209 protein-coding genes (2 of these 209 only partly in view) are annotated in these 229,000 nt (G+C 66.7%); 96 read left to right on the forward strand and 113 right to left on the reverse strand.

Annotated elements, in window-relative coordinates:
• The 7 genes from KW835_RS00265 to apbC all read right to left on the reverse strand — a co-directional run.
• Positions 1-337, reverse strand: the 5' portion of a protein-coding gene (locus KW835_RS00265; RefSeq protein ID WP_218380293.1) for a DUF3305 domain-containing protein. 212 nt of this gene lie to the left of the window's left edge; 337 of the gene's 549 nt are visible here — the first part of the coding sequence; it begins with the start codon at positions 335-337; its stop codon lies off the left edge, out of view.
• 51 nt (positions 338-388) lie between these two features.
• Positions 389-1,321 carry a formate dehydrogenase accessory sulfurtransferase FdhD gene (gene fdhD / locus KW835_RS00270; protein WP_218380294.1) on the reverse strand — a complete coding sequence of 311 codons (933 nt, stop codon included), beginning with the start codon at positions 1,319-1,321 and terminating at the stop codon, positions 389-391.
• Positions 1,318-1,614 (reverse strand): hypothetical protein, encoded by a 297-nt coding sequence (locus KW835_RS00275; RefSeq protein WP_255593158.1) that lies wholly within the window; start codon positions 1,612-1,614, stop codon positions 1,318-1,320. Before KW835_RS00275 ends, fdhD begins: the two co-directional genes overlap by 4 nt.
• Before the next feature lie 16 nt (positions 1,615-1,630).
• Positions 1,631-3,967, reverse strand: coding sequence for an FdhF/YdeP family oxidoreductase (locus tag KW835_RS00280; protein ID WP_218380295.1), 2,337 nt, complete (start codon positions 3,965-3,967; stop codon positions 1,631-1,633).
• A 142-nt stretch (positions 3,968-4,109) separates the two neighbouring features.
• Positions 4,110-5,786, reverse strand: coding sequence for an OFA family MFS transporter (locus KW835_RS00285; RefSeq protein ID WP_218380296.1), 1,677 nt, complete (start codon positions 5,784-5,786; stop codon positions 4,110-4,112).
• A gap of 307 nt (positions 5,787-6,093) precedes the next feature.
• Positions 6,094-7,044 (reverse strand): LysR family transcriptional regulator, encoded by a 951-nt coding sequence (locus KW835_RS00290; protein ID WP_218380297.1) that lies wholly within the window; start codon positions 7,042-7,044, stop codon positions 6,094-6,096.
• A gap of 167 nt (positions 7,045-7,211) precedes the next feature.
• Complete coding sequence (gene apbC, locus KW835_RS00295; RefSeq protein ID WP_218380298.1) at positions 7,212-8,303, reverse strand: iron-sulfur cluster carrier protein ApbC; 1,092 nt, start codon at positions 8,301-8,303, stop codon at positions 7,212-7,214.
• 135 nt (positions 8,304-8,438) lie between these two features.
• Between apbC and KW835_RS00300 the strand changes: the two genes are divergently transcribed.
• Both KW835_RS00300 and KW835_RS00305 read left to right on the forward strand, forming a co-directional pair.
• Positions 8,439-9,005, forward strand: a complete 567-nt coding sequence (locus tag KW835_RS00300; RefSeq protein ID WP_218381008.1) for a restriction endonuclease — start codon at positions 8,439-8,441, stop codon at positions 9,003-9,005.
• Positions 9,006-9,133: 128 nt separating this feature from the next.
• On the forward strand, positions 9,134-10,411 hold the full coding sequence (locus tag KW835_RS00305) for a patatin-like phospholipase family protein (RefSeq protein WP_255593159.1): 1,278 nt from the start codon (positions 9,134-9,136) through the stop codon (positions 10,409-10,411).
• A 140-nt stretch (positions 10,412-10,551) separates the two neighbouring features.
• Here KW835_RS00305 and KW835_RS00310 read toward each other — a convergent pair whose 3' ends face one another.
• Entirely contained in the window at positions 10,552-11,721 is a 1,170-nt protein-coding gene (locus KW835_RS00310) for an SMP-30/gluconolactonase/LRE family protein (RefSeq protein WP_255593160.1), read from the reverse strand.
• A 127-nt stretch (positions 11,722-11,848) separates the two neighbouring features.
• Between KW835_RS00310 and metG the strand changes: the two genes are divergently transcribed.
• Entirely contained in the window at positions 11,849-13,942 is a 2,094-nt protein-coding gene (gene metG / locus KW835_RS00315) for a methionine--tRNA ligase (RefSeq protein ID WP_218380299.1), read from the forward strand.
• Positions 13,943-14,015: 73 nt separating this feature from the next.
• Here the strand turns inward: metG and KW835_RS00320 are convergent, their stop codons facing one another.
• The 3 genes from KW835_RS00320 to KW835_RS00330 form a co-directional block, all read right to left on the reverse strand.
• Complete coding sequence (locus KW835_RS00320; protein ID WP_218380300.1) at positions 14,016-16,340, reverse strand: FG-GAP repeat protein; 2,325 nt, start codon at positions 16,338-16,340, stop codon at positions 14,016-14,018.
• 206 nt (positions 16,341-16,546) lie between these two features.
• Positions 16,547-17,212, reverse strand: a complete 666-nt coding sequence (locus KW835_RS00325; protein WP_218380301.1) for a YitT family protein — start codon at positions 17,210-17,212, stop codon at positions 16,547-16,549.
• 109 nt (positions 17,213-17,321) lie between these two features.
• Entirely contained in the window at positions 17,322-17,834 is a 513-nt protein-coding gene (locus KW835_RS00330; protein WP_218380302.1) for an outer membrane protein assembly factor BamE, read from the reverse strand.
• Between the two features lie 93 nt (positions 17,835-17,927).
• Between KW835_RS00330 and KW835_RS00335 the strand changes: the two genes are divergently transcribed.
• From KW835_RS00335 to KW835_RS00380, 10 genes are all read left to right on the forward strand, one after another.
• Entirely contained in the window at positions 17,928-18,134 is a 207-nt protein-coding gene (locus KW835_RS00335) for a DUF3460 family protein (RefSeq protein ID WP_218380303.1), read from the forward strand.
• A gap of 86 nt (positions 18,135-18,220) precedes the next feature.
• Positions 18,221-19,063 carry a ScpA family protein gene (locus KW835_RS00340; RefSeq protein WP_218380304.1) on the forward strand — a complete coding sequence of 281 codons (843 nt, stop codon included), beginning with the start codon at positions 18,221-18,223 and terminating at the stop codon, positions 19,061-19,063.
• A 71-nt stretch (positions 19,064-19,134) separates the two neighbouring features.
• Complete coding sequence (gene nadB, locus KW835_RS00345; protein WP_218380305.1) at positions 19,135-20,745, forward strand: L-aspartate oxidase; 1,611 nt, start codon at positions 19,135-19,137, stop codon at positions 20,743-20,745.
• Positions 20,742-21,377, forward strand: a complete 636-nt coding sequence (gene queE, locus KW835_RS00350; protein ID WP_218380306.1) for a 7-carboxy-7-deazaguanine synthase — start codon at positions 20,742-20,744, stop codon at positions 21,375-21,377. Before nadB ends, queE begins: the two co-directional genes overlap by 4 nt.
• A gap of 34 nt (positions 21,378-21,411) precedes the next feature.
• The gene (locus KW835_RS00355; protein WP_218380307.1) at positions 21,412-21,786 is read left to right on the forward strand and encodes a 6-carboxytetrahydropterin synthase; all 375 of its coding nucleotides are present in this window, start codon (positions 21,412-21,414) and stop codon (positions 21,784-21,786) included.
• Positions 21,787-21,837: 51 nt separating this feature from the next.
• A complete protein-coding gene (gene panD / locus KW835_RS00360; protein WP_218380308.1) occupies positions 21,838-22,218 on the forward strand; it encodes an aspartate 1-decarboxylase in 381 nt (126 codons plus the stop codon).
• A gap of 120 nt (positions 22,219-22,338) precedes the next feature.
• Positions 22,339-23,682 carry an adenosylmethionine--8-amino-7-oxononanoate transaminase gene (gene bioA / locus KW835_RS00365; RefSeq protein WP_218380309.1) on the forward strand — a complete coding sequence of 448 codons (1,344 nt, stop codon included), beginning with the start codon at positions 22,339-22,341 and terminating at the stop codon, positions 23,680-23,682.
• A complete protein-coding gene (gene bioD / locus KW835_RS00370) occupies positions 23,679-24,350 on the forward strand; it encodes a dethiobiotin synthase (protein WP_218380310.1) in 672 nt (223 codons plus the stop codon). Before bioA ends, bioD begins: the two co-directional genes overlap by 4 nt.
• Positions 24,341-25,582 (forward strand): 8-amino-7-oxononanoate synthase, encoded by a 1,242-nt coding sequence (gene bioF / locus KW835_RS00375; protein ID WP_218380311.1) that lies wholly within the window; start codon positions 24,341-24,343, stop codon positions 25,580-25,582. Before bioD ends, bioF begins: the two co-directional genes overlap by 10 nt.
• 74 nt (positions 25,583-25,656) lie before the next feature.
• Positions 25,657-26,016, forward strand: coding sequence for a 5-carboxymethyl-2-hydroxymuconate Delta-isomerase (locus KW835_RS00380; protein ID WP_218380312.1), 360 nt, complete (start codon positions 25,657-25,659; stop codon positions 26,014-26,016).
• 46 nt (positions 26,017-26,062) lie between these two features.
• Here the strand turns inward: KW835_RS00380 and KW835_RS00385 are convergent, their stop codons facing one another.
• From KW835_RS00385 to nadC, 3 genes are all read right to left on the reverse strand, one after another.
• The gene (locus tag KW835_RS00385; protein ID WP_218380313.1) at positions 26,063-27,946 is read right to left on the reverse strand and encodes a chorismate-binding protein; all 1,884 of its coding nucleotides are present in this window, start codon (positions 27,944-27,946) and stop codon (positions 26,063-26,065) included.
• 63 nt (positions 27,947-28,009) lie between these two features.
• Positions 28,010-29,140: a quinolinate synthase NadA gene (gene nadA / locus KW835_RS00390; RefSeq protein WP_218380314.1), complete on the reverse strand. Its 1,131-nt coding sequence runs from the start codon at positions 29,138-29,140 to the stop codon at positions 28,010-28,012.
• Positions 29,137-29,985: a carboxylating nicotinate-nucleotide diphosphorylase gene (nadC, locus tag KW835_RS00395; protein ID WP_218380315.1), complete on the reverse strand. Its 849-nt coding sequence runs from the start codon at positions 29,983-29,985 to the stop codon at positions 29,137-29,139. Before nadC ends, nadA begins: the two co-directional genes overlap by 4 nt.
• Before the next feature lie 255 nt (positions 29,986-30,240).
• Between nadC and panB the strand changes: the two genes are divergently transcribed.
• Both panB and panC read left to right on the forward strand, forming a co-directional pair.
• Complete coding sequence (gene panB, locus KW835_RS00400; protein WP_218380316.1) at positions 30,241-31,122, forward strand: 3-methyl-2-oxobutanoate hydroxymethyltransferase; 882 nt, start codon at positions 30,241-30,243, stop codon at positions 31,120-31,122.
• A gap of 48 nt (positions 31,123-31,170) precedes the next feature.
• Positions 31,171-32,025: a pantoate--beta-alanine ligase gene (gene panC / locus KW835_RS00405; protein ID WP_218380317.1), complete on the forward strand. Its 855-nt coding sequence runs from the start codon at positions 31,171-31,173 to the stop codon at positions 32,023-32,025.
• Between the two features lie 59 nt (positions 32,026-32,084).
• Here the strand turns inward: panC and KW835_RS00410 are convergent, their stop codons facing one another.
• The 6 genes from KW835_RS00410 to KW835_RS00435 all read right to left on the reverse strand — a co-directional run bounded on the left by KW835_RS00410 (position 32,085) and on the right by KW835_RS00435 (position 37,033).
• Complete coding sequence (locus tag KW835_RS00410; protein WP_218380318.1) at positions 32,085-32,837, reverse strand: alpha/beta fold hydrolase; 753 nt, start codon at positions 32,835-32,837, stop codon at positions 32,085-32,087.
• Positions 32,838-32,916: 79 nt separating this feature from the next.
• Complete coding sequence (locus tag KW835_RS00415) at positions 32,917-34,050, reverse strand: putative zinc-binding metallopeptidase (protein ID WP_218380319.1); 1,134 nt, start codon at positions 34,048-34,050, stop codon at positions 32,917-32,919.
• A gap of 173 nt (positions 34,051-34,223) precedes the next feature.
• Positions 34,224-34,541, reverse strand: coding sequence for a BON domain-containing protein (locus tag KW835_RS00420; protein ID WP_218380320.1), 318 nt, complete (start codon positions 34,539-34,541; stop codon positions 34,224-34,226).
• A gap of 190 nt (positions 34,542-34,731) precedes the next feature.
• Positions 34,732-35,124 (reverse strand): DUF883 family protein, encoded by a 393-nt coding sequence (locus KW835_RS00425; protein WP_218380321.1) that lies wholly within the window; start codon positions 35,122-35,124, stop codon positions 34,732-34,734.
• A gap of 56 nt (positions 35,125-35,180) precedes the next feature.
• Positions 35,181-35,345 carry a DUF1328 domain-containing protein gene (locus tag KW835_RS00430; RefSeq protein WP_082485988.1) on the reverse strand — a complete coding sequence of 55 codons (165 nt, stop codon included), beginning with the start codon at positions 35,343-35,345 and terminating at the stop codon, positions 35,181-35,183.
• A 248-nt stretch (positions 35,346-35,593) separates the two neighbouring features.
• A complete protein-coding gene (locus KW835_RS00435) occupies positions 35,594-37,033 on the reverse strand; it encodes a CHASE3 domain-containing protein (protein ID WP_255593161.1) in 1,440 nt (479 codons plus the stop codon).
• A 125-nt stretch (positions 37,034-37,158) separates the two neighbouring features.
• Here KW835_RS00435 and KW835_RS00440 point away from each other — a divergent pair, with 125 nt between their 5' ends.
• On the forward strand, positions 37,159-37,791 hold the full coding sequence (locus KW835_RS00440; RefSeq protein WP_100409415.1) for a response regulator transcription factor: 633 nt from the start codon (positions 37,159-37,161) through the stop codon (positions 37,789-37,791).
• A 110-nt stretch (positions 37,792-37,901) separates the two neighbouring features.
• Here the strand turns inward: KW835_RS00440 and KW835_RS00445 are convergent, their stop codons facing one another.
• The 4 genes from KW835_RS00445 to gpmA form a co-directional block, all read right to left on the reverse strand.
• Positions 37,902-38,339 carry a response regulator gene (locus tag KW835_RS00445; RefSeq protein ID WP_218380322.1) on the reverse strand — a complete coding sequence of 146 codons (438 nt, stop codon included), beginning with the start codon at positions 38,337-38,339 and terminating at the stop codon, positions 37,902-37,904.
• A 114-nt stretch (positions 38,340-38,453) separates the two neighbouring features.
• Positions 38,454-39,203: a molybdopterin-synthase adenylyltransferase MoeB gene (locus KW835_RS00450; RefSeq protein WP_218380323.1), complete on the reverse strand. Its 750-nt coding sequence runs from the start codon at positions 39,201-39,203 to the stop codon at positions 38,454-38,456.
• A gap of 91 nt (positions 39,204-39,294) precedes the next feature.
• Positions 39,295-40,731: a S41 family peptidase gene (locus tag KW835_RS00455; protein ID WP_218380324.1), complete on the reverse strand. Its 1,437-nt coding sequence runs from the start codon at positions 40,729-40,731 to the stop codon at positions 39,295-39,297.
• Positions 40,732-40,854: 123 nt separating this feature from the next.
• Complete coding sequence (gene gpmA / locus KW835_RS00460) at positions 40,855-41,598, reverse strand: 2,3-diphosphoglycerate-dependent phosphoglycerate mutase (RefSeq protein ID WP_218380325.1); 744 nt, start codon at positions 41,596-41,598, stop codon at positions 40,855-40,857.
• A gap of 64 nt (positions 41,599-41,662) precedes the next feature.
• Here gpmA and KW835_RS00465 point away from each other — a divergent pair, with 64 nt between their 5' ends.
• From KW835_RS00465 to KW835_RS00530, 14 genes are all read left to right on the forward strand, one after another.
• Complete coding sequence (locus KW835_RS00465; RefSeq protein WP_218380326.1) at positions 41,663-42,070, forward strand: rhodanese-like domain-containing protein; 408 nt, start codon at positions 41,663-41,665, stop codon at positions 42,068-42,070.
• A gap of 78 nt (positions 42,071-42,148) precedes the next feature.
• A complete protein-coding gene (grxC, locus tag KW835_RS00470; RefSeq protein WP_218380327.1) occupies positions 42,149-42,412 on the forward strand; it encodes a glutaredoxin 3 in 264 nt (87 codons plus the stop codon).
• A 110-nt stretch (positions 42,413-42,522) separates the two neighbouring features.
• Positions 42,523-42,981: a protein-export chaperone SecB gene (gene secB, locus KW835_RS00475; protein ID WP_218380328.1), complete on the forward strand. Its 459-nt coding sequence runs from the start codon at positions 42,523-42,525 to the stop codon at positions 42,979-42,981.
• Between the two features lie 217 nt (positions 42,982-43,198).
• Complete coding sequence (locus tag KW835_RS00480; protein WP_218380329.1) at positions 43,199-44,212, forward strand: NAD(P)H-dependent glycerol-3-phosphate dehydrogenase; 1,014 nt, start codon at positions 43,199-43,201, stop codon at positions 44,210-44,212.
• Positions 44,213-44,366: 154 nt separating this feature from the next.
• Complete coding sequence (locus KW835_RS00485) at positions 44,367-44,900, forward strand: GspH/FimT family pseudopilin (protein WP_218380330.1); 534 nt, start codon at positions 44,367-44,369, stop codon at positions 44,898-44,900.
• Positions 44,901-44,917: 17 nt separating this feature from the next.
• Positions 44,918-45,493, forward strand: coding sequence for a GspH/FimT family pseudopilin (locus tag KW835_RS00490; RefSeq protein ID WP_218380331.1), 576 nt, complete (start codon positions 44,918-44,920; stop codon positions 45,491-45,493).
• Between the two features lie 23 nt (positions 45,494-45,516).
• Entirely contained in the window at positions 45,517-46,158 is a 642-nt protein-coding gene (gene pilV / locus KW835_RS00495) for a type IV pilus modification protein PilV (protein WP_218381011.1), read from the forward strand.
• 2 nt (positions 46,159-46,160) lie between these two features.
• On the forward strand, positions 46,161-47,078 hold the full coding sequence (locus KW835_RS00500; protein WP_255593163.1) for a PilW family protein: 918 nt from the start codon (positions 46,161-46,163) through the stop codon (positions 47,076-47,078).
• A 13-nt stretch (positions 47,079-47,091) separates the two neighbouring features.
• Positions 47,092-47,859: a PilX N-terminal domain-containing pilus assembly protein gene (locus tag KW835_RS00505; protein ID WP_218380332.1), complete on the forward strand. Its 768-nt coding sequence runs from the start codon at positions 47,092-47,094 to the stop codon at positions 47,857-47,859.
• A gap of 100 nt (positions 47,860-47,959) precedes the next feature.
• Positions 47,960-51,622, forward strand: coding sequence for a pilus assembly protein (locus tag KW835_RS00510; protein ID WP_218380333.1), 3,663 nt, complete (start codon positions 47,960-47,962; stop codon positions 51,620-51,622).
• An 11-nt stretch (positions 51,623-51,633) separates the two neighbouring features.
• Entirely contained in the window at positions 51,634-52,056 is a 423-nt protein-coding gene (locus KW835_RS00515) for a type IV pilin protein (protein WP_218380334.1), read from the forward strand.
• 54 nt (positions 52,057-52,110) lie between these two features.
• Positions 52,111-53,199 carry a bifunctional diaminohydroxyphosphoribosylaminopyrimidine deaminase/5-amino-6-(5-phosphoribosylamino)uracil reductase RibD gene (gene ribD, locus KW835_RS00520; protein WP_370633561.1) on the forward strand — a complete coding sequence of 363 codons (1,089 nt, stop codon included), beginning with the start codon at positions 52,111-52,113 and terminating at the stop codon, positions 53,197-53,199.
• Between the two features lie 299 nt (positions 53,200-53,498).
• The gene (locus tag KW835_RS00525; protein ID WP_218380336.1) at positions 53,499-54,701 is read left to right on the forward strand and encodes an ammonium transporter; all 1,203 of its coding nucleotides are present in this window, start codon (positions 53,499-53,501) and stop codon (positions 54,699-54,701) included.
• A 94-nt stretch (positions 54,702-54,795) separates the two neighbouring features.
• Entirely contained in the window at positions 54,796-56,706 is a 1,911-nt protein-coding gene (locus tag KW835_RS00530) for a phospholipase D family protein (RefSeq protein WP_218380337.1), read from the forward strand.
• Between the two features lie 84 nt (positions 56,707-56,790).
• Here KW835_RS00530 and KW835_RS00535 read toward each other — a convergent pair whose 3' ends face one another.
• Positions 56,791-57,747: a tRNA-dihydrouridine synthase gene (locus KW835_RS00535; protein ID WP_218380338.1), complete on the reverse strand. Its 957-nt coding sequence runs from the start codon at positions 57,745-57,747 to the stop codon at positions 56,791-56,793.
• Positions 57,748-58,030: 283 nt separating this feature from the next.
• Here KW835_RS00535 and KW835_RS00540 point away from each other — a divergent pair, with 283 nt between their 5' ends.
• Positions 58,031-58,606, forward strand: a complete 576-nt coding sequence (locus tag KW835_RS00540; protein ID WP_218380339.1) for a hypothetical protein — start codon at positions 58,031-58,033, stop codon at positions 58,604-58,606.
• Between the two features lie 83 nt (positions 58,607-58,689).
• On the opposite strand, the gene KW835_RS00545 is transcribed toward KW835_RS00540, so the two are convergent.
• The 3 genes from KW835_RS00545 to KW835_RS00555 all read right to left on the reverse strand — a co-directional run bounded on the left by KW835_RS00545 (position 58,690) and on the right by KW835_RS00555 (position 61,217).
• Positions 58,690-59,865: a class I SAM-dependent methyltransferase gene (locus KW835_RS00545; protein ID WP_218380340.1), complete on the reverse strand. Its 1,176-nt coding sequence runs from the start codon at positions 59,863-59,865 to the stop codon at positions 58,690-58,692.
• 81 nt (positions 59,866-59,946) lie between these two features.
• Positions 59,947-60,471 carry a GNAT family N-acetyltransferase gene (locus KW835_RS00550; protein WP_218380341.1) on the reverse strand — a complete coding sequence of 175 codons (525 nt, stop codon included), beginning with the start codon at positions 60,469-60,471 and terminating at the stop codon, positions 59,947-59,949.
• Between the two features lie 146 nt (positions 60,472-60,617).
• Positions 60,618-61,217, reverse strand: coding sequence for a hypothetical protein (locus KW835_RS00555; protein ID WP_218380342.1), 600 nt, complete (start codon positions 61,215-61,217; stop codon positions 60,618-60,620).
• 242 nt (positions 61,218-61,459) lie between these two features.
• Here KW835_RS00555 and KW835_RS00560 point away from each other — a divergent pair, with 242 nt between their 5' ends.
• The gene (locus KW835_RS00560) at positions 61,460-62,092 is read left to right on the forward strand and encodes a response regulator transcription factor (protein WP_218380343.1); all 633 of its coding nucleotides are present in this window, start codon (positions 61,460-61,462) and stop codon (positions 62,090-62,092) included.
• Positions 62,079-63,998 (forward strand): hybrid sensor histidine kinase/response regulator, encoded by a 1,920-nt coding sequence (locus KW835_RS00565; RefSeq protein ID WP_218380344.1) that lies wholly within the window; start codon positions 62,079-62,081, stop codon positions 63,996-63,998. Before KW835_RS00560 ends, KW835_RS00565 begins: the two co-directional genes overlap by 14 nt.
• On the opposite strand, the gene KW835_RS00570 is transcribed toward KW835_RS00565, so the two are convergent.
• The 5 genes from KW835_RS00570 to KW835_RS00590 form a co-directional block, all read right to left on the reverse strand.
• Positions 63,970-65,409 (reverse strand): coniferyl aldehyde dehydrogenase, encoded by a 1,440-nt coding sequence (locus KW835_RS00570; RefSeq protein ID WP_218380345.1) that lies wholly within the window; start codon positions 65,407-65,409, stop codon positions 63,970-63,972. The genes KW835_RS00565 and KW835_RS00570 overlap by 29 nt on opposite strands.
• A 204-nt stretch (positions 65,410-65,613) precedes the next feature.
• Positions 65,614-65,970, reverse strand: coding sequence for a hypothetical protein (locus KW835_RS00575; RefSeq protein ID WP_218380346.1), 357 nt, complete (start codon positions 65,968-65,970; stop codon positions 65,614-65,616).
• 82 nt (positions 65,971-66,052) lie between these two features.
• Entirely contained in the window at positions 66,053-68,659 is a 2,607-nt protein-coding gene (clpB, locus tag KW835_RS00580) for an ATP-dependent chaperone ClpB (protein ID WP_218380347.1), read from the reverse strand.
• A gap of 184 nt (positions 68,660-68,843) precedes the next feature.
• On the reverse strand, positions 68,844-69,320 hold the full coding sequence (locus KW835_RS00585; RefSeq protein WP_218380348.1) for a molybdenum cofactor biosynthesis protein MoaE: 477 nt from the start codon (positions 69,318-69,320) through the stop codon (positions 68,844-68,846).
• On the reverse strand, positions 69,317-69,547 hold the full coding sequence (locus KW835_RS00590; RefSeq protein WP_218380349.1) for a hypothetical protein: 231 nt from the start codon (positions 69,545-69,547) through the stop codon (positions 69,317-69,319). The genes KW835_RS00585 and KW835_RS00590 overlap by 4 nt, the downstream gene beginning before the upstream one ends.
• Before the next feature lie 244 nt (positions 69,548-69,791).
• Between KW835_RS00590 and KW835_RS00595 the strand changes: the two genes are divergently transcribed.
• The 3 genes from KW835_RS00595 to dapA all read left to right on the forward strand — a co-directional run bounded on the left by KW835_RS00595 (position 69,792) and on the right by dapA (position 71,620).
• Complete coding sequence (locus KW835_RS00595) at positions 69,792-70,046, forward strand: hypothetical protein (protein WP_218381013.1); 255 nt, start codon at positions 69,792-69,794, stop codon at positions 70,044-70,046.
• A gap of 11 nt (positions 70,047-70,057) precedes the next feature.
• Positions 70,058-70,423: a hypothetical protein gene (locus tag KW835_RS00600; protein WP_218380350.1), complete on the forward strand. Its 366-nt coding sequence runs from the start codon at positions 70,058-70,060 to the stop codon at positions 70,421-70,423.
• A gap of 312 nt (positions 70,424-70,735) precedes the next feature.
• Positions 70,736-71,620, forward strand: a complete 885-nt coding sequence (gene dapA / locus KW835_RS00605) for a 4-hydroxy-tetrahydrodipicolinate synthase (protein ID WP_218380351.1) — start codon at positions 70,736-70,738, stop codon at positions 71,618-71,620.
• Between the two features lie 24 nt (positions 71,621-71,644).
• Here the strand turns inward: dapA and KW835_RS00610 are convergent, their stop codons facing one another.
• The 8 genes from KW835_RS00610 to KW835_RS00645 form a co-directional block, all read right to left on the reverse strand.
• Positions 71,645-71,899 carry a MoaD/ThiS family protein gene (locus KW835_RS00610; RefSeq protein ID WP_218380352.1) on the reverse strand — a complete coding sequence of 85 codons (255 nt, stop codon included), beginning with the start codon at positions 71,897-71,899 and terminating at the stop codon, positions 71,645-71,647.
• An 82-nt stretch (positions 71,900-71,981) separates the two neighbouring features.
• On the reverse strand, positions 71,982-73,226 hold the full coding sequence (gene glp, locus KW835_RS00615) for a gephyrin-like molybdotransferase Glp (RefSeq protein WP_218380353.1): 1,245 nt from the start codon (positions 73,224-73,226) through the stop codon (positions 71,982-71,984).
• Entirely contained in the window at positions 73,223-73,777 is a 555-nt protein-coding gene (mobB, locus tag KW835_RS00620; protein WP_218380354.1) for a molybdopterin-guanine dinucleotide biosynthesis protein B, read from the reverse strand. Before mobB ends, glp begins: the two co-directional genes overlap by 4 nt.
• Before the next feature lie 106 nt (positions 73,778-73,883).
• Positions 73,884-75,317, reverse strand: a complete 1,434-nt coding sequence (thrC, locus tag KW835_RS00625; protein WP_218380355.1) for a threonine synthase — start codon at positions 75,315-75,317, stop codon at positions 73,884-73,886.
• Between the two features lie 19 nt (positions 75,318-75,336).
• Positions 75,337-75,651: a response regulator gene (locus KW835_RS00630; protein ID WP_218380356.1), complete on the reverse strand. Its 315-nt coding sequence runs from the start codon at positions 75,649-75,651 to the stop codon at positions 75,337-75,339.
• Positions 75,652-75,681: 30 nt separating this feature from the next.
• Entirely contained in the window at positions 75,682-77,016 is a 1,335-nt protein-coding gene (locus KW835_RS00635) for a homoserine dehydrogenase (RefSeq protein WP_218380357.1), read from the reverse strand.
• Between the two features lie 78 nt (positions 77,017-77,094).
• Positions 77,095-78,126, reverse strand: coding sequence for a DUF1176 domain-containing protein (locus tag KW835_RS00640; protein WP_218380358.1), 1,032 nt, complete (start codon positions 78,124-78,126; stop codon positions 77,095-77,097).
• Between the two features lie 33 nt (positions 78,127-78,159).
• Positions 78,160-79,401, reverse strand: coding sequence for a pyridoxal phosphate-dependent aminotransferase (locus KW835_RS00645; RefSeq protein WP_218380359.1), 1,242 nt, complete (start codon positions 79,399-79,401; stop codon positions 78,160-78,162).
• Between the two features lie 160 nt (positions 79,402-79,561).
• Here KW835_RS00645 and KW835_RS00650 point away from each other — a divergent pair, with 160 nt between their 5' ends.
• The 3 genes from KW835_RS00650 (at position 79,562) to KW835_RS00660 (ending at position 82,624) form a co-directional block, all read left to right on the forward strand.
• Positions 79,562-79,933, forward strand: coding sequence for an Mth938-like domain-containing protein (locus tag KW835_RS00650; RefSeq protein WP_218380360.1), 372 nt, complete (start codon positions 79,562-79,564; stop codon positions 79,931-79,933).
• A gap of 230 nt (positions 79,934-80,163) precedes the next feature.
• Positions 80,164-80,649 carry a peroxiredoxin gene (locus tag KW835_RS00655; protein ID WP_218380361.1) on the forward strand — a complete coding sequence of 162 codons (486 nt, stop codon included), beginning with the start codon at positions 80,164-80,166 and terminating at the stop codon, positions 80,647-80,649.
• Between the two features lie 199 nt (positions 80,650-80,848).
• On the forward strand, positions 80,849-82,624 hold the full coding sequence (locus tag KW835_RS00660) for a PhoH family protein (protein WP_218380362.1): 1,776 nt from the start codon (positions 80,849-80,851) through the stop codon (positions 82,622-82,624).
• A gap of 214 nt (positions 82,625-82,838) precedes the next feature.
• On the opposite strand, the gene dnaB is transcribed toward KW835_RS00660, so the two are convergent.
• The 5 genes from dnaB to rpsF all read right to left on the reverse strand — a co-directional run bounded on the left by dnaB (position 82,839) and on the right by rpsF (position 85,940).
• Positions 82,839-84,263 (reverse strand): replicative DNA helicase, encoded by a 1,425-nt coding sequence (dnaB, locus tag KW835_RS00665; protein WP_218380363.1) that lies wholly within the window; start codon positions 84,261-84,263, stop codon positions 82,839-82,841.
• A 200-nt stretch (positions 84,264-84,463) separates the two neighbouring features.
• The gene (gene rplI, locus KW835_RS00670) at positions 84,464-84,916 is read right to left on the reverse strand and encodes a 50S ribosomal protein L9 (RefSeq protein ID WP_015013247.1); all 453 of its coding nucleotides are present in this window, start codon (positions 84,914-84,916) and stop codon (positions 84,464-84,466) included.
• A 12-nt stretch (positions 84,917-84,928) separates the two neighbouring features.
• Positions 84,929-85,210, reverse strand: coding sequence for a 30S ribosomal protein S18 (gene rpsR / locus KW835_RS00675; RefSeq protein ID WP_044397946.1), 282 nt, complete (start codon positions 85,208-85,210; stop codon positions 84,929-84,931).
• Positions 85,211-85,227: 17 nt separating this feature from the next.
• A complete protein-coding gene (priB, locus tag KW835_RS00680) occupies positions 85,228-85,518 on the reverse strand; it encodes a primosomal replication protein N (protein ID WP_218380364.1) in 291 nt (96 codons plus the stop codon).
• Between the two features lie 14 nt (positions 85,519-85,532).
• Complete coding sequence (gene rpsF / locus KW835_RS00685; protein ID WP_218380365.1) at positions 85,533-85,940, reverse strand: 30S ribosomal protein S6; 408 nt, start codon at positions 85,938-85,940, stop codon at positions 85,533-85,535.
• Positions 85,941-86,245: 305 nt separating this feature from the next.
• On the opposite strand from rpsF, the gene grpE reads away from it, so the two are divergent.
• From grpE to dnaJ, 3 genes are all read left to right on the forward strand, one after another.
• The gene (gene grpE / locus KW835_RS00690) at positions 86,246-86,794 is read left to right on the forward strand and encodes a nucleotide exchange factor GrpE (protein ID WP_218380366.1); all 549 of its coding nucleotides are present in this window, start codon (positions 86,246-86,248) and stop codon (positions 86,792-86,794) included.
• A gap of 83 nt (positions 86,795-86,877) precedes the next feature.
• Positions 86,878-88,827, forward strand: coding sequence for a molecular chaperone DnaK (gene dnaK, locus KW835_RS00695; RefSeq protein WP_218380367.1), 1,950 nt, complete (start codon positions 86,878-86,880; stop codon positions 88,825-88,827).
• Positions 88,828-88,917: 90 nt separating this feature from the next.
• Complete coding sequence (gene dnaJ / locus KW835_RS00700) at positions 88,918-90,063, forward strand: molecular chaperone DnaJ (protein ID WP_218380368.1); 1,146 nt, start codon at positions 88,918-88,920, stop codon at positions 90,061-90,063.
• Between the two features lie 37 nt (positions 90,064-90,100).
• On the opposite strand, the gene KW835_RS00705 is transcribed toward dnaJ, so the two are convergent.
• Complete coding sequence (locus tag KW835_RS00705) at positions 90,101-91,009, reverse strand: lytic transglycosylase domain-containing protein (protein ID WP_255593166.1); 909 nt, start codon at positions 91,007-91,009, stop codon at positions 90,101-90,103.
• 279 nt (positions 91,010-91,288) lie between these two features.
• Between KW835_RS00705 and KW835_RS00710 the strand changes: the two genes are divergently transcribed.
• The 13 genes from KW835_RS00710 (at position 91,289) to accD (ending at position 106,316) form a co-directional block, all read left to right on the forward strand.
• Positions 91,289-92,653, forward strand: a complete 1,365-nt coding sequence (locus KW835_RS00710) for an MBL fold metallo-hydrolase (RefSeq protein WP_218380370.1) — start codon at positions 91,289-91,291, stop codon at positions 92,651-92,653.
• A gap of 139 nt (positions 92,654-92,792) precedes the next feature.
• On the forward strand, positions 92,793-93,770 hold the full coding sequence (locus tag KW835_RS00715) for a LysR family transcriptional regulator (protein ID WP_218380371.1): 978 nt from the start codon (positions 92,793-92,795) through the stop codon (positions 93,768-93,770).
• A gap of 17 nt (positions 93,771-93,787) precedes the next feature.
• Positions 93,788-95,209, forward strand: coding sequence for a 3-isopropylmalate dehydratase large subunit (gene leuC / locus KW835_RS00720; protein WP_218380372.1), 1,422 nt, complete (start codon positions 93,788-93,790; stop codon positions 95,207-95,209).
• 11 nt (positions 95,210-95,220) lie between these two features.
• Positions 95,221-95,352, forward strand: a complete 132-nt coding sequence (locus KW835_RS00725) for an entericidin A/B family lipoprotein (RefSeq protein WP_063461163.1) — start codon at positions 95,221-95,223, stop codon at positions 95,350-95,352.
• Positions 95,353-95,364: 12 nt separating this feature from the next.
• Positions 95,365-96,015 (forward strand): 3-isopropylmalate dehydratase small subunit, encoded by a 651-nt coding sequence (leuD, locus tag KW835_RS00730; protein ID WP_218380373.1) that lies wholly within the window; start codon positions 95,365-95,367, stop codon positions 96,013-96,015.
• A 77-nt stretch (positions 96,016-96,092) separates the two neighbouring features.
• Entirely contained in the window at positions 96,093-97,169 is a 1,077-nt protein-coding gene (gene leuB / locus KW835_RS00735; protein ID WP_218380374.1) for a 3-isopropylmalate dehydrogenase, read from the forward strand.
• A gap of 354 nt (positions 97,170-97,523) precedes the next feature.
• Positions 97,524-98,654 carry an aspartate-semialdehyde dehydrogenase gene (gene asd / locus KW835_RS00740; RefSeq protein ID WP_218380375.1) on the forward strand — a complete coding sequence of 377 codons (1,131 nt, stop codon included), beginning with the start codon at positions 97,524-97,526 and terminating at the stop codon, positions 98,652-98,654.
• 289 nt (positions 98,655-98,943) lie between these two features.
• Positions 98,944-101,583, forward strand: a complete 2,640-nt coding sequence (locus KW835_RS00745; RefSeq protein ID WP_255593167.1) for a FimV/HubP family polar landmark protein — start codon at positions 98,944-98,946, stop codon at positions 101,581-101,583.
• 49 nt (positions 101,584-101,632) lie between these two features.
• Complete coding sequence (gene truA, locus KW835_RS00750; protein ID WP_218380377.1) at positions 101,633-102,454, forward strand: tRNA pseudouridine(38-40) synthase TruA; 822 nt, start codon at positions 101,633-101,635, stop codon at positions 102,452-102,454.
• Positions 102,451-103,239 (forward strand): phosphoribosylanthranilate isomerase, encoded by a 789-nt coding sequence (locus KW835_RS00755; RefSeq protein ID WP_255593168.1) that lies wholly within the window; start codon positions 102,451-102,453, stop codon positions 103,237-103,239. The genes truA and KW835_RS00755 overlap by 4 nt, the downstream gene beginning before the upstream one ends.
• Complete coding sequence (gene trpB / locus KW835_RS00760) at positions 103,217-104,494, forward strand: tryptophan synthase subunit beta (protein WP_218380378.1); 1,278 nt, start codon at positions 103,217-103,219, stop codon at positions 104,492-104,494. The genes KW835_RS00755 and trpB overlap by 23 nt, the downstream gene beginning before the upstream one ends.
• Positions 104,491-105,324 carry a tryptophan synthase subunit alpha gene (gene trpA, locus KW835_RS00765; protein WP_218380379.1) on the forward strand — a complete coding sequence of 278 codons (834 nt, stop codon included), beginning with the start codon at positions 104,491-104,493 and terminating at the stop codon, positions 105,322-105,324. Before trpB ends, trpA begins: the two co-directional genes overlap by 4 nt.
• A 119-nt stretch (positions 105,325-105,443) precedes the next feature.
• Positions 105,444-106,316: an acetyl-CoA carboxylase, carboxyltransferase subunit beta gene (accD, locus tag KW835_RS00770; protein ID WP_218380380.1), complete on the forward strand. Its 873-nt coding sequence runs from the start codon at positions 105,444-105,446 to the stop codon at positions 106,314-106,316.
• 146 nt (positions 106,317-106,462) lie between these two features.
• Here accD and KW835_RS00775 read toward each other — a convergent pair whose 3' ends face one another.
• A complete protein-coding gene (locus KW835_RS00775; protein ID WP_218380381.1) occupies positions 106,463-107,020 on the reverse strand; it encodes a YggT family protein in 558 nt (185 codons plus the stop codon).
• A 352-nt stretch (positions 107,021-107,372) separates the two neighbouring features.
• Between KW835_RS00775 and KW835_RS00780 the strand changes: the two genes are divergently transcribed.
• The 13 genes from KW835_RS00780 to KW835_RS00840 all read left to right on the forward strand — a co-directional run bounded on the left by KW835_RS00780 (position 107,373) and on the right by KW835_RS00840 (position 121,277).
• Positions 107,373-108,014: an LON peptidase substrate-binding domain-containing protein gene (locus tag KW835_RS00780; RefSeq protein ID WP_218380382.1), complete on the forward strand. Its 642-nt coding sequence runs from the start codon at positions 107,373-107,375 to the stop codon at positions 108,012-108,014.
• Between the two features lie 55 nt (positions 108,015-108,069).
• Entirely contained in the window at positions 108,070-109,992 is a 1,923-nt protein-coding gene (locus KW835_RS00785; protein WP_218380383.1) for a nucleoside-diphosphate sugar epimerase/dehydratase, read from the forward strand.
• A complete protein-coding gene (locus tag KW835_RS00790; RefSeq protein WP_218380384.1) occupies positions 109,989-111,221 on the forward strand; it encodes a lipopolysaccharide biosynthesis protein in 1,233 nt (410 codons plus the stop codon). Before KW835_RS00785 ends, KW835_RS00790 begins: the two co-directional genes overlap by 4 nt.
• Positions 111,205-111,786 (forward strand): acyltransferase, encoded by a 582-nt coding sequence (locus KW835_RS00795; RefSeq protein ID WP_218380385.1) that lies wholly within the window; start codon positions 111,205-111,207, stop codon positions 111,784-111,786. Before KW835_RS00790 ends, KW835_RS00795 begins: the two co-directional genes overlap by 17 nt.
• Entirely contained in the window at positions 111,783-112,850 is a 1,068-nt protein-coding gene (locus KW835_RS00800) for a glycosyltransferase (RefSeq protein ID WP_218380386.1), read from the forward strand. Before KW835_RS00795 ends, KW835_RS00800 begins: the two co-directional genes overlap by 4 nt.
• A 2-nt stretch (positions 112,851-112,852) precedes the next feature.
• Positions 112,853-113,884 carry a glycosyltransferase family 2 protein gene (locus tag KW835_RS00805; protein ID WP_218380387.1) on the forward strand — a complete coding sequence of 344 codons (1,032 nt, stop codon included), beginning with the start codon at positions 112,853-112,855 and terminating at the stop codon, positions 113,882-113,884.
• Entirely contained in the window at positions 113,881-114,576 is a 696-nt protein-coding gene (locus KW835_RS00810; RefSeq protein WP_218380388.1) for a bifunctional 2-polyprenyl-6-hydroxyphenol methylase/3-demethylubiquinol 3-O-methyltransferase UbiG, read from the forward strand. The genes KW835_RS00805 and KW835_RS00810 overlap by 4 nt, the downstream gene beginning before the upstream one ends.
• 70 nt (positions 114,577-114,646) lie before the next feature.
• Positions 114,647-115,975 carry a UDP-glucose/GDP-mannose dehydrogenase family protein gene (locus tag KW835_RS00815; RefSeq protein WP_218380389.1) on the forward strand — a complete coding sequence of 443 codons (1,329 nt, stop codon included), beginning with the start codon at positions 114,647-114,649 and terminating at the stop codon, positions 115,973-115,975.
• Positions 115,976-116,017: 42 nt separating this feature from the next.
• Positions 116,018-117,172, forward strand: coding sequence for a DegT/DnrJ/EryC1/StrS aminotransferase family protein (locus tag KW835_RS00820; RefSeq protein ID WP_218380390.1), 1,155 nt, complete (start codon positions 116,018-116,020; stop codon positions 117,170-117,172).
• Positions 117,172-117,804, forward strand: a complete 633-nt coding sequence (locus KW835_RS00825) for a sugar transferase (RefSeq protein ID WP_218380391.1) — start codon at positions 117,172-117,174, stop codon at positions 117,802-117,804. The genes KW835_RS00820 and KW835_RS00825 overlap by 1 nt, the downstream gene beginning before the upstream one ends.
• A gap of 83 nt (positions 117,805-117,887) precedes the next feature.
• Positions 117,888-119,423, forward strand: coding sequence for a lysine--tRNA ligase (lysS, locus tag KW835_RS00830; RefSeq protein WP_218380392.1), 1,536 nt, complete (start codon positions 117,888-117,890; stop codon positions 119,421-119,423).
• Positions 119,424-119,493: 70 nt separating this feature from the next.
• A complete protein-coding gene (locus KW835_RS00835) occupies positions 119,494-120,522 on the forward strand; it encodes a diguanylate cyclase domain-containing protein (RefSeq protein ID WP_218380393.1) in 1,029 nt (342 codons plus the stop codon).
• A 62-nt stretch (positions 120,523-120,584) separates the two neighbouring features.
• Entirely contained in the window at positions 120,585-121,277 is a 693-nt protein-coding gene (locus KW835_RS00840) for a mechanosensitive ion channel family protein (RefSeq protein ID WP_218381015.1), read from the forward strand.
• Here KW835_RS00840 and KW835_RS00845 read toward each other — a convergent pair.
• Positions 121,268-122,176 carry a LysR family transcriptional regulator gene (locus tag KW835_RS00845; protein WP_218380394.1) on the reverse strand — a complete coding sequence of 303 codons (909 nt, stop codon included), beginning with the start codon at positions 122,174-122,176 and terminating at the stop codon, positions 121,268-121,270. The two genes, KW835_RS00840 and KW835_RS00845, sit on opposite strands and share 10 nt — an antisense overlap.
• A gap of 112 nt (positions 122,177-122,288) precedes the next feature.
• Between KW835_RS00845 and KW835_RS00850 the strand changes: the two genes are divergently transcribed.
• A complete protein-coding gene (locus KW835_RS00850; protein WP_218380395.1) occupies positions 122,289-123,491 on the forward strand; it encodes a four-carbon acid sugar kinase family protein in 1,203 nt (400 codons plus the stop codon).
• Entirely contained in the window at positions 123,488-125,311 is a 1,824-nt protein-coding gene (gene pdxA, locus KW835_RS00855) for a 4-hydroxythreonine-4-phosphate dehydrogenase PdxA (protein WP_255593170.1), read from the forward strand. The genes KW835_RS00850 and pdxA overlap by 4 nt, the downstream gene beginning before the upstream one ends.
• A 76-nt stretch (positions 125,312-125,387) precedes the next feature.
• Here pdxA and nagZ read toward each other — a convergent pair whose 3' ends face one another.
• The 21 genes from nagZ to KW835_RS00960 all read right to left on the reverse strand — a co-directional run bounded on the left by nagZ (position 125,388) and on the right by KW835_RS00960 (position 145,087).
• Entirely contained in the window at positions 125,388-126,446 is a 1,059-nt protein-coding gene (gene nagZ, locus KW835_RS00860; RefSeq protein WP_218380396.1) for a beta-N-acetylhexosaminidase, read from the reverse strand.
• A gap of 55 nt (positions 126,447-126,501) precedes the next feature.
• Positions 126,502-126,918 (reverse strand): holo-ACP synthase, encoded by a 417-nt coding sequence (acpS, locus tag KW835_RS00865; protein ID WP_218380397.1) that lies wholly within the window; start codon positions 126,916-126,918, stop codon positions 126,502-126,504.
• Between the two features lie 70 nt (positions 126,919-126,988).
• Complete coding sequence (locus KW835_RS00870) at positions 126,989-127,768, reverse strand: pyridoxine 5'-phosphate synthase (protein ID WP_218380398.1); 780 nt, start codon at positions 127,766-127,768, stop codon at positions 126,989-126,991.
• Complete coding sequence (gene recO / locus KW835_RS00875) at positions 127,765-128,532, reverse strand: DNA repair protein RecO (RefSeq protein ID WP_218380399.1); 768 nt, start codon at positions 128,530-128,532, stop codon at positions 127,765-127,767. Before recO ends, KW835_RS00870 begins: the two co-directional genes overlap by 4 nt.
• Before the next feature lie 10 nt (positions 128,533-128,542).
• Entirely contained in the window at positions 128,543-129,553 is a 1,011-nt protein-coding gene (gene era / locus KW835_RS00880) for a GTPase Era (protein WP_218380400.1), read from the reverse strand.
• Positions 129,550-130,233 carry a ribonuclease III gene (gene rnc / locus KW835_RS00885; RefSeq protein WP_218380401.1) on the reverse strand — a complete coding sequence of 228 codons (684 nt, stop codon included), beginning with the start codon at positions 130,231-130,233 and terminating at the stop codon, positions 129,550-129,552. Before rnc ends, era begins: the two co-directional genes overlap by 4 nt.
• Positions 130,233-130,598 (reverse strand): DUF4845 domain-containing protein, encoded by a 366-nt coding sequence (locus KW835_RS00890; protein WP_218380402.1) that lies wholly within the window; start codon positions 130,596-130,598, stop codon positions 130,233-130,235. Before KW835_RS00890 ends, rnc begins: the two co-directional genes overlap by 1 nt.
• A gap of 39 nt (positions 130,599-130,637) precedes the next feature.
• Positions 130,638-131,615 (reverse strand): signal peptidase I, encoded by a 978-nt coding sequence (gene lepB / locus KW835_RS00895; RefSeq protein ID WP_218380403.1) that lies wholly within the window; start codon positions 131,613-131,615, stop codon positions 130,638-130,640.
• Positions 131,615-133,423, reverse strand: a complete 1,809-nt coding sequence (gene lepA, locus KW835_RS00900; protein WP_218380404.1) for a translation elongation factor 4 — start codon at positions 133,421-133,423, stop codon at positions 131,615-131,617. The genes lepB and lepA overlap by 1 nt, the downstream gene beginning before the upstream one ends.
• A 512-nt stretch (positions 133,424-133,935) precedes the next feature.
• Positions 133,936-135,408, reverse strand: coding sequence for a Do family serine endopeptidase (locus tag KW835_RS00905; RefSeq protein ID WP_218380405.1), 1,473 nt, complete (start codon positions 135,406-135,408; stop codon positions 133,936-133,938).
• A 151-nt stretch (positions 135,409-135,559) separates the two neighbouring features.
• Positions 135,560-136,636 (reverse strand): MucB/RseB C-terminal domain-containing protein, encoded by a 1,077-nt coding sequence (locus KW835_RS00910; protein ID WP_255593171.1) that lies wholly within the window; start codon positions 136,634-136,636, stop codon positions 135,560-135,562.
• A 33-nt stretch (positions 136,637-136,669) separates the two neighbouring features.
• On the reverse strand, positions 136,670-137,335 hold the full coding sequence (locus KW835_RS00915) for a sigma-E factor negative regulatory protein (protein ID WP_218380406.1): 666 nt from the start codon (positions 137,333-137,335) through the stop codon (positions 136,670-136,672).
• A 9-nt stretch (positions 137,336-137,344) separates the two neighbouring features.
• The gene (gene rpoE, locus KW835_RS00920) at positions 137,345-137,971 is read right to left on the reverse strand and encodes an RNA polymerase sigma factor RpoE (RefSeq protein ID WP_218380407.1); all 627 of its coding nucleotides are present in this window, start codon (positions 137,969-137,971) and stop codon (positions 137,345-137,347) included.
• A 703-nt stretch (positions 137,972-138,674) separates the two neighbouring features.
• On the reverse strand, positions 138,675-139,919 hold the full coding sequence (fabF, locus tag KW835_RS00925) for a beta-ketoacyl-ACP synthase II (protein ID WP_218380408.1): 1,245 nt from the start codon (positions 139,917-139,919) through the stop codon (positions 138,675-138,677).
• Positions 139,920-139,969: 50 nt separating this feature from the next.
• On the reverse strand, positions 139,970-140,209 hold the full coding sequence (acpP, locus tag KW835_RS00930) for an acyl carrier protein (protein WP_003058049.1): 240 nt from the start codon (positions 140,207-140,209) through the stop codon (positions 139,970-139,972).
• Positions 140,210-140,311: 102 nt separating this feature from the next.
• The gene (gene fabG / locus KW835_RS00935) at positions 140,312-141,058 is read right to left on the reverse strand and encodes a 3-oxoacyl-ACP reductase FabG (RefSeq protein ID WP_218380409.1); all 747 of its coding nucleotides are present in this window, start codon (positions 141,056-141,058) and stop codon (positions 140,312-140,314) included.
• The gene (gene fabD / locus KW835_RS00940) at positions 141,055-142,005 is read right to left on the reverse strand and encodes an ACP S-malonyltransferase (RefSeq protein WP_218380410.1); all 951 of its coding nucleotides are present in this window, start codon (positions 142,003-142,005) and stop codon (positions 141,055-141,057) included. Before fabD ends, fabG begins: the two co-directional genes overlap by 4 nt.
• Before the next feature lie 61 nt (positions 142,006-142,066).
• Entirely contained in the window at positions 142,067-143,044 is a 978-nt protein-coding gene (locus KW835_RS00945; RefSeq protein WP_218380411.1) for a beta-ketoacyl-ACP synthase III, read from the reverse strand.
• Positions 143,044-144,099 carry a phosphate acyltransferase PlsX gene (gene plsX, locus KW835_RS00950; RefSeq protein WP_218380412.1) on the reverse strand — a complete coding sequence of 352 codons (1,056 nt, stop codon included), beginning with the start codon at positions 144,097-144,099 and terminating at the stop codon, positions 143,044-143,046. The genes KW835_RS00945 and plsX overlap by 1 nt, the downstream gene beginning before the upstream one ends.
• A 108-nt stretch (positions 144,100-144,207) precedes the next feature.
• The gene (gene rpmF / locus KW835_RS00955; RefSeq protein WP_005794249.1) at positions 144,208-144,390 is read right to left on the reverse strand and encodes a 50S ribosomal protein L32; all 183 of its coding nucleotides are present in this window, start codon (positions 144,388-144,390) and stop codon (positions 144,208-144,210) included.
• Positions 144,391-144,535: 145 nt separating this feature from the next.
• Positions 144,536-145,087 carry a DUF177 domain-containing protein gene (locus tag KW835_RS00960; RefSeq protein WP_218380413.1) on the reverse strand — a complete coding sequence of 184 codons (552 nt, stop codon included), beginning with the start codon at positions 145,085-145,087 and terminating at the stop codon, positions 144,536-144,538.
• Positions 145,088-145,112: 25 nt separating this feature from the next.
• Here KW835_RS00960 and KW835_RS00965 point away from each other — a divergent pair, with 25 nt between their 5' ends.
• The 3 genes from KW835_RS00965 to KW835_RS00975 are packed head-to-tail and all read left to right on the forward strand — an operon-like array spanning position 145,113 to position 147,714.
• Positions 145,113-145,712: a Maf family nucleotide pyrophosphatase gene (locus KW835_RS00965; protein ID WP_218380414.1), complete on the forward strand. Its 600-nt coding sequence runs from the start codon at positions 145,113-145,115 to the stop codon at positions 145,710-145,712.
• Positions 145,709-146,509 carry an SAM-dependent methyltransferase gene (locus tag KW835_RS00970; RefSeq protein WP_218380415.1) on the forward strand — a complete coding sequence of 267 codons (801 nt, stop codon included), beginning with the start codon at positions 145,709-145,711 and terminating at the stop codon, positions 146,507-146,509. Before KW835_RS00965 ends, KW835_RS00970 begins: the two co-directional genes overlap by 4 nt.
• Positions 146,510-146,532: 23 nt before the next feature.
• Entirely contained in the window at positions 146,533-147,714 is a 1,182-nt protein-coding gene (locus KW835_RS00975; protein ID WP_255593172.1) for a toxin-antitoxin system YwqK family antitoxin, read from the forward strand.
• Positions 147,715-147,875: 161 nt separating this feature from the next.
• Here KW835_RS00975 and KW835_RS00980 read toward each other — a convergent pair whose 3' ends face one another.
• The 4 genes from KW835_RS00980 to KW835_RS00995 all read right to left on the reverse strand — a co-directional run bounded on the left by KW835_RS00980 (position 147,876) and on the right by KW835_RS00995 (position 151,088).
• Positions 147,876-148,925: a S49 family peptidase gene (locus KW835_RS00980; protein WP_218380416.1), complete on the reverse strand. Its 1,050-nt coding sequence runs from the start codon at positions 148,923-148,925 to the stop codon at positions 147,876-147,878.
• A gap of 68 nt (positions 148,926-148,993) precedes the next feature.
• Complete coding sequence (locus KW835_RS00985; protein WP_218380417.1) at positions 148,994-149,365, reverse strand: Rieske 2Fe-2S domain-containing protein; 372 nt, start codon at positions 149,363-149,365, stop codon at positions 148,994-148,996.
• A gap of 5 nt (positions 149,366-149,370) precedes the next feature.
• A complete protein-coding gene (locus tag KW835_RS00990; protein ID WP_218380418.1) occupies positions 149,371-150,045 on the reverse strand; it encodes an HAD family hydrolase in 675 nt (224 codons plus the stop codon).
• Between the two features lie 29 nt (positions 150,046-150,074).
• Positions 150,075-151,088, reverse strand: coding sequence for an RluA family pseudouridine synthase (locus KW835_RS00995; protein WP_218380419.1), 1,014 nt, complete (start codon positions 151,086-151,088; stop codon positions 150,075-150,077).
• A 589-nt stretch (positions 151,089-151,677) separates the two neighbouring features.
• On the opposite strand from KW835_RS00995, the gene KW835_RS01000 reads away from it, so the two are divergent.
• From KW835_RS01000 to queF, 4 genes are all read left to right on the forward strand, one after another.
• Positions 151,678-154,824 carry an Rne/Rng family ribonuclease gene (locus KW835_RS01000; RefSeq protein ID WP_218380420.1) on the forward strand — a complete coding sequence of 1,049 codons (3,147 nt, stop codon included), beginning with the start codon at positions 151,678-151,680 and terminating at the stop codon, positions 154,822-154,824.
• Between the two features lie 235 nt (positions 154,825-155,059).
• Entirely contained in the window at positions 155,060-155,830 is a 771-nt protein-coding gene (yaaA, locus tag KW835_RS01005) for a peroxide stress protein YaaA (protein WP_218380421.1), read from the forward strand.
• 75 nt (positions 155,831-155,905) lie between these two features.
• The gene (locus KW835_RS01010; protein WP_339385479.1) at positions 155,906-156,760 is read left to right on the forward strand and encodes a 2OG-Fe(II) oxygenase; all 855 of its coding nucleotides are present in this window, start codon (positions 155,906-155,908) and stop codon (positions 156,758-156,760) included.
• Positions 156,761-156,838: 78 nt separating this feature from the next.
• On the forward strand, positions 156,839-157,684 hold the full coding sequence (queF, locus tag KW835_RS01015) for an NADPH-dependent 7-cyano-7-deazaguanine reductase QueF (protein WP_218380423.1): 846 nt from the start codon (positions 156,839-156,841) through the stop codon (positions 157,682-157,684).
• An 84-nt stretch (positions 157,685-157,768) separates the two neighbouring features.
• Here queF and KW835_RS01020 read toward each other — a convergent pair whose 3' ends face one another.
• The 7 genes from KW835_RS01020 to KW835_RS01050 all read right to left on the reverse strand — a co-directional run bounded on the left by KW835_RS01020 (position 157,769) and on the right by KW835_RS01050 (position 166,371).
• Entirely contained in the window at positions 157,769-158,029 is a 261-nt protein-coding gene (locus KW835_RS01020; RefSeq protein WP_218380424.1) for a hypothetical protein, read from the reverse strand.
• Positions 158,030-158,198: 169 nt separating this feature from the next.
• Positions 158,199-159,434: a DNA polymerase IV gene (locus tag KW835_RS01025; RefSeq protein WP_218381019.1), complete on the reverse strand. Its 1,236-nt coding sequence runs from the start codon at positions 159,432-159,434 to the stop codon at positions 158,199-158,201.
• A 225-nt stretch (positions 159,435-159,659) separates the two neighbouring features.
• Positions 159,660-161,345 carry a thiamine pyrophosphate-binding protein gene (locus tag KW835_RS01030; protein ID WP_218380425.1) on the reverse strand — a complete coding sequence of 562 codons (1,686 nt, stop codon included), beginning with the start codon at positions 161,343-161,345 and terminating at the stop codon, positions 159,660-159,662.
• A 28-nt stretch (positions 161,346-161,373) separates the two neighbouring features.
• The gene (locus KW835_RS01035) at positions 161,374-162,615 is read right to left on the reverse strand and encodes a pyridoxal phosphate-dependent aminotransferase (protein WP_218380426.1); all 1,242 of its coding nucleotides are present in this window, start codon (positions 162,613-162,615) and stop codon (positions 161,374-161,376) included.
• Positions 162,612-163,529: an amino acid ABC transporter substrate-binding protein gene (locus KW835_RS01040; protein WP_218380427.1), complete on the reverse strand. Its 918-nt coding sequence runs from the start codon at positions 163,527-163,529 to the stop codon at positions 162,612-162,614. The genes KW835_RS01035 and KW835_RS01040 overlap by 4 nt, the downstream gene beginning before the upstream one ends.
• A gap of 77 nt (positions 163,530-163,606) precedes the next feature.
• Positions 163,607-164,800: an FAD-binding oxidoreductase gene (locus KW835_RS01045; protein WP_218381020.1), complete on the reverse strand. Its 1,194-nt coding sequence runs from the start codon at positions 164,798-164,800 to the stop codon at positions 163,607-163,609.
• Positions 164,801-164,823: 23 nt separating this feature from the next.
• Complete coding sequence (locus KW835_RS01050) at positions 164,824-166,371, reverse strand: aldehyde dehydrogenase family protein (RefSeq protein WP_370633571.1); 1,548 nt, start codon at positions 166,369-166,371, stop codon at positions 164,824-164,826.
• Between the two features lie 269 nt (positions 166,372-166,640).
• Here KW835_RS01050 and KW835_RS01055 point away from each other — a divergent pair, with 269 nt between their 5' ends.
• Positions 166,641-167,546, forward strand: coding sequence for a LysR family transcriptional regulator (locus KW835_RS01055; RefSeq protein ID WP_218380429.1), 906 nt, complete (start codon positions 166,641-166,643; stop codon positions 167,544-167,546).
• A 24-nt stretch (positions 167,547-167,570) separates the two neighbouring features.
• Here the strand turns inward: KW835_RS01055 and KW835_RS01060 are convergent, their stop codons facing one another.
• On the reverse strand, positions 167,571-168,179 hold the full coding sequence (locus KW835_RS01060) for an ATP-dependent Clp protease proteolytic subunit (protein WP_218380430.1): 609 nt from the start codon (positions 168,177-168,179) through the stop codon (positions 167,571-167,573).
• A 93-nt stretch (positions 168,180-168,272) separates the two neighbouring features.
• On the opposite strand from KW835_RS01060, the gene KW835_RS01065 reads away from it, so the two are divergent.
• Positions 168,273-169,106, forward strand: a complete 834-nt coding sequence (locus KW835_RS01065; RefSeq protein ID WP_218380431.1) for a sigma-70 family RNA polymerase sigma factor — start codon at positions 168,273-168,275, stop codon at positions 169,104-169,106.
• 26 nt (positions 169,107-169,132) lie between these two features.
• Here the strand turns inward: KW835_RS01065 and KW835_RS01070 are convergent, their stop codons facing one another.
• Positions 169,133-169,540 carry a hypothetical protein gene (locus tag KW835_RS01070; RefSeq protein WP_218380432.1) on the reverse strand — a complete coding sequence of 136 codons (408 nt, stop codon included), beginning with the start codon at positions 169,538-169,540 and terminating at the stop codon, positions 169,133-169,135.
• A gap of 111 nt (positions 169,541-169,651) precedes the next feature.
• Between KW835_RS01070 and KW835_RS01075 the strand changes: the two genes are divergently transcribed.
• Positions 169,652-170,545 carry a LysR family transcriptional regulator gene (locus KW835_RS01075; RefSeq protein WP_218380433.1) on the forward strand — a complete coding sequence of 298 codons (894 nt, stop codon included), beginning with the start codon at positions 169,652-169,654 and terminating at the stop codon, positions 170,543-170,545.
• An 84-nt stretch (positions 170,546-170,629) separates the two neighbouring features.
• Here the strand turns inward: KW835_RS01075 and KW835_RS01080 are convergent, their stop codons facing one another.
• Positions 170,630-172,129 (reverse strand): sensor domain-containing diguanylate cyclase, encoded by a 1,500-nt coding sequence (locus KW835_RS01080; protein ID WP_218380434.1) that lies wholly within the window; start codon positions 172,127-172,129, stop codon positions 170,630-170,632.
• Positions 172,130-172,324: 195 nt separating this feature from the next.
• Entirely contained in the window at positions 172,325-173,197 is an 873-nt protein-coding gene (locus KW835_RS01085) for an IclR family transcriptional regulator (protein ID WP_218380435.1), read from the reverse strand.
• A 293-nt stretch (positions 173,198-173,490) separates the two neighbouring features.
• On the opposite strand from KW835_RS01085, the gene KW835_RS01090 reads away from it, so the two are divergent.
• The 8 genes from KW835_RS01090 to KW835_RS01125 all read left to right on the forward strand — a co-directional run bounded on the left by KW835_RS01090 (position 173,491) and on the right by KW835_RS01125 (position 181,443).
• Positions 173,491-174,570, forward strand: coding sequence for an ABC transporter ATP-binding protein (locus KW835_RS01090; RefSeq protein ID WP_218380436.1), 1,080 nt, complete (start codon positions 173,491-173,493; stop codon positions 174,568-174,570).
• Positions 174,567-175,463, forward strand: a complete 897-nt coding sequence (locus KW835_RS01095; RefSeq protein ID WP_218380437.1) for an ABC transporter permease — start codon at positions 174,567-174,569, stop codon at positions 175,461-175,463. Before KW835_RS01090 ends, KW835_RS01095 begins: the two co-directional genes overlap by 4 nt.
• 5 nt (positions 175,464-175,468) lie before the next feature.
• Entirely contained in the window at positions 175,469-176,263 is a 795-nt protein-coding gene (locus KW835_RS01100; RefSeq protein ID WP_218380438.1) for an ABC transporter permease, read from the forward strand.
• 15 nt (positions 176,264-176,278) lie between these two features.
• The gene (locus KW835_RS01105) at positions 176,279-176,605 is read left to right on the forward strand and encodes a (2Fe-2S)-binding protein (protein WP_218380439.1); all 327 of its coding nucleotides are present in this window, start codon (positions 176,279-176,281) and stop codon (positions 176,603-176,605) included.
• The gene (locus KW835_RS01110; protein WP_218380440.1) at positions 176,602-178,008 is read left to right on the forward strand and encodes an NAD(P)/FAD-dependent oxidoreductase; all 1,407 of its coding nucleotides are present in this window, start codon (positions 176,602-176,604) and stop codon (positions 178,006-178,008) included. The genes KW835_RS01105 and KW835_RS01110 overlap by 4 nt, the downstream gene beginning before the upstream one ends.
• Positions 178,005-179,150, forward strand: a complete 1,146-nt coding sequence (locus tag KW835_RS01115) for an FAD-binding oxidoreductase (RefSeq protein ID WP_218380441.1) — start codon at positions 178,005-178,007, stop codon at positions 179,148-179,150. The genes KW835_RS01110 and KW835_RS01115 overlap by 4 nt, the downstream gene beginning before the upstream one ends.
• Before the next feature lie 49 nt (positions 179,151-179,199).
• Positions 179,200-180,279, forward strand: a complete 1,080-nt coding sequence (locus KW835_RS01120; RefSeq protein ID WP_370633562.1) for an ABC transporter substrate-binding protein — start codon at positions 179,200-179,202, stop codon at positions 180,277-180,279.
• A 174-nt stretch (positions 180,280-180,453) separates the two neighbouring features.
• On the forward strand, positions 180,454-181,443 hold the full coding sequence (locus KW835_RS01125) for a c-type cytochrome (RefSeq protein ID WP_218380442.1): 990 nt from the start codon (positions 180,454-180,456) through the stop codon (positions 181,441-181,443).
• A 115-nt stretch (positions 181,444-181,558) separates the two neighbouring features.
• Here the strand turns inward: KW835_RS01125 and KW835_RS01130 are convergent, their stop codons facing one another.
• The 5 genes from KW835_RS01130 to KW835_RS01150 all read right to left on the reverse strand — a co-directional run bounded on the left by KW835_RS01130 (position 181,559) and on the right by KW835_RS01150 (position 185,276).
• Complete coding sequence (locus KW835_RS01130; RefSeq protein WP_255593173.1) at positions 181,559-182,329, reverse strand: plastocyanin; 771 nt, start codon at positions 182,327-182,329, stop codon at positions 181,559-181,561.
• A 6-nt stretch (positions 182,330-182,335) separates the two neighbouring features.
• Complete coding sequence (locus KW835_RS01135; RefSeq protein WP_370633572.1) at positions 182,336-182,812, reverse strand: group 1 truncated hemoglobin; 477 nt, start codon at positions 182,810-182,812, stop codon at positions 182,336-182,338.
• A 31-nt stretch (positions 182,813-182,843) separates the two neighbouring features.
• On the reverse strand, positions 182,844-183,776 hold the full coding sequence (locus KW835_RS01140) for a DUF3034 family protein (protein ID WP_218380444.1): 933 nt from the start codon (positions 183,774-183,776) through the stop codon (positions 182,844-182,846).
• A gap of 116 nt (positions 183,777-183,892) precedes the next feature.
• Entirely contained in the window at positions 183,893-184,684 is a 792-nt protein-coding gene (locus KW835_RS01145) for an anti-sigma factor domain-containing protein (protein WP_218380445.1), read from the reverse strand.
• Positions 184,685-184,700: 16 nt separating this feature from the next.
• A complete protein-coding gene (locus tag KW835_RS01150) occupies positions 184,701-185,276 on the reverse strand; it encodes a sigma-70 family RNA polymerase sigma factor (RefSeq protein WP_218380446.1) in 576 nt (191 codons plus the stop codon).
• A gap of 164 nt (positions 185,277-185,440) precedes the next feature.
• Here KW835_RS01150 and KW835_RS01155 point away from each other — a divergent pair, with 164 nt between their 5' ends.
• Positions 185,441-185,851, forward strand: coding sequence for a cytochrome c family protein (locus tag KW835_RS01155; RefSeq protein ID WP_218380447.1), 411 nt, complete (start codon positions 185,441-185,443; stop codon positions 185,849-185,851).
• Between the two features lie 4 nt (positions 185,852-185,855).
• On the opposite strand, the gene KW835_RS01160 is transcribed toward KW835_RS01155, so the two are convergent.
• The 6 genes from KW835_RS01160 to KW835_RS01185 all read right to left on the reverse strand — a co-directional run bounded on the left by KW835_RS01160 (position 185,856) and on the right by KW835_RS01185 (position 192,046).
• A complete protein-coding gene (locus KW835_RS01160; protein ID WP_218380448.1) occupies positions 185,856-186,812 on the reverse strand; it encodes a DMT family transporter in 957 nt (318 codons plus the stop codon).
• Positions 186,813-186,905: 93 nt separating this feature from the next.
• On the reverse strand, positions 186,906-187,898 hold the full coding sequence (locus KW835_RS01165) for a tripartite tricarboxylate transporter substrate binding protein (protein ID WP_255593174.1): 993 nt from the start codon (positions 187,896-187,898) through the stop codon (positions 186,906-186,908).
• A gap of 77 nt (positions 187,899-187,975) precedes the next feature.
• On the reverse strand, positions 187,976-188,833 hold the full coding sequence (locus tag KW835_RS01170) for an SDR family NAD(P)-dependent oxidoreductase (protein ID WP_255593175.1): 858 nt from the start codon (positions 188,831-188,833) through the stop codon (positions 187,976-187,978).
• A 38-nt stretch (positions 188,834-188,871) separates the two neighbouring features.
• Positions 188,872-189,696 (reverse strand): hypothetical protein, encoded by an 825-nt coding sequence (locus tag KW835_RS01175; protein WP_218380449.1) that lies wholly within the window; start codon positions 189,694-189,696, stop codon positions 188,872-188,874.
• Positions 189,693-190,505, reverse strand: coding sequence for a citryl-CoA lyase (locus KW835_RS01180; RefSeq protein WP_218380450.1), 813 nt, complete (start codon positions 190,503-190,505; stop codon positions 189,693-189,695). The genes KW835_RS01175 and KW835_RS01180 overlap by 4 nt, the downstream gene beginning before the upstream one ends.
• The gene (locus KW835_RS01185) at positions 190,502-192,046 is read right to left on the reverse strand and encodes a class I adenylate-forming enzyme family protein (RefSeq protein ID WP_218380451.1); all 1,545 of its coding nucleotides are present in this window, start codon (positions 192,044-192,046) and stop codon (positions 190,502-190,504) included. The genes KW835_RS01180 and KW835_RS01185 overlap by 4 nt, the downstream gene beginning before the upstream one ends.
• A gap of 139 nt (positions 192,047-192,185) precedes the next feature.
• Between KW835_RS01185 and KW835_RS01190 the strand changes: the two genes are divergently transcribed.
• Complete coding sequence (locus tag KW835_RS01190; RefSeq protein ID WP_218380452.1) at positions 192,186-192,929, forward strand: IclR family transcriptional regulator; 744 nt, start codon at positions 192,186-192,188, stop codon at positions 192,927-192,929.
• Positions 192,930-193,102: 173 nt separating this feature from the next.
• Here the strand turns inward: KW835_RS01190 and KW835_RS01195 are convergent, their stop codons facing one another.
• The 7 genes from KW835_RS01195 to KW835_RS01225 form a co-directional block, all read right to left on the reverse strand.
• Complete coding sequence (locus KW835_RS01195) at positions 193,103-193,678, reverse strand: OmpH family outer membrane protein (RefSeq protein ID WP_218380453.1); 576 nt, start codon at positions 193,676-193,678, stop codon at positions 193,103-193,105.
• Positions 193,679-193,907: 229 nt separating this feature from the next.
• Positions 193,908-195,095: an alpha-hydroxy acid oxidase gene (locus KW835_RS01200; RefSeq protein ID WP_339385480.1), complete on the reverse strand. Its 1,188-nt coding sequence runs from the start codon at positions 195,093-195,095 to the stop codon at positions 193,908-193,910.
• 290 nt (positions 195,096-195,385) lie between these two features.
• Complete coding sequence (locus KW835_RS01205; protein ID WP_218380454.1) at positions 195,386-197,668, reverse strand: diguanylate cyclase domain-containing protein; 2,283 nt, start codon at positions 197,666-197,668, stop codon at positions 195,386-195,388.
• 105 nt (positions 197,669-197,773) lie between these two features.
• Positions 197,774-200,101: a penicillin-binding protein 1C gene (gene pbpC, locus KW835_RS01210; RefSeq protein WP_218380455.1), complete on the reverse strand. Its 2,328-nt coding sequence runs from the start codon at positions 200,099-200,101 to the stop codon at positions 197,774-197,776.
• Positions 200,088-200,510, reverse strand: a complete 423-nt coding sequence (locus tag KW835_RS01215) for a DUF4375 domain-containing protein (protein ID WP_218380456.1) — start codon at positions 200,508-200,510, stop codon at positions 200,088-200,090. Before KW835_RS01215 ends, pbpC begins: the two co-directional genes overlap by 14 nt.
• Entirely contained in the window at positions 200,510-200,959 is a 450-nt protein-coding gene (locus KW835_RS01220; protein ID WP_218380457.1) for an SRPBCC domain-containing protein, read from the reverse strand. The genes KW835_RS01215 and KW835_RS01220 overlap by 1 nt, the downstream gene beginning before the upstream one ends.
• Before the next feature lie 76 nt (positions 200,960-201,035).
• Positions 201,036-207,035 carry an MG2 domain-containing protein gene (locus KW835_RS01225; protein ID WP_218381026.1) on the reverse strand — a complete coding sequence of 2,000 codons (6,000 nt, stop codon included), beginning with the start codon at positions 207,033-207,035 and terminating at the stop codon, positions 201,036-201,038.
• A 224-nt stretch (positions 207,036-207,259) separates the two neighbouring features.
• Between KW835_RS01225 and KW835_RS01230 the strand changes: the two genes are divergently transcribed.
• Positions 207,260-209,386, forward strand: coding sequence for a catalase (locus KW835_RS01230; RefSeq protein WP_218380458.1), 2,127 nt, complete (start codon positions 207,260-207,262; stop codon positions 209,384-209,386).
• 12 nt (positions 209,387-209,398) lie between these two features.
• On the opposite strand, the gene KW835_RS01235 is transcribed toward KW835_RS01230, so the two are convergent.
• From KW835_RS01235 to argH, 3 genes are all read right to left on the reverse strand, one after another.
• Positions 209,399-210,880 carry a diguanylate cyclase domain-containing protein gene (locus KW835_RS01235; RefSeq protein WP_218380459.1) on the reverse strand — a complete coding sequence of 494 codons (1,482 nt, stop codon included), beginning with the start codon at positions 210,878-210,880 and terminating at the stop codon, positions 209,399-209,401.
• 83 nt (positions 210,881-210,963) lie between these two features.
• A complete protein-coding gene (locus KW835_RS01240) occupies positions 210,964-211,956 on the reverse strand; it encodes a Bug family tripartite tricarboxylate transporter substrate binding protein (protein ID WP_218380460.1) in 993 nt (330 codons plus the stop codon).
• 49 nt (positions 211,957-212,005) lie between these two features.
• Entirely contained in the window at positions 212,006-213,478 is a 1,473-nt protein-coding gene (gene argH / locus KW835_RS01245) for an argininosuccinate lyase (protein WP_218380461.1), read from the reverse strand.
• Between the two features lie 51 nt (positions 213,479-213,529).
• On the opposite strand from argH, the gene KW835_RS01250 reads away from it, so the two are divergent.
• Together KW835_RS01250 and KW835_RS01255 are read left to right on the forward strand one after the other, a co-directional pair.
• Positions 213,530-214,798, forward strand: coding sequence for a sensor histidine kinase (locus tag KW835_RS01250; RefSeq protein ID WP_218380462.1), 1,269 nt, complete (start codon positions 213,530-213,532; stop codon positions 214,796-214,798).
• On the forward strand, positions 214,795-215,556 hold the full coding sequence (locus tag KW835_RS01255; RefSeq protein WP_218380463.1) for a LytTR family DNA-binding domain-containing protein: 762 nt from the start codon (positions 214,795-214,797) through the stop codon (positions 215,554-215,556). The genes KW835_RS01250 and KW835_RS01255 overlap by 4 nt, the downstream gene beginning before the upstream one ends.
• A gap of 320 nt (positions 215,557-215,876) precedes the next feature.
• Here the strand turns inward: KW835_RS01255 and KW835_RS01260 are convergent, their stop codons facing one another.
• Positions 215,877-216,728, reverse strand: a complete 852-nt coding sequence (locus KW835_RS01260; RefSeq protein WP_218380464.1) for a ZIP family metal transporter — start codon at positions 216,726-216,728, stop codon at positions 215,877-215,879.
• A gap of 181 nt (positions 216,729-216,909) precedes the next feature.
• Positions 216,910-217,806, reverse strand: a complete 897-nt coding sequence (locus tag KW835_RS01265; protein ID WP_218380465.1) for a dienelactone hydrolase family protein — start codon at positions 217,804-217,806, stop codon at positions 216,910-216,912.
• Positions 217,807-218,086: 280 nt separating this feature from the next.
• Between KW835_RS01265 and KW835_RS01270 the strand changes: the two genes are divergently transcribed.
• The gene (locus KW835_RS01270) at positions 218,087-220,117 is read left to right on the forward strand and encodes a GGDEF domain-containing protein (protein WP_218380466.1); all 2,031 of its coding nucleotides are present in this window, start codon (positions 218,087-218,089) and stop codon (positions 220,115-220,117) included.
• A 21-nt stretch (positions 220,118-220,138) separates the two neighbouring features.
• Here the strand turns inward: KW835_RS01270 and KW835_RS01275 are convergent, their stop codons facing one another.
• Both KW835_RS01275 and KW835_RS01280 read right to left on the reverse strand, forming a co-directional pair.
• Positions 220,139-220,942 (reverse strand): aspartate/glutamate racemase family protein, encoded by an 804-nt coding sequence (locus KW835_RS01275; protein ID WP_218380467.1) that lies wholly within the window; start codon positions 220,940-220,942, stop codon positions 220,139-220,141.
• 23 nt (positions 220,943-220,965) lie between these two features.
• Entirely contained in the window at positions 220,966-221,859 is an 894-nt protein-coding gene (locus tag KW835_RS01280; RefSeq protein ID WP_218380468.1) for a transporter substrate-binding domain-containing protein, read from the reverse strand.
• A 420-nt stretch (positions 221,860-222,279) separates the two neighbouring features.
• Between KW835_RS01280 and KW835_RS01285 the strand changes: the two genes are divergently transcribed.
• The gene (locus KW835_RS01285; protein ID WP_218380469.1) at positions 222,280-223,494 is read left to right on the forward strand and encodes a D-amino acid dehydrogenase; all 1,215 of its coding nucleotides are present in this window, start codon (positions 222,280-222,282) and stop codon (positions 223,492-223,494) included.
• A 42-nt stretch (positions 223,495-223,536) separates the two neighbouring features.
• On the opposite strand, the gene KW835_RS01290 is transcribed toward KW835_RS01285, so the two are convergent.
• The 3 genes from KW835_RS01290 to KW835_RS01300 all read right to left on the reverse strand — a co-directional run bounded on the left by KW835_RS01290 (position 223,537) and on the right by KW835_RS01300 (position 227,753).
• The gene (locus KW835_RS01290) at positions 223,537-224,463 is read right to left on the reverse strand and encodes a LysR substrate-binding domain-containing protein (RefSeq protein ID WP_218380470.1); all 927 of its coding nucleotides are present in this window, start codon (positions 224,461-224,463) and stop codon (positions 223,537-223,539) included.
• A gap of 139 nt (positions 224,464-224,602) precedes the next feature.
• Positions 224,603-226,711 carry a diguanylate cyclase domain-containing protein gene (locus tag KW835_RS01295; RefSeq protein WP_218380471.1) on the reverse strand — a complete coding sequence of 703 codons (2,109 nt, stop codon included), beginning with the start codon at positions 226,709-226,711 and terminating at the stop codon, positions 224,603-224,605.
• Between the two features lie 418 nt (positions 226,712-227,129).
• Positions 227,130-227,753, reverse strand: a complete 624-nt coding sequence (locus tag KW835_RS01300; RefSeq protein WP_218380472.1) for a Crp/Fnr family transcriptional regulator — start codon at positions 227,751-227,753, stop codon at positions 227,130-227,132.
• 228 nt (positions 227,754-227,981) lie between these two features.
• Between KW835_RS01300 and KW835_RS01305 the strand changes: the two genes are divergently transcribed.
• Positions 227,982-229,000: the 5' portion of a phosphodiesterase gene (locus tag KW835_RS01305; RefSeq protein WP_255593180.1), read on the forward strand. It continues 856 nt past the right edge of the window; 1,019 of the gene's 1,875 nt are visible here — the first part of the coding sequence; it begins with the start codon at positions 227,982-227,984; the stop codon falls past the right edge of the window.

Consider the following 229,000-nt stretch of genomic DNA (forward strand, 5'->3'; position numbering starts at 1 on the left):
CGGCATCGTGGTAGCTCAGGCTCACCGACACCGGGCGTGCGAGCCGGCCTTCCTCGGTGCCGCTTTCGTCCATGCGCCACAGCACGAACCAGCACGGCGCCGGGCTGGAAAGGTTCAGGTGGTAGCCCTCGCCGTCATCCTTGAAAAGTTCAACGGCAAAGCCTGGGAACAGCCAGCGGGTCTCGTCCGCATCTTCGCGCAGAAGGCGCGGCACATCGCCAAAGGCCGCTTCGCCGGGCACCACGTCGTCCAGCGTCCAGCGCCAGGGTTGCCAACGGTTGTCCAGGCGCTCACGGCGCATGATGACGGCGACTTCGAGGGTGGGGCGCAAAGACATGTCCCGACTGTACTGCCCGCCCGCGCGAACGGCGAGCAATGCCCCTGCGTTTCAGCCCCCGGGGGGTACCTGCGCGCCCTGCGCTCCCGGTGCATACAGCACCGCGCGCGGCGCGCGGCACAGCCCCCACAGGCGCAGCCCGGCCAGCTCGGCCACCTGCACGCCGGTTGCGGTGGGGGCCGAAATGGTGGCCAGCGCCGCCAGCCCCACGCGCGCGCACTTGCGCACCAGTTCGTGGCTGCCCCGGCTGCTGAGTACCACGAAGCCCGGCTCCGCCAGCCGCCCGCTGCGCGCCAGCCAGCCGATGAGCTTGTCCAGCGCGTTGTGCCGACCCACGTCTTCGCAGACACGGGCCAGTTGCCCGTCCAGCGTCGCCCAGCCTGCCGCGTGCAGCGAGCCCGAATGCGCGTTGTGCGGCTGCTGTGCCTTCAATCCGGCAAAGGCCGTGAGCACCGTGTGCAGGTCCACGCGCTCCACCCAGTCGCGGGCGGGCAGCCGCGCGGGCTCCAGGTCCAGGGCGGCAAAGCTTTCCACGCCGCACACGCCGCAGCCCGTGCGCCCCGCCATGCTGCGGCGCCGCTGCTTGAGGCGCTCGAAGCTGCGCGCAGAAATTTCCATGTGCACCTCGACCCCCGGCACGCCCGCCGGCAGGTGCGCGGCGCTCTGGTCCGCCAGGCTCAGCGTGGTGCTGCGGCAGTCGTGTGCGTGGTCGAGGATGCCCTCGCTGAGCGCAAATCCCAGCGCGAAGTCGTCAAGCTGCTCGGGCGTGGCCATCATGACCGCGTGCGATACGCCGTTGAACACCAGCGCCACCGGGATCTCCTCGGCCAGCGTGTCCAGGCGCAGCGCGCCTTCGCCGGGCGCACCCGCCTCGCCATAGACGCGCACCGGCCGCGTGGCCAGGGCATGCAGGCCTTCGGCCAGGACCTCCACGTCAATGTCGTCCGCTCGCACCGGCAGCACCGGAAAAATCTGCGCGCTCATGGCGCGTCCCCCGCCGCCGCAAGCTCGCGGGCCACGACCCGTCCCTCGACGGTGAGGAAGGCCACCCAGCGTTCGCCGACCCGCTCCACGCGCACCCAGCCGGGGCCGCGCTGCCCGCCCACGGGGGCATCGCTCATGAGGCTCAACTCGCGCAACAGCACGCTCGCGCCCTGGCCCAGGCGCTTTCCCAGGCGGGGCAGCGACATGCCCGCCGATGCGTCGGCACCGCTGCGCGAATCCTCATCCAGCGCGCGCAGGATGGTGCCTGCCAGGGTGTCGTATGCGGCCGTCATGTCACGGGCTTCTCACTCACGGCGCAACAACTTGCGCCCCGGCCTCGGCCAGCGCCGCGGTCCCGCCGTCGGGCACATGCGGCACCAGCAGCACGGGGATGGATTTGGACGTGGGCGTACCCGCCGTGTCCGCCACGGCGGACAGCGGCACCAGGGGGTTGGTCTCGGGGTAGTAGGCCGCGAGGTTGCCGCGCGGGATGTCGTAGGCCACCAGCTTGAAGCGGTCGGCCCGGCGCTCCTGGCCGTCGCTCCACACGGTCTGGATGTCGACCCAGTCGCCATCCTTCATGCCCAGGGCGCGGATGTCCTTGTCGTTGATGAACACCACGCGGCGCTGGCCGTAGACGCCGCGGTAGCGGTCGTCCATGCCGTAGATGGTGGTGTTGTACTGGTCGTGCGACCGCGTGGTCAGCAGGGTGAAGACCACCGCGTCCTTGTAGCGTTCGCGCGCGATGTGCGTGGGCGTATCGCGCGGCACGGCATGGGCATGGAAGCTGGCCTTGCCCGATGCCGTGGCCCACACGCGCTCGCTGGCCGTGTTGCGCAGGCGGAACCCGCCGGGCACGGCCACGCGCTGGTTGAAGTCCTTGAAGTCGGGGAACACCTTCTCGATCTGGTCGCGGATGCGTGCGTAGTCTTCCACCAGCCACAGCCAGGGCACGTTGCTGCGCGCGCCCAGTGTGGCAGCGGCCAGCCGCGCGACGATGGCGGGCTCGGACAGCAGGTGCTCGGACGCGGGCGGGTTGATGCCCACCGAGATGTGCACCATGCTCATGGAGTCTTCCACAGTCACGCCCTGCGGGCCCGTGGCCTGCATGTCGATCTCGGTGCGGCCCAGGCAGGGCAGGATCAGCGCCTCCTTGCCATGCACGATGTGGCTGCGGTTGAGCTTGGTGGTCACGTGCACCGTGAGGTCGCAGCGCTGCAGGGCCTTCCAGGTCTCGTAGGTGTCCGGCGTGGCGGATGCGAAGTTGCCGCCCAGGGCAAAGAACACCTTGCCCTTGCCGTCCAGCATCTGGCGGATGGCCTCCACCGTGTCCACGCCGTTCTGGCGCGGCGGCTCGAAGCCGAACACGTCGCGCAACTTGTCCAGCAGGGCGGCGGGGGGCTTTTCCCAGATGCCCATGGTGCGGTCGCCCTGCACGTTGCTGTGGCCGCGCACCGGGCACGGGCCCGCGCCCTCGCGGCCGATGTTGCCGCGCATCATGAGCAGGCTGACGATGGCCTGGATGGTGGCCACCGCGTACTTGTGCTGCGTGATGCCCATGCCCCAGCAGGCGATCACGCTCCTGGCGCCGATGTAGATGTCGGCCGCGGAGCGCATCTGCGCCTCGGTCAGGCCCGACTCCTGCTCCAGCAACGCCCAGGATTCGGCGCGCAGATCGTCCGCCAGGGCCTCGAAGCCCGTGGTGTGCTCGGCGATGAAGGCGTGGTCCAGCACGCCGCCGCGCGCGTCCTCCTGCTCCAGCACATGCTTCATCATGCCCTTGACGGCCGGCAGGTCGCCGCCCACGCGCAGCTGGAAGTAGTGGGTGCTGATGGGCGTGGAGCCCATCGTCGCCATCTCCAGCTTGTCCTGCGGGTCGGCAAAGCGCTCCAGCCCGCGCTCGCGCAGGGGGTTGAAACTCACGATGCGCGCGCCGCGCTTGTGCGCCTCGCGCAGCTCGCCGAGCATGCGCGGGTGGTTGGTGCCAGGGTTCTGGCCGAAGATGAAAATCGCGTCGGCGCACTCGAAGTCGTGCAGGGTCACCGTGCCCTTGCCCACGCCGATCTGCGGGCGCATGCCGCTGCCGCTGGGCTCGTGGCACATGTTCGAGCAGTCGGGAAAGTTGTTGGTGCCGAACTGGCGCACGAACAGCTGGTACAGGAAGGCCGCTTCGTTGCTGGCCCGGCCCGAGGTATAGAAGATGGCCTGGTTGGGGTCGGGCAGCGCGTTCAGGTGGCGCGCGATCAGCGCGAAGGCATCGTCCCAGGAGATCGGACGGTACTGGTCGCTGGGCGCGTGGTAGGCCATGGGCTGCGTGAGCCGGCCCTGGTCTTCGAGCCAGAAATCGCTCTGCTCAGCCAGCTCGGCCACGGTGTACTGGGCGAACAGGCCGGGCCCGGCGCGGCGGGCGGTGGCCTCGGCCGCGACGGCCTTGACGCCGTTCTCGCAGAACTCGAAGGTGGACGCATGGTTGCGGTCGGGCCAGGCGCAGCCCGGGCAGTCGAAGCCGTCGGGCTGGTTGGCCGAGAGCAGCGTCTTGGCGCCCTTCAACGGAATGTCCTGGCGCAGCAGCGCGTTCTTGACGCTGTTGAGCGCGCCCCAGCCGCCGGCGGGGCCTTTGTAGAACTCGATTTTTTCTTGCTTCATCATGGTCTCCTGGACGGTGCGCCACGGTTTGGACTGTGCCACGCCCGCGGCGTTCCCGGCCCCTGCCCCGCAAGGGGCGCGCACAGGGCGGCTGCGGCCCCGTGCATCAGCGAAGGCGCCATACCGGCGGCCTGCGCCTTCTTCACTGGAAGAACTTGGCGGCGCTCACCAGCGTCTTGTAGATGCCCCAGGCGAGCGGCACACCCACTGCCAGCCAGGCGAAGGCCACCAGCGCCGGGCTGGTCGTGCCACCGCTGCCCGGGCCGCCGCCCACTTCGGCCGCCACGCTCTTCTCGTGGGCCAGCTTCTTCTCGTGCGCCAGTTCCTCGTCGCTCATGAACCACTTGTCAGCCAGCGGACGCACCATCAGGTTGGCAATCAGGCCGATGACCAACATGCCCACCAGGATGTACATGGTCTGGTTGTACACCTGTTCGCGCGGCAGGCCCAGGCCCAGTTGGTACTCGCGCATGTAGTTGACCACCACGGGGCCGAGGATGCCGGCCGTGGCCCAGGCGGTCAGCAGGCGGCCGTGGATGGCGCCCACGAACTGCGTGCCGAACAGGTCGGCCAGGTAGGCCGGCACCGTGGCGAAGCCGCCGCCGTACATCGACAGGATCACGCAGAAGGCACCCACGAACAGGAGCTTGCTGCCCGCGCCCGCAGAGCTGGGGATGCTGGCGTACATCAGGCCGCCGAGCACGAAGAAGATCACATAGGTCATCTTGCGGCCGAACTTGTCGGACAGGCTGGCCCAGAAGAAGCGGCCGCCGATGTTGAACAGCGACAGCAGCGCAGTGAAGCCGCCCGCCACCGCCGCAATGGCGGCGAGCTGGGCCTTGTCGAGTTCGCCGAACTTCTGCTGCACACCGATCAGGCCGCCGCCGAAGACTTCCTGCAGCATGGGCGAGGCCATGCCGATCACGCCGATGCCGGCGCTCACGTTCATGCACAGCACGACCCAGATGAGCCAGAACTGAGGAATGCCCCAGACGCGCTTCACGTGCACGTGGCGCTGGGTGATCATGGCGTTGGCCGAGGGGGGCGGTGGGGTCCAGCCGGCGGGCTTCCAGCCCGTGGGCGGCACGCGGTAGCCCAAGGCACCGGCCATCATGAACACGAAGTACACCAGCGCCATGACCACGAAGGTCTGCATCACGCCCACGTCGGTGGGGCTGGAGAAGTGCTTCATCAGGTCCACGGCCAGGGGCGAGCCGATCATTGCGCCCCCGCCAAAGCCCATGATGGCCATGCCGGTGGCCATGCCGCGCCGGTCGGGGAACCACTTGATCAGGGTGGACACGGGGGAGATGTAGCCAAGCCCCAGCCCGATGCCCCCGATCACGCCCGAGCCCAGGATCATGAGCCAGAACTGGTGCAGGTGGATGCCCAGCGCCGACAGCAGCATGCCGCCGCACCAGCACACGGCCGAGACCACGCCGGCCTTGCGCGGGCCGGCACGTTCCAGCCATCCGCCCCAGATCGCGGCAGAGCAGCCCAGGAAGACGAAGAACAGGGTGTACATCCACCCCAGCGTGGCCACGCGCCAGTCGCAGCCCGATGCGAACAGCTCGGCGAAGAAGCTCATGTCCTTGGCACAGGCCGCGCCCGTGCCGGCCGTGGAGAGGGCCTTGGACAGCGGCAGCCAGAACACCGAGAAGCCATAGGCCATGCCGATGCACAGGTGGATCGCAAGCGCTGCCGGCGGCACCAGCCACCGGTTGAAGCCGGGCGCGGCGATGATGCGTTCCTTGTCCAGGAAGCCGGGAGACGCGTGGGCCCCGGGCAAGGCGGCCGTGCCCGCTGTGGATGCGTTCATAGGTTCTCTCTCCTGTGATGTCGTGCAGGCGCTGCAGGGCGTGCACCAGTTTTTCTTGACGCAAGTCAATTGCGCGGGGCGGAGTGTCCGGACAGGAGCGCCCTAGCGTCAAATTGAATCGACACATGCTGCGATTCAACAATTGAATGACGCGAATGGAAATTGATTGCAGATGGCTTGCAATCAGCCAAAGTCAGTCACGCTAAAGCCGACGAAACTGGCGCGGTGCCAAGCCAGTGCACCCGTGGAACTGGCTTTGCCAGGCCACGGGGTGCGTCCCCCCTTGGGGGAAGGCGCCGAAGGCGACTCAGGGGGAGTCCCTCAGCTCGCCGCAGTGCTGGGCCACATGGTCCCGCCAGGCGGGCTGGTCCAGCAGTTCGAGCGCGGCTTCGAGCGCCCGGGACACGCGGGGCCCGCGCTGGGTCATGAAGCCGATGGGCGTGCGCACATCGGGCGCCACCAGGGGCAGGGCCTCCAGACCGCGTTCACTGCGCGCGGCGGCCACCATGGCGCCCGGCAGCACGCTGCACACCTCGCCCGACAGCACGGACAGCACCAGGGTCAGCACCGAGTTGGTCTCGATGGCGGGCGGCACGGGTTCGCCCGCCTCGCGGAACGCCTCGTCGATGATGAAGCGGTTGTGCATGTCGGGGGTGAGCAGGCACAGCGGCAGCCGCGCCGCGTCCTTCCAGCGCATGGGCGCGCCGATGCGCAGGCGGTCCGGGCCGGGCGTGCGGGCACGGCGCAGCAGGTAGTAGTGTTCGTTGCACTGCGGCCACGAGCGCAGGTTCACGCGCTTGGCCTGCATGCGCTCGCTGTAGCCCACGGCCAGGTCCAGCGACAGGTCTTCGAGCCGCTGTTCGAGCTCCTGCGAACTCATCGACAGCACCACGGGCAGGATGCCCGGGTGCCGCGCCTGCAGCATGGCCGCAAAGCGCGAGAGGATGGGCACCGCCGTGGGCGTGGACGCCATGCGCAGGCGGCCCTGCGGCGCGGCCTCCGTGCTGCGCAGCTCCTGGCGCAGCACCTCGTTGTCGCGCAGCATGCGCTGCGCCGTGGCCAGCACGGCCTCGCCCTCGTGGGTCAGGCCCGAATAACTGCGCGCGCGCTGCACGATGACGACCCCGAACTCCTCCTCCAGCGCGCGCAGCGCGTTCGACAGCGCCGGCTGCGTGATGTGGCAGGCCTGCGCCGCCCGGCCGAAGTGCCGGTGCTCGTGCAGGGCAACCAGGTAGCGCAGGGAGGCGAGCAGGTTCATGCGGTCATGCTCCGCCTTTGCACAAAGCGCGGCGGCAGACCACGCGCCGGGCAAGTTGTGCAAGCACCGCTTGCACCAAGGTCCTGCTCATGGATCATTCCGCCCTTTTTGGCCTCCAGCGCTTCACCGGCAAGCGCCAGCAGCTACCATATTAATAGCAAAATCCGTCAGGTGTTCTTGCTGACCGAGATCGTCGGGAACTTGTTCGAGAAGTCCTTGGCTTGCTGGGCGATCTTCACCGCCACGTCGCGGGCCACCTTCTTGTAGATCTGGGCCACGTCTCCGTCGGGGTCGGCCACCACCGTGGGCTTGCCGCTGTCTGCCTGCAGGCGGATGCTCATGTCCAGCGGCAGCGCGCCCAGGTAATCCATGCCGTACTCGGCCGCCATCTTCTTGCCGCCGTCGGCGCCGAAGATGTGCTCCACATGGCCGCAGTGGCTGCACACGTGGGCGGCCATGTTCTCGACGATGCCCAGGATGGGCACGCCCACCTTCTCGAACATCTTGATGCCCTTCTTGGCGTCGAGCAGGGCGATGTCCTGCGGCGTGGTGACGATCACCGCACCCGTCATGGGCACGCGCTGCGACAGCGTGAGCTGGATGTCGCCGGTGCCGGGCGGCATGTCGATGATGAGGTAGTCGAGGTCTTTCCAGTTGGTCTGGCGCAGCAGCTGCTCCAGTGCCTGCGTGGCCATGGGGCCGCGCCAGATCATGGCGTCGTCCTGGTCCACCAGGAAGCCGATGGACATGACCTGCACGCCGTAGTTCTCCAGCGGCTCCATGGTCTTGCCGTCCTCGCTTTCGGGGCGGCGGTTGATGCCCAGCATCATGGGCTGGCTGGGGCCGTAGATGTCGGCATCGAGCACGCCCACGCTCGCGCCCTCGGCGGCCAGCGCCAGGGCCAGGTTGGCGGCCGTGGTGCTCTTGCCCACGCCGCCCTTGCCCGAAGCCACCGCGATGATGTTCTTGACCTGGGGCAGGAGCTGCACGCCGCGCTGCACGGCATGGGCGATGACCTTGGTGGTGATGTTGACCGAGACGTTGTCGACACCGGCCACGCCCTTGGCGGCGGCCACCAGGCTGCGGCGCAGCTCCGGCACCAGGCTCTTGGCGGGGTAGCCCAGCTCCACGTCGAAAGCGACGTCGCCACCGGTGATCTGCACGTTGCGCACGGCGCGGGTGCTGACGAAGTCCTTGCCCGTGTGGGGGTCCAGAACGCTGGAAAGAGCGGCCATGAGGCCCTGTTCGGTGACTGCCATTCAATTAACTCCTGTGGGCGGGTAGTCTATTCCGAAGGGGCCGGCCCCTGCGGCTGAAGGACAATGCGCGCCTGCCGCGCCCCGGCGCACCGAACCCACCGAGAAGAGAGAGAAGGTTTCCCCGTGAAATTCAAGATGGCCGAAAAGTCCCTGTTTGCCATGCTGCTGCGCTCGCCCTGGTGGGTCAGCTTCCTGGTGGTCGGCCTCATCGTGCTGGCAGCCGGCGCCCTGCTGCCCAAGGAATACTTCGTTGTCGGCGCGCTGGCCGGCTTCCCCATCTTCGTGGTGGGCTGCATCGCTGCCTGGAAGCAGTTGCGCGCGCCCAACCCGGCCCGGGTCGCCGAAATGCTCGACGCCGTGGCCACCATGCCGTGGCGCACCTTTGCCGACACCCTGGCGGCCGCCTGGACGCGCGAGGGCTACGCGGTGGAGCGCCTGCCCGGCAATGGCGCCGCCGACCTCAGCCTGGCCCAGGGCGGGCGGACCACCCTGGTCTGCGCCCGCCGCTGGAAGGCCGCCACCCACGGCGTGGAGCCGCTGCGCGAGCTGCACACCGCCATGCAGGCCTGGGAGTCGCAAGGCGGCGTCTACGTGGCCACGCATGGGCAACTGAGCGACAACGCCCGCATCTTCGCGCGCGACCATGGCATCGTGGTGCTGCAGGGCGACGCCGTGGCGGTGCTGCTGCTCAAGCAGCGCTGACCCCCGCGCGCACGCCGCCTCTGCCCGCGTGTGGTGCCGTGGCCCCAGGCGCCCTCCATGCGGGTTTACCCAGATGAAGCGGCTGATCGGGCACCCCACACTTGGCGCACCACCCTGCCCCATTGACGATGCCGCCGACCCATCCCCCTACAGCGCCCGAAAGCCCCTCACCCGCCTCCCACCCGCCCGTGCGCCCCACCGGCCTGCTGCTGACCGGCGGCGGCGCCCGCGCTGCCTACCAGGTGGGTGTGCTCGAAGCCATCGCGGACCTGCGCAACGCCTGCGGCGCGGGCGACGAGCCCAACCCCTTTCCCATCATCACCGGCACTTCGGCCGGCGCCATCAACGCCGCCGCACTGGCCTGCGGGGCTGACCATTTCGACCGGGCCGTGCGCCGCATCGCCCGGGTGTGGCGCCAGTTCCACGCGGGCCAGGTGTACGGCGCAGATTCGCTGTCGGTGATGCGCAGCGGGGCGCGCTGGCTCACGCTGCTGTCCATGGGCTGGGCGCTGGCGCGCTGGCGGCGCATGCGGCCGCGCTCGCTGCTGGACAACTCGCCGCTGGAAAAACTGCTGGTCAAGATGGTGCCGCTGGTGCGCCTGCCCCGGCTCATCCGCAAGGGCCACCTCACGGCGCTGGCGGTGACGGCATCGAGCTACAGCTCGGGCGAGCACGTGACCTTCTTCGAGTCCAACGCGCCAGTGCAACCGTGGGTGCGCTCGCAGCGCAAGGCGGCGCGCGACCGCATCACGCACGAGCACCTGCTCGCGTCCTCGGCCATCCCGTTCATCTTTCCGGCCAAGGGAATCACCATCGACGACCACACCGAGTACTTCGGCGACGGCTCCATGCGGCAGTCGGCACCGATCGCGCCGGCCATCCACCTGGGGGCCGAGCGCATCCTGGTGATCGGCGCGGGCCGCATGCACGAGCCCAAGGGCGATACCGCCGCCAACCCCACGGCCAACTACCCCTCGCTCGCGCAGATCGCGGGGCATGCGCTGTCCAACATCTTCCTCGATGCGCTGGCCGTGGACGTGGAGCGCGTGCAGCGCGTCAACCAGACGCTGTCGCTCATCCCCGAGGAAGTGCGCACGAAAAGCGCCTTGCGCCCCATCGAGCTGCTGGTCATCGCGCCGTCGCAGCGGCTCGATGCCGTGGCCGCGCGCCACGTGGGCGACCTGCCCGGCCCGGTGCGCACCATGCTGGCAGCCCTGGGTGTCACATCCAACATGGCCGACGTGCGCGGCGCGGCGCTGGCCAGCTACCTGCTCTTCGAAGCCAGCTACACACAGGAGCTGATGGCACTGGGCCGGGCCGACACGCTGGCCATGCGCGCCGAGGTGTGCCGGTTCTTCGGCTGGACGGACACCGGCGCCGAAGTGCAGACAAAGCACCATGCCTGACACCCCACTGCCTTCAAGAAAAGACAAGACCGTTCACGCCGGGCTTGTCGAAGCGCCGCGCGAGGCTTCGATTGGCTCAGCCCGAACGGTTGGGGGTGTTGGATGATCGAACGAGAGCCCGCACGAGGCGCGGTCGCACGCTACTTCTGCTGCAGCACGTCCTTGGGCAGCCAGCCCAGCCCGTGTGCGTGCAGGCTTTGCACATACAGCCGGTCGGCCGTCTCGGTGATGGCCGTGGTCTCGGGGTAGGCGCCCGACGGGTCCTGCAGGTCGGCCACGACCTTGCCGTCGTCGTTGAACGCGATCACGTGGCCGTAGGGCTGGGGAATGGGCCAGAGCGCGCGCGGCAGGCGCAGGGTCAGGCTGCGCAGCCAGGGCTTGCCGGCCATGTTGTCGATGGCGGCGCCGCGCGGCTTGGCAAAGCCCAGCCAGATGCGGCCGTCCATGCCGCGCATCAGGTTGTCGGGGTAGCCGGGCAGGTTGTCCAGCAGCACGCGGGCCTGGGCTGCCGGCTGGCTGCCGACGGGGGCCTTGACCTTGACGTCGGCCTCGCTGATGTCCAGCTCGTTCGCGTCCACCGCGATCTTCCACACCCGGTACTTGCCGGTCTCGTTCACGAACAGGCTTTTTTCGTCCTGGCTCAGCGCCACGCCGTTGGCAAAGCTGATGCCCCGGGCCACCACGCGCGTGCTGCGGGTGGCGGGGTCGTATTCGAGCACGCGGCCGGTGCTGGCCTGCTCCAGGATGTCGAGCACGCTGGCCTCGAAGGTGCCGCCCCATTCCTTGGGCGCGAAGCGGGTGGAGGCGTCGCTCAGGTACATCTTTCCGGTTTTGGCCACCACCACGCCGTCGGCGTAGCGGATGGGGTCATTGCCGACCTTGTCGGCCAGCACGGTGACCTTGCCGTCGGGCGCGATCGACAACAGCCCCTTGACCGCGTCGGCCGCAATCAGGTTTCCCGCTGCGTCGAAGTCAAAACCCAGCACCCGCCCGCCGGTGTTGGCAAACACCTCCTGGCCCGATCCGTCGGGGTTCATGCGCAGGATGTTGCCGCTCAGTACCGTGGTGTAGAGCTTGCCGTCCTTGCCCAGCGCGATGTGCTCGGGGCCGACTTCGCCCTTGAGGTCGATCATCCGCAGCCCCGCCAGGCGCTGGTTGGGCGCGTGGACGCCCTGGTAGCCCGGCGCGGCCGGGGCCGTCCACGCCACCGGCCGGATGGGCACGGGCCACCATGCCAGATAGGCCGCCGCTGCCAGCGCCACGGCGCCCACGCTCCACCCCAGACGCTTCAACAGCTTTCCCTTTGCCATGGCCTGCCCTTGTCGTTGTGAGTGCCCGGCATTGTGGGCCCTGGCGACCGGGAACTGGCGGCAGGCGCCGCAGCACGCACCGGGCAGCGCCTAAAATCACGGGTTCCGCCCGAGAAAGCCGCTTTTCATGACGTCATCCGCCCGCAAGATCTTCGCCACCACCGCCCTGCCGTATGCCAACGGCAACTTCCACATCGGCCACATCATGGAATACATCCAGGCCGACACCTGGGTGCGTGCGCAGCGGATGCAGGGCAACGCGGTCAACTTCGTGGGTGCGGACGACGCCCACGGCGCCCCTATCATGATCGCGGCCGAAAAAGCCGGCAAGACGCCCCAGCAGTTCGTGGCCGACATCGCCGCCGGCCGCAAGCAGTACCTCGATGGCTTTCACATCGCCTTCGACAACTGGAGCAACACCGACAGCCCCGCCAACCACGCGCTATCGAAGCAGATCTACCTGGACCTCAAGAAGGCCGGGTTCATCGAGACCCGCACCATCGAGCAGTTCTTCGACCCGGAGAAGAACATGTTCCTGCCCGACCGCTTCATCAAGGGCGAATGCCCACGCTGCCACGCCAAGGACCAGTACGGCGACAACTGCGAGGTGTGCAGCTCCGTCTACGCGCCCACCGACCTGATCAACCCGTTCTCGGCCCTGTCGGGCGCCAAGCCCGTGCTCAAGACGTCGGAGCACTTCTTCTTCAAGCTGTCCGACCCGCGCGCCGTGGAGTTCCTGACCACCTGGACGCAGGACGGCGTGCACGTGCAGCCCGAGGTGGCCGCCAAGATCAAGGAATGGTTCGGCGTGCGCACCAACCCCGACGGCACGACCAGCGAGGGCCTGGACGACTGGGACATCTCGCGCGACGCGCCCTACTTCGGCATCGAGATCCCCGACGCGCCGGGCAAGTACTTCTACGTGTGGCTGGACGCCCCGGTGGGCTACCTGGCGTCGCTGAAAGAACTGCTGGAGCGGCGCGGCGAGGACTTCGACGCCTACGTGGCCGACCCGGCCGTCGAGCAGTACCACTTCATCGGTAAGGACATCATCACCTTCCACACACTGTTCTGGCCCGCCATGCTGAAGTTCAGCGGCCGCAAGACGCCGACCAAGATCTGCGTGCACGGTTTCATGACCGTGAACAACGGCGAGAAGATGAGCAAGAGCCGCGGCACGGGCCTGGACCCGCTCAAGTACCTGGCGCTCAAGATGAACCCCGAGTGGCTGCGCTACTACCTGGGCGCCAAGCTCAACGGCCGCAATGAAGACATCGACTTCAACCCCGATGACTTCATGGCCCGCGTGAACTCGGACCTCATCGGCAAGTACGTGAACATCGCCTCGCGCGCGGCGGGCTTCATCGCCAAGCGCTTTGGCGGCCAGCTGGGCGCGATCAGCGAAGACGGCCAGGCCCTGCTGGCCCAGCTGCGCGATGCGCAGCACGGCATGGTGGCCGCCTACGAAGCCCGCGACACGGCCCGCGCCGCGCGCGAGATCATGCAGCTGTGCGACCGCGTGAACAGCTATGTGGACGCCAACAAGCCCTGGGAGCTGGCCAAGAAGGACGGCATGGACGCGCGCCTGCAGGACGTGTGCACCACCTGCATCGAAGCCTTCCGCCTGCTGACCGTCTACTTGAAGCCCATGCTGCCGGCCGTGGCCGCCCAGGTGGAAGCCTTCCTGAACGTGCAGCCGCTGCAGTTTGCCGACGCCGCGCAACTGCTGGGCGCGGGCCACGGCATCGGCCAGTACCAGCACCTGATGCAGCGCGTGGCGCCCGAGCAATTGGAAGCGCTTTTTGAGGCGCCAACGCCCGCTGCGCCTGCGCAAGCTGCTACTGAAACCGTAGCACCCCCCGGCGGCGAGGAACTGGCGCCCACCATCGGCATCGACGACTTCACCAAGATCGACCTGCGCATCGCGCTGATCGTGAACTGCGAGCCCGTGGAGGGATCGACCAAGCTGCTGCGCCTGACGCTGGATGTGGGTGAAGGAAAGACCCGCAACGTGTTCAGCGGCATCGCCAGCGCCTACCAGCCCGCCGACCTGATCGGCAAGCACACCGTGATGGTGGCCAACCTGGCACCGCGCAAGATGAAGTTCGGCGTCTCGGAAGGCATGGTGCTGGCCGCCAGCCACGGCGACGAGAAGGCGAACCCCGGCATCTACGTGCTCAACCCCTGGCCTGGCGCCACGCCGGGCATGCGGGTTCGGTAAACGAGGCAAGGCTGATCACACGCGCTGCAGGGGGGCCTGGCGCCCGCCCGCAGCGCCTCCCGGCCAGCCCCATTCAATACAGGTACACCGCGCCCGCGTTGCTGCGGCTCTCGTCGTTCTGGCTGCCGCCGACGCCGGTGGAGCCACCGTCTTCGGTAGAGGCGCCCACCGCCAGCGTGTTGCCGTCCGCAGAGATGGCCACCCTGCCGCCGAAACGGTCGCCGGCGCCGGTGTTGGGGGCCTTGAGGTAGGCCTGCTGCACCCACGTGCCCCCGCTGCGGCGGAACACGAGCACGGCGCCCGCGTCGGCAGCGGTGGCGTCCGCCTGGTTGCCCAGGAAGCCCCGCGCATTGCTGTCATCCCGGTACGAGGGCACGACCAGCGTGTTGCCGTCGCTGGACATGGCCAGGTTGTTGCCGAAGCGATGGGGTGAGCGGGTGTTGGAGGCCTTCAGGTAGGCCTGGGGCTGCCAGGAGCCCCCGGCGCGGATGAACACGAACACCGCCCCCGAATTGGTCGCCAGCGTGTTCCTGGCGGGCGGCACCACGAAGACCCCGGTGTGGTTGCCGCTGTCCCCGTCCATGCCCACGGCTAGCGTGTTGCCGTCGCCCGACAGCTGCACCGCCACGCCGAAGCGGTCCTGCGCCATCGGCTGGGGAGCCTTCAGGTACGCCTGCTGCGACCAGGCCCCCCCGCTGCGCTGGAACACATAGGCGGCACCGGCGTCGGCCAGCGTGTCGTCCGCGGGGTCGCTGCCCGAGGCACTGCGCTCAAAGAACGCGCCGACCGCCAGGGTGTCGCCGGCCCTGGAAAGGCTGAGGTAGATCCCGAAGAAGTCGCCCAGCCCGGCGTTGGAGGCCTTGAGGTAGCCCTGCTGCGCCCAACGGGTGCCGGAGCGGACAAAGACATAGGCCGCCCCCGACCCCGAATACGCTGGGTTGCCTTTGGCGCCAGTCAAGTCGCCATCCTCGTAGTAGGCGGCCACGGCCAGGGTATTGCCATCGCTGGAGAGCGCGACGGAAGACCCGAACAGATCGTCGGCGTCCCCATTGTTCGCCTTGACGAAGGCCTGCAGCGACCAGGCGGCGCCTGCGCGGGAATACACGTAGACAGCGCCCGAGTTGCTGGCCAGGTTGTTGGTGGCTGGCATCGTGGAGAACGTGCCCCTGTGGTCGCCACTTTCGCCGTCCGCGCCGATGGCCAGCGTGTTGCCGTCGGCCGACAGGGCCAGGGCGTTGCCGAAGTAGTCGTTGGCATCTCCGTTGGGCGCCGCGATGCGTGCCTGCTGAGCCCAGAGGGCGCCGGTCTTCCTGAACACGTACACGGCCCCGGTGTTGCCCCCTTCGCCATACGCTCCCACGGCCAGCGTCAGGCCGTCGCCGGAGACAGCCAGGCGGTTTCCGAACCGGGCTTCGGCCGTGGTGGCCGACGCCTTGAAGTAGCCGATGGCCTGCACCATGTCCGCCGCCACGAAAGGCGAAGGAGCGCTGCAGCCGCCCGCATTGCAGGCCCGCACCACGTAGGTGGCGTTCAGCCGCTGGTGCAGCAGCACCGGCACGGCATAGGTGAGGCCCGGGGAAGCCGCTGACCCGATGGCGGCGGACGCCAGCGGGCCCGTTCCATCGGGGTCCTCGTACACCGTGTAGCTGGTAGCGCCCGGTGCGGGGGTCCAGGAGAAGAGCAGCGACTTCGGCCCGTAGGCAATGCTCAGGCCGCCGGGCGCGGCCGGAGGGGCCGGGGGCGGAGCCGGCGGCTCGGAGACAGTTCGGCACAGCACCTGCACCTGGGTCACTGGCGCCACCGCCACCCCGGTGCCAGCCTCCACCGTGCACAACTGCTCGGCGGGCTGTTCGCGCACGGTCACGGCATACGCGCTGCCATGGGCCAGCGGCGCCGAAAAGCGGAACCCTCCATTCACTCGCACCTGCAGATCCGCCGCGCCGTTGAGCCGCAGGGTCACCACGCCGATCAGGCCGGAGACCGTTCCGCCAATGGCGTGGCTGGCGGTGCCGCAGGCCACGAGGACATTGGTGACCGGCCCTGCCACCACACCCGAGCCGTTCTCTACCACGCAGGTCTGCCCCTGCGGCTGCGTGCGCACAACGATCTGGTACGCCTCGCCATGCGCCAAGGTCAGCGCATAGCTGCCGCTGGCCGTCACTGTGAGCGCAGCGCCCGCACCGTTGGCCAGCACGAGCGTGCCGGCAAGCCCCGTCACGGTGCCGCCGACCGGGTGCTGCGCCCCGGAGGGTGGGGGTGGAGGCGCGGCAGGGCCTTCGTCCCCACCACCGCCCCCGCAGGCCGCCAGCGCGCCCGCTGCCATGGCCAGCAAGAAGGTGGCCGCCCTGGCAAGGCGGGCCCGCAGCGCCCCGCTGCGGGCAGAAAGAGTTCGGTACATCGGTGGTTCTCCAGGCACGGGGACGGGGCGCGCTGTCCCCACGCCCGGCGCGCAGGCCGGGCCGGCTTCGCTGGGCTGGGAGAGAGTGCACGCGGGGTATCGGGCACTCTAGGGTGGGAGGGTGGAGAACACATCCCTGCTGAAGCAGGGTTGACAGGCCATCGTGCGCCGGCACCAGCCGCCCTGCGCGGCGCCATGGCTGTCGTTCAATGCCCCACGTACCGCCCCGGCCGGTGGCTGATCCACAGGAAGCCGCTCATCACCAGCACGGCCAGCACCGAGTACGCCACGCGCTCGGGCGGCACCACGAAGAGCGCCAGCAGCACCACCGTGCCATCGATCATCATCTGCACCTTGCCGGCGCGCATGCCGTAGCGGCTTTGCAGGTACAGCGACACCACGGTGGCGCCGCCCAGGCTGGAGCGATGGCGCGCCAGGAACAGGCAGCCCGTGCCCAGCAGCAGCCCGCCCAGCAGCGATGCGAACAGCGGGTTCAGGTAGTCAACGTGCATCACGTGCGGGAACAGCTCGGTCAGCAGTGACAGCAGGCCCACGCAGACAAAGGTCTTGATGGTGAACTCGCGGCCCATGCGCGTCCACGCGAACCAGTAGAACGGCAGGTTGACCGCGAAGAACAGCTTGCCGAACGAAATGCCGGTGACGTAGTGCAGCAAGAAGGCCGCCCCCGCCGTGCCGCCCACCAGCAAACCCGCCTGGTTGAACAGCATGAGCGCCATGGCCACGAACAGCGTGCCGGCGAACAGCGCCTGGGCGTCTTCGAAGGCGCCATGGCGCAGGGATGGCAGGGGCTGCGGGGCGCTGTGCGCAGCGTCGGTGGGCGCTGCAGCGGATTCAGGGGAAACGTCGTTCATGACAACAAGGGCTCAGGGTCAGAGTGGCTGGGGTGGCGGCCGTGGTGCGGCCGCAGCCCGGGCCTGCATCATCCATGCCAGCCGTGCCGCGCAGGCGCAGCCGCCAGGGTCATTTGCCGCCCTTGAACTCGGGCGCATCCAGGTCGGCGCCGGTCTGCGTGCGCAGCACCACGTGGTCCGGCCCGTGGACCACGGTGAACACCTTGGCCTGGTTGGAGCCCTCCAGGTAGCGCCAGTCGACGTGGGTTTCCTTCTTGAGCTCGTAGGGCGTGACCTTGGCGGGTTTGCCCAGCAGGCGGCGCACTGCGTCCATGCGCTGGCCGGGCTGCACCCGCGCGAAGTTTTCGGGCGTGAGCACCTGGCGCAGCGCCGACATGCGGCCGTCGGCACCGATGGTGATCATGTAGTTGACCTGGCCCGCAGGCTGGCGGTTGTACTCGAAGGTGCGGGCGCCGCCGGGCTCGTCCCACACGTTCTCGGGGGCGCCGAAGCGGTCGCGCACGTCGGCTTCGGTCGAAACGCCCTCCTTGAGTTCGCTGATGCGCTGAGGGTCGCACGCCGCGAGCGCCAGCAGGGAAAAAACAGCGGCTGCCACGGTGGCAGCGCGATATATCAGAGGCATAGGTCGGTCCCGGTAAAATCCTGGGCCTTGCGATGCACCGCCGCGTGCCCAAGGCACCGTGCACGCACGCCCAAGAAAGAGGTTAACAGTCCCATGTCCATTTTCCGCCGCCCCGACTACCAGTCCGACGCCACCCAGTTCATCAACCAGCTCAAGACCAGCCAGCCCGCGCTGGACGCGCAGCAGCAGGCCGGCCGCGCCCTGCTGTGGGACAAGCAGGTGGACCGCAAGATCTGGGGCGAGTACCGCGAAGGCCAGGTCGCCCAGAAGCCCTACGTGTACCAGACCAACGCGGACTGACCGGCTTTGGTGCTACCTTCAGGCACAAAAATGGCCTCCAGCGCTTGGCAGGCAAGCGCCAGTAGCTATATTTTCAATAGCAATTCATGACTTCATCGCGCGACGCCGATGCGGCCGGTGACGCGGGCGGTATGCCCGACGTGATCGATCAGGTCGCCCTGGCGCGCCTGTACGGCGAGCCGCTGTTCGCGCTGCCCACCGACCTGTACATCCCCCCCGATGCGCTGGAGGTCTTCCTCGAGGCCTTCGAAGGCCCGCTGGACTTGCTGCTCTACCTGATCAGAAAGCAGAACTTCAACATCCTCGACATCCCCATGGTGGGGGTGACCAAGCAGTACCTGGCGTACGTGGACGAGATCCGCAGCCGCAACCTGGAACTGGCGGCCGAGTACCTGCTGATGGCCGCGATGCTCATCGAGATCAAGTCGCGCATGCTGCTGCCGCCCAAGAAGCAGGAAGGCGGCGAAGAAGCCGAAGATCCACGTGCCGAGCTGGTGCGCCGCCTGCTCGAATACGAGCAGATGAAGATGGCGGCCGCCCGGCTGGGCCAATTGCCGCAGTACGGCCGCGACTTCCTGAAGGCGCAGGTCTACATCGAACAAAGCCTGCAGCCGCGCTTTCCGGACGTGCACGTGGTGGAGCTGCAGGACGCCTGGCGCGACATTCTGAAGCGCGCCAAGCTCGTGCAGCACCACAAGATCACGCGCGAGGAGCTGTCGGTGCGCGAGTACATGAGCATGGTGCTCAAGACCCTGCAGGGCCGCCGCTTCGTCGAGTTCGAGGAACTCTTCGAGCCCGAGAACGGCAGCACCGTGCTGGTCGTGACCTTCATCGCGCTGCTGGAGCTGGCCAAGGAGACGCTGATCGAGATCACGCAGGCCGAAGCGTTCGCACCCATCTACGTGCGCCTCGCGTACACCCCGGCGTAGCGCAGGCCCCACCACCACCGCCTGGCCGGTGGCCGTGGCATTCCCTCTTTACCCCCCCCCATCGCAACGCCATGGCATCCCACGACTTCGACGTCCTCATCGTAGGCAGCGGCCTGGCCGGCCTTTCGGCCGCGCTGCACCTGGCGCCCACGCACCGCGTCGCGGTGATCACCAAGCGCGCGCTGCAGGATGGATCCAGTGGCTGGGCCCAGGGCGGCATTGCCGCCGTGCTGGCCGATGACGACAGCTTTGCCGCGCACATCGAAGACACGCTGGTCGCGGGCGCCGGCCTGTGCGACCTGGCCACCACGCGCTTCGTGGTGGAGAACGCCCCCGCATCGATCGCCTGGCTGCGCGAGCTGGGCGTGCCCTTCACGCTCGAAGGCGACCAGCTGCACCTGACCCGCGAAGGCGGCCACAGCGCCCGGCGCATCGCCCACGTGACCGACGCCACCGGCGCGGCCGTGCAGCGCACGCTGATGGACGTGGTGCGCGCCACGCCGGGCATCACGGTGTTCGAGCACCACACGCTGGTGGACCTGATCACTCCGGCCAAGCTGGGCCTGCCCGGCCACCGGTGCCTGGGCCTGTATGCGCTGGACGATGCCACGGACGAGGTCGTGACCTTCCGCGCGCCCCAGACCATCCTGGCCACGGGCGGCGCAGGCAAGGTGTACCTGTACACCACCAACCCGGACACCGCCACCGGCGACGGCATTGCCGCCGCGTGGCGCGCGGGCTGCCGCGTGGCCAACATGGAGTTCATCCAGTTCCACCCCACGGGGCTGTACCACCCGCACGAGAAGTCCTTCCTCATCAGCGAGGCCGTGCGTGGCGAGGGCGGGCAGCTCAAGCTGCCCGACGGCACCCGGTTCATGCCGGACCATGACCCGCGCGCCGAGCTGGCTCCGCGCGACGTGGTCGCCCGCGCCATCGACTTCGAGATGAAGAAGCACGGCCTGGACTGCGTGCACCTCGACATCTCGCACCAGAGCCCGGCCTTCCTGCAGGAGCACTTTCCCAACATCCTCGCGCATTGCGCGTCGCTGGGCATCGACATCACCAAGGAGCCCATCCCTGTGGTGCCGACCGCGCACTTCACCTGCGGCGGCGTGCTGACCGACCTGGCAGGCCGCACCGACCTGCCGGGCCTCTTTGCCGTGGGCGAGGTGGCCTGCACCGGCCTGCATGGCGCCAACCGGCTGGCCAGCAACTCGCTGCTCGAATGCATGGTGTTCGCGCGCGCAGCGGCACAGGCCATTGCCGCCGCGCCCGCAGTCGAGCTGCCCGCCCTGCCCGCCTGGGACGACAGCCGCGTGACCGATGCCGACGAGTGCGTGGTCATCTCGCACAACTGGGACGAGCTGCGCCGCTTCATGTGGGACTACGTGGGCATCGTGCGCACCAACAAGCGCCTGGAGCGCGCGGCGCACCGCATCGCCACGCTGCAGGCCGAGATCCACGAGTTCTACGCGCACTTTCATGTCACGCGCGACCTGCTGGAGCTGCGCAACCTGGTGCAGGTGGCCGACCTCATCGTGCAGAGCGCGCAGATGCGCCGTGAAAGCCGGGGCCTGCACTTCAGCCGCGACTACCCCGAACTGGCCGCCCCGGCCGCGCCCACCATCCTGGTCCCCCCCGTGGCCAGGCGCACCGCTGGCAAGCCCAGCCTGCAACCATGACCTACAGCGTCAAGGAAATCTTCTACACCCTGCAGGGCGAAGGCGGCCAGGCCGGCACGCCCGCCGTGTTCTGCCGCTTCGCGGGCTGCAACCTCTGGACCGGCCGCGAGCAGGACCGCGCGCAGGCCGTCTGCCAGTTCTGCGACACCGACTTCGTGGGCACCGACGGCACGCTGGGCGGCAAGTTCGATACCGCCGAGCGGCTGGCCGAGACCATCGCCGCGCAGTGGCCTGCGGGCGCGGGCCACCGCCTGGTGGTGCTGACCGGCGGTGAGCCCCTGCTGCAGGTGGACGCCGCCCTCATCGACGCGCTGCATGCGCAGCAGTTCCGCATTGCCGTGGAGAGCAACGGCACGGTGAAGGCGCCCCATGGCATCGACTGGCTGTGCATCAGCCCCAAAGCGGGCGCGCCGTTCGTGCAGCGCAGCGGGCAAGAGCTCAAGCTCGTGTGGCCCCAACCCGGGTTCGACCTGCAGGCCCTGGAGCGTGACACCCAGTTCAGCCACCGCTTTCTACAGCCCATGGATGGCCTGCTGCAGCGCCAGAACACTGCCGCCTGCATCGACGCCTGCATGGCCAACCCTGCATGGCGCCTGAGCCTGCAGACCCACAAGCTCACCGGCATCCGCTGAGCGCGTTCTCGTCCGTTCTGATGTGGTTCACCTGATGTTGTTCACGATCTCCCAGCGCTTTTTCTTCGACGCCGCCCACACCCTGCGCCGCGAGATCGAGGCCGAAGGCAGCCGCCGCGTGCACGGCCATACCTACCACGCCGAGGTCTCGCTCAGCGGCCCGCGCGACCCCGCCACCGGCATGGTGCAGGACCTGGGCCTGCTGCGCCAGGGCCTGGCCGTGGTGCGCGAGCAGCTGGACCACCACATGCTCGACGACGTGCCCGGTCTGGGCACGCCCACGCTGGAGAACCTGTGCCTCTTCATCGCCCACGCACTACCTGCCGACCTGCGCGCCAACGTGAGCCGCGTGCGCGTGTGGCGCGATGCGCTGGGCGACAGCTGCACGCTGGACTTGCCCGCAGCCTGACGCGGGCAGCCCCGCACCGCCAAGATTTTCAGACTCCCCACCAGGAAGCCCATGTTCCGCACCCTGCTCAAATCCAAGATCCACCGCGTGGCCGTGACCCAGTGCGAGCTGCACTACGAAGGCTCCTGCGCCATCGACGAAGACCTGCTGGAGGCGGCCAACATCGCCGAGAACGAGCAGGTGCACATCTGGAACATCAACAACGGCGAGCGCTTCGTCACCTACGCCATCAAGGGCCAGCGCGGCAGCGGGATGATCTCGGTCAACGGCTCTGCCGCGCGCCGCGCATCCGTGGGCGACCTCATCATCGTCGCGGCCTTCGCGCAGGTGCACGAGGACCAGGTGGCCACGCACCAGCCGCAGCTGGTGTTCGTGGACGAGAACAACCGCCAGACGGAATTGCGACACGCGGTGCCCACCCAGGCGCTGTGATTTCACTTTGTCTGCAAACTTACCCGACCCCATTCACGCTGAGCCTGTCCAAGCGCCGCGCGAGGCTTCGACAAGCTCAGCCCGAACGGCTGTGAATGCAATGAACCGGCGCAAAACCGCATGAGTGCGACCCCACAACCTCCACCCGACACCCTGGCCGCCCGCAGCCTGGCCAGCGTCTGGCACCCCTGCACGCAGATGAAGCGGCACGAAGCCCAGCCGCCCGTAGCCATCGCCCGCGCGCAGGGCCCCTGGCTGCATGGCGCCGACGGCAAGCGCTACCTGGACGGCATCAGCTCGTGGTGGGTCAACCTGTTCGGCCACAGCCACCCGCACATCCAGGCGGCGCTCGTGGACCAGCTCGGCCGGCTCGATCACGTGATGCTCGCGGGCTTCACGCATGCCCCGGTGGTGGAGCTGTCGGAGCGCCTGGCTGCGCTCACCGGCCTGGGCCACGCGTTCTACGGCAGCGACGGCGCAGCCGCCACCGAGATCGCCCTGAAGATGAGTGCGCACTATTGGCGCAATACAGGCCGCCCTGCCAAGAGCCGCTTCGTGGGCCTGGCCGGCGGCTACCACGGCGAGACCGTGGGGGCGCTGGCCGTGACGGACATCGCGATCTTCCGCGAGGCCTATGCACCGCTGGTGCGCCTGGCCGCCACCGTGCCCAGCCCCGATGCGCGCGGCGCCGCGCCGGGCGAGACCGCCGACGACGTGGCGCGCCGCGCCGCCGCAGCGCTGGAGCAATGGCTGCAGGAGCACCACGCCACCACCGCCGCCCTCATCGTCGAGCCCCTGGTGCAATGCGCTGCCGGCATGGCAATGCACAGCCCCGAATACCTGCGCCTGGCGCGCGCCCTGTGCAGCCGCTACGAGGTGCACCTGGTGGTGGACGAGATCGCCGTGGGCTTTGGCCGCACGGGCACGATGTTCGCGCACCAGCAGGCGGGCATCCGGCCGGATTTCATCTGCCTGTCCAAGGGCCTCACGGGCGGCACGCTGCCCCTGTCGGCCGTGCTCACCACCGATGCGGTGTATGCCGCGTTCTACGACGACGACGTGGCGCGGGGCTTCCTGCATTCGCACTCGTACACCGGCAACCCGCTGGCCTGCCGTGCGGCGCTGGCCACGCTCGAACTGTTCGAGCAGCTCGACGCCCTGAAGGCCAACGCCGCGCTGGCGCAGCGCATCGACGCAGCCTGCGCACCCATCACCCACCACCCGCGCGTGCGCCATGCGAGGCACCTGGGGATGATCTGGGCCTGGGACGTGGACACCACACTGCCGGACTTCGCCCGCCGCTACCACCAGCACGCCATGGCGCGCGGCCTGGTGCTGCGCCCCATCGGAACAACGCTGTATGCCATGCCGCCCTATGTGCTCGACGACGAGGCCGTGCACTGCCTGGCCAGCGGCGCCCTGGCCGCGCTCGACGCCACCCTGAAAGAGGAAACGCACCGATGATTGGATGTTTCGTGACCGGCACCGATACGGGTGTCGGCAAGACACTGGTATCTGCCGGCCTGCTGCACGCGCTGGCACCGCACCACCGCCACGTGGTGGGCATGAAGCCCGTGGCCGCAGGGCTGGTGCCCTGGGGCGAGGACTGGGCCAGCGAGGACGCGATCGCACTGCGCTCGGCCTCCACCCTGGCCGTGGCGCCCGAGCTGGACAACCCCGTGCTGCTGCCAGACCCGCTGTCACCCCACATCGCGGCGGCGCGGGCCGGCGTGCAGATCGACATCGACGCCATCGTGCGCAGCTACCAGGCGCTGGCGGCGCAGGCGGACGCCGTGGTGGTGGAAGGTGCGGGCGGCTTCCTGGTGCCGCTCACCGACACGCTGACCGGCGCCGACCTGGCGCAGGCCCTGGCGCTGCCCGTGGTGCTGGTGGTCGGCCTGCGCCTGGGCTGCCTGAACCACGCGCTGCTCACGGCCGAGGCCATCCGCGCGCGCGGCCTCACGCTGGCCGGATGGGTGGCCAACCGCATGGACCCCGGGATGGAAGCCGCCGGCGACAACATCGCCTTCCTGCGCACCCGCCTCGGTGCCCCCATGCTGGCCGAGGTGCCCTACCAGGACCTGCCCGAGGCGCGCAACATGCAGCTGGAGCTGCCGCCCGCATGGCTGTGAGCCCGCCCCCCACCACCCCTGACGCAGCCGCAGCGCCCTCCTGGCTGGACGAGATTCCCGCACGCCTGGCCGACATCGAGCGCGCCCACCTGCTGCGCCGCCGCCGCGTGGTGCAGCCCGCCGGCGGCGCACGCCTGCTGGTGGACGGCCAGCCCATGCTGGCGTTCTGCAGCAACGACTACCTGGGCCTGGCCGGCCACCCCGCGCTGTCGCACGCCGCCTGCGAGGCCACGCACACCTTCGGCGTGGGCTCCGGCGGCTCGCCGCTGGTCAGCGGCCACAGCGCGGCCAACGCCGCGCTGGAGAGCGAGCTGGCCGCCTTCGTGCAGTTGCCCCGGGCGCTGTACTTCTACGCGGGCTATGCCACCAACGCGGGCATCATCCCTGCGCTGGTGGGCGACGGCGACGCGGTGTTCTCGGACGCGCTGAACCACGCCTGCCTGATCGACGGCGCCCGCCTGTCGCGCGCCACCATCCACCGCTATCCGCACGCCGACCTGGCGGCGCTGGAAACCGCACTCGCGGCCAGCCCCGCCCGCCGCAAGCTCGTGATCAGCGATGCGGTGTTCAGCATGGACGGCGACCTGATCGACATCCCGGCGCTGCTGGCGCTGTGCGAGCGCTACGACGCCTTGCTGCTGCTGGATGATGCGCACGGCTTCGGCGTGCTGGGGAACGAGGGGCGGGGAAGCTTGGCGCAGGCGGGGCTGACGGGCGCGAATGCCTCGCGCCGCGTGCTGTACATGGCCACGCTGGGCAAGGCTGCCGGCGTGGCCGGCGCGTTCGTCGCCGGAGACGCGGCGCTCATCGAGTGGCTGCTGCAAAAGACGCGTACCTACATCTTCGCCACGGCCGCCCCGGCGCTGCTGGCCAGCGCGCTGCGTGAAAGCCTGGTGCTGATCGCGGCGGCCGATGCGCGCCGCTCGCAGTTGCAGGCCCGCATCGCACAGCTGCGCCATGGCCTGGCCGCGCTGCCACCCGCGCTGGGCTGGCAGCTGCTGCCGTCGCACACGCCCGTGCAGGCGCTGGTGGTGGGCAGCAACGAGGCCGCGCTGGCGGCCATGGAGAGCCTGCGCGCGCAGGGACTGTGGGTGCCGGCCATCCGCCCGCCCACCGTGCCAGCAGGCACGGCGCGGCTGCGCATTGCCCTGTCGGCCGCGCACACCGAGGCCGACGTGGACGAGCTGCTGGCCGCATTGCACCGGCATGCGGCGCAGGCGCTGGGCCTTTAAACTGCCGCTGTGTGCGCACCCCGCGCCCCGTGTGCCCGCCGATGCGGCACGCGCACCTGAACGGATCTTTCGCCATGCCCCATCTCGTCGTCGAATACACCAGCAACCTGCCCCATTTTCCGGAAGCCGAAGCGCTCAGGACGCTCAACGCCGAGTTGTGCGCCCACCCCGAGATCCAGGACGAGGCGGACCTGAAGACGCGCTTCGTGGTCGCCGACAGCTTCGAGATCGGTACCGCTCCTGCCAACCGCGCCTTTGTGCACGCCCAGCTGCGTCTGCTGTCGGGCCGCTCGCCTGAAGCCAAGAAGGAGCTGTCCGGCCGCGTGGCGGCGGTACTGCGCGAGCTCACGCCGCGCCCTTCCGGCGTGCTGGTGCAGTTGAGCGTGGAGGTCGTGGACATGGACCGCGGCTCCTACGCCAAGGAAAGGCTCTGAGCACACTGGGCGACCAGCCAAGCCCAGGCGGCGCGCACGCCGAGCCTTATCGAACGGGCGGTCTTTGCGCCCATGGCTGCCGCGCCAGCTGATCGGGCACAGGCTCCAGGCCCGCCTCCAGCCAGCCGCGCAGGCTGTTGATGAAAGCCCAGCCCTGCACCCGCGGCAGGTCGGACAGGCGCACCACGGCCTCGGTCACCCGGCCTTCACGCAGGGCCACAGCCCGGCCCACGCCGGGCAGCAGGCCGCAGGACAGCGGCGGGGTTACCCAGCGCCCGTCGATCAGCATGGCGATGTTGCCGAAGGTTCCCTCGGTGATCTCGCCCGCCTCGTTCCACAGCACGGTGTCGAACACGCCCGGCGCCGCGGGCGCGAAGGCTGTGTAGTGCGCGCGGCGTGTGGTCTTGTGGCGCACGAACTCGCCGTGCGCCGCCTCGAAGGCCTGCGTGGCCAGCTGCAGCCGCACGGGTGCCTGCGTGGGCTGCAGGGCAAAGGCTTCGGCCCGCGCGCTGCCGTCGGCGGCCAGCAGCAGGCGCACGCGCCAGGCGCCGTCCAGATGCTGCAAGGCAGCGATCTGCAGTTCTTGCCGCACGGCATGTGCGTTCCACGGATAGCCGAAATGCACCGCCGCCTGACCCATGCGTGCCAGATGCAGGTCGGCATGGCGGAACTTGCCGTCCTGCAGGGCCAGTGTCTCCAGGATCTCGAAAGGCATGCTCGCGCGCTCCACGAATGCGCGCTTGTGGCGCCACTCCAGCCATTCTGCGGCAGCTTCGGCGCCAGAGGTGATGCCGCTTCCGATGCCGCAGGCGGCCTTGCACTCCGGCTCCTGGCCGCCGCACCCGCTGAGCACCACGGTGCGGATGGGCACGTTGAAGGTGGCCGCGACGTGGTAGCGGCCACCATTGGCGCCTGAGCCCGCCGCCCGCCCTGCGGGCCGCACGACACCCACCGCCCCGCAGTACACGCCGCGCGGCCCGTCTTCGAGCTGGTGGATCATCTGCATGGCACGTACCTTGGGTGCGCCAGTGACGGAACCGCAGGGAAAGAGCGCGGCGAACACATCGGTGAGCGTGGTGCCGGGCCGCGTACGGGCCACCACGTCGGACGTCATCTGCCAGACGGTCGGCAGGGCCTGGGTCGCGAACAGCGCGGGCACCCGCACGCTGTGCGGCAGCGCGATGCGCGACAGGTCGTTGCGCAGCAGGTCCACGATCATGACGTTCTCGGCGCGCTCCTTGGGGGCCGTGCGCAAGTGCTCCGCGTGGGCCGCGTCCTGCTCGGGCGTGGCGCCGCGCGGGGCCGTGCCCTTCATGGGGCGGGCCAGGATGCTGCCGCCTTCGGACGCATCCTGCCAGTCGAAGAAAAGTTCGGGCGAGACCGACAGCACCTGTTCCGCACCCGCATCGATGTGGGCCGCATAGCCACCGGGCTGCGCCCTGAGCAGGGCGGCGAACAGACCTGCGGGGCTGCCCTGCAGCCTTCCGGCGAGCTGCGCCGTGTGGTTGACCTGGTAAAGCTCGCCCGCAGCGATGGCCTGCTGGATGCAGTGCATCGCCGCATCGAACTCGGTGCGATCCGGGCTTGACGTCCACGCCACTTCGGCAGATGGCTGCCCGGGGCTGGCCGGTGGGTCATCGGGCCAGGGCGAGGGGGCGTCGTGCACGGAAAACCAGGCCAGCGGCCCGTCTGCCGGATGGGTCTGCAGGGCGGTGTCGAACGCTGCCGCCGCCTCGTAACGCACGTAGCCCACGCACCAGCGCCCTGCGGCCGCCGCGGCGTGCACGGCGTCCAGCACCCCCCGCACGTCCGTCACGGCATGGGCGGCCAGCACTTCGCGCGGCGCAGCGAACACACGGCGCAAACGTGGCTCAGCCGCGTTCTGCGGCTGAGTGAAATCGATGCGCGAAATGGGGTTGAGAACAGGCATCAACGCTTCACACGAGAAGTCTTTTTCCGATCACCGATAAGGCAGCCTGCCACAGGCGCCTGCTCAGGCCGCGCCCAGGTGGGGCACCAGTGCCGCCGTGGATTGGCCCCTCTTGAGCGCAGCGGTGAAAGCCAGCATCCGGTCGATGGGCTGGCGCGCGCGCGGGATCAGGGCCGGGTCCACGTGGATCGCGTTGGCGCCGGTTTCCAACACCCGCGCCACATCGGCCAGGCCGTTCATCGCCATCCAGGGGCAGTGCGCGCAGCTTTTGCAGGTGGCGCTGTTGCCGGCCGTGGGGGCTTCGTAGAACGTCTTGCCGGGGTTGAGCGTGCGCAGCTTGTGCATCATGCCGTTGTCGGTGGCGACGATGAACTCCGTGGCGTCCAGCTCACGCGCGGCCTTGAGGATGGCGCTGGTGGAGCCCACGGCGTCGGCCAGGGCCACGACGTCGGCGGGGCTTTCGGGGTGCACCAGCACCTTGGCGTTGGGGTGCTCTTTCTTGAGGGCTTCGAGCTCGAAGGCCTTGAATTCGTCGTGCACGATGCAGGCACCGTTCCAGAACACCATGTCGGCACCGGTCTGGCGCTGGATGTAGGCGCCCAGGTGGCGGTCGGGCGCCCACAGGATTTTCTGGCCCGCGGCTTTCAGTGCACCCACGATGTCGAGTGCACAGCTTGATGTCACCAGCCAGTCCGCGCGCGCCTTCACCGCGGCGCTGGTGTTGGCGTAGACCACCACGGTGCGGTCGGGATGCTGGTCGCAAAACGCGCTGAACTCTTCGATGGGGCAGCCCAGGTCCAGCGAGCAGGTGGCATCCACGTCGGGCATGAGCACGGTTTTTTCCGGGCTCAAGATCTTGGCCGTTTCGCCCATGAAGCGCACGCCGCTCACCACCAGGGTCTGCGCCGCATGGTCGCGGCCAAAGCGGGCCATCTCCAGCGAATCACTCACCAGGCCGCCGGTCTCCTCGGCCAGGTCCTGCAGGTCGGGGTGCACGTAGAAGTGCGAGACCATGACGGCATTCTTTTGCTTGAGCAGGCCGCGGATCCTGTCTTTCAGCGCCGCACGCTCGGCCTGGGTGGGCTCGGGCGGCACGCGCGCCCAGGCGTGTTTGGTGGAGCAGACGGCGCCCGATGCTGCCTCGTCGGGCTGCTCATATTCGACGTCGATGCGTTTCAGGGTTGCGGTGCTCATGCCAGCTCCTGCAGACGCATCGAAAAGTCGGTGGCCTTCACGTCCTTGGTGAGCGTGCCGATGGAGATGCGGTCCACCCCGGTCTCGGCCAGTTCGCGCAGGCCTTCGAGCGTCACTCCGCCCGAGATTTCCAGAATCGCGCGGCCTGCATTGATGCGCACCGCCTCGCGCAGCTGCCCCAGGGGCATGTTGTCCAGCAGCACCATCCTGGCGCCCGCATTCAGCGCCTCGGTCAGTTGCTCCAGGGTTTCGACTTCTATCTCGATGAAGGTTGCCTGCGCGGCCACGGCCTGCGCGGCGCGCAGCACCGCCGTCACGCCCCCCGCGGCAGCAATGTGGTTTTCCTTGATCAACACTGCGTCGTGCAGGCCGATGCGGTGGTTGGTGCCACCGCCCACGCACACGGCGTACTTCTGCGCCAGGCGCAAGCCGGGGATGGTCTTGCGCGTGTCCACGATCTGCGCGCGCGTGCCGGCCACCACATCGACGTAATGCCGCGTCTTGGTTGCCACCGCCGAGAGCAGCTGCAAAAAGTTGAGCGCCGTTCGTTCGGCGCTGAGCAGCGCGCGGGCCTGGCCTTCGATCTCCAGCACGACCTGGTCGGCCACGCAACGCTGGCCTTCCTGCACACGCCAGGTGAGCTGCGCGCCCGAGTCCAGGGCCCGCAGCGCAGCCTCGGCCCACGGGGCACCGCAGATCACTGCAGACTCGCGTGCAAGGATGCGTGCCCGGGCGCGGCGGGAGGGGTCGATCAGGCCGGCGGTGAGGTCGCCTGTGCCCACGTCTTCGGCCAGGGCACGGGCCACATCGGCCGCGGCCAGGGCCTTCACATCGGTGTCTCTCATGGTCATGAATTACGCAAAACAGGGGGTCGAACAAGCAGCTCGCTAAGGGCACGGACGGTTGCAGCATCTCGGTTTGCGCAAGTCCTCATGGTGCTTTGAGCGGGGCGCAACACTGCTGCCATGGCCCGCGAGCATACCGGGAACGCAAAGGCCACTGTGGCAGCGCAGGCCGGTTCCGCCCGCGCAGTCAAACGATAAGTACACCCAGTATTGGTCGCATAGACTCGCGGCAATTTTTTGGCACCTCCGAGCGACATGACCGCCACCAGCCCTGTTCCCGCCACGCCCTACGGCACGCTGCCGCCTGCATCGCCCCTGCCTCAGCGCAAGCCCGTGAGCCTGCCGCGCCTGGCGCAGATGCGCGAGGCGGGCGAGAAGATCACCATGCTCACCGCCTACGACGCCACCTTTGCAGCCGTGGCCGATGCAGCAGGGGTGGAGTGCATCCTGGTCGGCGATTCGCTGGGCATGGTGTGCCAGGGTTTGCCCAGCACGGTGGGCGTGCTGCTCGACACCATGGCCTACCACACCGCCAGCGTGGCGCGTGGCCTGCACCGCGTGCAGGGCACCGCTTGGCTGGTGGCCGACCTGCCGTATGGCACGTATTCCGAAAGCCGCGAACAGGCGCTGCGCAGCGCCTGTGTGCTGATGCAGGCGGGAGCGCACATGGTCAAGCTCGAAGGTGGGGACTGGACCGCGTCCACGGTGGAATTCCTGGTGCGGCGCGGCGTGCCGGTCTGCGCTCACCTGGGCCTCACGCCGCAGACGGTGCACGCACTGGGTGGCTACCGCGTGCAGGGCAAGACCGACGACGCCGCCCGCGCGCTGCGCAAAGATGCGCATGCTCTGCAGGACGCGGGCGCCGCCATGTTGGTGCTGGAGATGGTGCCCGCAGCGTTGGCCGCCGACCTGACCGCCGAGCTGCCGCACTGCCACACCATCGGCATCGGCGCGGGCAGCGGCACAGCCGGCCAAGTGCTCGTTTTGCACGACATGCTGGGCATGAACCTCGGAAAGATGCCGAAGTTCGTGCACAACTTCATGCAGGACGCAGGCAGCGTGCGCGGCGCTATGCAGGCGTATGTGCAGGCCGTGAAGCAAGGGCGCTTTCCCGACAACGCGACCCACGCCTGGTGAGCGCCACCCCGAGCCCGTGTCGAATTTCTTCTGGACTCTTCCTACCCCATGCTGATTGCCCGCTCCGTTGCCGACCTGCGCCAGGCCCTGGCTCCCTACCGCCGCCCCGCCTTCGTGCCCACCATGGGCAACCTGCACGACGGGCACATCGCCCTGGTGCGCCAGGCCAGGCCCCTGGGCGATGTGACGGTAACCAGCATCTTCGTGAACCGCCTGCAGTTCCTTCCGCACGAGGATTTCGACAGCTACCCTCGCACTTGGGAGTCCGACTGCGCACAGCTGCAGGGCGCGGGCTGCGACGTGCTGTTCGCCCCACGCGAGGCAGACCTGTACCCCGAGCCCCAGACGTTCAAGGTGCACCCCGACCCGCGGCTCGCAGACATGCTCGAAGGCCACTTCCGCCCCGGTTTCTTCGTGGGCGTGAGCACGGTGGTGATGAAGCTGTTCGCCTGCGTGCTGGGCGCCACGGGTGGCACGGCCGTGTTCGGCAAGAAGGACTACCAGCAACTGATGGTGATCCGCCACATGGTGCAGCAGTTCGCTCTGCCGATCGAGATCGTGGCGGGCGAAACCCACCGCGCCGCCGATGGACTGGCCCTGAGCTCCCGCAACTGTTACCTGGGGCTGCAAGAGCGCCAGGAAGCGGTGGCGCTGTCGCAAGCGCTGCAGCAACTGGCGCAGCGCTGGCGCCACGACCCGGCACCGGGCGCGGAGCAGGCCGCCGCGTGGGAAAAGCAGGCACTGGACGCGCTGCGCTCGCGCGGCTGGCAGCCCGACTACCTCACGGTGCGCCGCCGTGCCGATCTGACGGCACCCAGCCCGCAGGACATGCCCGGCGCCTTGGTCGCACTGGGGGCAGCACGCCTGGGCGCCACGCGGCTCATCGACAACCTGGAGTTTTGATGCTCCTTAATTTGTAGCATTTACCGCCCGCCAGATAATCGGTAGCGGCCATTTTTGGCTCATTCCAACGGGACCCATCCACCGCGCGCCAGCCACTGCAGCAGCGCTCGGTTCACGGCGTCGGGCCGCTCCATCGTCAGCATGTGGCCGCATTCGGCCAGCACCTGTAGCTCGGCGCCAGGGATCAGCGCAGCAATCTCGGCAGAGCACTCCGGCGGGGTGAGCTGGTCGGAGTCGCCGCACACCACCAAGGTGGGACAAGCAATGCGGGGCAGGTGCAGCCGGGCATCGGGGCGATGGATGACGGCGCGGTTTTGGCGCACCAGCTGCTCGGCGCCCGCGCCCAGGACGAAGTCAAGGTAGGCCCGCACCAGGTTCGGCTGGGACGCACTTGAGGGATGGAAGGCAAACCCCACGTTGGGCTCGATCACCTCGCGCAGCTTGCCCTGCGCGAACAGCTCCATCGCCGCCTCGCGCAATGCGCGCATCTCGGTGGTTTCCGGGCGGGCTGTGGTGCCCAGCAGTGCCAGCCCCACGACACGCTCCGGCGCCTGGCGCGCCGCTTCCATGGCCACCATGCCGCCCATCGAGGCTCCACACAGCAGCAAAGGGCCCGAATGAGCCGCCAGCACCGCAGTTGCCATGTCCTCGATGCGCAACGATGCGGACTGGGAAAGGACCATGGCCACCACCGGGCGCAGGCCTGAAGGCACCACGGCGAACTGGGCCTGCCACATGATGGCATCGGCGGCCAAGCCGGGAATGAAGATGAGTTGAGGGAGCGCGGGCGCGTCGGATGAAGTTGTCGTCATGCCCCCAAGTGTCGCAAGGATCGCGCCGGGCTGCTGGCCGGCCGGTGCAAGTTCGCCCGCAGGAGCGGGGCGATTGATTTCAAAGAGCCGTAGGCACGCCCGTGTCGTTCACGCCCGTGTCGGGTCTGCCGTCGGACTGGGTCTGCGCCTGCACCAGATCGTGCACGAACCGCAGTTTGCGCATGGCGCCCGCCGACAGGGCAAACGGATAGGCATCGTGCTGGCCCAGGCTGCGGCTCAGGCTGTTGAGCATGAGCGTGAGGGGCACCCACTGCCGAACCATCTCCTGGAACCCGGGGCGCGGCATCGCAAACGGGTCTGTGACTTGGTGGCGCACGCTGCCCCGTGGATCAGGCACCGTGACGCCCGCCTGGTAGCTGGCGGCGGTCTCCAACAGGTCGATCATGTGCAGGTAGTGTGCCCAGGTTTCGGCCCAGTCCTCCCAGGGGTGGGAAGCCGCGTAGGCGCTGACGTGGCGCGTCGCCCAGTCGCCCAACTCGCCTTGCTTGGCGTAGTGGGCATCCAGGGCGGCGGAGTAATCCTGGCGCTCATCGCCGAACAGGCTGCGAAAGGATTCCAGCAACCCTCCATCGCGCACCAGCTGGTCCCAGTAGAAATGGCCCGACTCGTGCCGCAGGTGTCCAATCAACGTGCGATACGGCTCACCCAGCGCAATGCGGCGGCGCGCTCGCTCATCGTCGTCGGCCTCTGCAATGTTGAGCGTGATGATGCCGCCAAGATGTCCGGTGAGAATGGGTGGCCCACCTGGCATGTCTGCGAGGAACTCAAATAGAGGCCCCGGCCGGCCCGGCACGGGCTCCAGACCGAGCCGCGCAAGGGTGTAGAACAGCTGGCGCTTGGCGCCCTCGATCTGCTTCCAGCGCCGCATGTTGGCGTAGGCTGAGAGGTCGGGCAGAAACCTCGTTTGCCGGCAGGATGCGCACAGGTCGGCAAAGTCGTTGGAAGGAATGGCAAAGTTGCAGGCTTGGTACTCGGTATGGTTGCGGCACATGCGGTACAGGCGCCCGGTGTGTGCCTCGCTGCCCTCGTGGCTCCTGCGCCTCCACAGCGCCTCACCGTCCTGCGGTGCGGGCGTCAGCGCAGCCAACGTCATCTGGTCGGGCAGGAACGCCAGCGCGCTCCCGCAGTTCAGGCACTGCACGCTATCGAAAAAAACCAGGTGACCGCAATGGTCGCAATTGAATACGCGCATGGTGGTGAGCTTATACCCTCGTGCGCTCTTGGACACATGGTCTGCGTGCCAAAGAGAAAACAAAGCCTGTCAATGACAAAAAAGCAGGCTCCAGGTCACCCTGGAGCCTGCCCGGTTCTCGTCCCGGCGGGTGGTGGCCAAGCTGGCCCTCACCCTCGGGTCAAGCGTTCCGCTCAGGGACGGACAACGATGCTGTTGCGCACTTCGCGAACATGCTTGGTGTTGCGGGCAATCGCTTCAGCCTGATTCTTCTCGGCTTGCGACTTGGCAAAACCCGACAGCTGCACCGTACCGTTGAGCGTTTCCACGCTGATGGAGGTGGCAGACACGCTCTTGTCTTCAGCCATCTTGGCCTTCACGGCCGTGGTGATACCCGCATCATCGACGTAGGAACCCACGGTCTGCTGCTGGCGAGCCACCGAGCAGCCAGTGGCCGTGACGATGGTGATACCAGCAACTGCTGCGAAAGCGAGGGCACGTGCGTATTTCATGATGTTGTCCTTCTCGAAAAATGGTTGGAATCGCGGGTGCTGGGGTTATTGCAGCCTGCCGGTCTGTTGCACCCTCCGCGACCGGCGGACTGTGGGGGATCGATGAAGCTTTTGTTATGAGCCCTTCGCATGCCTGGATGGCGGGCGGCGGGGTCGGTCAGGATATGGAGGTCAAGCCGGCGAGGCCAGGTCAGTAGGCAGGGCGGCGGCGCGATGCCCACATCACCAGGGTAGCCAGCAGAGCTCCAGATGCAGCCGCTATCACCAGCGACTTGGCGGGCTCGTCGGCGACATAGCGCGTGGTGGCCTCGGCAGCGTGCTGCACCTGGCGGCGGGCACGGGCACTGGTTTCAGCGCAGTAGTCGATGCCACGGCTGGCCAGTGCCTGAGCACGGGCGGCCAGGTCGTCGATCACCGGGTCGGTCTGGTCGCGAAGAGTGCGCACACCTTCCTCGGCCTTTTCAAGCGACCTGTTGGCCGCCTTGCGGGTGGACTGCACGGCGTCTTGCGCACTTTGCAGCACGTCGTCGGCCAAGTGGCGGGCGTTGTCGGCGACTTTGTCGGTAGCGGTCTGGATGCTCATTGTTCAAACTCCTGATTGGTGTGAAAGCGGGCGGGCGGATGGGTCAGCGAAGGGGCTCAACCCTTTCTGAGCAGCCCCAGGACAAAAGTCACGACAGCCATGATCACGAACACGAAGAACAGGATCTTGGCGATGCCCACAGCGCCAGCAGCGATGCCGCCAAAGCCGAACAGTGCCGCGATCAGAGCGATCACCAGAAAAACAACTGCGTAGTGCAACATTTCCTTCTCCTTGTAAGGGGGCCGGTGGTCCGGCCGGTCGGGTGGCACGAGGACTTCAGCGCCTGGGGTCCACTGTATGCAATGCGCATGGCATGGAATGCCGGCCCCTGACGCACCCCCATGTCGGCGGCGCCGTGCGGACGGTGTAGGACGACGCCCTGTGGGCGCCTACCGGGAAGCCGCTCCGCAGAGAAGTGGCAGCAGGTGCAGGGACAGCACCTGGGCAGCCAATGCTGCGGGGCCCGCGATCAGAAGGTGGAGGAAGAGACCGGCAGGCTGGACTGCCCGGTGTCAGCCAGCGCGGGCTGCGGGTCCTGGGCCTCCTCGCGCTTGAGGGGCAAAACCGCCGATACCAGCGTGCCATTGCCAGGGCGCGAGGTGATCGAGAGACGGCCGCCTGCCGACTCGACCCGATGGCGCATTCCAGACAAGCCGTGCGAAGTCGGCCGCACGCTGGCGGGATCGAATCCCTGCCCGTTGTCGCGGACCTGCACCGATACATGAGTGGGATAGGCATGCACGGACACCAGCACCCTGTCTGCCTTGGCGTACTTGCCGATATTGGTGAGTGCTTCCTGCACCATGCGGTACACGGTGAGCTGCGAGGCGTCGGGCAGTTGCACCGGCTCCAGGCTGGTCTCCACCTCGATGCCCGCGCGCTCGGCATATTCGCTGGTGAGTATCTCGATCGCAGCCGTCAAGCCAAGATTGGAAAGCGATGATGGCCGCAGGTCCTCGATGATGCGGCGCTTGAGAGCGATGCCGCTGTTGAGCGTCTCTGTCAAATGCTTGAGGCGCTCGGCCACATCGGGCGCGGTAGCGTCGACCTTGGACTTCAGCCGCGCCACATCAAGCTTCGCTGCGGTCAGCAATGCCCCCAGTTCATCATGCAGTTCGCGCGCGAGATGGGCGCGTTCATCCTCGCGCACCTGCTGCAGGTGGTTGGCCAGTTCGGACAGCGTGGCCGTGCGGTCCCTCACAAGACTTTCGAGCCTGTCGCGTTCGTGCTCCAGCAAGGCCTGCTCACGCTGGCTCACTTGCTGCACGGCCTGCGTCTGGCGCAGGTACATGTAGAACGCCAGCAGGCCGATGGCCGTCACAGTGGCAATACCGATGCGCGACAGCATCAACGACTGCTCGACCTGCTGCTGGCCCTGCTGCACATAGCGATCGCTGCGAGCGATGAGCTCCTGCGAATGCTTGCGGATGGCCTCCATGTGTTCCTTGCCCACGTCGGTGTGCAGGATGAACTTCCAGGCGTCCTCGTTGCCCTGACGGCGCAACCGCAGGCTCAGCTCCATCTCGGCCAGCTTGCGCGATATCTGCCGCGACAGCAGCGCAAACTCGTGCATGTCGTCGGGGGCGTCCATGAACTGATTGCGCAGACCGTCCAGGTTCGTCTGCACCGTGGCGACTGCCTTGTCGTAGGGCTCCAGATAGGCCTCATTGCCCGTGAGGAGATACCCCCGCTGCCCCGTCTCCGCATCCAGCATGCTTTGCAGCAGCGAGTTGACTGCCTTGCGCGTGTCTTGCCCGTGCGCCATCTGCGCCACGGCGTCCTGCGAGCGCATATGGCCCGTCTCGTTGATACCCACCAACACCATCGCTGCCAACAGGGCCATCGGCAGGCTGATCGCCATCCTTCGGACCTTGGGCAACCATCGGCGGGTGTTTTCTTTGAGGCTCATACGCGTTATTCTGGATAATGTCCGGTACCCCGGGCGTCATGCTGCCACCGCGCAGCATGAGGCTGGAGAACCTGTGCAACCAACAAGCATCGGGAGCGGCACCCCGCCCTGTGAAAGAAAGATCGATGATCAAGATTGGTATTGTGGATGACCACGCGATTGTTCGCTCCGGCCTGCGACAGTTTCTGTCGGAGCATGTGGACCTGCGGGTCGAGGGCGAGGCGGCCAATGGCCGCGAAGCCATCGACCTCGTGCGCAACAAGGAAATCGACGTCCTGCTGATGGACCTGTCCATGCCCGGACAAAGCGGCCTGGATGCGCTGGCCATGCTGCGCGCCAAGGCCCCCGACATGGGCATCCTGATTCTGAGCGGCTACCCCGAAGAGCACTACGCGATCAACCTGATCCGCCAAGGCGCCAGCGGCTACCTGAACAAGGAATGCGAGCCTTCGGAGATCGTGGAAGCCATCCGCACCATCGCACTGGGCCGACGCTATCTCACGCCCGCAGTGGCCGAGCTGCTGGCGCAGCAACTCAACCGCAAGGACGATGCCCCCCCGCACGAACAGCTGTCGGAGCGTGAGTTCCAAGTGTTCCTGAAGCTGGCCAAGGGCGAGACGGCAGGCGACATCGCCAAGGCGCTGTCGCTGAGCGTCAAGACCGTGAGCACCTACCGCACGCGATTGATGGAAAAGATGAGCCTGTCGTCCAACAGCGATCTGACGTATTACGCGCTCAAGAACCGCCTGATCGACTGACATGTGAAACCTCCCTCAGTCCGGGCACACCGGACGGGGGCGGCCATGACGCCATGCACGCGGGTAAAAAGCGAACCTCCCGCAACCCCCGGGAAGGCCGCAAGGCGTCACTAGGTTTGCCCAGGCGCCGCCATGGGCTGGCCTGACTCCAGAGCTGCGGGCGCATTGCTGGAAGGCGCGTTGCTGTGCTGGACACAATAATCCACCAGCGCATCGATTTCATTGGATTTGTCGAACACTGCATCCACGCCGAGTTGCGCACAGCGCATGCGCACGTCGGGGGTCGCGTAGTTGCTGAGCACCACCATCTTCTGACCCGGCCTGCGCGAGCGGCATGCAGCCAGAACGCCCAGGCCACTGCCTTGGCGCAGAAAGAGATCGACGATGGCCAAGTCCCACTGGTGCGCGTTGGCTGCCAGCCAGTTTTTACCCTCATCCTCTGTCTCTGCCACGCCTACGGCTTCCACTGAAGCCAGCTCTTCGAGAGTTCCGATAAGGTTCTCACGGATGGTCGCGTTGTCTTCAACGATATAGGTGCGCAGTTTCACAGGAGTATCCAGTTTCACGAGCAGCGCCGGGCTGGCGCTGGTCGAGCCTCAAATTTAGATGCTCATGGCCTGAGATTCTGCCAGCGACCGGACGCGTGAGTTGTAGGAGCGTTCCTACCGCACAACACACACCGCGCAGTCGGGCGAACGCCGTACATGCATCGCGCTCCACTCCATCGATCGGCCATCGAGCATCATGAGGCGACCGGCCAGTGACACGCCGACACCGGCCACCAGCTTCAGCGCTTCGGCGGCCTGCATGGCACCCACAATACCCACCAGCGGCGCGAACACCCCCATCGTGGAACATCGCACTTCCTCGAAATCGGCCTGCGGCGGAAAGATGCAGGCATAGCACGGACAGGCCGCATCCCGTGGATCGAGCACCGTGATCTGCGCATCGAAGCGGATCGCCGCACCCGCCACCAGTGGTACACCGTGGCGCATGCATGCGCCATTTACCGCGTGCCGTGTGGCGTAGTTGTCGCAGCAGTCGAGCACCACCGTCGCGTCACGCACCAGCGCGTCGAGGGCCGGGCCATCGACCCGCGCCTGCAACGCCGTGACCTGCACCTCGGGGTTGATGGCCGCGATGGCTTCGGCCGCCGAGGACACCTTGGGTCGCCCTACCCGTGCGGTGGTGTGCGCGATCTGCCGCTGCAGGTTGGTGAGATCGACCACATCGTCGTCCACCAGCGTGATACGCCCTACCCCCGCCGAGGCCAGGTACAGCGCCGCCGGAGAGCCCAGCCCGCCCGCACCGATGATGACGGCATGCGCCGCCAGCACGCGCTCCTGCCCTTCGATGCCGATTTCATCGAGCAGGATATGGCGGGAGTACCGCAGAAGCTGGTCATCTGTCATGGAGCGATCTCGGACGGAAACACGAAGGCACAAAGCAAAAAGCCGGATTCCGCTGGAATCCGGCTTTGGAAGACAGCGCGGAAGCGAAAGCTCAATTCTCTTTCTTTTCTTCCTTGCGTTCGGTCAGCGTCTTGCTGACCAGCACAGCGCGGCCCTTGAGCTGGTTGAGCGCCTGCACAAGCTGGAAGTCCTTGTCCGAGCCGAACTCGGGAATCTTGCGATCGGCCGCCGGCTTCTTGGCCTCCTCTTCCAGGCGCTTGCGGGCGTCCTCGCGGGCCTTCTCACGCGCCTCGTCCTTCTTCTCCTCGCCCTGGCCGCTGTTCAGGTGCTTGTCCAGGTCGGCCTCGCGCATGCGCAGGGCGGCAAAGATGTTGCCCTCTTCCGACTCGTCGATCATCACGTCGGGCACGATGCCCTTGGCCTGGATCGACTTGCCGCTGGGGGTGTAGTAGCGCGCCGTGGTGAGCTTGATGCCGGTATCCGGCCCCAGGGGGCGCACAGTCTGCACCGAGCCCTTGCCGAAGGTCTGGCTGCCCATCACGGTGGCGCGCTTGTGGTCTTGCAACGCACCGGCCACGATTTCGCTGGCAGATGCCGAGCCTTCGTTCACCAGCACCACCAGCGGAACCGACTTGATGGCTGCGGGCAGGCGCCGCAGCGGGTCGCCACCGCCGCGACGCTGGTAGTAGTCCGGCGACGCCTTGTAGGTGGCCTTGCTGTCGGCCAATTGGCCGTTGGTGGAAACGACGGTGACATTCTCGGGCAGGAAGGCCGCGGAGATCGCAACGGCTGCGTCCAGCAGGCCGCCCGGGTCGTTGCGCAGGTCAAGCACCAGGCCCTTGAGGTTGGGCTCCTGCTTGTAGACCTCTTCCACCTTGCGCACGAAGTCATCGACCGTGCGCTCCTGAAACTGCGACAGGCGGATCCAGGCATAACCTGGCTCCACGACCTTGCCCTTGACGGACTGGGTCTTGATCTCTTCCCGCGTGATGTTCACGGGGAACGAACGGTTCTCGTCCTTGCGAAAAATTGTGAGCGTGACCTTGGTGTTGGGCTCGCCCCGCATGCGCTTGACGGCATCGTTGAGCGACAGCCCCTTGACCGCGGTTTCGTCGATCTTGGTGATGAGGTCGTTGGTCTTGAGTCCCGCACGGAAGGCGGGCGAGCCTTCGATGGGAGACACCACCTTGATCAGCCCGTCTTCCTGGGTGATCTCGATGCCCACCCCCACGAAGCGGCCCGAAGTGCCTTCGCGGAATTCCTTGAAGGACTTCTTGTCGAAGTACTGGGAGTGCGGGTCAAGGCTCGACACCATGCCGGAGATGGCATCGGTGATGAGTTTCTTGTCGTCCACCGGCTCGACGTAGTCGGTCTTCACGAGGCCGAACACCGCAGACAGCTGCTGAATTTCTTCCAACGGCAGCGGCGTCATGGCGCCTCGCGCCACCGTCTGCAGCGATACGGTGGTGAGCGCACCGGCCACCACACCTACCGACACCCATCCCGCAATTTTGAGTTTCTGGCCCATACAGTACCTTTTACCGCTTCGAAATCAATATACACCTTGGAAGGGCCGAACCCGCCGCAGTTCCGCACGGGCTCTAGTTTTGGCAGGGATATCTGGTAGGTTTTCCCTGTCTTTACGCGACTTTTACGCTTTGCCTTGCGACGCGACGGCGGCGGCAGCCTTGGCCGCGGCCTCGGCGTCACCCAGATAGTAGTGACGGATGGGCTTGAGCTCCGCGTCCAGCTCGTATACCAGTGGAATTCCGTTGGGAATGTTCAGGCCGACGATCTCGGAGTCGGAAATGCCGTCGAGATACTTCACCAGAGCGCGGATCGAATTGCCGTGTGCAGCCACCACCACGCGCTTGCCCGAGCGGATGGCGGGCGCCATGGCGTCGTTCCAGAAGGGCAGCACGCGCTCCACGGTGTCCTTCAGGCACTCCGTCAGGGGCACATTGCCCTCAGCCAGGCCGGCGTAGCGGCGGTCGCTGCGTTCGCTGCGGGTGTCGGTGGCCTCCAGGGCTGGCGGGGGGGTGTCGTAGCTGCGGCGCCAGACCAGCACCTGGGCATCTCCGTACTGCTTGGCCATGTCGGCCTTGTTCAGGCCCTGCAGCGCGCCGTAGTGGCGCTCGTTCAGGCGCCAGTCCTTCACCACGGGCAACCAGGTGCAGTTCATCTCGTCGAGCGTGTACCACAGGGTGTGAATGGCACGCTTTAGCACGCTGGTGAAGGCCAGGTCGAACTCGTAGCCCTCGGCCTTGAGCAGCTTGCCGGCGGACATGGCCTGGGACACGCCGGTGGGCGTGAGGTCCACATCGGTCCAACCGGTAAAGCGGTTTTCAAGGTTCCAGGTGGATTCGCCGTGGCGGATCAGGACGAGTTTGTACATGGCTTCCCTAAGGTCAAAACTGAGCATTCTAAAATTACGCTGTTCGCCAACCCAAGGAATCTTCGTGAAATTCATTATCGACAACTGGTATCTGATCTTTGTTGCACTGGCTTCGGGCGGCATGCTGCTGTGGCCGGTCCTCAAGAGCGCCAGTGGCGGCTCTCTCACCCCGGCCGGGGCCGTGCAACTCATCAATCGCGAAAAAGCCGTCGTCATCGACGTGTGCGAAACCGAGGAATTCGCCGCCGGCCACGTGAACGGCGCCAAGAACGTGCCCCTCGGCCAACTTGAGGAGCGTCTTCCGACGGTCGTGAAGAACAAGGCATTGCCCCTGGTGCTGGTGTGCGCCAGCGGCGCGCGCGCCAACCGTGCGGTGGCCGTCGCCAAGAAATTGGGCTACGAGAACGCCCAGGCCCTGGCCGGCGGCCTCAAGGCCTGGCGTGAAGCGAGCCTCCCGGTAGAAAAAGCCTGATCTGCCCCCAGGTATTCAGCGCGCGCTAGGCTAACCCCTGGCTTGTCGCCGCCTCCGGCAAAAAAAGAAAGGATCGCCATGCAACCCGTGAAGATGTACACCACCGCCGTCTGCCCCTACTGCATCCGGGCCAAACAGATCCTCAAGTCCAAGGGCGTGGAGCAGATCGAGGAGATCCGCATCGACACCGACCCTGCCGCGCGTACGCACATGATGGAGATCACCGGGCGCCGCACCGTGCCCCAGATTTTCATCGGCGCCACCCATGTGGGCGGCCATGATGATCTGGTGGCCCTCGACGGCCGGGGTGAACTCATGCCACTGCTGGGCGCTGCGGCCTGACCCCCTACCGGGCGGCTGCATAATGCTGCCCCATGTGCCCGCTGCGGGAGCTTTCCCCGGCGGGTTTTGTTTTGTTGACATTTCCGATAGAGCAAAGAGACCTCATCACCATGGCCGACCAAGAAAACCCCGTCTTCCAGATCCAGCGCGTTTACCTCAAGGACCTGTCGCTGGAGCAACCTAACTCCCCCGGCATCCTGCTCGAACAGGAGCAGCCCAGCGTGGACATTCAGCTCGGCGTGGAAGCCACTCCCGTGGCCGAAGGCATCTATGAAGTCGCGGTGACAGCCACCGTTCAGACCAAGATCAAGGACAAGACCGTGTTCCTGGTCGAGGCCAAGCAGGCCGGCATCTTCGAAGTCCGCAACATCCCCGAAGACCAGATGGGCCCCATCATGGGCATCGCCTGTCCTCAGATCGTCTACCCCTACCTGCGCGGCAACGTGGCCGACGTGATCAACCGCGCCGGCTTTCCGCCCGTGCACCTCGCCGAGATCAACTTCCAGGCCATGTATGAGCAGCAGCAGGCCCAGGCCGCTGGCCAGGCCTCCCCCATCATCACGCAATAAGACGTACACCCCCTGAGGCGCTTCGCGCCTTCGCCCTCTCTCGTTGCGCGGCGCGCTCGGGAGGGGGACGCAGCCAGCGGCCTGGCAGAGCCAGTTCCGCGGCTACCTCGCCGGGGTTGCGCCGGTTGCGCGGGCCATGGGCGAAACACAGCGCCTTGGAGCATTGAATCAACGATCTTTTGGGGCTTCAGCGCTTATCTGAAAAGCGCGAACAGCTATGAAAATCATAGTATTGGGCGCAGGTGCCTGGGGTTCGGCCGTCGCCATGAGCGCGGCGCTGCACCCTGCCCGGCATGCCGTCACCCTATGGGCCCGCGATGCGACCCAGGCGCAACAAATGCGCGACCAGGGGCAGAACGCGCGCTACCTGCCCGGCATTGCCTTCCCTCCACCTCTCACACTGGCCGACGGCGACTTCGCTGCGCTGCTGCCCGGCGCCGATCTGATCATCGTGGCCACTCCCATGGCGGCGCTGCGCGGCATGCTGCAGGCGCTCGTCGGTTGCACCGCCCCCGTGGCCTGGCTGTGCAAGGGCTTCGAAGCCGTCGCTTCTGACGCCGATCCGCAGGCTTTTGGGCTGCTGGCACATGAAATACAAGCGCAGATAGCTCCTCATTTGATAGCAGGCGTACTCAGCGGCCCCAGCTTTGCTCAGGAAGTGGCGCTGGGCCACCCCACAGCGCTGGTGGCGGCAAGCAGCCATGCCGCCGTTCGCGATGCCCTGGTGGCAGCCTTTCACAGCCAAAGCGTGCGCGTATACGCCAACGAAGACATCGTGGGTGTGGAGGTGGGTGGTGCGGTGAAGAACGTGCTGGCCATCGCCACGGGCCTGTGCGACGGGCTGGCGCTGGGCCTGAACGCCCGGGCCGCCCTCATCACCCGGGGCCTGGCCGAAATGACACGGCTGGGTTTGGCACTGGGCGCGCGGCCCGACACCTTCATGGGCCTGTCCGGCTTGGGGGACCTGGTGCTGACGGCCACGGGCGACCTGTCGCGCAACCGCCGGGTGGGCATGCTGATGGCGCAGGGGCACAGCCTGAGCCAGGCGGTGCAATCCCTGGGCCACGTCGCCGAAGGTGTCTACAGTGCCCGCACGGTCGTGCAGCGAGCGCAGGCGCTGGGAGTGGACATGCCGATTGCCCAGGCAGCCGTGGCACTGCTAGATGGGCGCGTGCTGCCTGCGCAGGCTGTAGCGCAACTCATGGGACGCGAACCCCGGGGCGAGACGTAGCGCTCTTGCGGCGCACGGGCGGCAGAGAGCCCAGGATGCCTGCGGCATGCATCGAGCGTGGCTGGGGTGGTTGCCAGACACCGCTCATCACGAATCGAAAACCACTTGTCTGACAATGGGACGGCGCACGCATGCGGCCTTCTAGTATCCGGGCATGCAAGCATCGCGCACCTCTGCTGGATACCGGCTCCCACCAGCCCAACACGGATTCACCATCATCGAGTTGATGGTCGTGGTGGCCATTTTGGCGATACTCACGGCCCTGGCAGCGCCCAGTTTCACACGCCTTGCCGAGCGCTGGAGGGTGCGCAGCGCTGCTGAAGATCTCACATCCGCTCTTTACTACGCCCGCTCCGAGGCCATCAAGCGCGGTGGAGGTGTGGCCATCGATGCAGCTTCAGGGTGGGAGCAAGGCTGGAAGGTCACGTACACCCAAGGAGCCACCACGACCGATTTGCAGGTCAGCCCAACGACCCCCAAAGTCAGCGTGACTCAAAGCGGCGGTGTGAACAAGCTCTACATCGACCGCTGGGGCCTGCTTTCGGAAACCAGCGGTGGCGTGCCGAGCGCCATCAACATCCTGCTGTACCCGGTCGGCAAGACCGTTACCGACGATGGTGCCATCCGTCTGTGCGTCTCGGCCGGCGGCCGCATCTCTCAAACCCGGCAAGGCGCCGCCTGCTCTTAAGCCCCAGGGCCAACGCCATGCGCATTCGCCGAACCCTGCCAGCAAGCAACCGGTATTCCGTGGCCGGCTTCTCTGCCATCGAGCTGATGATGGTGGTGTCTATCCTTTCGATACTGACCGCCATTGCAGTGCCCAGTTTCACCGTGCTGACCGAGACCTGGCGCGTGCGGGAGACCGCAGACCAGCTCCAATCCACCCTGTACTACGCGCGGTCCGAAGCCATCCGGCGGGGCGGGCATGTAGTCATTCAAAAAACGCCCAACATGACCAATGGATGCTCAACGGCACCCAATGCCCGTGATTGGGACTGCGGCTGGATTGTCTGCCACGACGCCAATGGCAATGGCACATGCAACGCCAACGAGGCGGTGCTGCAGCGGGTTGGATCTGCAGGCAAGGTTCACGTCAATCGCACGGGCGGGGGCACGAGCATCACACTGAATCGATGGGGCTTGGTGAGCGGCACCTACCTCGGTTTTACCCTCGTTCCTCTCGAAAAGACGGTTTCCCATGTCGGCGCACGCGGCGTCTGCATGAGCTCTGGTGGACGCATCCGCGTCATTTCCCAAGAAGCCATTCCATGCGTTGGCTGACCTCCATGATTCCCATGACTTCTATGACTCCCAAACGGCACCAATCCCCATCCCAGCGTGGTATCGCGCTGATCGAATCGCTGATTGCCATCGTCATCACAGCCCTGGGCATTCTGGGCATTCTCGGCGTGCAGATGCGCACCCTGAGCGACACCTCGACCACCGTGCGGCGCGCGCAGGCCATTCGGCTGATCGAAGACCTGGGCGAGCGCATGAAGGTAAACCCCAACGCACTGGCCAGCATCAACTCCTACGTCACCACCTTCAGCAGCGAGCCCACGGTTCCCGCTGCCGGATGCGCCTCCGGCTGCAACCAGGCTGCGATGGTGACGTACGACCTGGCGGTCTGGAAGAAGTCCGTGAAGGACACCCTTCCCTTGGGCCGGGCTGCCATCTTTATCCCCCCAGCTGGTGCCAGCACCCAGTTGGGCGTGATGCTCGCATGGCGCGAAAACGAGCGCGACTCCAGCGCGGGCTTCAAGGATGAGATCGACGCCACCAAGGTGCGCGCTGCCGACAGTTCCCTGAGCGCCGGCGGCGGTACCGACAAGACCAGCAATGCATGCCCCGATGGCTACATCTGCCATCTGCAGTACATCCCCGTGGCAGGCCGCTGCCCTACTGACAGCAATTTCCCAGGCCAGTTTTTCTGCGCAGGAACCTGAACATGACGCCCCTCTTTCCCGCAGCGCATGAAGTCATGGCCAAGCGCAGCCAGCCAACACGCCGACCCACGGCCCAAAAGGGTATGACCCTTGTGGAGCTGATGGTGGGCATCACCATCGGACTGCTGGTGGTGGCCATTGCGACCACGGCGCTCATGGTGTCGCGCGGAGTCTCCGGCACGGTCACCGACGCCAGCGGCATCCAGCAGCAGGCCTCCTACGCGATTCGCGTCATCGGTGCACAGATGCGCCAGGCGGGCTCGCTGTTCCTCAACCCGAACCCGACAGGTATCGCAACCCCTGCAACTGCGTCTTACCTACAAAGGGTAGCGTTTGAAACCGACTCCAGAGACCCCACCAATGTGGGCCTGCCGTTCAACCCAGCCCTCAACACGATCAACTCGACCTCGACCTCGATCACATCGGGGTATCGCCGCTACAAGGACAAGATTCATGGAAGCGTCGACGAGCAGTCGCTGATGCGAAACTGCCTGGGCGGGCCTATCGACACCAGCACCGACCAGATCGTTCAAAGCGCCTTCACGTTCGATGCACTCAAGAGCGAACTCCAATGCAGTGGCAACAATGCGCCTGCCCAGCCCATCATCAAGAATGTCGCCGAGTTCCAGTTGCGCTACCTGGTTCAAGACAACGCCATCAAGGGCGCTCCAGTCATTCGCAACACGACCACCGTTCCGACCAACTGGAGCCAGGTGCAGGCGGTCGAAGTCTGCATGGTGCTGTACGGCAGCGAACGCATCGACATGCCAGTCGGCAGCACCTACATCGGCTGCTCGGACGCCGCAGTCGACATGTCCACCCTGCCGGGTGATCGTGCGCGCCGCATGCACATGCGATTCAAGAACGTTTTCCAGATGCGCAGCCAGGGACTTGTTGGCTCCGCGATTCCGGCCATTTGAGAGTAATTACCCCATGCACCGCTTGCCATCGCCCCTGTCGCGTCGACAAAGGTACCCCACACAACGTGGAGTGGCGCTGTTCGTCGTCATCGTGTTCGTCATGCTGTCCATGCTGCTGGCGCTGTGGGCGTCGCGCACGTCCCTTTTCAATGAAATGGTGGTGGGCAACGACGCGGACTACCAACGCGCTTTCGAGGCAGCCCAAACAATGCTGCAAGACGCTGAACAGGACATTCGACTGAGCAATGAGTCCCCGGAAAGCAGCGCACTCTGCACTGCAGGGGGCGATGTCTGCCGCTCTACCACCATCGATCAGTTCCCACTGGCAGGTGAAGGCGACACGGTCGTCAACAAACTCTTGGACGCGCTTAGTGCTGTGCCTGCTGGTTGCCGTAGCGCCCTTTGCATTAAACGTGAGGGGTCACTCGATTTTTGGAATAACACCGATGTAGCCAAAGGCCCTTCGTTGGCACAAATGCTAAATGTCGGAGCGCGCTATGGTCAGTACACGGGTGCCAAAGCAGGAGATAAGACCAATCCTGCCAATCCCATCTTGGCAGATCGTTCTGCAAATAAGGGGGCTTGGTATTGGATAGAGGTGCTCCCTTATGACAAAAGTGCCGAAACGAGTAGCCTCATAGTGGGGGGTGCAACCAATTTGCTTCCATTAAAAATCAACCCATATGTTGTTTATCGCATTACCGCCCTAGCTTACGGTCGCAAATCAGGCACGATGGTAACTATGCAGCAGACTTACGCGCCAGTACCCCAACCAGATTAAGAATCAAAAACACCACAGGCCACATGCCTGCGGAGATCGCAGTTGCACATTTCGGCTGCAAATTAATGCAGCAATATTATATCGACGATAGGAGCACATCATGCCCTGCACCCCTCCACGTTTCCGTAAATCGCTTTTGGCCATGGCTGCCAGCGCGGCGCTGGCGCCCTATGGCGCTTGGGCACTTGATTTGGCCCAGGAGCCCCCCCTGCCCAAGGTCAAGCCATCCTTTGTGGCACCCAATGTGATTATCTCTGTCGATGATTCCGGGAGTATGGGCTTCCGGCTTGACTCGGAAAGTCAGAATGGTGCGACCAATAACACGGCGCCCAACGCCGATGGCACCTGGCCCATGACCAGCCGCCGGATGAATGTCTTGAGGTATTCGCTCAAAAAGGTTTTCAATGACAAAACCTTGATTCCAGACAACAAGATCCGGCTGGCATGGCAGGCCATGCACAACAATAGCAACAGCTTGAACAACTATTCAGATTCCGGATATTGGTATGGATCGGGAGCCAACCCAGGCAAGGGCAAGACGCCTGGTGCAGACAACGTAGGGTCCACGAATACGTCTCGCACGAACTTCATGCGGTCACTTACCGCCACGCACCGCAATAATTTTCTTGCCTTCACCGATTACCTTCTTCCGAGCAACGGAACCCCGTCGCACGAGATGTTCAAGCAGTCGGACGAATACCTGCGCAATGCCGCCTTGGACAAGAACAGCCCCTGGGCTGCAGTGCCGGGCACTACCGACAAGCCGTTTCTCGGATGCCGCCGCAATTACCACATCATGATGACCGATGGTCGCTGGAACGGCACGGACTTTGCCGTCCCGGACCTGAACTATCGCGACAACGCAACCAACCTGCCCCTGCCGGACGGCACCGTCTATGGCGGCACCACTGCTGGCCTGCAGCAGTCGGCCCTGTATCGTGACGAAAGCCTGAACACGGACGGAAACAGGCCCATTGCCGACTGGGCGTTCTACAGCTGGGCAAAGCCGCTCAAGACGACGGGCCTCACGAACGACAAGGTTCCATTGACGCAGGAATACAAGGACGCACCAGCCACCGAATCCTTCACCAGTGGCGGCAAAACCGTCGTCTTGCAGAAGTACTGGAATCCCAAGTACAACCCGGCCACCTGGTCGCACATGGTGACCTACACGATCGGCTTCAGTGCTCTTGCGACTTCGTGGAAGCAGAATTTCACGGACGCCAAATACAATATTACGGCGCCCACCGATCGCGTGCCCTTCGGGTATGACGGAAGTTTCCCCGCTCTGGTGACTGGCGGCAAAACCTGGCCACAAATGGACAACGAGGACAGGCGCTCCCTCGACCTGTGGCATTCAGCCTTGAATGGCCGCGGACGCTTCTACGCAGTCGCCAAGGGTGAAGACCTTGAAAATGCTTTCCGCGAAATCATCGGAAAAATCAATGAAGACAGCTCCACGTTGCCTGATACCGTGGCCGTAGGCTCCGCAGGCGGTGGATTCAACACGACGCGCTCGAACGCCGGCAACTATGCGTCGGCCTACAACGGCAAGGAAAGCTGGCGCGGGTGGGTCAGTGCCTCCGCCGCGCGCGAGCCCGTCAAGAAGCCTTGCCTTGAAGATGCGACCAAGGAATGCACCTACTATCCCGACCCGACCAAGGAGTGGGAGGGCAAGACCACGGCAGACAGGCTCGATGAACTTGCCAATTTGTCGGATCGGCTGATCCTCAGCTGGAGCGATGAATGGTCCAGCACCAAATTCAAGGGTGGCGTGTCCTTCAAGTGGGCCACGGGGCAAACCAATCTGAGCACGGCGCAGAAAGCCCTGCTTGGCAAGGAAACTTCGGACACGACAGCCACCGTGTACACCAAGGGCGAGAATGTCCTGAACTACATTCGTGGCCAGCGCACACTGGAAGGCGACAAGGACACCCCCGGCGGCTACACGGCAGCGTTGCCCTTCCGCGAGCGCTTCAGCCGCCAGGGCGACATCATCAACTCGGACATCTGGTTCACCGGCGCTCCCGCCAGCGACTACTCCCTGGCCGGCTACAGCGCATTCATCAAGGCGCAGAAAGACCGGACCCCCATGCTTTATGTGGGGGGCAACGACGGGATGCTGCACGGTTTCTCCGCCCTCGACGGCAAAGAGAAAATCGCCTACGTCCCGCGTGGCTTGATCGGGGACCTCAAGAAGCTGGCCGACCCCAACTACAACCACCAGTACTACGTGGATGGCTCGCCCATGACGGGCGACATTCAGTCGGGCTCGACCTGGTCCACCGTGCTGGTAGGCACCCTGGGCGCGGGCGGCAAGGGGTACTTCGCGCTGGACGTCACGGACCCATCCACGTTCGCAGAGAGCAAGAGCCAGCAACTGGCATTGCTTGACCGCACACGCGGCAACAGCGAAGGTGCTCCGGACTGCAACCGTACGGGCATCTCCACCGCGGAGAAGGCTGCCTGCCTGGTCATCGTCGACGAGGACAAGGACATCGGCAACATCACCGTTCAACCCGTGCGGGACAGTTCCAACCAGCTTCGCAGCACGCAGGTGGCACGGCTGAACAACGACCGCTGGGCGGCGGTCCTGGGCAATGGCTACAACAGCGAGAACCAGCGCCCCGTGCTGCTGGTGCAGTACCTTGACGGCGCCAGGGAACTCAAGCGCATTCAAGCCAGCGACGACGCCAAAGGCACCGGAAACGCCAACGACAACGGCTTGTCGGCACCGACGCTTGTGGATTTGAACGGCGACGGGCGTGCCGACATCGTTTACGCCGGCGACAACCTCGGCAACCTGTGGAAGTTTGATCTCACGAGCGCCGACGCCACACAGTGGAAGTCTGCCTTTGGCATCGACTCACCGCTGTTCACGGCACGTGGAGCCAGCGTGAAAAATGGCGCTCGCAATCAGCCCCAGCCCATCACGGCCCCGCCCATCGTGCGCGCCAACGACAGAGCCATGAAGGTCGCAAGCGCAAGCCAGCCTGTGGGCGGTTTGATGGTGGCGTTCGGTACGGGAAGAAACCTGTCCAAGGATGACCGCGACGTGACCAAGGCCCAGTACAAGTACGTGCAGACCCTGTACTCGGTCCTGGACAACGCCCGCTACCGCGTCAGGGATACCAGCAAGCCCAAGGACGAACAACGGCTGGAAATTCACCCGGGCGCAGGCGCATTGCCGGGCGTTCCTGCGGTTCCCACACCCAAGGCTGTCGGGGTCATGGGGGGCAGCGCCAAGCTCGCAAAGCAGGAGATCGTGAAGATCGGCGCGACGAGCAATGAAAAGGCCAACGCCGTCGACGAGCTCAAGGCCGACACATGGAAGGACTTTGATGGCTGGTACCTCGACCTTCCTGAAGAAGGCGAGCGCCTGCTCAAGCCCATGCAGTTCTGGGACGGCAGCAACATCCTGGCGGTCTACACCGAGGAACCCTCGGGCACGTCCACGGACAACACGACCACCGTTGAAGAAAGCTGCACGCCCACGACCGTTGCGACGATTCCGGGCGTTCAATACCGCACGCTGATCAACATCATGGACGGCAAGAATCCCACGGTTCAGTTGGTGGCGGGGTCCGTGGCCACAGGCACGACGCGCGTCGAGGTCCCTCCTGGCCCGCCGCTGCTGGTAACCTCTGGCAAGAAGATTCTTGACTACACCGGAGTGAACCCCAAGAAGGTCGGCGACAAGCCACGCGAAGACAATCGCATGCCTGAACAGTCGTTGCGCCCCAGCTGGCGCCAAGTGCAATAAAGGAAGTTTTCATGAATCAGCGCCTGCCAAAAACCCAGGGGGGTTTCACCCTGATCGAGCTCATGATCGTGGTGGCCATCATCGGCATCCTGGCTGCCATCGCGTACCCCAGCTATGCCGAGTATGTGCGCCGCGGGCACCGGGCGGAGGCCCGGGGAGCCTTGCTGCAGGGCGCCCAATGGATGGAGAGAGCGGCGACTGCGACGGGCACCTATCCGCTGACAGCGGCCTTCCCAACCAGCCTGAAAACCGTGCCCAACGACCGCTACGACATCTCCGCAGTGTCGGACGGCGCCACGTTCACCATCACCGCCACTCCCAAGCTCGGCCAGACAGGCGACAAGTGCGGCAACTACACGCTGACCAACACCGGAATGCGAGGCGCCAAGGGGGCGACTACAGGGACGCTCGTGACCGAATGCTGGGGCAGATAGCGAACGCCATCCCTTACCATCGCAGGCGCCATGTCTTCCACTGCGCCTGCCCCCATGAACCAAGCGCTTGAGCTCGCCGCTCAAGCGCTTTTTCTTTCCAATCCCAACCCCCGGGTTGGGTGCGTCATCGTTGCGCCTGACGGCCAGATCATTGGCCAAGGCTTCACGCAGCAGGCCGGTGGTCCGCACGCGGAGGTCATGGCCTTGCGCGACGCCGCCAGCGCGCACCGCGACACGCGGGGCGCGACCGCCTATGTCACCCTGGAGCCCTGCTCTCACCAGGGGCGTACAGGCCCTTGCTGCGATGCCCTCATCCAGGCGGGCATCACCAAAGTCGTGGCGTCCTTGCAGGACCCGAACCCTCTGGTCGGGGGACGAGGTTTTGACCGCCTGCGTGCAGCTGGAATCGATGTGGTGGTGGGCCCAGGCGAGCAAGCCTCGCGGGAGCTCAACATCGGCTTTTTCAGCCGCATGGTGCGGGGCACGCCCTGGGTGCGCCTCAAGACCGCGGCATCGCTGGACGGAACCACCGCACTGGAGAACGGGGCCAGCCAGTGGATCACGTCTGCGCAAGCCCGCGCCGACGGACACGCATGGCGCGCGCGCGCTTGCGCTGTGCTGACAGGCATCGGCACAGTCCTGGACGACAACCCGCGGCTTGATGTGCGCGATGTGGCTTCACCCCGACAACCGCACGTCGTGGTAGTGGACAGCAGGCTTCAGACCCCCCCGGATGCCAGCGTACTTACCACCACCGGTCGCACTTGCTACATCTACGCAGCCGTTCAGGACAAGCCCAGGCAGGCCGCTCTTGAATCCCGAGGCGCACAGGTCATCCATCTCCCCAACGCCCAAGGCAAGGTGGACTTGGCAGCCATGCTGAAGGACTTGGGACACAAGGGGATCAACGAATTGCATGTTGAAGCCGGCCACAAGCTCAACGGATCGCTGGTACGTGAAGGCTTGGTCGACGAGTTGCTGGTGTATCTGGCGCCCCGCTGGCTGGGTGAAGGGGCGCGCATGGCCGACTTTGGTCCTCTGGAGGCGCTCGCAGAAGGCATAGCGCTCCAGTTCACTTCGGTGGACAGGTTCGGGCCCGACCTGCGTATCGTTGCGCGCTTCGAGGGCCGTGACCGGTTCTGAAGCCAATCCCTGCAGACTGCCTGGGAACGCAATGGGTGGCGAGAATCAATTGGCGGCACCGCGTTCTGGCGCCCGATTTGCGGGCGTGGGCACGAGCCCATGCAGTGCATCGAGGCCCTCACTCGCGCCACTTGCCCTCCCCTGCCATCTCCGAAGATTTTGCGCAGGTCCTCGTCACATCCACCATGGTGCACAATCCGCACCATCTTCTGGCGCACTTCTTGCTTCAATTTGGTGCACATCTGGTTTTTAGCGTTTCGACGCACCAGAAAAGATCAATTCAAACGCAAGAGGACGTTATGGAAGCACTCAAACAGGGCGCTGATGCCTTGTTCATTCTCCTGGGCGCCATCATGGTGCTGGCCATGCATGCCGGGTTTGCCTTTCTGGAGCTGGGCACGGTGCGCAAGAAAAACCAGGTCAATGCCCTGGTGAAGATTCTGGTGGATTTTTCGGTGTCCACCGTCGTCTACTTTGTCGTGGGTTACAGCGTGGCGTATGGCACCCACTTTTTCGTAGGCGCGGAGTCGTTGGTTCAGCAAAGCGGTTACTCGCTGGTCAAGTTCTTCTTTTTGCTGACCTTTGCGGCGGCGATCCCTGCGATCGTATCTGGCGGCATCGCAGAACGCGCCAAATTTTGGCCCCAACTGATGGCAACCGCAGTCATCGTAGGCTTTGTGTACCCCTTCTTCGAGGGCATCGTCTGGAACCAGCACTTCGGGGTACAGGCCTGGATCAAGGAGCTGACGGGGGAAGAGTTCCATGATTTTGCGGGCTCCATCGTGGTGCACGCCATGGGCGGCTGGATCGCTTTGCCTGCCGTGATCCTCCTGGGCTCGCGCGCCAACCGCTACCGCAAGGACGGCGCGATCTCGGCGCACCCCCCTTCCAACATTCCCTTCCTCGCGCTGGGCGCATGGATCCTGGTGGTCGGCTGGTTCGGCTTCAATGTGATGAGCGCGCAGACAGTGGACAAGCTCTCCGGCCTGGTGGCCGTCAACTCGCTGATGGCAATGGTCGGCGGCACGCTGGCGGCGCTGGTGCTGGGCAAGAACGACCCCGGCTTCGTGCACAACGGCCCACTGGCCGGACTCGTGGCAGTGTGCGCAGGCTCAGACCTGATGCATCCGCTGGGCGCGCTGGTGGTGGGTGCTGTGGCAGGCGCGATCTTCGTGCTGATGTTCACGCTCACGCAGAACAAATGGAAGATCGACGACGTGCTGGGCGTGTGGCCACTGCACGGCCTGTGCGGAACCTGGGGCGGCCTGGCCGCCGGCATCTTTGGCAGCAAGGCACTCGGTGGCCTGGGCGGCGTGAGCTTCGCGGCCCAGTTGATCGGCAGCATGCTGGGGGTGGCCTGGGCCCTTGCAGGCGGATTCGTGGTGTACCGCATCCTCAAGAGCACGGTGGGTCTGCGGCTCACGCAGGAAGAGGAATTCGACGGTGCCGACGTGTCGATCCACAAGATCAGTGCCACGCCGGAACGGGAAGTGAGCTGGTAACTGTGCGGCAGTGCTGTCTGCCGGCCCGGCGCGGTGGGTGCGTAGGCGCGGCGTCTGACAGGCGCGGCGGCGGATGCGCGGTCACAATCGCGGCATGCTGCGCACGCCCCCTGTCCCCGCCTTTCTGACCACCACGGCCCGCTATGGCTGGCTGGCCCTCATGGCCGTGGTGCTTGCAGGGGCCATTTCAGGTTGCACGGGCCTTCCCAAGGATGTGGACCGTCCCATCTCCAGCGCCCTGGCGTCTCCGGCCGGCACGGCGTTGGGACAGTTGGTGGAGGACCGGCGCACCGCAGCAGGCGGGCGGCACCCTTCGGGGTTCCTTTTGCTCAGCGGCCCCCAAGCGGCCTACGGCAGCCGACTGGCCCTGGTGGATGCCGCGCAAAAGACGCTGGATCTGCAGTATTACGCCATCCATGCCGACGCGAGCAGCGAGCGCCTGCTTCTCAGCGTGGTGTCTGCCGCCCAACGGGGCGTTCGGGTGCGCGTGCTGCTGGATGACTTCCATAGCACGGGGCGCGATGCGCAGGTGATGCGCCTGGCGTTCGTGCCGAACATCGAGATGCGGATGTTCAACCCTCTCACCGGGGCACGGGGCTCGCCGGTGGGGCGCCTGTTCAGCGTGATCACCGACTTCTCACGCGTGCAGCAGCGCATGCACAACAAGCTGTTCATTGCCGACAATGCCATGGGCGTGACGGGTGGGCGCAATCTGGGCGATGCGTACTTCGGCAACGCCGACTCGGGCAATTTCGTGGATCTGGATGTGCTGGCCGCCGGACCCGTCGTGCAGGACCTTTCGCGCAGCTTCGACAGCTACTGGAACAATGACCGCGCCTACCCCGTGCAGTCGCTCATCACACGCGAGGAACTGGACGGGCTGCGCGCACGGATGCGTGCGGCGGATGCCGCTGAGCAGGACCGCATCAAAGGCCAAGGCGGCACGCTGGCGCCAGACAACCAGCCAGCCCCCGACGGGCGCGGCACCACGGCGGCGCAGCGCGCGCGCATCTGGGACCAGCAGCCCATGGACCTGGCCCAGGCACCGTTCACCTGGGCGCCCGCAGCCGTGCTGGTTGACAAGCCCGCGAAGATTCCGCCGGACGGCGGCGCGCCCACCACCTTGCCGGAAAAGGCCCCCGCGACTGCCACGCCCGTGACCATCGCATCCCGGGGCCCCCGCGCTGCCACCGGGCCAGCGCCCGCGGCCTCCCGACCAGCGACGCCAGCGCCTGCCGCACCACAAGCCGTCACTGCTGCAATCGGCACGCTCCCCGGCGCGGCTGCACCTTCGCCGGAGCGCCCATCGACGGACAAGGAGCTGAATGAGGCGCAGACCGACACCGTGGTGGACGGCTTGCTGCAGCTCATGGGGCAGACGCAGCGCGATCTGCTCATCATCTCGCCCTATTTCGTACCCGGCCCGGACATGAAGCAGGCCTTCGCCGCAGCGCGCGCGCGCGGCGTGCGGGTCCGCGTGCTGACCAACTCACTCGCGTCCAACGACGCTCCCATTGCACACGCTGGCTACGCGCGGCACCGCACGGACCTACTGGCCATGGGGGTCGAACTCTATGAAATGCGCAGCGAGTTGCCGGGCGTGCTCAGTGGCACGCTGGGCTCCACCGGCAGCAGCGGCGGCAAGGGCGGCAGTCCAGGCGGCTCCATGGGCAGCTCGCGCGCCATGCTGCATTCCAAGCTGCTCATCATGGATGGCCGCCTGCTGGCCATCGGCTCGATGAACCTGGACATCCGCTCGCAACGGCAAAACACCGAGATCGCGCTGCTGATCCGCAGCGGAGACCTCTCACGCCGGGCCACCGCGCAGATCGAAGGTGCGCTCAGGGACGCCGCCTGGCGCGTGGAGCTGGTGGACGGCCGCCTGGTATGGCGTGCGCCCCAGGGCAGCGGGCTACCCGATGCCACGACGGAGCCCGACGCCAGCACTCCATTGCGCCTGCTGCTGCAGTTGCTCGGGCCGCTGGCCCCGGATCACCTGCTCTGACAGGATCCGGCACAGCGGCACATGCATTCTGCAGGCCCGGCGCCGGCCTTCTCCGACAGTGTTGCAGGCATCGCCGGGCGGGCCTCACGGCGACTGCTGGGCCTCCACCCACAGGGTGATCGCGCGTTGGTCAGTCATGGTGCGCACATGTTGGTATGCCGTTTCGGCTTCAGGGAAGCGGCGGCGCAGCAGATTGAGCCACTGCTTCAGGCGCCCCGCGCGTTGGCGGGGCTCCAGGTCGTCGCACACCAGTTGCCAGAACGCAGCGATGTGCGGCAGCAGGTCCGCCCACACCACAGCGGGCGCGCCGGTTTGACCCGCATCAGCGGCACGGATGGCGCGCGCCAGGCCCGGGTCGGCCACGATGCCACGACCCAGCATGAGCGCGTCGCAGCCCGACACCTCGCGGCAGCGCAGCGCGTCGGCCACGGTCCAGATCTCTCCGTTGGCCACCACGGGAATGCCCACCGCCGCACGCACCGCCGGGATGTGCTCCCAGTACGCCGGCGGCCGGTAGCCGTCGGCCTTGGTGCGGGCATGCACCACCAGTTCGCAGGCACCTCCCGCCTGCATGGCCTGCGCGCACTCGCGCATCAACCCGGTGTCGTTGAAACCCAGTCGCATCTTGGCCGAGACCGGCAGGTGCGCGGGCACCGCGCGGCGAACGGCGCCCACCACGGCCGCGATTCTTTCGGGGTCTTGCAGCAAGGCGGCGCCGCCCCCGTGGCGGTTGACCACCTTGGCGGGACAGCCGAAGTTCAGGTCGATCCCTTCGGGACCCAGCCCCGCCAGGCGCGCCGCGTTCTCGGCCATGCTGACAGGGTCGGACCCCAGCAGCTGCGCACGCACAGGCACGCCGGCCAGGGTGCGACTGCCGTTGCGCAATTCGGGCACATAGCGCAGGAACACCTTGTCCGGCAGCAGCGTGCCGGTGATCCGGATGAATTCGGAAACGCAGCGGTCCACCCCACCCACACGGGTCAGCACGTCACGGAGCACGAAGTCGAGAAGCCCCTCCATGGGGGCCAGCAGCAAGGTCATCGCGGTTCGGGGCGCGGCTCTTCAGCCAGAAAATGATAAAAATTGGCAGCTACCGCTTGATGGGTCTGCGCCGGATGCTACTAAATTAGTAGCGAATGAGTGACGCCAAGCTACACGCACGCGGTGCATAGCCTGCATTGTGCGACAGCGGGGTGCCAGCCCGGGCCGCGCATGAGGCCGCAGTCACGGCGCCGGAGATTGTCGCGCCGGCCGCCCCGGGGGTCATCACGCCGTCATCCCCGCTTGGTGCAATTGCCGCAAAGACCTGTGAACCGGAGGCGAGATGCTGCTGCAAAAAACCGACAAAGCCCGCCTGGAGCTGTCCCCCGGCGTGCGCACCCTGAGCCTGCGTGAGCGCTCGCTGCTATTGCTGGCCGACGGCAAGCCGCTGTCGGACCTGCAGGCCATGTACAACGGCATCGGCGCGCAGATCGTGGACAACCTGATGCGCCAGGGCTACCTGACGGGCCCGGCCGGGCTGCCGGCGGACCCGACGCCGTCCGCCATCCGCGCCGACGCCAGCCAAGGGCCGGCACCTGCTGCATCCACCCCGCGCCAGGAACCTGCGGAATCACTGCGGTCCCTGGCCGGCGCGCGGATGTACCTGTTCGATGCGTGCGAGCGCCTCTTCGCCCGCCGCGACCCCGTGATGGCGCAGCAGTTTCGCGAGGCACTGCGCGCGGCCAAGGACCAGGACAGCATGCTGGATGTGGGCGAGGCCATGTTCGACGAAGTGGCGCTGGCCGCCGGTGCGGAGCGGGCCGCCAGCCTGCGTGAGCGCTTCGAGCAACTGCTGCCCGCAGCGTCGATGGCGCCCGCCAGGCAGTTTGATACGACGCAGCCCGCAGTGCTGGCCTGACCTGGGCACAAGCAGAGAGGGGACCAAGAACTGACCTCCGCCAGCGCCCGGCCGGCGAATGGCCCGGCAGGCGCTTCGATCAGTCAGGCAGCGGCCGCAGCGCCCAGCCGCCAGAGCGACGTGAGCTCGGCCGTGCGGGCCGCATGCAGCGCATCGCCAGCATCCGCAGCCTTGGCATGGCGCGGCTTCACATCGTGCCGACCCAGCACGGCCAGCCCGGCGTCGGCGATCCATCCCAGCAACTGCTCGCGTGGGCGCAAGCCCAGATGCTCGGCCAGGTCGGACAGGATCAGCCAGCCCTCGCCGCCCGGCTCCAGGTGATCCGGCAGTCCGGCCAGGAATCCCCGCAGCATGCTGCTGCCCTCGTCGTACACCGCGCGCTCGATGGGCGAACTGGCGCGCGCAGGTACCCAGGGCGGATTGCAGACCACCAGCGGCGCGCGGCCTGGCGGAAACAGGTCGGTCTGCAGCAGCTCCACGCGGGTCAAGACGCCCAGGCGCTGCAGGTTGTCCTTTGCACAGGCCAGCGCACGCGCGTCCTGGTCGGTGCCCACCACACGCTGCACGCCACGGCGTACCAGCACGGCCGACAGCACGCCTGTGCCCACGCCGATATCGAAAGCCAGGGCTTTGGACGGCAGCGCTGTGCTGGCGAGCAGGTCCACATACTCGCCGCGCACCGGCGAGAACACGCCGTAGTGCGGATGGATGCGGTTGAGCGGCGGCGCGCCCAGGGCCGGCACTTCGACCCCCTTCTTGCGCCATTCGTGCGCCCCCACCAAGCCCAGCAGTTCGCGCAGCGTGGCCACCGAGCGCTCGCCCGTGGCAGGGCCCCAGGCTTCGGTGCAGGCCTGGCGCCAGTCGGGCGCGCGCCGCAGCGCGATGCCGTAGTCGCCTTCCAGCGGGATCAGGATGGACGCCAGCACCCGTGCACGCTGGGCCTGCGCCTGACGGTGCAGATGGAAGGCTTCAGCGGCAGTGGCCACCGCCAGCTTCTGAGCGGACCGCGCTGCAGCCTTGCGCGGCTTGCGGTCGGTCCGGCGCATCAGGGCCTGCAGCAGGTGGCGCGCGTTCTGGAAGTCGCCCTGCCACAGCAGCCCTGCGCCTTCAGCTGCCATGCGGTACGCCGTATCCGCCGCGAGGGTGTCATCGGACACGACAACACGCCGCGGTGCCGGCGCACCGCTCTCGGAACGCCACCGGGCTTCGCAGGGTTCACCGAGGTGGCTCCAGGCGATGAGGGGAACAGATGTGGACATCAGCACGGTGCAGCGAACAGCCCCCGGCCGCAGATACCAGCGTGACGATGCCGAAGGCGACTCAGGGGATGCTTCATCGGATCAAGCGTTGATCGGGCGCTTCAGGCGCACTTCCTCGATCTTCACGCCGCCGATCACGGCCGTCTTGGCCGTGGACAGCTCCTGCTTGAAACCGGCCAGCTCATGGAAGCGAATGGCACGCTCATTGCGCAGCGGTACCCAGGCCGTCACATTGGTGCAGCCCTCTTCCTGCAGCCCGTCGCGGGCAGCGTCCCACAAGGCCAGGCCAACGCCCTGGTTCCAGTGGGTGGGGGACGCATAGATGGCCCAGATCTCACCGGTGGTGGGACGGGACTTTTCATCGCGCGAACGGTCATAGCCGACAAACCCGACGATCTTCTCGCCGTCGATGGCCACCTGGACCTGCGGCTCGCAATATTCAATGGCCTCGCGCCAGTAGGCCTGGCGCTTCTCGACCGACGACATGGACTTCAACTGCTCGTCTGGCACCAACCCTTTGTAGGCCTCTTGGGCAGAGACGGTATGGATCTGGGCGATGGCTTTTGCATCGCGAAGCGTAGCGGGACGAACCTGGATACTGGACATGGAAAAACCGAACGAAAACGGGGAATGAAAATACGAAAGGACCGGCATTGTCGCCGCAAACCGTTTTTCACCCTCTGGAGGGCCCCGCTTTGCCCTCGACAAACGTTCAGTTTCGCCCCACCGGACGGGCTTTTGTGGCAGACGGCTCAGGCCATGGCCATCGAACCGGTGAGCGAGGACGCAGCCGCCGCGGCAGCCGCGCGCTGCACCAGGGCCCGCTTGTTGCGGGGACGGGGCACGTGCACGGCGGGCGGTGTGCCATTGATGGCATTGAGGCCCAACACCAGCGTCACGGTGCGCGAGCCGTCCTCCCTGTCATCGCAGGCATAGGCCCGGTAGCTGCCATTGCCCTGCGCGTGGCTGCGCTGCACCGTGTGGAAAGCCACCCGCGCACCACTCACCCTGTGCCCGCCAAACGGCAGCACACGAAGACGTGCATCGCGGTCCAGCGCCAAACCCATGTTGCCGGGGCGGTTGACCAGGTCGGTGCGGATCGGTCGCCACGTCTGCCCATCATCGGTGGAGAACTGCCAGACACCCGCCTGGGCGTCCAGGTGTTCTATCACCACACCGGCCGATGCCAGCATGCCCGGGCAGTTTTCTTCGACGATGTGCGCGACCGAATTGCCGCCAAGCCCGGTGGCGCACGGGGCTGCGCCTGGTGCAGGACGTCGCTCGGTACGGGGTTGGCGGCCAGCAGTCGTGACAGAGGCGGCAGAACCCTGGATGGATGCATCGACAGTCATTGGAGTCCCTCTCAACAGCAAGATAAATAAACGAAGGTTGCGCATTGGTGTTCATCCCTCGAGGCTTCACACTGCACCGCAGGGAAGGTTGGCGCTTCCTGCAGGCCGCTTCGCGTGGCAGCGCACTGGCTGCCCACAGATGCTTTTCAATGCTTGACGGAAAGTCTAAAAATTGACCTAGGCCGCGTCCATCGCACAAATGGACTAGTCAACAACAGCTTTTTGTGCGTAATACTTGCCAGATGACCGCCCGTCTCCTGCTTGTGGATGACCACAACCTGTTCCGCACAGGGTTGCGCCTGATCGTCCAGGACCATCCGGACGTGGGGGCGATTGCCGAGGCGGGCTCCATCGCGGAGGCCTGCGCGCTGCAGGCCGCGGACACCGATCTGGTACTGCTGGACATACACTTGCCCGGCATGAGCGGCCTGGACGGTCTGCGCCTGCTGCGCCAGTCCTGTCCACAGGCCCGCATCGTCCTCGTGTCGGCCAGCGTGGCGCCCGATGCGATCTACGAAGCGCGCGCACGGGGCGCCGATGGTTTCCTCTTCAAGTCGGCCAGCGCACAGGACATCCTCGACGCCATCACCCGTACGCTGGCAGGACTGCCCTGCTTTCCCATCCACAGCAGCCACAGCACCCCGCGCGGGCAGGACGCGCCTTCGCTCACGGCGCGGCAGTTGGAGGTCCTGGCGCTGCTGTGCACCGGCAAGCCCAACAAGGTCATCGCGCGCGACCTGGGCCTGAGCGAGAACACCGTGCGGGTGCATGTGGCGGCCATCTTTGCGCAACTGGGCGTCAACAGCCGCAGCGCTGCCCTGCTGGCCGCGCAACGCATGGGACTGTCCACACCGCAGTTGCATGACAGCCTCTGAATACCCGACGGTGGCACCCGATGCCACCTCCGCTCCCGCCCGATGGGGTTGGCCGCACGGAGAGCGCGACGAAGTGCTGCGCGAGCAGGCAGCCCTGCTGCGGCAGAACTTTCCGATGACGCTGCTGGCCTCGCTGGCCACTGCACTCGGCACGCTGTGGGTGATGGCGCGCGTGGCCGACACCCAGGCCACCACCATCTGGCTGGTTCTGCACACGGTGGTCGTGCTGGGCGTGTACCTCACCCTGCGCGGCATTGCCCCCTTCACCGACCCCGCGCCGCAGGCGGCGCGCAAGCTCATTGCCTGCATGGCCGCCATGGGACTCAGCTGGGGGGCGCTCGGGTATGTCGTCCTGTACTGGGGTACGCCGGACAGCGTGATCTATGCCATCGGCATCATCAGCACCGTCTCGTCCGGCGCACTGGGCCTGGGTGCGCCGCTGTACAGGGCCTATGTGACCTACCTCACCTGCGCCATGGGCGGCGTGATGATCGCGGTCGCTTTGGCGGGCGGGCCGGTGATGTGGCCCGCGCTGTTTCTCACCAGCGTCTACTACGCCCTCACCTGCATGCAGGCGCGCACCGCCGACCGCGCCACGCGCCGCAGCATCGCGCTCAAGCTGGAGAACGACCGGCTGGTGAGCGAGCTGCGCGCAGAGTCCCAGCGTGCACTCGCCGCACAGGAAGCGGCTGAACGTGCCGACCGCGACAAATCCCGCTTCCTGGCCGCTGCCAGCCACGACCTTCGCCAGCCGCTGCACGCGATGGGGCTGTTCCTCGAATCGCTGCAGCGCAGCCCGCTGAGCGACCACCAGCAGACCGTACTGGGCCATGCGCACGCGGCCTCCAGCGCCGCAGCCGAGATGCTCACCACGCTGCTGGACTACTCACGCCTGGAAGCCGGGGTGGTGAAAGTGCGTCCCGCTGCCTTTGCGGTACAGCCGCTGCTGGGCGCACTGGAGCAGGAGTTCGGCGTACAGGCCGACACGGCCGGGCTGGTGTACCGCACGCGCGAGACCTCGGCGGCCGCCCATGCCGACCGGTCCCTGGTAGGCCTGGTGATGCACAACTTCATCTCCAACGCGCTGCGCTACACCGCGCACGGCGGCGTGCTGATTGCCTGCCGCACGCGCGGCAAGCGCCTGGCGCTGGAGGTCTGGGACACGGGTGCAGGCATACCCCAGCACCAGTGGGAAGACATCTTCCGGGAGTTCCACCAGCTGGGCAATCCGGAACGCGATCGCCGCAAGGGCTTGGGCCTGGGCCTGGCCATCGTGCAGCGACTCGCTCGCGAGATGAACACCTCCGTCGAGGTGCTGTCGCGGCCGGGGCGCGGCTCCGTCTTTCGCCTGTGGCTGGACCGCTGGCAGGGAGCGCTCGAAGACGACGTCGCTGCCACCGGGCCCGCGCCGGACGCGCGCAGCCTGAGCGGCCTCAAGGTGCTGGCCATCGACGACGACGAGACCGTGCGCATCGGCATGCAGGCCCTGCTGCAGAGCTGGGGATGCCTGTGCATCACCGCCGAGTCGAGCAAGGATGCGCTGGAGTGCCTGGAAGACCCTGCCCTGGACATCGTGCCCGACATCATCATCACGGACTTCCGCCTGCGCCACGAAGAGACCGGCAAGCAGGTGCTGCAGGCGCTGCGCGCCTACCTGGGCACGCCCGTGCCGGCCATCATCATGACGGGCGACACATCACCCCAGCGGCTGCGCGATGCGCAGTCCACTTCGGCCCTGCTGCTGCACAAGCCGGTGTCCACCGGGCAACTGCGCGATGCCATGGTGCAGCTCATCACGCAGCCGCCCCCGGTTGCCCTGCAAGATGACCCCGCGCCCGGCGAGGACAGCGAGCGCGCAACCCGTGCATCCGCCAGCGCTACAGCCAGCGCCGCAGCAGCCCCATGACCTGGTCGAACTTCGCACCGTAGGGCGGATAGAACAGCGAGCCCATGGCCCAGCGCGACTGCACCAGCACCGACTTCTGGTGGCAAAAGCGCAGGAAGCCCTGCTCGCCGTGGTAGGCGCCCCAGCCGCTGTCGCCCACACCGCCGAAGGGCAGGTTGTCGTGGGCGATGTGCATGAGCGTGTCGTTCACCGTCACCCCACCGCTCACGGTGCGGCGCAGCACGTCGTCACGCACGGCCTCGCTCTGCCCGAACCAGTACAGTGCCAGCGGACGTGGGCCGGCGTTGATGTGCGCAATGGCATCGTCCAGCCGCTCGTACGACACCACGGGCAGGATGGGTCCGAAGATCTCTTCCTGCATGAGCTGCATGGCCGACGTGGCGCCGAACACCAGCGTGGGCAGCATCTGGCGGCTGGCACCGTCGCCCAGCGTGCCCACCGTGTTCACAGCGGGCTTGCCTGCCGCGGGGTCGATGGTCTGCACCTCGGCACCCTGGGTTTGCGCCTGCTGCAGCATGGTGCGCAGGCGGGCGTGGTGCCGCGCGGTGATGATGGAGGCGTAGTCGCCATTGCCTTCGATGGTGGGGAACAGCCGTGCCACCGCCGCGCGGTAGGCCTGGGCAAATTCGCCTTCGCGCCCGCGCGGCAGCAGCACGTAATCGGGGGCAATGCATGTCTGCCCGGCGTTGAGCAGCTTGCCATGCGCGATCTTGAGGGCCGCGTCCTGCATGTCGCAGTGCCCATCGATGATGCAGGGCGACTTGCCGCCCAGCTCCAGCGTGGTGGGCGTGAGGTGCTGGGCCGCTGCCTGCGCCACCTTGCGCCCCACGGCGGTGGAGCCGGTGAACACCAGGTGGTCGAACGGCAGCGACGCGAACAGCGCTGACAAATTGGCGTCGCCCTGCACCACGCAAAACTCGTCGGGGCTGAAGAACTGCGCCACCAGCGCCGCCAGCTGGGCCGATGTGTGCGGCGTGAGCTCGCTGGGCTTGAGCATCACGCGGTTGCCTGCCGCCAGCGCGGTAATGGCGGGCGCCAGCGCCAGCTGCACCGGGTAGTTCCACGGTGCGATCACGCCCACCACGCCCAGCGGCTGGCGCTGGATGTGGGCGCTGGCGGGCTGCAGAAAGATCGGCGTGCGCACCTTGCGTGGCTTGACCCATTTCGCCAGGTGCCGCAGGGTGTGCGCGAGCAATGCGCGCAGCACGAAGAAGTCCGCCACTTCCGTGAGACGCGGCGAGCGCATGCCGAAGTCGGCCTGCACCGCAGCGGCCAGCACGGGTCCGTGTTCGTCCAGCATCTTGGACATGCGCAGCAGGCGCCCACGGCGCACCAGCAAAGGGACATCGACATGTGCGCGGCTGGCCTGGCGTTGGAGATCGAAGTGGGCGTGGATGTCGGCTGGTGTCATGGTCGAATGATAAGGAGGTGCCCGGACCGGCCCTGCGAGCGCGGCCGCTGAATGAGCAGGCCATGCAAGGCGGCGGCGGGGTACGAGCAGGGCTGCCGTACAGTATCTGACACCCTGCCGGCGCCGGTATCCAAAAGCTGGTGGAGGCGAGTGTCTAAGTGACCGCTAACGTCGGCTGAGCGACACGCATGCCTGCGCGCTGGCTCAGCGCAGATCCCGCGCCTCCACATCGGTCACCTGCGCTGCACCGGGCAGGATGCCACCCCGGCGCGATGCCACGGGGGCCTCTGCCCCGTCACCAGGCTCCGGTGCGCGCTGTGCCCCCGCCGAAGACCAGCGTTGGGTGGAGCGAAACGCGGTGCTGAAACCCGAGCGCGGGTCCATGCGCATGACCCATGGCGTGACGGGCTTGCCGGTCAGGCGCGCCCAGCCCGCACGCAGCACCCACGCCAGTGCCAGCACCATCACGGCGGCCAGCAGGCTCAGAAACAGCACCACGCCCATCGCCACGACCAACAGCCGCACGATCAGGCGAAACACGCTGGCAACAAAATCGTTCAAACGACACCTCTCCTTCACAACTGCGCCAACGCCGCCCCGGCCTTGGAAGGCCGGGGCGGCGCGCCGCGTTCACTTCACCGTATCAGCCCTGCGCCACCGCGCCGAACTGGAAGACCCCGGGTTCGAGCACCGGGTTCACCGTGACCGGAATCACGCTCTTGGGCGGGAAACGCCCTTCCAGCAGCAGCTTGGACAGCGGGTTCTCCAGCCGCTGCTGGATCGCCCGCTTGAGCGGCCGCGCACCGAACACGGGGTCGAACCCCACCTTGGCCAATTCTGCCAAGGCCGCGTCCGACACCTGCAGCTCCAAATCCATCTTGGCCAGCCGGGATTGCAGCTGGTGCAGCTGGATCCTGGCGATGGCGGCGATGTGCTGCGCATCCAGGCCGTGGAACACCACGGTCTCGTCGATGCGGTTCAGGAACTCGGGGCGGAAGTGGTTCTTGAGCTCGCCCCACACCGCTTCCTTGATGTCCTCGGAGTCCTGGCCCACCATCGCCTGTATCAGGTGCGAGCCGATGTTGCTCGTCATCACGATCACCGTGTTCTTGAAGTCCACCGTGCGGCCCTGGCCGTCGGTCAGGCGACCGTCGTCCAGCACCTGCAGCAGCACGTTGAACACGTCGGGGTGGGCTTTTTCCACCTCGTCGAGCAACAGAACGCTGTAGGGCTTGCGGCGCACGGCTTCGGTCAGGTAGCCGCCCTCTTCATAGCCCACGTAGCCGGGCGGCGCGCCGATCAGGCGGGCCACGGAATGCTTCTCCATGAACTCGCTCATGTCGATGCGGATGAGGTGGTCTTCGCTGTCGAACAAGAAGCCCGCCAGCGCCTTGCACAGCTCGGTCTTGCCCACGCCCGTGGGGCCCAGGAACAGGAAAGAGCCGGTGGGACGGTTCGGGTCCGACAAACCCGAGCGCGAGCGGCGGATGGCGTTCGCCACGGCGGCAATCGCCTCCTCCTGGCCCACCACGCGCTCGTGCAGCTTGTCTTCCATCTGCAGCAGCTTGTCCTTCTCGCCCTGCATCATCTTGGCGACCGGAATGCCGGTGGCGCGGCTCACCACCTCGGCGATCTCCTCGGCACCGACCTGGGTGCGCAGCAGGCGCGGCGCGCTGGCGGCCCCGTCCTTGCCGTCTTCCTTGGCCTGTGCCTCCTTGAGCTGGCGCTCCAGGTCGGGCAGCTTTCCGTACTGCAGTTCGGCCACCTTGTTGAAGTCGCCCTTGCGGGTGAACTCCTCGATCTGGAACTTGAGCTTGTCGATGGCTTCGCGCACGTGCGCGCTGCCCTGGGCCTGGGCCTTCTCCGACTGCCAGATCTCGTCGTAGTCGGCGATCTCCTTTTGCAGCTTGGCGATTTCCTCCTCGATCAGCGCAAAGCGCTTGAGCGAGGACTCGTCCTTCTCGCGGCGCACGGCCTCACGCTCGATCTGCAGCTGGATGAGGCGGCGGTCCAGGCGGTCCATGACCTCGGGCTTGGAGTCCATCTCGATCTTGATCTTGGACGCCGCCTCGTCGATCAGGTCGATCGCCTTGTCGGGCAGGAAGCGGTCGGTGATATAGCGGTGCGAGAGTTCGGCCGCGGCCACGATGGCCGGGTCGGTGATGTCCACGCCATGGTGCACCTCGTACTTCTCCTGCAGGCCGCGCAGGATGGCGATGGTCGCCTCCACCGTGGGCTCGCCCACCAGGATCTTCTGAAAGCGCCGCTCCAGCGCGGCATCCTTCTCGATGTACTTGCGGTATTCGTCGAGCGTGGTGGCGCCCACGCAGTGCAGCTCGCCGCGCGCGAGGGCTGGCTTGAGCATGTTGCCCGCGTCCATCGCGCCCTCGCCCTTGCCCGCGCCCACCATGGTGTGCAGCTCGTCGATGAAGACGATGGTCTGGCCCTCGTCCTTGGCCAGTTCGTTGAGCACGGCCTTCAGGCGCTCTTCGAACTCGCCGCGGTACTTGGCGCCGGCCAGCAGAGCGGCCATGTCGAGCGACAGCACGCGCTTGCCCTTGAGCGACTCGGGCACCTCGCCGGCCACGATGCGCTGGGCCAGGCCTTCGACGATGGCGGTCTTGCCCACGCCCGGCTCGCCGATGAGCACGGGGTTGTTCTTGGTGCGGCGCTGCAGCACCTGGATGGCGCGGCGGATCTCGTCGTCGCGGCCGATCACGGGGTCGAGTTTGCCGATGCGGGCACGCTCGGTCAGGTCCAGGCAATACTTGGCCAGGGCGCCGCGCTGGCCCTCCGCCTCGGCGCTGTCCATCTTCTGGCCGCCGCGCACGGCATCGATGGCGGCCTCCAGGCTCTTGCGGGTGAGGCCGTTTTCCTTGGCGATGCGCGCGGCATCGCCCTTGCTGTCGACCACGGCCAGCAAGAAGAGCTCGCTGGCGATGAACTGGTCGCCGCGCTTGATGGCTTCCTTCTCGGTGGCCTGCAGCACGCGCCCGAGCTCGGGCCCGCCCTGCACCTGGTCGTTGCCCTGCACCTGCGGCAGCCGCTGCACGGCCGACTCCGCAGCGGCCAGCAGCCCTTGCACATTGACGCCGGCGCGCTGCAGCAGCGCACGCGGGCCATCGTCCTGGCGCAGCATGGCCACCAGCACGTGGACGGGTTCTATGTAGGCGTGGTCATTGCCCAGCGCAAGGGTCTGGGCGTCGCTCAGGGCTTCCTGAAACTTGGTGGTGAATTTGTCGAGACGCATGGGTCGATGTCCTTCCGAATTGCAGACAACTTGGGGCAGGAAGTGCCTGATTTCAAGACAGTATCCGCACCAGCAGTTGATGTGTGTCAGAAAAACCCAGCAAACGCGCTCGACCGATTCACTATTAATTTCATAGCATCAAGCGCTTTGCTGATGAGCGATTGCGGCCATTTTTTCACAATACCTAAGCGTTTTGCACCGTGATGCCCCAGCGCGCCAGCGCCGCGTCGTCGCTCACCCGCGCGTCCACCCAGCGTGCGCCCTGCGGGGTTTGCTCCTTCTTCCAGAACGGCGCCTGGGTCTTGAGGTAGTCCATCAGGAATTCGCAGGCCTGAAAGCTCTGGCCACGGTGCTTGCTGGTCACCGCCACCAGCACGATCTGGTCGAGCGGCTCGAGCAGCCCCACACGATGGATGACGCGGGCGCCGAGGATGTCGAAGCGGCGGAAAGCCTCGTCCACCATGGCCTCGATGGATTTCTCGGTCATGCCGGGGTAGTGCTCCAGTTCCATCGACGACACGGCATCGCCTTCATTGCGATCCCGCACGGTGCCGACAAAGCTGCAGACGGCGCCCACCCCTTTGTTGCCGCTGCGCAGCGCTGCGATCTCGGCGGAGAGGTCGAAGTCCTCCGCCTGGATGGATACGCGGGGCGCGGTCATGGCGAGCGGTGCAGCCGGGGCGCCGCCAGCAGGGCGCGCTCTTCCTCGACCACCTTGTTCAATTGCGCCAGCGCCGCGTTCTGCGGCAACTTGGCCAGCAGCGCCTGCAGGCGCGTCACGTCGCCCACCGTCGGGGCCACCTTGATCTGTGCGACGGCGGCATCGATGTTGCCGCCCTGCACCAGCGCCAGGACTTTGCCGGGCCATTCACTTTTGGGTTTTGCCATGGGAGGATATTCGATTGTCTGTACGATGGGCCCGCACTTTACCCCCTGTGCCTGCCTTAGGGACCCTCTGCACGAATCGAGCGTAGAGTGGGCGCTGCGGATCGGGAAGGGCTGCAAGGCGCAAAACGCAGCAATAGCCGCAGCTATTGCGAGTATTTGCAACGCTGCAGACCGCCCGAGACCGCATATGCCCACGGCGCGGTGATTCGTGCAGAGGGTCCCTATGCGCACACTCTCCACCCTCATGGCCACGCAAACCATCACCACCGGGCTGTACAAGCTCTACCCCTCGCCGCGCAATGCGCACAAGGACGTGTTCGACCACCAGGTCTTCGTGCCCTACCCCTACGCCATCATCGACCTGGCCGTGATGGACCTGGCGGGCAAGACCACGCTGTTCGCGGCCTGCCGCCTGTCGGACATGAAGATGGGCCAGGTGGTGAGCTTCGAACTGGCGGCCGACCAGGCGAAGTTCGAACGGCTGTTCACCCCCGACTGAGCAAGGCGCCCATGGACGACGACAACCAGATCCACGTGCCGCCCTCCTTCATGGCGGTGTACAGCGACGCGCGCAATCGCCTGACCGAAAGGCCCGCCGTGGTGCGCACCCGCTACGAACTGTGCGAAGACCTCGCCGGCCACCTGGTGGAGCACGCGCAGACGCTCTACCACGTGCAGGCGCCGTCCGAGGCCGAGATCCTGCGGCGCATCCACGCGGGGCTGTGCACGGCCGAGTCCGGGGTCTCCACCGCCGAGGCCACCTGGATCGTCACGCGCCTGGCCGAGCTGCTGAACTGGCCCTGCCCCGAACTGGTCCCGCCGCAACCTGCCGATGCGCCGGCCGACGGCGCGGCTGCTGCAGGCCCGGCGCTCTGACGGCTGCGCCCGCACCACCACCAGCTCCGCCGTGGCGCCCAACAGACAGCCACCGGCACGCTGGCTCGCTATACTGCCCCGCATGCCCACGCACACCTTGATCGCCATGATGACCGCTCCCGCGGCCACACGGCAGTGCGTGGTCAAAGCCAAAAAACCAGAGCTCATCTGACCGGAGCTGTGGTTCCGTCCGGATGAGCGACGGAACCACCTGGTAGAGAAATCCCCTCTTCTTTCGTTTTCTCTTTTCCTTCCCGGCATTCCGCGCGCGCACCTTCCGGACGGTTCTTCCACGGGTCGAACCTTGAAAGGATGCTTCGCTTGTCCGCCACCGCTACCTCCCTCTCTCTGCAGCCCTTCAGCGGGCTCTGGATCCCTCTCGTCACGCCGTTCAAGGACGGTGCCGTGGACCACGCCGCCCTGGCCGCCCTGACCCGCACGCTGCGCGGCCAGGGCGTGGCCGGCTTCGTGGCCTGCGGCTCCACGGGCGAGGCGGCCGCACTCTCCAAGGACGAACAGCTCGCGGTGCTGGAAACGGTGCTTGCTGCCGCCGACGGCCTGCCCGTGGTGATGGGCCTGTCGGGCTACCACCTCGGCCAGGTGGTCGAGTGGGTGCGCGCCCTGGCGGCCTGGCCGCTGGCAGGCCTGCTGGTGCCGGCGCCGCACTACATCCGCCCGTCGCAAGAGGGGCTGGTTCATTGGTTCACCGCCATTGCCGACGCCAGCTCCGCCCCGCTGATCGTCTACGACATCCCCTACCGCACCGGCGCCACGCTGGCCACCGAGACAATGCTGGCCCTGGCCGCGCACCCGCGCATCCGGGCCGTCAAGGACTGTGGCGGCAACCCCGCCAAGACGCAGGCCATGATCGCCGACGGGCGCCTGGCCGTGATGGCGGGCGAGGACGCGCAGATATTCACCACGCTGGCCCAGGGCGGTGCGGGAGTGATCGCGGCCAGCGCGCACTGCCATGCACCGCGCTTCGTGGAGCTGATCGAGCTGCTGCGCACGGGCGACCTGCCCGCAGCCCGGCGCGTGTGGCTGGCGCTGCAGCCGTGGATCGCGATGTGTTTTGACGAGCCCAACCCGGCGCCGCTCAAGGCCGTACTGGCGCAAGCGGGCTTACTGCACAACGAACTGCGCGCGCCGATGATGCCGGCCTCGGCAGCGCTGCAGGAGCGCCTGCGGGCCCTCTGAACCGCGTCAGGCCGGCAGGCAGGTTCACCCGCCCGTGACGGGCGGGAAAAAGGCGACTTCGGCGCCCTCGGCCAAGGCGGCCGTTTCATCGCTCAACACCTGGTTGAGCGCCATGCGCACGGCCCGGCCCCGGGCCAGGCTGGCGGCATGGGCACCGCCGCGCGCGATGAGTTCGTCGCGCAGCGCGCCCAAGTTGGCGGCAGGCGTGGCCACCGCCTCCTGCCCGGTACCGACTGCCTCGCGGATGGAGGCGAAGTAGCGAACGGTGATGTTTTTCATTGCAGGGCTGCTCTTCCATGAAAAGCTGCGCCCGTGGGCGACAGCGACCACACGCAGTGAACAGCGCGAGGGCCAACTCGTTTCATGACAGCAGCTCCGCAAAAGGGATGAATCGCACGGTGTCTCCATGCGCGATGGTCTGGCCTGCGGGGTTGTCCACCACACCATCGCCCCACGCTGCCGAAGTGAGCACACCCGAGCTTTGGTTGCCAAAGATGTCCAGCCCTCCTGCCGCGTTGTGGCGCACGCGCAGGAACTCGCGGCGCTTGTCGGCGCGGGGCCAGTCGAAGTGCGCGGTGGCCTCCAGGGCCTGCGGCGCCACGGCCTGTACACCCTGCAGGCGCAGCACGAACGGCCGCACCAGCAGCGCAAAGGTCAGGAAGCTCGACACGGGATTGCCGGGCAGGCCCATGAAGTGCGCAGCGCCCTGCGCACGCGGAATCTGGCCGTAGGCGAATGGCTTGCCGGGCTTCATGGCGATCTGCCACAAATCGAGCCGGCCCAGCGACTCGACCGCCGGCTTGATGTGGTCCTCTTCGCCCACCGACACGCCACCGCTGGTCAGGATGAGGTCGTGGTCCGCGCTGGCGCTGCGCAGCGCTTGAACGGTGGCTTCACGCCGGTCGGGCACGATGCCCAGGTCGGTAACCTCGCAGCCCAGGCGCAGCAGCAGGGCGCGCAGGAAGAACCGGTTGCTGTTGTAGATGGCGCCCGGACGCATGTGCTCTGGCGCCACCTCGCCCGGCATCACCAGCTCGTCGCCCGTGGAAAACAATGCCACGCGCGGCCTGCGAGCGACCTGCAGCTGGTGCAGGCCGATGCTGGCGGCCAGGCCCAGCTCGGCGGGTGACAGGCGCGTGCCCTTGGCCAGCACCACCGCGCCGCGCGTGATGTCCTCGCCGGCGCGGCGGATCCACTGGCCTGGCTGGGGCACTGCATTGATGCGCACGCTGTCCGGCGCGACGGCCTCGCAGTCTTCCTGCATGAGGACGGCGTCGGCCCCCGCCGGCACGGGCGCGCCGGTGAAGATGCGCGCGGCCGTGCCGGGCGAAAGCGGCTCGCCCGCGCTGCCTGCCGCAATGCGCTGCGACACCGGCAGCAAGGTGCCTGCCGCGGGCAGGTCGGCCCGGCGCACGGCGTAGCCGTCCATGGAACTGTTGTCCTGCGGCGGCACGTGCAGCGCCGAGACGCAGTCCTGCGCCAGCACCCGGCCATCGGCGTCGAAGGTGGAGACAGCCTCCGTGGCCGCGAGCGGCGCGGCCTGCGCCAGCAGATCGGCCAGGGCGTCGTCCAGGGGTTTGAGGGGCGCGCGTTGACCGGTCGTCACAGGCCGGCTCCGTAAAGCTCTTCGTTGTAGTCGAACCGGTCCGCGTTCTGAAGCAGCCAGTCCACCACCTGCGAAGGGGCGTTGAGGTCGAGCAGGGGCAACTGCGTGGGCACCGTGAGCGCGCCGGGCGCGTCGGTGGCGACGGCGACCACGAAGTCGTCCTCGGGGTAGCGCACGGGCTTGGCGGGCTGGCCGGCTTCGGGGGCGCGCCACACCTCGATCTTGAGCAGGTCGCTGTCCTTGAAGCCTTCCACCAGCACCCAGTCCACGCCCGGATACAGCTCAGCGATCAGGTGGTGCACGGAAAGCGTGGCAGGGCGCTCGAACTCGCGCACCAGCATCAGGCGCTTGTCGGACGCGGCCACGACTTCAAAGGCCCCGGCCTCGCGGTGGCGGTAGGTGTCCTTGCCGGGGTGATCCACATCGAAGCTGTGGTGCGCATGCTTGACCACCGACACCCTGAGCCCGCGCAGGCGCAGCTCGGGGATGAGCTGCTCGACCAGTGTGGTCTTGCCACTGCCGGAAAAGCCCGCAAAACCGATCACCTTCATCCACCGCTCCTTGATTTGCTATCTTTATAATAGCTAACAGCGCTTTATGGATAAGCGCTGTAGCCATTTTTGCCATGCCTTTGAGGCCATGGCGGGCTTGGGGGCTTCAGCCAGCGCAATGCCGGGCGATGTACGCCTTCACCTGCTCCGCGTCCGCCGGCATGACATGCACCCGCTTGGGCAGGCTCTCGATGCCCGCGAACTTCTCGGGCCGCTCGGGCGCATGGCCCAGGGCTTCCTGAATGGTTTCGGCGAACTTGATGGGCAGTGCGGTCTCCAGCACGATCATCGGCACCGAGGCATCGCCGTGGTGCTCGCGCGCCACCTTTACGCCGTCGGCAGTGTGGGTGTCGATGGTCACGCCATGGCGCTTATGGGTGTCGCGGATGGTGGCCAGGCGGTCGGCGTGGGTGCTCTTGCCGCTTTCAAAGCCGTACTTGCCCGCGGCATCGGCGAACAGCGGCTCGGCGCTCAGGTCGAACCGGCCATAGGTCTGCAGCGCGGCGCTGAACAGGGCCTTGGTACGCTGGCCGTTGCGTCCCAGCAGGTCGAAGACGAAGCGCTCGAAGTTGCTGGCCTTGCTGATGTCCATCGAGGGGCTGGAGGTCTCGTGCGTGTCGGCAGCGGCACGCACGCGGTACACGCCGGTACGAAAGAACTCGTCGAGCACGTCGTTCTCGTTGGTGGCCACCACCAGTTTGGCAATGGGCAGTCCCATCATGCGCGCCACGTGGCCTGCGCAGACGTTGCCGAAGTTGCCGCTGGGCACGGTGAAGCTGACCTTCTGGTCGTTGGTCTCGGTGGCCTGGATGTAGCCCGCGAAGTAGTACACCACCTGCGCCAGGAGGCGCGCCCAGTTGATGGAGTTGACGGTCCCGATCTTGTATTGGCGCTTGAAATCGAGGTCGTTGCTCACGGCCTTGACGATGTCCTGGCAATCGTCGAACACGCCTTCGATGGCGATGTTGTGGATGTTCTCGTCCTGCAGGCTGAACATCTGCGCCTGCTGGAAGGCGCTCATGCGGCCGTGCGGGCTGGTCATGAAGACGCGCACGCCCTTCTTGCCGCGCATGGCGTACTCGGCCGCGCTGCCGGTGTCGCCGCTGGTGGCGCCCAGGATATTGAGTTCTTCGCCACGGCGGCCCAGCTCGTACTCGAACAGGTTGCCCAGAAGCTGCATGGCCATGTCCTTGAAGGCCAGCGTGGGGCCGTTGGACAGGGCTTCGAGCCACAGCCCGTCTTCGAGGTGGCGCAGTGGCACGATCTCGCCCGTGCCGAAGACTTCGGCCGTGTACGTCTTGGCGCACAGGGCCTTGAGGTCCGCGCCAGGGATGTCGTCGATGTACAGCGACAGGATCTGGAACGCCAGCTCGGCATAGCCCTGCTCGTGGTAGGCCTTGCGAAGGCGCGTGAGCATGGCATCGTTGACCTGAGGGTAATGCTCGGGCAGGTACAGGCCGCCGTCGGGCGCCAGGCCTTCGAGCAGGATGTCGCAGAACTGCTTGCGGTCTGCGTGCCCGCGGGTGCTGAGGTATTTCATGGGTTTTCTTCCAGCGTGCCTAGAGGCTGATGCCATAGACACGGATGTCGATATACAGACGCGAAGCGATCAATAAAAAATAGCCGCCGATCAGGATCAGCCAGTGCCATGCACGGTCCTGCCGATTGTCGGTCCGGTCCAGCAGCACGAAATACAGCCAGGCCGCAAAAAAACTCCCCAGGCCGTTGCCGATGGCATGCAGGCGCGGCATCGACTGGAAAAGCGCCAGGCCTACCAGTACGCCGAACCAGAACGCCAGGTGCCACCTTGGTTGCTCGACAAGCGACAGCCGCAGCAGCGCGCCGAGCGTGAGTGCCGCAACCAGCGTGGGCATGGCCGTCGGTCCAAGGTGATCGTGCGCGGGTCAGTTCAGTTCCTCCTTGCGGATGCGCGTGATGGGCGCCAGCACCGTGGGCAATGCCTGCATCTGGGCGATCACGGCGTCCATCGTGCCTTCGCGGGTGTCGTGGGTCAGGATGATCAGGTCTGTCTGGGTGGAGCCCTCGCCGCCCACTTCATCGGCCTCGCGCTGCAGCACCGCGTCGATGCTCACGCCCGCCTCGGCCAGCAGGCCCGTGACCTTGGCCAGCACGCCGGCCTGGTCAGCCACGCGAAGGCGCAGGTAGTAGCTGGTGACCACTTCGCTCATGGGCAGCACGGGCAGCGATCCCATCGCGTCGGCCAGTGTGTTGGGCTGGAAGGCCAGGTGGGGCACGCGGTGCTCGGGGTCGGCCGTGTGCAGGCGGGCGATGTCCACCAGGTCGGCGATCACGGCGCTGGCCGTGGGCTCGCTGCCCGCGCCCTTGCCGTAGTACAGCGTGGTGCCCACGGCATCACCCTGCACTACCACGGCGTTCATCGCGCCCTCGACGTTGGCGATCAGGCGCTTGGAGGGCACCAGGCTCGGGTGCACGCGCAGCTCCACGCCCTTGTCGACGCGCTTGGTGATGCCGAGCAGCTTGATCCGGTAGCCCAGTTGCTCGGCGTACTTGATGTCGGCAGCCGACAGCTTGGTAATGCCTTCGACATAGGCCTTGTCGAACTGCACAGGGACGCCGAAGGCAATGGCGCTCATCAGCGTGACCTTGTGCGCGGCATCCACGCCTTCGATGTCGAAGGTGGGGTCGGCTTCGGCGTAGCCCAGGCGCTGGGCTTCTTTCAGCACCACGTCGAAGTCGAGGCCCTTGCTGCGCATCTCGGACAGGATGAAGTTGGTGGTGCCGTTGATGATGCCGGCGATCCACTGGATGCGGTTGGCGGTGAGGCCTTCGCGCAGCGCCTTGATGATCGGGATGCCGCCGGCCACGGCGGCCTCGAAGGCCACCATCACGCCCTTGGCCGATGCGGCCGCGAAGATTTCGGTACCGTGCACGGCCAGCAGCGCCTTGTTGGCCGTGACCACATGCTTGCCCGCCGCAATGGCTTCGAGCACCAGCGCGCGGGCGATGCCGTAGCCGCCGATGAGCTCGATGACGATGTCGATGTCGGGGTTGGCGATGATGGCGCGGGCGTCGTTGACGACCTGGATGCCGTCGCCGACCACTGCCTTGGCACGCTCCACGTCCAGGTCGGCCACCATCGTGATCTCGATGCCGCGGCCCGCACGGCGGCGGATTTCTTCCTGGTTGCGCTCAAGCACGTTGAACACGCCGCTGCCGACGGTGCCGATGCCCAGAAGGCCTACTTGGATGGGTTTCATGATGATGTTGGGAAGAAGGGTTGAATCGGGTGGAAATAAGGGGCGGGCGTTCAAGGGGGGAGGCTGCGCGGCGGCGCCTCAGCGAGTGACGTAGCTCGGCAGTTGCCAGGCGCCGCCGGGAAAGCCCCGGCACATGCTGTCTCCGGCCTCGCGGGTGAGCACGAAGCCCCGTCCGTCGAACTGCCAGTCGCGCGTGGACCAGCAGTCGCCGATGCCCCTGCCCTTCATGGCGGAATGGACAGCGCCGGTGTCTGCGTCGAATTCGCCGTCCACGTCCTGCAAAGGCTCTGGCTTGTGGGGCGGCCGGTCGTTGGCGATCCACAGCAGACTGCTGGAGTTGTAGGCGCCCATGCCGCAGGGCAGCGACAGCAGTAGCTTGCGGTCCGTGAGGCGGCGCACCTCGGCCGTGGACGGGTTCAGAGGATCCTGGCCGGTGCACTGGTCGGCCACGTTGGCGCGGTCGATCTCCGCGATCAAGGGCTTGGCCAGTGCGCCATCGCCCTTGCGGGGCGCCGCGGGCAGCACGGCCTTGACCGAGGGAGCGGCCACGGGTTGCAGCACCGACGATTCCGCCTTGCTGCCGCGCCGCACCAGCGCACCGGGCGTGCCGACGCGGCCTTGGGCCTCATCCATCTTGAGCAGTACCGCACTGGCGCCGGCCAGCGACAGCGTCCACCGCTCCTTGCCAGCCAACACGGTGGCTTGGTCGTTTTTGAGCAGTTCTTGCAACAGGTGCGGCACCTGGCGCGCGGGCACACGGGCGATGTCGTGGCCCTCCAGGTCCCTCACCGAGACTTTGCCCACTCGCAGTTCAAGCGCTTGCAGTTCAGTCTTTTCGGTGTAGACCTGCAAATCCACCTGCACCGGCGTGTTGGGACCCGCCGGGCGCGTCAGGAGAATGGAAACGGGCTCGGAATCACCGTCTTCCGACTGGTATCCCACCGCCCGGCAGGTGCGGGTGTTGTCGCATTGCAGCGCCCAGTCCTTGTGCTGGAACCCCACAGGGTCGCTCTTGGGCTCGGCGGCGTGCACGGACGGCTGGCATGCAGCCAGGGCCAGAGCGCAGGCCAGCATCGCCCCTGCAGGTCCAGCAGCGAAGCGGATGCGCATGGAAAAGGCCCTCCTCACTCGGCAGCGTGCCGCTCAGGTCGCCGCCGCGGCGGCCTGCTTGCGCTTGCGGTACTGCTCCAGGAAGCGCGCCACACGGCCTATGGCGTCGCGCAGGTCGTCCTCATGGGGCAGGAACACAATGCGGAAGTGGTCGGGCGAGGCCCAGTTGAAACCCGTGCCCTGCACCAGCATGACCTTGGTTTCCTGCAGCAGCTCCAGGAAGAACTGCTGATCGTCGTTGATCGGGTACACCACCGGGTCCAGGCGCGGGAACATGTACAGGGCTGCCTGGGGCTTCACACAGGTGACGCCCGGAATGGCGGTGATGAGTTCGTAGGCCAGATCGCGCTGCTTGCGCAGGCGGCCACCATCACCCACCAGCTCGTTGATGCTTTGGTAGCCGCCCAGCGCCGTCTGCACGGCCCACTGGCCCGGCACGTTGGCGCACAGGCGCATGTTCGAGAGCATGTTGAGGCCCTCGATGTAATCCTTGGCGGGCTTCTTGTCGCCCGACACCACCAGCCAGCCGGCGCGGTAGCCGCAGGAGCGGTAGCTCTTGGACAGCGAGTTGAAGGTGAGCGTGAGAACGTCCTCGCTCAGCGAGCCGATGGCGGTGTGCGTGGCGCCGTCGTAGAGCACCTTGTCGTACACCTCGTCGGCGAAGATCACAAGGCCGTGTTCGCGGGCGATGGCGATGATGCCCTTGAGCAGCCCGTCCGAGTACAGCGCGCCCGTGGGGTTGTTGGGGTTGATGACCACGATGCCCTTTGTACGGGGCGTGATCTTGGCGCGGATGTCGGCCAGGTCCGGCATCCAGCCATTGGCCTCGTCGCACAGGTAGTGCACCGGCGTGCCGCCCGACAGGCTGGCTGCGGCAGTCCACAGCGGATAGTCGGGCGAGGGCAGCAGCAGTTCGTCGCCGTTGTCCAGCAGGGCGTTGGTGGCCATCACGATGAGCTCGCTGGCGCCGTTGCCAAGGTAAATGTCGTCGAGCGCCACGCCCTTGATGCCCTGCTTTTGCGTCTCGTGCATCACCGCCTTGCGTGCGGCAAAGATGCCCTTGCTATCCGAGTACCCGGCCGAGTTGGGCAGGTTGCGGATCATGTCCAGCTGGATCTCTTCCGGCGCATCGAAACCGAACACAGCCAGGTTGCCGATGTTCAGCTTGATGATCTTGTGCCCGTCCTCTTCCATCTTCTTGGCCGCGTCCATGATGGGCCCCCGGATGTCATAGCAGACGTTGGCGAGCTTGGCGGATTTCTGGACGGTTTTCATGCGCTGACGATGAAGAAATGGGGTCAGGTGGCAAGCCAGAGCGGCGGGCACCTTGGCGAAACCTATAATTTGACCACAGATCAGACGCGCAACCGGCCCCTTCCGCTGCCCAGGAAGGCCGCCTCAATCTCGCCGTGGACTACGGCGCCTTGCAACACCCATGAAATTCCAACCCGACCGCTCGAACGCACAAACCATCAGCGGCTATGGCCCCGGGTGGATCGGCGTGGATGCAGAGAAGATCACCCACAGCGTGATCATCGGCTCGGGCGGCCTGCGCCAGGCCTGGGACTGCACGCGCTTCGAAGACCTCACCGCCGAGCACTTCGCGCAACTGGCCGACCTGGAGACCGAGCTGGTCATCTTCGGCAGCGGCACGCGCAACCGGTTTCCCCCGCCCGCGTGGCTCGCGCCTCTGATCGCCCGTCGCCTCGGGCTGGAGACCATGGATACGGCGGCGGCCTGCCGCACCTACAACATCCTGGCAAGCGAGGGCCGCAACGTGGTGGCCGCCCTGCTGCTGGAAGGCTGAACGGCTTCGCGTCGCCCCGATGCACCAGTGGCCCGGCATCGCACATGCCGCAGGAGGGCGGCGCCCCTCCTTCCTCTCCCGGGGAAAGGGTTGGACACACAGTCTTACATTTGGTTAGCAATCGATTTCGGAGTAAAATCACGGGTTGCGGTCGGGGGCACTCACAAGAGCAATAACACACCCGCTTCCCCCGGCTTATCAACGACTACATCCTGAGAGATTGAAGTGATATGGCGATCGTTGTCAACAAACCCCTCCCCGAATTTGAAGCCAACGCGACCGGTGGACTCAAGGTTTCCAACACCTCCCACCTTGGCCAGATTCTGGTTCTGTACTTCTATCCCAAGGACAACACGCCCGGCTGCACGACTGAAGCCATGCAGTTCCGCGACAAGTACAAGGATTTCGTGAAGGCTGGCGCCGCCGTGTTCGGCGTTTCGCGCGACAACATGAAGTCACACGACGACTTCAAGGAAAAGCTGGAACTGCCCTTCGAACTCATCGCCGATACCGAAGAGAAGATGTGCCACATGTTCGGCGTGGTGAAGAACAAGATCATGTACGGCAAGAAGGTCAAGGGTATCGAGCGCAGCACCTTCCTGGTAGGCCCCGATGGCATCCTGGTGCAGGAATGGCGCGGACTGAAGGTCCCCGGCCATGTGGACGAAGTCCTCAAGGCCGTGAAGTCCATCAAGGCCCTGAAGAAAGCCGCCTGATGGCCTGAGGAACGGGCGCAGAGGCATCCACGCGACAGCGCAGCCTTTTTGCCCAAGCCTGACATCGGGAATAGGCATAATGGATTGATGCCCCTGGTTCCCGCAACGTCTGACCCCTCCTCCCGCAAAGCCGCCTTGGTCTCCAGGCGGCTTTTTGCTTTCTGATTCCCCCACCGACACCGACCGAGGCCCTGCCACCATGCCCCTGCCCCCCGCCCCCAGCCGGCGCGCCGCCCTCCTCGCCCCCGAAGCCTACGATGTGACCGCCCGCCCCGGCAAAGCCGCTGTATCGGCGGTTGCCGAAGCCCCAGCGGCACCCCGGGAAGCACCGCCAGCACGCAGCACGGCCCGCAAGGCTGCGGCCGAGCGCACCGCGCTGCAGGTGGTATCCACGACCGCGCCCGCCGCAGAACGCGCCGGCACCCGCAGCCGCGCAGAGCCCGCCACCACAGTCGTCGCCCGCAGCCCCAGCCGCAAGACCCCGGCACGCGCCTCTGCGGCTGCAAGCGCCGTACCCGCTGCAGCAGCCCCGGCACCGGCCGCCCCGTCGCCGGCCAGCCGCAGCAAGCGCAGCCGCCCTCAGGGCCCGACCAAGCTGTTCGTGCTGGACACCAACGTGCTTCTGCACGACCCCACCAGCCTGTTCCGCTTTGAAGAGCACGACATCTTCCTGCCGATGATCGTGCTGGAGGAGCTTGACGGCCACAAGAAGGGCATGACCGAAGTCGCCCGCAATGGCCGCCAGACCAGCCGCACGCTCGACGCGCTGGCCGGCGTGCAGGGCGCCGACATCGCCCATGGCCTGAAGCTCGACTCCACAGGGCAGCGTGCCGCCGGCGGTTGCCTGTACTTCCAGACCGCACCGCTGGACTACAGCCTGCCCACCAGCCTGCCCCCGGGCAAGGCCGACAACCAGATCCTGGGCGTGGTCGAGGCGCTGCGCAAGGAACACGCGCCGCGCGAGGTCGTGCTGGTGTCCAAGGACATCAACATGCGCGTCAAGGCGCGCGCCCTGGGCCTGAATGCCGAGGACTACCAGAACGACAAGACACTGGAAGACGGCGACCTGCTGTATGCAGGCATACTGGCGCTTCCCCCGGACTTCTGGGCCAAGAGCGGCAAGAACGTCGAAAGCTGGCAGAGTGGGGCGCACACTTACTACCGCATCGGCGGGCCTCTCGTACCGCAACTGATGATCAACCAGTTCGTGTACTTCGAGGCCCCCGGCGAGCCCAGCCTGTTTGCACGCGTGAGCGAGATCCGCGAAAAGACGGCCGTGCTGCAGACCCTCAAGGACTACGGCTCGGCCAAGCACGCGGTGTGGGGCGTGACGACGCGCAACCGCGAGCAGAACTACGCCATGAACCTGCTCATGGATCCGGAGATCGACTTCGTGACCCTGACCGGCACGGCGGGCACCGGCAAGACCCTGCTGGCCCTTGCCGCTGGGCTCACCCAGGTGCTGGACGACCGCCGCTACACCGAGATCATCATGACCCGCGCCACGGTGAGCGTGGGCGAGGACATCGGCTTCCTGCCTGGCACCGAGGAAGAGAAGATGGGCCCCTGGATGGGCGCGCTCGACGACAACCTCGAGTTCCTGGCCAAGGGCGACGGCGGCAATGCCGGCGAGTGGGGCCGCGCCGCCACCAACGAGTTGATCCGAAGCCGCATCAAGATCAAGAGCATGAACTTCATGCGCGGGCGTACCTTCCTGAACAAATACGTGATCATCGACGAAGCGCAGAACCTGACACCCAAGCAGATGAAGACCCTGATCACCCGTGCGGGCCCGGGCACCAAGATCATCTGCATGGGCAACCTGGCGCAGATCGACACGCCCTACCTGACCGAAGGCTCGTCGGGCCTGACCTATGCGGTGGACCGCTTCAAGGGCTGGCCGCACAGCGGGCACATCACCCTGGCGCGCGGCGAGCGCTCGCGTTTGGCAGACTTTGCCAGCGAAGTGTTGTAAGAAGCACCCCCTGAGTCGCTTCGCGCCTTCCCCCTCTCTCGACTCGCTACGCGATTCGGGAGGGGGACGCCCCCGGTGCGGCGGGGTGACCCTTGCACGGGGGCACTGGCATGGGCCGCGCCGGTTTCAGGCAGTGCGGAAAAATTGACACCACGCAGAAAAGCCCCCGCCATTGGCAGGGGGTTTTTGCTTTGGGTCTGTGCTTTCTCGCGCGTCAGTAGTCGTCACCACCGCCCATTGCGAGGTTTTCGAAGCGCGTCTGGTTCTTCTGGAAGAACAGCTTCACGGTGCCCGTGGGCCCGTTACGCTGCTTGCCGATGATGACCTCGGCCACGTTGGGCTCCTTGCTATCCTTGTTGTAGTAATCGTCGCGGTAGATGAACATGATGATGTCGGCATCCTGCTCGATGGCGCCCGATTCGCGCAAGTCGGACATCATGGGACGTTTGTCGGTGCGCTGCTCGACCGAGCGGTTGAGCTGCGACAGGGCGATCACCGGGCACTGCAGTTCCTTCGCCAGCATCTTGAGGCCTCGGGAGATCTCGCCCAGTTCCGTGGCACGGTTGTCAGCGCTGCCAGCGCCCGACCCGCTCATGAGCTGCAGGTAATCGACCACGATGAGCCCGAGCTTGCCGCACTGGCGGGCCAGGCGCCGGGCATTGGCGCGCAACTCGCCCGGGGTCAGGCCGGGCGTCTCGTCGATGTGCAGCGATACGGTGCGCAACTTTTCGATCGCCTCGGTCAGGCGCGGCCACTCGTCGTCGGTCAACTTGCCTGTGCGCAGGTTGCCCTGGTTCACGCGGCCGATGGAGCCCACGATACGCACCGCGAGCTGGGCTGCGCCCATTTCCATCGAGAAGATGGCCACGGGCAGGCCTTCGTTGAGCGCCACGTGCTCGGCGATGTTCACCGCAAAGGATGTTTTGCCCATCGAAGGACGCGCCGCCAGCACCACCATGTCGCCCGCCTGCAGACCCGACGTCATGCGGTCCAGATCCGCAAAGCCCGTCGGCACGCCGGTGACGTCCACGGGGTTGTCGGCCATCTCCTGGACCTTGTCGAGCAGGTCGATCACCAGATTGTCCAGCGACTGGAAGCCCTGTTTAGTGCGCGAGCCTTCTTCCCCGATGGCGAAGATCTTGGCCTCGGCCTCGTCCAGAATGCGTTCGACCGTCTTGCCCTGCGGGTTGAAGGCGTTGGTTGATATTTCGTCGCTGGCCGTGACCAGCTTGCGCAGGATGGCACGCTCCCGCACGATCTCTGCGTAGCGGCGGATGTTGCTGGCGCTCGGTACGTACTGGGCCAGGTTGTTCAGGTACGCCAACCCCCCCATTTCCTGCGCCTTGCCCTGATTCTGAAGGTGCTCGAAGACCGTGATGACGTCGGCTGGCTTGCTGCCATTGATCAACGCCCCGATGGCCGAGTACACCATCTGGTGCTCGTGCCGGTAAAAGTGGCTCTCCACCAGCAGGTCGCCCACGCGGTCCCAGGCGTTATTGTCAAGCAGCAGGCCGCCCAGAACACTGGATTCGGCTTCGATGGAGTGCGGGGGCACGCGCAACTGGGCCACTTCCCGGTCGGGCTGCGGCGGAGAAGGCTCGAACACCTGTTCATCAAGCGGCGGGAAAACAGCGGACATGGGATTCCTTGGGGCAAGCGTTCAATGCTAGCTCAGCGCACCCGCCCCGCCCAGCGCGCAACGGGATAAGCCTGTGGATAAGGCGTGCACAGCCAGGGGACAGTTCTGTATGGAGACGCGCTTTAAAAAAACAAAAGCCGCCCGAAGGCGGCTTGGGGTGCACAGGGCACCAGCATGCCGGCCACGGCCGGCAAAGGCGATCAGGCGGTTTCGCCGTAGACCGACACGTTGACTTCCACCACCACATCGGTGTGCAGAGCCACGCTCACAGCGCTGTCGCTCACGACCTTGATAGGGCCGTTGGGCAGGCGGATCTGTGACTTGGCGACCTTGTAGCCTTGCTTGTTCAGCTCTTCGGCGATGTCGTGGTTGGTCACGGAACCAAACAGACGGCCGTCCACGCCAGCCTTTTGCGTCAGCTTGACGGTGGTGCCAGCCAGCTTCTCGCCTTGAGCCTGGGCTTCTGCCAGCTTGGCAGCAGCGGCCTTTTCGAGTTCGGCGCGCTTGGCTTCGAACTCTGCCTTGGCGGCTTCAGTGGCGCGACGGGCGCGGCCAGCGGGGATCAGGAAGTTGCGCGCGTAGCCGTCCTTGACCTTGACGATTTCACCCAGGTTGCCGAGGTTCACAACCTTGTCGAGCAGAATGATTTGCATGGGTTGTGCTCCTTAGATCTTGTGCTGGTCGCTGTAAGGCACCAGGGCCAGGAAGCGGGCGCGCTTGATGGCGGTGTTCAGCTGACGCTGGTAGATGGCGCGCGTGCCGGTCAGGCGTGCGGGGATGATCTTGCCGTTTTCGGCGATGAAATCGCGCAGCGTATCGACATCCTTGTAGTCGATTTCTTCAACGCCCGTCACCGTGAAGCGGCAGAAGCGCTTGCGCTTGAACAGCAGGGACTGGGTGTTGCGCTTTGGGCGCTTGTCTTTGTTGAACTTCTTGAACGTGGCCATTGCGGACCCCTTGAAAATTAATTTTGTTGAATATCCTGGATATGCAGCACTGCGTTCCTGCCATTGCGCGGGGTGGCCAGAAATCCATGGAAAGTCCAGAGACTTCCGATGTTTTGCCGTGCCAGGCGCTCGGCCATCGCACCAAAGGCGACGGCTTTCATGGCGGCCTTGACTTCGCGGGGATGGCCTGCCTCGATTTGCTGCGACCCGTGCTCGAGCCGCAGGTTGATGGCAGGCAATCCGGCGGGCGTGTAACGCAAGGGCTCAGCCTCTGCGATACAGGCGGTCAAGACTACGCGGTTCTCCACTCCAACGGGCTGGATCAGCGCTCGGCGCGCTCTTGGCGTTCGCCACGCTCGCCGCCGGCAGCTGCGTATTCAGCTTGGCTGGCCTTGCGGGCTTCTTCGCGCTCGACGGTCTTCATCATCGAAGATGGGCCCGTGTCGGCCTTCTTCTTCTGAACCGTCAGGTGGCGCAGCACGGCGTCGTTGAACTTGAAGGCGTGCTCCAGTTCAGCCATCACAGCCTGGTCGGCTTCGATGTTCACGCACAGGTAGTGGGCCTTGGCCAGCTTGTTGATCAGGTACGCCAGTTGACGGCGGCCCCAGTCTTCCACGCGGTGCACCTTGCCACCGCCAGCGGTGATCATGCCCTTGTAGCGCTCCAGCATGGCTGGAACTTGTTCGCTTTGATCCGGATGGATCAACAAAATGATTTCGTAATGACGCATGCAGACTCCTTTTGGATGACACCACCCGCTGCGTCCAGAAGCGGTGTGGCAAGGCAAAGCCGGCAATTATAGCCCGCTCCCCGCGGCTTGTACACTCACCCGTGTTTCCGAGCCGGCAAATCCGGCAAGAGCAGGCCCTCCAGGCTCCAGCCCTTGCAAATTCACCGAACGGGACGACATGCGATACAGCAAAACGATCCGGGCATGGGCAACCGCGCACATGTCCCTTCGCCGGACCTTGAAATGGCCGGGCATGTCCCCAGATGCCGCGCGTACTTACTGTTTATCCACCTTCAGACCAAGACATGTCAGACACCAGCCAACCCACTGCACAGAGCGCCCCCGCCCCCGAAGAAGTTGAAGCCGCCATGGCTGCCCACGCCTCCGACGAGCTGGCGCGGCTGCAGGGCGAGCTGGCCGAGCTCAAGGCCAAGAGCGCGGACCTGGCCGACCAGTTTCTGCGCGCCAAGGCCGAGGCCGAGAACGCCCGCCGCCGCGCGGAAGACGAAGTGTCCAAGGCGCGAAAGTTTGGCATCGAGAGCTTTGCCGAGAGCCTGCTGCCCGTGGCCGACAGCCTGGACGCTGCCCTGGCCATCAAGGAAGCCACGCCCGAACAACTGCGCGAAGGCGCCGATGCCACCTTGCGGCAGCTCACCTCTGCCCTGGAGCGCAACAAGGTGCTGGCCATCAATCCGGCAGCGGGCACCAAGTTCGACCCGCACCAGCACCAGGCCATCAGCATGGTGCCCGCCGAGCAGGAAGCCAACACCGTCGTGGCCGTACTGCAAAAGGGCTACGTGATCGCCGACCGTGTGCTGCGCCCGGCACTCGTCACCGTATCGGCCCCCAAATAAAACACGCCGGATGACTTGAACCAGTCAAAGTTATCCACAAGTTACTAGCCATCCAAACCATTCCAGCATCACGGAGAAAAATCATGGGAAGAATCATCGGCATTGACCTGGGCACCACCAACAGCTGCGTGTCCATCATGGAAGGCAACACCACCCGCGTGATCGAGAACAGCGAAGGTGCGCGCACCACGCCGTCGATCGTGGCCTACCAGGAAGACGGCGAGATCCTCGTCGGCGCCTCGGCCAAGCGCCAGGCCGTGACGAACCCCAAGAACACGCTGTACGCCGTCAAGCGCCTGATCGGCCGCAAGTTCACCGAGAAGGAAGTGCAAAAGGACATCGACCTGATGCCCTACAAGATTGTGGCCGCCGACAACGGCGACGCCTGGATCGAAGTGCGCGGCAACAAGCTGTCGGCCCAGCAGGTGTCCGCCGACATCCTGCGCAAGATGAAGAAGACGGCAGAGGACTACCTGGGCGAGCCCGTGACGGAAGCCGTCATCACCGTGCCCGCGTACTTCAACGACGCACAGCGCCAGGCCACCAAGGACGCTGGCCGCATCGCCGGCCTGGAAGTCAAGCGCATCATCAACGAGCCCACCGCTGCTGCCCTGGCCTTTGGCCTGGACAAGCAGGAAAAGGGCGACCGCAAGATTGCCGTGTATGACCTGGGCGGCGGCACGTTCGACGTGTCCATCATCGAGATCGCCGACGTGGACGGCGAAAAGCAGTTCGAAGTGCTGTCCACCAACGGCGACACCTTCCTGGGCGGCGAAGACTTCGACCAGCGCATCATCGACTACATCATCGGCGAGTTCAAGAAGGAACAGGGCGTGGACCTGTCCAAGGATGTGCTGGCCCTGCAGCGCCTGAAGGAAGCCGCCGAAAAGGCCAAGATCGAACTGTCGAACTCGGCTGCCACGGACATCAACCTGCCCTACATCACGGCAGACGCATCGGGCCCGAAGCACCTGAACATCAAGCTGACCCGCGCCAAGCTGGAGTCGCTGGTGGACGAGCTGATCGAGCGCACCATCGCGCCTTGCCGCACGGCCATCAAGGACGCCGGCGTGTCCGTGTCCGACATCCACGACGTGATCCTGGTCGGCGGCATGACCCGCATGCCCAAGGTGCAGGAGAAGGTCAAGGAGTTCTTCGGCAAGGAACCCCGCAAGGACGTGAACCCTGACGAAGCCGTGGCCGTGGGCGCCGCGATCCAAGGCCAGGTACTGTCGGGCGACCGCAAGGACGTGCTGCTGCTGGACGTGACCCCCCTGTCCCTGGGCATTGAAACCCTGGGCGGCGTGATGACCAAGATGATCACGAAGAACACGACCATCCCCACGAAGTTCGCGCAGACCTTCTCGACGGCCGACGACAACCAGCCTGCCGTGACCATCAAGGTCTATCAGGGCGAGCGTGAAATGGCCACGGGCAACAAGCTGCTGGGCGAGTTCAACCTGGAAGGCATTCCACCCGCATCGCGCGGCGTGCCGCAGATCGAAGTGTCGTTCGACATCGACGCCAACGGCATCCTGCACGTAGGCGCCAAGGACAAGGGCACGGGCAAGGAAAACAAGATCACCATCAAAGCCAACTCCGGCCTGTCGGAAGAAGAGATCCAGCAGATGGTGAAGGACGCCGAGCTCAATGCCGCGGACGACAAGAAGAAGCTGGAGCTGATCCAGGCCCGCAACCAGGGCGAAGCCGCCGTGCACAGCGTGAACAAGAGCCTGGCAGAGCATGGCGACAAGCTCGACGCGGGCGAGAAGGATGCCATCGCCACCGCCGTGAAGGCCCTGGAAGAAGCCCTGAAGGGCGAGGACAAGGCCGCCATCGACGAGAAGACCACCGCGCTGATGTCGGCCAGCCAGAAGCTGGGCGAGAAGATGTACGCCGACGCGCAGGCCGCGCAAGCGGCCCAGGGCGCGGCAGCCGGTGCCGACGCCGCTGGCGCCTCGGCCTCTTCGTCCAAGCCTGCGGATGACGACAACGTGGTCGATGCCGAGGTGAAGGAAGTCAAGAAGGGCTGAACGAGCCCCCGTTGACCCGAGCCGCCGCGCGAGTTTCCTGCAACAGGGGGCTTGCGCGGCGTTCCTGTTCCAACCGGGTTCTGAATCACCATGTCCAAAAGAGACTTTTACGAGATCCTGGGCGTTCCGAAGAACGCCTCGGACGATGAAATCAAGAAGGCATATCGCAAGCTGGCGATGAAGCACCACCCTGACCGCAACCAGGGGGATGCCGCCAAGCCTGCCGAAGAGAAATTCAAGGAGGCCAAGGAGGCCTACGAGATGCTCTCCGACCCGCAAAAGCGGGCCGCCTACGACCAGTATGGCCACGCCGGGGTGGACCCCAACATGCGCGGCCCCGGCGGCGCGGGCGCGGAAGGCTTCGGCGGCTTCGCCGAGGCGTTCGGCGACATCTTCGGCGACATGTTCGGCCAGCAGGGCGGGCGTGGGCGCGGCGCTGGCGGCCGCCAGGTGTACCGGGGCAACGACCTCAGCTACGCCATGGAAGTCACGCTGGAGGAAGCCGCGCGCGGCAAGGACGCGCAGATCCGCATCCCCTCGTGGGAAAGCTGTGATACCTGCCACGGCAGCGGTGCCAAGCCCGGCACCAGCGCCAAGACCTGCGGCACCTGCCAGGGCGCGGGCACGGTGCAGATGCGCCAGGGCTTCTTCAGCGTGCAGCAGACCTGCCCGCACTGCCGCGGCACGGGCAAGATCATTCCCGAGCCCTGCACCGCGTGCCACGGCCAGGGCAAGATCAAGAAGCAGAAGACGCTGGAAGTGAAGATCCCTGCCGGCATCGATGACGGCATGCGCATCCGCAGCACCGGCAACGGCGAGCCCGGCACCAACGGCGGGCCGCCAGGCGACCTGTACATCGAGATCCGCCTGAAGAAGCACGACATCTTCGAGCGAGACGGCGACGACCTGCACTGCCAGGTGCCTGTGAGCTTCATCACGGCAGCCCTGGGCGGCGAGATCGAGGTCCCCACGTTGCAAGGCAAGGCGGCCATCGACATTCCCGAAGGCACCCAGGCCGGCAAGCAGTTCCGCCTGCGCGGCAAGGGCATCAAGGGGGTGCGCGCCAGCTACCCCGGCGACCTGTACTGCCACATCGCAGTGGAGACCCCCGTCAAATTGACGGAGCACCAGCGCAAGCTGTTGCGCGAGCTGGAAGACTCGCTCAAGAAGGGCGGCGCACGCCATTCGCCCAGCGGAGAGAGCTGGACGGACCGACTGAAGAATTTCTTCAGTTGAACGGTCCCCTGCCGCCCCCTGCCAACCGCCCTCGACCTCACGGCCCGGGCGGTTTTTTCATGCGCGATGCGGGCTGCAGGGCCAGCCCCATGGCCTTGCCGGGCCGCTCGTGCTGCGGTGCACGGTAAAAGCCCAGGATACGGCGCACGTACTCCCGCGTCTCGCTGTAGGGCGGCACGCCGCCATGGCGCTCCACTGCTTTTTCTCCCGCGTTGTAGGCAGCCGAGGCCAGTGCCACATCGCCCTCAAAACGGTCCAGCAGCCAGCGCAGGTAGGTCAGCCCGCCACGCACGTTCTGCTCGGGGTTCCACACGTCGCGCACGCCAAAGCGCTCGGCCGTCTCGGGGATCAGCTGCATCAGCCCCTGCGCATTCTTGGGCGACAGCGCCCGGGCCTGGAAGTTGGACTCCGACCGCACGATGGCCAGCGCCAGACGCGGGTCCACCTCGAAGCGGGGTGCGAGCCGCTGCACCAGCTCGGCGTGGCGGCGCTTGTCGTCGGGCAGGTTGCTCACATAGCGGTCCACCACCTCCTGGGGCACGACCTCCTCGGCAGAATCGCGCACCTCCAGCCGGGGCGCCTCGCCCGTGGTGAGGCAATCGGGCAGTTGGTCGCCCGGTGCCAGGCCTTCGGCCAGGCTGCGCGCCTTCTCGTGCCCCCGTTGCGCCGCCAGGGCCAGCAAGGTGGCGGCGGCCGCGGGGTCGGGCACCACATCGCGCCCCCGCACCAGCAGGCGGCCCAGGCGGTATTGAGCCTCCACGCTGCCATAGCGTGCGGCATCGCAGTACCGCTGCGCGGCCCGGTGCGGCTGGCGCCGCACTTCGGCCTCGTAGCCCTCCTCCAGCCAGCGCGACAACACAGGAGGTTCGTCGGCCCATTCGGGCGGATCGTCCAGCGGCTGCGCGCGCACCTGCCACCCGCCAGCCAGCAAAACAGTTGCCAGCAAGGCGCCATGGGCGTGACGGGAATACCTGGTCTGCATACCTCAACCTGTTGGATAAAGGTCCCGCAAAAAACGGGGCATCAGGAGATGGGCTGCCCACTGTAGTACCGCCGCAGGATTTGCAACAGGAAAACATTGCCAGTGGTGAATTCTTGATCTGAGGCAAGAATCCGCCCGCCACCGGTAGCTCCCAGCCGCCCCGCGCCGTAGCATGAAAGCCCACCAGGCGGTCGTGGGGCCCCAATCCGGGGAAAAGGGAACAACGGGACACGGAACATCGGCATGAACGTCAACATCACCTTCCTGGGCGGCTCCGGCACGGTCACCGGCTCCAAATACCTGGTGCGCCACAACGGCAAGAGCCTGCTGGTGGACTGCGGACTCTTCCAGGGCTACAAGCAGCTGCGCTTGCGCAACTGGCAACCCCTGCCCGTCACGCCCCACCAAATCGACGCCGTGGTGCTGACCCACGCCCACCTGGACCACAGCGGCTACCTGCCCCTGCTCACCCGCGACGGCTATGCCCGCGCCATCCACTGCACGCCAGGCACGCGCGACCTGTGCACCATCCTGCTGCCCGATAGCGGGCACCTGCAGGAAGAAGACGCCGCCTTCCTCAACCGCCACCAGCTCAGCAGCCACCGCCCGGCACTGCCGCTCTACACCCGGCTGGATGCACTGCACTGCCTCAAGCAGTTCCAGACGCACGCCTTCCACAAGGCTTTCGAGCCCCTGCCCGGCTGGCGCGTGACATTCTCCCCGGCAGGCCACATCCTGGGCGCCGCCAGCGTGTTGCTGGAAGTGGGTGGCCGGCGCATCCTGTTCTCGGGCGACCTTGGGCGGCCGGATGACCTGCTCATGAACCCGCCCGACGCCCCGCCCCCGGCCGACACCGTGCTCATCGAATCCACCTACGGCGACCGCGAACACCCGCCCGAGGGCCTGTTGGATGAGCTGGGCCCCGCCCTGCAGCGCCTGGCCGCACGCGGCGGCACGGCCGTGGTGCCGGTGTTTGCCGTGGGCCGTGCCCAGGTGGTGCTGCATGCCATTGGCCTGCTCAAGGCACAGGGCGTGGTGCCCGCGTCGCTCAAGGTGTTTCTGGACAGCCCCATGGCCGTGAGCACCACAGGCCTGTTCCAGCATCACATGCAGGAGCACCGACTGAGCGGCCGCGAGGTGCAGGGGCTGGAGCATGGCGCCACCATGGTCCAGACGCCCGAGCAGTCCAAGGGCCTGGCCCGGCTGCACGGCCCCATGGTCATCCTGTCGGCCAGCGGCATGGCCACCGGCGGGCGCGTGTTGCACCACTTGGCGCTGCACGCGGGCGACCACCGCAACATGGTCATCCTGACCGGCCACCAGGCCCCGGGTACTCGCGGCGCGCGCCTGGCAGAGGGCGAGAAGACCATCCGCATCCACGGCCAGGACGTGGCCGTGCGCGCCGAAGTGGTGCGGCTGTCGTCCGCCTCGGCCCATGCCGACGGCAACCAGCTCATCGCCTGGCTGCGCAGCATGGGCCATGCGCCCGACCAGGTGTACGTGGTGCACGGCGAAATGGGCGCGGCCGACCACCTGCGCCAGCGCATCGCGCACGAACTGCGCTGGAATGTGGCGGTGCCGGAGCACGGCAGCACCTGCGTGGCCTGAGCACCGCCCAGTGCGCCGCAGGCCACCCGCCGACAGGCCACCCGCAGAAGGACAACCCCACCATCGCGCATGGCGATGGCGAATAACAAATAATGGGAAGAAAATAGCCATCCTTCTCTTTTCGAGAAGACACACCCCCATGAAAAGCTCAGAGCGCAGTTTTGCGCGCCGTATCGACCTCACCTCGCTGCAACTGTTTGTGGCGGTGTGCGAGCTCGGCAGCATCGGCCGTGCGGCCGAGCGCGAATTCATTGCGGCATCGGCAGTCAGCAAGCGCCTGTCGGACCTGGAAACCGCCGTAGACACGGCCCTGCTGTACCGCCACAGCCGGGGCGTGACCCTGACCCCCGCGGGTGAGAGCCTGCTGCACCATGCGCGCACCGTGCTGTTCGGCCTGGAGCGCATGCAGGGCGAGCTGAGTGAATACGCCGACGGCGTACGCGGCCATGTGCGCATGCACGCCAACATCTCCGCCATCTTCCAGTTTCTGCCCGAAGACCTGGGCGCCTTTGCGCGCGAGCACAGCCAGATCAAGATCGATCTGCAGGAGCACCTTTCCAGCGACGTGCTGCACGCCGTGCAGGAGGGCGCGGCCGATCTGGGCATCTGCAACATCGGCACCGCCAGCGTCGGGGGCAGCCCCGGCCTGCAAAGCCGCACCTACCGGTCCGACCGTTTGGTGCTTGTAGTGCCCTCCGGGCACGCCCTGTCTGCCCAGGCAGCTATCAATTTTGAAGAAGTCCTGGACTGGGACATTGTGGGCCTGCACGCCAACAGCAGCATCAGCCTGGCCATGCGCGCAGCCGCCGCCGCTGCAGGGCGGCCGCTGCGCCAGCGCATCCAAGTCACGGGGCTCGATGCCATGTGCCGCATGATCGACAACGGCCTGGGTGTGGGCCTGCTGCCCGACCGGGCGTTTGCACTCATGCGCGGCGTGGGCCAGCTGCAGGCCATCCCGCTGACCGACGCCTGGGCCCACCGCGAACTGAGGGTGGTGGCCCGCGACTTCGAGGCCCTGCCGATTACGGCACGCCTGCTGGTGGAGCACCTCGCGCCACAGCCCGAACCGGCGCCAGTGCACCCGGCCCCCGACACTAAAATCCAATCCCCCACCTGAAAGTAGAAAGCCACGCCATGGGACGCACCCTGTACGACAAGATCTGGGACGAGCATGTCGTCCACACGGAAGAGGACGGCACCTCCATCCTCTACATCGACCGCCACCTGGTGCACGAAGTCACCAGCCCCCAGGCCTTCGAAGGCCTGCGCGAGGCGGGCCGCAAGGTCTGGCGCATGAGTTCCATCGTGGGCACGGCCGACCACAACACGCCCACCACGGGCTGGGAGAACGGCTACGACGGCATCACCGACCCCATCAGCAAAGAGCAGATCACCACGCTGAACGACAACATGGCGACCATCTCGCCCGCTGCGTTCTTCCCCTTCATGCACAAGCGCCAGGGCATCGTGCACGTGATTGGCCCCGAAAACGGAGCCACCCTGCCTGGCATGACTGTGGTGTGCGGCGACAGCCACACCAGCACCCATGGCGCGTTTGGCGCACTGGCCCACGGCATCGGCACCTCCGAGGTCGAGCACGTGATGGCCACGCAAACCCTGCTGGCCAAAAAGGCCAAGAACATGCTGGTGCAAGTGGATGGCCAGCTGGCCAAAGGCGTGACACCCAAGGACGTGGTGCTGGCCATCATCGGCAAGATCGGCACGGCGGGCGGCACGGGCTACACCATCGAATTCGCCGGATCGGTGTTCCGCGCCATGAGCATGGAAGGCCGCATGACCGTGTGCAACATGGCCATCGAAGGCGGCGCGCGCGCGGGCCTGGTGGCGGTGGACGACAAGACGATCGAATACGTGAAGGGCCGCCCCCTGTCGCCCACAGGCGTGGAATGGGACCAGGCCGTGGCGTACTGGAAGACCTTGCACTCTGACCCCGACGCGAAGTTCGACACCGTGGTCAAGCTCGACGCCACCGACATCGTGCCGCAAGTCACCTGGGGCACCTCGCCCGAAATGGTGCTGGGCGTGGACGCCCGCGTGCCCGACCCCGACAAGGAAAAGGACGCCAACAAGCGTGGCGCCATCGAGCGCGCCTTGACGTACATGAACCTGCAGCCCGGCAAGCCCATCAACGACATCACCATCGACAAGGTGTTCATCGGCAGCTGCACCAACAGCCGCATCGAAGACATGCGCGAAGCCGCCGCAGTGGTCAAGAACCTGGGACGCAAGGTGGCCAGCAACGTGAAGCTGGCCATGGTGGTACCCGGCTCGGGTCTGGTCAAGGAGCAGGCCGAGCGCGAGGGCCTGGACCAGATCTTCAAGGCCGCAGGCTTTGAATGGCGCGAGCCCGGCTGCAGCATGTGCCTGGCCATGAACGCCGACCGCCTGGAACCCGGCGAGCGCTGCGCCAGCACCAGCAACCGCAACTTCGAAGGCCGCCAGGGCGCCGGGGGCCGCACCCATCTCGTCAGCCCCGCCATGGCCGCCGCCGCTGCGGTGCACGGCCATTTTGTGGACATTCGCCAATTCGCCTGAAGGAGCCCGCCATGAAGAAAATTGCCGCAACCCTCATCGCACTGTCTGCCGCCTTGCTGCTGGCCGGATGCAACACCGTCAAGGGCGTGGGCCAGGACGTTCAACGGGCAGGGGGCGCGCTCGAACGCGCCGCCAACAAGTAACACAAGGCAGCCATGCAGAAATTCACCGTGCACAAGGGCCTGGTGGCCCCGATGGACCGCGAAAACGTCGATACCGACGCCATCATCCCCAAGCAGTTCCTCAAGTCGATCAAGAAGACGGGCTTCGGCCCCAACCTGTTTGACGAGTGGCGCTACCTGGACAAGGGCGAGCCCGGCATCCCCGAAAGCCAGCGCAAGCCCAACCCCGACTTCGTGCTGAACCAGCCGCGCTACAAAGGCGCCAGCATCCTGATCGCGCGCAAGAATTTTGGCTGCGGCTCCAGCCGCGAGCACGCGCCCTGGGCGCTGGACCAGTTCGGCTTTCGCGCCGTGATCGCGCCCAGTTTTGCCGATATCTTCTTCAACAACTGCTTCAAGAACGGCCTCCTGCCCATCGTGCTGCCCGAGTCCACCGTGGCCCAGCTGTTCGACGAAGTGGCGGCCTTCCCCGGCTACGCACTGACCGTGGACCTGGAGCGGCAGGTCATCGTCAAGCCGCAGGGCGACGAGATTGCGTTCGACGTGATCGCCTTTCGCAAGTACTGCCTGCTCAACGGCTTTGACGATATCGGCCTGACCCTGCGCCAGTCCGACAAGATCAGGGCCTTCGAGGCCGAGCGGCTGGCAGCCAAGCCCTGGCTGGCGCATTCCATGGTGTCCTGAGCACCGGTTTCTGATTCAAAACGGCTTCTACCGCTTGATGGCCAAGCGGAATTAGCTATCAAAAGAGAAGCAATTCAATGAAAATCGCAGTCTTGCCGGGTGACGGCATTGGTACCGAAATCGTCGCCGAGGCCGTCAAGGTCCTGGAAGTGCTGGACTTGAACTTCGAAATGGAATCCGCCCTGGTCGGCGGGGCCGCGTACGAGGCCCACGGCCACCCGCTGCCCGAGTCCACCCTCAAGCTCGCCAAGGAATCCGACGCCATCCTGTTCGGCGCCGTGGGCGACTGGAAGTACGACAAGCTCGACCGCCCACTGCGCCCCGAGCAGGCCATCCTGGGCCTGCGCAAGAACCTGGGCCTGTTCGCCAACTTCCGCCCCGCCATCTGCTACGAACAGCTGGTGGGTGCTTCGAGCCTCAAGCCCGAGCTGATCGCGGGCCTGGACATCCTCATCATCCGCGAGCTCACGGGCGACATCTACTTCGGCCAGCCCCGTGGTCGCCGCACGGCCGTCGACGGCCACTTCCCCGGCAGCGAAGAAGCCTTTGACACCATGCGCTACTCGCGCCCCGAGATCGAACGCATCGCCCGCGTCGCCTTCGAGGCCGCACGCAAGCGCAACAAGAAGGTCACCAGCGTGGACAAGGCCAATGTGCTGGAAACCTTCCAGTTCTGGAAGGACGTGGTCATCGATGTGCACAAGGACTACCAGGACGTGGAGCTGGAGCACATGTACGTGGACAACGCCGCCATGCAGTTGGTGAAAAAGCCCAAGGCCTTCGATGTGATAGTGACCGGCAACATGTTCGGCGACATCCTGTCCGACGAAGCGTCGATGCTGACGGGCTCTATCGGCATGCTGCCATCGGCCAGCCTCAACAGCAGCAACCAGGGCCTGTACGAGCCCAGCCACGGCAGCGCCCCCGACATCGCAGGCAAGGGCGTGGCCAACCCGCTGGCCACCATCCTTTCTGCGGCGATGATGCTGCGCTTCTCGCTGAACCAGGACGAGGCCGCCAAGCGCATTGAAGCCGCCGTTCAGAACGTGCTGGAACAAGGCCTGCGCACCCCGGACATCTACAGCGAAGGCACGACCAAGGTGGGCACCTCGCAGATGGGCGACGCGGTGGTGAAGGCGCTGTCTGCACAGTAAGGCGACGCTCTCCTTCCTCCTCCCAAGCGCCGCACTGCGGCGCGCACCCGGTGGTCGCCTGTCTCGTGAATGCATCGGCCGGGCTGCGAAATGCGGTGTTTGTGGCCTGAAAATGCGGCTTCAAGGATCGATCCGCTACAATCGCGCCCATGTTTGCCGCCCGCCCGTTCGCCCAGAACACCGCTACTGCCGCCCTGGCAGGCGTGGCCGTGCGCGCAATCACCACCAAAACCACGACCATTAAGGGCTGACCCAGCTCCGGTATCGTCGTGCGCCCTCCCTGGCCCAGACGAGCCGGGGCAAAGGTCCAGTCCCGGTCGGGCACTGTTTCTTACACTGAAAAGGGGCGTTGAAATGAGCAAGTTGGTAGGGTTGGTCGGCTGGCGCGGCATGGTCGGCTCGGTCCTGATGGACCGCATGGAACAAGAGAAGGACTTCGATCTGATCGAGCCCATGTTCTTCTCCACCTCGAACGCAGGCGGCAAGGCCCCTGCCCACGCCAAGAACGAGACGGCTCTGCAGGACGCGTTCAACATCGAGGCCTTGAAGCGCTGCGAGATCATCATCACCGCCCAGGGCGGCGACTACACCAACGAGGTCTATCCCAAGTTGCGCGCCGCCGGCTGGAACGGCCACTGGATTGACGCCGCCTCCTCCCTGCGCATGGACAAGAACGCCGTCATCGTGCTCGACCCGGTCAACATGCCCGTGATCAAGAACGCGCTGGCCAACGGGGGCAAGGACTGGATCGGCGGCAACTGCACCGTGAGCTGCATGCTGATGGGCGTGGGCGCGCTGTACAAGGCAGGCCTCGTCGAATGGATGAGCACCCAGACCTACCAGGCTGCCTCGGGCGGCGGTGCCCAGCACATGCGCGAGCTGCTCACGCAGTACGGCACACTGAACGCCGAAGTGCGCTCGCTGCTGGACGACCCCAAGAGCGCCATCCTGGAAATCGACCGCAAGGTCATCGCCAAGCAGCGCGCGCTGACCAGCGCCGAAACCGCCAACTTCGGCGTGCCGCTGGGCGGCTCGCTGATTCCCTGGATCGACAAGGACCTGGGCAACGGCATGTCCAAGGAAGAATGGAAGGGCATGGCCGAGACCAACAAGATCCTCGGCCAGGGTGAAGGCTTCGATGCCGCCGCCGTGCCAGTGGACGGGTTCTGCGTGCGCGTGGGCGCCATGCGCTGCCACAGCCAGGCGCTGACCTTCAAGCTCAAGAAGGACGTGCCCGTGGCCGACATCGAGGCCATGATCGCCGCCGACAACGAATGGGTGAAGGTCGTTCCCAACAACCGCGAGGCCACGATCAAGGACCTCACGCCCGTAGCCGTGACCGGCACCATGACCATCCCCGTGGGCCGCATCCGCAAGCTCGCCATGGGTCCGGACTACGTGGGCGCATTCACCATCGGCGACCAGCTGCTGTGGGGTGCCGCCGAGCCCCTGCGCCGCATGCTGCGCATCCTGCTCGACGCCTGATCTGCCAACCCACCGAAAGCGCGCACCGCCCCTGGCCGTGCGCGCTTTTTTGCACCGACATGTTGACACACTCCGTTACGCCACGTTGGCAATTGGCAACATGGAAATGCCCCAAATTGGTGCGCATGCAGGCCTGTCAAAGCTTCGGCGCCACCTCAGCTTGTCAGTGCAAAACATTGATGCTATGGTGCTTTTTACATATTTTCACGCGCCGGGGCGGGACCAGACCATGACAAAAAAAGCACCGCTCGTCCGAGCCGCAAAAAATCCTCATCAGTTGTTGGCAAACATGCATCGTTGGAAATTCTCTGTCCTGGCCGCTGCGGCCGTGGCGTCGGCCGGCTTCTACGCCACTGACGCATCCGCGTTGGCGCTGGGGCGCATCACTGTGCAGTCTGCCCTGGGCGAGCCACTTCGCGCTGAAATCGACCTGCCCCAGATCACTCCCGCCGAAGCAGATACGCTGCGTGCCACGGCAGCGACACCCGAAGTCTTCCGCGCACAGGGCATGGAATACACGCAGGCCATGACCAGCCTGCAAATCCAGCTGCAACGCCGCCCCGACGGGACTGCCGTGCTGCGCCTGTCCAGCACCCGCCCCGTGAATGACCCCTTCCTCGACCTGGTGCTGGACGCCAACTGGGGCTCGGGCCGCATCGTGCGCAGCTACACCATGCTGTTCGACCCGCCCGCCCTGCGCCGCCCTGCGCCGTCGGTCACGGCATCACCGCAGATCTCTGCCCCCACCCCGCCAGCGCCCGCGGTGCGTGCACCGATTACACCCCGCGCGAGCGAGCCGGCTGAAGCCGCCCCACCGCCATCCCCCCGCCCGGCCGCAGCACCCCGCGCCACCCCGGCCGAGGGCGTCACCGTGCAATCCGGCGACACTGCAGGCCGCCTGGCCAACGCCTACCGTCCCGCCGGCGTGTCGCTCGACCAGATGCTGGTCGCCATGATGCGCGCCAACCCCGACGCGTTCATCCAGGGCAACGTCAACCGCCTGAAGGCGGGCGCGGTTCTGCAGATGCCCAGCGAAAGCGCGGCACAGGCCACGCCAGCGCCCGAGGCACGCCAGATCCTGGCAGCCCAGTCCCGCGACTTCAACGAGTTCCGCCGCAAGCTGGCGGGAGCAGCTCCATCGACCGCAGTCGCTGCAGCCGAACGCTCTGCATCGGGCTCGGTGCAGACCCGCGTCGAAGACAAGAAGCCTGCCACTGCGGCCCCCGACAAGCTCACCCTGTCCAAGGGCTCTGTCAAGGGCCAGAAGGCAGCGGAAGACCAGGTCGCCAAGGACAAGCAGGCCGGCGAAGCCGCCACGCGGATGGCCGAGTTGTCCAAGAACATCACGGACCTGAACAAGCTGGGCGCCGCGTCCGCCCCGGCAGGCGCTTCCACCACGCCAGCGGCAGCACCCGCTGCTGCAGCCGCCAGCACGCCCGCTACCGTGGCCGTGCAGACGCCCGCAGTGCCTGCCACGCCAACCGCCCCCGCTGCGCCCGAAACAACAGCCTCGGCACCGGCCGATGCCCCGGCAGCGACAGCCAGTGCGCCGATGGACACGGCCGTTCCCGCAGAGGCTGCATCGGACCCGGCATCGGCACCGGCCTCCGCGCCTGCGCGGGCTCGCCCCCCCGTTGTGGCTCCCGCTCCTGCGCCCGCCGAGGAATCCAGCTTCCTGTCCGGCATCATGGACGATCCTATCCTCCCCTTGGCCGGTGGCGGCCTGCTGGCACTGCTGCTGGGCTATGGCGCGTACCGCGTGGTGCAGCGCCGCCGCCAGAACGCCGGCGTCGACAGTTCGTTCCTTGAAAGCCGCATCCAGCCCGACTCGTTCTTCGGTGCCAGCGGCGGCCAGCGCGTCGACACGGCCAATAGCGAAATGACGACAGGCTCATCCATGGCCTACTCTCCCAGCCAGCTGGATGCCGGCGGCGACGTGGACCCGGTGGCCGAAGCAGACGTGTACCTGGCCTACGGCCGTGACCTGCAGGCCGAGGAAATTCTCAAGGAAGCCATCCGCCACAACCCGGCCCGCGTGTCTGTGCATGTGAAGCTCGGCGAAATCTACGCCAAGCGCCAGGACCGCAAGGCCCTGGAAGCCGTGGCAGGCGATGTGTTCAAGCTCACGCAGGGCGAAGGTCCCGACTGGAACCGCATCGCTGAACTCGGCCGTGACCTGGACCCCGACAACCGCCTGTACCAACCCGGCGGTCGTCCTGGCATGCTGGAAGACGAGTCTCCATCGCTGCCGCCTGGCGGCTTCCCCAGCACCTTCACAGGCGCCACCGGCGGGGCCGCCGCCACGGCAGCGCTTCCACCCGACCTGGATCTGGACCTGGACCTCGACCTGCCCGATGACGCACTGACCGATGCGCCCGCTGCGGCGCCTGGCGGCTTTGCCGCCGCGGCTGCGGCCGCCGCGGCCGGCAGCGCCGCCGCAGCGTCCCGCGACGAGCCTTCGACACTGCGCTCGGGCCTGGAGATGCCAGACCTGCCATCGGCCAGCGCACCGTCCTGGACCCCCCCTGAACCGGCATCCACCCCGGTGACGGCAGCGCCACCCGTGGCCGACCTGGACTTCCCCAGCGTGGACGACCTGTCCATGGCACCCTCGGGTCCTGTACCGTTGTCGCGTGATGCGCAGGATTCAAGCCCCATGGAATTCGACTTGGGGGACCTGTCGCTCGACCTGAACGCACCTTCCACGCCCATGGCCGCGCCCGCACCCAAGGCCGCTCCAGCACCGACACCCCTGGACGACCTCGCGGTTTCCCAGGACGACCCGCTGGCCACCAAGCTGGCCCTGGCCGAGGAATTCAACGCCATCGGCGACACCGATGGTGCACGCACGCTGATCGAAGAAGTGGTGGCCGAGTCCAGCGGCGCGCTCAAGACCCGCGCCCAGCGCATGCTGGCCGAACTGGGCTGATGCAGCCGGGTTCACTCACGGCGCGCGCTCCCCAGACCCAGGCCGCCCGATGACACGGGTTGCTCTGGGTGTCAGCTACAACGGCCAGACTTACAGCGGCTGGCAAAGCCAGCTGTCTGGCAACACCATACAGGACAAACTCGAAGCGGCTCTGGGCCGCTTTGCCACGCACCCTGTGAGCACGCTGTGCGCCGGCCGCACCGATGCCGGCGTGCACGGGCTGATGCAGGTAGTGCATTTCGACACGGATCTGGACCGCACACCTTCCTCCTGGGTGCGCGGCACCAACACCTTTTTGCCCCCGGACATCGCCGTGCAATGGGCACAGCACGTGCCCGAAAGCTTTCACGCCCGCGCGAGCGCCGTGGCAAGGCGCTATGCCTACGTGCTGCTGCAGTCGCCGGTGCGGCCCAGCGTGGACGCAGGGCGCGTGGGCTGGGTGTACCACCCGCTCGACCACGATGCCATGCGGCAGGCCGCGCACCATCTGCTGGGCGAGCACGATTTCACGTCGTTCCGGGCGTCGGCCTGCCAGGCCAAGTCGCCTGTGAAGACGCTGCAGCGCATCGACATTTCACGCCGCGGGCTCGGGGAACCTCACCCGGAGCTGGGCTGGAGCTCCTGCTATTGGCGCTTCGAATTCGAGGCCAACGCCTTCCTTCACCACATGATCCGCAACATCATGGGTTGCCTGATCGCGGTGGGCCAGGGCAACCAGCCGTCCGGCTGGATCCAGCAGGTGCTGGCAGCGCGGTCCCGCGATGCCGCCGCACCAACCTTCTCTCCGGATGGCCTGTACTTCCAAGGCCCGGTCTACGACGCCACCTGGGGCTTGCCCAAGCGCACGGCTGCGTATGATTGGCTGCCATGACGACACCCGCTTCCAGCCCCCGGCCCACCCACCCTGCTGCCGTGGCGCAACCCGCGGCCCGCACCCGCATCAAGATCTGCGGCCTCACACGCGAGCAGGACGTGGATGCAGCAGTGGCTGCAGGGGCGGACGCCATCGGTTTTGTTCTGTATGCCCCCAGCCCGCGCGCGGTCACACCAGCCCGCGCGGCCGAACTGGCGCGGCGCTTGCCTCCGTTCGTGACACCAGTGCTGCTGGTCGTCAACGAATCTGCTAGCAATGTTATAGCTGCAAGCGACCTGGTGGCGGGCGCCACCATCCAATTTCATGGTGATGAGACACCCGAGGACTGCCTGGCAGCCACCGCCCGCGGCGCAAGGCCCTACCTGCGTGCGGCACGGATTCCCCTCGGAGATGGAGCGGCCCGCTTTGACCTCGTAAAATACGCCCACGATTACTCCCACGCCCAAGCCATCCTGCTCGACGCCCATGTCGAGGGGTACGGCGGCGGCGGCAAGGCATTCAATTGGTCACTCCTTCCACCAAGCGTCAGCTCTCACCTCGTTTTGTCTGGTGGACTCACGCCTGCAAACGTGACCGATGGCATTTTGCAAGTCCGCCCGCGTTGCACCACGCTGGCGGTTGATGTCAGCTCCGGCGTCGAGGCCACCGATCCGAACAGCCCCGATGGCAAGCCCCTGAAGGGCATCAAGGACGCCGGAAAGATCCAACGGTTCATCGCCGCCGTGCGCGCGGCCGATGCCCAACTTGCAAAGAACCCTCATGAATTCCTATCAGCAACCTGATTCCTCAGGCCATTTCGGCTCCTACGGTGGCAGCTTCGTCAGCGAAACACTCACCCACGCCATCCAGGAGCTGCGCGATGCCTACGCCCGCTACCAGAGCGACCCCGAGTTCCTGACCGAATTCGAGTACGAGCTCAAGCACTTCGTGGGCCGCCCTTCCCCGGTCTACCACGCCGCCCGCACCAGCCGAGAGCTGGGCGGTGCGCAGATCTACCTCAAGCGCGAAGACCTCAACCACACAGGCGCCCACAAGATCAACAACGTGATCGGGCAGGCCATGCTGGCACGCCGCATGGGCAAGCCGCGCGTGATCGCCGAGACGGGTGCGGGCCAGCACGGCGTGGCCACCGCCACCATCTGCGCGCGCTATGGCCTTGAATGCGTGGTCTACATGGGCAGCGAGGACGTCAAGCGCCAGAGCCCCAACGTGTTCCGCATGAAGTTGCTGGGCGCCACCGTGGTGCCGGTCGAGTCGGGCAGCAAGACGCTCAAGGACGCGCTGAACGAAGCCATGCGCGACTGGGTGGCCAATGTGGACAACACCTTCTACATCATCGGCACCGTGGCCGGCCCGCACCCCTATCCGATGATGGTGCGCGACTTCCAGAGCGTGATCGGCAAGGAGGCCATCGGGCAGATGCCTGCCATGCTGGCCGAGCAGAAGATCGCGGCCGCGCAGCCCGACGCCGTGATCGCCTGCGTGGGCGGCGGCAGCAACGCCATGGGCATCTTCCACCCCTACATTCCGTTCGAGAAGACGCGCCTGATCGGCGTGGAGGCGGCCGGCGAAGGGCTCGATAGCGGCAAGCACTCCGCATCGCTGCAGCGTGGCAGCTCCGGCGTGCTGCATGGCAACCGCACCTTCATCCTGCAGGACGCCAACGGACAGATCACCGAAACCCACAGCATCAGCGCGGGCCTGGACTACCCGGGCGTGGGGCCCGAGCATGCCTGGCTGCAGGAGATCGGTCGCGCCGAATACGTGGGCATCACCGATCAGGAAGCGCTTTCGGCCTTCCACCACCTGTGCCGCACCGAAGGCATCATCCCGGCGCTCGAATCGAGCCATGCCTTTGCCTACGCCCTCAAGCTCGCGCCCACCATGCGGCCCGACCAGGCCATCCTGGTCAACCTCTCGGGACGGGGCGACAAGGACATCGGCACCGTCGCCGACCTGTCCGGCGAAGATTTCTATGACCGCCCTTCCATGCGCGGCCTGACCGTCAAGGGCGCCCCAGGAGACGCCAAGCCATGAGCCGTATCCAGACCACTTTCGAACAGCTGAAAGCCCAGGGCCGCAAGGCGCTGATCCCCTACGTCACCGCCGGTTTTCCGTTTGCCGACATCACGCCGGCCCTCATGCACGGCATGGTGGAGGCCGGCGCCGACGTGATCGAGCTGGGCGTGCCCTTCTCGGACCCCATGGCAGACGGCCCCGTGATCCAGAAGGCGGGAGAAAAGGCCCTGGGCCTCGGCGTAGGCATGGTGCAGGTGCTCGACCATGTGCGCGAGTTCCGCAAGCGCAACACCACCACGCCCGTGGTGCTGATGGGCTACGCGAACCCTGTGGAGCGCTATGACCAAGTCCACGGCAATGCGCACGGCCAGTCTGGCAGTCAGAGCGCGTTCGTGCGCGATGCCGCCGAAGCCGGCGTCGACGGCGTGCTCATCGTGGACTACCCGCCCGAGGAATGCGAAGCCTTCGCGGCCGACCTGCGCGCCCACGGCATGGACCTGATCTTCTTGCTGGCCCCCACCAGCACCCAGGAGCGCATGGCCCAGGTGGCACGCGTGGCCAGCGGCTACGTGTACTACGTGTCGCTCAAGGGCGTGACCGGATCGGGCGCGCTCGACACATCGGCCGTGGAACAGATGTTGCCGCGCATCCGCGAGCATGTGAGCATTCCCGTGGGCGTGGGCTTCGGCATCCGCGACGCGGCCACGGCCCAGGCGATCGGCAGGGTGGCGGACGCCGTGGTCATCGGCAGCCGCATCATCCAGTTGATCGAAGACCAGGAGCACGCCAAGGTGGTGCCCCTGACCATCGACTTCCTGCGCGGCATCCGAAAGGCCCTGGACGCCTAGACGCATAATGCAGCCCGGCGCGCCGCTCCCCTGAAGGGCGGCGCGCCAAAGATTCCACCCGGCCTGCCCCTGGCGCAGAAAGCGCCCCGGCAGGCCGAGCCATTGAAGAGGAGAACACCATGTCCTGGCTCGAAAAACTTCTGCCCTCCAAGATCCAGCAGACCGACCCCACCGAGCGCCGCCAGGTGCCCGAAGGCCTGTGGACCAAGTGCCCGAGCTGCGAAACGGTGCTCTACAAGACCGACCTGGAGCAAAACCAGAACGTCTGCCCCCACTGCAGCCACCACCACCGCATTGGCGCCCGCGCGCGCCTGAATGCGTTTCTGGACGCCGAAGGCCGCTACGAGATCGGCCAGGAAGTGCTGCCCGTGGACGCCCTCAAGTTCAAGGACAGCCGCAAGTACCCCGAGCGCCTGAAGGAAGCCCTGGAGAACACGGGCGAGACTGACGCCCTCATCGTCATGGGCGGCGCGGTCAAGAGCATCAACGTGGTGGCTGCGTGCTTCGAGTTCGACTTCATGGGCGGCTCCATGGGCTCCGTGGTGGGCGAACGTTTCGTGCGCGGCGTGGAAACCGCCATCGAGCAGAAGGTGCCCTTCATCTGCTTTACCGCCACCGGCGGCGCCCGCATGCAGGAAGGCCTGCTGTCGCTGATGCAGATGGCCAAGACCAATGCAGCCCTCACCCGCCTGGCCAAGAAAGGCCTGCCTTACATCAGCGTGCTGACCGACCCGACCATGGGCGGCGTGAGTGCCGGCTTCGCCTTCGTGGGCGACATCGTGATCGCCGAGCCCAAGGCCCTGATCGGCTTTGCCGGCCCGCGCGTGATCGAGTCCACCGTGCGCGTGACCTTGCCCGAAGGCTTCCAGCGCGCCGAGTTCCTGCAGACCAAGGGTGCCGTGGACTTCATCTGCGACCGCCGCGAACTGCGCAGCACGGTAGCCAGCAGTCTGGCCATGCTGCAACGCCTGCCGGCCGACGCCGTCATGTAATACACGCAGTACCACTCGGCACGGCACAGCAAAAAGGGGCTGGGCGCTTGGCGCCCAGCCCCTTTTTATTTCTCAGCAGTTCATTTTTGATAGCAGCTAGCGCTCACCAGTCAAGCACTGGAGACGATTTTTGCCCTCAACAGCTCTCAGCGCATCACGCTGCCTTGCAGGTGACCCAGCACCATCATCACCACCTGCAGCAGCACCATGAGCACCAGGGGCGACAGGTCAAATCCGCCCAACAGCGGAATGATGCGGCGAACCGGGCGTAAAACCGGCTCGCACAGTCGGGCAATCACGTCCGAGAGCGGCGAGCGCGCCTGCACCCATGACATCACGACGTAGACGATCAACAGGCCGATCAGCCCGGACACCGCCACCCGCGCCAAGCCGAAGAGCGCCAGCACCGGCAACCAGGTCCACAACGACGAGCTCGCCAAGGCACTCAGCAACAGCGCGAGCAGCAGGTACTGCACCAGCTGGAACAGCACCGCTGCCACCAGACTCGACATATCCACGCGCCCCAAGGGCGGGATCAGCTTGCGCAGCGGCAGGATGATCCAGTCCGTGAGCGCGAAGACCAGCCCTCCCACGGGGTTCGAAAACGGAATGCGCTGCCATTGCATGTACAGCCGCAACAGGCACGCCCCTGTGAGCAGGCCACCGACAACGTCGAGCAAAAAAGAGGCAATCTGGTAGAGCATGGATGAGACAAAAACAGGCCAGCGACGCCGAAAGAACGCTGTGTCATGGGATGATAGCGACGTAGGGTGTTCCCCCATCGGTTTCAAGGATGGTGCTTCAGCACCGCCGCGACCGGCCAACCCGGGCAGGGCGACGCAAACGTTTGCACTGGCCGGCTACGCCATGCCGTTGTTGATTGAACGGCGCGAGTCCGAACCGAGGCATTCGGTATGCGAATACCGATGCCAGCTTCGGTGACATCCAAGCCGCCGAAGAACGTGTATCGGCCGCCCGCTCCACGCGATCTTCGGCTGTCCCTGGAACGCTCTTGAAAACCGACATGAACCTGCTGCCCTTCGTCATATCCGATTCATGACCCAGCCTCTCACACTGTCATCGCTGCCCCTTTTTCCGCTCGGCTCCGTGCTCTTTCCGGACGGGGTGCTGGCCTTGCGCGTGTTCGAGGTGCGCTACCTTGACATGGTGCGCAAATGCCAGCAGGCGGGCGCGCCCTTCGGCGTGGTGGCCCTGACGCAAGGACGCGAGGTGCGCCAGGCTGGCGCACCCGAAGAGCAATTCAGCGACGTAGGCACGCTGGCCGTCATCGAGCAGATCGATACGCCGCAGCCCGGTCTGATCACGCTGGTGTGCCGCGGCAGCCAGCGCTTTCGCATCACTCACCGGCAACTGCTGGCGCACGGGCTGTGGATTGCCGATGTGGACCATCTCGACCAGGACCTGGCCGTGCCCGTTCCGCCAGACCTGCACAAGGCCTCGACCGCCCTGGCGCAGGTGCTCCACACCCTGCATCAGCGGGACCCCGAAACGCCCACCGCCATCATCCCCACGGCAGCCCAGCTCGACGACTGCGGCTGGGTGGCCAACCGCTGGTGCGAGTTGCTGCCGGTCCCCCTGGAACTCAAGCAGCGCCTGATGGAACTGGACAACCCGCTGGTGCGGCTGGAATTGGTGGGCGACGTCCTGGAGCGCACCGGCATTGCACCCACGCAATGATGATGAGCGGCAAGACATCGGTCATCCGCCCACGCCGACATCCCTTCCTGCACCCATGCTGAGCCGCATCCTGGGCTGGTCCCGTGCAGCCAAGCGTCTGGTGGTCGTGGCCATGGATGTGTGCCTGGGGCTCGCAGCAATGTGGCTGGCCTTTACATTGCGGCTGGAAACCCCTCACTGGCCACAAGGCATGCAGTGGCTGGCCTACGCACTGGCACCAGCGCTCGCGTTTCCCATCTTTGCCAAGCTGGGGCTGTACCGGGCCATCTTCCGCTACACCGGCATCACGGCGCTCATCACCACGGGCAAGGCCGTCGCCATCTACGGCGCCTTGCTCCTGGCATGCCTGCTGGCTGCGCAATGGGAGGGAGTTCCCCGCAGCGTCGGCATCTTGCAGCCGCTGCTGTTCATGCTGCTGGTGGGTGCCAGCCGCGCTCTGGGCTGGCTGGCGCTGGCGGGCCGCAGCCGCCATGCGTCGTACCGCCTGTTGATCTACGGAGCAGGGAGCGCCGGGGCGCAGACGGCAGCAGGCCTGGGCAACATGCGCCAGTACCTGCTCAAGGGCTTCGTGGACGACGATGCCAGCAAGATCGGCCGCAGCATCAACGGCGTGCGCGTGCACTCACCCCAGGCCCTTGGCGGCGTGGTAAACCGGCTTGGCATCACCGACGTCCTGCTAGCGCTGCCCAGCACCACGCGCCAGCGCCGCCGCGAGATCATCGAAGGCATGCGGGACCTGCCCGTGCGCATCCGCACCTTGCCGGGCCTGTCGGACCTGGCCAGCGGCCGCGTCACGGTCACCGACTTCCAGGACCTGGAGATCGAAGATCTGCTCGGCCGCGAGCCCGTCGCGCCCGACCCCGGCCTGCTCGGCCGCAACCTCTCGGGCACCGTGGTGCTGGTGACTGGTGCCGGTGGAAGCATCGGCAGCGAACTGTGCAGGCAGATCGTGCGTGAGCAGCCTCGGCAACTGCTGCTGGTGGACCACAGCGAGTTTGCGCTCTACAGCATCCACCACGAACTGCAGGCGCTGGCACACCAGGGAGAACACGGCTGCGAGCTGGTGCCGCTGCTGGCGAACGTGACACACCGGGATCGCATGGCGGACATCTGCCGGCAGCACCGCCCCGCCTCAATCTACCACGCCGCCGCCTACAAGCACGTGCCCATGGTGGAGGCCAACGCGGGCGAAGGCATCCTGAACAACGTGTTCGGCACGCTGACCATGGTGCAGGTGGCCCTGGAACACGGTGCCAGCCATTTTGTGCTGGTGTCCACCGACAAGGCGGTGCGGCCCACGAACATCATGGGCGCCACCAAGCGCGTGGCCGAGATGGTGCTGCAGGCGGTCGCGGCATCAACGCACAGCCCCTTTGGCTATGCCGGAGGCGGCGAAGGCACGGAGGGCGCACCCTGGACATGCCGCACGCGATTTTCCATGGTGCGCTTTGGCAACGTGCTCGGGTCGAGCGGCAGCGTGATCCCGCTGTTTCGCCGGCAGATCGCCGCAGGCGGGCCCATCACGGTGACCCACCCCGACGTCACACGCTACTTCATGACCATCGCCGAAGCCGCCCAGCTGGTGCTGCAGGCCGGCGCCATGGCCGAAGGGGGCGATGTGTTTCTGCTCGACATGGGCGAGCCACTGCAGATCCTGGACCTGGCGCAGCGCATGGTGGCGCTGTCGGGCCTTACGGTGCGCGACGCGCAGCATCCTGCAGGCGATATCGAAATCGTTTTCTCCGGCCTGCGCCCTGGTGAAAAACTGTTCGAGGAACTCCTGATTGGCGACAACCCCTTGCCCACCGCCCATCCCCGCATCCTGCGGGCCTGCGAGGAGTACCGGCCCTGGGGTGACCTGCGCAGCCTGCTGAACGCTTTGCAGCACGCTGCGAACTCGGGAGACCGCAGCGCCATGACGGCCCTGCTGCAGCAACTGGTGCCCGGCTACCAACCCGAGGCCGCGGCCGCGCCATGAAGCCAGGGCTTGTGCGGGCGACGCTGACATTGCTCACGGGCAGCGTGGCAGCCCACGCCATCCCCTTGCTGCTGGGGCCTGCGCTCACGCGCCTGTATAGCCCCGAGGCCTACGGCCAGTTTGCGCTGCTGTGGGCGGTGTCCGCCAACATCGCGGTGGTCGCCTGTGCCAGGTACGAGTTCGCGCTGCCGCTGGAGACGAGCGATGAAGGCGCTGCCGAACTGATGGCGCTGTGCGCACGCATCCTGATGGCCGTCACGGCAGCATCGGCTGGCGTGGGTGCCGTCTTGGCGCTCTGGCGCGACCTGCCGCTGGCATGGAGCCTGCCCCTGGCCGTGGCGGCGGGCGGCGCCATGCAGTGGCTCACCATGTGGGCCACGCGCTCCCAGCTGTTCGGGCTGCTGGCGCTGGCCAGGCTGTTGCAGCAAGGGGGCGGCGCCATCGCGCAGCTGCTGCTGGGCCTGCTGAAGATGGGTCCGACGGGGCTGATGCTGGGGTCTGCCGCCACCGCGCTGGGCGCCGCGTGCCTGCTGGCGCGCCCAGCACCGGCGGGGGGCTGGGCAGCACTGTGGCGCATGCCGAGGCAGGCACTGACCGACGCCGCGCGGCGGCATAGCGACTTCCCGCTGCTCAACACGCCCCACGCATTTCTAGGGGCACTGCAAGACACGCTCACGCTGGTGCTTGTGGCGACCCTGACCGGTGACGCGTCTGCGGGCGTCTGGGCGCTGGCATTGCGCTATCTGAAGGCTCCGGCGACGCTGGTGGGCGGGGCCTTGTCGCAAACCCTGTATCCACGCCTGCTCCAGGCCCCAGGAGATGGCCAAGCGCGTGCCATCGTCCGGCGTGCCATGCTGGGGCTGGCGGCCATCGCGCTGCCGCTGGCGGCCGTGCTGATGCTCGCCGGCCCCCAGGTCTTCCATCTGGCATTCGGCGACCAGTGGACACAAACCGGCGAGCTCGCCCGCGCGATGGCGCCCTACATCGCCCTGCATTTCATCGCGTCCCCGCTGGCGGTGGTGACCATGGCCTGGAAAGCCCAGGCCTGGGCGCTGCGCCTGGCGCTGGCCGGACAATGTCTGTTCTTTGCGGGCCTCGTGCCCGGACTCTGTCTGGGCGGTCTCAGCGGCGCCGGGTGGGGCATTTCGGCCAGCATGCTGGCGTACTTTGGCTACTATTTCTGGGCCCTGGCGAACTGGAAGGACATCCCCCATGAGAGCGCTGCTTAACCGCTGGCGCCGCAGCCTCTGGCAGGCGCTTTTCTACCGCATGGTGTTCGGCGAACGCGACGCGGCTGGCCGCGCGCTTGCCCATACGCGCATAGCGCCCAGCACCTGCATCGAAGGCGCCGACGGTCTGCAGCTGTCCGACCACGTGTTCATCGGGCAGTTCAACTTCATCGACGCCACGGCCGGCCTGCATATCGGCGAGGGGGTCCAGGTGACCAACTTCGTGAGCATCGTGACCCACAGCTCCCACCGCGCCATCCGCCTGCTGGGGCGCAGCTACGCCACGTTCGATGGCGCCAAGCCCGGCTACATCAGCGCCCCTGTGCACATAGGGGCGTACAGCTTCATCGGCCCACACAGCCTGATCGAGGCAGGCTCGCGCCTGGGCAAGGGAGTGGTGGTGTGTGCCTACGCGCAGGTGCGCGGCGAGGTGCCTGACTTCGCCATCATGGCCGGCGCCCCGGCGCGCCAGATCGGCGACGTCCGCGAGCGTGACGCCCGACTGCTGGCGCAGTTTCCTGAACTGGTGCCGCGCTACGAAGCATGGGCAGGACGGCTGCCATGAAGCGCGCGGCACCTATCCACCTGTGCCTGTTCGGCGATGCAACCAGCCCGCACGTGCAGCGCTGGGCGCGCGAGATGCTGCTGCGCGGCTACAGGGTGTCTCTGATCACGGCACGGCCTGCGCCGGTCACCGGGGTGGAGGTGCGCGCGCTGCGGCCGGTGCGGCGCTCCAGCGACTGGCTCTTTCGCGTGCGCGAAGCGCAGCGCCAGGTGCGTGACTTGGCGCCCGACATCGTGCATGCCCACTACATCACGTCGTACGGCTACCTCGCGGCACGTTGCGACCGCCACCCTCTGGCAATGACGGCATGGGGCACCGACCTGCTGGTGACCCCGCTCAAGAGCCCGTGGATGCGCTGGCTGACAGGCTGGACGCTGCGCAAGGCAGACCTCATCACCGGCGACTCGGCCAGCCTGATGGGCGCTGTGGCGCGGTTCGGCCCTGCCTGTCCGGTCGAGGAAATCCACTGGGGCGTGGACCTGAATCGTTTTCGCCCTGTGCCCTGGAACAGCAAGCCCGCCGTGCAACTGGTGAGCCTTCGCGCCTGGGAACCCAACTACCGCATCGACACCATCGTTGACGCCTTCGGACAGTTGCGCGCGGGGCTGCCGCACCTGGACCTGCGCTTGCACCTGCTGGGCGGCGGCAGCCTCGAGGCGGCGTTGCGCCTGCAGGTCCACACCGCGGGCCTGCAAGGGTGCGTGCACCTGCACGGCCGGCTGGACGACGCAGGCATGGCGCGCGTGCTGGGCGACTGCAGGATCTCCATCTCGGTGCCTGACAGCGACGCCACGTCGGTCGCGGTGCTGGAAAGCATGGCCTGCGGACTGGCCGTCGTCGCCAGCGACTTGCAGGCCAACCGGCACTGGCTCGATCCGCAGTGGCTGGTCAATGCCGGCGACGCCGCAGCGCTGGCGGAGACCTTGCGAACGCTCATCACCAACGACGCCACGGCGCGGCTTGTGGGCGAGCGCAACGCTGCGCGCATCGCCAAGGACGGCGACCGGGCCATCCAGATGGACCGGGTGCATGCGCTCTATCAACAACTTGCAGGCGCACAGTGAACATGCCACAGGACCGAGACTTGAACCCGCTCATCAGCGTCATCGTGCCCTGCCGCAACGAGCGCCAGCACATCGATGCGTTCTGCGATTCGGCCCTGCGCCAGGTGCTGCCTGAGGGCTGGCGCATGGAAGTCCTCGTGGCCGATGGTGCCAGCGACGACGGCACCCGCGAGCGGCTGCAGGAGCGCTGTACCGCAGACGCCCGCCTGGTGCTGGTGGACAACCCCGGGCGCATCGTCTCCACAGGTCTGAACGCGTGCATCGCGAAGGCCAGGGGCCAGATCATTGCGCGCCTGGACGTACACAGCCAGTTCGCGCCAGACTACCTTGCGCAATGCATACAGGCCCTTGAGCGCACGGGCGCCGACAACGTGGGCGGCCCGTGGGTGGCCCGCGGCATCGGGCCCACGGGCGCTGCGGTGGCTGCGGCCTTCCAGTGCCGCTGGGTGGTGGGGGGCGCACGCTCGCGCGACGTGCAGTTCGAGGGCACGGTCGACACCGTCTACCTGGGCTGCTGGCCTCGCAGCGTGTTCGAGCGCTTCGGCCAATTCGACGAAGCCCTGGTGCGCAACCAGGACGACGAGCACAACCTGCGCCTGCGCCTGGCCGGCGCCCGCATCTGGCAAAGCCGGCTGATCCGCTCCACCTACCATCCACGCGGCTCGCTGCGGCACCTGTTCTCGCAGCAGCGGCAGTACGGCTACTGGCGCCCGTTCGTCATGCGCAAGCACGGCCAGCCAGGCGCCCTGCGCCAGCTCGTGCCAGCCATCTTCGTGGCCGCCGCGTGCGCCAGCATCGCGCTGCTGCCCTGGACGGCGTTCCCCTTTGCAGGCCTTGCACTGGCCTATTTCAGCTATCTGATGGGCGCCTCCGCCGCTGCAGCCCGGGCTGCGGGCGACTGGTTCCTGCTGCCCCGGCTGCCAGCGACCATCGCTGCCTTCCATGTGGGTTATGGACTGGGCACGTGGCGGGGCCTGTGGGACATCGCGCGGTCGCGCGAGCCCTCGGCCGACTTTGCTCGGATCACACGATGACGATGCAAGAACCAGACGCCGTCAAGGCGCGCTATGGAAGGCGCGATGCAGCAACGGACGAAGCCCGCTACAGCCTGTACGGCAATGCGGCCGCGCTGCAGGCCCAGCAGGAGCGCCTGCGCGCCATGGTCCACACCTGGGCCGGCCATGGTTGGCACAGTCTGGGCCATCGGCGCATGCTGGAAGTAGGCTGCGGCAGCGGCGGCAACCTGCAAGACCTGCTTCGGCTGGGCGCCACGCCGGGCTGCCTGACAGGCATCGAGTTGCTGCCGGCCCGCGCTGCGCTGGCACGCAGTCTTCTCCCTCAGGACGTCACACTGCTGGAAGAAGATGCCGTTCACGCAAACGTATCGCCCGCCAGCCAAGATGCAGTGTTGGCATTTACTTTGTTCAGCTCCTTGCTGGATATGGCATTCCGCCGTCAGATGGCGCAAACCGTCTGGGGCTGGGTGGCACCGGGCGGGGGCGTACTGGTGTACGACTTTGTGGTGGACAATCCCCGAAACCCCGATGTGCGGCGCGTGCCCTTGCAGGAGTTGCAAGACCTTTTCCCGAATGCGCACCTGCAGTCGTACCGCCTGACGCTGGCGCCGCCCATCGCGCGCCGGCTGCCTGCATGGATGATTGCACCGGCGTCGCAACTGCTGCGCCCCCTGCGGACCCACCGCCTCACATGGGTGGTCAAACCTTGATGAATACCTCTGAATCCTCCGTGCGCCTCTCGCATGTTTCGCATGCGTTGCAGGATGCACCGCACCACATATGAAGATAACTGTCATTGGCACGGGCTACGTGGGTCTTGTCACGGGAGCATGCCTGGCAGAGATGGGCAACCACGTCGTGTGCATGGACCACGATGCCGCGCGCATCGATGCGCTGCGCGATGGCCACATGCCCATCCACGAGCCGGGCCTGGCGGACCTCGTGGTGCGCAATGCACACGCCGGCCGGATTCAGTTCACCACCGACGTCGCGCAGGCTGTGGCGCACGGCGTGATCCAGATGATCGCCGTGGGAACACCGGCAGGCGAAGACGGATCGGCCGACCTGCAGCACGTGCTGGCCGCCGCGCGGGCCGTGGCACAGCACATGGCGCAGTACAAGCTGGTGGTCACCAAGAGCACCGTGCCGGTCGGCACCGCGGACAAGGTTCGCCACGCCATGGATGCGGTGCTGGCCTCGCGCGCAACCCGGCCTGCCTACTCCATCGCGTCCAACCCCGAGTTCCTCAAGGAGGGCTCTGCCGTGCAGGATTTCATGCGGCCCGACCGCGTGATCGTCGGCACCAGCGACCCCGAGGCTGCCAGCCGGCTGCACACGCTGTACGCCCCCTTCATGCGCAACCGCGACCGGTTCGTGGTGATGGACGTGCGCAGCGCGGAGTTCACCAAGTACGCGGCCAACGCGATGCTGGCCACCCGCATCAGCTTCATGAACGAACTGGCGCTGCTGGCAGAAACGCTGGGCGTTGACATAGAGCACGTGCGCAACGGCATGGGGATGGACCCGCGCATCGGCACGCACTTCCTGTACGCTGGCGCGGGCTACGGCGGCTCGTGCTTTCCCAAGGATGTGAGCGCGCTGCTCAAGACGGCCTCGGACCATGGGCACCACCTGCAGGTGCTCGAGGGAGTGAAGGCCGTCAACGAACGGCAAAAGGGGGTGCTGGCGCGCAAGGTCAAGGACCGCTTCGGCCCGGACCTGGCCGGCCTGCGGTTCGCGCTGTGGGGCCTGGCGTTCAAGCCCGGAACGGACGACATGCGCGAGGCACCGAGCCTGGCCATCATCCACGAGCTGCTGCAGCACGGCGCCCAGGTCTGCGCCTACGACCCTGTCGCCATGGCACAGGCGCGCATGGCGCTGGGCCACAGGGACGGCCTGCATTTTGCAGACAGCGCCAACGACGCCCTTGAGGGCGCCACGGCGCTGGTCATCGTGACGGAATGGAAAGAGTTCCGCAGCCCCGATTTCGAGCACATCGCAGCCACCTTGCAGACGCCCGTCATCTTCGACGGCCGCAATCTCTTCGAACCCTCTGAAATGAAGGCATTGGGCCTGGAGTACCACCCCATTGGCCGCCCGGTCCCATAAAAGTGCCCTGTATCCGCTGCGCATAATATGCCCAACCAATCTATGACGAAAAATTTCCTTCCCTTCGCAAAGCCGGATATCGGTCCGGCAGAAATTGAAGCCGCCAACGCCACGATGCGCACCGGCTGGTTGAGCACTGGCCCAAAAACCAAAGAGTTCGAGCAACAGTTTGTGCGCTACCTTGGAGGCGAGCTCGAGGGTGTGGCGGTGAACTCCGCCACCGCAGGGCTGCACCTGGCCCTGGAAGCCCTGGGTGTAGGGCCCGGCGATGAAGTCATCACCACCACATTGACCTTCACGGCGACGGCGGAGGTCGTGCGCTACCTTGGCGCGGACCCCGTGCTGGTTGACGTGGACCCGGTGACGCTCAATATCGACCCCGAGAGGATCCGCGCCGCCATCACGCCACGCACCAAGGCGATCATGCCGGTGCACTATGGAGGCCTGGCCTGCGACATGGATACGATCCTGGCCATCGCACGGGAGCACGGCCTGAAGGTGGTGGAAGACGCAGCCCACGCGCTGCCCACCACATGGAAGGGCCAGATGGTCGGGCAGTTGCAGTCCGACGTGACCGTTTTCAGCTTCTATGCCAACAAGACCATCACCACCGGCGAGGGCGGCATGGCGGTGACCCGCAACCCCGAGGTGGCCAAGCGCATGCGCGTGATGCGCTTGCATGGCATCGACCGGGACGCGTTCGATCGCTTCACATCGAAAGCCCCAGCATGGCACTACGAGGTGGTGGCCCCAGGGTTCAAGTACAACATGACGGACATCGCAGCCGCGATCGGCGTGGAACAGTTGGCGCGCTTGCCGGGCTTTGTGCAACGGCGGCAGTATCTGGCCGAACGGTACAGCCAGCAGCTCACGGGACTGCCGCTGGTCCTGCCAGCGAATGCCCCCGCCGGGGACATCCATGCCTGGCATCTGTACGTCATTCGCCTCACGGCGGAAGCCCGGCTGAATCGCGATCAGGTGATCCAGGCCCTGTCAGACCGCGGAATCGGCACCAGCGTGCACTATGCCCCTCTGCATCGCCATCCCTACTGGCGAGACCGCTACCAGCTGTCGCCAGAGATGTTCCCGCATGCCGATGCAGCGTACCAGTCGATGATGAGCATCCCGTTGTTCACTGCGATGGCCGATGATGATCAAGACCGCGTGATTGCTGCCTTGCACGAATTGCTGGGGTGATGCCCAAGCGCCTGTTCGACATGGTTTTTTCGGCGCTGGCGCTGGTGCTGCTGGCACCTTTGCTGGTGGCCGTGGCCGTGTGGGTCCGGCTTGACTCGCCAGGCGACATCCTCTTCAGGCAGGCGCGCGTCGGGCGCGCCGGGCAGTCCTTTCGCATCTACAAGTTCCGCACCATGCGGCCCGGCGCAGACGCAGCGGGCCCTGCCATCACCGTGGGGGCCGACGAACGCATCACCCGGGCGGGCCAATGGCTGCGGCGCACCAAACTCGACGAGTTGCCGCAGTTCATCAACGTGCTGGTGGGGGACATGAGCATCGTGGGCCCGCGGCCCGAGGTACCCCGGTATGTGGCACTGTACCCCGCCGACCTGCGGGACACCGTGCTGAGCGTGCGCCCGGGCATCACGGACCTGGCCTCCATCGAGTTCCGGGACGAGAGCACGCTGCTGGGCCGCAGCAGCGACCCCGAGCGGACCTACGTGGAGCAGATCCTTCCCGTCAAATTGCGGTACGCCGCCGATTACGCGGGCGCGCACACCTTCTGGGGCGACCTCAAAATCGTCGCGCGAACCGCCGCCGCGCTGTGGGGCAGCACCCCGCGCGGGGATATGGCGCAAAAAGACGGCACATAGCCGATAAAATGAGAGGTTTGGCCGAGCCCAGCCTCTATCGAGCTGGCTCTGCTCCGTTTCACGCCACCGCACGACCGCCCCTTATGTCAGACCAACTCCCCTCCCAGGACGACAACCAGCTCATCGCCGAGCGCCGCGAAAAGCTGCGCGCCTTGCGCGAGGCACAAGCCCAGGGCGGCGCAGTTGCCTTTCCCAACAATTTCAAGCCCGCCCACAAGGCCGCACAGCTGCACCTGGAGCACGGCGATGCCACCAACGAAACGCTGGAAGCCGCGCCCGTTACCGTCTCGGTAGCCGGCCGCATGATGCTCAAGCGCGTGATGGGCAAGGCCAGCTTTGCCACGGTGCAGGACGGATCGCTGGGTGATGTGGGCGGACGCATCCAGCTGTACGTGACCCGCGATGCCGTGGGCGAAGAGCTGTACGCCGCCTTCAAGCACTGGGACCTGGGTGACATCGTGGGCGCCGAAGGCACCCTCATGAAGACCAAGACCGGCGAGCTGTCGATCAAGGTGACCAGCCTGCGCCTTCTGACCAAGAGCCTGCGCCCGTTGCCCGACAAGTTCCACGGCATGGCCGACCAGGAGCAGAAGTACCGCCAGCGCTACGTGGACCTGATCACCGACGAGCACGCCCGCCAGCGTTTCATGGCACGCAGCAAGGCAGTGAGCGGCCTGCGGGAGTTCATGGTGAGCCACGGCTTCCTGGAGGTCGAGACGCCCATGCTGCACCCCATCCCGGGCGGCGCCAATGCCAAGCCGTTCGTCACGCACCACAACGCGCTGGAGCAGGAGATGTACCTGCGCATCGCGCCCGAGCTGTACCTCAAGCGCCTGATCGTCGGAGGCTTCGAGCGGGTGTTCGAGATCAACCGCAGCTACCGCAACGAAGGCATCTCGGTGCGCCACAACCCCGAGTTCACCATGATGGAGTTCTATGCGGCGTACTGGAACTACCTGGATCTGATGGACTTCACCGAAACGCTGATCCGCGAAGTGGCGCTCAAGGCCACGGGATCGCTGCAGCTGACCTATGGAGGCCGCACGGTCGACCTGTCGCAGCCCTTTGCACGCCTGACCATCCGCGAAGCGATCTTCCAGTACACCGAGGCCGGCGCCCATGTGGACGACGCCGCCTGGCTCATCAGTGCCCTGAAGAAGCTGGGCCTGAACGAAGAAAAGGACAAGCTGTCCACGCGATCACTGGCCAGCCTGCAGGTTCTGTATTTCGAGGAGACCGTGGAAGACAAACTGTGGATGCCCACGTTCATCATGGAGCACCCCACCGAAATCTCGCCCCTGGCCCGCGCCAACGACAAACGTCCCGAGGTGACCGAGCGCTTCGAGCTCTACATCACCGGCCGTGAGTTTGGCAACGGCTTCAGCGAACTGAACGACGCCGAAGACCAGGCTGCACGCTTTCAGGCGCAAGTGGCCGCCAAGGACGGCGGTGACGATGAAGCCATGTTCTACGACCACGACTTCGTGCGGGCGCTGGAATACGGCATGCCCCCCACAGGGGGTTGCGGGATCGGTATCGATCGCCTCATGATGCTGCTGACGGACAGCCCCAGCATCCGCGACGTCATCCTTTTCCCTGCACTGCGCCGCGAATCCTGAAAGAGCCACGGCATCCGGGCTTCCCGGAAGATCGTGCCCTGCCCCGCCACACAAGGCCTGAGGAGTCCCCGTGCCATTCACATCCAGCAGCACGCCTTACCCCCCGCCCCTGCCAACGGGCAGCGGCTTTTCGGTGCTGGTGGTCGAAGACCAGGGCTCTGTGCGCGCCGCGCTGGTGGCGGAACTGCGACATGCCGGGGTCTCGGACATCCTTGAGGCCCCCGAGGGCAACGCGGCGCTGCAGTTGTTCAAGTCCCACCGCCCGGACCTGGTGCTGCTCGACATCAAGCTGCCGGGCAAGGATGGCTACTGGGTGGCACAGCAGATGCGCGAGAGCGAGGCTGGCGACTGGACTCCAATCATCTTCCTCTCGGGCCTGGACAATGAGCTTGACGTGTGGCGCGGCATCGAGGTGGGCGGCGACGACTACCTCGTCAAGCCGGTCAAGCCCATCGTGCTCATGGCCAAACTGCGGGCCATGCGGCGCCTTCTGGACATGCGGCGCCGGCTGGTGTCCATGTCGGCCGAGCTGCACCTGGCCAACCAGCGCCTGAACGAGATGGTGGAGGTGGACGCCCTCACCGCACTGGTCAACCGCCGTGGATTCGACCGCATCCTGCACAACGAGATCCTGGCGGCGCGGCGCGATGGGACGCCGCTCACGCTGATGCTGTGCGACCTGGACCACTTCAAGCTCTTCAACGACGCCAGCGGCCATGTACAGGGCGATGCATGCCTGAAGGAAGTGGGCCGCCTGCTGCGCGAGGTGTGCGTGCGGCCCCGGGATGTGGCTTCGCGCTACGGTGGCGAGGAGTTCGCGCTGATCCTGCCCAACACGCCACGCTCGGGCGCCATGACCTTTGCCCGCGCCCTGGGCCAGTTGCTCAAGGTGCGCGCCCTGCCCCACCCAGGCTCCCCACTGGGCAGCACACTCACCCTGTCCGGCGGCATCACCACCTGCGTGCCCGACGGCAGCACCAATGCCGAGAGCATGATCATGCGGGCCGACCAGGCCCTGTACGCCGCCAAGGCCCAGGGGCGCAACCGGTTCTTCAGTTTTGAAATGCAGATGGACACCGTGGAGCAACTGCGCAATTGAGTCTCTTCTCCGCTTTCTCGTTCGATGCCACCGAGCGCAACGCGCGCACCGTGGCTTCCCGAATGCAACTGATCAAGACCCGCCTGCCTGACTGGGTGCAGGACTGGCTGGAGGTCATCATCCCTGGCACCCAGATCCTGTTGATCCTGTTCGTCGCCTGGCTGCTGCAGCGCGTGCTGCGCCGCATCGTGCGGCGTGCGAGCACCCACTATCAGGTGCCCGACGAACTGGTGGTGCCCATGAACGGGCTGATCCGCTGGATCATCGTGGCGAGTGCCGGACTGCTGGTGCTCGAGCGCATGGGAGTCTCGGCCACCGTACTGTGGACAGCATTCACCGGCTTCGCCACCGTGGGTGCGGTAGCCTTCTTTGCCGCGTGGAGCGTGCTGTCCAACCTGTTCTGCGCATTGCTGATCTTCACGGTGCGGCCGTTTCGCATCGGCGACTACATCGAGGTGCTGGACACCGCCGAGAAGCCGGGCGCCAAGGGTCGGGTGGTCGACATCAACCTGCTGTACACCACACTGGAAGACCATGGCTCCCCAGGGGAGCACATGGCCTGGCTACAGATCCCCAATTCGCTGGTGTTCCAGCGCGTGGTGCGACGCTTCCAGGGCGTGCCCCCAATACCGGCAACGGCACCTCAGTCCCCAGAGCCGCCCCCGCAAGCCGCCACCGCGCCAGCCCCGCCAGCAACAGCAGCCGTGGCAGCGTCTGCGGCGCCCTCCCCATCTGCCAACGGCACTCAGGCCTGACTGGTCGGGAGCGACTGGCAGGCCGAGCGCAGCCAGGCCAGGACGGCGGAAAAGGCTGCCCGGTCCCCCTCCCCCGCCGGGGCCATGAGCAGGTAGCGGGAGCCATCCGCCACAAAGCCGCGCGGCGCGCACAACACACCGGCGGCCAGGTCATCGGCGACCAGGGCCACCGGGCCGATGGCGATGCCCGCACCGGCCACGGCCGCCTGCAGGCTCTGGTAGAAATGCTCAAACCGCACGTCCCGCAGCGCCTGCAGCCGCGTGTGGGCCAACCCCGCCCAACCCTCCCAGGCCGCGGGCCGGGAGGCTGTATGCAACAGCACGGCCTGCAGCACCTCGTGCTGCGGTGCGCAGGCCGCAGCCAGGTCGGGGCGGCACACAGGGCCGATGCGCTCATCCAGAAACGGCTCGGCCACCACATCGAGCGCTAGCGGAAAGTCGTTGCGGCGGATCGCCAGGTCGATGCCATCGCGGCTGAAAAACACCGGGCCGCCGGCCGACACCAGCCGCAGCTCCCGCTCGGGCCCCACCGCCGCCTGCAGCAGCGCCAGGCGGGGAATCAACCAGCGGATGAGGAAGGTGGGCTCACACGACAGCACCAGCGGCCGGCCCACGCCCTCGGCCCGGCGCGCACGCTCCATCGCGGAGTGCAAACGGTCCAGCGTGGCCCCCACATCGTCGGCCAGCCCCCGTGCCGTGGGCGTGGGCACCACCGCCCGATTGACGCGCTGAAACAGCGCAAAACCCAACGCCGCCTCCAGGTCGCGCACGGCGCGGCTCACCGCGCCATCGGTCAGGTGCAGCTCCCGCGCCGCGCGCGAAACACTGCCGTGGCGCACGGTGGCTTCAAACGCGCGCAGCGCAGAGAGGTGGGGCAGCCTGGGGGTCGTGGGGCTCATCGCGTTCTTTTCAGTTGATTTTTACTCAATCAATTCCTGCGTCGGAATCGATTTTCTTATCTTTATCTTGAAAGCATAGTACCCAGAATTAATTGAGCAAAAAGAAACATTCATGATCGCCATCCTGGCCGACGACCTGACCAGCGCACTCGACGGTGCGGCCCCCTTTGCCACCTGTGGGCGGTCTGCACGGGTGCTGCTGCACCCCGACGCCCTGGCAGGGCACCACAGCGCTGAGGTGCTGGCCATCGACCTCGACACCCGGTTTGTGCCGCCCCTGCGCGCGCAGGCGGAGTTCCGCTGCGCCGCAGAGGCGCTGCGGAACACGCCCGTGCTGTTCAAGACCATCGACTCCACCCTGCGCGGCCACCTGGGCGCCGAAACCTGCGGTGCCCTGGAGGGGGCGGACCGGCAGCAGGCACTGGTGGCACCGGCCTTCCCTGCGGCGGGGCGCACCACACAACACGGACGCCAGTGGCTGCACGGCACACCGCTGGAGCAGACCGTGTTTGCCAGCGACCCACGCACGCCGGTCATATCCAGCGTGGTGGTGGACCGCATGGGCGGCCCGCACGGCGTGCCCACGCGGCGCCTGCACATCCACGACGCCGCCACCGATGCCGACCTGGATTCCATCGTGGCCAGCACCGGCCTGTACCGGCCAGACCTGCTCTGGGTGGGGTCGCCCGGCCTGGCCGCTGCACTCGCCCGCGCCCACGGAGCCCCCACACGCCCGGTGCACCCGGCACGCCGCACCAGCCCACCGCAGCTGCGGCGGCCCCAGCGCATCCTGGTGGTGGTGGGCAGCCTGCACCCCGTCAACGGCGGGCAGGTGGAGGAACTGCAGCGCGCAGGCATCCCCGTGGTGTGCCTCGCGCCCGCGCTGGGCGAGCCCGGCCGGGTCACGGCATCACTTCAGGCCCTGCGGACCACCTTGGCCCAGGCCCTGGCCACACACCCCGTCGTGTGCCTGACCAGCGCCCCGCCCGTCGGCCACCCCCCACCGCCCCACCCCGGGTTCTCGGCCCTGCCCGCCCAGCAGCTCGCGTGGCTGGCCGGGCAATGCGCAGCGCATTGGGACGGGCTGGTGGCCACCGGCGGCGACACGGCCCGCCGTGTGATCGAGGCGCTGCAGGCAACCCACCTCGATCTGCTGGGCGAAGTGGCGCCCGGTGTGCCTTACGGCGCGCTGCAGTTGCCCACACGAACGCTGGCTTTTGCCACCAAGGCCGGCGGCTTTGGCCCACCAGACACCTTGCGCCGCTGCATCGCGCAGTTGCACGCCCTGCCCACCACGGAGTTACCGACCCCATGACCCACCCATCCCTCCCCGCACTACCCGCCCACCACCACAGCCTGCCCTTCGCCATCACGATGGGCGACCCGGCAGGCATCGGCCCGGAGATCATCGCCAAGCTGGCGCAGGACATCCGCCGCCCGCCCGTGCCCTATATGGTGATCGGCAACACCGCAGCGCTGCACAAAGCCGTGCGCGCCGTCGGCGCACGCTGCGCGGTGCAGCCCGTCGCCGACTGCTTCGACCGCTTCGACGGGTTGGCAGAAGCCCTGGCACAAGGCGCCATCCCCGTCCTGCCTGCCGGGCCGCCCCTGCCGCACGACCTGGCCCCAGGCCAGGTGGATGCACGGGCGGGTGCCGCCGCCCACGCCTATGTACAGCGGGCCATCGACCTGGCGCTGGCGGGACGGGTGCGCGGCATCGTCACGGCCCCCATCCACAAGCTGGCGCTGCGCGCCGCAGGCATCACCCACCCCGGGCACACCGAGATCCTGGCGGCCCGCGCCGGCACCCGCGACTTCGCCATGATGCTGGCCAACCCGGAGCTGCGGGTGGTGCTGGTGTCCATCCATGTGGCGCTGAGCGACGCCATTGCCGCCGTGACCCCCGACAACGAGCTGCGCGCGATCCGCCTGGCCCACGCGGCCTGCCGGGGCCTGGGCCTGACCCACCCGCGCGTGGCGGTGGCCGGACTCAACCCCCACGCGGGAGAGAACGGGCTGTTTGGCGATCAGGACCAGCAGGTGATTGCGCCCGCCATTGCCGCTGCGCGCGCCGAAGGCATTGACGCCTCCGGCCCCTGGCCCGGAGACACGGTGTTCATGCGCGCCCGCCGGGGCGACTTTGAGGTGGTGGTGGCGCAGTACCACGATCAGGGCCTGATCCCGGTGAAGTACCTGGGCGTGGAGCAAGGGGTGAACATCACCCTGGGCCTTCCCTTCATACGCACCTCGGTGGACCACGGCACGGCCTTTGACATTGCCGGGACCGGCCAGGCCAGCGCCTGTAGTCTGGTGCAGGCGCTGCAGTACGCAGCCGCCATGGAAGGCACAGCCAGCAAGGCCAGAGCAGCCGATGTCACCGGCGCACCGTCGCCCACGCCGGAACGGCCTCGCCACCCCGCAGCTGCCGCCCCACGCCCCGACTTCATCTTCATGCTGACCCGCCAGGACCGCACCGTTGCCAACGCCCTGGACCTGTTGCCCGAGGTGCTGGCCGCTGGTGTGCGGCACATCGGCTTCAAGGACGTGGGCCTGCCGCTGCCCGGTCTGCAGCAGCTGGCCGATGCCATCCGAGCCGCCGGGGCCGTGAGCTACCTGGAGGTGGTGAGCCTGGACGAGGCCAGCGAAACGGCGTCAGCGCGAGCCGCCGTGGGGCTGGGCGTGGACGTGCTCATGGGGGGCACGCGGCCCGATGCGGTGCTGCCCCTGCTGCGAGGCACGCCCATCCGCTACTACCCGTTCCCCGGCACCGTGACCGGCCACCCGAGCGTGCTGGGCGGCTCCATCGCCGACATCGTGGCCAGCGCGCAGCGCATGGCGGCACTGGAGGGAGTGCATGGGCTGGACCTGCTGGCCTACCGCTTTGCGGGCGATGTACCGACGCTAATCCAGCGCGTGTGTGCGGCAGTGGACAAGCCCGTGGTGATTGCAGGCTCGATCGACCGGGCGGAGCGGATCGAGGCGGCCGTCGCGGGCTGCGCCGCCGGACTGACGGTGGGGACGGCGGCGCTGGACGGTGTGTTCCCTGCCGCCACCCCTGGGCTGACGGCGCAGTTGCACTGCATACGGGAACTGCTGGAGACAACGTGCCGGGAGCAGAATGGAGTGAAGCGCTGACGTCGGCTCACGGCGGGCTTGCAAACACTGTGCAAGACATCCGTCCAGCCACCACACTGGCTCGACGGAGGGCCCCTCAGGGCAGCAAATCCAGCGCCTGCATGTATGCGGGCTGCAGCATCAGCTCATCCCACGGCTGGGGCAAAGTTTCGGGCAGCAGCGCCACGCGGCGCGACTCGCTGTCCACGCTGGGCTGCCAGAGCCCCTGGGCCTGTGCCTTTTCCAGTCCGTCGATAAGCTCGTCCACGGCGCGGCCATCGCCGATGCTCTGGTTGCACAGCAGCACCATATCGCATCCCGCAGCCAGCGCGGCGATGGCTGCATCGGTGTAGCCGACCAGCTGGCCATCCAGGCGCCGCGCGCCCTCCATGCTGAGGTCATCGCTGAAAATGGCGCCGTCAAACCGCATTTGCCGCCGCAGGATGTCTTGCAGCCAGCGCTGCGAAAAGCCTGCGGGACGGCTGTCCACCTTGGGGTAGATCACATGGGCCGGCATCACGCTGGTGAGCGTGGTGCTGAGCCAGGGGTACGGCGCCGCGTCGTCCGCCAGGATGGCCTTCAGGCTGCGCCTGTCGATGGGCACTTCGGTGTGCGAGTCGGCCTTGACGAAGCCGTGCCCCGGAAAGTGTTTGCCGCAGTTGGCCATGCCGGCCTGCAGGAGGCCGTGCATGAGGCTCTTGGCCAGCAGAGCGGCCACGCGCGGGTCGCGGTGGAAGGCGCGGTCGCCGATGACGCCGCTCTCGCCATGGTCCAGATCCAGGACGGGGGTGAACGAAAAATCCACGCCGCAGGCGCGCAGCTCCGCGCCCAGCACGTAGCCGCAGGCGGTGGCGGCGTTGGTGGCTGCCAGGGCATCCTTCATCCACAGCTCACCCAAGGCCCGCATGGGCGGCACGTGCGTGAAACCATCGGTGCGAAAGCGCTGCACGCGGCCACCTTCGTGGTCCACGCAGATCAGCAGATCATCGCGCACGGCCTTGATGCTGCTGGTGAGCTGCAGCAGTTGGACCCGGTCTTCCCAGTTGCGGGAAAAGAGGATGACACCGCCGGTCAGAGGATGCGCCAAACGGCGGCGGTCGGCATCGGTGAGTTCTTTGCCAGCCACATCGAGGATCAGGGGAGCGTGTTCGGTCATGGTTTCAATAGTGAATTGAATTGCTATGCAAACAATAGCTGCCAGCGCTTATTGGTCAAGCGCCAGAGGCCGATTTGTCTTGAAGTTTTTCCACCACGCAAAAGCTGGCTGCGTAGTCGGTTTCATCGGTGACGCTCAGGTGCGCAGTCAGGCCGCGCGCTTCGAACCACTCCTTGAGCGCGCCATGCAGGACGATCACCGGCTGGCCGGTGGGCAGCTTGGCCACTTCGCAGTGGCGCCAGGTCATGGGCATGCGCATCCCGAGGCCAATGGCCTTGCTGAAGGCTTCCTTGGCAGAAAACCGGGTCGCAAGGTAACGCAGGCCCCGGTCGGGCCAGCGGCTGCTGCGCTCGCGCCAGGTCGCCAGTTCGCCATCGGCGAGCACCTTGTGGGCGAAGCGCTCGCCGTGGCGCTCCAGGCTGGCCGCGATGCGGCGCACGTCGCAGATGTCTGTGCCAATGCCGTAGATCATGGATTTTCTGGTGTTCAATACGCCGCTGAAGCTTGCCTGCAAAGCGCCAGCCGCTATTCAATCAGGAGCATCAGGCCTTGGCGCGAACGCCGCCGCGGATGCATTCCAGGTACGCGTGCACCGTCGCTGCGTAGCCCAGTTCCAGCGCGTCGGCAACCAGGGCGTGGCCGATGGAGACCTCCAGCACACCCGGCACATCGCGCACGAAGGCGCCCAGGTTGTCGCGGTTCAGGTCATGCCCCGCATTGACCCCCAGGCCGGCATCAAGCGCTGCCTGCGCGGCATCGCGGTAGCGCGCCAGCTGCTCGCCTTGCTGCGGCGTGTCCCAGGCTGCGGCATAGGGCTCGGTGTACAGCTCGACGCGGTCCGCGCCTGCGGCCTTGGCGGCGGCCATTTGCCCGGGCACCGGGTCCATGAAGAGACTCACGCGAACGCCCAGCGCCTTGCATTCGGCGATCAGGGGCCCAAGGCGCTCGGCATCCTGGGGAAAGCTCCAGCCATGGTCGCTGGTGAACTGGTCTTCACTGTCCGGCACGAAGGTCGCCTGGTGCGGGCGTACCCGGCGGATGAACTCCATGAGGTTCTGGGACGGATTGCCCTCGATGTTGTACTCGCGGTCCGGCCAGCCTTTCATCAGGGCCGCCAGCTCGAACACGTCGTGGCCGCGGATGTGCCGCTCGTCGGGCCGGGGGTGCACCGTGATGCCCTGCGCCCCCGCCTGCAGGCACAGCTCGGCCGCACGGGCGACGCTGGGAATGCCCAGGTGCCGGGTATTGCGCAGCAGGGCAACCTTGTTGACGTTGACCGAGAGGGCGGTGGTCGGATGCGAAGCGTTGGATGGCTGGTTCATAGGGCCTGCAAGTCGATCATGAGCTGGCGGGTGCGCAGCGTCGGGCTGCCGCAATGGTATTGCAGCACGGCGCGCAGCTGGGGTTTGAGCTCGGTAGCCACGGGTGCGCAGGCGCGCAGCGTGGCGGTGTAGCTGGCGGCATTGTCGTCCAGCGCGCGCTGCAGCGCCTGCCATTGGTGGCCCTGCAGCCCGGCGCGGTCCGCCGATGACGCGGCGCGCAAACCGCCCTCGGCCACCAGTGTGTAGCGGACGGCGGGATCAAGGGGGGCCAGCGTCATGGTCTGGGCATCCAGGCTGGGCAGGAGGCCGATCTCGCGCAGCAGCAGCAACTCGAAGCTGCGCAGCACGGGCTCGAGGGCATCGCCGTGCTCGCTGGCCAGCACCCGCACCACGCCGCCATAGGCATCGAACAAGGCCGTGTGCGGATCGGCGCGTGCCAGCAGGCGCAGCAGCAACTCGTTGAGGTACAGCCCGGAGAGCAAGGCATCGCCGGTCGGCATGACATGTCCGCCCACCCATTCTGCGCCCTTGAGCGCATGGATGTCCGCGCTGCCGTCGCCCGACAGGGTGTAGGTGAGCAGCAGGGGCTGCAGCGGCAGCAGTACAGGGCGGAAGTTGGAGGTGGGCTTCTTGGCCCCCTTGGCCACCAGGGCCACGCGGCCCTGCCGGCGGCAGAAAACCTCCAGGATCAGGCTGGACTCGCTCCAGTCGTAGCTGTGCAGCACGAAAGCGGGTTCATCGGTGATGCGCTTGGCGGCAGCCACAAAAAGGCGATCACTCGTATCCGAAGGAGCGCACGCGCGCCTCGTCATCGGCCCAACCCGAGCGCACCTTGACCCACAGTTCAAGGAATACCTTGGCATCCATCAGCTTTTCAAGCTCCTGCCGAGCCTCGGTGCCGATGCGCTTCAAGCGCTCGCCCTTGTCGCCAATGACCATCATCTTGTGGTTGTCGCGCTCCACCACGATCGTCGCGGCGATCTTCACCAAGCGCTTGTGCTGTTTGCTCGCTTCTTCCTCGAACTTGTCGATGACGACGGTGGAGGTGTAGGGCAACTCGTCGCCGGTGAAACGGAACAGCTTCTCGCGCACGGTTTCGGAGGCCAGGAATTTCTCGCTGCGGTCGGTCAACTCGTCTTCGGCATACCACCAGCCCTGCTCGGGGAGGTACTTCGCGCAGATGCCGAAGAGGCGCTCGATATCGCCCTTGTTCTTGGCCGACATGGGCACGAACTCGGCAAACGGATGGCGTTCCTGCATGCTCTTGAGCCAGGGCGCGATCTCCGCGCGGCGGTGCACCATGTCGAGCTTGTTGGCCACCAGCAGCGTGGGGATGCCCGGCTTGAACAGCGACAGCACCTTGGCATCTGCCAGCGTGAAGTTGCCGGCTTCCACCACGAAGAGGATCAGGTCCACGTCGCCGATGGCGCCCATCACGGTCTTGTTCAGGGACTTGTTGAGCGCGGTGGCGTGGCGTGTCTGAAAACCGGGCGTATCGACGAAGATGAACTGCGTGAGTTCGCGCGTGCGGATGCCGGTGATGCGGTGGCGCGTGGTCTGAGCCTTGCGGGAGGTAATACTGATCTTCTGGCCCACCAGCGCGTTGAGCAACGTGGACTTGCCGACATTGGGCTTGCCCACGATGGCGATCACCCCGCAGCGCTGGCCCTCCACGGCCGCTGGGGCCCTGGCCGCCGCCAGCATGGCCTCGAGATCGTTCTGGACACCGGCGCCCGGGGCGCCGTCTTCTTCACCGGCCACATCCTTGGTTGCGTCGTTGTTCATAGATTCTTTGCTTTCAATGTGGCCAGCATGGCCGCAGCAGCTGCCTGCTCGCCCGCCCGGCGCGATCCGCCGATGCCGCGCTCGGTCAGGGAGAGTTCTGGGATGTCGCACTCGACGTCGAAGGTCTGGCGGTGGGCCGCGCCCACCGTCGCCACCACCTTGTACTGCGGCAGCTTCATTTTGCGACCCTGGAGCCACTCCTGCAACGCGGTTTTGGCATCCTTGGACGCCGCCTGCATCTGGGGGTTGATTTCGACGCCCTGAAAAAGCCGGTGCACCAGCGCTTCGGCGGCTGAATAACCCGCATCCAGATAAACGGCCCCGATGAGAGCCTCCAGGGCATCGGCAAGGATGGACGGACGCTGCTGGCCGCCGGATTTGGCTTCGCCCTCGCCCAGGCGCAGCACCTCGGGTACCTTCAGGTGCAGCGCGAGCTGGTGGAGAGTGTCCTGCTTGACGAGATTCGCCCTGACACGTGAGAGATCGCCCTCAGGCAGGTCTGCCAGTCGCTGATACAGCAGGCTGGCGACTGCCAGGTTCAGGACGGAGTCCCCCAGGAATTCAAGGCGCTCGTTGTGGTCGGCCGAGAAACTTCGGTGTGTCGTGGCGCGCTGCAGAAGCGCCGGATTGGAAAAAACATGCTGCAGGCGAGCCTGCAGCGATTGAAGGCCTGGATGCACTACTTGGTCTGTCCTTCAAAGCGGTAGACAAGAAACGCCGGGCCCGCCAGGGCGATTTCGCGGGAGTACTTGAAGGAAACCACGGTCTTGTCACCGCGCTTGGTGATCTCAAGGTCCTTGGCCTGCACGGAGCTGATGTTGTCGATGGCCGCTGCACGCTCGTAGACATTGCGGATGTCAGCCACGGTCGAGCCCTCTCTGGCAGCCTTGCCTGCCGCCTTGCCGATGGCCTGGTACTCCAGAAAGATGGGAACGGATTGGCCGCCGATCGCAAATGCAGCGACTGCGATCAGCCCAATGAAGATCACGCCGATGAACGACAGCCCGCGCTGGCGAGAGCGGCTCACGGATTGGTTGCGACGCATTGTTGTTTCCCCCTCAGTTGGTGTTGAGCCGCTTGGCCGTCACTTGAACGAACCGATGCGCTTGAGATTACCGAAATTCATCCACACGAAAAAGGCCCGGCCGACAATGTTGCCTTCCGGCACGAAACCCCAGTAACGCGAGTCCAGGGAGTTGTCCCGGTTGTCACCCATCATGAAGTAGTGCCCCTCGGGGACCTTGCAGACGACGCCTTCGACACTGTAGCGGCAGTTCTGGCGGTTCGCAAAGTTGGAAGCGCCCTGTATGAACGCCGGAACATCCGGGTTGTTGAGCAAGCGGTGCGGGTGATCGCCAAGCTGTTCTTCGAACTGCTTGAAGTAGCGCATCGAATCTTCTTCGAAGAAGTCGGGCATGGCCTTCGTGTCCACGGCCTTGCCGTTGATCGTCAGGCGCTTGTTCAGGTAGGCCACCTCGTCTCCCGGCACGCCCACCACCCGCTTGATGTAGTCCAGGCTGGGCTGCGGCGGATAGCGGAACACGAGCACGTCACCGCGCTCGGGCTTGTTGCCTTCGATGATCTTGGTATGGATCACCGGCAGACGCACACCATAGGTGAACTTGTTCACCAGGATCAGGTCGCCCACTAGCAGCGTGGGGATCATCGATCCGGAGGGGATCTTGAAGGGCTCGAACAGGAAGGAGCGCAGCAGGAAGACGACAACGATGACGGGAAACAGGCCCGCAGTCCAATCGAGCCACCATGGCTGCATGAGCAGGCGGCCCTTGGCCTCCTGGACATCCAGGTCCACTTTCTGGATGCCCATGCGATCGAGTTCGGCCCGACGCTCGATTGCAGCGTCCTCCACCGCCTGGGCCGCACGCCGGCGCTGCGGCAGGAAATAGAACCGTTCTGCAAGCCAATAGGCGCCCGTCACCACCGTCGCGAGAAACAGCAGCAGGGCGAAGTTTCCTTCGATGGCACCAAAGTACCAGGCACCGATGTAGCCGGCAAACACGGCCAGCACCGCGGAGGTGAGGATCTGCATGAACTGAAGCATCAATCTTCCACCTGCAAAATGGCCAGGAAAGCCTCTTGGGGCACTTCGACCGATCCGATTTGTTTCATGCGTTTCTTGCCTGCCTTCTGCTTCTCAAGGAGCTTGCGCTTGCGGGTGATGTCACCGCCGTAGCATTTTGCCAGCACGTTCTTGCGCAGCGCCTTGATGGTTTCGCGCGCGATGATGTTGGCGCCGATGGCCGCCTGAATGGCCACGTCGTACATCTGACGGCTGATGATCTCGCGCATCTTGCCCACCACGGCACGGCCGCGGTACTGCGATTGCGAGCGGTGGACGATGATCGACAGGGCGTCCACCTTCTCGCCGTTGAGCAGGATGTCCACCTTGACCACGTCGGACGGGCGGTACTCCTTGAACTCGTAGTCCATCGAGGCGTAGCCGCGCGATACCGACTTGAGCTTGTCGAAGAAGTCGAGCACGATTTCGCCGAGCGGCATGTCGTACGTCAGCATCACCTGGCGGCCGTGGTAAGCCATGTTGATCTGAACGCCCCGCTTCTGATTGGCCAGCGTCATCACAGGGCCAACGTAGTCCTGGGGCATGTACAGATGCACCGTGACGATGGGCTCTCTGACCTCTTCCAGCCGGCCCTGGTCGGGCATCTTGGAGGGGTTCTCGACCATGATGATCTCGCCGTCGGCCTTGACCACCTGGTAGACCACGCTGGGCGCAGTGGTGATGAGGTCCTGGTCGAACTCGCGCTCGAGACGTTCCTGCACGATCTCCATGTGCAGCAGGCCCAGGAAGCCGCAGCGAAATCCAAAGCCCAGCGCCTGGCTCACCTCAGGCTCGTAATGCAGCGACGCATCGTTGAGCTTGAGTTTTTCGAGCGCATCGCGCAGCGAGTCGTACTCGCTGGCTTCGGTGGGGTACAGGCCCGCGAACACCTGGGGCTGGATTTCCTTGAAACCGGGCAGCGCCTCGGCTGCAGGGCCTGCGTTATTGGGCAGCTTCTTTTCCAGCGTGATGGTGTCGCCCACCTTCGCGGCCTGCAGTTCCTTGATCCCCGCGATGATGTAGCCCACCTGGCCCGCATCCAGCGAATCGCGCGGCTCGTTGGCGGGCGTAAAGACGCCGAGATTGTCCGCGTTGTACACCGCGCCCGTGGCCATCATCTTGATGCGCTCGCCCTTGAGCAGGCGGCCATCCACGACACGCACCAGCATCACAACGCCCACGTAGCTGTCGAACCAGCTGTCGATGATCATCGCGCGCAGCGGGCCTTCGGCCTTGCCGCGCGGCGCCGGCACCTTGGCGACGATGGCTTCGAGGATCTCATCGATGCCCATGCCGGTCTTGGCCGAGCAGGGAATGGCATCGGTCGCATCGATGCCGATCACGTCTTCGATCTCGGCCTTGGCGTTGTCGGGATCTGCGTTGGGCAGATCCATCTTGTTGAGCACAGGCACAACTTCCACGCCGAGGTCCAGCGCCGTATAGCAGTTGGCCACCGTCTGCGCTTCCACTCCCTGCGATGCATCGACAACGAGCAGCGCACCTTCACATGCGGACAGCGAGCGGCTCACCTCGTACGAGAAATCAACGTGGCCCGGCGTGTCGATCAGGTTGAGGTTGTAGACCTGCCCATCCAGGGCCTTGTACTGCAACGCCGCGGTCTGCGCCTTGATGGTTATCCCACGCTCTTTTTCGATGTCCATCGAGTCGAGCACCTGGGCTTCCATGTCTCGCTCTGCGAGCCCACCACAGCGCTGGATCAAACGATCCGCAAGCGTCGACTTGCCATGGTCGATGTGCGCGATGATGGAAAAATTTCTGATGTGGTTCATCAACGAAAAACGTCAAGTGATTGAATTAAAACGGCGCACACAAGAAAAAAGGGCGCGTCGAATGGCGACGCGCCCTGAACCAACAATCATTGGCAACTGCGATAGTTGGAACTTCATTGTAGGCAAAAAGCCCGCCGAAAAAAGCCCGCCCGACTGCATCCAAGGGGAGTTGTCACGGTGCAACAGGAATTTTATACACAGCTTATACACAGTTGACGTATCAGCAACGCTGAACAACTTGTGGGTGAGCTGTGGATCAGCTGTGCATTGCACGCGACCATCCCGCATCGTGAACCCGGCGCCGTTCGATATACAGTTAAAGGTTGAACAGGTGCCTATATTCTATCGAAATTGATTGATAGCATGCCACTCATGTGAGCGAAAGCTAACTTCAAAACGATCCAAAGACTTTGTGATGGCCTATCAAAAATAGTGGCGCATCCCCAAAGGCTTGGCGGCGAAGGGGTCATGTCGGGCGGTCACAGCCCCTTCACAAAGGCCCTCTTCGCCGGCTATCGAGCGGGACGGATCAGCGCGTACTGGGCCCATTCGCCACGGCGATACAGCACGTTGATCGGCTTGGCCTTGTCAGCCTTCGACAAAACGGCTTCGAACTCCTTCACACCTGCGACCTCCGTATTGGCAATCGACAGGATCACGTCCCCTTCTCGCAGGCCGGCCCGCGCTGCGGCATCGGTGGCGGACGCCACTACCACGCCGCCCTTGATCTTGAGCTCCTTCTTCTGCGCGTCGGTCAGCTCCGTCACCGCAAGCCCCACCTGCTGCGCCGCGGCAGACGCCTTGGGTTTTTCCTCGCGCTCCGGCGCCTTCGCCACAGCCTTGTCCGGCTCGATCTCCGCGATGGTGATGCCCAGGTCGCGCGTGGCGCCCCGGCGAAAGACCGTCACGGTGCTCTTGCTGCCCGGCTTGGTATTGCCCACCAGGCGCGGCAGATCCCCGACCTTGTCGATCGCCTTGCCGTCAAAGCGCGTGATGATGTCTCCGGCCTCCACGCCAGCCTTGTCAGCGGGAGAGCCCGCCTCGACACCCGTCACCAAAGCCCCCTGCGGCTTGCCCAGGCCGATGGACTCCGCCACATCACGGGTGACCTGTCCTATCTGGACACCGATACGGCCGCGCGTCACGCGGCCGGTCGCGCGCAGTTGCTCACTCACGCGGATCGCTTCATCCATGGGAATGGCGAACGATATGCCCATGAAACCGCCCGAGCGCGAGTAGATCTGGCTGTTGATACCAACCACCTCTCCCCGCATGTTGATCAGCGGCCCGCCCGAGTTGCCCGGATTGATCGCCACGTCGGTCTGGATGAAAGGCAGATAGTCTCCCGTGTCGCGCTGCTTGGCGCTCACGATTCCCGCAGTGACGGTATTCTCCAGCCCGAAGGGAGAACCGATGGCCATCACCCATTCGCCCACGCGAAGGCGGTTCAGATCACCCACCTTGACTGCCGGTAGGCCGGTGGCCTCAATCTTCACCACGGCGACGTCGGTGCGCTTGTCTGCACCGATGATCCTGGCCTTGAACTCACGCTTGTCCGTGAGCGTCACGATGACTTCGTCAGCACCTTCCACCACGTGAGCATTGGTCATCACGAACCCGTCGGCCGTCAAGATGAAGCCTGAGCCGACGCCGCGTGGTTGCGCCTCTTCTTCCTGCTGCGGACGCTGAGGGCGCTGCTGCCTCGGCACGTTCGGGATGGGCACGCCGAAACGCTTGAAAAATTCGAGCATCTCTTCGTCCATGCCGTTGGCCCCCGCCCGGCTCGACGCCTTCTCCACGGTGCGGATGTTGACCACCGAAGGCCCTACCTGGTCCACCAGATCGGTGAAATCGGGAAGACCTCGCACGGCGGCGGCAGGTTGCGCCATCGCAGCATGCGGCAGCAACCCTGCCGTGCCTGCCACACCCACCAACACCGATGCGAGCGCCCAGGAGCGCAGCACGGTTCGATCGAACTTCGACATCTTTGACCTTTCGTGAAATATGACGAATGCCGTCAATACAACTGTATGTAACTGTGAAGAGTGTGCGACCGATTGGTTCCCCCGCAGGGGCTGTATCGCTTGCCTGCAAGCGCATGCAGGGGCGGCGCCCTACCAGAGCGCCGGAGACGCATCACCGTATGCGCTCGAGCTGCCCCGCAAAGAGGCGCAATGTCTGCATGGGCACTTCGCCGACCACAGTCAGCCACACATCCGGCGCGATCTTCTGGGCCAGCAATTGCGTGGCCCCCATGCTGGAGACCTGTGGCTGCGCCGGATGGCGCTGCGCGTCGAATGACTCCATGAACAATGACACCGATGCCAGGCCATCGGAATAGAGGCACTGCAGCACCCCCTGTGCATCGTCAGTGGCGGACACCGCCCGCTTGTGGCAGCTGACCGGAACAAAGCCCGCCACGGGCTGCCGCAAGGCCCAGCCTTCTTCCTTTGCGGTTGTCCTGACCACCGCGGGAGCGACCACCTTGTAGCCGGAGGTGGCATCCATGAGACGCGAGAGCTGCTCGACCCGCACTGCGGCATGAAGGTCCAGCTCCGAAAAGGCCGACTGCTCCAGCACCCGCCCGTCAGGCCCTAGTGTCTGCAGCTTTACGACCAGACCTGTTTCCTTTTCGCTCCACAACCGGTATCCAAACCTGAGGCCATCGAGAGGCTTGAACCACACGACATCGGCGGCCAGGCCAGCCACCCGCTCGTGGCCCAGGAACTTCGAGACATAGAACTGGGAAATGGACGCCCCGTCGACAGCAGGAACGCGCGGAAAAAGCCCCGCCGCATCGCGCCGGTCCATGCGCACCACGCGCGTTTGCGGCCAGAAGGTCCGAACCTCGTCGTTGCGTCTGAAGATCACGCGTGGCGTGCCGCTCAGGACCTCTACCTGCTCCAACTGCTGCTGGGCGTCGCAGGCCTGCCAGATCCGCGAACTGGCCATGGCACCGCTGGCGGACAGGACCACAAAAGTCCCGACATACGGCCTGGCACAGGGCGCGCGGTGCATGCGCTCTATCCACTGGGCGACATTGCGGTCCGCGGGGGCTGCGGACTCGCTCGCCGACGGCGCTGCGGATCCCGCCTGCGGCGCGCTCACTGCGCACGAAATTCCCAGCGAACACAATGCCGCCAGGGCCGACACCCTGAGCCATCGATACGAAGACATCACGGGGCTGATGACGGCGACTCCTGAAGGGCTCATCGCGTGGCCTTGATGCCGATCACAGCCGTGCAATCAACGGCTGGGAGTCTCGAAAGTGGCATTGCGCAAGAAACCCGCAGGCATTTGCAAAGCCGAGGTGCTGCCAAACTGCTTGTGTGCGGCCAGCAACTCATCCAGGCGGGGGTCACGGATCATGACCTGCTGGCCTTCCGCATCGGCGACCGCCACGACGGGCGCCGCCGGCACGCCGGCTGCACGATCTGCGGATTGGGCCAACTGCGCGCCTGCGGGAGCCTGCCCAGGGCCTGCCTGAAGGCTCTCCACAGACGCCCAGCCGATGGCCGCAACAGCGGCCAGGGACGCGAATCCTGCGGCCATCTTCCAGCGGAAAACAGAGGCATTCGCAGCCGCCGTGGATGCAGGAGCCACCACCGCCACCTGCACGGGGTCTTGCATCCGGACAGGCAGAGGCTCCTTCGCTAGTTCCGTGCGCAGGCGGCTCATGAACCCGTCATCGACAGGCCGGGCCAGTTCAGGCGAGCGCAGAACGTCGCCCACCAGATGGTAAAGCTGCCACGTGGCGATGGCCTCGTCGTCCCGGCCGGCGTACGCCAGCGCATCAGCCAGCTCCACGCCCTGCAACTGCCCGTCCGCCATCGCAGACAACTGCTCTCGTCTGTCCATACCGCCCGCCACGGAGCGGTCCGCCAATTCGATGTTTGCTACAGCCTTGTTCATTTCATCACCTCACCACCGTTTGCCCGACTGGTTTTCAAGCAAAGGACGCACCCGGGCCGAAATGGCCTCCCGCGCCCGAAAAATCCGGGACCGGACCGTGCCGATGGGGCATCCCATGGCCAGAGCGATCTCGTCGTAACTCAGCCCTTCGATCTCGCGCAGCGTGACTGCCTGGCGCAGATCTTCGGGCAATGCCTCCATGGCCGCATTGACGGCTTGCGCGATTTCTCGCGCAGCGAGTACGGTTTCGGGGGTTTCTTCGCTGGTTAGTTCGTGTCCGAGGCGGGAAGTTTCATCTTCCTCGTCATTCCCCCGAAGCGCGTTCTCCGAGATGACCGGGTTGCGCTTCATATCCATGAGCGCCTTCTTGGCAGTATTGACCGCAATCCGGTACAGCCAGGTGTAGAACTGCGCCTCGCCCCGGAACTGGTGCAGCGCCCGGTAGGCGTGGATGAAGGTCTCCTGCGCGATGTCCGGGATCAGATCGGTATCGCGGACCATGCGGCCAATCAGCCGCTCGATGCGCCGCTGGTACTTGATGACCAGCAACTCGTAGGCACGCTGATCGCCCGCAACCGCGCGCTCCACCAGTTGGAGATCACTGTCTTCGGAGGGGGAAGGCGTATTTGCAGTCATTGATACTTGGAAATCACGCCCCACGGCTACCGGCCGGAGCGATTGCGTCAGGGTCCACGCCCGGCTTGGCGCGCGAATATACCGCACGGCGCATGTCCATCCAACGCTCTGGCTGGCCCGATCGCTCCAGCCACAAGCAAAGACCGCGGCGCCCAGCGGGCAAGACATGCACCCACAAGTGGGACTGCATGTCCAGAAAGACTGCGGGTGGGCCGGAAAGTGCCCAAGTTTCCTCTTGCGCCCGGCCAGTCAGCGTGACAACACTCCAGGCCTGCCCGTCCCAGTGGATGACGCCTGCGGGCTGGGTCAGCCAGAACTGGAGCGCACAGCCCGCGGCCACCAGCCACAATGCGCCGGCCACCCCAGTTACCCAGGGGGCAGCAACTAGGCGGCTGCCTTGTACAAACCACGCGCCGAGCGCTGCGGCCCCCAAGAGGCCAGCGGCCAGGAGAAATAGCCCCAGCACCCCGCTGCGCCGAAACGGATACCGCACAGACGGGGCATTGCGCGCGAGCTTGCTCATGAGGATGCGCACGCCATACCGGGCGCCCAAGGCGAAGCTGCAAGCGAGGCAGCGGCCTGCCGCACTGGCCGAGCGACCCTGACCGAGGGTCCGTCGACGGTGTGTTGCACCAAGTCTCCAGCGCGAGCATCCAATCCACCACACCGGCGCGTGCCTAGCGGCACGGCGCCAGCGGCAGTCTCAGACCCGCTTGAAGACCAGCGTGCCGTTGGTTCCGCCAAAGCCAAAGTTGTTCTTCACAGCCACGTCGATCTTCATGTCACGGGCCGTATTGGCGCAGTAATCCAGATCGCACGCGGGGTCCTGGTTGAACAGGTTGATCGTGGGTGGCACCTTCTGGTGGTGCAACGCAAGCACAGTGAAGATGCTTTCGATGCCGCCCGCGCCGCCGAGCAAGTGGCCGGTCATGGACTTGGTCGAGCTCACAACGGTCTTGTAGGCGTGCTCGCCCAGGGCCGCCTTGATGGCGTTCGTTTCGTTGAGGTCACCCAACGGCGTGGAGGTACCGTGGGCATTCAGGTAGTCCACCTGATCGGCATTCATTCCCGCATTGCGCAGGGCATTGAGCATCGCGCGGCGCGGACCGTCCATGTTGGGCGCCGTCATGTGCCCGGCATCGGCGCTCATGCCAAAGCCGCTCAGCTCAGCATAGATCTTTGCACCGCGGGCTTTCGCATGCTCGTATTCTTCAAGCACCATCACCCCGGCGCCCTCGCCCAGCACAAAACCATCACGGTCCTTGTCCCAGGGACGCGAGGCCGTCTTCGGGTCATCATTGCGGGTGGACAGTGCACGCATTGCCGCGAAGCCGCCGATGCCCAGCGGCGAAACGGTGGACTCGGTGCCACCCGCCACGACCACATCGGCATCACCGTACTCGATCATGCGGCCCGCCTCGCCGATGCAATGCAAGCCCGTTGTGCAGGCAGTCACCACGGCAAGATTCGGCCCCTTGAAGCCAAAGCGCATGGACACATGCCCCGCCACCATGTTGATGATGGACGCCGGCACGAAGAACGGCGTGACCCGCCGGGGGCCCCGGCTGGTGAGTTCGGCATGGGTATCTTCGATCAGCGGCAAGCCACCGATACCGGAGCCAATCACGCAGGCGATGCGTGTGGCCAATTCTTCACTGAGCGCCTCACCCGTCGGCAGGCCCGCGTCCTGCACGGCCTGCACAGCGGCGGCAATGCCGAAGTGGATGAAACTGTCCATCGCGCGCGCATCCTTGGCGCTGATGTACGAATCCAGGTCGAAACCTTTGACCTCCCCGGCAATCTTGCAGGCGAAGTTCGACGCGTCGAACTTGGTGATGAGGTCAATGCCGGACTGACCGGCAAGGAGATTGGCCCAGGCCTGCGCCACCGTGTTGCCCACGGGGCTGATGCATCCCAGGCCGGTCACGACAACGCGACGACGGCTCATGCGTGAAAAACCTTCTGCTGATCGCTTGAGTCAGGCGCAGTGCGCGCCGCTCAGGCCTTCTGGTGGGTGTTGGCGTAGTCGATGGCGTTCTGCACCGTCGTGATCTTCTCCGCGTCTTCGTCGGGGATCTCGATGCCGAACTCGTCTTCCAGGGCCATCACCAGCTCCACCGTGTCCAGCGAATCAGCGCCGAGGTCAGCGACGAACGCCTTTTCGTTCGTGACCTGGGACTCTTCCACACCGAGTTGTTCGGCAATGATTTTTTTGACGCGTGCTTCGATATCGCTCATGGTTTCCCTCTGGGGGTTGTGAATGAATCCGCGATTCTAGCTGCTTAAGGAGAAGCCCTAAACAGCCCGCCGTCCGGATGAACCGGCGTTATCTTCCATCAATTACATGTACATGCCGCCATTGACATGCAACTCCTGGCCAGTCACGTAACCCGCTTCGCGCGAAGCGAGGTAGGCCACCGCATGCGCGATGTCCTGCGGCTTGCCCATATGGCCCAGCGGGATCTGCGCATTGAGCGCTTTTTGCTGGTCTTCAGGCAGCACCGAGGTCATGTCTGTCTCAATGAATCCCGGCGCCACGCAGTTCACGGTGATGCTGCGGCTACCCAGCTCGCGAGCCAGTGCGCGCGTCATGCCGGCCACGCCAGCCTTGGCTGCAGCGTAGTTGGCCTGGCCCGGATTGCCGGAGGCGCCCACCACACTCGTGATGCTGATGATGCGCCCGAAACGCTGCTTCATCATCGGGCGGATCGCAGCGCGGCTCACGCGGAACACGGCCTTGAGATTGGTATCCAGAACGGCGTCCCAGTCGTCGTCCTTCATACGCATCGCGAGAGTGTCGCGGGTGATGCCGGCATTGTTCACCAGCACATGCAGGCCGCCTTGCTGCTTGACGATGGAGTCAAGCAGCGCGTCCACAGCTGCGGCGTCGTTGACATTGAGATTGGCGCCGCGCGAGCCCGGATAGGCCGCCAGAGCCTGGCTGATACGCTGGGCGCCGTCGTCCGTGGTGGCGGTGCCCACCACCTGGTAGCCGCGCACGGCCAGTTCGAGAGCAATCGCCGCACCGATGCCGCGCGATGCGCCCGTGACCAGCGCCACCTGGGCGGTCGAAAAAGATTCCGTCATGCCAGCAACTCCCGGGTTTCGGCCAGCGAGGCCGGATCAAACATCGCACCGCCCACCAGTTCGGGATCAATGCGCTTGGTCAGGCCAGCCAACACCTTGCCAGGGCCGCTTTCGATGATGTGCGTGATGCCGCGCGCCTTGAGCGCGTGCACGCATTCCACCCAGCGCACGGGGCCAAAAGCCTGTCGGTACAGCGCATCGCGGATCGCATCCGCATCCTGCTGCACTGCAACGTCCACGTTGTTCAGGACGGGAATCTGGGCGGCTCCCAGTGCCACATCGCCCAGCGCCAGGCGCAGCTTCTCGGCGGCCGGCTTCATCAGGCTGGAATGGAAAGGGGCGGACACCGGCAGTGGCAGCGCGCGCTTGGCACCTGCAGCCTTGAGCATTTCGCAGGCCTTGTCCACACCCGCCTTGGTTCCGGCGATCACCGTCTGGATAGGGTCGTTGAAATTGACGGCCTCGACCACTTCGGAGGTGCCCGCACCAAACGAAGCCAACGCCTCGGCACAACCCGCGATCACCCTTGCGGAATCCATGCCCAGGATGGCTGCCATGGCCCCCGTGCCCACCGGCACGGCCTCTTGCATGGCAGCAGCACGCAGGCGCACCAGAGGCGCGGCCTGTGCCAGAGTGAGCACACCCGCAGCCACCAGCGCCGAATATTCGCCCAGCGAGTGCCCGGCCACAGCCGCCGGAACGGCGCCGCCCTCGGCGCGCCAGACGCGCCACGCCACCACGCCCGCCACCAGCATCACAGGCTGCGTGTTGGTCGTCAGGGCCAGCGCCTCCTTCGGGCCTTCCTTGATCAATTGGCCGACGTTCTCGCCCAGCGCATCCGAGGCCTCCTGCAGGGTCTGGGCGACCACAGGGTGATCACCCCAGCCGTCGAGCATGCCCACGGACTGCGAGCCTTGCCCCGGAAAGACAAATGCAAAAGTCTTCATGAAAAAGTCCAGAAATAGGATTGAAATCTTGCCCCAGCGCTTTCCTGGAAAGCGCTGACAGCTATAACTTCAGGAGCACCGCGCCCCAGGTGAAGCCGCCGCCGACACCTTCGAGCAGCAGCGTCTGGCCTTTTTTCACCTGTCCCGTGCGCACGCCGTGGTCGAGCGCCAGAGGGATGGAGGCAGCCGACGTGTTGCCGTGCTGGTCCACCGTGACCACCACCTTGTCCATCGGCAGCTTGAGCTTCTTGGCCGTGCTTTGCATGATGCGGATGTTGGCCTGGTGGGGAATCAGCCAATCAATATCGGCTTCGGCGAGGCCCGCCTTGGCCAGCACCGCATGGGCAGCCTTTTCCAGCACACCCACCGCCAGCTTGAAGACCGCCTGCCCGTCCATCTTCAGCACCGGGTCTCCCAGCACCTGCCCGCCAGAGACATTGCCGGGCACGCACAGGATGCCGACATGCTTGCCGTCGGCGTGCAGGTCGCTCGAGAGCACGCCAGGAGTCTCGGACGCCTCCAGCACCACGGCACCCGCGCCATCGCCGAACAGCACGCAGGTCGTCCGGTCGTTGAAATCAAGGATGCGGCTGAACACCTCGGAGCCGACCACCAGCGCGCGACTGGCGGCACCGGACTGGATCATGGCATCTGCCACCGTCAGCGCATAGACAAAACCGCTGCAGACGGCCTGCACATCAAACGCCGGGCAACCATTGGCGCCCAGCTTGTTCTGCAGGATGCAGGCGGTGGAGGGGAACACCATGTCCGGCGTGGACGTGGCGACGATGATGAGGTCGATGTCGGTGGGCTGCAAGCCCGCCGCCTGCAACGCACTGCGCGCGGCTTCCAGACCCAGATCGCTGCTGGCCACATCCGGCGCCGCAAAATGGCGCGCCCGGATGCCGGTGCGCTCCACGATCCATTCGTCAGAGGTTTCGATGCCGCGTTGGCCGAGTTCAGCCACCAGATCGGCGTTGGTCAGCCTGCGGGGAGGCAGGTAGCTGCCGGTGCCGGTAATGCGGGAGTAGCGTCTCATCAATGTGTCGTCGTCGCCGCTACGCCAGGCTGGGGCTGGGCATCTGCAGGCGCCAGAAGAGGTGCCGCATGCGCAATCCGGGTCCGGACACGGTCGAGCAGGTTGTTGCGGGCTGCATCATACGCCCGGTTCAAAGCCTGCTCGAAAGCCATTGTGTCTGCCGATCCATGGCTCTTGAACACCAGCCCACGCAGCCCCAAAAGTGCCGCGCCGTTGTAACGACGGTAATCCATTCGCTTCATAAGCGCTTTTAGGATCGGATAGGCGACGATAGCAGCCATTTTGGTGAACATATTGCGAGAGAACTCGGTCTTCAAGGCTCCGATGATCATCGACGCCACGCCCTCGCTGGCCTTGAGGGCCACATTCCCCACAAATCCGTCACACACGACGATGTCCACCGTGCCCTTGAAGATGTCATTGCCCTCGACATTTCCAAAAAAATTCAGATCGCCGGAGTTGGCAGCAGATCGCAAGAGTTCGCCGGCTTTTTTAATGACTTCGCTGCCCTTGATGACTTCTTCGCCAATATTGAGCAGGCCGACCGTCGGTTCACCGCCCTCCTTGAGCGCGGATACCAGCGCCGAACCCATGACCGCGAACTGCAGCAGGTGTTCGGCCGAGCAGTCCACATTGGCGCCCAGGTCCAGCACCGTGGTGGCACCGCCGGCAGCATTGGGCATCTGGGTGGCAATGGCCGGACGATCGATGCCATCCAGCGTCTTCAAAAGGTAGCGCGCAATGGCCATCAGCGCGCCGGTATTGCCGGCCGACACGGCGGCAGCGGCGGCACCATCCTTGACCTGCTGAATCGCCACGCGCATGGAAGAGTCCTTCTTCTTGCGCAGAGCCACTTCCACGGGGTCGTCCATGGCGACCACTTCCGAGGCAGCAACGATGCTGGCCCGCTCGTGGGAGAACGACTGCAGACTGTCCGCCAGGCCGACGAGCAGGAGGCGGGCATCCGGATGATGGTCGAGAAACTGACGGCACGCCGCCAGCGTGACGCGGGGGCCGTGGTCGCCCCCCATGCAGTCAACAGCCAGTGTGATCATGGGCGACTAGTCTGGCCGGCCCAGCGGGCCGGCGATGGAAATGCAATAGCCAAAACAAAGGCCCGCGCTACGCTTTCTGTAGCAACGGGCCTGTGGATGGTGCGAAGGTCAGGCTTCGGACTTGTTCTTGAGCACCTGGCGGCCACGGTAGAAACCGTTGGGGCTGATGTGGTGACGCAGGTGCGTCTCACCGGTGGTGGGCTCCACTGCAATGCCTGGCACATTCAAGGCATTGTGCGAGCGGTGCATGCCGCGCTTGGAAGGGGACTTTTTGTTTTGCTGAACGGCCATGATGGCTCCTGGTCTTGAATAGGTTGGTAAATACGCGATCAGCCCATTAAGACACGAGGGGATTCGCGTGAAGCCCTCGATTATAACCCAAATGATTTTCGAGCCTGCCCATACCCTTGCGGACCGCTTTCCAGGACTCGTCGGTTCACTGCCCCTTGCCATCCTTGCGCAGGCCCGCCAGGGCCGCAAAGGGATTGGGCTTGTCGGCATTGGCGTCCTCGAAATCGTCGTCGGAAGACGCCATGGGCACTGAGGTGGGGCATTCGTCGTGCCTGGGCACCACCGGCAATGCCATCAGCAATTCGTCTTCGATAAGCTCGCGCAGATCGAACTCGCGGCTCATGGCGAGAAGGTCTTCCTCGCTCTCGTCATCCAGGGCCTCCGCAGTGGCTTCGTCGGCGACGAAGCGGAATTCGCGGTCCACCTCCAGCGGCACATCCACGGGCGTCATGCAGCGCTGGCATTCCATGGGAAAGCTGGCGGTGACCTTGATGCTCAGCCACACCTGCCCCATGCCGCCCATTGCCGTGCGGACCTCGCCCACGGCTTCCCAGTCCACCATCAGGTCGGGGTGCAGGCCTTTGGCCTCCTGGGCCAGACGCTCGTATTTGAGCAGCGAATCGTGGCCCGACAACCGCCCGCCCGCCTGTGCAAAGGCTTTCACGTCGAGGCGCTGCGGGGAGAATTCCTTGGTCATGGCGGCAGTGTAAGAGAATCGGCGCATGCATCAATCCCCCCCCCTGCAACGCCCTCTGGTATTGGGCTCGACCTCGCGCTACCGGCGAGAACTGCTCGAGCGGTTGAACCTGCCCTTCGACGTCGCCGCGCCCCATGTGGACGAGACGCCGGCACCTGGCGAAGCCCCCCGCGCACTGGCATTGCGCCTGGCGCTGGCCAAGGCCCGCGCAGTGGCGCAGCAGCACCCCGGGGCCGTCGTCATCGGTTCGGACCAGGTGGCCGACCTGGCAGGCATGCCGCTGGGCAAGCCCGGCGAGCATGAGCGCGCCGTGCAGCAACTGCGCCAGATGCGCGGGCACACCGTGGTCTTCCAGACTGCCGTGGCGGTGGTGTGCGCCGCCACGGGCTTCGAGCAAGCCGAGCTGGCACCGGTCGAAGTGAAGTTCCGCGACCTTTCCGACGCTGAGATCGAACGCTACCTGCGCGCCGAGCAACCCTACGACTGCGCCGGGAGCGCCAAGAGCGAGGGCCTGGGCATCGCGCTGCTGGACGCGATCCACAGCGACGACCCCACAGCCCTCATCGGCCTGCCGCTGATCCGCACGTGCCGCATGCTGCGTGCGGCGGGGCTGACCCTACCATGAGCGACGGCGCTTCCCTCCCCCAAAACACCGCCAGGGGCACGTTGTACCTGGTGCCGGCACCGCTCGACTTCGGCTGCGAGACCACCGCCCCCCTGCAGGACGCTCTGCCCGCCAGCACGCTGCAGACCGCCGCACGCCTGACCCACTGGGTGTGCGAGAACGCCAAGAGCACCCGCGCCTACCTCAAGCGCATCGACGCACTGCACCCGCTGGCCGCACCCCTGCAGCAGCAGCAGATCACCGAGCTGCCGCGCGAGGTGCACAAGAAGGGCGACCACGGCGACAAAGGCTCGGCACCGTTCGATGCGCGGCCCCTGCTGGCCGCCGCGCTGGCGGGGCACGACATGGGTCTGGTCAGCGAGGCCGGCATGCCCGCCGTGGCCGATCCCGGCTCGTCCGTGGTGCGCGCGGCGCACGACCTCTCCATTCGCGTGGTGCCGCTGGTCGGGCCGGTGTCGCTGCTGCTGGCGCTGGCGGCCAGCGGGCTCAACGGGCAGAACTTTGCCTTCGTGGGCTACCTGCCGCAGGACGCGCAGGAGCGCACCCAGCGCATCAAGGAGCTGGAGACCCTGGCCCTGAAAACCGGCCAGACCCAGCTGTTCATCGAGACGCCCTACCGCAATGCGGCGCTGTGGCAGTCCCTGGTGCAGACCCTGCAACCCCACACCCGCCTGGCGCTGGCCAGCGGCCTGACCCTGCCAGAGGCCCGCATCCAGAGCCAGCTGGTGCGCCAGTGGCGCCAGCAGCCCGCGGCGCCCGACAACCGCACGCCGGTCGTGTTCGCGCTGGGCCGGTAAAGCCGCGCACCTGGAGCCACCCCATGAAGCATCCTTTCACTATACTTTTGATAGCTGCCAGCGCTTATGCATCGAGCGCCAGCGCGATCATTCGCTGCGAACTGGATGGCAGGCCCCTCAATGTCTCCAACGGCGCGGAGCTGGCCGGCAAGTCGGGCCAGGTGCGCTGCCGCGAAGAGGACACCGGCCACCTGCAGCGCGAACAGGAGCTGCGCAATGGCAGGTTCATCGGGCAGGAGCGCATGTTCGACCGCGAGGGCCGGCTGCTGCGCGAGCGCACGGTGAACGAGCGCGGCAACAGTCACGGACGGGTGGTGGAGTTCTGGCCGAACGGCAAGGTGCGCCGCGAAGAGACCGTCGACAACGGCCGCACGCAAGGCGCCGTGCGCCGCTACGACGCCTCCGGGCGCCTGGAACGCGTGTCGTTTCACAGCGACGGCCAGGAAGTCTTTCACCTGGAATACAACAGCAAGAGCCAGCCCATGCGCCTGCTGTGCCCGCGCGCCAGCGTGCTGCCCGACGACCGCAAGCTTTGCGGCTTCGACGGCGCCACCGACACCGAGCTCTTTGCCGAGAGCGGCGCGCGGTCCGCGCAATTGCGCTACGACCAGGGCCGTGTGCTCAGTGCCACCGAATGGTCGAGCGACGGCCTTGTCGCCGCCCAGCAGTCGGTGGTGGATGGCCGGCGGGTGCACCGGAGCTTCTACACCGAGGGCGGCAAGAGCGTGCTGCGCGAGGAACGGGTCTTCACCCCGGACGACCGCAGCTTGCGCGACACGCGCGGCGAGTTGCTGACGACCCGGCGCTACGGGTCGTCGGGCCAGCCGATCGAGCAGCGCAACTTTGAAGGCGGCCGCGAGGTGCGGGTGGAGCGCTGGTACCTGAACGGGTCCGTGCGCGAACGCAGCACCTGGAGCGGCACCGGCCCGCAGGCCCGCCTGCTGCGCGAGATGTACCGTGACGACGGCAAGCTGGCACGCCGCGACCAGCTCAACGCGGACCAGTGGCCAGTGGGCACGCAGCAGGCCTTCCACGACAACGGCCGCCTGGCGATGGAGGAGCAGTACTCCACCACCCTCGACGCGCGGGGCCGCACGCGCCTCACGGCCCGCAAGCAGTGGGACGACACGGGCAAGCTGGTCGCCGACGACATCATCCTGGAAGACGGCTCCCGCCAGCGCAAACCGGCAGGCACCGACAGCTGACTTGGACTACACATCCCGCCCCAAAAAAACGACCCCGCGCAACGGTGACGTTGCACGGGGCGGGAAGGCTTGGATGCTGGTCCGGTGCGTCCCCGGTGCGCACCCCACGACCGATCGATGCACCGGCCAAGTGGCGCCATGGCGCCACGGCGCCCGGTTGCTCAGCGCAGCTGGGGGCCGGCCCAGGCGAGCGACTTGACCGCGCCCACGCCGATCGCCGCGCCAAAACGCTTGACCAGGCGCTCGGCCACATTGTCGCGGCGGGTGTAGTCGATGACCTCCTCGGCCTTGACCACTTCGCGGGCCACGTAGTCCAGGTTGCCCAGCTTGTCGGCCAAGCCCATTTCCACGGCCTGCTGACCGGTCCAGAACAGGCCGCTGAAGGTGTCGGGCGTGGTCTTGAGGCGGTCGCCACGCCCTTCCTTGACCACGGCGATGAACTGCTGGTGGATCTGGTCGAGCATGGTCTGGGCGTAGGCGCGCTGCTTTTCAGTCTGCGGGCTGAAGGGGTCCAGGAAGCCCTTGTTCTCGCCAGCCGTGAGCAGACGGCGCTCCACGCCCAGCTTTTCCATGGTGCCGGTAAAGCCGAAGCTGTCCATCAGCACGCCGATGCTGCCCACGATGCTGGCCTTGTCCACATAGATATCGTCCGCCGCAGCGGCAATGTAGTAGGCGGCGGAAGCACAGGTTTCCTCGACCACCGCATAGATCGGCTTGCCGTGCTTGGCCTTCAAGCGCACGATCTCGTCGTTGATGATGCCGGCCTGCACGGGGCTGCCACCCGGCGAGTTGATGAGCAGAACCAGCGCCTGCGAGCCTTCGTCTTCCAGGGCGCTGCGCATGGCGGCCACGACGAACTCGGCGCTGGCCTCCGCACCGGCTGCGATTTCACCCTTGATGTCGACCACCGCAGTGTGCGGCGAGCTCTTGCTCGCGCTGGGAGACGCCTGGCGCAGCGCCATGAAGGCGATGGCAGCGATCAGCACCAGCCAGGTCAGGCGAAAGAAGATCTTCCAGCGGCGTGCGCTGCGCTGTTCATTGAGGGTGGCAAACGCCAGCTTTTCCAGCGTGGCGCGCTCCCAGCCGGGTTCACGCGATGAGTCGCTCACAGGTGCTCCTGAATTTGTAGCTGATTGCGCCCACAGGTCGGGCGCAGGGTTGCTCTTGGGGTCAAAGCCCGAATTGCCGGGCTGTTGCGAATCGGTCGTCATGTGATCATGGTCCTGGCGCGGGGCAGCCGGCGCTGACTGCTGCGGCGTCGGGTCTGGGTGCGGTGGTTTCAGAACTCGACGGGTTGCAGATGGTGGGCAGTATGCCAGTGCACCACACCACCGCTTTCCGTCAACGGGATTTTCACCAGACCGCCACGACAGGGGCCGCCCGCGCACTCGCCCGTGCCCGGCAGGTACGCCGCGCCGTGCGTGGCGCACAGCAGCCACTGGCCGGTGTCATCGAACAGACGGTTGGGCTGGTAGTCCATCTCCATCGGAACGTGCGTGCAGCGGTTCAGGTAGGCGTGGGGTTGGCCGTTGTAACGAATTGCAAAAGCCCGGCAGGTCTGTCCTGCATAGACCACGTCGAACGGAACGGCCAAGCCGCTGTCGACCAAGGCGCCGCTGGGGCACAGGGGAATGGCGCGGTGCTCGTCCATGCCGGTCAGGCGTTGTGCAGCAGCCAGTCGTGCAACTCGCGCACCGAATGCGCCACGTGCAGCGGGGCCAGTGCATGGAAGACGCCGGGCTCGTGCGCGCCATAGCTCACCCCCACGCTCGCACAGCCAGCGTTCACCGCCATCTGCAGGTCGTGGGTCGTGTCGCCGATCATCAGCAGGCGATCGGGTGGCACGTCGAACTCGGCCATCAGCTCCTGGAGCATCAGCGGGTGTGGCTTGCCGGCCGTCTGGTCGGCGGTGCGCGAGCCGTCGAACATGCCGCGCAATTGCACGGTGTGCAGCACCTCGTCCAGGCCGCGCCGGCTCTTGCCGGTGGCCACAGCCAGCAGATGGCCGCGCTCGCGCAGGTCGTTCAGGAGCGGCAGCACGCCATCGAACAGGCTCAGGTCGTCCTGGTGCTGGGTGTAGTGGAGCCGGTAGCGGTTGGCCAGGTCGGTGTAGCGCTCGGGCGGCACGTCGGGCGCCGCGTGGGCCAGTGCCTGCATCAGGCCCATGCCGATCACGTAGGCGGCCGCTTTGTCCGACGGCACCGTGCCGCCCACGTCCCGCACGGCGTTCTGGATGCAGCGCACGATGATGGCCGTGGAATCGAACAAGGTGCCGTCCCAGTCGAAGGCGATGAGATCGAAGCGGCGGGGACGAAAGCTGGAAGCAGGCATGGGGCAAGAGGGCAGCGGCTCGCGCGTTGTCAGGGCGCTGGGGACACGGGGGGAATGAACCCGGCCAGTTCGGGCGGCAGTTCGGCGCTGAGCGCCACGCGCTCGCCCGAGGCGGGGTGGTTGAACTGTAACCGCCAGGCATGAAGAAACATGCGCTTCATCGACAGCTTCAGCAGGCGCTTGTTGAGCTCGAAGTCGCCGTACTTGTCGTCCCCCACGATGGCATGCCCCTGGCTGGCCAGATGTACACGGATCTGGTGCGTGCGGCCGGTCTTGATGGTCACCTCCAGCAGGGACATTGCGGGCAGGCCCTGGGCCTGCCGTGCGGGAACCGTGCTGCGCACCTTGACCAAGGTGATGGAGCGCATGCCGTCGGGGTCGTCTGCCGTGGTGACGCGCACGCGGCGCTCGCCGTCTGCCTGCAGGTACTTGTGCAGCGGCAGGTCGATGACCTTCTTGTTGGCGGGCCAGGTGCCGGTGACGAGCGCCAGATAGGTCTTGCCTGTCTCGCGCTCGCGGAACTGATCCTGAAGGTGGGTGAGCGCCGAGCGCTTCTTGGCGACCAGCAGGATGCCCGATGTGTCGCGGTCCAGCCGGTGCACCAGTTCCAGGAATTTGGCCTGCGGGCGGGCCTGGCGCAGCTGCTCGATCACACCGAAGCTCACGCCGCTGCCGCCATGCACGGCCACGCCAGCGGGCTTGTCGATGGCGATGAGGTGCTCATCCTCCAGCAGGACCGGAAACTCGCGTGCGGGCGCCGGGCGCTCGGCCTTCTCGACCACCTTGTCGGAGACGCGCACGGGTGGCAGGCGCACCAGGTCGCCCGCCTCCACCCGGGTGTCGGCGCTCGCCCGCCCTTTGTTGATGCGCACCTCGCCGCTGCGGATGATGCGGTAGACGTGCGTCTTGGGCACGCCCTTCAACTGGCGTATCAAAAAGTTATCGAGCCGCTGGCCTGCGGAGTCCGCATCGACCTCCACCATGCGGGCTGCGGGAAGCCCCGCAGAAACTGCGGGCGGTTTGGCCCCTATAATGTGTTTCACCTGCGCGTTGTCATGTAAGTGGTTGATTTGTCTGGAGTTTAGTCCACACAGCCCTTGCCCCACGTTCAGGCACGTCGATGCCAACGGGCGTCGTGCACGCAGATTGCAGGCCAGATGCCTGTGGTGGCCTGCACTTCGCGCGGCGGGCTGACAGATTGAAACACTGATACGGAATCCCCCAAGCTGGCAGATGCACCCTACCCGGGCACAGCCTGTCAGCGGATCAAAGCGAGCATGTGGTTGTTGATGGCATGGATAGAGACCTTGTGGCGGAGGCTGTTGCCCCCGGCTGCACGCTCAAATCCGCTCTCGACGCCCAGCCAGCAAGCGCAACCAGCTACTCTTTTGCTAGCAAAACTGCGCTCCTACCACTCGCCCCCATCCACGCGCCCCTGCCTCTCGATGCTGCGCTAGAGCGCCGCATATCCTTGGCATCCCCGGCAATTCCCTTCGTTTCGATGCGTCAGTCCAGGCATTCACAGCTCCTGTAGAGCTTGTTGTATTGGTTTGGAAACTGTGGGCGGCAGCCCACGCAGCCTGTGATCCGGCTGCAGTGCCGCTGCCCGCGAAACACTGAAGGAATCGCATCATGAAGCGGATGCTCATCAACGCCACGCAGCCTGAAGAACGGCGCCTGGCCATCGTCGACGGACAAAAGCTCCTCGACTACGAAATCGAGATCGAGGGCCGCGAGCAGCGCAAGGGCAACATCTACAAGGCCGTCGTCACGCGCGTCGAGCCCTCGCTGGAGGCCTGCTTCGTCGACTACGGCGAAGACCGCCACGGCTTCCTGCCGTTCAAGGAAATCTCGCGCCAGTACTTTGCCCCCGGCGTCTCGCCCAGCCAGGCGCGCATCAACGAAGTCATCAAGGAAGGCCAGGAGCTGCTGGTCCAGGTCGAAAAGGAAGAGCGCGGCAACAAGGGCGCGGCCCTGACCACCTTCATCAGCCTGGCCGGCCGCTACGTGGTGCTGATGCCCAACAACCCCCGTGGCGGTGGCGTGTCGCGCCGCATCGAGGGCGAGGACCGCGCAGAGCTGAAGGAGGCGATGGACCAGCTGGAATACCCCAACGGCATGTCCATCATCGCCCGCACGGCCGGCATCGGCCGGTCGGCGCCCGAACTGCAGTGGGACCTGAACTACCTGCTCAAGCTCTGGAACGCCATCGACGGCGCAGCCAAGGGCGGCAAGGGCGCCTTCCTGATCTATCAGGAGTCGAGCCTCGTCATCCGCGCGATCCGCGACTACTTCAACAACGACATCGGTGACATCCTCATCGATACCGACGACATCTACGAGCAGGCGCACCAGTTCATGGCGCACGTCATGCCCGAGCATGCCGCCCGCGTGAAGCGCTACCGCGACGACGCCGCGCTGTTCAGCCGCTTCCAGATCGAACACCAGATCGAATCAGCCTACGCCCGCACCGTGCAACTGCCCTCGGGCGGCGCCATCGTGATCGACCACACCGAAGCGCTGGTGTCCGTGGACGTGAACTCGGCCCGCGCCATCAAGGGCGGCGACATCGAGGAAACCGCCACCCGCACCAACCTGGAAGCCGCCGACGAAGTGGCCCGCCAGATGCGCCTGCGCGACCTGGGCGGTCTGATCGTCATCGACTTCATCGACATGGAGGAAAGCAAGAACCGCCGCGAAGTGGAAAACCGCCTGCGCGACGCGCTGCGCCAGGACCGCGCACGCGTGCAATTCGGCACCATCAGCAAGTTCGGCCTCATGGAAATGAGCCGCCAGCGCCTCAAGCCCGCCCTCTCCGAAGGCTCGTCCATCCCCTGCCCCCGCTGCGGCGGCTCGGGCCACATCCGCGACACGGAAAGTTCGGCCCTGCAGATCCTGCGGATCATCCAGGAAGAGTCCATGAAGGACAACACGGCCGCCGTGCATTGCCAAGTGCCGGTGGAAGTGGCCTCGTTCCTGCTGAACGAAAAGCGCACCGAGATCGCCAAGATCGAGCTCAAGCAGCGCGTTGCGGTGCTGATGGTGCCCAACAAGACGCTGGAAACCCCCAACTACCGCTTGGAACGCCTCAAGCACGACGACCCGCGCCTGGACCACATCGAGGCCAGCTACAAGCTCGCCGAAGAGATCGAGGACCCGACCTCCGTCACGCGCCGCTCGCAGGAGCCCACCAACAAGCAGACGCCCGTCATCAAGGGCGTGCTGCCCGATGCGCCGGCGCCCGTGGCCGAGCCACGCCCCGAAGGCGCGGCACGCCCCCAGCGCGCAGGCCAGCCAACCCGCCAGGGCACTGCTGCACCCGCACCCGCCCAAGCCCCGGCGGCAGCGCCCGCGCCAGCAGCAGCCCCGCAGGAGCAAGGTTTCTTCGCCTGGCTCAAGAGCCTGTTCGGCTTTGGCACGACGCCTGCGGCAGCCCCCGCACCCGTGGCCGCCCCGGCGCCCGCACCGGCAGCTGAAACCACCAGTCGCGGCGAGCCCCGCCGCGATGCCCGCAACGGTGAAGGCCGTGGCCGAGGCCGTGGCGGACGCGACGGCAACCGCGAAGGTGGCAACCGTGAAGGCAATGGTGAAAACCGCGGCCGCCGCGGCGAGCGCACGGCCGAAGGCCGTGCTCCCCGCGATGCTGACAACCGCCCGCAACGTGATGGAGAGCGCCGCCCCGAAGGCGAAGGCCGCGAGCCGCGTGAAGGCCGTGACAACCGCAATGGCCGCGACGGTGGCCGGGGCCGCCGCGATGCGGAAGCCCGCAACCAGGCCGCTGCTGCAAACGGTGACGCCACGGCAGCACAATCGCAGGTGGAAGGCCCGGGCAACCAGGGCGCAGGCACCGCTGATGCAACCCCAGGCCAGCAGCCCCGTGGCGAGCGCGGCCCCCGCCGCGAACGCGGTGAACGCGGTGAACGCGGTGAACGCGGCAACCGTGGCGAGCGCGGTGAGCGCGCGCCCCGCAACCAGGAAGCCAACGGCCAGGACGTGGCCGCAGCACCGGTGGCTGGCGATTTCGTCGATACCGCCCCGCTGGCTTCGCTGCCCGACCTGGACCTGACCGGCAACGAAACCGCAGCACCCGGCACCCCCGCCAGCGAAGAGCAGCGCCGCGAGCGTCGCTCGCGAGACCGCTATGGCCGTGACCGCCGCGAACGCGGCGACCGGGGCCCGCGCGACAACGCCGACGCCACTGCCGCCGCCCCGGCCATGCTGGACTTCGACCCCACAGCGGCTGCACCGCAAGCCGGCGCGGAGCCCGGCGAGCAGGACGGGCAGCCGCGCCGCAGCTACTTCAGCGCCGCCCCAGCGGCGCCTGCGTCTGCAGTGGCCCCTGCCACGGCAGCGGCACAGCTGCCCCCAGCGGCCGAACCGGCAACAGCCCCTGTGACGGCCCCTGTCGCAGCAGCCCCTGTCGCATCCGCGCCAGTGGCAGCAACACCGGCGCCCGCGCCCGCGCCCCTGGCGGTGCCCGCTGCACCGGCAGCAGCGCCCGTCGCGGCTGCCGCAGGCATGCCACGCGTGTCGGCCTTCAAGCTGCCCGTGGACGAACTCCAGCAGGTCGCCGTGGCATCGGGCCTGCAGTGGGTGAACTCCGATGCGGACAAGATTGCCGCCGTGCAGGCCGCCATCGCCGCCGAACCGCGCCCCATCCATGTTCCACGCGAGCGTCCGCCCGTCGTGGTGCTGGACGAAGGCCCACTGGTGCTGGTGGAGACCCGCCGTGACCTGGCCGATCTGACCCTGCCGTTCGAGAAGCCTCCCGTGGCCTGAACCGATTCGGCAACCACGCAAGGAAGAAGGCGGCCCTCGGGCCGCCTTTTTTTTCTTGGGGCCGGCAGTTCGCAGGAGTCGTGCCCAGTCAAGGGATAGCCGTGCAGATTCACGCATTCGGCGCCGGCCCCTGCGCCCAGCCGTTACCATTTTGTCCTTACACCCCACCAGCACGGCATCCCTTCGCTTGCTGCCCTCCATCCACGCATCCATCGATCACCGCCCCAGCCCTGCCATGCTGTTTTTGCTTTCGCCCGCCAAGTCGCTCGACTACGACACGCCCCTGCCCGAGGGCCTGCCCCACACCACGCCGCAGTTCGTGCCTCAATCGGCGGCCCTCATCGAGGTGCTGCGCGCGCATTCGCCGCAGAGCATTGCCTCGCTGATGGACCTGAGCGACAAGCTCGCCGCGCTCAACGTGGCCCGCTACCAGGCATGGCGCCCGCGTTTCACGGCCACCAATTCGCGCCAGGCGGCGCTGGCCTTCAATGGCGACGTGTATGACGGGCTGCAGGCCCGCTCGCTCTCCGCCGACGACCTGGCATGGGCCCAGGGCCACGTGGCCATCCTGAGCGGGCTGTACGGCGTGCTGCGGCCGCTGGACCGCATGCAGCCGTACCGGCTGGAGATGGGCACGCGACTGGCCACCGACGCCGGCAGCAACCTCTACGACTACTGGGGCAGCCAGATCGCCGAGCACCTGAACACCCGCCTGCGCGCGGACAAGACCCCCGTCGTGGTCAACCTCGCCTCGCAGGAATACTTCAAGGCCGTGGACCGCAAGGCGCTCAAGGCACGCGTCATCGACTGCGTGTTCGAAGACTACAAGGGCAGCGGCTACAAGATCATCAGCTTTCATGCCAAGCGCGCGCGCGGGCTCATGGCGCGCTACGCCATCACGCACCGTGTCGCCACGCCGCACAAACTGGAAGGTTTTGACCTGGACGGCTATGCTTTCGCCCCCGGGGTCTCCACGCCGGAGCGCCTCGTCTTTCGCAGAGGATGAGGACCATCGCCCGGGGCGGCCGTACCGGTTTTTGAAGCCATGGGTCACCGATGCCCAGCACCATGGAACACTGACATGAAGACATCCCAATCCATCACCCCCGAACTGCGCCGCTGGATCATCGAGCAGGCCCAGGCCGGCTATGCCGCGCCGGTGGTGCTGCAGTCCATGCGCGATGCGGGCTGGGACGAGGATGTGGCGGCCGAGGCGATGGAGGTCACGCTGCAGGACCACCTGAACGATCTGGCGGTGCAGCAAGGCCAGCCCCCCGCAGTGCCCGTGCCGGGGCCGCAGTTGGGCGACTCGCCCACCGAAATAGATGGCGGCGACCGCGTCGTCAAGGTGCTGCTGGCCATGGCCCAGCCCCGCGTGGTGGTTTTCGGTGGCCTGCTGTCCGACGAGGAGTGCCAGGCGCTCATCGCCGCCGCCGAGCCACGACTGGCACGCTCCCTCACCGTGGCCACCAAGACCGGCGGCGAAGAGATCAACGACGACCGCACCAGCGACGGCATGTTCTTCCAGCGGGGTGAAAGCGCGCTGCTGCAGCGCATCGAAGAGCGCGTCGCCCGCCTGCTGAACTGGCCCATCGAGAACGGCGAAGGCCTGCAGGTGCTGCACTACCGCCCCGGCGCCGAGTACAAGCCCCACTACGACTACTTCGATCCGGCCGAGCCCGGCACCGCCACCATCGTCAAGCGCGGCGGGCAGCGTGTGGGCACGCTGGTGATGTACCTCAACACGCCCGAGAAAGGCGGCGGCACGACCTTCCCCGACGTGCACGTCGAGGTCGGCCCGCAGCGCGGCAACGCCGTGTTCTTCAGCTACGAGCGCCCTCATCCATCCACGCGCACACTGCACGGCGGCGCCCCGGTGATCGCGGGTGAGAAATGGATCGCCACCAAGTGGCTTCGCGAGCGTGAATTCAAGTAAAAACAGGCCCTGTAGCTTGATGGGCAAGCGCTGCAAGCTATTGAATGCATAGCAAAAACACATCCTGACGGGCACCGAATGAACACGCCAGAACAATCCCAGCTGGGCAAATCCTCTGCCTACATCGACCAGTACGACGCCTCGCTGCTGTTCCCCATTCCCCGCGCCGGCAAGCGCTCGGAGATCGGTATCACCGGCGCAGCGCCCTTCTTCGGGGCCGACCTGTGGACCGCGTTCGAGCTGTCGTGGCTCAACCCGCGCGGCAAGCCGCAGGTGGCGCTGGCGCACATCACCGTGCCGTGCGAGACACCCAACATCGTCGAGAGCAAGTCGTTCAAGCTCTACCTCAACAGCTTCAACAACACCCGCTTCGCCGATGCGGCCGAAGTGCAGGCCCGCATCCGCGCCGACATCAGCGAGGCTGCGTGGCGCGGCGCCGAGCACCCGGCCACCGTGGGCGTGCGGCTCATCGGGCCCGAGCTGTTCGACCAGGAACCCGTTCACGAACTCGATGGCCTGAGCCTGGACCGCCTGGACGTGGAATGCACGCGCTACCAGCCCGCACCCGAACTGCTGACGGCCGAATTCACCGAGGCCCCCGTGTCCGAGGTGCTGACCAGCAACCTGCTCAAGAGCAACTGCCTCGTCACGGGCCAGCCCGACTGGGGCAGCGTACAGATCAGCTACAGCGGCCCGCAGATCAACCAGGAAGGCCTGCTGCAATACCTGGTGAGCTTTCGCAACCACAACGAATTCCACGAGCAATGCGTGGAGCGCATCTTCATGGACGTATGGACCCGCTGCAAACCCATCAAGCTGACCGTGTACGCCCGCTACACGCGGCGCGGCGGCCTGGACATCAACCCCTTGCGCACCAGCCACCCCCAGGGCCTGCCGCGCAACGCCCGCACGGCGCGGCAGTAGGCAGCAGGCGGCGGGCACCTTCGGTGCGCGGGGCGCGCCATTGCCCGCGCCGCGAGACGGGCGAACCCGTATCAGAGGGTGCGATCACCTCCCGATCCAATCGCACCGCAGCTTGTGCAGCCGATGGGCCCGCGCGCGCCAGCCCACATAAAGGCTGGGAACCATGGTGCCCATGAAACACAGCGGTGCGGCCCAGGCTTCGCCAAAGGCACAGGTGGGCAACCAGCCCACCCAGCCCATCAGCCAGAGCGTGAGCACCAGGTCCCACAGGTGGTACTCCAGCGGGTGCTCTGCCCGGTGGGCCACGTGCCATTGCTTGATGCGTTGCAGCTCATTGAGCGTCATGTCGATCTCCCGCCAGACGGGGATTTCAATGTAAGTTACGCGTAAGCAAGCGTCAAGGTGTGCGGGCGTGGGCTGCGATGCGGAGCCATGCATCCCCTCCTGCCTGGCGCCCTCTCCGCAGGAACGCACGCCACCTTCCGCCTGTTCTACCGTTCGTGCCCGGCCCCGCTCAGAACAGCTGCGCCGTGCTGCCCAGGCCGCCGGACTCGTCCGGGCCGCCAGTCCCCCCTGGCGTTCCGCTGCCACCTGCGGGCCCATTCGCGCGCGGCTCCAGGGGCGGCTCTTCCCCCCGGCGCGCGAGCGTGCTGGCGCGCACGCCCAGGAGCCGCAGGCGCTTGTCCAGCGGCACACGCTTGAGGCACTGCCCCGCCAGGTGGCGCATGGTGGCGGCATCGTCCGTGTAGCTACCGGCCGTGTGGTCGCGCGTGGCGATCTTGAAGTCGTCGTAGCGCAGCTTGATGCCGATGGTGCGTGCCACATAGCCCTTGCGCTGCAGGTCGCTGGCCAGGCGCGTGCACAGGTCGGTGAAGATCGCCGAGAGTTCCGCCTTGTCGCGCACCGCGTGCAGGTCGCGGTCAAAGGTGGTCTCGCGGCTCATGCTCACGGGCTCGCTCTCGGTCACCACAGGGCTGTCGTCGCGGCCCCAGGCCACGCGGTGCATCCAGGCACCACTCGACTTGCCGAAGCGGGCGATGAGCCACTGTGGGTCCTGCGCGGCCAGTTCCCCGATGGTCTGGATGCCCAGGGACGCCAGCTTCTCGCCCGCCTTGGGGCCAATGCCGTTGATCTTGCGCACGTTGAGCGGCCAGATCTTCGTTTCGAGGTCTTCCGCGTAGACGATGGAGATGCCGTTCGGCTTGTCGAACTCGCTGGCCATCTTGGCCAGCAACCGGTTGGGCGCCACGCCGATGGAGCAGGTCAGGCCCGTCACGTCGAAGATGCTCTTCTGGATCAACCGGGCCAACACCCGGCCCCCTTCGCGCTGGCCGCCGGGTACGTCGGTGAAATCGATGTACACCTCGTCCACGCCCCGGTCCTGCATCACCGGTGCAATGTCAGTGATGGTGCTCTTGAAGGCGCGCGAGAAGCGGCGCACCTCGTCGAAATCCACCGGCAGCACGATGGCCTGTGGGCACAGTCTGGCCGCCTTCATCATGCCCATGGCAGAGCCCACGCCGAACTGCCGCGCGGGGTAGGTGGCCGTGGTGATCACGCCCCGGCCCACGTAGTCCTTGAGCCGCGGGAAGTCCTCCACCGGGATGAAGCGCCGCTCGCGCTCCTCGGTGCCATCGGGGCCGCGCAACAGCAGCTCGTCCACCTTGCGCCGCCCGCCGCCGATGACCACGGGCAACCCCTTGAGCTGCGGGTAGCGCAGCAGCTCGACGGACGCGAAGAAGGCGTCCATGTCGAGGTGGGCGATGCGGCGCAGCCGGCCGTCCTGAAGGGTCGGCGCGGCGGGGATTTCAGCGGGATGCTCGGGCGGAGAAACTGTCACGCCCAGTATTGTGCGCGGCGGTGCGACAAGCTGCTGCCACTGCGAAATGCAAAGGGCCCGATGCCGCCGCGGCAGTACCCGAAATGCTCATGGAAGCTGCAAAAACCGTATGTCTTTGCACTTGCATGCACGGAACTACGGCTTGGCCAATGCCGCCTTGCGAATGCCCTGCAGCGTCCCGGTGGGCGTGATCGCCTCGGGGTCGATCAGGCAGTGCAGCACGCTCGGCAGGCCGCTCGCGCGCGCGCGCGCCAGGGCGGGGGCGAACTCCTCCGTGCGCTCCACCCGCTCGCCGTGCCCGCCAAAGGCCTGGGCGTAGGCCTTGAAGTCGGGGTTCCTGAGCTGCGTGGCGCTCACGCGGCCAGGGTACTCGCGCTCCTGGTGCATGCGAATGGTGCCGTACATGGCGTTGTCCAGCAGCACCACGATGATGGGCAGGCCGTACTGCACGGCAGTGGCGAACTCCTGGCCGTGCATGAGAAAGTCGCCGTCGCCGGCAAAGATCACCACCTCGCGCTCTGGCCACAGGCGCTTGCCGCCCACGCCGGCGGGCAGGCCGTAGCCCATCGACCCGCTGGTGGGCGCGAGCTGGCTCGCATAGGTGGTGAAGGGCCAGAAGCGGTGGATCCAGGTGGCGAAGTTACCCGCGCCGTTGCAGAAGATGGTGTCGGCCGGCAGCACGTCCTTCAGGTGCTGCATCACCTGGCCCATCTGCAGCTCGCCCGGAATGCGGATCGGGGCCGTGTCGCTCCAGGCCAGGTACTCGGCATGGGCGGCGTCGGCGTGTGCCTGCCACACGACGGGCCCAGTGGGGCGAACGTTGGCGAGCGCCGCCGCAAAGGCACGCGGCGTGGCATGGATGGCCTGGGTGGGGCGGTAGAGCTTGCCCAGTTCATCGGCGTCGGCGTGCACATGCACGAAGGGCTGCGCGGGCGTGGGAATGCCGAACAGCTCATAGCCCTGCGACGGCACTTCGGACAGCCGCCCGCCCACCACCAGCACCAGGTCGGACGCTCGGATGCGCGCCAGCAGCTTGGGGTTCACGCCCAGGCCCAGGTCGCCGCCATAGCAGGCGTGGCTGGCCGCAAACAGCATCTGGCGGCGGAACGAGCAGTACACCGGCAGCGACCACGCTTGGGCAAAGTCCGTGAACTCGCGCACCGCCTGCTCCGACCAGCGGCTGCCGCCCAGGATGGCCACGGGCTGCTTCGCCGTGCGCAGGCGCTCTGCCAGCTCGGCCATCTGCGCGGCGCCGGGGTGCGTCTCGCTGACTTGGTAAGGCAGCGCGTCGGCCACGGTGGCAGCCTCGGTCAGCATGTCTTCGGGCAAGGCCACCACCACGGGACCCGGCCGGCCCGACGTGGCCACATGGAAGGCGCGCGAAATGAGTTCGGGCACTCGCGCCGGGTCGTCGATCTGCACCACCCACTTGGCCATGGTGCCGAACACGGCGCTGTAGTCCAGCTCCTGGAAGGCCTCGCGACCCATCGCCCCGCGCGCCACCTGGCCCACGAACAAGATCATGGGCGTCGAGTCCTGGTGCGCAATGTGTACGCCCGCCGACGCATTGGTGGCGCCGGGCCCTCGCGTCACGAAGCAGATGCCCGGCTGGCCCGTGAGCTTGCCTTGTGCCTCGGCCATCATCGCCGCGCCACCCTCCTGGCGGCACACCGTCACGGCAATGCTGGCGTCGTGCAGGGCATCCAGAACGGCCAGGTAGCTCTCGCCCGGCACGCAGAACAATTGCTTTACGCCGTGGGTGATGAGCTGCTGGACCAGGATCTGGCCGCCGGTGCGGGAGGTGGAGGATGCGGTAGTCATGTCAGGCGGTCATTTCAAAAACAAGAACTCAGAACAGTGCCTCGCAAGCACGGCGGATGCGCGCGCAGGCTTCCTGCAGGTCGGCCATGGACGCAGCGTACGAGATGCGGAAGTACGGCGCCAGCCCCAGCACACTGCCGGGCACCACGGCCACATGGAATTCGCGCAGCAGGTAGTCGCAAAAATCCGCATCGGTGCGCAGCGTGGCGCCGCCCGGCGTGGTGCGGCCGAGGACGCCTTCGCAGCTGGCAAAGGTGTAGAACGCGCCCTCGGGCACGCGGCAGCGCAGGCCCGGCGATGCGTTGAGCGATGCAACGACAAGGTCGCGACGGGCCTGGAACTCGCGGCAGCGCTCGGCCACGATGTCCTGCGGGCCATCGAGCGCGGCCACGGCCGCCGCCTGGCTGATGGACGAGGCGCACGAAGTGGCCTGGCTCTGCACCACGGCCATGGCCGCGATCAATGCACGAGGGCCTGCACCGTAGCCGATGCGCCAGCCCGTCATGGCATACGACTTGGACACGCCGTTCACCGTGAGCGTGCGCTCACGCAGCTCGGGCAGCACGGCCGCAGGGGTCGCGAACGCATGACCGTCGTACAGGATGTGTTCGTAAATGTCGTCCGCCAGTACCCACACCTGCGGGTGGTTCAGCACCACCTCCAGGATGGGCTTGAGCTGCTCTGCGCTGTAGGCCGTGCCACTGGGGTTGGAAGGCGAATTGATGAACACCCATCGCGTGCGCGGCGTGACGGCCGCGTCGAGCTGGTCCGCCGTGATGCGAAAGCCGTTGGCCTCGCTGCACGGCACCACCACGGGCACGCCGCCCGCGATCAGCACCATGTCGGCGTACGAGGTCCAGTACGGCGCGGGCAGGATCACCTCGTCGCCCGGGTTCAGGCTGGCCATCAGCGCGTTGTAGATGACCTGCTTGGCACCCGCGCCCACCGTGATCTCGTTGGTGGCGAAGTCCAGGCCGTTGTCGCGGCGGAACTTGCGCTGGATGGCGGCCTTGAGTTCGGGCGTACCGTCCAGCACGGTGTAGTGCGTGTCACCCCTCGCCATGGCCTGCTGTGCGGCCTCCTGGATGTGGGCCGGCGTGTCGAAGTCCGGCTCGCCCAGGCCCAGCACGATCACGGGCTGGCCCTGGCGCTTGAGCTCGTTGGCCGCCTGTGTGATGCGCACGATGTCCGAGACACCGATGGCGCTGATGCGGTCGGCTGCGCGAAAGGGCGCGGCCGGGATGGCCGTGGCGGGGATGGCGGCGTTCATTGCTGGTAGGTCTCCAGGGGCTTGTCGTTGGGTGCGGAGAACAGCTGGCGCAGCGTGGTGCCCAAGGGCAGGTTCAGGCTCATGTTCTTGGGCGGAATGGGGTTCACGAACCACTTGGTGTAGATCTTTTCCATCTCGCCGCTTTGCATCAGGCGGGTGAGCACGCCGTCCACCGCAGCCTTGAAGGCAGGGTCGTCCTTGCGGAACAGCAGCGCGATGGGCTCGGCGCCCAGCGGCTCGCCCACGATGCGGTAGGCCGAGGGGTCCTTGGAGTTGGCAATCATCCCGGCCAGCAGGTTGTCATCCAGAACGAATGCATCGGCGCGGCCCGACTCGAGCAGCAGGAAGCTTTCGTGGTGGTCCTTGCCCAGCACGGTCTTGATGGGCGCTCCCCCCAGGGCGCGCTCCTGCTTGCGCAGCAGCTGCACGGCGGTGGTGCCCGTGGAGGCGGCGATGGTGCGGCCGGCGAGCTGGCTGATGGACTTGAGGTCCGAATCCTTGCGCACCGCCATGCGCACTTCGCTCACGTAGGTGGTCACGGCGAAAGCCACCTGCTGCTGGCGTGCGGTGTTGTTGGTGGTGGGGCCGCAGCCGATGTCGAGCGTGCCGTTCTGCACCAGCGGCAGCGTGTTCTGCGCGGTGACGGCCATGTATTCGAGCTTGGCGTCAGGCACGATCTCCTTGAGCACGCGCTCGCACAGCTCGACGTGGTAGCCCACGTATTTTTCATTCGCCCCCAGCGCGTAGGCCATGGGCGGGGATGTCTCGCGCACGCCCAGCACGGCCTTGCCGGATGCCTTGATCTTCTCCAGCGTTGGCGTGTTGACGGTCTGCGCCTGCGCGGGCGCCAGCGCCGAGCAAGCCAGGGCGAGGCCAGCGGCCAGCGCGGTGAAGGTCTTGCGAGAAATTGCCATGTTGTTGTCTCCTTGTGTGTTGTGGTGGGCGGGATGCGAAGAAATCAAAAAGCAAAGGTGCGCACGCAGGGGCTCATTCAGATCACGTTCTTTTCGAGCAGCGGCTGATTGCGCGCAATGCGCTCGACGGACAGCGGCGACAGGTCCAGGCTCTGGTAACGGCCGGTCAGCACCAGTTCGGCCAGGCCGCGCCCTACCGCAGGGCATTGCTGCAGGCCGTGGCCCGAGAACCCGTTGGCCAGCACCAGGTTGTCGCAGTCCGGGTGCAGGCCCACGATGGCGTTGTGGTCGAAGGTGTTCATCTCGTAGTAGCCCGCCCAGGCACCTTGCATGCGCAGCGCCTCGAAGCCCGGAATGCGCTCTGCCAGCGTGGGCCACACGTGGTCTTCGAACGCGTGGTGTTCGGGCTCCAGCGGCGCGAAGTCAGCATCGTCTTCGGCACCTGGGGCAAAGCCGCAGATGAATCCCCGCCCCTCGGGGCGCAGCCAGATGCCGCTGGTGTCGATGAGCAGCGGGCAGCCCGTCAGCATCGCAGGGCTGGCCAGGTTGAACACCGTGCGGCGCCTGCCCACCACGGGCAGTTCGATGCCCGCCCACCCGGCGACTGCCGCCGCCCAGGGCCCCGCCGCATTCACCGCGAAGCTGCACGTGAGCACGCCGCCGCTCTTGAGACGCACGCCGCTCACATGCCGCACTCCATCGCTGCGGGCCATGTCCAGGCCCACGGCCTCGTCGGCCACATAGCGCACTCCCTGGCTCTGCGCCTTCTTGCGCAGCGCGGTCAGCAGCAGGTAGCCGTCGAACCAGCCTTCGCCCGACAGCCCCAGCGAGCCCAGCACCACGTCCTGCAGCGCCAGCCACGGGAAACGCGCGGCCAGCTGCTGCGGGCTGAGCAGCGCCACGTCGGCGCCGTGCCGCCGCTGCAGCGCATGGTTCTCCCGCAGCGTGGCCTCGCCGGCCACTGTGGCCAGGTACAGATAGCCGCCCTCGTGCAGGCCCACGTCCGGCACATCGCCGCCGCAGGCCAGCAGGGTGTCCACCTGGCGCAGGAAGTCGATGCCGTAGGCCGAGATCCGGACGTTGATGTCGGTGGAAAACTGCTGGCGGATGGAACTGGCCGACAGTGCCGACGATGCGCGCGCATAGGTTGGATCGCGCTCGACCACCACAACGCTGCAGCCCGGTTGCTGCAGCGTGAGAAAGTAGGCGATGGCACTGCCGATCGCGCCGCCGCCGATGATGACGATGGGGGGTTTGCCAGCCGCAGGCATGGACACAAGAGCCACGGCCCGGCTCACACGTCGAAAACGACGCCCTGCGCGAGCGGCAGCGCGGTGGAGTAGTTGATGGTGTTCGTCGCCCGGCGCATGTAGGCCTTCCAGCTGTCCGACCCCGCCTCGCGCCCGCCGCCGGTTTCCTTCTCGCCGCCGAAGGCTCCACCGATCTCGGCTCCGCTGGGCCCGATGTTCACGTTGGCGATGCCACAGTCCGAGCCGGCAGCCGACATGAACTGCTCGGCCTCGCGCACATTGAGCGTGAAGATCGACGACGACAGGCCCGCACCCACCGCGTTGTTCATCTCGATGGCTTCGTCCAGCGTGCCGTAGCGCACCACATACAGGATGGGCGCGAAGGTCTCGTGCAGCGCAGGGCCTTCGTGCGCCTTGAGCTCCACCAGCGCCGGGCGGACATAGTAGGCGTCAGGGCCCCCGATGCCCTCGACGCGGCAACCGCCGTGCACCTTGGCACCGAGCGCGCGGCTTTGCTCCAGGGCCTTGTGCATGCCGTCAAACGCCTGGCGGTCGATCAGCGGCCCCACCAGCGTGCCGGCCGCGCGCGGGTCGCCCACCTGCACGTTGGCATACACTTTGGCGAGCTGCGGCACCAGCTGGTCGTAGATGCTCTCGTGCACGAACAGGCGGCGCAGCGTGGTGCAACGCTGCCCTGCCGTGCCCATGGCGGCAAAGGCGATGCCGCGCAGCGCGAGGTCCAGGTCAGCGGTCGGGGCCACGATGGCGGCGTTGTTGCCGCCCAGCTCCAGGATGCCGCGTGCGAATCGTGCGGCCAGGCGCGGGCCGACGGCGCGACCCATGGCGGTGGAACCCGTGGCCGACACCAGCGGTACGCGGGCGTCGTCCACCAGTTCCTCGCCGATGTCGCGCTGGCCGATAAGCAGCTCCAGCAAGCCCTCGGGCGCACCGCCGCCGGCCTCGCGGTTGAAGCGGGCCACGGCGCGCTGCGCAATGGCGTGCGTGGCCAGCGCGGTCAGAGGGGTCTTCTCGGACGGCTTCCAGACCACCGAGTCTCCGCACACCAGCGCCAGTGCCGCATTCCATGACCACACGGCCACGGGGAAGTTGAAGGCCGAGATCACGCCGCACACACCCAGCGGGTGCCAGGTTTCCATCATGCGGTGGCCCGCACGCTCGGTGGCGATCGTCAGGCCGTACAGCTGGCGCGACAGGCCGACGGCAAAGTCGCAGATGTCGATCATCTCCTGCACCTCACCCAGGCCTTCGGATGGGATCTTGCCCGCCTCGATGGTGACGAGCAGGCCCAGGTCAGCCTTGGCAGCGCGCAACTCTTCGCCCAGCAGGCGCACCAGCTCGCCGCGGCGGGGCGCGGGCACATTGCGCCACACCAGAAAAGCAGCATGTGCGCGGCCGATCGCGGCCGTGGCGTGAACGGGCGATACCTCTGGCACCGCACCGATCGCCTCGCCCGTGATGGGCGAGCGCACCGGCAGGCTGCCGCCACTGTAGGCCGCGCGCGGCACGCCCAGGCGCTGCAGCAGTTGATCGACTTCGGTCACGAGTGGGTTAGCGGCAGAGGTGGCAGGGATGGCGGACATGGCGGCTCGCAAGAAAGGGCAACGTAAAAAAGGGCGGCAAGAAGGGCAGCGGACTGCTGGGACAGGACAGGCTCTGCACGACGCAATGCGCCAATATCCGTCAATCGCGCCGAGCTGGATAGCAAAAAAACGGAACTACTTGATAGCAAACCGGAATGAAGTAGCCGAAAATACCAGCACCCACCTTGCAAGCCCCGCCAGCATTGGCTGCCATCAAGCGCTGCGATCCGCCTCGGCCATCATTCCCTACACGCATGACCATGTTGCGCCGCTCCTTCCTGCCGTCCACCGCCGATCTGCTGGCGTTCGAAGCGGCAGCCCGCCACCAGAGCGTCTCGCGCGCTGCCGAGGAGCTGCACCTCACCCAAAGTGCCGTATCGCGGCAGATCCGGCAGCTGGAGGAACAACTGGGCACCGCCCTTTTCCACCGGGTGCGCCAGCGCGTGGTGCTTACCGACGCGGGCCGCATCTACGCCGCCGACGTGCAGGCGGTGCTGCAGCAGCTGTCGGCCAGCACGCAGAAAACCATGGCGTTCTCCAGCACCGACGGCCTGCTCAACCTGGCCGTGCTGCCCACGCTGGGCACGCGCTGGCTCATTCCGCGCCTGGGGCGCTTCATGGCGCTGCACCCCGAGGCCATGGTCAACTTCTCGGCCCGCACAGAGCCATTCGACTTTGCCGGCACGCCGTTCGACGCTGCGATCCACTTCGGGGCACCGCACTGGGCCGGTGCTGTGTGCGAATACCTGATGCACGAGGAAACCGTGCCCGTGTGCAGCCCCGCCTACCGCGACCGCCACGGCATCCGCTTCCCGCAGGACCTGGCCCGCGCCGTGCTGCTGCAGCAAAGCACCCGCCCCACACAGTGGGCCGAATGGTTCGACCTGGTGGGGGCGCCCACGGCGCTGGCCCTGCGCGGCCCCCAGTCCGAACACTTCGCCATGATCGCCCAGGCAGCCGTGTCCCACCTGGGCGCGGCGCTGCTGCCCCGCTTTCTGATCGAACAGGAGCTGGCGTCGGGCAGCCTGGTGGAGCTGTCGGACCAGGTGCTCACCAGCAGCGATGCGTACTACCTGGTGTACCCCGAGGCGCGGGCGCAGACCCCGCTCGTGAAAGCGTTCCGGGACTGGGTGGTGCAGGAGTGCGCCGGGCAGCGGCAGGCATGAGCCGGCGCGCGTCCGGGAACGAGGTCATTCCAGGGCGGGGGCCTTGAGCTCGGTCTTGCGCTCGATGATGCGAGACACCAGCCCGTAGGCGACTGCCTCCTCGGCGGACAGCCAGCGGTCGCGCTCGATGTCCTCCAGAACCACCTCCAGCGGCTTGCCGGTCTCGCGGGCGATGGTGCGGGCGATGCGCTCGCGGGCCCGCACGATCTCGCGGGCCTGTATGGCGATGTCGCTGGCCGGCCCGCCCGCCCCGCCGCTGGGCTGGTGGATCAGAAACCGTGTGTTCGGCAGGCAGTAGCGCCGCTCCCGCGGCACGGCCAGATACAGGTGCGTGGCGGCGCTGCCGACCCAGCCGGTGCCGATCATGTTCACCGGCGCGCCGATGAAACGCACGATGTCGTGGATCGCATCGCCGGACTCGAGATGGCCGCCCGGCGAGCTCACCAGTAGATCGATGGGCGCGGCGCTCTCCGCGTCCAGCGCGATGAGCCTGCGCGTCACGTCGGCAGCGATCACATCGTTGATGGCGCCGAAGACGAGCAAGGTACGCGCCTTGAAAGCCTTTTCTTCCAGGTAGGAGGTGCGTGGCTCGGTAGCGTTGGAGGGGGCTGCAGTTTCAGGGGTGGTGTCCATGGGCAAGATCCTTGGGGTTGGAACTGGCTTGACGAACGGCACGGCCATTTCGTGACATCCGCCCACAGTGCGGCGCTGTGGCAAGATTTGCCGATGCATGACGAACACTGGGCGGCGCTGCTGCTGGACACCGACCGCCGCCACCTGGTGCGCGCGGCCACCCGCCTGCTGGGCCCTGCCGAGGCAGAGGATGCCGTACAGGACGCCTACATCCGCGCGCTGGAGTCAGACATCGGGGGCCTCAACGCCGCGCAGGCCTGGCTGCTGACCGTCGTGCGCCACCTGGCCATCGACAAACTACGCCGGCGCGACTGGATGCAGCAATGGCAAGCGCAATCCCGCAGCAGCGATGTGCCGGCGGCAGCGCCGTCGGCCGAGGCCGAAGCAGCACTGGCCAGTGACGTCGCACGCGCCCTGCGCCTGCTCGCGGCCTGCCTGAGCCCCGCCGAAGGCGCTGCGCTGCTGCTGCATGAGGTGTTCGAAGCCAGCCATGCCGAGATCGCGCAGGCCAGTGGCAAGGCCGAAGCGGCCACCCGCCAGCAGGTGCGCAGGGCGCTGCAAAAGCTGCTGCTGCAGCGGCAGCAGCCTGCGGCAGGCCAGGCCGGGGCCGGCCCGGACGGCGACCTCGCTCCGCACGAAGACACGCTGTTTCGCGTGTACCTTCAATCGCTGCAGCTGCGGGACGCCCAGGCTTTGTGGGCCATGCTGCGCCAGCCGCCCGTCCGTGCCGTGGCGCATGCAGGCGCCGGGGCTTGCGCCGCTGCTACACACGCTACCGCCACACCGTCGACCACCTGCGGCCTGGTACAGGCAGGCGGCCAACTGGGCCTTGTGCTCACGCTCGATGGCGTGGTGCTGTGCGTGGTTCCGCTGGGTGTTCACAACGACGCCTGCGAGGCACAAGCCGGACAAGCCGCACTGCTGTAGGCGAACAGCCGCACCGGCTGATACGCTTACCGGGCTGCGGCAACTGGTGCGTTGCCTGCGGCCGGTGGGCGCTTGAACACCGCGATCAAAAGGTGCGCGCCCACCGCGAGTGCCACGAGTACCACCGCGCCCAGGCCCCAGATGGCCCACGCCATCACCGACACGGCGCCCGACAGCGCGGGGACAGCCTCCAGAGCCGACTGAACCACCGGGCCGACCGAAGCGATCAAGGCCTCGAACTCCTGGGTGAGCTGGGGCGGTATCCATGCCCTGATCCACTCGGGCACCAGGATTGCATTCATGGCGGAAGTCCCGGCCGACAATGCTCCTGCGCTCGACACGGCCCACACAGTCACCGCATGCACGCCCCAGCAGGCCACCGACCACAGGGCCAGCAGCATGAACGACAGAAACCAGCTGATTGCGTAAAACATCGAATGCGTCCTTTCAAGATGGCAATCGCCGAGTATGGGGATGTCGGCGATCGGAACACACCAGGCTGTATCGAACTTACCATTCGGTTTTTCCGAATGAGAACAAAGCGCATGCTGAACTACCGCCACCTCTACTACTTCTGGATGGTTGCAAAGGAAGGCGGCTTTGCCCGTGCCGCGGACCGCCTGGAGATGGCCGTTCAGACCATCAGCGCGCAGGTGCGCGACCTGGAAAAGGCGCTGGGCCACCAGTTGTTCAAACCCTCGGGCCGCGGCGTTGCACTGACCGAAGCGGGTGCGGCCGCGTATGCGCGGGCCGAAGAGATCTTCGAGCTGGGGCAAGGCATCGCCAGCGAAGTGCGCGAAGCGGGCAGTGCCCAGGTCGCACGGCTCACGGTAGGCCTGTCCGACGGCATCTCCAAGCTGGCCGCGCACGCGCTGCTGGAGCCGGTGCTGGCCACGCCTCGCCTGCGCCTGGTCTGCCACGAGGGCGAGTTCGACGAGCTGCTCTCCGAACTGGCCCTGCATCAGCTGGACGTGGTGCTGGCAGGCCAGGCTGCGCCGCGCAACCCCCAACAGCGCCTGGCCGGCGAGCGCATCGCCCGCTCCGCTTTGCAGTGGTACGGACCGTCGTCGCTGGTCCGCAAGCAGGCCCGCGATGCATTTCCTCAGTCGCTTCAGGACCTGCCCGTGCTGTTGCCAACCGTCCATTCACCCCTGCGCGCCACACTGGACCTTTGGTTCGAGGACCTCGGCGTGCGGCCCCGGGTGGTGGGGGAGTTTGAAGACAGCGCTCTGCTGGCCGTGTTCGCTGCGCGGGGGATGGGCGTTTTCCCCGTGAGCCGGATGGGCGCCCAGGATGTGGCTCTGGTGCGGGGACTTCGCCTGTTGGGGGACTGCCCCGGCATCCACGAGGAAGTACATGCCATCTGGTCGCGCCGGGGGCAGCACCACCCGCTGGTGCGCCAGCTGCTCGCCTCCGCGCAGCAGGGCGGCGCGGCCTAGCGTGTCTCTCGCCACGCAATTGCGTGTGGCGCTTGGGGGTGCATTCGGGCGCTTCCGGACTCTTTCGGGCGCACCGGGGGTTGATCAGGCCGAAGTCCGGTTGCGTCCCGCCGCCTTGGCCCGGTACAGGCCGCCGTCGGCCGCTTCGATCAGCAGCCGCTCGCAGCCTTCTTCGTAGGGCCCAGCCATCGCTGCCGCCCCCACGCTCACCGTGACGCAGCCGAACGAACTGGCGCTGTGCGGCACGGCCAATGCCTCCACCTGCCTGCGCACCACCTCGGCCACCACCAACGCCCCATCGAGATCGGTGTGGGGCAGCACGATGGCCAGTTCTTCGCCGCCGTAGCGCGCCACCAGGTCTCCCGGCCGCTGGGCGTGTTGCACCAGGCAGCGGGCCACGGCCTGCAGGCAGGCATCGCCCTGGACATGGCCATAGGTGTCGTTGAATCCCTTGAAGTGGTCCACATCGATAAGCATCAGCGACAACGGCGCGCCCTCCCGGCTGGCGCGGCGGCATTCGGTACGCAAGGTGTCGTCGAAGCACCGGCGGTTGGCCAGGCCCGTGAGCTGGTCTTGAGCGGCCAGGGTTTCCAGCTTCTGGTTGACCCGCATCAGGTCTTCGCGCGCGGCAACCAGCGACGCTTCGGCGCGCGTGCGGCGGCGGATATCGATCAGCAGATGCCAGCCGATGACCGTGATGCCCACGAGCAGCGCGCCCACCACACCTGCGGTGAGGAAGGCCTGTCTCCGCCAGCCCTGAAGGACCTCGTCCCTGCCGACCGCCACGGTCGTGGTGACGGGGTAGCGGTCGCTCTTGCGGTAGGCATACAGCCGTTGGATGCCATCGATGCCCGATTTGAACGACGCCGTGCCGGACACGGCGCCCGTGTAGAAGCGCTGGAAGTTCGCGGACTTGGAGAAGTCGCGGCCCATGTCCTGCTCGCGGTACGGGTAGCGCACCAGCATCTGTCCTTCGGTCGTGGACAGTCCGATGGCTCCCTGCGTGCCCACGTCAACCTTGCCGAACTGCTCGAGAAAATTCCGGATGCCCAGGCTGACCACCACCACGCCGGCAAAGCGCCCCTGCCTGTCATCGAAGCGCCGGCTGACGGTGATGACCCAGTCGCCGGTGGAGCGGCTCCTGATTGCCGGCCCGATGAAGGCGTCGGTGGACGGGCTGCCCCTGTGGTGAGCAAAGAAGTCCCTGTCCACGCTGCTGGCCTGCGCTGGCACGGGGCCGGTGGAGGACATGAGCCAGCGGCCGGTGGCGTCATAGACGACCAGGCCGTTGAGCTGATTGAGCAGATGCTCCTGCCGGTCGATCAGGCGCTGCAGCCGCTGCAGATGCACGGGCCCGGTGCCGTCCTCTTCCAGCCGCTCCGCAATCCCCAGCAGCAACATAGCGCTCTGGGTGATGACACCATCCGTGTAGGTGTTGAGCGTCTGCGCCAGATTGAGGTTCTGGGTATCGGTTTCGTCCAGCGCATGCTCCCGCGCAGACCATATCTGCCACGCGGTGGTGGCGGATACCGACAGAACCACGACGATCAGCAGCAGCGCAGCCAGGCGAACATCACGCTTCATTCTTATCACTTCCCTCTCGCATCCGACCCTGTGTGCGCGCGAACACTGCCGTACAGGCAGACATTGCAACAGGTTACTCCCCCGGCGTGACTGGTTTCTCTTCTCCGACCCGTCCCCATCCTGACGAGCGACCGGGTAGAACGGGGACATTCATGCAGACGATGGATCAGGAAAAGGCGGCAATGTGGTGCAGCGTCAGTCCGGATGCCCCGCCGCGGAGGGCCGGTCCGCACCGGGCGTGAAGCGCTGCTCGGGCGGCGAGCCCGCCAGGCTCTGCGCAGGCCTTCTCAAGGTCGCATCGAAAGGATTGATCCGTGGCCCGATGGCCGCCGCCTCGCGCTTGAGCAGTTCCACCACGGTGGGCATGCGGTCGGCATTCAGCCGGTCGGCGATGGTGCCCACGCTCAGCGCCGCCACGGCACGGCCTTCGCGGTCGCAGATGGGAACCGCCACGCCAGCCATGCCTTCGAGCAAGCCCGTGTTGCGGCCAGCGTAGCCCTGCTGGCGCACGCGCTCGATCTCGGTGCGCAGGTACACCTCGTCGTACACCCCGTACTCGCGCACGCGCGAGAGATTGAAGCGGATGACTTCTTCGCGCTCGGCCTCGGGCAGGAACGCGAGGATGGCCAGCGCGCCCTGCCCCACCCCCAGCGCCACGCGGCCACCGATGTCGCCGGTGAACGAACGGATCGGAAAGGGCCCCTCGCTGCGGTCCAGGCAGATCGCATCGAACCCGCTGCGCGCCAGCAAAAAGATGCTGTCTCCCAGGCTGCCGCACAGCCGCAGCAGCGCCGGGCGGCACAGGCTGCGCAGGTCGCCCGGGTTGCCGGCGCGCGCAGCCAGGGCGAAGAAGTCCATGCTCAACCGGTAGAGCTTGCTGCGCTCGTCCTGTTCGACCATGCCTTCGGCCACCAGCGATTGCAGCAAACGGTGCGTGGTGCCCTGCGTGAGGCCGATGGCACGCGCCAATTGGGTGACCCGGCCGCCCTCGGCCTGGACGGCCACCAGGGCGCGGATGAGGGCAAAGACCCGGGGTACGCCACCCGTGCCTGCGGTTGCTGCTTCCATGCATCGTTCCTGCGGAATAAATGGGGTTCATTTTACCCTTGATATTCCAATCATCGGAATAATTTGAAGAAAAATTCTGATTAATGGAATACCCCGTGCGATCTGGTTCGGTTGTTGCAATAGAGTGAACTGAAAACGCCGGGCATCTCCACCCTGAACAATCCATGCACCGCGGCGGTGCAGCGGTGCCAAGGCACCTTGTTCGGCAGAGGCCGCCCGGCACAAAGACATCCATGCGCCGTGCCGCCAGAGCACGCGCCTGGCAAGAAACCGGAACCCGAAGAAAGGCCCCCATGTCCTTCCTCCAACTCACCAATGTGACCAAGTTCTACGGCGGCACCTGTGCGGTGCAGTCCATGAACCTCACGGTGGAAAAAGGCGAGTTCGTCTCCCTGCTCGGCCCTTCGGGCTGCGGCAAGACCACCACCTTGCAGATGGTGGCGGGTTTCGAGGCGGTGAGCAGCGGCCGCATCGAGCTGGCCGGGCGCGACATCACGCACGCCAAGGCCAACACGCGCGGGCTGGGCATCGTGTTCCAGAGCTATGCGCTCTTCCCGCACATGACGGTGGCCGGCAACGTGAGCTTCGGCCTGGAGATGCGCAAGGTGCCCAAGGCCGAGCGCAAGGACCGCGTGGCCCAGGCCCTGGCGCTGGTGCATCTGGAAAAGCACGCAGGCCGCTACCCGCGCGAACTCTCCGGCGGCCAGCGCCAGCGCGTGGCCCTGGCGCGCGCGCTGGTCATCGAGCCGCCGGTGCTGCTGCTCGACGAGCCCCTGTCCAACCTGGACGCGAAGCTGCGCGAGGAGATGCAGTTCGAGTTGCGCCAGATCCAGCGCAAGGTCGGCACCACCACGGTGATGGTCACGCACGACCAGAGCGAGGCCATGTCCATCAGCGACCGCGTGGTGGTGATGGAGGCCGGCCGTGCCACGCAGATCGACCACCCGCACCGCGTGTACGAGCACCCGCGCACGCGCTTCATCTCCACCTTCGTGGGCAAGGCGAACCTGGTGCCCGGCAAGGTGACGTCGGCGACCGGCACGCACACCCATGTGGGCGCCGGGCCCATCGAAGTGCGGGTGGAAGGCGCGCAGTTTCGCCCGGGCGCAGCCGTGCTGCTGAGCGTGCGACCGGAAAAGCTGCAACTGGTGCCTGCGGTGCAAGGCCGCATCGACGGCGCGGTGTGTGAGCGCTTCTTCCTGGGCAGCCAGTGGCTGTATCGCGTGGGCACCCCCATGGGCGACCTCATGGTGCTCGCACCCAATGACGGCCGCAGCGCACTCGATGAAGGCGAACGCACGGGCCTGGACTGGCCCGATCACTGCATGCGCCTGCTGCCTGCCGATGAAGCCACCGCAGAGGCCAGGCCATGACAGCCACTCCATCACCCCTGTCCGCGGCGCCCCACCCACTTCTGGGCAAGAAGGCCATGCCCTGGTGGCTGTCCGGGCCGGCGCTGTTGCTGTTCACCGTGCTGCTGCTGGTGCCGCTGGTGCTCACGGCGGTACTGTCGTTCAACGCGTTCGACCCGGCAACGGGGGCGAAGGCGGGCGAGTTCACGCTGGAGCACTACCGCCATGTGTTTGCCGACTCCTACTACCACGCGATCTTTTGGCGCACGTTCTGGATCGCCGGGCTGGTCACGCTGATCTGCGTGGCCATCGGAGCGCCCGAAGCCTATGTGCTCAGCCGCATGCGCAACCCGTGGCGCTCCATCCTGCTGCTGGTGGTGCTGGCGCCCTTGCTGGTGTCGGTGGTGGTGCGGGCCTTTGGCTGGAGCATGCTGCTCGGCCCCGAGGGGCTGGTGAATGCGGCCTTCGGCCTGGTCGGTATCGGCCCGGTGAAGATGCTCTACACCGAGATCGCCGTGGTGGTGGCGCTGGTGCACGTGATGCTGCCCTTCATGGTGATCCCCGTGTGGACATCGCTGCAGAAGCTGGACCCGGGCGTGGAGAACGCCGCGCTGTCGCTGCAGGCCTCGCCCTTCACCACGCTGCGGCGCATCGTGCTGCCGCAGGTGCTGCCGGGCATCCTGTCGGGCAGCCTGATCGTGTTCGGCCTCGCGGCCAGCTCGTTCGCCATTCCCGGCCTGCTGGGCGGGCGGCGGCTGAAGATGGTGGCCACGGTGGTGTACGACGAGTACCTGCACGAGCTGAACTGGCCGCTGGGCGCCGCGATTGCGCTGACGCTGCTGGTGGCCAACCTGGTGGTGATGCTGAGCTACAACCGACTGGTTGAAGGCCGCTACAAGAAGTCTTTGGGATAACCAAGATGCACAAGAACGGTCCCATCGCCCTCGCGTTCAACGCGCTCGTCATCGCCTTCATGCTGGCCCCGCTGCTGGTAGTGTGCATCGTCGCCTTCACGCCGCACAACACGCTGACGCTGCCAACCACCGAGTTCTCGCTGCGCTGGTTCAAGGCGGTGTTCGAGCACCCCGATTTCGTGCAGTCGTTCTGGAACAGCCTGTGGCTGGCCCTGGCATCGGCCACGCTGGCAACAGTGCTGGCCGTGCCTGCCGGCATCGCCATCACGCGCTACGACTTTCCCGGGCGCGGCTTCCTCAACGGCCTGTTTTTGTCGCCGCTCATCATTCCGCACCTGGTGCTGGGCGTGGCTCTGCTGCGGCTTTTTGCGCTGATTGGTGGCACGGGCAGCTTTGGCTGGCTGGTAGTGGCGCATGCGCTCATCGTCACGCCCTACACACTGCGCCTGGTGGTGGCGGCGCTGGTGGGGTTCGATCGCAGTGCCGAGCACGCCGCCCTGTCGCTGGGCGCGAGCCAGGCCACGGTGTTCACACGCATCACGCTGCCGATGATTCTGCCGGGCGTGACGGGCGGGTGGATGCTGGCCTTCATCAACAGCTTTGACGAAGTGACCATGTCGATCTTCGTCACCTCGCCCAGCACCGTGACACTGCCGGTGCGCATGTACATGTATGCCACCGAGTCCATCGACCCGCTGATGGCGGCCGTGTCGGCGCTGATGGTGGCGGTGACGGCGTTTGCCATGGTGCTGCTGGACCGCGTGTATGGCCTGGACCGTGTCCTCGTCGGACGGAAGTAGATGGACACGACTGCAATGACTGTGAATACCGCCTTGCTGCACCGCGTGGCAGAGACCACGCGCCACGCCGTGCCCTTCACGCTGGACGGGCGCCCCACCACGGCGCTGGAAGGCGACACTGTGCTGACCGCCATCCTCACCCAGCGCGCACAGCTGCGACGCAACGAGTTCAGCCATGAGCCGCGCGCAGGCTTTTGCCTGATGGGCGCCTGCCAGGACTGCTGGGTGACGACCGACAGCGGCGAGCGCCTGCGCGCCTGCAGCACCTTCATCACAGCCGGCATGGCGCTGCGCACCGAAGCCGCCGATGCGGCCACCTTTGCCATCGGGGGCCAGCCATGACGACGGCGCCTGCCTTGCAACCCGTGATCGTGGGCGCAGGCCCGGCCGGCATCCGCGCCGCGCAGACGCTGGCGGCGCACGGCGTGCGGCCGGTGCTGATCGACGAAGCCGCGCGTGGCGGCGGGCAGATCTACCGCCGCCCGCCTGCACATTTCACACGTGCTGCGGCCACGCTGTACGGCACCGAGGCTGCGCGCGCAACCGCCTTGCACGGCACGCTGGACGGCCTGCGCGCACAGATCGACTACCGGCCCGACAGCCTGGTGTGGAACGCACAGGGCGGCCTGCTGGACGTACTGCACGGCCCCACGCAGACCACGCGCACAGTGCCCTACGGCCAGCTCATCGTGGCCAGCGGAGCCACCGATCGCGTGCTGCCCCTGCCAGGCTGGACGCTGCCGGGTGTCTACACGCTGGGCGGCGCGCAGGTGGCGCTCAAATTCCAGGGCTGCGCCATCGGCAGTCGCGTGGTGCTCATGGGCACGGGCCCGCTGCTGTACCTGGTGGCCTACCAGTACGCCAAGGCCGGTGCCATGGTCGCAGCGGTGCTCGACACCGCGCGCTTTTCCGACCAGCTGGCCGCCGTGCCCGCCATGCTCACACAGCCTGCGGTGTTCGCCAAAGGCGTCTACTACGTGGGCTGGCTGCGCGCGCACGGCGTGCCCATCCACAGCGGCATCCGACCCGCACGCGTGCTGGGCGATGGCCGCGTGGCCGGCGTGGCGTGGGCCGATGGTGCTGGGCGCGAACACACGATCCAGTGCGACGCAGTGGGCCTTGGCTACGCGCTGCGCTCCGAAACGCAACTGGCCGACCTTCTGGGCTGCCGCTTCGCCTGGGCACCCCTGCACCGCGCCCACCTGCCCGAGCGCGATGCCACCGGCCGCAGCAGCGTGCAGGGCGTGTACCTGGCGGGCGATGGCGCGGGCATCCTGGGTGCCGACGCGGCGGAGTGGGCGGGGGAGCTGGCCGCGCTGACGCTGCTGCAGGACCACGGCATGGCCGTGGACGCAGCGCGCATGCAAACGCTGCAGGCCCAGCTCGGCCGCCTGGTGAAGTTCCGCCGGGGACTGGAACGGGCCTTTCCCTTCCCCACCGACTGGGCCGCGCAAGCGCCCGATGCGCTGGTGGTGTGCCGCTGCGAGAACGTGTCGGCCGGCGAGCTGCGCGCCTGCGTGCGCGAGTCTGGCGCCGACGAGATGAACCGGCTCAAAGCCCTCACCCGTGTGGGCATGGGCCGCTGCCAGGGCCGCAGCTGCGGCGTGGCGGCGGCCGAGATCCTGGCGCAGGCGACTGGCAAGCCCGTAGAACTGGTGGGCCGGCTGCGCGGTCAGGCGCCCATCAAGCCGGTACCGATTCACCTGCAGTCGCGGCAGGCCGCTGATGCGGGAGCCAGCGCATGAGCACCAGCCTCCCTCGCACCATCAAGACCGACGTCGCCATTGTGGGCGGCGGCATCGTGGGGGCATCCGCCGCGCTGGCGCTGCGCCGCAAAGGCGTGGACGTGGTGCTGCTCGAACGCGACCTGTGCGGCTCACGATCGAGCGGCGTGAACTACGGCGGCGTGCGCCGCCAGGGCCGGCCCTTGAGCCAGCTGCCGCTGGCGCAGCGCGCCCACCAGATCTGGGCGCGCCTGCCCGAGCTGATCGGTACCGACGGCGAATATGCGCGCACGGGGCACTTCAAGATCGCACGCAGCGAGGCGGACATGGGCTCTCTGGAGCATTACGCCGACTTGAGCCGTGACTTCGATCTGGGCATCGAGCTGATCGGCGGCGAGCGCCTGCGCGCGCAATGCCCATGGCTGGGCGGCAAGGCCGTGGGCGGTTCACTGTGTGTGGACGATGGGCAGGCCAACCCCCGCCTGGTGTCCCCCGCCTTCGCACTGGCGGCACGACGCGCCGGCGCCCAGATCCTCGAACGCTCGCCGCTCACGCGCATCGAGCACGACGGCCAACACCTTTTCACGCTGCATTCCGGCCAGGCGCTGCAGGTGCAGGCGCCCGTGGTGCTCAACTGCGCGGGCGCCTGGGCCGGCGCGATGGCCGAGCAGTTTGGAGAGCCGGTGCCCCTGCGCTCGGGCCACCCCGCGATGATGGTCACCGAGCCGCTGCCCTACTTCATGCAATGGAGCCTGGGCGTGGAAGGCGGCGGCATCTACTGCCGCCAGGTGGCGCGCGGCAACCTGGTGCTGGGCGGCGGCTCGGGCTTCTGGCTCGATGCCGACCGCGCCCGCTCGGAGCGCGGCGCCATCGCATCGCTCACGGAGCAGGCCATCGAGCTGCTGCCTGCGCTGAAGCACGCGCACTTCATCCGCACCTGGAGCGGCACCGAAGGCTACCTGCCCGACCGCCAGCCCGTGCTGTGCAAGAGCCGCACCACGCCCGGCCTGATCCACGGCTTCGGCTTTGCGGGCGCGGGTTTCCAGATTGGCCCCGCCGTGGGCGAGGTGCTGGCCGAACTGGCGCGCGATGGGCACACCAGCACGCCGATCGATGCGTTTTCTCTGGCCCGGTTCGATGTGCCGGACGCCGTGACCCCCTGACAACTCCAACCTCATCCCTGCACGCCCCTACCCCTGAAAGGAAATCACCATGACCTTCGCTCCCGCTCCATCGCTGCGCTCCACACGCCGCAAGCTCGCAGCCACCGCCATGCTGGCCGCGGCCGCCACCCTGGCCGCCGGCACCGCTGCGGCGCAAACCAAGACGCTGTACATCGGCATGAACGGCGGCACGATGGAAAAGGCGTACACCCAGTACGTCTTCCCCGCGTTCGAGAAGCTGTACGGCGCCAAGGTGGTGGTGGTGCCCGGCACTTCGTCGGACATCCTGGCCAAGGCCCAGGCCAACAAGGACAAGCCGCAGATGCACGTGATGTTCCTGGACGACGGCATCATGGTGCGCGCCATGGGCATGGGACTGTGCGAGAAGCAGCGCCCCAACCCGCACCTGAACGACATCTACCCGGCAGCCCGCTTCAAGGACGACCTGGCCAGCGGCGTGAGCCTGGGCATGACCGGCATCGCCTACAACACCAAGATGTTCACCGAGAAGGGCTGGGCCGCGCCCACCTCGTGGATGGACTTCGCGGACCCCAAGTACAAGGGCAAGGTGGTGTTCCAGTCCATGCCGTCTTCGTCGTTCGGGCTGCATGGCTTCCTGATGTTCAACCGCATCCAGGGCGGCAACGACAAGAACGTGGAGCCGGGCTTCAACAACTGGGCCAAGACCATCGGCCCCAACGTGCTCGAGTACATCCCGAGCTCGGCCAAGATCTCCGAGATGGTGCAGACAGGTGAAGCCGCGATGTTCCCGCTCACGCCCACGGCGGTCGCCGCGCTCAAGGCCAGGGGCATTCCGGTGGAGTACGCGCAGCCCAAGGAGGGCTCGGTGGTGCTCATGACCGGCCAGTGCGTGATCGCCAAGAACAGCGAGCCCGAGCTGGCGCAGAAGCTGGCCGAGTTTCTGCTGAGCCCGCTGGCGCAGGCCAACGTGCTGCAGTTCGGCGCGCAGATCCCCACCAACCCCAAGGCGCCGGCCGTGGGCGAAGGCGCAGCGCAGGTGGCGCAGATCAGCCAGTGGATGAAGAACGCCGTGACGCTGGACTGGGACAGCGTGAACGCGAACCGCCCTGCCTGGAACACCCGCTGGAACAAGACCATCGAGCGCTGAGCGAGCACGTGGCGCAGGGGGCGGCTGGCGCGTCGGCCCACACGGGCGGGCCGTTTGTGACAAAAATCACCGGCCCCGCCACACCCTGCGAAAGCAGGGTGTCTCAAACCGCTACTTCGACTTCAGAATCCGCCGCCTGAACACGGAATTCAATCGAAGAAGAGGGTCTCCACCATGAAACGCTGGATCAAATGGACTGCAGGCGGCGCGCTGCTGCTGGGCGTGATCGTTGCAGCCACCGCGGCCAGCGGCCTGTACCTGGCCGAACAGCGGCGCAACCGCTACATCGACATCAAGCCCCGCCCCGTGGCCTACACCACCGACGCGCAGACCATCGAACGCGGCCGCTACCTCTATGCATCGCGCGGCTGCACCGACTGCCACGGCGCGCAGGGCACGGGCCGCGAGTTCGTGAACGACGGCAAGGGCACGCGCATCGTCGGTCCCAACATCACATCGGCCGGCGTGGTGGGCCGCTACCAGCCGGAAGACTGGAACAGCGTGATCCGCCACGGCGTCAAGCCCAACGGCCGGCCCGTGATGGTGATGCCCAGCGAAGACTACAACCGCTTCACCAATGACGACCTCAACGCGCTCGTGTCGTACGTGCGCCAGTTGCCGCCACAGGACGGCACGGCACAGGCCGTGGTGGAACTGCCCCGCCCCGCATGGGTGCTGTACGGCCTGGGCGTGATCCCCGATGCGGCCGCGCGCATCGACCACCAGCTCGCGCCATCACGCCCGGTGCCGGCCGGCGTGACGCTCGCCAACGGACAGTACGTGGCCAACATGTGCATCGGCTGCCACGGTGCGACGCTGGAGGGCGGCAAGATCCCCGGCGGCCCGCCGGACTGGCCTGCAGCCGCGGACATCCGCCCTGGCAGCCAGCATGCCGACAGCGCCATGGCACGCTACCCCAGCGCCGCCAGTTTCATCGCCATGCTGCGCACCGGCAAGCGGCCCGACGGCACGCCCATCCAGGTGATGCCTTTCGAATCGCTGGGACAGTTGAGCGACACGGATGCGCAGGCGCTGTATCTGTACCTGAACGCACCGGCCGGCAGCGTGAAACAGGGCAGCGTGAGTGCCCCGGCACTGGGTGGTGACAAGAGCAGCGCCAACACCGTGCAGTCCGGGCCGGGCGGGCTCAGGCTGCCAGGTTGAGCGCAGGCAAGGTCTCCACTGCGCCGCATCGCCCCCACCGCTCGGGCTGAGCCCGTCTAAACCCTGCGCGGCCCCAGAGCAAGCTTGGCGTAGACGGTGTTGTCTTTTGCAGAACTCAGCTACCGGAGTGCGCGTGGGCTCCGTGTGATGCCGGCGCCTGGCTGTACGAGCCCATTGGCCCGCCAGGTGCATTGCCAGGCCCGCCCGGCGCAGCGGGCGGCGCGCGGCGCACGCGCGGCACCACGCTCAGCTGCACTGTGTCCAACACAGGGCCGGGCACCACGTTCAGCGACTTGCGTGGCAGATCCACGAGTTGTTCGGCATGCCACACCCGCACCTGGGCCGCGCCGTCCGGCACGGCAGGAAAACGCGCAATGCCGTCGTTGTCGGTCTTGAGCGTCCAGGCGGAATCGGTCACGAACACATGGCCGCGCATGGAGCCATGCAGGTGGCAGCCCAGCAGCACCACGCCGGGCGCATCGAGCTTCACGTCGGCGGAGTTGGCCGGCTTGCCGTCGGCCTTGCCTGCCAGGCGCAACTCGAAGTTCGTGCTGCTGGCAGCCGCTGTCCCCGGCGCGGCAGCCGGGGCCACGCCCGCGGGGTTGCCGCGCACGTGGTGATCCCAGCGGTCCTGGTTGGTAAAGCGCACCGTGGCACCCGCCGGCACGACCGTCACCGCCGGTATGAAGCGCATCTTTTCCTGCTCGATGGTCGGACTGGCCTGCAGCAGGCTGGGCTGCGCACCGGTGGTGGTGCCGGGGTAGACCACCACCACGGCGTCGGACACGGGCTTGCCGTCGCGGTCCAGCACCTGGATCTGCACATTTCCGGCGTTGGCGCTTGTCCACACAGCGGCAGCAGCTATCAAAACAATAGTATTTTTCATGGCGGTTCAACGGACGGTGATCACATCCCGGTGCATGGGGGCCAGCAGGGCCAGCAAGCGGTTTTGCTGGGCGAAGGGTATGCCCTGGGCATCCATGGCGCTTTGCAGCACCTCCACCAGGGCGTTGAAATGGCCCTTCTGGATATCCATGTCGGCATGGGCCGATTTCATGTCAGCGCCTTCGTATTTGCAAGGCCCGCCGCTGAGCTGGCAGATCTGGTCCGTCAGGCTCTCCTTGAGCGCCTGGGGTTTCACGTCCTTGAAATGGCCGCCGATGCGCGGGTCCTTGACCAGGCGGTTCACGAAATCGTCCATCAGGCGGGTGATGCCGGGCTTTTCGCCCAGTGCCAGGTACAGGCCGGGGGGGGCAGCTGCCGTGGTGGCAGCCGTGGCAGACGTGAGCGCGCCTTGCGCCATGGCGGCAGGGGCAGCAAGGCAGACCATGGCGGACAGGCCGAGGGCGACGAGGTGGTGTTTGTTCATCATGAGGTACTCCTGTGCGTCATTCGGAACGTCAGAACGCGACCTGGGCCGACAGGTAGTAGCCCGTCTGGCGGCGGTTGTTGGTGATGCCCGGCACGATGCGCCCCAGATCCACGTAGGCAAGCGTGAGCGACAGGTTCTTGCTGGGAGCCCAGGCGATGAAGATGTCCTTCCAGTCATCCTCGCGCAGCGCGGCGCCCAGGCCGGCGGCGGCGCCCAGCGCCTGCAGGTTGTTGGGCTTGAAGCGGTACTCGGCGCCCACGGCCAGGTTCCTGCTCAGCAGATAAGCGATGGAAAACTCGGGCTGCAGGCTGCGGCTGTTCTTGCCGGGTGCGGCCGAGCCGAAACCCAGCAGGCCGTTCTGGTTGGCGTTGGTGGAGCGCAGCGTGGCATTGAGCAGCAGGCTCTGCGACAGCAGCAGCTTGGTGGCGCTCACGTAGACGTCGGTGCCGCTGGTCCTGATGCCCAGAAAATCGAGCACTGAGCCGATGGAGCCCGGGTGGGTGCGCTTGTGCTCCAGGCCCACGGCGATCTGCGGCATGAGGCTGTCGGCGTCCAGGATGGCATCGCCTGCCACTTTCACCTTGATGCCCACCACGTCCATCCTGATGTGCTGGCCCGGGGCAACGCCGAAAGGCGCAATGCCGTTCAGGGCCAGCGCGGGCGAGGCGTCGAAATCCTGACGGGCCAGCGACAGCTCCACCCGGTCATGCAGGCCCAAGGCCACGCCGTAGCCCGTGAGGCTGTAGTCCTGCGTGGCCGCTCGCGTGGCATAGCCGCTGTAGCCAACCTCGCCCGCCGTGGCGTTCGTGCCGATCACGGCCCAGGGCGTTAGCCCGCCGCCGGCCGAGCCTCCGATGGTGCTGACCCCGCCGGTGAGCAATAGCTTGCCGGTGTCGGCCTGTGCCAGCGTGGCGCCCATCGCCAGCACCGCCAGCGCGGCGCAGTGGAGCTTGAGTTTCATCGTGATCTCCGGATGTTTGTAAGTGGATGTTGCACCTAACTTACGGCGCGTGGGGCTCACCGGATTCAAAAACGACAGAATTTTTTGGCGGCATCGACCCAGCCGCCCGAGGACTGCTACAGCTGGCGCTGGATCAGTTCGCCCTTGAACAGCACCGGCCCGGTCGGCCCCGTGGCACTGGGCACACCACCCTTGGGCTCCAGACTGATGGCCAGCGCTGGCACCTGCCTGACGTCGGCTTCACCCGCCACCAGCTTGAGCAGCTTTTCCTGCCCCAGCACACCGAGAGACCGCGGCCCGCCCGCGGGCGGCAGCGCCCACAGCTGCAGTGACTTGTCTGCGCCTTCCTGGAAGCCGCCCACGCGCTGCAGCACCAGCTGGTTGTTCTTGGGGTCGAAGGTGACCAGCATCGATGCGGCCGCCTTGTCGTCCGCCAGCACGGCCACGTACTGGATCTGCGGGGTGGCCTGCAGTTGCTGCTGCAGCGTGGCGATCTGCTGGCCCGACGTGGCCTTGAGCGCACCGTGCACCTGCACGCCGACGGCCACCGCCACCACCGTGGCCAGCGCACCTGCTGCGGCTGCGCCGCGCCACACCAGCAGGCTGTGCCACCAGCTGATGGCGGGCACGGGCGCTGGGGATGCATGGGCGGCCTGCATCGCCTGGGCGGCCTTGTCCGCCTCGACCAGGTTGTGGATGCGGGTCCAGACGTGCGAAGACGGCTGGGCCAGCTCCTGCAGCTCGGTCAGGCCGGACCACCGGCTTTGCCACACCAGCGCAGCAGCCCGCACGGGGGCCTGGTCGCGGGCCAGGGTTTCGAACCGGCGGCGCGCGCCGCCGCGCAGCGTGCCCAGCGCATAGCTGGCCGCCAGCCGGTCGAGCAATTCAGGGTGTCGGGAGATGTTCATGGCTAAGCCTCCAGGCTCAGGCGTACCGCGCCATGCAGGCGCGCAACTGTTCCAGCCCGCGCCGGATCCAGGTCTTGACGGTGCCCAAGGGCAGCTTGAGCTGCTCGGCCAGGTCGCCGTGGCTCAGGTCGCGCAGGTAGGCCAGGCTGACCACCTCGCGCTGCTTGTTTTCGAGCTTGCCCAGGCACTGGTGCAGAGCAAAGGCCTGTTCGCTCGCGTCGGTAGCGTCCATCGGGTTGGTGCTGTCGCCCTCCAGCGTGTCCGCCAGGGTGTCGTCCAGCTCGTTCATCAGGTCGGCCCGGTCGCTGCTGCGCTTGCGCAGGGCGTCGAGCGCCCGGCTGCGCACGATGAGCCCCATCCACGCCATCGGCGGGCTGAGCGACGCTCGGTAGTTGCCAGCGGATCGCCAGATGGTCAGGAAGGATTCCTGGAGTACGTCCTCTGCCGCATCGCGGTTGCGCAGCACGCGCAGCGCCAGGCCGAAAAGCCGGGACGAGGTGCTCTCGTACAGGCTTTTCAGCGCGGAGTCGTCTCGCGCGGCGATGCGGTCCAGGAGGTTCATCAGTTCACTGTCCGTGTACAGGGTGCTCATGCGCCCATTGTCTGGGATAGGTCCGTCTTCTCGGTGCCGAGACAGGCCGTGTAGGTGAATACGCCACAGGCACGCCACTGGATTCACCCCGACGGGCAGATAGAAAGCTGAATCCGGCACGCCTCGTGCCCCGTATACCGGGGATAGCCCCACCAAGCCACCTGATGACTCCCACCTTTGACGGCCGCGCCGAAGCCAGAACACATGCCGCCTGGGCAGCCGGGCTGCTTGCCGCACTGCTGGCAACCGCCGGCTCCCCTGCAATCGCCCAGTCCGTGGAACGCGGCCGGGCCGTGTACGCCGTCCACTGCGCCAGTTGCCACAGCACCGACAAGCATCAGGACGGCCCCGCGCACCGCGGCGTGGTGGGGCGGCGCGCCGGTGCGCTCCGGGACTTTGACTATTCGCCCGCGCTGCGCAACAGCAAGATCCTGTGGACGCGCGCCACGCTCAAGGCCTGGCTCACAGACCCGGAGGCGCTGATCCCCGGCCAGGGCATGGACTACCGCCTGGACAGCGAGCGCGACCGGGAGGACGTGGTGGCATACCTGGCCACTCTCAAGCGGCTGCCTTGACGCCCTACCACTGCGCGCAGATCCCCACCAGCCCCGCCACCACCAGCGCCAGGCCCACGCCTTCGGTGCGCGTCAGGCGCTCGCGGAAAACGCGGCGCGAAACCAGGTAGCTGAACAGCACCTCCACCAGCCCCAGCGTGCGCACGTCCGCCGCAGGCCGCATGGCATACGCCGTGAACCAGGCGATGGACGCCACCGCCCCCATCGAGCCCGCCACCACGGACATGCGCCACGCCCGCGCGATCGAACTCGCCACGCCCGGCTGCCGCGCCAGCAGCCAGCCGCCCAGTACCACCGACTGCAACAGCTGCGCCCAGAACACGCCCCAGGCGCCCGCCACCCAGGGCGCAACACCCGCGTTGGCATCGGCCAGCGCCAGCGATGCCCCCCGAAACCCGACACTCGCCAGCGCGAAGCAGGCGCCCGACGCGAGCCCGAACACCACCAGCCGGCTGCTGCCCCGCCCGCCACCGGGCGCCGCCGCCAGCCCCGCCCCCAGGGCGCGCCAGCCGCCGGGCGGCAGCGACAGCAGTACCACGCCCACCGTGGCGGCACCCATGGCGCCAAGGGCCAGTGTGCCCGGCAGCTCGTGCAGCAGTACGGCCGAGAAAAGCGCCACCTGCAGGACTTCGGTCTTGGAATAGGCCACGGCAAGCACGAAGTTGCGCTCCTTCATGGCCAGCAACAGAAAGGCCGTGGCGCCCACCTGCGTGAGGGCCCCCATGGCCAGCCAGGCGGCGTACATCCCGTTGAACTGCGGCACGCTGCCCGCGCCCGACCAGGTCAGCCCCGCCACCCAGGCGGTGGCCAGCGGCAGGCCGTACAGAAAGCGCACCAGCGTGGCAGCCAGCGTGCCCAGCTCGGCCGTGAGCGAGCGTTGCGCCGCATTGCGCGCAGTCTGCGCCAGTGCGGCCCACAGCGTGAGGGGAATCCAGGCCCAGGCAATCCAGGAGAGAGTCATGCGACGGTTATAGCCGTGCCCCGGCCCGCCGTCCCACGCCGATGGGCACTGCCGCCATGCAGCGCGGCGACGGCGCGCTGCGGCGGGTGCAGATCAATCGGCTGTGATGTGGCTCGTCTCGGCCACTTTCTTCCACTTCACGATGTCGTCGGCGATGATCTTGGTGAAGGCTGCGGGCGTGTCTTCGACCGCGATGGCACCGGCGGCCGCGAACTTGTCCTGCACGCCTTGGGTGCGCAGCGCGCGCACGATGCCGCCGTGCAGCTTCTCCAGCACATCGGCGGGCAGGCCTGCAGGCGCGAGCACCCCGTTCCAGAAGCCTTCGTTGGCGCTCTTGAGGCCCAGCTCCGCGAACGTGGGCACATCGGGCAGCTCCTTCAGGCGCTGGGGCGTGGCCAGCGCCATGGGAACCAGGTTGCCGGCCTTGATATGCGGCATGGACGATGCGAGCGTGTCGTAGATCATCTCGACCTGGCCGCCGATCACATCATTGAGCGCCGGGCCCGTGCCGCGGTAGGGCACATGCACCACGCGCAGGCCGCTGAGCGATTTGTAGTATTCCATCGCCATGTGCGTGGCACCGCCGTTGCCCGACGACGCATACGAATACTTTCCGGGGGACTGGCCCACGAGCTTGGCGAACTCCGCGTAATTCTTGGCGGAGAAGCTCTTGTTGATGGCCAGCACCCCGGGCACCGACAGGATGCGGGTGATGGGCGTGAAGCTCTTGAGCGCGTCGAAGCTCAGGTTCTTGTACACGGCCGAATTGGTGCCATTGGTGCTGGTGGTGCCCAGCAGCAGCGTGTAGCCGTCGGCCTTGGCTTCGGCCACGAAGCGCGCGCCCACCGAGCCGCCTGCGCCGGCCTTGTTCTCCACGATGACGGGCTGGCCCAGCTCCTTGGACAGCGCATCGGCCAGCACCCGGCCGCTGATGTCCGATGTGCCGCCGGGCGGGAAGGGCACCACCAGCTTGATCGGCTTGTCGGGAAAGGCGCCCTGCGCTGCGGCGGGCAGCACGGCTGCGGCCGCCATCAGTGCCAGCACGGCGCCTGCGGCAGCGCGGCGGTTCATTCGTTGTTTGTCCATGGGTGTTGTCTCCTGCGATTGTTGGAATGAAAGGAACATTGAAAGGTCGGGACATGGAAGTGCCGGGCCGTGAAGGCCTACCTGCCCGCGCACGCCTTGCCGCCGTCCACCGGAATGCACACGCCCGTCACGTAGCGCGCCTCGTCGCTCGCCAGGAACAGCGCGGTGTACGCCACGTCCCAGGCCTGCCCCATGCGCCCCATGGGGCTGGCGGCGTTGCGGGTGCGCAGCATCTCCTCGGTGCTGGCGAACTGGCCGGCGATCTGCTGGTGGATGAGCGGCGTGTCGATGACGCCCGGCAGCACCGCGTTGGCGCGGATGCCCCTGGCCGCGTACTGCACGGCCAGTGCGCGGGTGAAATGGTTCAGGCCCGCCTTGGCCGCGTAGTACGGCATGTAGGGGTAGCTGTTGATCTGCTGAGACGCCAGCGACGAGATGTTGACGATGGCGCCGCGCCCCTGCGCCAGCATGACCGGCACCACGTGCTTGCAGGTGAGGAACACGCCGGTGAGGTTGGTGTCGATCACCTGCTGCCACGTGGCCTCGTCCATGTCGACCACACTGCCCATGCGCGTGATGCCCACGTTGTTGTGCAGGATGTCGATGGCGCCAAAGCGTGCATGCACGCGCCGAACCACGTCCGCCACGGCGGCGGAGTCGGTGACGTCTGCGGCGTAGGCCTCGGTGTCGAAGCCCTCGGCGTACAGCTGGGCACGGGTTTCCTCGGCCGCCTCGCGGCGGATGTCCACCACCGCAACGCGCGCGCCTTCGCGGGCATAGACCATGGCCGCCGCCTTGCCGTTGCCCCAGCCGGGCCCGGCCGATCCGCCGCCGAATACCAGGGCCACCCCGCCGGCCACACGGCCCCGGCCGGGCAGGGCATCGAGCGGCGGGAAGTACGCGGCGGGAGCACTTGCATTTTCTGTTGTCGCCATGAATGTCTCTTTCCTTGTCTTTGTGGGCCCCTCAGGGCTCAGCGCACGGCCGCCATGAGCTCGGCCCAGTCGCGTGCGCCCTGCCCCTCGCGCCCGCCCAGTGCGTAAGCCGTCTGGTTCACGCGGCTGATCACGCCGGTCTCCCAGGCCGAGCGGGCATCGCCGATGCGGGCGCTGCCCGCGGCCACCGTGGCGGCCGGAATGCCCCGGGCATCGAGCGCCGGCAGGCGCGAAACGCCCGCGCCGTCGCAGCCGATGCCGGCGTCGTTGTAGAGCGCGGCGAACACCGGCAGCTTGATGGCCGTCTCTGCGCGGCCGCCCAGCAGGCCGCCGTGCGATGCGGTGATCACCACCGCATCGGCGTCCTCTTGGGCCACCAGCGATGCCGAGTCGATCAGCACCACGGTGCGGTGGCCCGGCGTGCCCGGCAGCACCCTGCGCGCTTCGCTCGGCGACGGGCCCGGGTCCACGGCGGACAGGCCGGCTGCAGCCATGCGCTGCGCTGCCTCCATGGCCGGCATACCCACGCGCACGCCCAGCGCCAAAGCCGGTGCATTGGCAAACGAGATGAGCCCGCGCAATGCGCAGTCGGCCCCGTCGCCAATGCGGGCCGAGCGGTGGTGGATGGCCGCGCAGGGCACGCCCAGGCGGCCTGCGTAGTCCAGGCCCGCGATGCCGGCTCGCTCGAGGCCCACACCCGCGTCGCACACCACCAGGCCCGACACGCCCTCGGCCAGGGCCAGATGCACGGCGAACACGCCACCGTGCGACGCGGCCACGGCCACGTTGCCATGCACGTGGGTGCCCATGCGGGTGACCGAATCGCACACCAGCACCTCGCGCGAAGGAATGCCGCTGCTCATCCGCCGCTCCGGTCCTTGTTATGGCCTTCGCCGTCGCCCCGGTAGGGCACCTCGTGGTCGACGAGATCCCACACGAATCGCGCTGACGGGATGCGCTGCTCTTCGGCGATGTGCGCCACCAGCCCGGCCGCGCGCGATATGACGGCAAAGCCGCGCATCAGCGCCGGGGGCACGCCCAGCTCGCCCAGCAGTGTGCCTACCGCGCCCGTGGCGTTGATGGTGATGTGCTTGCCAAAGGCGGCATCCACCTCGCGCGAGAGAACGTCGATGGCCTGCAGGTAGCGCCCTTCGAAGCGCGGGTGCTCGCGGCCGATGGCCAGCAGTTTCGCGGCGCGCGGATCGTCCGGCTTGTGCATGTGCTGGCCGAAGCCGGGGATGGGCTTGCGCTCGGCGCGGTAGCGCTGCACGGCAGAGCGCGCTGCGGCCTCCACGCCCTCGGGCGCATCGATGATCTGGCGCAGCAGGATGGCCGAGTTCTCCACCGTGCCCACGAACTGGCTGCCCACGGCCAGGAGGCCTGCGGCCACACCGCTCTGGATGTTTTCGGGCGAGCTCATGTAGACCATGCGCGTGGCGATGGCGCTGGGAGTGAGGCCGTGCTCCATGATGGCGATGAGCGCCGCGTCGAGCACACGCAGGTCGTCGGCGTCAGGCCGGCGGTTCAGGATCTGCGAGAACAGCACATCGGTGAAGCCGCGCTGCCCCAGCACGTCCTCGGCCAGGTTGTCACCCCGGTAGTGGATCGACGTCTGCGAGTGCGTGCACAGCTCGGTGTACGGGCGCTCGGTGGTCTTGCTGCTCTGGCTCATGCGGCTTTCTCCTGGCTGGCCTGGCGCGCCAGGCGCGTGATGTCCGCCTTGAGAGTGACCTTGTGCACCTTGCCCGCCACGCTGCGCGGCAGGTCATCGTAGAAGTGCACGGCCTTGGGTGTCTTGACGGACCCCAGGTGCTCCTTGGCAAACGCGATGATCTCCTGCGCGCCGACCTGCGCGCCGGGCTTGAGCTGGATGGCCGCGTGCACTGCCTCGCCCCACTTGTCGTCCTCGATGCCGAACACGGCGGACTCGTGCACCGCCGGGTGCTGGTCGAGCACGCTCTCCACGTCGATGGGGTAGACGTTGAAACCGCCGGTGATGACCACCTCGCGCAGGCGGTCCTTGAGGAACAGGTAGCCGCGCTCGTCCACATAGCCACGGTCGCCCGTGTGCAGCCAGCCGTCGATGATGGTCTCGGCCGTCTTGTCGGGCATCTTCCAGTAGCCACTCATGATGAGGTCGCCGCGCACCACGATCTCGCCGGCCTCGCCGGTGGGCAGCAGCGCGCCCTCGGGGCTCATGATGGCCATGTCGGTCAGCAGGCCCTGCCGGCCCACCGAACGCCAGTTGGCCTCGTCGGCGAAGTCGTCGGCGCGCATCACGCTGACCACCTGCGGCGCCTCGGTCTGGCCGTAGGTGGTCTCCAGCACGGGGCCGAAGCAGTCGCGCACCACGCGGATCTTCTCGGGCGGCATGGGTGCGCCGCCGTAGATCAGGTGCCTGAGGCGCGGCAACTGGAGGCGCTCGCCATGCGCCTCGGCCACCAGCATGTACAGCAGCGTGGGCGGCATGAAAGTGGTGGTGATGCAGTCTTCGCGGAAGCTGCGCAGCAGCTCGGCCGGCTTGTTGCTGCCGGGCAGCACCAGGCACCCGCCCTGCGCCAGGATGGGCAGCAGGTACGTGGACGTGCCGTGCGTGACCGGGGCCGAGATGAGGTAGCGGTCGTCGGCATCGAAGCCGAAGGCATGGATCTGGTTGACCAGTGTGGTCACCCAAGCGCGGTATGGCTGCATCACGCCCTTGGGCACGCCGGTGGAGCCGCCCGTGAACTTGATGGCCTGCGCCTCGTCGCGCGAGCGGCCATGCGGCCGGGGCTGCATTCCAGCATGCGCGGCGGCGGCAGAGCCCAGGCCGGCATAGAGGTCGCTGCCCTCGCCCTGTTCGCCCAGGGCCAGCACGCCCCGCACACCCGCCAGATCGAGCGTGCCCAGATGAGCGGGCTCGGCCAGCACGATGCTGGGTTCGGTGAAGGCAATGATGCGGTTGAGTTCGGCCGCCGGGTTGCGCCAGTTGAGTGGCACCCACACCTTGCCGGCCGCCAGCACCGCCAGCAACGCGACGATGTGGTCCACCGTGTTGCCGGCGCAAATGCCCACGCGCGTGCCGGGCTCGGCGTCAAGCTGTTGCAACGCGCAGGCCGTGGCGTCCACGCGGGCGGCCAGCGCAGCATAGGTCAGCGCCTGGCCGCCGCCCACCAGCGCCGTGCGCTGGGGATACAACCGGGCAGCCCGGTGGAAGAAATCGATGGGGTACATGCAGTTTTCCGGAATATGGACTTTTGAAGTCCAGCCGCTTTCAGAATTTGGAGCAGAATCAAGGGAAATTATTCCTCCCAAAGCTTCACTGGCAAAGGCCAAAAGTCCACAATTCGGATTTACGGCCAATTTGATATTCATGACCACCGTACAAAGCCTGGACCGCGCCATCGAGCTGCTGCGCTTGATTTCGTCCGAACACAAGTCCGGCGCCCGCCTGTCCAACCTGGTGGCCGCAAGCGGCCTGGCACAGCCCACCGTGCACCGGCTGCTCAAGCAACTGGTCGAGGGCGGCCTCGTGATGCAGGACGCCCAACGCCGCTACCGCCTGGGCCACTTCGCGTACGAGTTGGGGCTGGTGGCATCCACCCACTTCAACCTGCGCGACCAATGCGCGCCCTTTCTGGCCCGCATCAGCGCCGAGACTGGGGACACCGCCTTTTTGGTGGTGCGCAGCGGCGCCGATTCTTTCTGCCTGGACCGTCAGTCGGGCAGCTTTCCCATCCAGGTGCTGACAGTGGAAGTGGGCAAGCGCCGCCCCCTGGGCATTGGCGGTGGTGGCCTGGCGCTGCTGAGCTTCATGCCCCCGAGCGAGCTGCCGGATGTGCTGGACCGCATCGAGCCGCAGCTCGCGGCCTACGGCGGCCTCACGCGGCAGGTGCTGCTGGGGCTGATCCAGACTGCGCGCGCGCAGGGCTACGCCAGCATCACCAACTATGCGGTGGCTGGGGTGACGAGCATTGGCGTGCCCATCAGGGACCGTGGTGGCGTGGTCATTGGCGCGATCAGCGTGAGCGCGATGACGGCGCGCATGCAGCCACGGGAGGGGCTGGTGGTGCAGACGCTGCAGCGGGAGATTGCAGGGTTGCAGAAGGGGTTGTAGGAGGTGCGGGCGCTGACGATGGCGGCATTGCAGCGATTGCGCCCTTCCACTAACACGGCTCCATGGTCGCTGGCCGACTGGACAGCGGATGGGCTCAAGAGACAGCAGTCTCTTGGCGTTCTACAAGGACGGCAGCTTCACTCAGGCCCAGCGCCGCAGTCAGCTGTCAGCTGTCACCGGGCTGCCGGTGCCATGGTGCCCAGCGCCTTGATCACCTGATCGGTGATATCCACCTTGGGCCCGACCAGCACGGCATCCCGCAGGATCAGGTCGTACTTTTCCTGTTTGAAGATCTGCCGGATCGCGCGGTGGGCCTGCTCCTCCAGGATGGCCATTTCCTCGTTGCGGCGCTGCGCCACCTCCTCATTGAACTCGCGGCGCTTGCGCATCAGTTCCCGATCCCGATCGACGAGTTCGCGCTGCCGGCGCGCGCGCTCGTACTCAGTCAACGTGGGGCTGTTCTTGTCCAGTTCTTTGGCTGCGGCTTGCACGCGGGTAGCCTGCTCGTCCAGCTCCTTGTCTCTCTTGCCAAATTCGGCTGCCAGCTTGTCTCCTACGGACCTGGCGGGAAGGGACTCGCTCATCAGACGATCGAAGTTCACGTAGCCGATCTTCAGGTCCTGGGCCAGCGCCGGGAGCGGAGCCAGCCAAAGCGTGCAAACCGCCACCATGCCGGCAGCCAAGGCAGCCGCTGCACGGCGGGCCACCGCGCAGGCAGCCGAGCAAAAGGTCTGATTGAGTGTGTTCATCAAAGTACCGTGCCGACTTGAGAGCTGGAGATACTGGATGGTATCGGGTACTTTTGAAAAGCTGCTGCTCCATGGCGGCGCCCCGGCTGACATTCGACGGTCTTGCAGGTTTCAAGAGCTTGCGAAGGGATGTCGCTGTGAGCAGAAGGTCGCAGAGCAAACCTGCATGCTCACGTGGCGCATGGTGCCGGCAGACTCGGCGCTCGAAGCGTTGGCGCTGCGCCGTGAATCAGTCAGGCGCTTGCTCGACCGGATACGTCCCCGGCAACAGAATCGAGCGGTCCACCGTATTGATGTTCGTGTGGCCACAGAACGCCATGGTGATGTCCAGCTCCTTCTGAATGATCTGCAGCGCACGCGTCACGCCCGCTTCTCCATAGGCACCCAGCCCATACAGAAAGCTCCGCCCGATCAGCGTGCCCTGCGCGCCCAGCGCGCGGGCCTTGAGCACGTCCTGGCCGCTGCGGATGCCGCCGTCCATCCACACCTCGATGCCGCCACCGGCCTGGCGCACGGCCTGGGCAATGCCGGGCAGCGCGGCAATGGACGACGGTGCGCCGTCGAGCTGGCGGCCTCCGTGGTTGCTGACGATGAGCGCGTCGGCGCCGCTGTTCACCGCCAGGCGGGCGTCTTCGGCGTCCATGATGCCCTTGAGGATCAGCTTGCCGCCCCAGCGCTTTTTGATCCATTCCACATCGCCCCAATTGAGCTGCGGATCGAACTGCTCGGCCGTCCACGATGACAGCGACGACAGATCGCCCACGCCCTTGGCGTGGCCCACGATGTTGCCGAAGGTGCGGCGCTTGGTGCCCAGCATGCCCAGGCACCAGTGGGGCTTCGTGGCCAGATTGATCAGGTTGGCGATGGTGGGCTTGGGCGGCGTGGACAGGCCGTTCTTGATGTCCTTGTGGCGCTGGCCCAGGATCTGCAAATCCAGCGTGAGCTGCAGCGCCGAGCAGTTGGCGGCCTTGGCGCGGTCGATCAGGCGCTCGATGAAATCGCGGTCGCGCATCACGTACAGCTGGAACCAGAACGGGTGGCGGCCCGTGTGCTCGGCCACGTCCTCGATGGAGCAGATGCTCATGGTGGACAGCGTGAACGGGATGCCGAAGGCCTTGGCGGCGCGCGCACCCAGGATCTCGCCGTCGGCGTGCTGCATGCCGGTGAGGCCGGTGGGCGCTATGGCCACAGGCATGGCTACGTCCTGGCCGACCATGGTGGTGCGGGTGCTGCGCCCCTCCATATTCACGGCCACGCGCTGGCGCAGCTTGATGCCCTGGAAGTCCTGCGTGTTGGCGCGGTAGGTGCCCTCGGTGTACGAGCCGGAGTCGGCGTAATCGTAGAACATGCGCGGCACGCGGCGCTTGGCAATGACGCGCAGGTCTTCGATGCAGGTGATTTTGGACAGGTCAGGCACGCGGACGCTCCAGAGGCAAGAAGGGGTTGCAGGGTGAACAGGTCAAGTCTGCGCTGGATGGTAGGCAGTTGGGCAAGGCACTGCCATCAAAATTATTTGCGCGGGGCTGCAACAAATTTCCATCGCAGCTGCCGCTGGGCAGACCGCCCACGCCCAAGCCATGGATGATTCGTGCCGCTAACGCTTGCTGCAAAAAGGCCAGCAGCTATGAAATGTATAGCAATAGCATCCCGACTCCGGACGCTCGAATGTGCATGTGTGAGGCGATGGCGGCACGGCGAGCCGGACGCTCAGGCACCCTGCCCCATGGGAGGATCCACCTGTACCACCTCGGGCTCCGTGTCAGGCCCGGTGTACAACATGAAGCGCATGCGCCCGCCGCGCTTGGCGGCGTACATGGCGCTGTCGGCGTGGCGCGAGAGCGCATCGAACGTGTCGCCGTGCTGGGGGTACAGGGCGATACCGCCGCTCAGGCCCATGGGCAGCACGCTCCCCGCCAGCTCGAAAGGCGCATCGCAGGACGCCAGGATCTTACGGGCCACACCACAGGCGGGCTCTACACCCTCCAGACCGGGCAGCAGGACCACGAACTCGTCGCCACCCTGGCGGCACACGGTGTCGGAGGCACGCACCGCTTTCTTGAGGCGCTGGGCAAACTGCACCAGCAGCAGGTCGCCCACGTCATGACCCAGGCTGTCGTTCACAGCCTTGAAGCCGTCCAGGTCGAGGTACATCACGGCCAGGCATTTGCCGTCGCGCCGTGCCTGGGTGATGGCCATCTGGGCGCGGTCCTGCAACAGCACGCGGTTGGGCAGGTCGGTCAGCGCGTCATACTGGGCCAGGTGGGCCATGCGCTCGGCCATCACCACGGCCTCGGTCACATCGCGCAGCACGGACACCGCGCCAGTGACGTGGCCGTGGCGGTCGGTGATGGGACTGGAGGTCTTCTCGACCTGAAAGCGCTGGTTGCTGGTGCGGTGCACGACCACGCCGCGCACCGAACCCTTGCCCAGGCCCGTCTTCAACGCAGCCAGCAGCGAGCTGGCCAGCACCCCGTCGTTGTCGGGGCTGCGCAGCACCACGACCTCATCGATGCGGCGGCCCGCCGCATCGAAGGCCTGCCAGCCGGTCAGGCGCTCGGCCACCGGGTTGAGGTAGGTAACGTAGCCCTGCGCGTCGGCGCAGACCACTGCGTCGCCGATGGACTGCAGCGTGAGACGCACACGCTCCTTTTCGGCAAAGAGCTCTTCCTCCATGCGTTTGCGCTCGGTGATGTCGGTGGCCTGCACAAAAAAGCCGTGCACCTGGCAGTCATACTCGTCGGGGAGGTAGGTCACCAGCGTGTGGCGCACGTGGCCCTGGGTGTCGACCAAGGCGCTTTCGAACAACTGCAACTGACCGGCCAACGCGTGCTGCATGAAAGGCAGGTTCTGCGCATAGACCTCCGGGCCCAGAAGCTCGCTCACGTGCATGCCGCGCAGTTCTTCGGGCCGGATGCCGAACCAGTCGAAGTAGACCTGGTTGGCAAAGCGGTTGCGCAGCTCCGTGTCCCAGTAGCCAATGGCCGAGGGCAAGTTGTTGAGGATGGTGCGCATGTCATGCTCGGCCACGCGCAGCTGGGCCGAAACCTGCTGGCGTAGCGTGAGCTCGCGCACGAACAGCCAGGCCAGCCCCACGCAGGCCATCATCAGCAGTAGCGCGAACCCGCCCAGCACGGCAGCGCTGCGGTACCACTTGGCCAGTACGGTGTCGCTGGCCTGGGCCACATTGATGATGAGTGGGTAGGAGCCCACCTGCCGGAATGCGTACAGCCGCTCAACCCCATCGAGCGCCGCAATCCCAATGAAGGCGCCGCTGCCCTCGCGCTGGAAACGCTCCAGGTTGGACGATCCCGCAATGGTCTTGCCCACATCCGAGTCTCCGTACGGATAGCGGGAGATCACCACGCCGTCATGCCTGAACAGGTTGACGCCGCTGTTGACTCCCAGATCGAGCGAGCCGAACAGTTCATTGAAGTAGCTCAGGCGCACTGCGCCCACCACCACGCCGGCAAAGCTGCCGTCCGGATGCCGGTAGGCGCGTGCCATGGGCAGCACGTTCAGGCCGGTCACCCGAGAGGGCACTGGCTTTCCGATGAAAAGCCCCTGGTGTCCGTCCTTCGCGAAAGCCTCGAAGTAGTCACGGTCAGCGAGGCTGGCCCGTCGCAGCGTGCTCGACCCCGAGTCAAGCACGATGTTGCCCGATGCGTCGAGCACAAACACATCGCCCGCCCCCCGAGCGCGCAGCGAGTTGTCAAAGATGACGCGGTTGCGCAAATCCGGAGGCAGGGCCCACACATCGCTGCGCGCCACTTCGCGGGCCACGCCTTCCAGCGACTTGTCGATGGAGTCCAGCGACCAGCTCAGCCCCTGCTCCAGCGTGCGCACCAGGTTGGTGTTGGTCTGGCTCGCGTAATTCCACTCGTCGGTACGGATCGTCCAGATCGTGCGCGCGAACAAGGCGCCTATTCCCAGCGACAACAGCAGCGCAAGCCAGATCAGGCGGTGGGAGAAGAACTGGCGCAGGAACGGCATAGAAATATTTTGTAACCATTCTAGTAGGGTGCGCTGTCGGTGAGCTTGCACGGCAGGCCGCGCCCTCCATGGCGAACCTCACCGTAGCCGCCGCACCGGGTGCCGTCAATTCGCAGAGCCCCGGGGCTGCGCGGCGGCCACACCAGCACCGCGCACCTCGATGCGGATCTCGTCGAGCACTTGTCCCCGGGCGTCCGTGATCTGCACCACATGCCGCCCCGGCCAGGGCAGCCAGGCCACGCGCGGGCCCCGGCCCAGGGGCTTGCCGTCCATGCGCCACAGCAGGCCGTCGCCGGTGGCGGCAAACTGCAGGCGCTGGCGCGCGGGCGGGATGTCCGGGTCGAGCGCGATGATGGTGCCTGCGGCCGGGGCGGTGATGCGCGCCGGCGCGCCGGGCACGGCGGCTGCAGGCTGGTGCGCTGCAGACCTGGAGCCTTTGGCGGACCTGACGCTCGCCTTGTCTCCCTGTGCAGCTACTGAATCAATAGCAAACAAAGGCTGTTGCGTGCCCTGCACAAACCACTCTTCGCGGGCGGCCTCCAACGGCTGGTGTCCGTCGACGAGCGACACGGCAGGCCCCGGCCCGAACCGGACCGCAGTCTTCACCACACCAGTCGGGGCGCGCGGCGCGCGGCTGGGCTCGCGCGCATGCAGAAAACCCATCACGGCCGCCCAGATGGGTGCCGCGCCGCTGGTTCCGCTCACGTCGTGCATGGAGGCGCCGCTGGCGTTGCCCACCCACACGCCCACGGTGTAGCTCTCGGACCAGCCCACGGCCCAGTTGTCCCGCATGTCCTTGCTGGTGCCGGTCTTCACCGCAGTCCAGAAACGCGTGGCCAGCACGCTGTCGGTGCCGAAGGTTCGGGCGCGCGCGTTGCCGTCCGAGAGAATGTCGCCCACGATGAACGCCGCACGCGGGTCCATGGCCGCCGTGAATGCGGGTGCGCGGCCCGGCGCCGGCGCGGCCAGCGCCACCGGGCTCTGGCGGCCTGTGTTGGCCAGCGTGCGGAACGCGTTGGTCAGGTGCAGCAGCGGCACCTCGGGGCTGCCCAAAGCCAGGCTGTAGCCAAAGTAGTCGCCGCTTTCGCGCAGCGGCATGCCGACGGCGCGCAACTGGCGGTGGAAAGCGTCTGGCGTGACCATGACGAGCGTGCGCACCGCCGGCACGTTGAGCGACGCGGCCAGCGCTGTGCGCGCCGACACCCAGCCCTTGAACTGCCGGTCGTAGTTCTGCGGGATGTACAGGCCGCCCGCCGTGGCGATGTGTGCGGGCGAGTCGTCCACCAGCGATGCCGCTGTGAGGCGCCGCTCGGCGATCGCCTGCCCGTACAGGAAGGGCTTGAGCGTGGAGCCCGGCTGGCGCAGCGCCAGCACGCCGTCCACCTCGCTCGCCTGGCTCAGCTGGCCCGACGACCCCACCCACGCCAGCACCGCCCCGGTGGCGTTGTCGAGCACCAGGACCGCGCCATCTTCGACGTTGCGCCCGCGCAGCTCGCGCAGGTGCTGCTGCAGGCTGGCGGCGGCAAAGCGCTGCAGCGGTGCGCGCAGCGTGCTGGATATGCGTTCGGGCAGTCCAGCACCGTCCTTGTCGCGCTGGCGCAGCAGGTAGCGCGCAAAGTGCGGCGCCACGCCCTCGCTGGCATCGAACGCGCGGCGCTGCAGCGCTGCGGTGGTGAAGAGGTCAAGCGCGTCGCAATCCACGCGGGGCGATACCGCCTGCACCGCGGGACGCTGGGGCCGAGGGGCTGCCACCAGCGCCTGCATGTCGCGCAGCACGCCACAGGCCCGCTGGGCCACCAGCGCCGGGCGCGCGTTGGGCGCCCTCACCAGGGCTGCGGCCACCGCGGCCTCGCGGTCGTCCAGGCCGTGGGCGGCCTTGCCGAACAAGGTGCGCGAGAGCGCGTCGATGCCCACCAGCTCGCTGCGAAATGGAACGAGGTTGAGATAAGCCTCCAGGATCTGGTCCTTGCGCCAGCGGCGGTCCAGCACCTGTGCGGCCACCGTCTGGCCGAGCTTCTGGACCACGGTGCGCCCGCCCGGGCCCTGGCGCCAGTCGCCGTCAAGCAGGCCTGCGAGCTGCATCGTGATGGTGCTCGCTCCGCGCGTGCGCTGATTCCACAGATTGCCCCAGGCTGCGGCCGAGGCGGCGCGCCAGTCCACACCACTGTGCTCGAAAAAGCGCTTGTCTTCACTCAGCACCAGCGCTGTGCGCAGCGCTGGAGACACGTCGGCCAGGGCCACCCACTGGCCGCGCCGCACCGTGGCGTCGGTGCGCAGGCGCTGCAGCACCTCGCCTTCGCGCGAGAGAACCACCGTGTCGGAGGGCCTGAAGTCTGAGCGCACCTCGTCGTATGTGGGGATGGCGCGGGCGGACGGCGCGGCCAGGGAGGCGGCCATCAGCAAGGCCGCGGGCGCTAGCCTAGGCCAGGCCATAAAGGCGACCCAGGCGGTCCACCGCGGCCTGCACGAAGTCCTCGGGCAACGCCTCGATCGTGCGCGAGGCCGGCGTGAAGACTTCTTCGCCCCAGCGCGCTTCGATGGCCTTGAGCTGGTCCACCCGGACACTGCGGTTCACCGGGTACTCGGGGCCGAAGAACGCCAGCGCCTCGTCCAGCGCCTGCAAGGTGATGGGCATCCCCAGGCTCTGCAGCGCAGAACGCGCCGTCAGCGCCAGGTCGCCCGCACTGTTCCAGAAGAACTGGTTGAGGGTGCCATTGAGCGTCTCGGCCTCCAGCCGCCACAGGGCGATGGCGTGCTTCTCCTCATCGAGGAGGCTGTCGAACCCCTCGTTCCAGCGGCTCTCCAGCCTCTGCCAGGCCTGTGTCCGCGTGATGCTGTCCATCAGCCGCGCGGCTCCACGTAGACCTTGTAGTTGTCCAGGATCGCCTGCCATCCCGCGCGCTGCTGGTCGGGCGGGAAGGTGGTGTCCGGGGTGAAGGTCTGCCGCACCTCGGTACGCCCTGCGGGCAGGTCGATGAACTCGACCACCACCTCCCGGTGCTCGCCCAGCGCGTAGCGCAGCCGGCGGTGCGGCACGATCTCGGTGAACGTGCCCGCAAAGTCAAACCCCATGGAGCCGTCTTTCGCCTCCATGCGGTAGCAAAAGGCGCCGCCCACGCGCAGGTCGTTCTCCGCATGGGGACAGCACCATGCGGGGCTGGCGAAATTCCAGGCCTCGATGGCGGCGGGGCTGATGAACGCCTGCCAGGCGCGCTGCGCATCGCATCCGAGCACGACGGACACCGTGATCGGTGCGGCGGGCTGCTGCGCTGTGCTGGATACATCGGTCATGGGGAGGGCTCCTGTCCTGACTGCGTGGAAGGCAGGCCGGCCGCACCCCGGCCCCCTGCCCTCGCGCGCTGTTGATTTACCTTGCGGGCTCGACCTTCACCCGCGCGTTCGGAAACTCGCCAAACATCTCGGGCGCGTACATCGCCTCCACCCGGCTCGGCGGCAGCGCGAAGTCGCCCGCGTTGTTCAGGCGCACGGTGTACTCCATCTTCACCGTGCCCTTGGGCAGGTACTCGTAGTAGCTGCGGAAGGACTCGAAACTGCGCTCCTCGAACGCGGGCCAGCCCGCGCCGCTCTTCTTTTCACCCTGGGTGGCAATCTGCGAATCACGTCCCAGGCCGCTGCCCAGGATGGTCGCGCCGCCCGGGATCGGGTCGGTGATGGCCACCCAGGTCATGTCGGCGCTGGCGTTGACCTCCAGCGTCACGCGCAGCACGTCGCCGCGCGTGTACTGGCCGGGCGGCAGCGCCTTGTTGGCCTGCTCCACCGGCGTCACCGTCTTGGTGATGCTGTACCCCGCCGCGAAAGGCGCCTTGAGCTGGATGGCGGCCACCGACTGCAGCGTGAGCCATGGCTTGCCAGGGCCCTGGTGCGTGACGGCCAATTGCTCCTTGCCACCCGCTTTGCCAGCGGCGGAGGTCCAGGGCAGGAACATGCCGTTGTTCTTCAGGTTGCCGGGCGACGCGGGCGCGCCGAACCACGTGGTCTGGTGCGCAGCCCCTGTCAGGTCGGTGGTCTTCACGCGCTCGACCTTGCTCCAGTCCACGGCTGCGTTGTTGGCGCCCATGGCGGCCTTGGTCGTGCCGGACACCGGCGTGGCCTCGAACTTGGCGCTGAATTTTTCCAGTGCCAGCCCGCCCCACAGGTTGGCCGTGGTGGTGTGCCACGCACCCGCCTGCTGGCGGCTGATGAAGCCGTTGGCCAGGCGGCCCATGTCGTCCTTCCAGGTGGGATCGTCCATCACGGCGAGCATCAGGCGGGCCGTGTTCACGTCGCCGTTTTGCATCAGCCACCACCAGTAGTCGTCCTGCTCGGTGCTGAAGATCAGCTTGGTGCCCTGGAACGACAGGCGCGCGCGCAGGATCTGCATGGCTTCTGCCAGGCGTTTGTCGCGCTCGGGCACGTCTGCCACACGCTTGAGCACGTTCACCCAGTCGATCACCGTGTGCGTAGGCCACTGGTTGGGCGCAATGGTGATGCTGCTGACCATGCGGCCCTGCGCCTTGCCGTAGCGCGACAGGGCTTCGAGCGCGGCCACCTTGCGCATGTCCAGGTCCTTGCGCGGGCTCCAGAAGCTGCGCTGGATGCGGCCTTCGACGAAGGCGATCAGGCCGCGCTCCATGGGCGCGCGGGCTGCGTCCGGCAGCGCGAACGCGGGGTCCAACGATGCGGCCTCATGCGTGGCGGCCAGCACATAGGCAGTCAGCGTGTCGCTGCCGCGGTTGGCGTCACCGTCGCGCAGCGGGAAGTAGTTGGCCAGCCCGTCGCTGTCCAGGTAGGTGGGCAACTGCGCGACCACGGTCTGCCACAGCGCGCCGTCGCGCAGACCCACGGCCTTGCTGGTCTTTTGCTCCAGGCAGGCGAACGGGTAGCGGGCCCACCAGTCGCGCACGCCGGGCAAGCCTTCGGCGAGCTTGGGCTGCAGCGACATCTTGAGGCCGCCACGGCCCGGCAAGGCGTCGGCCGGCGGGTTCACATCCAGGTTGAAGCTGCCATCGACCTGCACCAGCGTGGCCTGCTGCACCGTGAGCGGCACCGCCGGGATGAGCTTCTGGCTGGCCTTGAGCGCGTCACGCGCTCCGCTGGCGGTGTCCTTGGCCTCGATTTCCCACAGGATGGACTGGGAGCGGGTCTGCGCCAGTTGCGCGGGCGCGGTGACGTTCCAGGCCACCTCGCGCGACTCGCCTGCGGGGATGTCCACCGTCTGCGGCTTCAAGTCCAGCAGCGTGGCGCGCGGGGCCACCTCGACCTTCATCGCTGCCTTCGTGGTGTTGCGCAGCGTGAGCTGGGCGCGGAACTGGTCGTCCTCGCGCACCAGGGGCGGCAGTCCGCTGATGATCTGCAGATCCTGCGTGGCGCGGATGCTGGTGCTGCCGGTGCCGAACAGGCCGGTCGACGCATCGGCCACCGCCACGATCTTGAAGGTGGTGAGCGCATCGTTGAGCGGCACCGTCACCTTGGCCTGGCCGTTGGCGTCGAGCACGATGGCCGGCTGCCACAGGAGCAGCGTGTCCAGCAGCTCGCGCGTCTGCGCCTTGCCGCCGCCGCCACCCGCGGGCACGGCCTTCTTGCCGTAGTGGCGCCGCCCGATGATCTCCATCTGCGCGGTGGAGGTCTCCACGCCCCAGCTGCGGCGCTGCAGCATCGCTTCGAGCAGGTTCCAGCTGTTGTTGGGCATGAGTTCCAGCAGTGCCTGGTCCACGGCAGCCACGGCCACCTCGGCATTGGCAGCGGGCTTGCCGCCGGGCAGCGTGGCGGTGATGGTGACCTGCGCCTTGCCGCGCACGGCGTAGCTTTCCTTGTCGGCCGCTACCTTCACGTCGATCTGGTGGGCCTGGGTGCCCACGCGGATCTCGGCCAGGCCAAGTCGGAACGCGGGCTTGGAAAGATCCACCAGTGCCGTGGGCGCCTGGTATTCCTTGCCTTCGAACCAGAACGAGGTCCACCACTCGCGCGGCGACTTGAAGCCCCAGGTGAAGAAGCTGTACCACGGCACCTCGCGCAGCCGGCCGCGCAGGGCCAGCACGCTCACATACACGTTGGGCCCCCATTCGGGCTGGATCTTGAGGCTGACCGTGGGGTCCTGTCCGTTGAGCTGCACCACCTGCGTGTCGATGATGCCCTCGCGCTCCACCGCCACCAGCGCCGTGGCGTAGCGAAACGGCATGCGCACCTGGAACTTGGCGGTCTCGCCTGGCTGGTAGCTCTTCTTTTCGGGCAGCAGGTCGATGCGGTCGTGGTCTTCGCCCCCGAACCAGAGTTCGCCCTGGCGCGTGACCCACACCGACGAAGCCGCCACGCTGGTGTTGCCGTCCTTGTCGGTGGCCGTGACGACCAGCTCCACCTCGCCGGGCTCGTCAAGCTTGGACTCGCACAGCAGCAGGCCGCGCGCGTCGCTCTTGCCGCTGCACAGCGTGCCCAGGTCCTTGGTCTCGGTCTGGTTGTCGTAGCTGTAGAAGCCGCCCACCATGCGCTTGCGCGTGGTGGTGGTGATGCGCGCCACGGCCTGCACCTGCAGGGACGTGTCGGCCGCCGGCTTGCCGCCGTGCTGCAGCGCCAGCGCCTGGAAGCGGATCTTCTGGCGGGCCGACACCCAGCCTTCGGTCTTCACGCCCGCAACCACGCCGGCAGGCCACAAGGCCTGCGTGCTGCGGATGGTCTGCACCTCACCATTGGGGTCGGCGTAGGTGGCCTCCATCACCAGCTCCTGCGGCTGACGGGACTGCGGCACGTTATCGATGGTGACCTTGCCCGCGCCGTCCCTGTTCAGCGTGAGCGGCAGCTTGGCGGCGATCACGCGCGCGTCCTGGCTGGCCGTTGATTCCTCGTCGTCGCTGTTGGCGTTGGACTGCTCGCGCTTGCGCGGCGGGTTGAAGCTGAAAGCCTCATAGTCGCTGTAGTTGAGCATCTTGCCGCGCACCATGGCGGACACGCGCACCGGCAGGTTCGCGGCGCCGCCACCGGCCACGTAGTTGATCTGCACGTCGGTGGGCACCGAGCGCACCCGCACCAGCGCCTTCTTGTCGACGGGCGCAATGCTGCCCTGGAGCACCGGCAGGCGGAACTCCTCCACCCGGAACTCGCCCGAGCTGAAGCTGCGGCCGTTGTTGGACTGGTTGCGCAGCTCGACCTGGTACAGGCCCAGCTTTGCGGCGGGCGGCAGCGAGAAGGTGTTCTGCGCGCTCAGGCCGCCGCTCGGTGTCGTGCGCCATGCCAGGGGCTGGGTGTACTGCTGGCCGCTGCCCACGTGGGTGATGACCAGTGTGTCAGGTCCCGCTGCGGGCACGCCGAAGCCCTTGCGGGTTTCGGTGCGCAGCAGGTGCTTCATCGACACCGTCTCGCCCGCCCGGAACAGGGTCCGGTCGAAGATGGTGTGGGCACGTTCGTCCGGCTCGTTCGAGCCGCTCGTGGGCACGTTGAAGCGCCAGGGCTCGATGCCGCGCTGCCAGTCGCTCCAGGTGAAGGCCATGTCTTCCACGCTGTCGGCGCCCTTGTGGCGCGCGCTCACGAAATAGCCGCGGCTGCCGTCGCCCTCGCCGTAGCCGTCACCGCAATGGGGGGATTCGGTGGAGATGCCTTCCAGGCGCGCCAGGCCCTGCGCATCGGTGACGCCCGTGGCCACCTCGGTGCCGCGGCAGTCGGACACGCGCACCTTGGCGCCCTCCACCGGCTGGCCCTTGTCCAGCGTGGTCACCCAGGCCATGGCGTTCTCGCGGCCCAGCTTGAAGTGCACGCCCAGGTTGGTCACGAGCGCGGACGTGCGCACATACATCGTGCGGCCCTCGCCGTGGCGGTCGTCCAGCAGCGACGCGCCGAGCTTTTGCGATGCGATCTCCACCACGTGGAAACCCGGCGTCAGCGGGATGCCCACCACCTCGAAGGGGCGGGCGTCATTGCCTGCAGGCCTGGGCAGGTCGAGCGTCTTCACGCCGCCCTTGCCCGCCAGCAGCGACACCATGCGCGACTGCACCATGGTGCGCTCGTCGTCCAGCACCTTGGGCAACGGGCCGGTCACGTCCTGGCGGGCCTGCTTGCGGTCCACCATGTAGTTGTCATAGCGCTTGACCTTGCGGAACCACGCGATGATCTCGGCGTCGGTGCCGGGCTTGAAGGTGCTCACCTTGCCTGCCGGCGCTGCGGCGGCGGCGGCAGCACCGGGCGTGCCGGGCTGCAGGCCTTGCACGCGCAGAGCGGCTTCCACGTTGCGCACCGTCACGGGCAGCAAGGCAGGCGGGTTGTCGGACGCCGGGCCTTCGGCAAAACGCTCCACCACGCCGAAGGAGGACGCCGCGAACTTCGCCAGCGGCGGCATGCCTCCGGTGGCGACCTTGAGAGGAAAACTGTCAGCGTTGCTCAGCGCTCGGCCCGAGGCGTCCTTGAAATCCTTGGGCAGCTCGACCGTGAAGGCCGTGTTCTCGCTCAGCGGCGCGTCGAATTGCACGCTGGTGACCAGCGCATCGGCCTGCTGCTCTTCCTTGCCGCTGGCAGCCTGGGGCTTGATCGTGTCCTTGGGCGACTTCAGGCGGATGGCCGACGCGAGCTTGCGCGGCACCGGCGCATTGAACGACAGCACCATGGGGCGAATGGGCAAGCAGGCGGCCTGCGCGTTCTCGCGCTCGCAGCTGAACTCGGCCGAGAAAGGCTCGCGCACCTTGTAGTCGAAGCGCTTTTCCACCGCGTTGGGCACGCCGCTGGGGGTGGCCACCCCCTTGCCGAAGACGATCTGCATGCGCGAGCCCGAGGTCAGGCGGCGGTTGCAGGTCAGGGTGGCGTATTGCAGCGGCTCCTGGGCGGCGCTTTTTTCAAGGCCCAGCGTTTTGAGGATCTCGGTGCGCTGGGCTCCGTCGATCATCCTCACGGGAATGCGCTCGCCCACACCATCAGCCGTGCACCACACGTTGGCCTGCACACTCGCGGTGGTCGCAGGGCCGTTGAACTGCAGCACGAAGAACTGCTCTTCGTCGATGTCCTGGTACGTGCCGGGACGAATGTTCTGCACGAAAGGGCCACCGCTATTGAATTGATAGCTTCTGGCGCCCGTCAAATCTGTTCCAGACGCCGATTTGAACCCGGTTTTGACGGTGGCGGTACACCGCACTCCGGGCGGCAGGTCGCGTTCGAAGTCGAAGACCCACTCGCGTTCGCCCGTCCAGCGGCCCGTCCCCTTGGTGGCGTTGGCGTCGCTGCAGCTCAGCGCAAGGGGCGCGGGCGCCTTGGGGTCGCCGAAATTGACCGCCGCGGCGTCGAACTTTGCCACCACCTGGCGGACTTTCGCCACCTCGCCCTGGGGCGAAAAGCTGGTGATCTGCAAGGCCTGCGCACCCCACGCCGCCAGCGTCAAGCCGGCAGCCAACATCCATTTATGAGCGTTCACGCTGTCCCCTCTGCGTAGAACCGGCAAGCGTAACAAAACAGCACTACGGATTGCAGGGCGTTGCAAGCGCTTACGTATCCAGGCCACACGGCCATGTCGCCGTAGACGACGACGGGGCCATAGGGCCGCGTCCTACCTCGGCACACGCCCGGGGAGCCAAAGATTGCAGTTTGTCTTGTTCACCATCATCCACCAGGAGCGCCCCCATGGCACGAGCCCCCACGTCGCGCAGCGCGGCAGCCAAGAGATCGCCGTCCAGCCACCCTTCCTCCACCCAGTCCGACACTTACCGCGGAAATGCCGGCGAGTTGCAGCAGCAAGCTGGCGGCAAGCACCCCGTGCTGACCACCCAGCAAGGCATCCCGGTAGCGGACAACCAGAACTCTCTGCGTCCGTCTCCCCGTGGGCCCACGCTGCTGGAAGACTTCATCCTTCGCGAGAAGATCACCCACTTCGACCACGAGCGCATCCCGGAGCGCATCGTGCACGCCCGGGGATCGGGTGCGCACGGCTTCTTCGAGCTGACGCATTCGCTGCGCGACTTCACCACCGCGCGCGTGCTGACCGAGATAGGCGTGCAGACGCCTGTGTTCACGCGCTTTTCCACAGTGGCAGGCGGCGCGGGCTCGGTGGACACGCCGCGTGACGTGCGCGGCTTCGCCGTCAAGTTCTACACGCCGGAAGGCAACTGGGATCTGGTGGGAAACAACATCCCGGTGTTCTTCATCCAGGACGCGATGAAGTTTCCCGACCTTGTCCACGCGGTGAAGATGGAACCCGACCGGGCCTTCCCACAGGCCGCCAGCGCGCACGATACCTTCTGGGACTTCGTCTCGCTCATGCCCGAAACCCTGCACATGGTGATGTGGGCGATGAGCGACCGCACCCTGCCCCGCAGCCTGCGCACGATGGAAGGCTTCGGCGTGCACAGCTTCCGCCTGATCAACGCGGCGGGCGATAGCACGTTCGTGAAATTCCACTGGCGGCCCAAGCTGGGCATCCAGTCCACGGTGTGGGACGAGGCGCTGAAGCTGCAGGCCGCAGACAACGACTTTCACCGCCGCGACCTGTTCGAGGCCATCGAGGCCGGCGACTTCCCGGAATGGGAGCTGGCCGTGCAACTGTTCACCGAGGAAGAAGCCGAGAACTTCCCCTTCGACCACCTGGACCCCACCAAACTCGTGCCCGAAGAACTGGTGCCGCTGCAGGTCATCGGCCGCATGGTGCTCAACCGCTGGCCCGACAACTTCTTTGCCGAGACCGAGCAGGTGGCTTTCTGCCCCGCCAACGTGCCGCCAGGCATCGACTTCAGCAACGATCCGCTGTTGCAGGGCCGGCTGTTCTCCTACCTGGACACGCAACTGTCGCGCCTGGGCGGGCCCAACTTCGCGCAGATCCCGATCAACGCGCCCAAGTGCCCCTTCCACAACATGCAGCGCGACGGCCAGATGCAGATGCAGGTGCCCAAGGGCCGCGTGAACTACGAGCCCAGCAGCCTGCAGGCCGATACGCCGCGCGCCTCGCAGGCGCTGGGGTTCCGGCACTTCGCGCAGGTGGATGACGGCGGCGTTGGAAAAGGCCGCATCCGTCCTGAGAGCTTTGCCGACCATTACAGCCAGGCGCGCATGTTCTTCCGTAGCCAGAGCCCGCTGGAGCAGGCGCACATGGCGTCAGCACTGGTGTTCGAGCTGTCCAAGGTGGGCACACCCCATGTGCGCGAGGCGGTCGTGGGGCATCTGGTTCATGTGGACCCGGCGCTGGCTGAACGCGTGGCCGCGGGCCTGGGACTGCCAAAGGTGCCACCCGCGCCGCCCGCCGCCGAGCCCGTGCGCGATCTGCCGCTGTCGCCCCAGTTGCGCATCATCGACCGCATGAAGCCCACTCTGCAGGGCCGATGCATCGGCATTCTGGTGGCCGATGGTTCCAACGGCGACACCGTGACCACGCTTCGCAAGGCGCTGGAGAAGGTCGGCGCGACCGTCAAGATCGTGTCGCCCCGCGTGGGCGGCGCCACCATGCGCGACGGAACCCTGCTGCCAGCCCATGGCCAGCTCGCGGGCACGCCGTCCACGGTGTTCGATGCCGTGGCGTCAGTGCTGACGTCCGAGATGGGCGAGCAGCTCTCGCGCGAGGCTGCAGCGGTGGACTGGTTCCGCGACGCCTTCGGACATCTCAAGGCGATTGCAGCCGGCAAGGGGTCGCAGGCGCTGCTGAATGCGGCCGGCATCGAGCCCGACGCAGGCGTGCTCGACCCAGCCAATGTGCAGGGCTTCATCGCTGCGGCGCAGACGCGCCAGTGGGACCGCGAGCCGAAGCTGCGCCATCTGGCCTGAACGGCGGGTGGCCTACCCGCCAGGGGCTGTCACGGCTCCTGGCGCAACGGTCTGCACGGCAGTTTCCGATCCGTCCGGCGGGGGCGCCAGGCTGGCAATCCCCTTGCCGCTGCGCTTGCTGGCGTAGAGCGCACGGTCCGCGCGATCGATGAGCCCCGGCAGGGCTTCGACACCGGCGGTCCCCTGCGGAAAGAGCGCGACTCCGACGCTCGCACCCACCAGCACGTGCTGGCCGTTGTCCAGTCCGATCGGCGCCACCAGCGCCGCGAGCACCTGGTGGGCGGCAGCCATCGCGGCTTGCGGCGATTCCACGGCATTGAGCACCAGGGCGAATTCGTCCCCACCCAGCCGCGCCGCCGTGTCGCTGGCGCGGCTCAGGCCTGCGAGTCGCTGCGCCACACGCACCAGCACCTGGTCGCCGCTGGCGTGCCCGAGATCGTCATTGACGGCCTTGAAACCGTCCAGGTCCAGCAGCAGCAACGCGCCCGGGCGGCGGTCGCGCTGGGCCGCCAGCACTGCCTGCGACAGGCGGTCTTCGAACAGGCGGCGGTTGGGCAGTCCGGTGAGCCGGTCGTGCGTGGCCAGGGCCAGTACCTGCTGGTGGGCCCGCAAAAGGCGCGCGCTCAGCAGGCCCACCACCAGGGCGAACGCGTAAGACAGCGCCACGATCAGTGCGGGTGCCTGACCTGCGGCTTTCCAGCCGCCCACGGGCACAGCGCCGAGGATCCAGCTGCCGCCGCCGGGCAGCGGAATGTCCAGCGTGGCAGGCGACTCGTCGAACAGCTGCGGCCGACCGATGAACACCGCGCCCTGCGCGCCCATCGCATCCAGCCCGCGCGCAGCCACCTGGAACCCCATCTGCTCGGTATTGAGCCCGACATCCGCGAACAGCGTGTCGGCATTCACCGTGAGCGAAACGATGCCCCAGTAGCGCGGCTCGCCCACAGGCGCGCGGCCCTGCGCTGCGGCCAGGAACACGGGCGTGCGGCTCACGATGCCCAGGCCACCTTGCACCAGCGGGATCGGGCCGGCCACCACTGTGCGCCGGGTCTGGATGGCCCGCTCCACCGCGTTGCGCTGCTGTGGGTTGTCCAGGTAGCGCAGGCCCAGCGCGCGCTCGTTGCCCAGGCGCGGGTAGACATCGCTGATGACGTTGTCCGGCGCCAAGGCCAGGTTGCGGATGTTGCGCTGGTGCTCCAGCAGGCGGCCGACCACCGTGGCGAAGATCTCAGGCGACATGCTGCCCTGCGCGGCCACGAATGCAGCCACGGTCTCGGGCACCGACAGTGTGCTTTGCAACTGGCGGTCCAGCCGGTCGCGGATCTGCAGCAGGTGGCTTTGGGCCTGCGCCGCAATCTCGGTGCGCGCCTTATTGTGCGCAATGTCGATCACCACCCAGGCGAGCAGAGCGGCGAGCGCGCTGCTGCACAGGCCCGTGGCCAGGGGCAGCCACCGGTGGTGGATCCAGTTCGCGGGCAGGTGACGCTGTGGCATGGCGGTGTCGAAGATCGCGGTGAAATGCCGCGGTGGCTGGATGGCCGGCTGCCGCAACGGGCTGCCGGGGCCGCGGTGGGTGGTTATTGCGCCACGAAGCCGCTGGTCTTGATGATGCGCGTCCACGCCTCTGTATAGGCCTTCTCGCGCGCACCCAGCTGCTGCGGCGTCATGTGGCCCACAGTGAGGCCCATGGCGGTGAGATGGTCGCGCACGTCGGGCATGGCGACGACCTTGGCCAGAGCGGCCGAGAAGTCGTTGACGAACTTGGTTGGCGTGCCCGTGGGCGCATAGATGCCGTAGTACGGCAGGTCTTCAAAGCCCTTGAGGCCCATCTCGTCGAAGGTGGGCACATCGGGCATGGCTGCCTGCCGCCTGGTGCCCAGCACACCGACCACGCGCACCTTGCCGGCCTTGTGGTTCTCGATGAAGTCCTGCACGGACGCCACCCCTGCACCGATCTGGTTGCCCAGCATGTCGGCCATCATGGGCGCGCTGCCTCGGTAGGGTGCCGAGACCAGGTCCAGCTGGTACTTCTGGCCCAGCAGCTTGACCAGGAATTCGGGCGTGGATGCAGGCGCCGGGATGCCCACAGCACCCTTGCCGCCGCCGGTGGCCTTCACCCAGGCCACGTATTCCGTGAACGACTTGGCGGGCGTGCCGCCGGACACCGCGAACGCGTTCACGAAGGTGGCAAAGCCGCCCACGGGGACGAAGTCGCGCGCAGGATCGAAGCCCGGGTTCTTCACCACCTGCGGCAGGATGGAGATGGTGTGGTCGTGCGTGAGGAACAGTGTGGTGCCGTCCGGCGCCGCAGACTTGAGCGCCTGCGCGGCGATCTGGCCGCCGGCTCCGGGGCGGTTTTCCACCACCACGGGCTGGCCCAGCTCGTCCTTGAGCTTCTCGGCCAGCGTGCGTGCGATGGCGTCCGTGCCGCCACCGGGCGGAAAGCCCACCAGCAGGCGGATCGGCTTGGGTGTCTGGGCACAGGCCAGCCCCATGGTCAGGGCCACGCCGGCCAGCGCGCCGGTGCGCAAAAGGCGGGACAGCAGGCTGCGGCGGGAAGTCGTCGTCATGGCAGAACTCCAGGGTCGAAGGTGTTGGGGTATCACTGAGCCGCAAAAATCAAGCCAGGCGGGCGCGGTGGCGGGCCACCTGAGTCCGGACCTGGGCCGGCGCAGTTCCGCCCAGCGTGTTGCGTGCGTTCAGCGAGCCACGCAGGCTGAGCACCTCGTACACGTCCTTCTCGATCTGCGGGTGGAAACCCTGCAGCACCGTCAATGGCAGCTCGGACAGATCGCAGGCGTGCGACTGGGCCGCCTTCACGGCGTGGGCCACCGTCTCGTGGGCATCCCTGAAAGGCAGGCCCTTCTTCACCAGGTAGTCGGCCAGATCGGTGGCCGTGGCGTAGCCCTTGAGCGCGGCCTGCTCCATGGCCTGCGGGTTGACGGTGATGCCGCCTTCCTTCAGGCCGGTGGCGGGGTTCAGCTGGCCGCCCACCATCTCGGCGAAGATGCGCAGCGTGTCCTTGAGCGTGTCCACCGTGTCGAACAGCGGCTCCTTGTCTTCCTGGTTGTCCTTGTTATAGGCCAGGGGCTGGCCCTTCATCAGGGTGATCAGGCCCATGAGGTGGCCGACCACGCGGCCGGTCTTGCCGCGCGCGAGTTCGGGCACGTCGGGGTTCTTCTTCTGCGGCATGATCGAGCTGCCCGTGGTGAAGCGGTCGGCGATCTTGATGAAGCCGAAGTTCTGGCTCATCCAGATGATGAGTTCCTCGGACAGGCGGCTCACATGCACCATGCACAGGCTGGCGGCGGCTGTGAACTCGATGGCGAAGTCGCGGTCGCTCACTGCGTCCAGGCTGTTCTGGCACACGCCGTCCATCCCGAGGGATTTGGCCACGCGCTCGCGGTCCAGCGGGTAGGTGGTGCCGGCAAGGGCCGCCGACCCCAGGGGCAGCACGTTGGTACGGCGGCGCACGTCGGCCATGCGCTCGGCATCGCGCTTGAACATCTCCACATAGGCCAGCATGTGGTGGCCGAAGCTCACCGGCTGGGCCACCTGCAGGTGGGTGAAGCCGGGCAGGATCACCTCGACATTCTGCTCGGCCACATCCACCAGCGAGATCTGCAGTTCCTTGAGCAGATCGCCGATCAGGTCGATCTCGCCGCGCAGCCACAGGCGCACGTCGGTGGCCACCTGGTCGTTGCGGCTGCGGCCGGTGTGCAGGCGCTTGCCGGCGTCGCCCACCAGCTGGGTGAGGCGGGCCTCGATGTTCAGGTGCACGTCTTCCAGGTCGAGCTTCCATTCGAAGGTGCCGGACTCGATCTCGGAGGTGATCTGTGCCATGCCGCGCTGGATGGACGCATGGTCCTCGCCGCTGATCACGCCCTGAGCGGCCAGCATCTCGGCATGCGCCAGACTGCCCGCGATGTCGGCCTGCCACAGGCGCTTGTCGAAGAACACGCTGGAGGTGTAGCGCTTGACCAGGTCGCTCATGGGCTCGGAAAACAGCGCCGACCAGGCCTGCGCCTTGGTGTCGAGCTGGTTGTGGGACGGCGCAGACGGCGTGGCGCTGGTGGCTTGGGCTTTGGACATAGGAGGGCAATAATCCGGAAGTTCAGACACCCGGACTGCCCGGATGCCGCAATGCAAAACACGCAAATTTTATCGACCCCGCCTTCCCCACCGGATTCGGACGTTCAGGACGGTGCCGGGCGGGGCCTGCGCCCCGGGCCCGCGACGGCCCGCGGCAGCCTGGCGCCGCCGCGGCGAGCGCTGGTGTTCGATGCCTGCCATGTGGGCGTGGTGCTGCGTGCGGTGCTGTTCGTGGAGCTGGTGGTGGGCGTGGGCGCCATGTATGGCGCGCGCACGCCGGCGGAGTGGCTCGCCACGCTGGCGCTGCTGACGGGTGGCGCGCTGCCCGCCACGCTGGTGTGGCTGATCACCGCCTGCAGCCTCAAAACCCTGCTGCAGCGGCTGTCCACCGCGCAGCAGTACGTGGCCGGCGTGGTGCTGGGCGCGCTGGCGGGCGCCTACGCCTGCGGCATGCTGGCATTGGTGTCGCAAACCACGGCGCCCCCCTGGGCGGCGAGCGCCGCCACCGGGGCGCTGCTGGCCGCCATCCTGGTGGCGGCGCTGGTGCTGCGCGCGCGCGGACGCACCCCCGCCGCCACCACGGCGCGGTTGACCGAGCTGCAGTCGCGCATCCGCCCCCACTTTCTATTCAATACCCTCAACAGCGCCATCGCTCTGGTGCGCGAAGAGCCCGCCAAGGCCGAGTCCCTGCTGGAAGACCTGTCCGACCTGTTTCGCCATGCGCTCGTCGAGCAGGGTGAGTCCGTCACGCTGGCCGAGGAAATCACCCTGGCGCGGCGCTATCTGGCGATCGAGGAAGTGCGCTTTGGCACGCGGCTGCAGGTGCAATGGAACCTGGACCCGCGCACCGATGGTGCGCGACTGCCCCCGCTGCTGCTGCAGCCGCTGGTGGAGAACGCCGTCAAGCACGGCGTGGAGCCCAGCGCGCGCGGCGGTCGGCTGCGCGTGCTGACCGAACTGCGCGGCAGCCGCGTGGTGGTGCGCATCACCAACACCCTTCCGCCCAAGGAAGGCCGCAGCGGTAAAGGCGATGAGCCCAGCACCAAAGGGCACGGCATCGCCTTGGCCAACGTGCGCGCCCGGCTGGCCCTGCTGCACGATGTGCAGGGTGAGTTCACCGCGGGGGTTCAGGACGGCCTGTACCAGGTGCGCATCACCCTGCCCGCCCCCGAAGAAGAGCACCGCGACCCGCGCCCCGACAACCGGGGCCGCAACCGTGACCGGAGCCGCCCCCGCAGCACGGATCGGGGCACGCCACCAACGCCACGGCGCCGTGCCGTGCCCGCCGCTGCCCCCTTGCCCACCGACGACCGCCCATGAACATCCTCATCGTTGACGACGAAACCCTGGCCCGCAGCCGACTGCGCACCTTGCTGTCCGACTGCGCGGAAGGCATGCCTACCCCGCGCATGACCGTGGCCGAGGCCGCCAATGCCGGCGAGGCCATGGCCCAGCTGGGCCCCACGGGCGGCCGCGCCTTCGACGTGGTGCTGCTGGACATCCACATGCCCGGGCAGGACGGGCTCTCGCTGGCCCACGCCCTGCATACCCTGCCCCACCCGCCCGCCGTGGTGTTCGTGACCGCCCACATGGACCACGCGGTGAGCGCTTTCGAGCTGGATGCCGTGGACTACCTCACCAAGCCCGTGCGCCGAGAGCGCCTTCAGCAGGCCCTGGCCAAGGTGCAGCGCAGCGCGCGCGCGGGCGGGTCAGCCGGCCCGGCCGCCGGAGCGCCCGAAGGCGAGACGCTGCTGATCCAGGACCGCGGCCGCACCGAGCGCCTGCCGCTGGCCGAGGTGCTGTACTTCAAGGCAGAGCAGAAGTACGTGACGGTGCGCACCGCCACGCGCAGCTACATCATGGACGGCGCCTTGAGCGAGCTGGAAACCAAGTTCGCCCCGCGCTTCCTGCGCATCCACCGCAACGCCCTGGTAGCCCGCCGCGCCGTGCGCGCGCTGGAGAAGCACTACGACCCCGAAGAGGGCGAAGGCTGGGCCGTGCGCCTGCAGGGCTCGACCGAACTGCTGGCGGTGTCGCGGCGGCAGGTGGCCGCCGTGCGGGAAGAGTTGGCGAGGTGAGAAGCCCCCCTGAGTCGCTGCGCGACTTCTCCCAAGGGGGACGCCACCGGTGGACTGGCAAAGCCAGATCCACGGTGCCACTGGCATGGGAGCGCACCAGTATCGTGCAACGGGTCACTGGCGGCACTGCCACGGAGCTTTGTGCCGCCCCCCCCGATGGACGCCTACCGCGGCTTGACAGACGTGTTCCGCAGGTGTGTAGAAGCCAAATTTTAGATAAATTGGCCTCTACCGCCTGTCTGCATTGCGCCAGAAGCTATAAATACCATAGCAAATCGACAAAGGTGGACATGCAGCCGGCTGCGCGGCCCGCGTCCGCCTCAGTGCGCGTGCGCCGCGCCGCTCACGAGCGTGACGATGACCATGCCCGCGATCAGCCAGGCGATCTGCGCGACGGTTTCGCGCGCGGTCAGGCGCTTTTGCAGTTGAGGGATCAGGTCGGCCAGCGCCACGTACACGAAGCTGCTGGAGGCCACGGCCAGGAAGTACGGCAGCAGGTCCTGCAACTGCCCCACCAGAAAGTAGCCGACCACGCCGCCCAGCGCCGTCACCGCGCCTGCCAGGGACACCTTGACCAGCGCCATGCGCCGGTTGGGGCTGGTCTGGCGCAGCACCACGAGGTCGCCCATGTGGTGTGGAACCTCGTGCGCCAGCACCGACACGGCGGCGATCACGCCCAGGCGGATGTCGGCCAGGAAGGCTGACGCGATGAGGATGCCGTCGCCAAAGCAATGCACGCTGTCGCCCGTCAGCACAGCCCAACCGCCCGAGCGCGGGCCATGGTGGTGGTGATGGTGGTCGTAGTGCGCGTGGTCATGCCCGTGCGCAGCTTCGACGCCGCCATGCTGGTGCTCCGGCACGGCGGCGTGGGCGCCGTGGCTGTGCTCGTGCCCGTGGTGCCAGAGCTCGGCCTTGTCGAGCAGAAAGAAAAACACCACGCCCACCAGCAAGGTGGCAAACAGGTCGTGCGCGCCGGCCTGGCTCTCGAAGGCCTCGGGCAGCAGATGCATGAAGGCCGTGGCCAGCAGCGCGCCGGCCGCCAGGCTCAGCAGGTGCTGGGGCCCCACGCTGTCCGAGCGTCCGCCCAGGCCCAGCCGCATCAACAACGCGGCCAGCCAAACGCTGCCAATGCCTGCGGCCAATGTGGCCAGGATGATTGCTACCAAAGTCATAGCTTCTTGTGCTTTATGGATCAGCGCCAGCGCATATTTTCGTTCAAATGTCCGTGCCCGGCCGCGGGGTCAAAAAAAGCCGCCCCTCGGGGCGGCTTCGGCTGCGGCAGGTGGGCCCAAGAGCCTGCGCCGCAGAAGAGTCGTCGGTTTCGACGCCTTCTGCCGCGCGGGCTCCGCGCGGTCACACCACGCCGTTCTTGCTGAACCAGGCCAGCGCCCGCTTCCAGCCGTCCTCGGCCGCTTCCTTGCGGTAGCTGGGGCGGTAGTCGGCATGGAAGGCGTGGGGTGCGTCAGGGTACACCACGAACTCCGAGGCCTTGGCCTGCGGTGAACCACCGGCCAGGGCAGCTTTCATCTTATCAACCGTGTCAAGGGGGATGCCGGTGTCTTTTTCACCATACAGACCGAGCACCGGCGCCTTGAGGATGGGGGCGATGTCCACCGGGTGCTTGGGCGTGAGTTCGCTCGCCTGGCCCACCAGCCGGCCATACCAGGCCACGCCGGCCTTCACGGGGCCGTGCGCTGCGTACAGCCAGGTGATGCGGCCACCCCAGCAAAAGCCGGTGATGCCCACGCGCGCGCCGTCTCCGCCATTGGCCGTGGCCCATGCCACGGCGCCGTCCAGGTCGGCCATCACCTGGGCATCGGGCACCTTGGAGACGACTTCGGCCATCAGCTTGGCGATGTCGGTGTATTGCGATGGGTCGCCCTGGCGCGCATAGAGCTGCGGCGCAATGGCCAGGTAGCCCGCCTTGGCGAAGCGGCGGCAGGTGTCGGCGATGTACTCGTGCACGCCGAAGATCTCCTGGATGACCAGGATCACGGGCAGGCCCGTCTTGCCCGCAGGTGCCGCGCGGTAGGCCGGCACCTTGAAGCCATTGACCGTGAAGCTCACCTCGCCGGCCGTGAGGCCGTCGCCAGGCGTGGCGATGGCCGTCTGAGCCATGATGGGCGCGGCAGCCGCCGCGTAGCCCAGGCCCAGCGCGGCCTGCAGCGCGGTGCGGCGTGTGGCGCCGGCTTCGGTGGTGCGGCCGGGCAGCAGGGCGTGGGCGTCGGAATGGAGGTCTTCAGTGAGCATCGGTTTCTCCGGGAGTGAAGGATGGGCGGACAAAAGGAACCTGTTCTCGGATCGTGAACACGTTACCGTGAGCGGCCCTGCAGTCTAGGGGCTTTATGCAACGGCTGCAGCGCACGCTCGCCTCTGGGGGAATTAATGGATGACAGGCTCCGCACTTTCTGCGAACCTGTCCAGCGTTTGAGCGATCCCGCCGCGCCATCGCACCATCCCGGTGCCCCACTGCAAGCGGCCCCATCGTCCAGCGACCTCTCCCTCGACCGCCAACTGGGAACCGCCGACCATGACCGCTGCCCCACCGCGCGAAGAACCTGTGGCACCGCTGGTGGCCGTGGCGTGCGGCGTGTGCATTCTGGCGGGGTTGGGCTTGCTGGCATGGGCGCTGGCCAGCCACGCACTGCAGGCGCCCGTTCGAGGGGCGCTGCTGGGGGCGGGCCTCCTGCTGCTGGCGGCGTCCGCCCAGAACTGGCGCCTGGCGCGACGGGCCGCCCAACTGCAGGCCCGTGCCGAAGCGGCGCAGCAGGGGGTGCAGCAGGCCAGCCGGCAGTTGCTGGCCACGCTGGATATCCTGCCCGACGGCCTGGCCATCTACGATGCGGACGACCGCCTGGTGCTGTGCAACACACGCTACCGCGAGGTGGCACCGGGCACCGAGATGCCTCTGGCCTACGGCACCCGCTTCGAAGATGTTCTGCGCCGCGCAGCCAGCTCGGGCCAGATCATGGACGCGCAGCCGGACATGGCGGCGTGGCTGGCCGGCCGCATGGCGCGCCATCGCGCACCCACCGGGCCCGAGGTGCAGGAGGTGCGCGGCGACCGGTGGATGCGGATGACCGAACGCCCCCTGGACGGCGGCGGCGTGGTCGTACTGCGCAGCGACATCACCGACGTCGTGCACAAGGAGCGCGCGCTCAAGCAGGCCCTGCAGGACGCTGAGCGCGCCGAGCGCAGCCTGCGCGAAGCCGTCGACGCCATGCCGGCGGGCCTGGAGATCTACGACGAGAACGACCGGCTAGTTCTGTGCAACGAGCACATGGCCCGCATGCGCCCGCAGGTGCCGGTACGGCAGATGCTGGGACGCACCTACGAAGACCTGCTGCGAGAAGGCCTGCGGCACGGCATTCCCGAAGAAGCCTCGGGACAGGAGGAACTGTGGCTCGCGCACGAGCTGGCCATTCGAGGTCACCGCCCCGGCCCCGAGGTGCGCCACTACCCCGGCGGCACCTGGATGCACATGCACGAAAGCCGCACGCCCTCAGGCATGACGGTGTGCGTGCGGCTGGACATCACCGACCTCATCGAGCAGCGCCAGGTGGCAGAGGCCGCCCGCCAGGAGAGCCTGCGCAGCCGGCAACTGCTGGAGCGCGCCGTCGAAGCCCTGCCGGTGAGCATCGAGATCTTCGATGAGCAGGACCGGCTGGTGCTGTACAACCAGCAGCTCTCTCGCATGTACCCGCACATGGACTACGCGCAGCACCTGGGCAGCCACTTTGCCGACATCCTGCGGCATTCGGTGGACAGGGGGCTGATCCCGTCGGCCCAAGGCCGCGAGGAGGCCTGGATCGCCGAGCGCCTGTCCGAGCACGGCTGCAGCACCTCCACGCTGGTGCAGCGGCTGGCCGACGGCCGCTGGATCAACATCTACGAAACCCGCACCCCCGAGAACTACGTGGTGGCCGTGCGCCTGGACATCACCGACCTGATCGAGCAACGCCAGGCACTGGAGTCCGCCAACGAAAAGCTCGCCCTGCTGTCCACCACCGACGGCGTCACGGGCATCGGCAACCGGCGCCGCTTCGACGAACGGCTGGCCACCGAATGGCTTCGGTGCGGCCGGCACCAGTCGCCGTTGGCGGTCGTGATGATCGACATCGACCACTTCAAGCGCTACAACGACCATTACGGCCACCTTGCGGGCGACGAATGCCTGCGGCGCGTGGCCCAGCTGCTGCAGGCCACCATCCGGCGCGCCGACGAGGTGGCCGCGCGCTACGGTGGCGAAGAGTTCGTGCTGCTGCTGCCCGACACCCTGCTGCCCGATGCCGTCACCGTGGCCCAGCGCTGCATGGACAGCCTGCGCGCCTGCGCCCTGCCCCACCCCCGCTCTCCGACGGCGGCCATGCTCACGCTGAGCATCGGCATTGCCAGCCTGGTGCCCCATCCAGATGCGAGGCCGGACACCCTGGTGCAAGCCGCAGACGCCGCGCTGTACCGCGCCAAGCGGGGCGGGCGCAACCGGCTGGAAACATTTGCAGCACCGCCACTGGCGGCCCCAGCCCCTCTCACTGCGGCGAACAGTCCGACGGGAACTTGAGCGGATCGGCCCGCAGACGGCTCATGCGCTGTGGTCTGCAGGCTGCGCCATAGGCACGGGCACTGCCACTCCCTGGTACGCATGCCGCGCCAGCGCGCTGGCCAGCACCAGCGATGGGTTGACCAACGCCACGGTATCCAGGCGCGGGCTTTGGCTCAGTGCCAGCGGAATCTCGGTGCAACCCATGATGAGTGTGGACACGCCGTGGCGCCGCTGCAGCGCACGCGACACGGACTCGAAACGGTCGCGCGCCAGGGCATAGTTGCCCGCCTTGACGCCGTCGTAGATGCCCTGCATCAGCGCGTCCTGCTCACCGGGCGCGGGCACGTGGCACTCGATGCCGCAGCGCGCCAGCTCGCGCTGGTACAGGCCCGCGTCGTAGGCGCCCCGTGTAGCCAGAAGGCCCACACCCTGCACCTGGCGGGCGGCCAGGCTTGCCACCACCTCCTGCACGCCGTGCAGCACCACCATCTGCGGAAAGCGCTGCTGCAGCAGGCCGTGCCAGGCGTGCGCCGTGTTGCAGGCAATGGCCACCACGCGGGCACCCAGCGCGGCCAGGCGGCCGGTGGCCTGCAGCAAGGGCTCGGCTGGCTGGTGCCCGCCCTCGCGCAAATCGTTCAGTGCTGCCGTGCGGTCCGGAATGGGCACCTGCGCGAGCCAGTGCTCCGGGTAGGCCTGGTCATGGACCGGGATGCCCAGGGCCTCCATGCGATCGGTGCAGGCCTGCACGAACAGGCGCACAAAATCGGCCCCTGCGGCGGGGCCCATGCCCCCCAGGATCCCCACCACCTGTGGCAGGGGGTTGCGGCTTGCGGACAGTGGCATGCGCGTGCTCCCCGGACCGTTCATCAGATGGCGGGCTTGTCGCTCTGCGCAGCCAGGTTGTCGCGCAGCTCCTTGCTCATCGGCAGGCCCAGGTTCTGGTTGCGCGGTGGCACGGGCGAGTTGAACCACTTGGTGTAGAGCTTGTCGAAATCGCCCGACTTCATCATCCCGCCGATCACGCCGTTGACCAGCGCCTGGAACTGCGGGTCGTCCTTTCGCAGCATGCAGGCATACGGCTCGACCTGCAGCGAGTCCCCCACCACCGTCCAGTCGGCGGGGTTGCGCACATTGCCCATCAGGCCGAACAACAGGATGTCATCCATGGCGAAAGCCTCGGCGCGGCCGCTGTCCACCAGCAGCACGGCGTCGTCGTGGTCCTTGCCCAGCACGATGTCCATGTCCAGATTGTTGTCGCGGCTGTACTTGCGGATCACCTGCGCGTTGGTGGTGCCTGAGGTGCTGGCCACCTTCTTCCTGGCCAGGTCGGCATAGTTCTTCACGCCTGACGACTTCTTGGCAAGCAGGCGCGTGCCGGTATAGAAGTAGTTGATGGCGAACTGCACGTCCTTGCCGCGCACGCTGTTGTTGGTGGTGGAGCCGCACTCCAGGTCGATGGTGCCGTTTTGCAGCAGCGGTATGCGGTTCTGCGAAGTGACGGCCTGCAGCTCCACCTTGAGCGCAGGGTTGTTCACCCGCTTCTTGACCGCATCGACCACCGCGTTGGTGATGTCCACCGCAAAGCCCACGGGCGCCCCGGGGCCCGCCAGGTAGCTGAAGGGCACCGAAGACTCGCGGTAGGCAACGGTGATCTTGCCCGAATCGGCAACCTTCTTGAGGGTATCGGCCTCAGCCACTGTGCTGGCCAGCAGGCCGGTGGCAGCGACGATAGCGGCGAAGGTGGTGGCAGAGAGCTTCATGGAAATCCTTTTGTGCAATGCAGAGGGACGAACAGATGGTCGCGGCGCAAACGAGAGGCCCGGCGAGTCGAGTGCGGCCAATCGGTGACGGTGAAAAATGCCGGAACGCAGGGGCACTGTAGGAACTTGCGTCGCATTTGAACAATTCATTTGCACGGGTAGGCCATGATCAAAAGTTATGCCGCCAGCTGGTGCGTGCCGCCGCACCATCTCCGTGCCCTCTTTCCGCCGCACGCACCGGCCGCTTTGCAGGCCCGCACTGGGCATCGGTACCGCGCACATAACTTCCCGGCATGGCCGGCCACGGCATTGGCATTGTCCAGGCGCGTCGCCCCGCCCTACAGTGCGCTTCAACGATCAGCGCGTCCTTCCATCCTTGCCGCCATCGCTCATCCCTTTATCCCTCCACTAGTCCACAACATGCAGGTATGTGTTCTCGGCGCAGGCATCGTCGGCCTGGCCACCGCGTATGAACTTCAGCGGCGCGGCATGACAGTGACCGTGATCGACCAGGCCTTGCCCGGCGCTGGCGCCAGCGGCGGCAACGGCGCGCAACTGAGCTACAGCTACGTGCAGCCCCTGGCGGACGCCGGCATCTGGCGCCAATTGCCCAAACTGCTGCTGTCGCCCCGGTCCCCCCTCAAGCTGCGCCCGCAGTGGGACACGCAACAGTGGCGCTGGGGTGTGGAGTTCCTGCGGGCCTGCAATCGGTCCACATCCGAACGCAGCACGCGGCGGCTGCTCGCGTTGGCCGCGCTGAGCCGCCACCATTTCGAGGCCATGCTGCAGACCGAAGCGCTGGACTGCGATTTCTCGACCACGGGCAAGCTGGTGCTGTACGACACGCCCGCCGGCCTGAGCGCCGCACGCCGCCAGATGGACTTGCAGCAGCCCTGGGGTGGCCCGCAGGAGGCCGTTTCCGCAGCCCGGTGCATCGAGCTGGAGCCTGCACTCGCCCACTACCAGGGCCACATCGTGGGTGCCATCCACACACCCAGCGAATGCGCGGCCGACTGCCTCAAGGTCTGCCAGGGCCTGCAGCGGCTATTGACAGCGCGCGGCGTGCGCTTTGTGCTGGGCGCGAAGGTGCAAGGATTCTTGCGCGAGGGGCGGCGCATTGTCGCGGCACGCACCAGCGCGGGCGACATCGAAGCGCAGCAGTTTGTACTGGCCCTGGGCAGCGCCAGTCACCGGGCCGCCCGGATGCTGGGCTTTCGCTTGCCCATCTACCCGCTCAAGGGTTACAGCATCACGCTGGACACGGCAGGTGCGCCCGGCATAGCGCCGCGCGTCAGCGTGACCGATGCTGCACGCAAGGTGGTTTTCGCGCGCATCGGCGATCGCCTGCGCGTGGCCGGAATGGCGGAACTGGTAGGGCACGACGACAGCATTCCGCCAGCGCGCATCCGGAGTTTGTGCCAGGCCACGAGCGCCATCTTTCCGGGTTGCGGCGACTTCGGCACGCTGCGCCCGTGGACCGGAATGCGGCCTGCCACGCCCACCGGCGTACCGATGACGGGAGCGCATGCCGGCGCCCCTGACAACCTGCTGATCAACACGGGGCACGGGGCACTGGGATTCACGCTGGCCTTCGGTACGGCCGCCCAGGTCGCGCAGCTGCTCGCGCCGGACTGATCATTGCGCGCAGCGCGGCTCCGCAATGCGCCTGCCGGGTGCCTATTCGGCCACAGACAACCCCACGGATTCCATCGTCTCCGCCACCGCCTGGCGCATGCAGCGCGTCATGGCGCTGGCCAGCAGCGAGCTGGGCCGGTTCACGGTGCGCAGCGACTTGATGGGCACGGCGATGTGAGGCGCCAGCGCGAGTACATCGACCTTGCTGCGGTCCGCCGATGCGGCAGTGCATGCATCCACCACCGCCACCGCATGTCCGTGGTGCGCCAGCGCCAGCGCTGCGTGGTAGGTCTGCACGGTGATGGCCGTCTTCAGTCCCACTCCCGCTTCGCGGCACGCATGGTTGACCACCGTGCCAATGGGGTCGCGCACATCCAGCCGCACGACAGGCGCGTGCGCCAGATCGGCCAGGTGCACGGAGCCAGATGCCACCAGCGGCGCATCCAGCATGCCCTTGGGCGCCACGCAGAGCATGCGCCCATCGGCCAGATGCTCCTGCGTGAGCGAGGGGTGCGCGACCGCACTGAACACAAAGCCCACGTCGGCCTCCTGCAGCACCAGGGCCGACACGATCTGCGGCGAATGCAGTGCGTCGATGGTGATCACCACATCCGGATGCGCCTGGCGAAAGAACCGCAGTGCGCGCGGAAGCACTTCGTAGCTCAGGGCCAGCACGCTCAGGATGTGCAGCTCGCCCTCCCGCCGGTCGCTTTTGAGGCTGTTGGCCAGACGTTGGACGTCGTCGAGCTGGGTGAACAACCGCTCGATGTGCGGGTACAGCGTCTGTGCCTCGGTGGTCGGAACCAGGCGGCCCTTGGTGCGGTTGAACAGCGCAAAACCCAGCTGCAGTTCCGCGTGGGCCAGGATGCGGCTGACGGCCGGCTGGGTGACGTTGATAAGGCGCGCCGCAGCGCTCACGCTGCCGGTGAGCATGACGGCGTTGAAGACTTCAATGTGGCGAAGGCGCATGGGGTGACGATGCAAGGAACGGGCCGGTTGCGCAATCCCCGATCATCCCATTGATGCCAGGTGACATTGCCTGCTGCGGCTCGCAGGCCGTGAGCGTAGCCCCAACCCGACAGCCAGGCCCATCAAGGCAACGTACCCATCAAACAGGCCCCAGGGCCATCCTCCCCGAGGCTGTCGCCTGGCGCGCGTACCGCGTCTCGACCCGGTTGCGGCCTGCCCGCTTGGCGTCGTAGCAGGCCATGTCCGCCGCATACAGTACCGAAGGCACATCCTGCAAGCTGGCGTCGAGCACCACCAGTCCGATGCTGACGCCCAGCGTGAAACTGCGTCCCTGGTAGGCTGGTTCCCACGCCTGCACGGAAGCGCGCAATTGCTCTGCCACAGCCTGCCCACGGGCCAGCGCGCAGCCCGGCAGCACCACGGCGAACTCGTCGCCCCCCAGGCGCGCAGCCCACCCCACCTGCCGCACCTGCGACTCCAGCAGCCGGGCCACGTGGCGCAGAACGTCGTCCCCGGCATCGTGCCCGGCGATATCGTTGACCACCGTGAAATGGTCCAGGTCCAGGAAGAGCACCACGCCATCGCCTGGCATGTCGCCGCCGGCATCGGGCTCGCGCGGGCGGGCCGAGCGTTCGGCCAGCAGCGTGCCCAGACGCTCGTCGAAGGCATTGCGGTTGTAGAGCTGGGTCAGCGCGTCGTGGGCACGTTCCCAGTCGTGCTGGGCCTGGGCCTCGCGCGCGGCAGTGATGTCTTCGAGGATCCACACGGTGCCGCCCGCCATCTCGTCAGGCTGCACCCCACGGCCCTGAACGCGTGCCCACACGGGACTGCCGTCCTTGCGCATGAAGCATACATCGCCGTCGAACGCGCCATGCGCTGCAAACTCGGCCTGCACGCGGTCGCCGATGCGCTCGTATTCCGCATCGCTCGCATACAGCGCGCGTGCGGGACGACCCTGCAGTTCTCCCGCCGTGTAACCCAGCATCAGGCAGGCCTGGCGGCCCACCACCTCGAGGATGCCGTGGCGCGTTATGACGATGCCCACCGACGCGTTGTCCAGCACGGCCTGGAACTGACCGTCCAGCGTGGCCTTGTGCAACTGCTCGCGGCTGCCTTGCTGGGCCAGGCCCTGGAAGACCTGCACCAAGTCGCCCACCTCGCCGCCCGCTTTCGGCCAGGCGATGTCGTGCGGCTGAGGGAGCGGCTGACGTACATCGCGCCGAAGCATCTGCAGCGCGCTGTGCCGCAGATGCGACAGAGGCTGCGCCATCCAGACCATGGCCGACGCCACCAGGAGCATGCACAGTGCCATGCTCGCGGCAGCGAGCCACCAGGCTTCACGCTGAGCACCTTGCAGCGGTGCGAGCAGCGCCTGCGAAGGGCTGACCCGCGCGACGATCCACTGCGGCAAGGGCATGCCGGCCATGCTGACGATGTGCCCCGCCTCCAGGTGTGTGGCGCCCCGCCCGGCCACGGGCTGGGCCTGGTCCAGCCAGCGGCCGTACACGGGCGCGAGGCCCGCTTCGTCATGCACCTTGCCCAGGATGCGCGCGGGATCGGTGTGCGACAGGATGGTGCCGTCACGGGTGAAGACGATGAGCCGCGATCCATCGCGTGCCGGCAGCGTCATCGACGGGGGCAGCAGCCCCTGCGACTGCAGGCGCAGCGCGCCGGCCACGACGCCCAGCACCGAACCATCCTCGCGGTGCAAAGGCATGGTGAACATCACCCGCGCATCGCTGGTGCGCGCAGCGACCAGTTCCGAGACCAGCGGCTTGCCGTCCACCAGCGTACGGCGCAAGGCGTCGCGCTCGGCCGGATCCAGGTCTGCAGCCTGCTCCAGCCGCCCGCCGCGCAGGTTCATGCGCAGCTCGCCGTTGGAGCGTGCGACCTGCATGGCATCAAAGAACTGCACGGCGGGCAGGCCCTGCTGCAGCAGCCACTCCAGCGTGGAAGGGGACTCCAGCATGCCCGGCGTGATGCCGGCCGCCACGGTGCGCAGCACTTTCTGGCTCTGCTCGATCTTGCTGGCCAGAAGCCGCGCGACGACCTCGACCTCATCTGTCTGCTGGGCCACCACGCGGCGCATGGCCTCCTGGCCCGAGGCGCGGGTGACCAGCCACGCGGCGACGGCACCTGACAGCGCGACAGCCAGCACCGCCACCAGCACGAGCTTGAGCACCAGCGAACCGGGCACGAACCAGCCCGGCGCCTCTGGGTGCTGCGCAGGGTGGTTCGGCGGTGTCATGGGCACTCCGTGCGGGAAATGCCAAATGGGCGGGTGGCGTTGGGCATGGATTCGTCTGGCTGAACCGGACCTTTGCCAACGAATATACGCAGCCACCGTACCCCGGGGCTTGGGTGGAACCCTCGGTCAAACCTGGGGAAAAACCCTCATTGGAAGCCCCCTAAGCCGCTGCGCGGCTTCCCCCGGAGGGGGACGCACCCGGTGGACTGGCTAAGCCAGATCCACGGGTGCACCGGTATGGGGGCGTGCTTGTGCGAAGGGCGGTGCCCGCTATCGCGATATCAATGGCGCTTCACTCCCCCCGGAGGAGGACGGTCCCCGGTGGACTGGTATGGGGGCGTGAAGGGCGGTGCTCTAGGGCGACCTCAATGGCATCGCAATGACACTGCAATGCGACGCCCAACGTGGCTCGATCAGGTCAGCAGCCGGCCATGGATTGGAGGGCCCGGGGGTGCGGAAGATTCAGCACGTTGCCGGTGCCGTGCACCAAGCCCAACTCCCGCAGGTGGCGCAGCACCCGCGAGAATGTCTCTGGGGCGATACCCAGTTGCGCGGCGATCAGGCGCTTGCGCAGGTGCAGCGTGACCTGCATCGCGCCGCTGTGGTCGGGCTGCGCATGCTTGAGCAGCCACTGGGCGCAGCGCGATTCGGCGTCCTGCGCCAGGCGGCTCACGGCCAGTTCGGACTGCTGGCGGTAGCCCTGGGCCATGTCCAGCAACAGGCCCCGGGCGCCAGCGGGCATGTCGGACAGGCTGCGCCGGAACTCCTCGATGGGCAGGCGGCGTACCTGCAGGCGGGTGTCGGCCACCATGTCCACGGGAAACGGAAGCCCCAGCAGCGCAGACGCGGCATCGAGCCAGAACGGCCCTTCCACCGCCCCGAGCTGGTGGCGCAGGAAGCCATCGTCGAGCACACCACGCAGCACGCGGCCGGTTTCCAGGTGCAGCACCGAGGTGAGCACTTCGTTGCGTCTGCGCAGCACCTCACCGGCGGCAATCACCTCGGTGGTGGCGGGCAGTGAGAAATGGGTAGAGCGCAGCATGCAGCCGACTGTGCCCTGGGGGCAGCATCCGGGCATTGAGACAGATCAAAGCCACACCACGGCATAACCCGCGCCGCGCAAGGATTTGCGCGAAATGACACACCCCGCCGCAGCGACCCGTACCCGCGTGCGGTCCGCATCCCGATCACGTCGAATTCGTGACAGCTTGTAACCAGTCTGTCACGGGCCCCCGGTATCTTCAGTGCCTAGCTCAAGGTGACCAACGCAATGCAGAACTTGAAGGCAAGCCGGCTGGCGGCAATGATGGGGCTGCTCTCGCGCGCGGCGCGCAATGGCGCCGGGCCCTTGTCTGCCCTCATGCAAGGTGGAGGGCTGCAATGCGTCTTCCAGCCGCTGGCCGACCTGCGCGAAGGCGAGATATATGCCCACGAGGCGCTGATCCGTGGCCCCGCCGGATCCAACATGCACACACCCGACGTGCTTCTGGCGATGGCACAGCGCGAAGGCATCCTGCAGGACTTCGAGCTGCTGTGCGTCTTCACGGCCCTGGAGCAGTGGGGCACGCTGGGTGCGCCGGGACGCCTGTTCGTCAACATCAGCGCCGACGCGCTGGTACACGGAGTGGCCCTGATCGGCGCCGGGCGGCTGGGCGAGATGGTGCGCAGCCTGGGCGTGAGCGCACGCATGCTGGTGCTGGAGATCACCGAGCACGAACGCGTGAGCGACATGCCGCTGCTGCGCGAAGCCATCCAGGCCGTGCACGCCTGCGGCGCGCGCATGGCGCTGGACGACTTCGGCGACGGCCGCTCCAGCCTGCGCCTGTGGTCCGAGGTCAAGCCCGACTTCGTGAAGATCGACAAGTACTTCATCCACGACATCAGCGACCACCCCGAGAACCTGCAGGTGCTGCAGGCCATCAAGGGCATCGCCGACGTGTTCGGCACCACGCTGATCGCCGAAGGCATCGAGACCCGCGACGACCTGCGCGCGCTGCGCGACCTGGACATCCCCTACGGCCAGGGCTGGCTGCTGGGCCGCCCGCAGGCCACCCCGCGGCGCGCGGTCGAGGGGCCCGCGCGGGATGCTATGCAGGACCGGCGCGTGGCCGTGTTGCCGCACCTGGGCCAGGCCGCACGCCCGGGCGTGCTGCGCAGTCTTTTGGTGGTGCAGGCCCCCACGGCGGCACCAGCCACCAGCAACGACTCCGTGGCGGCCATCTTCCAGGACCGCACTGACCTGCACGCGCTGGCCGTGGTGGACGGCACGACACCGGTGGCGCTCATCAA

The organism is Acidovorax sp. sic0104 (genome assembly GCF_019219095.1).
GTDB lineage: Bacteria > Pseudomonadota > Gammaproteobacteria > Burkholderiales > Burkholderiaceae_C > Acidovorax.

Coding starts and splice junctions, on each gene's coding strand:
- fdhD (WP_218380294.1), bottom strand. CDS start 1,321: ATGAGCGCGCAGATTTTTCCGGTGCTGCCGGTGCGAGCGGACGACATT.
- KW835_RS00275 (WP_255593158.1), bottom strand. CDS start 1,614: ATGACGGCCGCATACGACACCCTGGCAGGCACCATCCTGCGCGCGCTG.
- KW835_RS00280 (WP_218380295.1), bottom strand. CDS start 3,967: ATGAAGCAAGAAAAAATCGAGTTCTACAAAGGCCCCGCCGGCGGCTGG.
- KW835_RS00285 (WP_218380296.1), bottom strand. CDS start 5,786: ATGAACGCATCCACAGCGGGCACGGCCGCCTTGCCCGGGGCCCACGCG.
- KW835_RS00290 (WP_218380297.1), bottom strand. CDS start 7,044: ATGAACCTGCTCGCCTCCCTGCGCTACCTGGTTGCCCTGCACGAGCAC.
- apbC (WP_218380298.1), bottom strand. CDS start 8,303: ATGGCAGTCACCGAACAGGGCCTCATGGCCGCTCTTTCCAGCGTTCTG.
- KW835_RS00300 (WP_218381008.1), top strand. CDS start 8,439: ATGGCCGAAAAGTCCCTGTTTGCCATGCTGCTGCGCTCGCCCTGGTGG.
- KW835_RS00305 (WP_255593159.1), top strand. CDS start 9,134: ATGCCGCCGACCCATCCCCCTACAGCGCCCGAAAGCCCCTCACCCGCC.
- KW835_RS00310 (WP_255593160.1), bottom strand. CDS start 11,721: ATGGCAAAGGGAAAGCTGTTGAAGCGTCTGGGGTGGAGCGTGGGCGCC.
- metG (WP_218380299.1), top strand. CDS start 11,849: ATGACGTCATCCGCCCGCAAGATCTTCGCCACCACCGCCCTGCCGTAT.
- KW835_RS00320 (WP_218380300.1), bottom strand. CDS start 16,340: ATGTACCGAACTCTTTCTGCCCGCAGCGGGGCGCTGCGGGCCCGCCTT.
- KW835_RS00325 (WP_218380301.1), bottom strand. CDS start 17,212: ATGAACGACGTTTCCCCTGAATCCGCTGCAGCGCCCACCGACGCTGCG.
- KW835_RS00330 (WP_218380302.1), bottom strand. CDS start 17,834: ATGCCTCTGATATATCGCGCTGCCACCGTGGCAGCCGCTGTTTTTTCC.
- KW835_RS00335 (WP_218380303.1), top strand. CDS start 17,928: ATGTCCATTTTCCGCCGCCCCGACTACCAGTCCGACGCCACCCAGTTC.
- KW835_RS00340 (WP_218380304.1), top strand. CDS start 18,221: ATGACTTCATCGCGCGACGCCGATGCGGCCGGTGACGCGGGCGGTATG.
- nadB (WP_218380305.1), top strand. CDS start 19,135: ATGGCATCCCACGACTTCGACGTCCTCATCGTAGGCAGCGGCCTGGCC.
- queE (WP_218380306.1), top strand. CDS start 20,742: ATGACCTACAGCGTCAAGGAAATCTTCTACACCCTGCAGGGCGAAGGC.
- KW835_RS00355 (WP_218380307.1), top strand. CDS start 21,412: ATGTTGTTCACGATCTCCCAGCGCTTTTTCTTCGACGCCGCCCACACC.
- panD (WP_218380308.1), top strand. CDS start 21,838: ATGTTCCGCACCCTGCTCAAATCCAAGATCCACCGCGTGGCCGTGACC.
- bioA (WP_218380309.1), top strand. CDS start 22,339: ATGAGTGCGACCCCACAACCTCCACCCGACACCCTGGCCGCCCGCAGC.
- bioD (WP_218380310.1), top strand. CDS start 23,679: ATGATTGGATGTTTCGTGACCGGCACCGATACGGGTGTCGGCAAGACA.
- bioF (WP_218380311.1), top strand. CDS start 24,341: ATGGCTGTGAGCCCGCCCCCCACCACCCCTGACGCAGCCGCAGCGCCC.
- KW835_RS00380 (WP_218380312.1), top strand. CDS start 25,657: ATGCCCCATCTCGTCGTCGAATACACCAGCAACCTGCCCCATTTTCCG.
- KW835_RS00385 (WP_218380313.1), bottom strand. CDS start 27,946: ATGCCTGTTCTCAACCCCATTTCGCGCATCGATTTCACTCAGCCGCAG.
- nadA (WP_218380314.1), bottom strand. CDS start 29,140: ATGAGCACCGCAACCCTGAAACGCATCGACGTCGAATATGAGCAGCCC.
- nadC (WP_218380315.1), bottom strand. CDS start 29,985: ATGAGAGACACCGATGTGAAGGCCCTGGCCGCGGCCGATGTGGCCCGT.
- panB (WP_218380316.1), top strand. CDS start 30,241: ATGACCGCCACCAGCCCTGTTCCCGCCACGCCCTACGGCACGCTGCCG.
- panC (WP_218380317.1), top strand. CDS start 31,171: ATGCTGATTGCCCGCTCCGTTGCCGACCTGCGCCAGGCCCTGGCTCCC.
- KW835_RS00410 (WP_218380318.1), bottom strand. CDS start 32,837: ATGACGACAACTTCATCCGACGCGCCCGCGCTCCCTCAACTCATCTTC.
- KW835_RS00415 (WP_218380319.1), bottom strand. CDS start 34,050: ATGCGCGTATTCAATTGCGACCATTGCGGTCACCTGGTTTTTTTCGAT.
- KW835_RS00420 (WP_218380320.1), bottom strand. CDS start 34,541: ATGAAATACGCACGTGCCCTCGCTTTCGCAGCAGTTGCTGGTATCACC.
- KW835_RS00425 (WP_218380321.1), bottom strand. CDS start 35,124: ATGAGCATCCAGACCGCTACCGACAAAGTCGCCGACAACGCCCGCCAC.
- KW835_RS00430 (WP_082485988.1), bottom strand. CDS start 35,345: ATGTTGCACTACGCAGTTGTTTTTCTGGTGATCGCTCTGATCGCGGCA.
- KW835_RS00435 (WP_255593161.1), bottom strand. CDS start 37,033: ATGAGCCTCAAAGAAAACACCCGCCGATGGTTGCCCAAGGTCCGAAGG.
- KW835_RS00440 (WP_100409415.1), top strand. CDS start 37,159: ATGATCAAGATTGGTATTGTGGATGACCACGCGATTGTTCGCTCCGGC.
- KW835_RS00450 (WP_218380323.1), bottom strand. CDS start 39,203: ATGACAGATGACCAGCTTCTGCGGTACTCCCGCCATATCCTGCTCGAT.
- KW835_RS00455 (WP_218380324.1), bottom strand. CDS start 40,731: ATGGGCCAGAAACTCAAAATTGCGGGATGGGTGTCGGTAGGTGTGGTG.
- gpmA (WP_218380325.1), bottom strand. CDS start 41,598: ATGTACAAACTCGTCCTGATCCGCCACGGCGAATCCACCTGGAACCTT.
- grxC (WP_218380327.1), top strand. CDS start 42,149: ATGCAACCCGTGAAGATGTACACCACCGCCGTCTGCCCCTACTGCATC.
- secB (WP_218380328.1), top strand. CDS start 42,523: ATGGCCGACCAAGAAAACCCCGTCTTCCAGATCCAGCGCGTTTACCTC.
- KW835_RS00480 (WP_218380329.1), top strand. CDS start 43,199: ATGAAAATCATAGTATTGGGCGCAGGTGCCTGGGGTTCGGCCGTCGCC.
- KW835_RS00485 (WP_218380330.1), top strand. CDS start 44,367: ATGCAAGCATCGCGCACCTCTGCTGGATACCGGCTCCCACCAGCCCAA.
- KW835_RS00490 (WP_218380331.1), top strand. CDS start 44,918: ATGCGCATTCGCCGAACCCTGCCAGCAAGCAACCGGTATTCCGTGGCC.
- pilV (WP_218381011.1), top strand. CDS start 45,517: ATGACTCCCAAACGGCACCAATCCCCATCCCAGCGTGGTATCGCGCTG.
- KW835_RS00500 (WP_255593163.1), top strand. CDS start 46,161: ATGACGCCCCTCTTTCCCGCAGCGCATGAAGTCATGGCCAAGCGCAGC.
- KW835_RS00505 (WP_218380332.1), top strand. CDS start 47,092: ATGCACCGCTTGCCATCGCCCCTGTCGCGTCGACAAAGGTACCCCACA.
- KW835_RS00510 (WP_218380333.1), top strand. CDS start 47,960: ATGCCCTGCACCCCTCCACGTTTCCGTAAATCGCTTTTGGCCATGGCT.
- KW835_RS00515 (WP_218380334.1), top strand. CDS start 51,634: ATGAATCAGCGCCTGCCAAAAACCCAGGGGGGTTTCACCCTGATCGAG.
- ribD (WP_370633561.1), top strand. CDS start 52,111: ATGAACCAAGCGCTTGAGCTCGCCGCTCAAGCGCTTTTTCTTTCCAAT.
- KW835_RS00525 (WP_218380336.1), top strand. CDS start 53,499: ATGGAAGCACTCAAACAGGGCGCTGATGCCTTGTTCATTCTCCTGGGC.
- KW835_RS00530 (WP_218380337.1), top strand. CDS start 54,796: ATGCTGCGCACGCCCCCTGTCCCCGCCTTTCTGACCACCACGGCCCGC.
- KW835_RS00535 (WP_218380338.1), bottom strand. CDS start 57,747: ATGACCTTGCTGCTGGCCCCCATGGAGGGGCTTCTCGACTTCGTGCTC.
- KW835_RS00540 (WP_218380339.1), top strand. CDS start 58,031: ATGCTGCTGCAAAAAACCGACAAAGCCCGCCTGGAGCTGTCCCCCGGC.
- KW835_RS00545 (WP_218380340.1), bottom strand. CDS start 59,865: ATGTCCACATCTGTTCCCCTCATCGCCTGGAGCCACCTCGGTGAACCC.
- KW835_RS00550 (WP_218380341.1), bottom strand. CDS start 60,471: ATGTCCAGTATCCAGGTTCGTCCCGCTACGCTTCGCGATGCAAAAGCC.
- KW835_RS00555 (WP_218380342.1), bottom strand. CDS start 61,217: ATGACTGTCGATGCATCCATCCAGGGTTCTGCCGCCTCTGTCACGACT.
- KW835_RS00560 (WP_218380343.1), top strand. CDS start 61,460: ATGACCGCCCGTCTCCTGCTTGTGGATGACCACAACCTGTTCCGCACA.
- KW835_RS00565 (WP_218380344.1), top strand. CDS start 62,079: ATGACAGCCTCTGAATACCCGACGGTGGCACCCGATGCCACCTCCGCT.
- KW835_RS00570 (WP_218380345.1), bottom strand. CDS start 65,409: ATGACACCAGCCGACATCCACGCCCACTTCGATCTCCAACGCCAGGCC.
- clpB (WP_218380347.1), bottom strand. CDS start 68,659: ATGCGTCTCGACAAATTCACCACCAAGTTTCAGGAAGCCCTGAGCGAC.
- KW835_RS00585 (WP_218380348.1), bottom strand. CDS start 69,320: ATGACCGCGCCCCGCGTATCCATCCAGGCGGAGGACTTCGACCTCTCC.
- KW835_RS00590 (WP_218380349.1), bottom strand. CDS start 69,547: ATGGCAAAACCCAAAAGTGAATGGCCCGGCAAAGTCCTGGCGCTGGTG.
- KW835_RS00595 (WP_218381013.1), top strand. CDS start 69,792: ATGGCCACGCAAACCATCACCACCGGGCTGTACAAGCTCTACCCCTCG.
- KW835_RS00600 (WP_218380350.1), top strand. CDS start 70,058: ATGGACGACGACAACCAGATCCACGTGCCGCCCTCCTTCATGGCGGTG.
- dapA (WP_218380351.1), top strand. CDS start 70,736: ATGCTTCGCTTGTCCGCCACCGCTACCTCCCTCTCTCTGCAGCCCTTC.
- KW835_RS00610 (WP_218380352.1), bottom strand. CDS start 71,899: ATGAAAAACATCACCGTTCGCTACTTCGCCTCCATCCGCGAGGCAGTC.
- mobB (WP_218380354.1), bottom strand. CDS start 73,777: ATGAAGGTGATCGGTTTTGCGGGCTTTTCCGGCAGTGGCAAGACCACA.
- thrC (WP_218380355.1), bottom strand. CDS start 75,317: ATGAAATACCTCAGCACCCGCGGGCACGCAGACCGCAAGCAGTTCTGC.
- KW835_RS00630 (WP_218380356.1), bottom strand. CDS start 75,651: ATGCCCACGCTGGTTGCGGCACTCACGCTCGGCGCGCTGCTGCGGCTG.
- KW835_RS00635 (WP_218380357.1), bottom strand. CDS start 77,016: ATGAAACCCATCCAAGTAGGCCTTCTGGGCATCGGCACCGTCGGCAGC.
- KW835_RS00640 (WP_218380358.1), bottom strand. CDS start 78,126: ATGCGCATCCGCTTCGCTGCTGGACCTGCAGGGGCGATGCTGGCCTGC.
- KW835_RS00645 (WP_218380359.1), bottom strand. CDS start 79,401: ATGAAAACCGTCCAGAAATCCGCCAAGCTCGCCAACGTCTGCTATGAC.
- KW835_RS00650 (WP_218380360.1), top strand. CDS start 79,562: ATGAAATTCCAACCCGACCGCTCGAACGCACAAACCATCAGCGGCTAT.
- KW835_RS00655 (WP_218380361.1), top strand. CDS start 80,164: ATGGCGATCGTTGTCAACAAACCCCTCCCCGAATTTGAAGCCAACGCG.
- KW835_RS00660 (WP_218380362.1), top strand. CDS start 80,849: ATGCCCCTGCCCCCCGCCCCCAGCCGGCGCGCCGCCCTCCTCGCCCCC.
- dnaB (WP_218380363.1), bottom strand. CDS start 84,263: ATGTCCGCTGTTTTCCCGCCGCTTGATGAACAGGTGTTCGAGCCTTCT.
- rplI (WP_015013247.1), bottom strand. CDS start 84,916: ATGCAAATCATTCTGCTCGACAAGGTTGTGAACCTCGGCAACCTGGGT.
- rpsR (WP_044397946.1), bottom strand. CDS start 85,210: ATGGCCACGTTCAAGAAGTTCAACAAAGACAAGCGCCCAAAGCGCAAC.
- rpsF (WP_218380365.1), bottom strand. CDS start 85,940: ATGCGTCATTACGAAATCATTTTGTTGATCCATCCGGATCAAAGCGAA.
- grpE (WP_218380366.1), top strand. CDS start 86,246: ATGTCAGACACCAGCCAACCCACTGCACAGAGCGCCCCCGCCCCCGAA.
- dnaK (WP_218380367.1), top strand. CDS start 86,878: ATGGGAAGAATCATCGGCATTGACCTGGGCACCACCAACAGCTGCGTG.
- dnaJ (WP_218380368.1), top strand. CDS start 88,918: ATGTCCAAAAGAGACTTTTACGAGATCCTGGGCGTTCCGAAGAACGCC.
- KW835_RS00710 (WP_218380370.1), top strand. CDS start 91,289: ATGAACGTCAACATCACCTTCCTGGGCGGCTCCGGCACGGTCACCGGC.
- KW835_RS00715 (WP_218380371.1), top strand. CDS start 92,793: ATGAAAAGCTCAGAGCGCAGTTTTGCGCGCCGTATCGACCTCACCTCG.
- leuC (WP_218380372.1), top strand. CDS start 93,788: ATGGGACGCACCCTGTACGACAAGATCTGGGACGAGCATGTCGTCCAC.
- KW835_RS00725 (WP_063461163.1), top strand. CDS start 95,221: ATGAAGAAAATTGCCGCAACCCTCATCGCACTGTCTGCCGCCTTGCTG.
- leuD (WP_218380373.1), top strand. CDS start 95,365: ATGCAGAAATTCACCGTGCACAAGGGCCTGGTGGCCCCGATGGACCGC.
- leuB (WP_218380374.1), top strand. CDS start 96,093: ATGAAAATCGCAGTCTTGCCGGGTGACGGCATTGGTACCGAAATCGTC.
- asd (WP_218380375.1), top strand. CDS start 97,524: ATGAGCAAGTTGGTAGGGTTGGTCGGCTGGCGCGGCATGGTCGGCTCG.
- KW835_RS00745 (WP_255593167.1), top strand. CDS start 98,944: ATGCATCGTTGGAAATTCTCTGTCCTGGCCGCTGCGGCCGTGGCGTCG.
- truA (WP_218380377.1), top strand. CDS start 101,633: ATGACACGGGTTGCTCTGGGTGTCAGCTACAACGGCCAGACTTACAGC.
- KW835_RS00755 (WP_255593168.1), top strand. CDS start 102,451: ATGACGACACCCGCTTCCAGCCCCCGGCCCACCCACCCTGCTGCCGTG.
- trpB (WP_218380378.1), top strand. CDS start 103,217: ATGAATTCCTATCAGCAACCTGATTCCTCAGGCCATTTCGGCTCCTAC.
- trpA (WP_218380379.1), top strand. CDS start 104,491: ATGAGCCGTATCCAGACCACTTTCGAACAGCTGAAAGCCCAGGGCCGC.
- accD (WP_218380380.1), top strand. CDS start 105,444: ATGTCCTGGCTCGAAAAACTTCTGCCCTCCAAGATCCAGCAGACCGAC.
- KW835_RS00775 (WP_218380381.1), bottom strand. CDS start 107,020: ATGCTCTACCAGATTGCCTCTTTTTTGCTCGACGTTGTCGGTGGCCTG.
- KW835_RS00780 (WP_218380382.1), top strand. CDS start 107,373: ATGACCCAGCCTCTCACACTGTCATCGCTGCCCCTTTTTCCGCTCGGC.
- KW835_RS00785 (WP_218380383.1), top strand. CDS start 108,070: ATGCTGAGCCGCATCCTGGGCTGGTCCCGTGCAGCCAAGCGTCTGGTG.
- KW835_RS00790 (WP_218380384.1), top strand. CDS start 109,989: ATGAAGCCAGGGCTTGTGCGGGCGACGCTGACATTGCTCACGGGCAGC.
- KW835_RS00795 (WP_218380385.1), top strand. CDS start 111,205: ATGAGAGCGCTGCTTAACCGCTGGCGCCGCAGCCTCTGGCAGGCGCTT.
- KW835_RS00800 (WP_218380386.1), top strand. CDS start 111,783: ATGAAGCGCGCGGCACCTATCCACCTGTGCCTGTTCGGCGATGCAACC.
- KW835_RS00805 (WP_218380387.1), top strand. CDS start 112,853: ATGCCACAGGACCGAGACTTGAACCCGCTCATCAGCGTCATCGTGCCC.
- KW835_RS00810 (WP_218380388.1), top strand. CDS start 113,881: ATGACGATGCAAGAACCAGACGCCGTCAAGGCGCGCTATGGAAGGCGC.
- KW835_RS00815 (WP_218380389.1), top strand. CDS start 114,647: ATGAAGATAACTGTCATTGGCACGGGCTACGTGGGTCTTGTCACGGGA.
- KW835_RS00820 (WP_218380390.1), top strand. CDS start 116,018: ATGACGAAAAATTTCCTTCCCTTCGCAAAGCCGGATATCGGTCCGGCA.
- KW835_RS00825 (WP_218380391.1), top strand. CDS start 117,172: ATGCCCAAGCGCCTGTTCGACATGGTTTTTTCGGCGCTGGCGCTGGTG.
- lysS (WP_218380392.1), top strand. CDS start 117,888: ATGTCAGACCAACTCCCCTCCCAGGACGACAACCAGCTCATCGCCGAG.
- KW835_RS00840 (WP_218381015.1), top strand. CDS start 120,585: ATGCAACTGATCAAGACCCGCCTGCCTGACTGGGTGCAGGACTGGCTG.
- KW835_RS00845 (WP_218380394.1), bottom strand. CDS start 122,176: ATGAGCCCCACGACCCCCAGGCTGCCCCACCTCTCTGCGCTGCGCGCG.
- KW835_RS00850 (WP_218380395.1), top strand. CDS start 122,289: ATGATCGCCATCCTGGCCGACGACCTGACCAGCGCACTCGACGGTGCG.
- pdxA (WP_255593170.1), top strand. CDS start 123,488: ATGACCCACCCATCCCTCCCCGCACTACCCGCCCACCACCACAGCCTG.
- nagZ (WP_218380396.1), bottom strand. CDS start 126,446: ATGACCGAACACGCTCCCCTGATCCTCGATGTGGCTGGCAAAGAACTC.
- acpS (WP_218380397.1), bottom strand. CDS start 126,918: ATGATCTACGGCATTGGCACAGACATCTGCGACGTGCGCCGCATCGCG.
- KW835_RS00870 (WP_218380398.1), bottom strand. CDS start 127,768: ATGAACCAGCCATCCAACGCTTCGCATCCGACCACCGCCCTCTCGGTC.
- era (WP_218380400.1), bottom strand. CDS start 129,553: ATGAACAACGACGCAACCAAGGATGTGGCCGGTGAAGAAGACGGCGCC.
- KW835_RS00890 (WP_218380402.1), bottom strand. CDS start 130,598: ATGCGTCGCAACCAATCCGTGAGCCGCTCTCGCCAGCGCGGGCTGTCG.
- lepB (WP_218380403.1), bottom strand. CDS start 131,615: ATGCTTCAGTTCATGCAGATCCTCACCTCCGCGGTGCTGGCCGTGTTT.
- lepA (WP_218380404.1), bottom strand. CDS start 133,423: ATGAACCACATCAGAAATTTTTCCATCATCGCGCACATCGACCATGGC.
- KW835_RS00905 (WP_218380405.1), bottom strand. CDS start 135,408: ATGTCGAAGTTCGATCGAACCGTGCTGCGCTCCTGGGCGCTCGCATCG.
- KW835_RS00910 (WP_255593171.1), bottom strand. CDS start 136,636: ATGAGCCCTTCAGGAGTCGCCGTCATCAGCCCCGTGATGTCTTCGTAT.
- KW835_RS00915 (WP_218380406.1), bottom strand. CDS start 137,335: ATGAACAAGGCTGTAGCAAACATCGAATTGGCGGACCGCTCCGTGGCG.
- rpoE (WP_218380407.1), bottom strand. CDS start 137,971: ATGACTGCAAATACGCCTTCCCCCTCCGAAGACAGTGATCTCCAACTG.
- fabF (WP_218380408.1), bottom strand. CDS start 139,919: ATGAGCCGTCGTCGCGTTGTCGTGACCGGCCTGGGATGCATCAGCCCC.
- acpP (WP_003058049.1), bottom strand. CDS start 140,209: ATGAGCGATATCGAAGCACGCGTCAAAAAAATCATTGCCGAACAACTC.
- fabG (WP_218380409.1), bottom strand. CDS start 141,058: ATGACGGAATCTTTTTCGACCGCCCAGGTGGCGCTGGTCACGGGCGCA.
- fabD (WP_218380410.1), bottom strand. CDS start 142,005: ATGAAGACTTTTGCATTTGTCTTTCCGGGGCAAGGCTCGCAGTCCGTG.
- KW835_RS00945 (WP_218380411.1), bottom strand. CDS start 143,044: ATGAGACGCTACTCCCGCATTACCGGCACCGGCAGCTACCTGCCTCCC.
- plsX (WP_218380412.1), bottom strand. CDS start 144,099: ATGATCACACTGGCTGTTGACTGCATGGGGGGCGACCACGGCCCCCGC.
- rpmF (WP_005794249.1), bottom strand. CDS start 144,390: ATGGCCGTTCAGCAAAACAAAAAGTCCCCTTCCAAGCGCGGCATGCAC.
- KW835_RS00960 (WP_218380413.1), bottom strand. CDS start 145,087: ATGACCAAGGAATTCTCCCCGCAGCGCCTCGACGTGAAAGCCTTTGCA.
- KW835_RS00965 (WP_218380414.1), top strand. CDS start 145,113: ATGCATCAATCCCCCCCCCTGCAACGCCCTCTGGTATTGGGCTCGACC.
- KW835_RS00970 (WP_218380415.1), top strand. CDS start 145,709: ATGAGCGACGGCGCTTCCCTCCCCCAAAACACCGCCAGGGGCACGTTG.
- KW835_RS00975 (WP_255593172.1), top strand. CDS start 146,533: ATGAAGCATCCTTTCACTATACTTTTGATAGCTGCCAGCGCTTATGCA.
- KW835_RS00980 (WP_218380416.1), bottom strand. CDS start 148,925: ATGACGACCGATTCGCAACAGCCCGGCAATTCGGGCTTTGACCCCAAG.
- KW835_RS00985 (WP_218380417.1), bottom strand. CDS start 149,365: ATGGACGAGCACCGCGCCATTCCCCTGTGCCCCAGCGGCGCCTTGGTC.
- KW835_RS00990 (WP_218380418.1), bottom strand. CDS start 150,045: ATGCCTGCTTCCAGCTTTCGTCCCCGCCGCTTCGATCTCATCGCCTTC.
- KW835_RS01000 (WP_218380420.1), top strand. CDS start 151,678: ATGAAGCGGATGCTCATCAACGCCACGCAGCCTGAAGAACGGCGCCTG.
- yaaA (WP_218380421.1), top strand. CDS start 155,060: ATGCTGTTTTTGCTTTCGCCCGCCAAGTCGCTCGACTACGACACGCCC.
- KW835_RS01010 (WP_339385479.1), top strand. CDS start 155,906: ATGAAGACATCCCAATCCATCACCCCCGAACTGCGCCGCTGGATCATC.
- queF (WP_218380423.1), top strand. CDS start 156,839: ATGAACACGCCAGAACAATCCCAGCTGGGCAAATCCTCTGCCTACATC.
- KW835_RS01020 (WP_218380424.1), bottom strand. CDS start 158,029: ATGACGCTCAATGAGCTGCAACGCATCAAGCAATGGCACGTGGCCCAC.
- KW835_RS01025 (WP_218381019.1), bottom strand. CDS start 159,434: ATGGACGCCTTCTTCGCGTCCGTCGAGCTGCTGCGCTACCCGCAGCTC.
- KW835_RS01030 (WP_218380425.1), bottom strand. CDS start 161,345: ATGACTACCGCATCCTCCACCTCCCGCACCGGCGGCCAGATCCTGGTC.
- KW835_RS01035 (WP_218380426.1), bottom strand. CDS start 162,615: ATGAACGCCGCCATCCCCGCCACGGCCATCCCGGCCGCGCCCTTTCGC.
- KW835_RS01040 (WP_218380427.1), bottom strand. CDS start 163,529: ATGGCAATTTCTCGCAAGACCTTCACCGCGCTGGCCGCTGGCCTCGCC.
- KW835_RS01045 (WP_218381020.1), bottom strand. CDS start 164,800: ATGCCTGCGGCTGGCAAACCCCCCATCGTCATCATCGGCGGCGGCGCG.
- KW835_RS01055 (WP_218380429.1), top strand. CDS start 166,641: ATGTTGCGCCGCTCCTTCCTGCCGTCCACCGCCGATCTGCTGGCGTTC.
- KW835_RS01060 (WP_218380430.1), bottom strand. CDS start 168,179: ATGGACACCACCCCTGAAACTGCAGCCCCCTCCAACGCTACCGAGCCA.
- KW835_RS01065 (WP_218380431.1), top strand. CDS start 168,273: ATGCATGACGAACACTGGGCGGCGCTGCTGCTGGACACCGACCGCCGC.
- KW835_RS01070 (WP_218380432.1), bottom strand. CDS start 169,540: ATGTTTTACGCAATCAGCTGGTTTCTGTCGTTCATGCTGCTGGCCCTG.
- KW835_RS01075 (WP_218380433.1), top strand. CDS start 169,652: ATGCTGAACTACCGCCACCTCTACTACTTCTGGATGGTTGCAAAGGAA.
- KW835_RS01080 (WP_218380434.1), bottom strand. CDS start 172,129: ATGAAGCGTGATGTTCGCCTGGCTGCGCTGCTGCTGATCGTCGTGGTT.
- KW835_RS01085 (WP_218380435.1), bottom strand. CDS start 173,197: ATGGAAGCAGCAACCGCAGGCACGGGTGGCGTACCCCGGGTCTTTGCC.
- KW835_RS01090 (WP_218380436.1), top strand. CDS start 173,491: ATGTCCTTCCTCCAACTCACCAATGTGACCAAGTTCTACGGCGGCACC.
- KW835_RS01095 (WP_218380437.1), top strand. CDS start 174,567: ATGACAGCCACTCCATCACCCCTGTCCGCGGCGCCCCACCCACTTCTG.
- KW835_RS01100 (WP_218380438.1), top strand. CDS start 175,469: ATGCACAAGAACGGTCCCATCGCCCTCGCGTTCAACGCGCTCGTCATC.
- KW835_RS01105 (WP_218380439.1), top strand. CDS start 176,279: ATGACTGTGAATACCGCCTTGCTGCACCGCGTGGCAGAGACCACGCGC.
- KW835_RS01110 (WP_218380440.1), top strand. CDS start 176,602: ATGACGACGGCGCCTGCCTTGCAACCCGTGATCGTGGGCGCAGGCCCG.
- KW835_RS01115 (WP_218380441.1), top strand. CDS start 178,005: ATGAGCACCAGCCTCCCTCGCACCATCAAGACCGACGTCGCCATTGTG.
- KW835_RS01120 (WP_370633562.1), top strand. CDS start 179,200: ATGACCTTCGCTCCCGCTCCATCGCTGCGCTCCACACGCCGCAAGCTC.
- KW835_RS01125 (WP_218380442.1), top strand. CDS start 180,454: ATGAAACGCTGGATCAAATGGACTGCAGGCGGCGCGCTGCTGCTGGGC.
- KW835_RS01130 (WP_255593173.1), bottom strand. CDS start 182,329: ATGAAAAATACTATTGTTTTGATAGCTGCTGCCGCTGTGTGGACAAGC.
- KW835_RS01135 (WP_370633572.1), bottom strand. CDS start 182,812: ATGAACAAACACCACCTCGTCGCCCTCGGCCTGTCCGCCATGGTCTGC.
- KW835_RS01140 (WP_218380444.1), bottom strand. CDS start 183,776: ATGAAACTCAAGCTCCACTGCGCCGCGCTGGCGGTGCTGGCGATGGGC.
- KW835_RS01145 (WP_218380445.1), bottom strand. CDS start 184,684: ATGAACATCTCCCGACACCCTGAATTGCTCGACCGGCTGGCGGCCAGC.
- KW835_RS01150 (WP_218380446.1), bottom strand. CDS start 185,276: ATGAGCACCCTGTACACGGACAGTGAACTGATGAACCTCCTGGACCGC.
- KW835_RS01155 (WP_218380447.1), top strand. CDS start 185,441: ATGACTCCCACCTTTGACGGCCGCGCCGAAGCCAGAACACATGCCGCC.
- KW835_RS01160 (WP_218380448.1), bottom strand. CDS start 186,812: ATGACTCTCTCCTGGATTGCCTGGGCCTGGATTCCCCTCACGCTGTGG.
- KW835_RS01165 (WP_255593174.1), bottom strand. CDS start 187,898: ATGGACAAACAACGAATGAACCGCCGCGCTGCCGCAGGCGCCGTGCTG.
- KW835_RS01170 (WP_255593175.1), bottom strand. CDS start 188,833: ATGGCGACAACAGAAAATGCAAGTGCTCCCGCCGCGTACTTCCCGCCG.
- KW835_RS01175 (WP_218380449.1), bottom strand. CDS start 189,696: ATGAGCAGCGGCATTCCTTCGCGCGAGGTGCTGGTGTGCGATTCGGTC.
- KW835_RS01180 (WP_218380450.1), bottom strand. CDS start 190,505: ATGAGCCAGAGCAGCAAGACCACCGAGCGCCCGTACACCGAGCTGTGC.
- KW835_RS01185 (WP_218380451.1), bottom strand. CDS start 192,046: ATGTACCCCATCGATTTCTTCCACCGGGCTGCCCGGTTGTATCCCCAG.
- KW835_RS01190 (WP_218380452.1), top strand. CDS start 192,186: ATGACCACCGTACAAAGCCTGGACCGCGCCATCGAGCTGCTGCGCTTG.
- KW835_RS01195 (WP_218380453.1), bottom strand. CDS start 193,678: ATGAACACACTCAATCAGACCTTTTGCTCGGCTGCCTGCGCGGTGGCC.
- KW835_RS01205 (WP_218380454.1), bottom strand. CDS start 197,668: ATGCCGTTCCTGCGCCAGTTCTTCTCCCACCGCCTGATCTGGCTTGCG.
- pbpC (WP_218380455.1), bottom strand. CDS start 200,101: ATGGCCTGGCCTAGGCTAGCGCCCGCGGCCTTGCTGATGGCCGCCTCC.
- KW835_RS01215 (WP_218380456.1), bottom strand. CDS start 200,510: ATGGACAGCATCACGCGGACACAGGCCTGGCAGAGGCTGGAGAGCCGC.
- KW835_RS01220 (WP_218380457.1), bottom strand. CDS start 200,959: ATGACCGATGTATCCAGCACAGCGCAGCAGCCCGCCGCACCGATCACG.
- KW835_RS01225 (WP_218381026.1), bottom strand. CDS start 207,035: ATGTTGGCTGCCGGCTTGACGCTGGCGGCGTGGGGTGCGCAGGCCTTG.
- KW835_RS01230 (WP_218380458.1), top strand. CDS start 207,260: ATGGCACGAGCCCCCACGTCGCGCAGCGCGGCAGCCAAGAGATCGCCG.
- KW835_RS01235 (WP_218380459.1), bottom strand. CDS start 210,880: ATGCCACAGCGTCACCTGCCCGCGAACTGGATCCACCACCGGTGGCTG.
- KW835_RS01240 (WP_218380460.1), bottom strand. CDS start 211,956: ATGACGACGACTTCCCGCCGCAGCCTGCTGTCCCGCCTTTTGCGCACC.
- argH (WP_218380461.1), bottom strand. CDS start 213,478: ATGTCCAAAGCCCAAGCCACCAGCGCCACGCCGTCTGCGCCGTCCCAC.
- KW835_RS01250 (WP_218380462.1), top strand. CDS start 213,530: ATGCAAAACACGCAAATTTTATCGACCCCGCCTTCCCCACCGGATTCG.
- KW835_RS01255 (WP_218380463.1), top strand. CDS start 214,795: ATGAACATCCTCATCGTTGACGACGAAACCCTGGCCCGCAGCCGACTG.
- KW835_RS01260 (WP_218380464.1), bottom strand. CDS start 216,728: ATGACTTTGGTAGCAATCATCCTGGCCACATTGGCCGCAGGCATTGGC.
- KW835_RS01265 (WP_218380465.1), bottom strand. CDS start 217,806: ATGCTCACTGAAGACCTCCATTCCGACGCCCACGCCCTGCTGCCCGGC.
- KW835_RS01270 (WP_218380466.1), top strand. CDS start 218,087: ATGACCGCTGCCCCACCGCGCGAAGAACCTGTGGCACCGCTGGTGGCC.
- KW835_RS01275 (WP_218380467.1), bottom strand. CDS start 220,942: ATGCCACTGTCCGCAAGCCGCAACCCCCTGCCACAGGTGGTGGGGATC.
- KW835_RS01280 (WP_218380468.1), bottom strand. CDS start 221,859: ATGAAGCTCTCTGCCACCACCTTCGCCGCTATCGTCGCTGCCACCGGC.
- KW835_RS01285 (WP_218380469.1), top strand. CDS start 222,280: ATGCAGGTATGTGTTCTCGGCGCAGGCATCGTCGGCCTGGCCACCGCG.
- KW835_RS01290 (WP_218380470.1), bottom strand. CDS start 224,463: ATGCGCCTTCGCCACATTGAAGTCTTCAACGCCGTCATGCTCACCGGC.
- KW835_RS01295 (WP_218380471.1), bottom strand. CDS start 226,711: ATGACACCGCCGAACCACCCTGCGCAGCACCCAGAGGCGCCGGGCTGG.
- KW835_RS01300 (WP_218380472.1), bottom strand. CDS start 227,753: ATGCTGCGCTCTACCCATTTCTCACTGCCCGCCACCACCGAGGTGATT.